Genomic DNA, 228977 nt, shown 5'->3' on the forward strand with positions numbered 1-228977 from the left:
CGAGGTCGAGGTGCAGCGCCAGGGTCACGTGTGGCGGCAGTCGTTCCGCAACGGCGGTGTGCCTCTCGCCCCGCTCGAGAAGGGCGAGGAGAGCGAGAAGACGGGCACGTCGATCACTTTCTGGCCGGATGCCACGATCTTCGACACCATCGACTTCGACTACGACACGCTGCGCACCCGCTTCCAGCAGATGGCGTTCCTCAACAAGGGACTGCGCATCAGTCTGCGCGACGAGCGTCCGCAGTCGGTCATCACCGAGGGCGAGCCGGGCGAAGAGGTCACCGAGGCGCGCCACGATTCCTTCCTCTACGAGCGCGGTCTCGTTGACTACGTCGAGCACCTCAACCGCGTGCGCAAAGCCGACGTCGTCAACGACGAGATCATCGAGGTCGAGTCCGAGGACACCGAGCGCAAGATCGCGCTCGAGCTGGCGATGCAGTGGACCACCGCGTACACCGAGAACGTCTTCACCTACGCCAACACCATCAACACGCACGAGGGCGGAACCCACGAAGAGGGCTTCCGAGCCGCGCTGACGACGCTCGTCAACCGCTACGCCCGCGCGAACAACCTCCTCAAAGACAAAGACGACAACCTCACCGGCGACGACATCCGCGAGGGTCTCACCGCGGTCATCTCGGTCAAGCTGTCGGAGCCGCAGTTCGAGGGTCAGACCAAGACCAAGCTCGGCAACACCGAGGCCCGCGCCTACGTGCAGAAGGTCGTCGGCGACAAGCTGGGCGACTGGTTCGACCGCAACCCCGCGCAGGCCAAGAACATCATCCGCAAGGCGATCGATGCCGCGACGGCCCGCCTCGCGGCGCGCAAGGCGCGCGAGACCGCACGTCGAAAGAGCGTGTTCGAGTCGGCGGCGATGCCCGACAAGCTCAAGGACTGCACCTCGAAAGACCCGTCGATCAGCGAGATCTTCCTCGTCGAGGGAGACTCGGCCGGCGGTTCCGCGGTGCAGGGGCGCGACCCCCACACCCAGGCGATCCTGGCGCTGCGCGGCAAGATCCTCAACGTCGAGCGCGCGCGTCTCGACCGCGCCTTGGGCAACAAGGAAGTCCAGGCGATGATCCAGGCCTTCGGCACGGGCATCGGCGAGGACTTCGACATGGCCAAGGCGCGGTACCACAAGATCGTGCTGATGGCCGATGCCGACGTCGACGGCCAGCACATCACCACGCTGCTGCTGACGCTGCTGTTCCGCTACATGCGCGGACTCATCGAGGCGGGCTTCGTCTACCTCGCGCAGCCGCCCCTGTACCGCCTGAAGTGGTCGAACCACCCCCACGAGTACGCCTACAGCGACCGCGAGCGCGACGCCATGCTCGTCGACGGTCAGGCCTCCGGGCGCCGCATCCCCAAGGACAACGGCATCCAGCGCTACAAGGGTCTGGGCGAGATGAACGACCACGAGCTGTGGGAGACGACGATGGACCCGCAGACGCGCACGCTCAAGCAGGTCACCATCGACGACGCCGCGGCGGCCGACGAGATCTTCTCGGTGCTCATGGGCGAAGACGTCGAGTCGCGTCGTAGCTTCATCCAGCGCAACGCCAAAGACGTCCGCTTCCTTGACATCTGATCTCGCACGACGCATTCACGGAACTGAGAAAACATGGCTGACGACATCACGCCCGAGCCCGAAGACGTCCGGGGCGAGCCCGAACACGACCACGGCAAGATCGACCAGGTCGACCTCCAGCTCGAGATGCAGCGGAGCTACCTCGACTACGCGATGAGCGTCATCGTCGGGCGCGCCCTGCCCGACGTGCGCGACGGTCTCAAGCCCGTGCACCGCCGGGTCATCTACGGCATGTACGACGGCGGGTTCCGTCCCGACAAGTCGTTCTCGAAGTGCGCCCGCGTCGTCGGCGAGGTGATGGGTCACTATCACCCGCATGGTGACGCGCCCATCTACGACGCCCTCGTGCGTCTCGTGCAGCCGTGGTCGCTGCGCTACCCCCTCGCCCTCGGCCAGGGGAACTTCGGCTCGCCCGGCAACCAGGGGGCCGCAGCTCCCCGGTACACCGAGACGAAGATGGCTCCGCTCGCGCTCGAGATGGTGCGCGACATCGAAGAAGAGACCGTCGACTTCCAGGACAACTACGACGGCCAGACGCAGGAGCCCACGGTCCTGCCCTCGCGCTTCCCCAACCTGCTGGTCAACGGCTCGGTCGGTATCGCCGTCGGCATGGCCACGAACATCCCGCCGCACAACCTCCGCGAGGTCTCCGCCGGCGCGCTCTGGGCCCTCGAGAACCCGGATGCCACCCGCGAGGAGCTGCTCGAAGCGCTCATGGAGCGCATCCCCGGCCCCGACTTCCCCACGCGTGCCCAGATCCTCGGCACCCGCGGCATCAAGGACGCCTACCGTACCGGTCGCGGCTCGATCACGATGCGCGCCGTGGTCAACATCGAAGAGATCCAGGGCCGCACGTGCCTGGTGATCACCGAGCTGCCCTATCAGGTCAACCCCGACAACGTCGCGGTCAAGATCGGGGATCTCGCGCGCGAGGGGAAGATCACGGGCGTCGCCGACATCCGCGACGAAAGCTCCGGCCGTACCGGCCAGCGCCTCGTCGTCGTGCTCAAGCGCGACGCGGTCGCGAAGGTCGTGCTGAACAACCTGTACAAGCACACCCAGCTGCAGGAGAACTTCGGCGCCAACATGCTGGCGATCGTCGACGGCGTGCCACGCACGCTCTCGCTCGACGGCTTCATCAGCCTGTGGATCGATCACCAGGTCGAGGTCATCGTCCGTCGCACGCGCTTCCGCCTGCGCAAGGCCGAAGAGCGCATGCACATTCTGCGCGGCTACCTGAAGGCGCTCGACGCCCTCGACGAGGTCATCGCTCTCATCCGTCGGTCGCCCACGGCTCAGGATGCCAACGAGGGCCTGCAGAAGCTCCTCGACATCGACGAGATCCAGGCGCAGGCGATCCTCGACATGCAGCTGCGTCGACTCGCGGCGCTGGAGCGTCAGAAGATCGTCGACGAGGCCACCGAGCTCGAGGCCCGCATCGCGGACTACAACGACATCCTCGCCACCCCCGCCCGTCAGCGCACCATCATCCGCGACGAGCTCACGGCGATCACGGACCGCTTCGGCGACGACCGCCGCACCGAGATCCTTCACGGCTTCGACGGTGACGTCTCGATCGAAGACCTCATCGCCGAGGAGGAGATGGTCGTCACCGTCACCCGTGACGGCTACATCAAGCGCACCCGCAGCGACAACTACCGCTCGCAGCACCGCGGCGGCAAGGGCGTCAAGGGCGCGCAGCTGCGCGCCGACGACGTGGTCGAGCACTTCTTCGTCACCACGACGCACCACTGGCTGCTGTTCTTCACGAACAAGGGCCGGGTCTACCGCTCCAAGGCCTACGAGGTCCCGGAGGCGGGCCGGGATGCCAAGGGCCAGCACGTCGCGAACCTCCTCGCGCTGCAGCCCGACGAGGAGATCGCGCAGATCCTCGACATCCGCGACTACAACGTCGCGACCTACCTCGTCCTCGCCACCCGCAATGGTCTGGTCAAGAAGACCCGCCTCGACGAGTACGACACCAACCGCCAGGGCGGTGTCATCGCCATCAAGCTCCGCGGTCAGGTCGTGGAAGAGGGTGAAGAGGCCGAGCAGGGCAGCGCAGACGAGTTGGTCAGCGCGATGCTCGTCGACGAGGGCGACGACATCCTCCTCATCAGCCGCCTGGGCATGTCGCTGCGCTTCTCCGCGACCGACAGCGCGCTGCGCCCGATGGGACGCTCGACGTCGGGCGTGAAGGGCATGGACTTCCGCGAGGGCGACAACCTGCTGTCGGCATCCGTGGCCAAGGACGACGAGTTCGTCTTCGTGGTGACCGAGGGCGGCTACGCCAAGCGCACCGCGGTGACCGAGTACCGCATGCAGAACCGCGGCGGACTGGGCATCAAGGTAGCCCGTCTGACCGACGATCGCGGTGTCCTCGCGGGCGGAATGATGGTGTCCGAGACCGACGAGGTCCTTGTGGTTCTTGCCAGTGGCAAGGTGGTACGCTCTGCCGTGGCCGAGGTGCCCGCGAAGGGACGCGACACGATGGGTGTCGTCTTCGCCCGCGCAGGAGGCGACGACAAGATCATCGCGATCGCTCGTAACGCCGAGCGGAACCTGGCCGAGACGACGGAGACGACCACGGAGCCCGCCGCCATCCCCGCGGACGAGGCCGACGCCTCCGCTCCCGAGACCCCCGAGGAAAGTACTGACGCATGAGCACGGTAGCCGACAAGCTCGCCAAGAAGTCGACTCACAAGACCCCTGCCAAGCAGGTGCGTTTGCGCCTGGTCTACATCGACTTCTGGTCGGCCGTGAAGTTGTCGTTCCTGGCGGCGGTGGCCATGGCGATCGTGACCGTGGTGTCGTACTTCCTCATCTACCTCGTCGTCAGTGCCACGTTGATGACGAAGCTCGACGAGTTCTTCACCAGCTTCACCGACGGCGGGGCGACCCTGTCGCAGTACATCGGTCTCCCGCAGGTCATGGCGTTCGCGGCCATCGTGGCGATCCTCAATCTCGTCGTGGTGACGGTGCTCGGCGCGGTGATGGCCGGCATCTACAACCTCGCGGTGAAGGTGACCGGCGGTCTGCTCGTCGGTTTCACCTCGAACTGACGCCGATTCGTCAAAACCTCGCGAGTCCGGTAAAGTCTTCGAGGTTGACATCACGTCAGCGAGACGGGGCTATAGCTCAGGCGGTTAGAGCGCTTCACTGATAATGAAGAGGTCCCAGGTTCAAGTCCTGGTAGCCCCACCCCTTCCCTCGCGGGGCCTTAGCTCAGCTGGTAGAGCGCCTGCTTTGCAAGCAGGATGTCAGGAGTTCGAATCTCCTAGGCTCCACATCACGAAGACGAGAAGCCGGCCCTCGGGCCGGCTTTTCGCGTTCACCGGGCGGTCGATCTCCGTCCCCGCCGCAGGAGCACGACGCAAGCCCCCAGAAGCACCGCACCGCTGACGGCGAGGACGGTGTCGAGGCCGTCGATGGTCACCGCGAAGGTGGGCGCGAAGACGCAGAGCCAGGCCGCGGCGATGACTGCCGCCGAGGGGGCCGCGCCGACGTCGCCGAGCCGTTCGAACCGGACGAGCAGGAGGGAGGCGAGCCACAGCACGGCCAGGACCGCGATGAGCAGGACCGGGCGCGTGGCCCACCACATGGGACTCGCGGGTGTCGGGGCCCCGCCGGGGATGAGCAGCGCGACACCCGACAGCAGCAGGATCACCGGCAGGTGCCACAGGTAGACCGTCATGAGGCGCGAGCCGATGACGAAGACGATCGCCCGGGCGATGCGCGTGCGCATCAACGCGGTGAGCGCGGGTTTGGCCAGCCGCAGCAGACAGGCCTGCGCGACACCCAGGAGCACGAGGGGGAGGGTCGGGGGGTTGAGGTTCGCGAGCATGTTCGGCGAGTACGGGCCCCATGTCACGCTGCCCCACAGCGCGAGATAGCTCACCACGGCGATCGCCGCGAGAACCGCGGCCGAGCGACGATCGAACCACCCGTCGCGGTACCAGAACCCCAGCTGCTGTACGAGTGGCCAGACGAACAACAGGTTCAGGTACCCGAGCTGATCGACTCCCGTCGAGAACCGGAGTGCGTCCACGACGACGACCGCACCCAGGAGGACGACCAGCGTCCGACGGGGAGCCGTGGCATGGGCGCGAGCGGCGAGCGGGACGACCGCCTGGCAGAGCACGTACGCGGCGAGGAACCACAGCGGCATCCCGACTCCCACCGCGGCCGAGTCGGCGAGCGATGCCGGCAGGCCGAGCGCCGAGGCGGCCACGAGGAGGACGGCGACGAACACGAAGAGCGCGAGGGCGGGCTGTGCCAGGCGGAGGATGCGCGACCGCACGAATCCGCCGGCGTCACCACCGCGAGCCGTCCACGACGCCCACCCCGCGGCCGACGCGAACCCTCCCACGACGAAGAACAACGGCATGATCTGGCCCACCCACGTGGCCGCGTCGAACCAGGGCTGCTCCTCGGCGGGGCGGTTGGTCACGATCGTGCCGTCGGGTCCGTAGCCGACGCCGACCTGCAGCAGATGGACGATGACGACGAACACGACCGCCGTCACCCGGGCGAGATCGAGCGTGAGGTCGCGCTGCGACAGGGCAGCGGGGGAGACGGTGCCGCGGTGACTCATTCCCCCATCGTGGCAAGACCGACGCGTATCCGCGGGGTCGACGCGGGTGAATCTGTCGCTAGAGTCTGGTCATGGACATGCGGGTCGCCGCGTACGCCGTCATCACCGACGCCGACGACCGCGTGCTGCTCGCGCACTGGATCGACGGTCGTCGTGCGGCGTGGACGCTGCCGGGCGGCGGACTGGAGCCCGGGGAAGATCCCGCCGACGCCGTGCGCCGCGAGGTCCGGGAGGAGACCGGGTTCCGGGTCACGGTGGACGAGTTGCTCGGCATCCACTCCCGGGTCATCCCGGCGCAGGCGCGGCTGGCCGACGATGCGTCCGGCCCGCTGCACGCCCTGCGCATCGTGTACCGCGCGAAGGTGGTCGGCGGACGGCTGCGCAACGAGGTCGACGGGTCGACCGACCGGGCGGAGTGGTTCACTCTGGCCGCCACCCGTCGGATGCGACGGGTTCAGCTGGTCGACATCGCGTTCCGGATGGCGGGTCTACGCAGCGGGTGAGCCCGTCAGGCGCGCTCGGTGGTGATGTCGGCAACGATCGCGCCGTAGACGCGGATGAGATCGTCCGCCTCGACGAACAGGCTGTAGCCGTGCGCACCGGCGCCCATCGCGACACGGGTGCCGACGATGCGTTCGTCGGCGTAGACCGGCCAGTCGGTCGTGCTCCCGATGGGGACGATCGTGCCGCGCTCGTAGCCGGTCGCGGCCAAGGCGAGCTGGGGCTCGGGCAGTCGCAGCTTGTTCACCCCGACCACGGCCCGCAGCTTCGGCCATGAGATCGCACGATCGCCGGGGACCAGCGCGAAGAGATAGGTGTCGTCGGAGCGCTTCACCACGAGCGTCTTGACGATGGATGCCGGCGGGATGCCGAGCAGCTCGGCCGCCTCATCGAGGCTCGACGCCGCGGGTCTCTCCCGCACATCGACGGAGAGGCCGCGCTCGCGCGCGGCCTCTCTGACTCTGCTGGTGGGATCGCTCACGCGTCGGGCGCGCGCAGCGGGTCGTCGGCGACCCACAGCTCGTCGTCGGCACGCAGCGTCTGCCACGCGGCATAGGCGACACCGGCCGCAGCCACGACGCCCAGGATGATGGCGATGACGCCACCTGCGCCGATGCCGTCGTGCTGCGAGGGGAGCTTCTTGCCCAGGCGCTTGGTGGCCTGCTTGCCGTACTTCTCGGCACGCTTCGCGTACTTGTGGGTGTCGAGCTCGAAGCCCTTGCCCTTCGCGAGGCGGGCACGGGTGTCGCCCGCGGCATCCCAGACCGACAACGCCCCGCCGACCACGGCCCCTGCTGCGGGGACGACCTTGTGGCTGAGGAAGCGGTTGCTGGCCTTCACGCTCTTGTCGACGTACGGCGCGGCGTACTTGCTGTAGCCGTCCTGCACGGCGGGGACGAGGTCTTCGCGGCTGAAGCGACCGAGCTGGTGGCCGGCTTCGCGAGCGACCTTCCCGCTCTCGCCCAGCAGCACCTGCTGCGACTCCCACACCTTGGCGGCGTGCTTCTGGAGCTTGCGCAGTTCCTTCTTGCTCTTGCGGCTGAGGCCCACGGCTCATCCTCCCTGTCGATGGGATGTACGTCCGTTCATCTTGCCAGAACGGCCCGCCGGCGCCGCCGACCCTTGCAGATAACTCTGAGAGAATGTACCCATGGCCAACCACACCGCCGTCGCGACCCTGCACACCAACCACGGCGACATCGTCGTCAACCTGTTCGGCGACCACGCGCCGCGCACCGTCCGCAACTTCATCGGTCTGTCCGACGGATCGCAGGAGTGGACGAACCCGGCTACGGGTGCCAAGGGTGAGGGTCCGCTCTACAAAGACGTCATCTTCCACCGCATCATCCCCAACTTCATGATCCAGGGCGGTGACCCGCTCGGTCAGGGCATCGGCGGTCCCGGTTACAACTTCAATGACGAGATCAGCCCCGAGCTCGACTTCACGCAGCCCTACAAGCTCGCGATGGCCAACGCCGGTCTCCGCCGCAACGCCATCACCGGCCAGCCCGAGGGCACCAACGGCTCGCAGTTCTTCATCACGACCGACCCCACCCCGTGGCTGCAGGGCAAGCACACGATCTTCGGCGAGGTCGCCGACGACGACTCCAAGGCCGTCGTCGACAAGATCGCCTCCGTCCCCACCGCTGCGGGCGACCGCCCGATCGAGCCCGTCGTGCTCCAGTCGGTCGACGTCGTCTCGGTCTGACCACCCAGGCGGCGGCGGGTGTCCACCACTGAGGAGTTCCGTCGCAACAGCGACAACTTCTGCTACCGGCATCCCGACCGGCAGAGCTTCGTGCTGTGTCAGCGGTGCATGCGCACCGTGTGTTCGGAGTGCCGCACCCCCGCCGCCGTCGGCGTCATCTGCCCCGAGTGCATGGCGCGACAGGCCGCCGCGCAGACCCCGGCGCAGAAGAAGGCGCAGCGGCGCTGGGCCTCTCGGCCCCTGGTGGCGGTCTCCTCCGACCGCCCGAAGATGACCCTCGGCATCATCGCCGTCACGGGTCTGGCGTACATCGTCGGCCTCATCCCGGGCGCGGGCGGCATCCTCACCAGTGCCCTGGCGTTCAACAGCGTCTTCCTGCTCCCGCAGACGGGCCTCATCGAGCCGTGGCGTCTGTTCACGGTCGCGCTCGTGCACAGCGGCTTCTTCCACGTCGCGCTGAACATGCTGGCGCTGTGGTTCATGGGGCGCAGCCTCGAGCCCATGCTCGGCCGCGCCCGGTTCCTCGTGCTCTACCTGCTCGGCGCCCTCGGCGGCTCCGTCGCCGTCGCGCTCCTCGCCCCGGGCGTGTGGACGGTCGGCGCGTCGGGAGCGATCTTCGCGCTCTTCGGTGCGCTGCTGGTGATCGGGCGCCACATCGGCGCCGACATCAGGGTCATCGGGATCCTGATCGCGATCAACTTCTTCTGGCCGTTCGTGATCGCCGGGATTGGCGCGATCGGCTCGGGGAACTTCGCCGCGTCGCTGGCCAACGTCGGGATCTCGTGGCAGGCGCACCTCGGCGGCCTTCTCACGGGCGCGCTCGTCGGCCTCATCTACGCGCGGACGCGCGCGGCGTCGCAGAAGGGTCTGCAGATCGGTCTGCTGATCGCCCTGGGCGTCGTGCTCGTCGCCCTGCTCGCGATCCCCGCCGTGGTCTACTACTGAGAGTTATCCACAGCCTCATCCACAGGTGGGGATGAACTACACGGGTGTAACTCAGCGCCACCGGGTGGTCATGAGGAAGCCCACGAAGGCGATACCGAAGCCGATCACGAGATTCCACGCACCGATGCCGGGGATGGGGAACTGCGAGGTGCTGAGGTAGAAGACCAGCACCCAGATCAGACCGATCAGCATCAGCCCGATCATGATGGGCAGAAACCACACCGGGTTCGGAGCCGAGCCACCGTCGTTGCGTTCAGCGATCGGGTCGTCGCCTTTGCCAGTTCGAGCCATGCCGCACAGTCTAATGCTCAGGTGCAGGCGAACCCACGGAACTAGACTCCGTACCGTGCATGCCGTCCCGTATCCGCAGACCCGGCGCGACCGCCGACGCCCGCGCACCCCGCGCCGCGGCGTGTCGGTCGTCGGTGTGATCGGCGACCTGCTCGTGACGGCCGGCGTGCTCGTCCTGCTCTTCGTCGTATGGCAGCTGTGGATCGGCGACGCGATCATCGGCGCGCAGTTCAAGGACCAGGGCAGAGAACTGAGCGAGCAGTGGGCCGCCGACCCCGCCCCGCCCGTTCCCTCGGCCTCCGCGACCGATGCGGCGCAGCCGGCGGCACCGCCCACGGCCGATCCGCCCGCTCTCGACCAGCCGGGGGATGCCGAGAGCTTCGGCGTCGTCTACATCCCGCGCCTCGGGGCGGACTACCACTTCCCCGTCGCAGGCGGCGTGAGCGCTGCGCGCACCCTCGACCCGATCGGGCTGGGCCACTATCCCGACACGGCTATGCCGGGCCAGGTCGGCAACTTCGCCATCGCCGGTCACCGCGGAAGCCACGGGGCGCCCTTCGCCGATCTGCCGTCCCTGCGCATCGGCGACGCCGTCGTGGTCGAGACCGAGGGCGGGTGGTACACCTACCGCTTCCGCAATCTCGAGTACGTGCGGCCCGACGGCGTGAACGTGCTGCTGCCGTTCCCGCAGCAGCCGCAGATCGAGGCGACCGATCGCGTGATCACCATGACCACGTGCAGTCCGCGCTACGGCTTCTCGGAGCGAGCCATCGCGTACGGGGTGTTCGAGTCGTTCACCCCGCGCACCGAGGCCGGTCCGCCGCTTTCCCTCACGTCTGGAGCAGCCTGATGTACGGAGCCCTCTGGCGAGTCCTGCCCGGCCCGTGGTGGGTGCGTCTGCTCATCGTGCTCGTGCTGCTGGCGGCCGTGCTGTACGGCCTCTTCTTCTACGTCTTCCCGTGGGTGAGCGACATCGTCTATCCCCAGGAGGTCACGGTCGAGTGAGGCCCTGGCGCGTCGTCGTCGTCGACAACCGCGACAGCTTCGTCCACACCCTCGCCGGCTACCTGCGCGACCTGGGCGCCGCGACGACCATGGTCGACGCGGACGACCCGGCGCTTCCCGGACGCGTCGTGCGCGAGGCAGACGGCATCCTGATCTCCCCCGGACCCGGCCACCCCGACGACGCGGGGCACTCGGTCGAGGTCGTGCACGCGGCCCTCGACACCGGGACGCCGCTGCTCGGGGTGTGTCTGGGTCATCAGGCCATCGCGACCGCCTTCGGCGCGCGCGTCGGTCATGCTCCCGAGCTCCTGCACGGCATCACGAGCGTCATCCGCCACGAGGGGGCCGGGGTCCTGCGCGACCTCCCCGACGGCTTCGTCGCCACGCGCTATCACTCGCTCGCGGTCGACGCGTCGACGCTGCCCGCCGCGATCGAGGTGACCGCGCGCACCGACGACGGCGTGGTGATGGGCCTGCGCCACCGCGAGGCCCCGATCGAGGGCGTCCAGTTCCACCCCGAGAGCATCTTGACCGAGGGCGGTCATCGCCTGCTCGGACGGTGGCTTCAGGATGCCGGTCTGCCCGGCGCCGTGGAACGGGGTGCGGCCCTGCAGCCTCGTCGGCTCAGGACCCCGAGCACACCGTCAGCGTGATCTCGCTGTGCACCGGGACCTCGCCCGGAGCCAGCGACTGCGTGGTCACCGTCTGCGGAGTGGAGGCGCGGCATCCGGGGTCTTCCTGCGTCTTCACGACCAGCTGCTTCTCGTCGGACTCGAGCTCTCGACGAGCGGCGTCGAGCGTGTAGCCCGTGTAGTCGACGATGACGACCTGACCGCTCGCGACCACGAGGTTCACGGTCGTGCCCTTCGCAACGGCGGCACCGGCTTCTTGAGTGGCCGAGATGACCGTTCCCGCCGCGAGGGCGGGGTCGTTCTGGCGGCGGATCGATCCGAGCGAGAGACCGGCGTTCTCGAGGGCGGTGCGCGCTTGACTCTCGTTGATCCCCTCGAGCGTGGGCACGGTGGCCGTGTCGGGGCCCGTGGAGACGTACAGGGTCACCTTCTGCCCCTCGGCGACGCTGGTACCCGCGGCGGGCACCGTGCTGACGACGTTGCCGGCGGCGATCTTCTCGTCGGACTCGTTGACGCGTCCGGTCGTGAGGTTCTCGGCCTCGAGCGTCTCGACCGCGCGGTCGTAGGACATGTCGGCGACGTCGGGGACGGTCAGCGCCGTGGTGGGGACGCCCGTGCTGGGCTGGATCTGCATGACCCAGATGAGGACGGCGACCAGCAGCACGGCGAGAACGCTCACGCCGGCCCAGATCCATGCGACCGGGGGCCCGGGCTGCGTGCGACGCATCGTCGTGTCGGTGCTCAGCTGCCGCAGCGAGCGAGCCGTCTCGGCCGCTTGACGCGGGTTCGGTCCGTACAGCTCGTTCGACAGCGCCGACATCTGCCGCTTCGTGGGCGCCTTGCCGTCGACGGTCTCGTCGAGCGCCTCGCGGAAGCTCGCCGCATCCTGCGGACGCTGGAACGGATCCTTGGCCAGGGCGCGGAGGACGATGGCATCCAGAGCGCGCGGGATCCTCTCGTCGAGCTCGCTCGGCGGAAGGGGGGCCTCGCTGACGTGCTGGTACGCCACAGCAACGGGGGTGTCGCCGCGGAAGGGCGTGCGTCCGGTGAGCAGCTCGTAGAGCACGACGCCGGTGGAGTAGAGGTCGGCTCGCGCGTCGACCGACTCGCCCTTGGCCTGCTCGGGGGAGAAGTAGGCCGCCGTGCCGACGATCGCCGTGGTCTCCGCGACGGTCGACGACGAGTCGGAGACCGCGCGGGCGATCCCGAAGTCCATGACCTTCACCCGACCGGCCTCGGTGATCATGACGTTGCCGGGCTTGATGTCGCGGTGCACCACACCGGCGCGGTGCGAATACTCGAGGGCCTCGAGGATGCCGTCGACGTAGCGCAGCGCCTCGTCGGTGGGCACGGGCCCGGCCGCGATGACGTCCTTCAGCAGACGCCCGTGCACGAGCTCCATGACGATGTACGGGACGGGACGTTCGACGCCGTCGGCACCCACCTCGGAGTCCTCGCCCGCGTCGAACACGCGCACGATCGTCGGGTGGGCCATCCGCGAGGCCGCCTGCGCCTCGAGCCGGAACCGAGTGCGGAACGCCGCGTCGCCGGCGAGATCGGCCTTGAGGATCTTGATGGCCACCGTGCGACCGAGCGTCTGATCGTAGCCTCGGTAGACGCTGGCCATCCCGCCGCGACCGATGAGGTCGTCGACGCGGTAACGGCCCGAGAGGACGCGCGTCTCAGTGGTCACGAGTGGAGCTCCAGAAAGGTCGGAAAGGGTCAGCGCGTGGCGGACGGGCTCGGCGTGTTGCCGGCCGTGATCGAGGCGGAGGCCTCGCCGGACGGACCGGCCTGGCGGTCGGCGGCGCCCGAGCAGCTGACGGTGTAGGTGACGCGCAACGTCTGACCGGTCGAGTTGCTCACCTTCAGCGCGGCGTTGCGCGCGTCGGGGGCGAAGGAGGCCGTCGACTGCCCGTTCTCGTCGAACGTGCCGTTCGTCGCGGTCAGGTTGTACGAGGTCACCGAGCCCGTGCCCGAGGGGCAGGTGTACTGCTGCCACGACACCTGGATGTCGCTGCCCGCCGTCACGGAGGAACCGGGCAGGGTGGGGGTGCTCGGGGCGGGGAGTTCGGTCTGCTCGCCGAACACCTTGAGGCCGATGATCGTGCCCGCCGGTACGCGACCGGTCGGGTTGACGCTCTCGACGAGGCCGACCTCGTCGGGGCTCGAGGCGGGGTTTCCGGCCTCACGATTGGCTCCGAGGTCGTTGTCGCTGAGGATCTCGCTGGCCTCTTCGAACGACTTACCGACGAGACCGAGCGAATCGACGTTGACGAGCGTGGACGTCTGCGTCGGAGAGGGAGTCGGAGACGAGGCGGTGGGCGTCGGCGCCGAGGGCGTCGGCTGCGCGCTGGTGGGCGCGGCATCCGGTTCGTCCTGGTTCGACACGAGCGTGAAGATCGTGCCCGCGAGCACGATGGCCAGCAGCGCGATGAGCGCCACGAGCGGCCAGGTCCACGGGCTGCGCTTCTTCTTCTGCGGGGCGGGATCTTCCTCGGTGTGCTCCTCGGTCAGGAGCGAGGTCGCCGCAGCGGGCGTCGGCATGAGCCGCGTGGCCGCCGCCGTCTGACCCGCCGTGAGCAGCTGCGTGGCGTCGTCGACCGCGGCCGCGCCGACGGCGACGGCGGGGACCGCGGCGGCTGCCGCTGCCAGGTCGCCGCGGCGCAGGGCGGTCGCAGCGCGCGAGACCGCGGCCGAGGACGCTGGGCGGTCCTCGGGCTTCTTGGCGATCATCGCCATGACGAGGTTCTGCACCGGGACCGCGACGGTCGGCGGGAGCGGCGCGGGCTGCTCGTTGATCTGCGCCATCGCGATCGCCACCTGCGACTCCCCCGTGAAGGGGCGCTTGCCGGCGAGGCTCTCGTACGCCACGATGCCGAGCGAGTATGTGTCGGTCGCGGGCGAGGCGGGGTGGCCCGACGCTTGTTCGGGCGAGAGGTACTGCACGGTGCCCATGACCTGACCGGTCGCGGTGAGCGGCACCTGGTCGGCGATGCGCGCGATGCCGAAGTCGGTGATCTTGACGCGACCGTCGGGCGTGATGAGCAGGTTGCCCGGCTTGATGTCGCGGTGAACGAGGCCGGCGGCGTGCGCGGCCTGCAGGGCGGCGGCCGTCTGGGCGACGACGTCGAGGGTCTTGTCGGTGGAGAGGGAGCCCTCGCGCTCGAGGATCGTCGACAGGGCTTCGCCGGGGACGAGCTCCATGACCAGGAACGCGCTGCCGTCCTCCTCGCCGTAGTCGAACACGCTGGCGATGCCCTCGTGGTTGACGAGCGCGGCGTGGCGGGCCTCGGCGCGGAAGCGCTCGAGGAAGCCCGGGTCGCCCATGTACTCGTCTTTGAGGATCTTGATGGCGACGGTACGTCCGATGACGTGGTCGGTCGCTTCCCAGACCTCGCCCATACCGCCGATCGCGATCCGCGAATCGAGCTCGTAGCGTCCTCCGAAGGTCACACCCTGCGTCGGTCTCATTTACCCAGCACCGCCTCCATGACCTTCTTCGCTATCGGGGCGGCGATCTCGTTGCCGCTCCCGCTCTGCCCCTGGCCTCCACCGTTTTCGACCACCACCGCGACGGCGACCTTCGGGTCGTCCGCCGGGGCGAAGCCGGTGAACCAGAGAGTGTAGGGACGGGAATCGTTCTCCGCGGTGCCGGTCTTACCCGCCACCTGGTACCCGTCTATTCTTGCATTCGACGCCGCGCCGTCCTGGACGTTCGCCGTCATCATCGACACCATCTGCGCGGCGATGCCCGAGTCCAGCGCGCGACCGAATTCGCTGTTGCTGCCCTCGGAGGCGACCGACAGATTCGGTTCGATGACGCGGTCGACCATGCGCGGATTCATCACGACGCCGCCGTTGGCGATGCCGGCCGAGACCATGGCCATCTGCAGCGGGGTCGCGCGCACGTCGCCCTGTCCGAAGCCGCTGAGTGCGGTCTGCGGGGCGTTCGGGGAGGCGGGATAGGTGGATGCCGTGGACTCGAGCGGCATCGAGAACGAGGAGTTGAAACCGTACTTCTCGGCCTCGGCGCGGATGGCGTCGTCGCCCAGTTCGACGGCGAGCTCGGCGAAGGGGATGTTGCAGCTCAGGCGCAGAGCCGTCGCGATGGTCACCGTGTCACCGCCGCCGCAGGTGCCGCCGCCGGCGTTGCTGACGACGTTCGTCGACTCCGGCAGGGTGTAGGCGGCGAGGTTCGGGAACGACGAGTCCGGTGTGTAGCGACCGGATGCCAGAGCAGCCGAAGCCACGACGAGCTTGAAGGTCGAGCCGGGAGGGTTGAGGTCGCCGGCGATAGCCCGGTTGTCGAGCGGCTTGGCGGCGTCGGCGACGAGCTGCTGATAAGCAGCGTCGACGGCGGTGGTGTCGTGCGAGGCGAGGGCGTTGGTGTCGAAGCTGGGCTTGGACACCATCGCGAGGATGCGTCCCGTCGACGGTTCGATCGCCACGACTGCTCCCTGCAGGTCGCCGAGGGCGTCCCAGGCGGCGCGCTGCACGTCGGCGTTCACCGACAGCTCCACGTTCGATCCGCGCGGCGCCTGACCGGTGATGGCGCGGTCAATGCGCGAGAAGAACTCGTTCGAGTCGGAGCCGCTCAGCACGCTGTTCTCGGCCGCCTCGATCGCGGTGCGCGAGTCGAGCACCGGGTTCATGTAGCCGGTCACGGGCGCCCACATCTCGGCATCCGTGTATTGGCGCTGCCAGCTGTAGACGTCGTCGGACGGCACGGACGAGGCGATGGGGGTCCCGCTGGCGATGATCGAACCGCGCTGGATCTCGTACGAGTCGTAGAGGGCTCGGGTGTTGCCCGAGGTGTCGGTGAGGGCGTTGGCCTGCACGACCTGGATGATGCTCGTCGAGGCGAACAGGGCCAGGAACATCGCAAGCATCACGATGCTGAGGCGTCGGAGCTCTTTGGTCACGGTGCCTCCTCCGGGGTTCGGGTGCGGGCGGACAGGACGGTGCTCATCAGCCGATCACCACCCGGGGGCGGCTGCGCACCGCGTCGGAGATGCGCAGCAGGAACGCGACGATGATCCAGTTCGCGATGAGCGAGGAGCCACCGGCGGCGAGGAACGGCGTGGTCAGACCGGTCAGCGGGATGACGCGGGTCACGCCGCCGACCATGATGAACACCTGCAGCGCGATGGTGAACGAGAACCCGGTCGCGAGGAGCTTGCCGAAGTCGTCCTGGCCGGCCAGGCCCACGCGGATGCCGCGGCTGGTGAACACCATGTACAGCGCGAGGATCGCGAACAGGCCCACGAGGCCCAGCTCCTCGCCCAGGCTCGGCACGATGTAGTCGCTCTGCGCGAGGGGCGTGATGTACGGGCGGCCCTGACCGAGCCCGGTGCCGAAGAGACCGCCGTGGGACAGCCCGAAGATGCCCTGCACCAGCTGGTAGCTGCCGCCGTCGCGCTCGATGACCTCGGGGTCGAACGCGTTCAGCCAGTTGGCGAAGCGCCCGTTGACGTAGGGCAGCACGCGGGATGCCAGGAAGGCGCCGCTCGCGACGAGCACGAGGCCGATGAGCACCCAGCTCGTCTTGCCGGTGGCGACGTAGAGCATCGCGACGAACATGCCGAAGATGAGCAGACCCGTGCCGAGGTCGCGTTGCAGCACGATGATGCCGAGCGAGACGAGCCAGATGATCAGCACCGGGCCGAGCTCGCGAGCGCGCGGCCACGTCATGAAGAGGAAGCGCGTGCCGGTCGAGGTGAGGCTCTCGCGCGTGCGCACGAGGTAGCCCGCGAAGAAGATCGCGAGGCAGATCTTGGCGAGCTCGCCCGGCTGGAACGACACGAAGCCGAGGGACACCCACACGTCGGCGTTCTGGTCGGTGCCGAGGCCCGGCACGAACGGCAGGAGCAGGAGCAGGATGCCGACGAGGCCGAAGAGGTAGGTGTAGCGGAACAGCACGCGGTAGTTGCGCACGAAGATCAGCACGGCCAGAGCCGCGACCATCGCCAGGCCCGCCCAGGCGATCTGGCGGTTGCCGGTGGCATCCCATCCGCTGGACTGAATGGCGAGGTCGATGCGGTAGATCATCGCGATGCCAAGACCGGTCAGCACCGTTCCGATGGGGAGGACGAACGGATCCGCGTCGCGCGCGCGCAGGCGCAGCACGACGTGCATCACCAGGGCGAGGAACGCGGGCACGGCGGCGAGGATCAGGTAGCCGGGTTCGACGGCCCCCGTCGCGCCGAGCTGGACGAGGGCGATGGCCGATCCGTAGACGGCGATCGCGAACACCAGGAGGCCGAGTTCGCGATTGCGCTGGGTGGCCGGCATCCGGATCTTCTTGAGCGCGCGCATGACGGCGGTGTCGGTCGACACCTCGCCGCCGGAGGATCTGGTCAGCTTCTGGTCGGTCATCCGCTTCCCTCCGCTGCGGGTCGAAGGCGGTCGACGATCTGCTCGGCGTCGGCGAGCGACCGGGCCGAGATGGTGGCCTCGACCGTCTGGCGGTCGAAGTCCGAGAGGTCGGCGAGCACGATGTCGGTGTCTTCGTAGGGCGTCGAGAGCGAGATCGGCCCGATCGACTGCTGGATGCCGCGGTAGATCACGACCGAGTCGTCGTCGGCGCCCACGAAGTAACGCGTCTGCGTCCAGTTGTAGCCCGCGAACAGGGCGACGCCGATGCCGGCCAACACGACGAGCAGGGCCGCCAGCCATCCGAGGCGGCGCCGACGCGCGCGACGGCGGTCCTCCTCGATCAGCTCCTCGAGGAACTCGGCGGCGGGTTCGAAGTGCGTCGGCTCGTTCGCGACCTGGCGCGCGTGGTGCAGCCAGCTCGAGCGGCTCGGGCGGGCCGCGGGGACCACGACGCCGCTGGGATTCGATGCGGAGCCGACGATCGCGGGCGTTCCGATGAAGACCGGGTGCTGTCCGCCGACGTCGACCAGGACGACCGTGACGTTGTCGGGGGCACCGCCGTCGAGCGCCTGCTTGAGCAGGGCGTCGGCCGTGCGCGCCGGAGGCATGCCGAGGGCGAGCGTCTTGGCGGTGTGGTCGTCGTCGACGACGCCGGACAGTCCGTCGGAGCACAGCAGCCACCGGTCACCGTCCTGCGTCGGCATGATGAAGCTGTCGACCTCGGGGTCGGGGTCCATGTCGCCGAGCACGCGCATGAGCACGGAGCGCCGCGGGTGGTAGCGGGCCTCTTCGGGCGTGATGCGCCCCGAGTCGACCAGGCGCTGCACGAAGGTGTGGTCCGCGGTGATCTGAGTGAGCGTGTCGTCGCGGTAGAGATAGATGCGCGAGTCGCCGATGTGGCCGATGACGGCGTAGTCGTCGACCATCACGAGCGCGCTCACCGTGGTGCCCATTCCCGCGAGCTCGGGGCGGCGGGCGACGGTGTCGATGAGTTCGGACGCCGTGTCGGAGAGCGCGTCGCGGATCGCCTGCTCGGCCTCGCCCGGCGTACGGAACGGCTGGTCGAGCTCGGTCAGCCGCGTGATCGCCAGGCTGGACGCGACGTCACCTCCCGCGTGACCGCCCATGCCGTCGGCGACCACGAAGAGGTTGGACCCGGCGTAACCGGAGTCCTGGTTGTTGGAGCGCACCTTGCCCGTGTGGGAGATGGCGGCGCTCGAGCCCTGGAAGACCATGGGTGAGGGTTACTTCCTCAACTCGAACGTCGTCGCACCGACCTTGATGGGCGCACCCACCTTCACCTGGACGGGGGCGGCCACGCGCTGGCCGTCGTGCGAGGTGCCGTTCGTGGAGTCGAGGTCCTGCAGCATCCACTGCTCCCCCCAGAGGACGAGGCGGGCGTGGTGGCTCGAGGTGTAGTCGTCGCGGATGACCAGGCCCGACTCGCTCGAGCGGCCGATCGTCAGCGGCTCGGTGCCCAGGGGCAGCTCGAGACCCGCCTTGGGGCCGCTGGTGATGACGATCCGCGACACGGTCGAGGTGGTCGCGAGGCCCCCCACCGGGCTCGGTGCGGGAGCAGCGGGCCGCTTGACCTGCGTGGTGACCGCATCGGGCGAGGCGACGGGTGCCGGCGATGCCGGAGCGGGGGATGCCGCCGGCTCCGGGAGCTTGCGCACCTTCACGCCGAACAGGTCGGCGCGCAGCGAGTAGACCACGCCGAAGACGAAGAACCACAGCAGGACGAGGAACCCGCCCTGCAGCAGGAGGAGAGTCAGCTGACTCATGAGTGGGGTCCCCGTTCCCGGACGTCGAAGATGCTCGTGGCGTCGCCCGCCGAAGCGGGACGACGCGGCGGCTGCGCCTGCGCGACCACCCGGAACACGATATTGGTGCGGCCGATCGAGATCGTCGAATCGGGCGGCAGCGCCGCCTCGGAGACCTTGCGACCGTTGAGAGTGGTGCCGTTGGTGGAGCCGAGGTCGCGGACCATCGCGCGCTCGCCGTCCCAGAGGATCTCGACGTGCTTGCGGCTGGTTCCCGCGTCGGGGATGGTGATGTCGGCGTCGCTGCCGCGCCCGATGACCGTGCGCGCGCCGGTGAGCGGGTGCCGCGTGCCGTCGATGTCGACGACGCCGCGCCAGGCGACGCGGCCCTCGGTGGTCTGGGAGTCGACGCGCAGCGTGCCGGTCGACAGCGAGTCGTCGCGCTCGATGGAGATGGCGACGGGGCCCGCGAACGAGTAGCCCTGCGTGCGAGCGTGCTTCTTGACCAGCGCATCGAGCTCCGACACGAGGGTCGAGCCCAGAGCGCTCATCTTCTCGTCATCGGCGGGGGAGAGACGCACGGCGAACGTGTTGGGCGCCAGGATCCGGTCGCGCGTGACGACGACCGCCTTCTTGTCGAGCTCGCTGCGCAGAGCCGAGGCGATCTCCACCGGCTGGATGCCACTGCGGAAGGTCTTCGCGAACGCACCGTTGACGGCGCGTTCGAGACCTTTCTCGAAACTGTCGAGTAGCCCCACGAGACTCCTTCAGGCAGGCAGACCAGTAGGCACATCGTAGCCAGGGCGGCTGGACAGGTCATGGATGCGGTAGCCGCTCGCGTTTCTTGAGGGGGTTCCGACCGTGATATCCTCGGAAAGTTGAGTTCGTGGCATCCGTGTCGCGTCTCGCGCGAGTGGCGGAATAGGTAGACGCGCTGGCTTCAGGTGCCAGTGCCCGCAAGGGCGTGGGGGTTCAAGTCCCCCCTCGCGCACAGAAGGCGGTCTTACTTTTTCAGTAGGGCAGCTCTTTACAAATCGAAAAACGAAGCCGGTCAGGAGTAGTTTTCCTGGCCGGCTTCGTCGTTTCCACCGCCGATGGCCCTCGCGTAGCCCGCTTGAGCACCACGCAATTGCACCGCACCAACACGAGTAGCCCCCTCGGGGGCTGGGTCCTGCAACTGATGTTCGGTTCGGGTGCGAGTGACTTCTATACACGCGTCGGGTGCTCGAGGCGGTTGCCGTGCTCGTCGCGCCGGCGCCGCGCTCGCCGCCTGTCGGTCGCCGAGATGACCCGGTTTACTGCGGCTTCGAGGAACGTGACGATGCGGCTCAAGTTGCTGACAGCGGTGGCCGAGGCGATGGCGAGGGCTTGAAATGCGTAACCGCGGGGCCGCCGACGACGGGGGTCGCCGAGGTCACTGCCGCCTTCGCGCTTCAGGTATTGGTTGTTGGCTTCGACGTGCGAGCGCTGCCCGGCCCACTTGAACCATTCGGGGCTGCGGTACTCGAAGTGCATCAGGTGCTTGATGATGCGCATGGCCTCGTCCGAGTCGGGAGCGAGGGTGAAGGTGCGCTGGGCGAGCTTGGGCCGGACAGGCTTGTCGTGGACGACGGTGTCGAAGCAGGCGACCTTCGACAGGTCGGGGAACATGAAGCGCTGACGCCCTTCGGCGTCCGGGTACCCAAGGTTCTTCAACCGGTAGGCCGTACGCGAGCGGAGGTGCTCGCGGTAGGTGGCTTCATCGATGCGCTGCTCAGGGTCTTCGTGATGGAAGTTGTACGTCGCGTTGATGAGGTCGATGGGCATCCACTTCACGTAGAGGCATCCGTCGACAGCGATGACATCGCCGATGGCACCTTCCACGGCCTCGCGCTTTTTGTCCTTGAAGTTGTAAACGTGACGGAAGCCCATCATGCGGGTGGGGTTCTGGAAGCGGTGTGACTTCAAGTTGTTGTAGTTGCGGTCCACCAGGATGAACCCGCGCTCGTCGAAGAGCTTGGTGTGAAATCTCACCGCGATGAGCGGTCCGTGCTTCACCTTGCCGGGGGCGTGCATGGTGATGCCTGTGGTGAGGAACGGGAAACTGCCGATGTCGCCGGGTGTGTTCGGAACGGTGACGACAGTTTCCACCTCCCACGCGGGTTTGTCAGACCTACGGCCGTCACCTTCGTGCTCGCCCTCACGCGTGTAGGGGCCGCTCATCGCGTCGAGGTTGTACCGGGGGCTGTCGAGATTGTAGATGCGGGGGTTCGGGCGTCCGGTGAGGGTGACAGCTGTCGCGTCGAGGGCGACGTTGCCCTTGTATGTCTTGCGGATAGCTTCGGGGAGCCGGCGGGCGGAGGCGTGCGCGAGCGCGTTCATGATGATGTCCATCCGGTCGCGGCGCTCCTTCGAGTACGTCTCGTGCGCGCGGCGGTACGCCTCGGCGGAGAGGAACGTGTTGCGGGGCACGTCCCAGGGGCTCAGCAAAGCGAGGATGCGGTTGAGGGCTTTCCAGAACCGCATGTACCACTCGTCGTGGTCGCCGATGGTCGTGGTGATGCCGAGGTACTCGAAGGCGGTCCTGGGTAGCTGTGCGTGGAGCGTGCGGGCGATGTCGTGGTAGCGAATGTTGCCCTTCTTCGAGTGCATGAGATGCAGGACGAGCGCCGCGCGGAACGGGATGATGGGTTTCCGACCGGCATTGGAGCGGCGAGCTTCGGCGGCCCATTTTTCCAACAGGACGACGACGCCGGACTCGTCGATGAGCTTGCCGTACAGCTGCACATGCGCCAGCGAGGTGGGTCCGACGTCGCGGACCTTTCCGTACTCCTCCGAGGTGTACCCCGTGGCTTCGAGCATGCGGCTCTCGAAGAGGGCGATAGCCGCTTCCTCCTTGGGGGTCATCGCTGCGCCTCCCCTCGAAGGGCACGGAGGTAGTGCGCGTCGTCGACTTCAGGCAGGTGCTTGAGCAGCAGATTGACGTGGTTGAGAGTCTCGACGCCTGCGGCACGGACCAGCATCTTCATCGGCGTCCCCGCGATGAGGTGCGTCGCCATCCAGGTGTTGCGGAGCCGGTCAGAGCGAGGCGGCGTGCCGTTGGAGTACTGCGTGAAGGCGGAGACGATGTTGTTGGTATCCCGGCGGCTGATGTGCCCCCACAGCAGGTCCGTGTCCGGGCGCCGCTCAAGCATCGGGGTCACCCACTCCTCCCACTCGGCGAGGAGGGGGACGACGCGCGCGCGGTCGCCGGGGATGTCGATGAGTGTTCCGGCAGGCTCACGGATGATGTGCTCGGCGCGGAGTTGCGCGAGTTCGGAGGTGCGGACCCCGGCGCCGGCGCACAGCACGAGGATGAGGAGCGCGCGATGGGACTTCAGCGGTGTGAGCTGCATCCCGGCCCAGTCGCGGAACCCTGCCATCTCCTCCGTTGTGTAAGGCGCGATGGTCGTCTTCTGGGAGAGGGCGGTGACTTTGTCGGGGTGCGCCTCGGGGAGGAGCGTCTCACTGATGCGCATCAGCACGGCGCGATAGTTGCGTCGGGTGCCTTCCGTACGGTCCAGGTTGGCGGTGGTGGAGTACAGGTCGATGGAGATGGGCGACCAGATGCTCTCTGCGGTCAGCGGGTAGCCGCGCATGCGACACCAGTGCACGTACCGTGCGGCGTAGTTGATGCACAGTTTCGCGCTGTAGGCGGTGTGGGGTGCGGCGATGGATACCGCGTCGCGGACGAAGGCTTCCCCCTCGGGGGTCAGGCCGAAGCCCTCGGCGGGGCGCCAGGTCTCGGTCATCTTGCGCGCCTCGGGTGGGAGGGACGCGTAGCTGCAGTTGGCGAGCAGACGCTCGATGCGCTTGGGGTGCGTGTCCGTCTGGAAGCGACCGAGGAGTGGACGCAGGGTTTCGGCGCCGGCGCGGGCGATGTCGGTGCATCCGTATTTCTGGATGCGCAAGTATGAGGGGGCAGTGTTCGGCATAGTGGTGGGGCTATGCACTGCGACACGCGCTTCGCCGGTCGAATACAGATCCGAACCAGCCGTAGCGGTAGTTTCTGGCACCACACCGGTGCATTTTCTGGGGGTAGATCAACTTGGGACGAGTGCCTGCGGGCCACGGGGCAGTCTTCGAGCCCCGGGCGCTGGTGAAAGAACGAGCCGCGTTCGGCAAGGTCGGGATTCCTATCGAGCCGGCGGAGGGCATCGACCCGACGAGTCCGCGCTACCGTGCGGCGATGCTGCAGCACCTCCTCGCGAACGCCGTTCGTGAAGCGGTGGCCATCAACGGCACAACCGTCCACGCTCATATCGACGGCGCCAACGGGCGCGAGGGGCTCAGCGCGGACCGACAACAGCGTCTGCTGCGGGGCGAGACGATGGCGCAATACGCCGATATCGCCTACTGGGCGAGCCATTTTCCGACCGTCGCGCTGGCGCTCATCCGGTACGTGAAATCGTGGCATCCAGCACTCGACGCCCTAGACCAATCCCGCGCGCGAGACTCGCAGAACCGCCCCGCGCGCTCGCCCATGCGCTGAAGTTAGCGCGCACAAATATCCATGTCTACCGGGATTTTGTCTACAGCATCGATGGACACGCCGTTAGACATGTCTAAACGCGACAGCCGGAGTCCGCCCTTCGCGGCGGACGGGAGGCCGGTGCTCGTCTCCGGCCAAACGGTGCCAATGACGTCTGCGAGTCGAATCACGTCGTCCCACTGGACACCGGCGCCCAGCCGAAGCGTCGGCCTGCTCGAGGGCACAATGACCGTTCGACGTCATGGCGTCGACCCGCGGGCTCCTCGACCTCCCCGTCCGGTTCGGTGCAATTCGCATGTTCAATCGTCACGCACCGATGCATCGCCGCGAGGAGGGTTCGAGGCCCCCGCGCTGGCGTTCACACTCGTAGGCGCCACCAGCAGAATCAGTCAGCGAGGTACGCTGTGACACTCTCCGAAAGCTGATGAGGGGTGAGCCCCCCGGTGAACTCGCGAAGCAGGGAGTCCTCGGGCTCCCCTACGGAGACAACGAAATCCTCGCCCATCTGAGCGACGATTGCGGCGTCTCCGCAGCTAGCGGTGGATTGTTGCGGGTCTGGCGTGCGAGCGGCGATGCAGATCCCTCCCGACCCGGCTGCATGTCCGAGGTAGAGTCCAGCACCACGGACTTTCCCGATGTACCGAGCCGATGCGGGGTCCATTCCCATGTAGGGATCGGGGAGTCCGGGAACAGGGTCGAGGGCGTCCTCGGTTTGCGCCCAACCCAGCTCGGGGTACGACTCGTGGAAGCCTGCTCGGGGGAGAAGCTGCCCCATGACCAGTCCGCCAGAGAATGCGAAGGCGGCCAGGATGAGGACGCCGCCTCCTTGCACAACTGCCCGCCGCGGCCGTGCGGGTCGGTCGAGTATCGCCGCGTGATTTCCCACCTCGCGTGACAGGGCGCGGTCCTGTACGGAGCTCACCTCGACCTCGTCGTATGTCGCGGAGCGGTGCTCGAGCTCCGCGAGGCGGCTGGTAAGCGCCGCATCGGCCGCGCCGTCGCCGTTGCGGCCGTATATGCGCTCTCGCAACGACCTCACTTCATCGTGTTCTTCCTCCGACAGCACCCGGCCATCCTGACGCATTTACCCGCGGCGTCGAAGACTTGCCTTCGGGAGAGGGAGGTGTGGAAGCTTCAGGAAGAAGCCGGTTGTGACATGGCTGGCCGGGCGGCATTGGCGAGCGTGCGAGGTGGCTGCCGCATGTGAGTACCAATCCAGTCGGCTCATGTGACGTTCGGGCATCCCTCATTGCCAACACCAGCTGTGGGTACGTCAGTCGGCCCGAGTGCGACGAGCCTAGAGAGCGATTCTCGTCCGTTTGGACGAGCGTGCTTACAAGCCTGCGGGGTGCAGGCGCTCCCAACGTTGGAGCGCGGCGCAGCTTCAGCCGCCCCGCATGAGACGCCCCGCTTGCCCGACACGGAACGAGGGCGTAGAAATCCATATGCACCTGGTTGAAACGCGCGAGGGTCACTGCGGACGCCCGTCGACCGATACGACACCGCCCGACACCTCACCGAGAACAACCCGTAGCGATGCAGGAGGAGAACGTGGTCGAGGAACTGAGCCCCTGGGCTGAGATCGTCGGACCTTGCTATTCGGTCGCGACATTTGCCCGAGCGACAGGCATGACTGAGGAAGAAGTGAGGAACGCCGCTGCTGAGCTGCGCGTGCTTGTGCTGACCACATTGGACGGTGTCGAGCTTCTGCCCTCCTTTCAAGTCCGTAATGGGAAGGTTGTCCCGCATCTCCGCCCCATCCTCGAGACCCTGAAGAGTGGGATCGAAGACCCGTGGACCTGGGCGCAATGGTTGAACGTCGAGGCAGAAGGTACGAGCCGGCACATCGACAATCTGTGGGCAGGGGCGTTCGAATCGACCACGCTGGAAGCGAGGCACACGGCGTGGGCGTGGGCGCAGTGACGCGTGGAGGTGCAGTGAGCCTCGCCTTCGACGGACAGCAGCGTGGGCGTGCAGGCGCATACGAGTTCTCGTGAGTGCCCGCGCATGGCTAAGCGCATGGAAATCCTCTGGTACCGGCAGTTCGACCGCGTCCTACTGAGAGCGGAATCCAGCCTGACCCCAGCGGAGGTGGAGACGCGCCGGTGGCTGGCGGCGTTCGATGACGCGATTCTCGGATCGGGTCGCTGTAGTCGCCGACGACGGTGGTGCGACTCGGCGCTCGCTTTGCAATGGCATCTTCGCCACACCCGCGCCTGGCCGTCGACGGATGACTCGACTGTTCCCGTCGAAATGCGATCCTGGGTTCGTGAGCAACAGCTCGAGCGGTTCACCGAGTTTCAGACCGCGTGGTGGCGTTACCTGCAGGGCCTGGCGACCTGATGACGACCCGGTCAGCACCAACCTGGTGAACGCGCCGACGGGAGCGGGGCAGGCTCTCCACCGCCGAGCGGCGCACCTCCAGGCGGGCAGCCTCACGATCCGAGGGCGTCGACGGGACGGATCGCCACAGGCAGCGGCTTCCAGGACCGCCGAGCGGCGGCTCGGCAATCGCTTCTCAGAGGCCGCGCATACCGCTGTGCCGAACCGCCCGCGCATGGCCGCTGTATGGACCGACAAAACCCTTCAGAGCCCGTAACCCCCAGGCGCGACATCGCAAACCCCACGACGCCGGAGGCGTTCGAGCAGGCGGTGAGCAGGTTGCGTGTCGAGCACGCCATCAGCTTGGAATGGCACCCGGGATCCACCCGATGGTCCTGCTCGTGCGGAGCGGGATCGTCCGGCACTGGTGCGTACCGGACCCAGGGGCAGACGCGTGCTGCGTCCGAACGTCACCTGCGCGCTGAGCTGAGGAAGATCCTCCGGTCGACATGAGTCAGGAGGCGCGCCGGAGATCGAGCTGCCCGATCTCCGGCGAAGCCGCGCCGTCAGAGGCCAGGAGCGCCGGGATCACCTGCGTCGCGACCTCTCGGGTGAGAGCCGGTGGGACGGCGTTCCCGATCATCGTGGCGAGCTCGCCGCGCTTGGTCACTCGGGAGAAGTCGAAGTAGTCAGGGAAGCCCTGGATGCGCGCCGCCTCGTGAGCAGTGAGGGCACGCAACTGGCTCGGGTGCATGTACCGGCCCTGCCCGATGCTGCCAAACCCGCTGGTGATCGTTTGAGCAGGCTCGTCCCACTTCAACCGGCCGTACATCGACTTGTAGCTGTGCACATCCCGGTGGCATTCAGGTCGTTCCGAATTAGGCAGGTCGTATAGATCGTTCTCCAGCAAGTAGCGCATCCGAGAGAGATTGACCTCGTTCGCCTGAGGAATGCGGTCGTACCCTTCTCGTTCGCCGAGGTCGACGAGATCCCCGATGGCCCATCGCAGATCGTGCTCCTTGGAGGGGCGGTGGCTGGTGAGCCAGCCGAGCACGTCGGAGGGGACCACCTGGTCGATCCGCGAGGCGATGAGGACGTGCCGGCGTCTGCTCTGGGCGACGCCGAGAGCGTGCAGACCGACCACGCTCGATGCGACGACGTAACCGAGGGACTCGAGATGGCCCACCGTCGTCTGTACGACGTCGGCGGTGTCGTATCTCACCGATGGGACGTTCTCGATCAGCACGACAGACGGCTTCAGCACGGCCGCGGCTCGCGCCATGCGGGCATAGAGCTCGTTCTTTGGATCCGAGCGGCGGGTCCTGTTGTTCAGGTTGCTGTGCCCCTGGCACGGCGGACCGCCGAGCAGCAGATGCACATCCCCGACGCGGTCGCGCTCTTGCCTCTCCCGGGCTGCGAGTCCGGCGCCGAGGTCCCCACCGAAGATGTCCTCGACGGACCCGTGCACAACGTGCGCGCCCGGGAAGTTGGCCGAGTAAACGTCCGCAGCGGCTTTCTCGAAATCCAGCGCGAGACGCACGTCTAACGCGACATCGGCAGCACGAGCTGCCTGTGCCACCCCGAGGGTGAGACCACCGCAGCCGGAGAAGAGGTCCACCACACGGATCCGACGTTGACCTGAGGTGAAACGGGGTCGCGTCTTACGCCGCAGCGACGCCGCCGACGTCGAGTTCCGGAGTGTACTGGTCATCCCTTCGAGGGTACGCCGGAACAGCCCGTAACTCGAGCCCGCTCACGAGCGAGCCACCGCCTGCCCGCGGAGGTGCCCGAGCAGCTCGCGCAGCTCCGCCGGTGCGAACAGCTCGGCCGCGGGGCCGGAGTTCACTCCCGCCAGCCGCGCGAGGGTCGGATCGGCGAGCATCGCGTCCATGGCGGCGATCTTCGCTCGCAGAGAGGCGTCGACCTGCTCGTCGATGGTCCCGACCGCGGAGAGCACCGTCACTGTCGCGTGGGTCCCTTCGGGCATGCCCACCCGGTGTGTGCGGTCCATCGCTTGCAGGAACAAGCCGGCGTTGTACGTGCGGTCCACATGGACCTGCGCCTGAGCGGCCTTGTGCAAACTCACGCCCTCGCCGAGCGTCTGCGGTGTGGCCAGGAGGACTGTGCAATCGGCATCGCCCCGGAAGCGCTGCAGTTCGCGACGCCGGTCGGTGACGGCTGCATCGTCGCGTTGCGGCACCGCTCCCGTGATGACGGCCGTGCCGTATGGCGAGAGGAGGCGTTCGAGTTCGCGGATGTTGCCGAGGAAGTTCGACCAGACCACTACCTTGGTCCCGGCGTCCGCGTGCTCCGCAGCGAGGCGGGCCGCCGCCAGCAGTTTTGCGGGGCGGGCCGACGCGCCCAGATTTCCGAGCACCGAAGCGAGGTTCTCGGTCAGCGGCAGCTCCTCCGGCCACATCAGCCCGTTGTCATCCGCGTCCGCGAGCAGGAGCGGGTTCGACGCGCAGGCGATGAGCCGGGAGACGGCGCGGGCGAGAAGGCCCGGGAAGCGTTCCAGCAGGTCGGGGTCGGCCAACAGGCCATCGGCGACCGTGCGATAGATGCGCGCATGCGAGTCGTCCAGCCGGACGGGCTGGATGATCATCTCGGCCGCGTCGAGCTCGAGCTCATCCTTGGTGATGCGCACCCAGCTGCGGGAGGCGCCGGCGGTGTGGGGGTGCGCCAGGCGCGCACCCTGACCCGGCCATGCGAGGTCGAGGACAGCGGCGAGGTCGTCGGGGCCGTTCGGCATCGGGGTCCCGGTGAGGACGAGACGCACCGCCGCCATGCTCGCGAGGTCGAGCGCTCCCGCGCCGTGCAGCCCGGCGACGCCCCGCTTGGCGCGGTGGGCCTCATCGAATACCACCATTAACCGCCGTCCGTGCGCCCATCCGTCGATGAGGGCGCGCAGTGACCCTTTGGCGACCCGCTCGTAGTTGAAGACGAGCACGTCCGAGCGTCGGCGGGGAGCAGCCGGCACGATCTCCACCAGCGGTTGCTCACCCTCGGCGAAGCAGTCCGTCGCTTCCCCGGCCCACGCCTCGTACGCGCTCTGCGGTGCGACGACCAGCATCCGGTCGACGGCCCCGGCGGCGCGCAGCAACGCGAACACCGCGTACGTCATGGTCGTTTTTCCACTGCCCGGTACCGAGAAGTTGCCACCCCCTCGAGCGGCGACGAGCTGCTCGACGGCACCCCGCTGCGCGGGAAGCAGCTTTCGAGTGAAGCCAGCGGCGAGCAGCATCTCGTCGATCTGGTCCAGGACGGGGAGCTTCCCCTCCAGGACCGCGTCGACAGCGCTCTGGATGCTCGCCGAGCGCTGAGCTGCAGCATCCGCCCCGATATCCCAGACCCAGTCGAAGCGGCCCGCCGGCCATGGCCGGGAGAGGATCTCCCGCAGGTCGGCGGCGCGGTCGGCGACGACGCTGAAATCGACGTCCCCGACCCGCTCGGCGCCCGCCTGATCCAGCAGTTCCTGCTCGAGCGTGAGCCGCGCCGGCCGCGACATCGAGGTGGGAAGGGTGACGCGCAGGTCCCCCCCGTAGCGCACGACCCCGCCCGCATCCGCGGGCGGGGTCGTGCCGGTACTGGCGGTCATCGTGCCATCCGGTTGGCGGCGCGGGAGTAAGCCTTGCCGACCTGGAAGAAGTCGACGAGGGACTGAAGAACGGGGAGCACGTCTTCCACGACCTTCTCGTCCACCCCCTGCATCTCGTAGACGGCTTCGCCCCACAGGTCGGCGGGCCGCTCCTCCCCGGCGGCGGGTTCAGCCAGACCCATCACCGCACCAGGCAGGATTGTCCGAAGCCGGTCCGCATCCATCGACCGCTCGGCGAGGGCGTCGGCGAGCTGCTTGCACAGTCGGGCGAATTCCGTCTGGACGTTCACCGGCTCCCCCGGATCCTCGTCCTTGCCCAAGGGGAGCCAGAGTTCACGGAGGTAGCGGTCGGTCAGGGGTTCGTCGTCGACACGGTCGAGGGGGATCGTGTACTGCTCGGAGGCGATGAGGGAGACCACCGCGTCGCCGAGCTGTGTCAGCCCACGGTCGGAGTGCGCCATCGCACGCAGCAGCATGCTCGGGTCGGAGGCGCTGATGTCCGCGTTCTTACCGCCGGCACCGCGACCGGTGCGAGTGATTGCTTCGCCTCCGGCGAGAAGACCCGGGTGCGTCATCAGGGCGACCCCGCCCAGGGCTGCGAGGGCGCGTTGAGCGGGTCCTGCGAGGTCGCGGTTGTCGGATCCCTCCGCGGCGGCGCGTTCCGCCTGCGCCTCCTCGATGAGCTTCGCGATAGGTGTGCCCAGCTTTGTCGTCCATGAGACACCCCCGGGATGTTCGCTGGTCTTCCAGAAGAAGGCGTGACGGAACGTGGCGCTCAGCGCCGCCTGGACGCTGCCTTCGTAGCCGGAGCCGTCCAGGGCGAGCGCGGCGATCACCTGTGCTGCGGCGACGTCCGCGCGCACGTTCGGGTAGGCCCGGGCGCTGTTCAGGCGCAGATGCGTGTTGACGATCTTCTGCCCGTCCGGGCCGTTCTCGTCGGCGGGCATCGCCCCCTGGGCGGTGAAGATGCCGAGGAGCTTGACCGCCATCGCCAGTCGGTTACCCGGCAGCTCGTCCTCGGTCACCATCGCGCCGGACCAGGCCACGGGACGCTCGCCCAGCCACGCCGAGCGTTCCTCCGCCGTGATCCGGGATTTCGAGAGCATCTCGTCGATGGCTCCGATGGCGATCAGCCCGAAGACGTCCGGGTCCTTCCACTGCTCCTTGCTCTTGCCGGGCATGTGGTAGCTGCGGATGAGCTCCTGGATGGTCCCGGAGACCGGGTGCTCCAGTTCCGCGGTGACGACAGGATCAGGCTGGACGGCGATGATCATGTTCACCTCCACCGTGCGCAGCAGCTGGAAGGCGACGGCAGCCGGTGAGGTGACCGCGATAGTCTCCAGCCAGGTGGCGACATCGTTGCCCGGGACGTACCCCCGTGCGCCCGTCGCCCCGAACTCCAGAGCATCGGGGAGCGTCGCGAGGTCCTCCGGCGCCATGTCCCGGAGGTTGGGCTCGCCCCCGGTGAACCAGCGGTCAGTGGCGATGTTGGACACCGAACGGTTGGTGATGGCATCCATGCCGCAGAGGGCTGAGAACAGGCGCTGGGCGCCTTCCGCAGCCTGCGCGACCCACGCGGACCCGCCGTCCGATACAAGCTGGGTCATCACCACATCGGGGGGATCGAGCACCCCGAACTGCACGATGCTGTGAATTCGAGCCTTCTTGTCGGCTTCCGCGGTGGCGTAAGAGGACAGTCCCAGCAGCCGGCGCTGAGCAGACACAGTCTCCACGACGGACTCGGGATTGCCGACCCGCATGAGCGGCAGCGCCACCGCCGGGTGATCCTCGGCCGTGGTCACGAGACGTGTTGACCCGCCGCGGAGCTCCTTGCCCATCCGGCGCAGCGCCCGTCCGTTCAACAGCCACGGGAACAGAAGCGGCGTGTTCACCACGAGGCGGACCTGACGGAGGGTGCCGCTCTCCGTGCGCTTGCTCTGCACGACGGTCAGCGCCGCCATGTTCTTGTCGTCGTCCGCGTTCAGGGCCTCCACCTGACGGATGAGACCCAGGTCCACGTCGGCCTCATCAATTCCGTGCTCGCGAGCGAAAACCTCCCGGAATTTCACACCGAAACGTGTGAGAGCGGCGCCATCCGCTTCCTTCGGCTGCCGCGCCTGCGGCTTGAAAGGCTGGGTGGTCAGCTTGCGCCCATCCAGGCGCGAGGGAGGCGGAAAGGTCTCCGGATCCGTCAGCGGTGCGAGGGTCCCCGCACTCGTCTTGGGGGTGTTCTTGCTAATGGTACGTGCCACGGTCGGACCTCCGGTCCATCTATGGCCCGTGCTGGTCGACACGTCAGAAGACACGCGTTAACGCGAAAACTTCCTCCGTCCGAACCGGAACCAGTGATCGGGGCACCCGCACGGACTCGTCGCCGCTGGGGAACCCGCTTGACCGTGGTACGGCACAGGCAGGGTGTTTAGTGGGTGGTACGGTATCACATCACCGCCCATACGCGAAATCTGGATGGGTGTCTCCTACCCTGAGAGCATGGGCAGCGCGGAATCCTGGGCCAGCAGCGCCGCGACTTCCCGTTCGATGCGAAGCAACCGCCCCCGGGACACATCGCTCGAGCTCCGGGTGCGCAGGGCGCTGCATGCGGTGGGGCTCCGCTACCGGGTGGATTTCGCCCCGCTCGTCGGACTCCGGTCGCGAGCGGACATCGTCTTTACCCGCGCGCGCGTCGCGGTGTACCTCGACGGTTGCTTCTGGCACGGCTGCCCCCTCCACGGGACCACCCCGAAGACGAACGCGTCCTACTGGGTCCCCAAGCTCGAACGGAACCGTGCCCGAGACCTTGAGGTCACCGCGGCCCTGACGGAGGCGGGCTGGACGGTGATGCGGTTCTGGGAGCACGAGGACGAACGCGCCGTCGTACACGCCGTCCGAGCCGTGGTCAGCGGGAAAGGGATCCCCAGCTAATCCGCCATCCAGCCGATGGTCCGAGGTCCGCCGGTTTGCGCGACTATGGGGGCATGACAGCGTCACCACGACTGGATCCCCGCGTCCCGCTCGCATCTGCCGTGCACGCGCAGCCGGGCGTCTATGCTCTGTTGATCGGTTCCGGGGTCTCGACCGGGGTGGGTATCCCCACAGGCTGGGGAGTGGTCGAAGCCCTCGTCCGCCAGGTCGCCGCCGCGGAAGGCGAGAAGATTCCTGAGGGCACCAGCCCCGAGGAATGGTGGCAGAGCGCCCACCCCGGTCAGGAGCTCGGCTATTCCCGTCTCCTGGAGGAGCTGGCGTCCACTCCGGCTGCCCGTCGCGCGTTGTTGTCGACCTTCTTCGAGCCCTCCGAGGAGGACCGAGCGAACGGTCTGCGCGTGCCCGGGCCAGCTCACAGAGCTATCGCCAGCCTCGTCGCCCGTGGCAGCATCCGCGTGATCGTCACCACCAATTTCGACCGACTCCTCGAACAGGCGTTGGAGGCCGAGAACGTCCTCCCCCAAGTCATCGTAGGAAGCGCCAGCGCCGAAGGCATGGAACCGCTCCAGCACGCGAAGGCGACCGTCATCAAACTCCACGGCGACTACGCCAGCCTCGAGCAGCGCAACACCGTGGAGGAGCTCAGAGAGTACCCGCCGGCTATCAAGCAGCTCCTCGCTCGCGTCGTTGACGAGTACGGCTTGATCATCTGCGGATGGTCGGGGGAGTACGACCCCGCGCTGGTCGAGGAGCTCGACCGCTCTGCCAACCGCCGGTACCCGCTTTTCTGGAGCAGCTTCGAGGCCCCGAACCACATCGCTCGAACCATGACCGCACGTGCAGGGGCCCACCTCATCCCCTCATCGACAGCCGAGACGCTCTTCCCAGATCTCCTCGGACGTGTTGAGGCGCTCGCCGAGCTGGCGGAGACTCCGGAGACGACCAGGGTGCGTCTACATCGGATGAAGCGCGTCCTGGCCGATCCGGTCCGCCATCTCGAGGTTCGCGACATCATCGCCGACGAACTCGAACGAGTCGAGGAGTGGACGCACGCCCGCACCCGCGAACGCGCGGCGGAGACGGACGAGACGTATGGCGTCGACCTCGAGGCCGTCGCGGCGCGGACGATGCCGGTGATGACCCTCTTCTCCCAAGGCCTGTTCCTGGACCGGGACCTCCAGCACACCGGACTATGGCGATGGGTGGTCGAGCGGGCGATGCGTATGCGTCAGACGCCCGCGTTCGGGAGCGAGCCCGGTCTAGGTGACCTGGAGCATTACCCCGCCTACCTCCTGCTGCGAGCGGGCATCCTCGGTGCCCTCGCGGCTGGCCACGAGGCGGAGGTTCTGTCGATCCTCGGGGAACCGCGGTGGAGGTCACCCCTGCGCCATGGAGGTGCGGCGCTGCCCGCCCACGGGGTGCTGCACGAGAAAGTCGTGCTGAACACCCAAGCTGTCACCGGCCTCCCGCGATTTGCTGGTCGTAAGGTCGTGCTCCCCTTGAGCACCGTGACCCGCGCGCACCTCCATCAGGTCGCGGTCGAGCTCGTCGGACCCGCCGAAGCGGAGAGCCTCCTCGATCACATGGAATTCCGGATGGCGTTGGCGCACCGGTTCCTCATCCCCGATGACGTGGACCCTTTCCACATCTACCAGCCGGTGGCGGGGCGGTTTGTCTGGCGCCCGGGCGAATCGCGGATCAACCAACCGACTCTGGCAGTGACCGCGCACTTCCTCCGCACGCAGGTGGAGGGGCCCTGGAGAACCGTCATCGGCGAGCGGTTCGACGAAGAAGTGAACAAGCTCGACACGGATCTGAGGCAGCAGGTTCGCTACATCTGACCGCGCCGGACCCGCTGCTGTCGTATGTCGCGGCGAGATAGCGGCGCGGGGTCGCCCCCAGCAGCAGCTCGGCAGATACGCCTACTCGTCCGAAAGGATGAACTTCGGGGATTGGCACCCCTTCGGATTCGAGTGCGCGACGGCAGGCGCACCGAGCCCGACGGGGTGGAGTGGGCTCATCGGGGTGCTGCCGACGTTCAACCGGTGCACAATCGACGCACGCGTCACGACGGTGGCGCGGTTCCGGAAGGGGTGGGTGTGCAGCTTCTCTACGTGGTCAACCTCGATGTCGAGGGGCCTGATGCATTCGAGCGCGTGCGCGACCACGTCGGCGGTTGGTTGAGCGACGAGCAGCATCCTCTCGACGACGGATTCCTTCTCGACGGCGGACGTCAGTCGCTCGCTCCGGGGCGGGCGGGAGGACGTGCCATCGAGCGAACCGGCGAGAGCGAGGTCGTCCGAGACGGCGCCAAAGGTCTCCTCGTTCGCGTGCATCAAAGCGATGAAGCCGGCGGGTTGCAACTCACCACCCGGGTCACGGTCGTGGAACAGGACGGCCACACCCGCTTCCGCGCGGGGATCGGCCGCGTCGCCACCGGTGACGCGCTCGTGCCCGTTTCAAGTACCCCGGTCTACCAGCCGCGCGTCCTGAGGACCCTCGACATGGATGAGCACTTGCGCCTCTCGGTCTTCGGGCAGACGGTGCAGGGGCGATATCTGCAGATCCGGAACGCTGCCGAGGCGCTCGCCCTCAACGAAGCTCTCCCGACGGTCAAACGGCTGCCCACGTTGCTGGTGCACGTGCGCTCGCCTGAGACGTGGGAGCTGGCGAGACAGACCTCGCGGCGCCTGCTCGGGCTGGTGAGCACCGTCACCCTGAACTACGCCACGTCACGCGCGGTGACCGCAGCGTTCCCCCACGTCCGTGTCCCCTTCGGGGGGATGGCTCTGCTGTGGCCGGGACTCGAACGGACCGGGTACGCGCTGGACGCGGAACAGATCAACGCGCTCGGGGCTGACTCCGTATTGCGGCACCTCTCGACCCTGCTCGGCGGGCTCGCTGCGCTCGTCCATGGGCGCGACCGCGTGTGGGAAGCCGCTCGTGGCGCTGCGGATCAGATCCGACTGCGCGCCCTCACGGAGCGCGCGGAGAACGCGCAGGGCCGTCGCGACACCCAAGCAGAGCTGGACGCGCTCCGGGGAAAGATCGACGTCCTGGAGATATCCAGTCGGGAGTGGGAGGAGATCAGCGAGGACGCCCACCAGAGGGCCGACGAAGCGGATACCCGGCTGAAGGCCGCGGATGTCGAGATCCAGCGACTTCGCGCCGAGGTCAAATCGTGGCGTCAGGCGTACGAGGGCGTCGTCGCCACCTCGGACGAAACGGAGACGGACCCGTGGGCGGCGATTCCACCGCTGAAGGCCAAGCGGAGCCCGTCCGACACGTTCGACGCTCTGACGGACGCAGCGTCCGACCACATCGTCTTCACCGAGAACGCGCATCGATCCTGGGCGAGCAGCCCCTACCCCGACCCGGAGGACATGACGCAGAAGCTCACCAGCCTCGCTCGCGCCGCACTCGACCTCTACAGCCGCCCTCCCGGCCAGATGCCCCATCTCGACGACTGGTTCAGGTCAGAGCATGACCTCATCGTCGCGATGACGGACAAGGCCATCACCGAATTCAAACGGAAGGAGATGCGTTGGTTGCACTCCTTCGACTTCGAGGAGGTACACGACCTGGACGGTACGCCTCACGTGAAAGTGCGCGATGCCGTCGCACCCAACAAGTGCGGCCGGATCCACTTCGCCCTGGACAATGCCAACAACCGCTTCGTCGTACACCACGTGAGCGTGAAGGCGTACAACTCGTAACGACCCCTGACCGGAGCCGGGCGCTGCGGCCCGCGCAGTCGAACCCGCTCCGCACGCGACGTTTGGGTCCTTCTTGAGCGTGGCGCCGGGGAGGAGACGCGCCGCAGCCCGGGCGCGGCGGATGCCCCGAGAGGCGGACTGCCAGAGCCGAGCAGAGCTCGGCTCCTCGAAGCCGAGGTCTCCTCAACGCGCGCTGGTCAGTCGTCACCTTCGCTGACTGCACCCAGGTAGGTCAGATCCATGAACTGCACCGACAGATTAGCCTCACCTTCCAGAAGGTCGGGGATGTCACCGGAACTCAGAGTCCAGCGCACAGGTAGCGAAGTACTCCGCTCGCCTGAGACCGGGATGAAGAGAACGGCGTCGACGTCTTCACTGACTACTTCCTCCAACGGCCGAAGGAGATCGATGGTGAAGGCCAGGTGTGCGGGCTTCGCTCGGACAATCTCCATCGTCCGGTCCGCGGGGCGGGAAGGCACGTAGCGGGGCGTGTAGGTCCCGCCGAAGAGCATGCTGTCCTTGCCCCAAGCAAGGGGGCGGTCTGGGAAGATCTCGATGTCCTCGCCATCTCGCCTTTCCTCCCACGGGACGGCCGTGGCGTCATCGACGTAGACGTCCACGCGCACCTCGCGCAGGGGCTGTCGAGAGGGGTTGATCACGCCCAGGCGCACTCCCGCACCGAATCGCCCGGCGATCTCGTGCACGCCCGTGGACGGAGCGGCCAGAGAGCGCTCGCGCCATTGCTCGACTTCACGGTCGAACGCCTCCGCCGTACGACGCTCCATGGTCACGCCCAGCCCATACCGCGCACGGGAAGAGCTCGCGTGCATCTCGTCGAAGTAGTCGTCGGCTGTGTCCTGCACCCATGCGCGCAGGGCGTCATCGTCGAGAGCCAGCGCGAGCGCCTCGCCCTCGAGCCGCACGCCGATAGGCGGCAACCCCGATGTGGGAGTCGGGCGTTTCAGCATGGCGGCGATCTCGGCCCCGGTTGCCTTTCGTGTGTCTCCGTCACCGCGCAGGTAGACATCGCCGTTCTTCACGCCGTCGCCGTCTGCGTGGCTCGGCCAGACTTCGCCGGTGGGTGGGTCGACAACAACGGCGATGACATCGCGTTCAGCGTCCACAGGAATCTGCTCATAATCCCAACCGGGTCCCTCCGCTCCCGCGAGCTTCCGGATCTCGCGTTCGAGGTCCTTGGCTTCGAAGCCGGAAATTCCGGTAATCCGCCCTGCCCCGACGCCGAGCAGCATGACCGCGTACCCCCCAAGCCGGCGCGCGGCGCGGGCTGGGTCTCGATTGGCGGCGGCGAGGATGAATTTGGCGACCTTGTGCTGGCCGTGTCTCGTGTTGAGATCGACATCCGACTTCAGCTCAAGGAAATACCTCTCTAACCGGTCGTCGCCAGCGGCCGCCCACTGGACGAACGCGTTCCATCCACGTACCCCGCTAGGCAGGCGATCCAGGTCGATGTCGCTCATCTGCCGATGCAATCACATCCCCGAGGAGATGTTCCGTGTACACGTCGTCAGGCACCGCCGCACTCCTGATGGATGTCCTCAGCCCCGACCTATAGGACCGACAAGAATCCCGATATGTATGGTCGACAGCCTACGTTCGCGCTCACACCATATAGAAGTGGTGTGGAGTCGGCTTGAGGCGCAGCAGTTTGGAGCCCGGGTCCGGCAGCTGCGGACGCAGAGCAGTCTGACGCAGGAGCAACTCGCTCACCTGGTCGGGCTCACGCAGAACCACGTGCAGCTGATCGAAGCGGGCCGGAACACGTCCAAGGTCGACGGTCCGGCCTCCAACCCCCGGATGACCACCCTGTATCGCATCGCCGATGCGTTCGGGCTCAGTCCACACGAGCTCCTGCCAGCGAGTTCCGCAGCCCCGGACGACTGAGACCGCTGGTCCCCGTGCCCTGCTGCGGGGCGGACGCGAGATGATTGTCAGTCGACGGGGGATGGGCGACCGGGCGCGCGCTTCGGCGGTGCCCTCTGCTCGCCGGGGAGGAGTTCAGATGGACGTAGGGGTGGCCGAACAGGGGCGGCAAGCGAGTGACCGAACGATGGAGGTCCTGCGGCCGACGTCGATGCAACGTGTTCTCGACAGCCGGCGCGCTCTACTTGCGTTCGCGCTCATCGTCTTCATCACCACCTCGCTGCAGGTGCTGTCCAACCCCTTGGCTGTCGTCATCGACGGGACCCCGTGGGAGTACCCCGTCCCCCTAGGGGTCGTCGTCGTCTGCGCTGTCCTCGCGTGCGCAGCCCAATCCGCTGCACTCCTGCTCAGTGGAACACGACCGGGCATCGCCGCGATGGGAACGGTTCTCGCATACGTCGCGGTTGTCGCAGCGCTGGAGGTGCCCAACTGGGTGGCTTCGATGCCGTTCGTCGTCGCCGTCGCCATGTTCCTCGCAGCCGCGCAGGGGCCGACCGTCAAGACCCTCGCAGTTCTCGCCGTCGTGATCGTCGTCGCCGTGGGGGGCGTGTTCGGATGGTCCCTTTCCACAGGCGCGTCCCTCGGTGTGATTTGGGCTTTCCTGCTTCAGAGCACGATTACTTTCGTCGCTCCCGTAGCCGGTGCCACAGCGCTCGGCATCTGGTGGGCTCGTCGGTCGCGCCGCGTCCAGGCTGCCGAGGAAGCGGCCGCCCTCGCGGCGAGAGAGCTGGAGCACAAGATCGAGCACGCCCGGACCCAGGAACGCGGTCGTATCGCACGCGAGCTCCACGACGTGGCGGGCCAGCACCTTGCCGGCATGCTCTCCCTCGCCGACGCCGCCGTCGAGATCCAAATCCGCGACACGCGGCAGGCCGTCGAGCTCATTGCCGACATGAGGAGCGAGGGGAGGTTCGCCTCCGCCAGTCTCTACGCCGCGCTTCGGGACCTGGACGCGGTCGACCACAGCAGCGTCGAACGCACACCCGATATCGCGACACTGCCGGAGCTGATCTCCTACTGGTCGACGCGTGGAATGCGGCTGGTAGCTGAGGTCCAGGGGGATGCGGATGACCTGCCCGCCGCCGTCTCCACCGCGGCGTACCGCGCGATCCAGGAGGCATTGACCAACAGTGCCAAGCACGCCCCCGGCGCCACCAACGCCGTCGATGTCGTCATCACCCCTGGTTCGTTGCGAGCCACAGTCGTCAACGGACCCAGCGGAGCCGAGCGTGAGGCATCCGGATCGAACCTCGGACTCGGATGGGGGCTGGCGAACATGAAGGACAAGCTGGCTCTTCTGGGTGGGAGGATGACCGCCTCCGCGACGAAGGAAGAGGGGTGGCTCGTGACGATAGATATTCCGCTGTTCACCCCTTCCGGCCCGGGGACAACCCCATGACCGCGCCCCAGATCCGTGTCCTCATTGTCGACGACAATAAGGTCGTCCGGCGGGGATTGCGGCTGAGGCTGCAACACGCACCCGGGATCATCGTGGTTGGTGAGGCTGGGTCGGGTGCCGACGCGCTCGCCGTCGCAGGCGCTGAACGCGCCGAAGTCGTCCTCATGGATCTGCACATGCCCGGGATGGACGGCATCGCCACGACGCGCGCCATGATGCAAAGCATGACCCCGCTCCCGAAGGTGGTGCTCATCACCAGCGAGGCATCGGATGCGTTCGTGGTGGACGCCATCGACGCCGGCGCCACCGGCTACCTACTGAAAAGCCATGACACGGACCAGCTCGTTCAGGTCATCCGCGGTGCAGCGCAAGGCACCGCGACGATCTCCTCCCGGATGACGCCACGAGTACTGCTCGAGCTGGCGCGACGTCGCCCCGCACCAGCGAACCTCGAAGAGGTCCAACGCCTCTCGCCTGCGGAGACGCGCGTCGTGGCGCTACTGAGTCGCGGTGTCACGAGTAACGAGGATGTCGCCCGAGCTCTCAGCCTGTCGGTGAACACCGTGCGCAGCCATGCTGCGACTGCCATGCGGAAGCTGAAGGTCGCAGATCGTACACAGCTGGCGTTGTGGGGTATCAAGAACGGGCTGCAGAACAAGCAGATCTAGTCCGAAAGGATGAACTACTCCGGCGGGGGTTGACGTCCGGCTGACGCGCTCCCTTACGCCCCCCTCCCGAAATCACGCCGTCAGGGCGGGAAAAGCGCGAGCGACGCCACAGCTGGCGACACCGACTCTCACCTGTTGTGACCACCGGCGCGTATCGCTCGCGCTGACAATTGCTTCCCGGTGCCGACATCCCGAGTTTGTCGCGCACATTCGGGGGAGCAGTGGATCCGATCTATCCGCGTTACGCGCGTGCCCACCCTGTCTTCTACGACAGGCCGGCGGTTCGATCCGACGATGAAGTGCTACTCAGACCGACCAAGGCGGCTGACTGGTCGTCCTGGTCGACGCTGACCGAGGGGCCGTGGACACACTGGGGCGCGCCCAGCTCGGTGCTGCCGGAACAGGGCTGGAAGGTGCATATCAGCGCGACACCCTCCAGCGCTGGCGAAGCGTTGGAGCGGGTGTCCACCTTCTGCCACGCACGCGGCCTTTCCTTCAAACATCTCTCCACCATCGGCACGCTGCACTCAGTCAACGGCAAGGACGCAGACCGATCTGCCGCCGGCAAGTTCGTCACCATCTATCCGCCCGGTAGCCGGCTCGAGAGCGTACTGGTCGGTCTGGACGAGGCCCTCGCCCACCTGCCGGGACCGTACATCCTGTCCGACCTGCGCTGGAATCGCGGCCCCGTGCACGTCCGATACGGGGCTTTCATACGCCAGACCGTCGACGTGGACGGCGTCCCAACGCTCGCCCTGCGTCGTACGGACGGACAGCTCGTCCCGGATATCAGGTCACCGCAGTTCGTGGTGCCGGAGTGGGTCGCGACCCCGCCGTTCATCAAGGCCCAGCGGAAAGCGCTCGAGTCGGAACCGATACCCGATGGTTTTCCTACTATCGTCCGGGCCCTGCACCATTCCAACGCCGGCGGGGTCTACGAGGCCGTCGAGTCCGACGGTTCGGAAATCGTGCTGAAAGAAGCTCGCCCGCATTCGGGCCTGACCCCTGACGGGGCGGATGCGATCACGCGGCTGCGCCGTGAGGCGCAGACGCTCCGGGATCTGTCTCACCTGGCCTGCGTGGTGAATCTCCGGGGGGAGAGGGAGGTGCTCGGACACCGTTTCCTTGCCATGAGCCGCATCAGCGGGCGAACGCTTCAGGACGCATCGTTTGAGCGCTACCCGCTCATCCGGAGCCGCCCTGCGGCCAGTGACATCCATGCGTACCGGAGATGGGCACTCTCCATCATGCGGAAAGTGAAGGATGCGGTCGCCCGCGTGCACAAAGCGGGATACAGCCACGGTGACCTGCACCCACGGAACGTGCTCATCACCGACGATGAGGAGGTCGTGCTCCTGGACTTCGAGATGGCCCAGCCCATCGAGGATGACACGCCTCACCTGCTCGGCGCGCCGGGTTTCGTCCCGCCGGACGAACGAGGAGGGGCCGCTCTCGACCACTGGGCGGTCGCCTGCATGGAGTTGTCCCTGTTCGCCCCGTTGACTCCGCTCATCAACCTCGACAGAGCCAAGGCAGAAGACCTCGCACGATGGTCGGCCGAGACGTTCGACCTAGATCACTCCTGGGTGAGCCAGGTCACGCAGGCGCTGCAGTACGCCGCCGTCTCGGCCCGCCGTCGGGCCGGGACAGTTTCGGCGGCTGCTGACGTGATCGTGGAGCCTTCGGTCCTCATCGGCGAGATCTCTGAAGCTCTCGTGCGCGATGCCACACTCGACAGGCTCGACCGCGCCTGGCCGGGCGATCCTGCACAATTCTCGGAGACGCCTGCGGGACTGGCCCATGGCGCGGGCGGTGTCCTCCTGGCGTTGCAAGCCGTCGGAGCGCAGGCGCCCGATGGTTCGACCGAGTGGTTCCAGGCTGCCGCAGAGCAGTCGATCACGGCCGCCGATCCCGCCATGGGTCTCATGGATGGAGTAGCGGGAATCCTCTGGACCCGCCACGTGCTCGGCGACTGCGCTGGTGCCGCCCGTGCTCGTGACCGCCTGCTATCGGCGGACCCGACCCGCCTGGGGCCCGGGATCTACCGGGGGAGTTCCGGCATCGGGATCACCCTCCTCGAGACCGGTGACGACCCGGGATCGCTGCAGGCGTGCCGACGCGTCGCCGAAGCGCTGATGCAGTCGCTGGAGGCGGCGGGTCCGGCCAGTCGGACCGTGGCCACGGGACAGGCCGGCCTGATGCACGGTTGGTCCGGTGCCGCGATGTTCGGACTGCGGCTGTTCGAGCGCACGGGTACGGAGGAGTATCTCCGGTTCGCAGAACGTGCGCTTGAGCGTGACCTGGCGGCGTGCCGGCACGCCCCCGACGGTTCGCTGCAGGTAGATGAGGGCTGGCGGCTCGTTCCATACCTCGGCACCGGCTCAGCCGGCATCGGTCTCGCTCTCAGCGAGCTCGAGCGGATACGCCCGCGCGCGGGCTCGGACGCGCTCCTCACGCAGATAGTCCGCGCGGCCACATCGGCCTACGTCGCATACCCGGGTCTGCTTCAGGGCCGCTCGGGACTCGTCCACCTCTTGCTTGGCATGGCGGGCACCGTCGCGGCCGAGGAGGCTCATGCGAGCGTGGAGCGGCAAGTCCAGCTTCTGGGCGTGCATGCCATCCGGCGCGCCCACGGGGTGTCCTTTCCCGGGCACGGATTGCTCCGCTTGTCGTGCGACCTCGCTACAGGCAGCGCAGGTGTGCTGACCGCACTCTCCGCGTACGAAGACCGCTACCTCACGGGAACCCCTTCATCTGAGCAGCCGCTGCCGGTGCTGCCGTTCCTCGCTTCCCCCCGGGCTCGCTCGTCGGCTCAGTCGCCGGCTCGCGTGGATGGGGGGAGGTGATTCCCATGGGTTACCTCCTCTCCCTCCAGGCGCTCGATCAGCGTGACGGACAGCAGAGCCAGATCTTCGCCAGCACCGTCAGCAACTTCCAGTGCATCAGCAACATCTCGGTGCAGTTCTGCAAGTGATGTCGCCCTCGCCGGTCGACGCGCGGTTACGCGTCGACCGGCGTCGCAACACTCGCGCGCGCGCAAGAAAGGCCGCGACTAGTCGCGGCCTTTCCAGCGTCGCCATCGCGGTTGCAGCCACTCCGGCATTCGTAGAGATCATCGATCTGGGAGAGATTGTTTGATCCTGACCCGGGAATCGATGCCGCCAACGCTAGGCCCGTTGACCCCGCCGGTCAACCACCCTTCTGTGGTGTGTCGGATGTGCGCCAGTCGCGGTGCGCACGCGCACATCCGTTGACGATCCCCGCACGAGCCGCCAGGGTGTACCCAAGGGAAATCGTCCCTGGCTGACTCGTCGGAATACGGGCTTGCAGGCCCCCGGCACCTGGGTCGGCCTCGTAGAGAAGGGCCCCGGGAGTCAGTGGAACCGTTCAACACCTGATCGTGACCCTCGGGGCCCTTGCTCCTATCGCGCGGTAGCGCGGAAGGGCAGGCCATGGCAATCGAAGAGCTCCCCCCACCAAAGTCGAAGAAGAAGACGCGTAAGCGCACCGCGCCTCGCACGCCTCTCGAAAAACCAGTACGGAACAGGCTGACGGACGCACCGGTCCTTGAATCCGAGGCTCCCGCCGGAATTACCGCCGCCCAACGCCGCGTGTCATGGGTGACCTCGGTAATGGGGTTCATCGTGGCGGGAATCAGTGCAATCGCCCAATGGATCCAAGGCATCCCTCTCTGGGTCGTTCTCCTCGTCCTCGTGCTGTCGGTCTTCGCTGTGGTGGTCGTCAAGGTGAACGTCATCGAAGCGTGGTCGGCGCCCCATCGCGACGCCCTCCGTGTCCGGGCGAATGTGACCCTGGTAGTAGTCGGCGTGGTCGTTGCTGCCGTCGTCGCCGTCCTCGTCGTGGTCGACCCTCCTGAGATCGGCGGGTGGTCTTTCGCTTTCGCGGGGGGTTGGATGGTCGTGACCGCCTTCGCGATCACAGCGGCGAAATCGTGGTCGAGCAGTGCCCCGGCGCGCGACCGGGGTCGGGAGGTTGCGTTCCGTGCCGGGATCGCCGTCATCGGGATGACCCTCATCGCCGTCGCGGGGGGAGGAGCCGGTCTCATCGTGCGTGAGCTGATGCGCGACTCGGTGCCGTTGGCGACGTTCTTCGCAATACAGACGGCGATGATCGGCGCGCTCGCGTTCTTGGTCCTCCAGTCGCGGCGTCGGGGCACCGGTGTCGGTATGATCGCGGTCGGCCTGGCGTTGTCGGGCACTGCGGCAGACACTCTCTGGCACCAGGATCCAGGCTTCGGCTGGTCGTTTCTGGTGCTGTCGGTGACCGCGGTGTGGTCGGGAGTTGCCACACTGGCGAGGTCGGGCTACTGGCTCGGATTCGCTCTGGCGGGTATGGGTGGGGCGACTGTGTCGCTGGGGCTGGCCGCCCGTGCGAACGGCGTGCTGCCGTTCGCACTGATCTACATCGTCGCGGGAGCGGCGGCCGTGCTGGTCGGCCTTCTGGCTGTGATTTGGCCGGATGCTGTGCGGTGGCGAGCGAGCCGGCAGATCAAGACCCTTCCCGCGGTGCTGGCGATCACGGCGTCGGCCGCCGTCGCCTTGGTCAGCGTCTCCCTCGCCACCTTCTGGTTCACCCAGGGGTGGAGTGGGCTGGGTCTGTCGTTCACGGGGTTCGCTGCGGCAGCCGCTGCTCTGGGTGCCGGGGCGGTGTGGGCGCTGCGATCCTGAACGGGGAGCGGGGCCTGGATCGGCCCCGCTCCTCCAGGCCGATTAGAGGGCCGCGACGCCGGCGGTGGCGCTGGTCTTCATCTGCGCCTGGAAGGCTGCGCGAGCAGGCCCCTTCCGCCACGGATCGTCTGCGTAGTGGGTCTGTCGCAGGCCTGGCAGGATCTGATAGAGCAGGTCGGTGACGGCGTCGAGCCTCCACGTCGACGTGGGCTGCGTCGTCTTACCCAGGTAGGAGATGCCGGTGGCGGCAATGTCGAAACTCGCGTTCTCCCACAGCTGTAGCTCGCACGACAGGCCGGTCGCGTGGTCGGTAATGCTGGCGGGTTCCCATCTGGCGTGCGGCCCGCATGTCGGCTCCGCGAGCGGCCAGCCGTCATGCGGCCCGAGCACCTGTTCATGACCTGAGTGCCGCCGCCGGCTGTAGACGCTATGTCAGGGATGTCGAGGATGACCGTCTTGGCGTGTCAGGGCACCCGGAGCTCGCGTACGGGGTCGCGCCTGCTGGCGACGACGGCTGGGAGCAGACTCGACAGCGTCGCCGCCAACACCAGCAGCACCGACACGGCGACGGTGAAGGACCAGTCCGGGAGCGGGTCTCTCAACACCGTCAGCAGAATCCACGCCAGCGCGGTCCCTATCGCGGCGCCGAGCAGTGACAGGGCGAAAGTCTGGCCCAGGATCAACCACACCACGACTGCCCGGCTGGCACCCAGGGCACGTCGTCGTCCGAAGTCGCGGCGCCGCAGAGTCACGAGACCATAGACCACCGATCCGATGAGCACGGCGGTCACGGCCAGCAGAGCGAGCACCAGGCCCCGTGAGAAGGTCCCCAACTGACCTTGGATGACCTCCTTCAACTGTGTCAGCCCGGACGATGTCTCGAGCGAGACCTTCCCGGGGTCCTCGGGCGCGAGAAGGTCCGACACCGTCGCGGCGACGGCGCTGACGTACCGGGACTCCGTCGCGACGATGAGTAGCACGCTGATGTCCGCATTCCCGTCCTCGGACGGGGCCAGCGCGAGGGGCTCGAAGATGTCCAAGTAGGTCGGGGCATCCAGCTCACCGCCCACCCCCCAGGTGGCTTTGCCGACCTGCACCGCACCCGCGTATGCGCTCAAGCCGAGCTCGCGGGCTGCGTCCGCGGAGAGCCACACGTCCGGGGTTCCGCTCGTGGAGCGCGCCGTCGGGATTCCCAGGGCACCGAGGTCCTCGGTGTACACGGCTCGGACCGGAACCCGTTCGCCTGATGGCAGGTCGGCGTTCACCCCGTCGGTCGCACGACCAAATGCTCCCGCCCATTCGACCTGCTGCAGGGCGGCTATGCGCTTCAGAACGTCGGTGCGGACTCCCGCTCCATCATCGGCGCGGATGAGTATCGTCCGCGTCTGCGCGGAGTCCAGGGTCGCGAGGACCCGCTGTTCAGCACCGACGGTTCTACCTGTGGTGAACATGACAGCGAGCAGCATCCCCGCGACGATGAGTGCCGTCAGCACTGAGGAAACAGGCTGCGCCCGGGCCGACGCGAGCGCCTCCCGCGCTAGCGGCAGCACGCGGTTCACAGCTGCACGACCTCGTCGCATTCATCCGCTACCGCCGAGGAGTGCGTGACCACCACTACTGTGCACCCGCGACGGGCTTGCGCGCGCAGCGCGGCAACGACGACATCGCTGCTGGCGGGGTCGAGGTTCCCCGTTGGCTCGTCGGCGAGGATCACGGCGGGATTCCCAAGCAACGCCCGGCACAGCGAGATGCGTTGTGCCTGCCCGCCGGAAACCTGGCCTGGGCGACGCTCCGGCGTCACGTTCACGCCGAACTCGTCCATCAGTTCCCTCGCGCGGTGGGCAGCGGCTCTGCGGGACGTGCCCCTGTAGAGCGCGCCTTCTGTGATGTTGTCGAGCACGCTGCGGGTGGCGTCGAGGGCGGCGTCCTGGAACACGAAACCGAATTGCTCCGCCCGCAGCCGCGCTCGCTCGTGGTCGGTGGCCCGGCGTGTCGAACGCCCGTGCACGAGGATGTCGCCTGCACGTGGGGTGAGCATAAGGCCGAGGAGGTAGAGGAGGGTCGATTTTCCTCGTCCGGACGGTCCGGTCAGAGCCGTGAGCGAACCAGTCTCGAATGCGGCAGACCACCCGTCGAGCAGAGCCGCGCCGCGGACATAGCCGAAGGTGATTCCGCGCGCCTCCAGCATGTCAGTCCTCCACCGTGGGGAGACGTACAAGCGTTCCTTCGGCTACGCCCTCGATCAGCGATACACCTCTCGCGGCGGACAGCACGGTGACGGTGACGTGCTGGCCGGTGTCGAGAACGAGCTGGGTCGATCCGTCCGGCTGCGTCGACAGTGCGCTCGTGGGCACGGTGAGCCCTTCGGCCGCGGGGACGGTGACAACGCGGGCGGGGAGGATGGACTGCTCGGTGGCGCTCAGGCTCGCGCACGCCTCGGCGCAGATGGGAGAGTCGTCGGCCGAGGCTAGGAGCACGGTGACCGTATCGGGTTGGGCGGGGTCGGAGCGCCGTCCCTGCGCCTGACCGGTCCAGGTCAGCCCGTCGGGTGCGGTGAGTTCGACTCGTGTGCCGTCGGGTACCAGATCAGCCTGGGCGGCGGTGATCGGCAACGCGAACGTCGGTGCGGGGGAGAGGGTGCTGAGCACGTTCTCCCCACCGCTGAGGACACTGCCACGCTGCACGAGCTTCGAGTCGATGACGACCCGGCTGGGGAGCTCGGGAACAAAGATGATGTCCCCGACGGAGACGATCCCGGTGACGGGGTACCCGACCGCTTTCTGCCACGCGCGGAGCGCGCGCTCCGTGCCGGTGCCGAGCTTCCCGTCGACTGCGCCGCCGTAGTACCCGAGGTCGCTCAGCATGGTCTGCAGCTGTCGCACGTCCGGGCCCTCGGTGCCGAGGGCGAGCTCTCGGAATGCAGGTGTCTGTCCCGCTGCAGCCGTTACCGGCCGGAGGTTGACCGCGTACAGCGGGTCGCCCTGCTGCACCGCTGCGCCGTCGGTGACGAGAATGTCAGTCACCACTCCAGCCGCTTGGTTGCGGCCGGCCTCGCTCAAGCTCCAGCTGGCGGTGGCGTTGACGTTCAAGCTCGACCCGACGTCCCCCGTCTGGACCGACACCAGAGTGTGAGGCGCGTCCTCGAGAGGGTCGGTCGGGGGCACGATCACCGTGCTGATGGCCCAGACTCCCGCTGCGCCGAGGGCGAGCCCTGCGGCGGTCGCCGCGGCGAGGGCCGCCCAACGAGAGCCTCCACGCCGCTCACTCATATCGCCGTTACTCCCTCGGTCGGCCCCGAACGACTCTGGCGTCTGCCAGCACGGCATCGACTTTAAACCCAGAAAACGCAAGCTCACGGACCGTTCGTCCGAATGGACGAACTCTTCCCGCCGTGCTTTCCGGAGAGGGTTGCCGCGCGTTAGCCTCCGAGCGGGCGCCCACCTTCAATCGTTCTGAATCGTGGTGTTAGGAATACTCATGAAAAAGCGCACAATCTCTCTCGCGGCCGCCGTTCTCAGCGTCGGCATCGTCGCTTCCGGCGCTGTCGCCGCGAACGCGATCACCTACGGAGCAAAGAACTGCAACTGGCCGCAGCACGCGTTCGTCGAAGCGACGACCAAGGGCGGCTCGCCGATGTTCGAGATCTGGGCGGGCAACGGAACGTACACCTCGCGCACGTTCTCCGGGCAGTCGAACTACGTCCGCAACTACCTGAACAGCGCCGACGAGGACGCTCAGAAGGGTGCGGTCAACCACTACTCGCAGATGCAGAGCGGCGGAATGGGCTGCAGCGTCTGACCAGGAACGCAACGGGTGGGCTGACGAATTGGCGTCAGCCCGCCCGTCGATGGAGAAGCCATGACCAGTAAGTTTCGAATCGTCGCAGTAGTGCTGCTCTGCGCGGCCGCCACCCTCTCCGGCTGCGCCGCCGAGGATGTGGGACCCATCGACTACCAGGCGGGCCAGCTCAGCGGGACTGACCCCAATTTCGCCGAAGCGATGGCGGAATGTCTCGGCGACGCCGGCTGGGAGGTCGAGGTAATGGCTGACAACAGCATTCAGGCCACCCTGGACGGATCGCAGGCGTCCGCCTACCGAGTCGCGGAGGAGGCCTGCAAATCCGACCTCAACTACGACGAATCACCGGTGCTGTCGGAGGAGCAGAACAAAGCGCTGTACCGGGGACTCCTCCAACTGAGCCGCTGCCTCGAGGACGAGGGATATGACGCCGGGGACAAGCCGTCGGAGCAGGCGTTCCTCGACGGCGAAGTGTTCGATCCGTACGGCCACCTGCGCGACCCAGCGCGCGTCGGGCACATCGACGAAGCGACATACGGTGCGCTGCTGACCAAATGCCCACGCCCCTGAACATAACCCCGGCACATGATGAGCTCGTCCGGGTTACGCGAGGTGCGTCGTGACCGTACATGTGCAGCGCACGTCGATGGTCAATGGTGTCTACGCGGTAGTTAGTGCGTCTAGCCTTCTCGTCGCCTTCGCCTGGTTGTTCAGTGGTTCCGTTCGAATCGTGCTGTCCGGTGTTAGCGGAGGTGAGTCAGGAGCCGCGCTTGTCCAGGGCCAGTCGACCCTCACCTTGTTGTCCTTCGGGTTGCTTTTCGGGCATCTTGTCTTTGCTCTCGCGGGCGCGCGGGAACGCTTGGATGCACGATGGGTCCGCTGGGTCGGTCTGTTGCACATTCTTGCTTCGGCGCTCGCTGTCCTGAGCGCCGGTTTTTTCGGCCTGCTCGGCGGGATTGAGTCTTTCACTCGCTTCGTCGGGGTAGTTCTGCTCTGGTCGATGCCGTTCATCGCCAGTGCAGTTGGCTCCATCGGTGTATGGGCGGCGCGGCTGGGTCGGCGCAGGCTCGCGGCGGGATGGACGGTGATGTACTTGGCTTCCTTTCCATTCGTTCTGTTTCTCGGTGTGTTGCGATAGGTCTCGACTCGGTCGCACACAGGTGAGGATTCAGCGATGGGCGTCGACCGGGCGCGCCGTCAGCCGGCATCGGCGACAGCCCAGCAATGCCCCTCTGCTCGGGGGTCACCGACCCCTCGATGGCGTCCGGCCTCAACAGGACACTCACACCGACGCGATGCTCGTTCGCGCGCATGCGTCGGGGGGCCCGTCGTGGATGACTGGAGATTCGAGGATTCCGTCGATGGTCGAGCCGACGGCGACGAAGCCGGCTACACGCCTGGGCCGAGATGAGGGACGGTGAGGACTACGAAGGTCGCGCAGGTGGTTTCGGCCAGAACGCGGCTAGACCGTCATCGAGTATTCAATCCCCAGAAGGGCTGTTAGGACCTGCTCTCCATCGGTGCCACTACCGTCGCCGGACATGTAAAGGTGTGTTTTCGCCAAGGTTGGTCAGGTCTGCCAAGGCCACCTTGGCAGCGTCCAGCCCCGGATTTGCGGGGCTGGAAGGGGGTTGCCAAGGTTGCCAAGGTAGTAGGTAATCCATGAGGAGAAAAAGAGAGAGAGATAGAGATACCGCCGGATCTCTCTCTAAATCCTCTTATGGATGCCTACCCCGCACTTGGCAACCTTGGCTTGAGATCCGTCAACCGCGTATTTCCGCGGATCTGTGGGCCATCGGACCTTGGCATCTACCTTGGTCGGGGCCTGGCGACCTTGGCTGGCTGCGGGGTGGGCCCGCACGTGGGTTCACGCGATGCGAGAAGTCTGCGCAGGGTGCCCGGCCGGTGCCGAACGCGCGTCGCTGACTGCCGCGAACAAGTATTGCAGCGGGCACCGACACCGGCTCTAGGTCGACCGCAGAACACCCGCACGCCTTTCGAGGACTATGAGTGCGCCGCTTCGACCGGGTAGGGGCAGCTAGCGGTCGCCGCAGGGTACGGGGCGTGATGATGATCTTCCGCCTCTTAGCCACCGTGATGCGCGTGCTTGTGCGCCCCAATCTTGTCTGTTGGGTGACGTTCGGAGCCGCGCGGGCCGGGATCGCGCACCTTCTGGGTGTGCGCCAGGCGGGGCGCGGGCCTGCGCCCTCGGTCTACGGTCGCACTCGCCTCGCGCGCCCCTCTCAGTCGGATCCCGTCGTGAACGATTTGCGGGTGCGTCGCGACGGCGCCGTGCGTTTCGGTGCACACGTGCGCCAGCGCCCCGCCCGGCGCGACGGCGTCCGCGAGCTCCCACCTACTCCGTTGGCCATCGGCGCATCGCCCGAGTCATGGTGGCCGTGTCGAGTTCACGCGGGAGTCGCGGGGTCTAGCTCGCCCGCAGGAGTCGCGGGGGTGTGCTCATGTCGCGCGGTGGTGGCGCACGGTAGCCGGACTTTGGTCTCCCCGTCGCGGGCGAGCTTCGCGCTGCATTTCTCGGGGACAAACCGTGGGGATGACGCGAAGTGTCCGCCGAGCGGAGCGGCCCCGCTGTTCGCCGACGCTCTGACGCCCATCCTGGCGCCCGAGCGCGGGGCCTGCGGTGCTCGGCCCATTCCGGCTGGTCTTGTTGTTACCCCGCTCGAGGGGTAGAAAGTCCATGTGTGTATGGTTTCAGCTCACCTCTGCGTCATCCGGTGCACATTGTGAATCCGGGAGAAGACCCAGAACGGGTCGTCTCGCCCGAACTGCTCTCACCGTTACTGCGGCGCATACCCCCGGGGTGGTGGCCTCATCTTGAAGTACCCCGCGGGTGGTGGGAAGTGCTGCACAGACTCGACGCGGACCTGGCTGCCATCGACCCGGGGTACCAACTCCGACGGGCTGCTCGCGTCGACAACGAACTGATCTACCTCACTCGTGCCACCGGCGGAGATGCCAGGTTCGCCCGGCGGGTAGAGCTGGCGAAGCGGGAAGTGCGTGAGGTGTGCGGAACGTGTGGCCTACCCGGCATTCCCCGAACCCGGTCTCGGACCGTCCTTTGCGATGTCCACTGGAGTCCGCCGACGGCGGGAGAGAAAGCCTTCGCGCTCAGCGCTGACATTCCTGAGGCGTGGTTCACAGCGGAAGCCGAGATCGAGAATGACGCGTACGCAGCTGGGAGCGCGGCTGCCGAGCGAAGCGCGGCGGCCAACCATCTCAGCGAGCGGGAGATGGCCGACCTGCTCAACGTCGACGTCTGCCGTGTCCACGAGATGTTCGAACGGGGGCTCCTCGCCGGCGCGGACTACGACGGCCGCGTCGTCTACCCGAGATGGCAGGTGGTCAAGGGACGCCAGCTCCTCCCGCACCTGCCCGTCCTGCTGCGAGCGGCCGACGGTATAGAGCCGCGGACGCTGCAGGCGCTGATGGAGAGCGTCGACGAGGAACTCGATGGGAGCACGCCGGTTCACTGGCTAGCTGATGGTGGTCGGGTGGAGCCGGTCTTGCAGACGCTCGAGCAATGGTGGTGGATATGACGCGCTCGAAAAGGCCACAGCGGAGCGTGCCCGGCGACGTGACCGTGGCCGGGGGCTGACCCTGGGCGGACGGGGTCCGTGAAAATCGAGGCCATCGTGCACGAACTCAGCGGCCCCATCCGGAGGGGTCGCTTCAAACCTCCGTCAGAAGTGACCGGATTGTGAACGCCGGCTTAGTTCTTGCGAACGCGTGCCTTCTTGACGTTGTCGGAGACGGCGATGGCGATGATGTACGCCGCGCCGGCCACGGCATATGCCGACAAACCGAAAACGGATGAGAACGCGATCCAGGAGCCCGAGCCGTAGTTCGCGTCCGGTCTGAGTGCGACGACGAACATCACTGTGATGCCCGAGACCATTACTACAGACGCCAACGCCACTGCGGGCCCCCGCGGATCTGAAGCCCTCCTCGCAAACGCCCGGTGGAGCGCGACGACGGCACACAGCATCGAAAGGCTCAACGCGACCACTGTGATCACGGTTAAAGCCCAGCCGAGAGTTTCGAGGAACGGTCCGACTGGCTCGCATGCGGCAAGCATGGGCGCCGCACCGTAGTACACACCACCGGTCGTGCACGACGCATCGCGGTAGTTACCTACGGCAGCGCCGGAAACGACGAACGGGATCAGTAATCCGATGAGCAAACTGACCCAGCCGGTCCTCGAAAGAATCGGCTGGGTCAGCTGTTGCAAGAGTTGTGTCATCCGCCGCTGTTGCAGTCCCAAGAGAAAGTGTCCGCTGAGGTTCGCCCGTAGTTGAGAGAGGTCCAGCATAGGTCGGGGGCTGTCCACCCCCGGCCGTCGCCGAGAACCGGTCGGTTATCGGTTGCGCCGGGTCCCGGGTAGGTGCCGGGCCATACACCCATGCAATCCGTGAGCGGCATTGAGGGATTGTCCTCGCACCACTTGCGGCTCACTGGCTGAACCAGGCTCCCGACAACGCTTTGCGTGTCGAGGCCCCGGTACGGATACATCTGGATCATGACATCCTGTGTGCCGGCCACGGTGCTGGGAATGCGCCACGGGGCTGCGGCTCCGACAGACACAGATGTTACGACACACTTGTCGAACAGATCGTTGTAGTCCCCGTAGAAACCGATCTCGCGCGGCGCCACGACAGAATTCGTTCCGTTGATGACGATGGCGAACCAGTCGAACGGCCGGTTAGACGCAGCCGCCCAATCTTTGTAATCGCTCCGGCCGCATTGCGGCCGAACGCCGGACCAGCCCTGGTTGGTGGGGCCGAAACGTCTGTGCGTGTAGAAGTCGAACTGAAACTCCATACCCCAGCCTTCGGCCATCTGATGAGGTGCGGCGAAAGGGTTGGAGCCGTACCAGCTGTACTTCGCGGTTATGGATACCCGGGCACCCTGGTCGCGGATCATGGCCTCCGCCGAGGTCGGTTCCCAAGTGCTGGAGGCGCGCGCAGAGGCGACGGCCGACGGTACTTCCCTGTCCGCTCCGTTCAGTAGCTTCGACGTATCCGGTGCGACCGCGTCCGGAGCGTCAAAGACCGGCAGGTCCGAGCCGAGGAGTTCGGGGCTGGCCGAGCGGGCCTGCGAGCGCTGGGTGGTGTAAGCCTCGCCGTCGACGTAAGCGCCAATTACCTCCGGAGCAGTGCCAGTGCTTCTCTCGATGTCGTCGAGAAATGCAACTGGATCCGCATCCGGACCCATCCAGAAGTCTCCAGCGATGGAGTCGCTTTCGAAGTGGTACCCGAGGATGGGCAAGCCTGCACCCTGCTCCACCGTTACAGCCGATTCCAGGCTGACAGGGTGCGCGAACGGGAGTTCTACATGAATGGGCGGCTCGGACGCGGTTGTGCCGTTTAGGGGCGCCTCGGCTGTCTGTTCTAAAGAGGCGGCCTGCGCTGTCGTGCTGGCCCCAATTACCGCGAGAACAGCAACAACTGCGCACGCGGCGCGGATTCTTCTGTACACAAGCCCCCCTAAACTGTTCCTGGTCGCACCTGACCGACGCGATTCAGGTGTCAACATAGGGCACCCCGGGTTGCGGCATGGCGATGCGTGGCGGGCCCATGTAGTGCTGGCTTTATGGTCGATAGCGCTGGGTGGCTTTCGCCGTCAGACCGGGCCGTTTGAGCGTCCGGTTATCCGCGTGCGCTTGGGGACAGCATCCTTGCGCGACGTCCCGTACAGATGATGCGCTTGGTGGAAGCATCGGAGAAATTCGTCCATTCGGATCAACAAGAGATCAGTTCGACTCGCTGTTCGCCGAACACATCTCGGCGGGAGATTGCCGAAGCGGGTATGGCCCGGATATCCCCAGATGCGTCATGCCGACCGTGTGCAGCGACTCCTCACGGCGCGACGTGCGCCGCCATCCAGGCGTTGCCCGAGCCCAGACCAGACGTGGCCCAAGCCTGACCGTCGACGCGAACGACCATGACCTGGTCGGTTGCATCGGCGAGCTTCCTGATGTCATCGCGCACGGCTATCGCCGTCTTGTCCGTGACGATGAACCAGACGCTATCGAGCGGGCGCCAGTGGGTGCTGGCTCGCAGGTAGGTCCAGACAGGCTCGTAGTCGCGCCCGGGAGCTTTCAAATCGTAGGAGACGAGATAGGTGGGCATGAGTTCTCCGTTGGGCCCGAGTAGGTGGCGGGCGCCCTTCAAGCACGCCGAAGGTTGTTGGCAGGATGAACGCGTGCGCGTAGAGATCTTGGCTGTCAACGAGATAAGCAACCTGGTCGCGGGTTGCCAGCATCTCGTGCCGTACATCGACTCCAATGATCGAACATTGCTCACGGACGGGCACATCGACCTCCACAGCGGTCTGCGCCAAAGCCGCGAGGACTTCGTCGGCCGCGTCAGTGTGCAGGTGAAGGGTCAGAGCCGAAAGCGCGCGAGTCAGCGGCTGTCTACCTACCGCGTTCCGCGGGTGGACCTGCTGGCATACCAAGCAGGGGAGGGCGTGCTGTACTTCGTGGTGCTCATCGGCCCGACCCCCGAAGAGCGCACCGCCTACTACGCCTTGCTGTCGCCGTTCGCCATTGCCGCGTTGCTGGAGAAGGCACCCGCGGGGTCGAAGGTATCCGTTCCGCTCAAAGAGGTGCCCAAGGACCCCGCTGAACTCGAGCGGTTGGTGACGCTCGCCCACAAGACGCGAGAGCAACGGGTGTCTCTTGGGTTTGACCCAATTCTGTTGCAGAAGATGAAAAGCATCACCGTTCACAGCGCAGCCGACCTCGATTTCGATGTTCCGCTGACCTTGAACCCTGGGGCTGGCGAGGTCGCCGTCGTGCTGAACACCACCGATGGCCTGTCCATCCATCTCGACGGCATCCTCGAGATGGTCCCCGGCAACTACCTTCCCCGGACTGTGGACATCGAGGTGGGTAGCAACGGCACCGCCTACAGCTCCGCTGTCGTCCGCCGGCTCGACGAGGATTCGTTCGAGATGCAGTTCTCAGAGGCCGTGCGCTTGATCGTTCGCGGGTCCGGTCGAGGAATGAGTACCGACATCTCCCTCACCCTCGTGGGGCAACTCTCGACACGCCTGCAAGCAGTCCGCTTCTTCCTCGGTCTCATCGACACGCGTGTCATTACGGTGAACGGTCAGACGTCGCCGTTCACCGTCGCGGGGACGACGAGCAGCGACGGAGACGATGACGGAGGTCTTCGTCAGCACCTGGCAGCGCTGGAAGACCTGGCGTCCCTGTTCGATGCTCTCGGTGTCGACCTCTCGCTTATCGACCTCTCACGCGTCGACGATGGGCAAGCCAACCAACTGAACATGCTGTATCGCGCCTTGATGCGGAATGAGGAACTCGCCATCGACGGGGGCGGAACGTCCCGGGTGCTGCAACAGGTCGGACCGTGGAATCTGGAGCTGCTGATGCTTCCTGGAACATCGCCCGGGAGATGGCGGTTCGAGGACCCCTTCGCTCCGGAGGCTCCGCGCCAGTGGCGGTGGCGGGAGAAGGGCAAGCCGGAGATGGAAGCGGTCACGGTCACCGCCTACGACGTCGTGGAAGACGAGCATCTGCCGACCATCCTCAACCTACGCCTCGACTCCGTGGTGGCCGCTTACGAAGCCATCGCAGATGCCCCCGACACGACCCGCCTCGCAAACGAGCGAGTCCTGGCATTCCTCGCCGCAGCGGACGTCTCGACTGAGCGACGGCTCGAGTTCCTGCGAGCGGCTTCCCGACTCAACGACTGGTTGATCGCTGAGGAAGGAGCGACCCCCATCCACGACGTGAACCGTTGGCAGATCCTGTTCCGGCAGGAGCTGCTCACGCCTGACGATGAGCAGAACATCCGGGCTCTCAAACGTCAGGTCGTAAGAGATGGAGGTGCGAACGCCGACCTGTTGGAGCTTGGGTGCGCAATCCTGTTGAAGGACGACGGGGAAGTGTCGTTCCTCGTTGACAGGCTCGGGCCAGAGCGGATGCGCTCTGTCGATTCCTGGCCGATCTGGAAGCTCCACCCGCTGACCTCATCTGCGGTCGCTCAAGGGGACGCCGGCCCAGTGGGCTGAGAACCGGCCCGCGTCTACGGCGGCGATTGCAGACCCAAGGCCGTTGCGAGCCGCCCGCCAAGCGGCACGAGATGCCACCTCGGCGTGTGAAGAGACGAAGATGCTGGGTACCGGCACATCAGCTTGGGCGGGATCCACACTTTCGTTCCGCCCGTGTCCTCGCCGGGGAGCGCACCGCGCATGGCTACCTTGACGCACCTTGACGCTGCACCTACCCTAGACAGGAGGGAGAGAGACAATGAGTGATCTGAAAAGCCGTTACAAGGCTGAGCTGTTGCAGGAGATCGGGCGAAACCTCGACGAATACCTCAGCCGCGACACCATCACCGACTTCTCCGCTGACGCCCGAGCGGCAACAGCGTCCTCCGCCCTGGCGGGTGTCCGCGAGGCGAACCGCGTGAACGATCAGCTCGGCGTGTTCTACAGCGTCGACCGTGTCATGCAGGTCTTGGGTGGCATCAGCAGGCAAGCAGTCAATGAACGCGTCCACAAGAACCGTTTGCTTCGCGTGCGGACCTCGGACAACGTCTTGGTGTTTCCTGCTTTTCAGTTCACCGAACACGGAGAGCTCAGGCCCGGCATCAGTGACCTGCTGAAGATATTGCTCCCAACCGGTGAGGATCCATGGACGGTCGCATACTGGCTGACCAGTGAGATCGCTGACTTTGGAGGTCGCACCGCCTTGGACATCCTCGATTCTCGGAACGTCGATGAGATCGAGGACCTACTGGATCTGGCGCGCGACGACGCGGCGGGTTGGCAAGATATGCCTCATGGGGAGATCGACGACCACGCTCGCACCGCCGGATAAGGCTGCGGATTACACAGCCTTCCCGTGCCACGTGCACCGGGCGGGGTTGCGACTGCATAGAGCGCACCGGAAGACCCACAATCCCTGGTTCTTCTCCAGCGGTCGCGGACGCTTCGACCTGAGCACCCCCGGGGGGACTGTCAATCTCGCCTCCTCCGCAGAGGTTGCGACGAGAGAGTCCCTCGGGAAAGTGCTCGTGGGTGCGCGACGGATCCCCGCGGCATCCGTTGCGGGCAAGCGTGTCAGCGCCCTAGAAGTTCCACGCACGCGGTTCGCGGACTTCGTCGCCGGCGGGGCAGCCGCCCACGGCATCGTCGCGGGCGACGTATCCGCTCCGATGAAGACGTACGACACCACCCAGCAATGGGCTGCTGCGATGGCGAAGGCAGGTTTCGAAGGAATTCGTTCTCGGTCACGGTTCGGGACGGGCGTGGCTCCCCTGTGCTACTACCGTTTCGGTGATGCTGGTCAGCACGAGCTGGGCGGCATCACCGAAACTAAGACGATGCGTGATGTGCTCGAGAGCATGCCGGGGATGCAGATCGACCCCACCCCGGCGTCGACCGCCCTCATCATCGATCCTTGAGCCCTCATTAGGTCGCGCACCAAGCGCTCGTCCGTTCGGACGAAGTTGTGACAATTTCGCGTTCGCAGATTTCGGCGGGGCCTTGCCGGTGTCATCGACGAACCCGACGTTGAGCGCGCGGGCCGCGGCGCGGCACGTGGCGATGAGACCGGCTTGTGCGACGAAACGTTTGCGGACCTAGAACAAAGGTTCGATACTGATCGTGTGAACAGCGACGGACCGCGGTGGCACCCTCAGCTGCTGGCGCGGGAGGACCAACCCGCCCATTGGGTAATGCGCGACCCCCGCGGCGTCGTCGCTGGAACGGTCGAGCTGCGCCGCACCGACGACGGACCGCGCTACAAGGTCACCCACCGGGGCACCGTCATCGGGTGGGCGACATCGCTAAGGACTGCGACGGAACGCCTGCATCGCGTGATCATCTCGGAGGGGGTGCCCGGCGGTGGAATCAACGGCCGATAAACGGCGTGATCGGCTCGGTGCACTAACGCATCTGTGGCCGAGGGTTGAAGACCGCCCGGTGAGACTGATGGCGTGGCCGCCCGCCCCAACGGAACGCGGCCCTGAATGAACTCAGTTCGACGCACAGCTCCTGAGTGCGCCAACAGCCGCCGAGTTGTCGCGCGCTTCGTGGGGGGTGTCGGCGTCGCCGCGGAGCCCTTCGGGCCAGGGGAGAATCGTGTGAACTTTGTAACATTGCCCACGCCCGTGCCTCACAGATCTGCGACCGCCAAGGTGACCTTGGCCGACCTGGCTAGCTCTACGAGATATCATGTTTACCTGCCCCCTAGTGTGTATGGCGTTGTGTCGACATGACCGGACACCGCTGATCGTCGTCGTCGGCGAGGTCATGACCATCCCCGTGCGACGGTGAATGTCTCCTATCCGGCGGCCGCCGTCGTCGCCCCCGAGCCCCTTGTCGGGTTGAAGTCGACCTCACCCACATAGTTCTGACACACGCCGGTGCGGGAAGGTGCGCACGACAGGATAAGCAGGCTCGCTGAACATAAGAGGTTTCTCATCCAACGGGCCAACGGGCCGACGTAGGGTCGGACCTGGACTGCGGGAGGTAGCAATGGTGTGGGGTGCGGACGAGGCATCGCAGAAGGTGCGCGATGACGTTCAGCGTGCCCAGCAACGAGCCGAACGCTACCCTGCGCTGCAGTCCGCTATCGACGATGTGAGGAGCCGGGCGGTGTCTGTTCGACGAGACGTGTCGGTCGAAGTAGACGCAGCCGGTGTCCTCCGCGATCTCACCATCGGCGAGAGCGCGCTGGACCGGGGTGGTTCTCGCCTCGCCGCCGAGATCGTCGAGCTGATGCGCAAGGCGACCCGACAGGCGCACGCCGCCACCCTCGCCGCCACCACGGAGATCATGGGGGAGGACGACCCCATCGTGAAGACAATCGCGGCAGACCTTGCCGCACGCGAGACAGGTGAAGAGCAGGGTCGCTCCGGAGGCATGCGATGAGCGGCGACGCGATCAGCGTCGACGTGGAACTGCTGCACCAGCATGCGGGCTTGGTGTCGCAGCTCGCATCAGACGCGAACCAGGCCCTATCAGCGGTCCAATCCGTGAACCTCTCCGGCGGCGCGTTCGGTTTGCTCTGCTCATGGATGGTTCCTCCAGTGAGCATGGTGTCGCAGGCCGTGGGCTCGACCATCCAGCAGGGTGGCGAAGTGATCGAGCGGTCCGCCACTCAAATTCGTGCTGCCGCAGAGGACTTCCAGCGCTACGAGGAGTCGGTGATCGACGCCGTTCGCAGCCTTGATCGGAACCTCGGCTGATGAGCGACAATGCACTCGTCGCCGCGCCGGTCGCATCTGAGCCGTCAGCGTTCGGCGGGGCGTACTTATTGCAGGACGGCGCCGACCTCGCTGCAGCTATCCAGTCGGGCAACTGGGTTGAAGGCGGGGTGGCGGCCTTCTCCGCCGCGCTCGACACCGTCGCCGCTGTCATCGACCCCATAGGCACTCTGCTCGCTAACGGACTGGGGTGGGTGCTCGACCACATTGAGCCATTGCGGGGATGGCTGCAGGACCTCACTGGCAACGCGGCTGAGGTGCAGGCGTTCGCGCAGACGTGGGCAAACGTGTCCAGCCAGCTCAACCGTGTCGGAGGAGACCTTCAACATCGCTTGTCCGATCTCGACGGGATGAGCGGCGCGACCATCGACGCCTACCGCGCGCACGTGCAGGCACTCGCTGACACGGTCGCGTCCACCGGCACATGGTCCGGGGCGGTCGGTTCGGGCCTCGAGATCGCATCTGGACTCGTGCAGGCCGTGTACGAGCTGGTGCGCGACGGCATCGCCCAGGTCGTAGGCACAGCCATCAGCGCGCTCATTACAGCCGGGGCGACTCTGGGACTCGGAACACCTGTCGCGGTCGGCCAGATTGTCGCGCGGGTATCCTCCGTGGCCACCCGGGTGGGCCGTTTCATAGAGAAGCTCCTCACGTCCATGCGACGCTTGATGCCGCTGTTCGATGATCTCTGCGGAGTGCTCGCGAAGCTGTTCCGCGGCGGTCGCGGCGGCGCATCGGACGCCGTCGACCTCCCGAGTGGAAGCGCTTCGATGCCCACCGCAGACGGCGCGATGACCGGAACGGCCCATCTTCCTTCCGCCGCACCGGACCCTCCACGGCCGGCATCGCCGCCACCCCCGGGGGGCGCCGACACGCCGCCCGCCGCCGCTTCCCCGCCGGTCGCGCCCATATCAACCGTTCCACCGTCCGCACCCAAACCGGTGAGCTACAAGCGGCCCAGCAGCTATCGCAAGGGCGTGCGAGATACGGTGTACGAGCAGAACCGTGGACCCGACGGCCTCGTGAGAAACCCTCGCGATCAGACCGTCATCGGTCCGGACGATAAATGGGATATGGGGCATAAACCGGGGTATGAGTTCCGTCACCACGCGGCATCGGCCGAGGAGCGTGGGATCTCGCGTAAGGAATTCCTTGACGAACACAATGAGCCGAGCCATTATCGACCGGAGCTTGGGAAACACAACCGTGACCACCAAGATGAACTCGGACGCGAACACTACAAAGGTCCGTAAGCGGGAGACAAGCAATTCATGATCGACTCCTACATCGCCCGGGACCGCTCACTCGCAGGATTTGGGCGACCCGGAACGGACCCGTTCGTCGGCAAGTACGAGAGCGCAGAGTCCGGCCACAGCGTCGGCGGCTTCTCAGTCGCGGATTGCCCGGACCATGGTTTGACCTCGTGGAGCACGGTCGGCGCGAGCTTCATCGACACCGGCTACCGCACGGCCTCCGGCAAGCCGGTCACCTCGGAGTTCGTGGGGTGCGCCGCAAGTGACTGGGATCGGTTCGGCACGGCACTCGCGTTCTGCACCTTCTACGTCGCGGACGGGGGTCCCTCCCGGTATGGCACCGTCATCAGAGACGCCTTCCAGCACGCCGGCGACGGCATCACGACCAAGCATGGCTTCATCGTCGCCCCCTGGTGCTGGGAGAACGAGTTCCCCTCGTTCGAGGATGCCGACGTCTACACGACCTGGCTCCAAGTCGTTCCCATCACGGACGAGGAAGCGTCTTTCGTTGCCGAGCGGGGCGGCGACGCGCTCGAGGACCTTTTCGAGGAACGAGAGCCGGACCTTTTCGATCTCGGACGCGCGAGCATCGTCTGACCAGTGCACCGCAGGCACGCATTTGATGGTCACCGCCCGTGAGATCTTCCCTGTCGAAAAGGGCTTGCCGCGGCGAAGGACCCCACTTCTGGCTCGCGATTGTGGTCGCCAGTTTCGGGATCAGCTCCGCCGAAGTTGGCGTTATGATCTAGTCCGCCCAGTCCGTGGCGACCCGGGTAGCACGGCGCAGGACGCCGGCCACATCGCCGGCGGCGAGATCGTCAATCTGCCGCCGACGACCGTCGCCGCCGTCGTCGTCTCGCACATCTGAGTGCAGCCACAATGCCCACGACCATGGGTCATCGGCACCGGTGCGGAGGGTTTCGAGCACGGGCCGAAGGCCGTGGACGACCGCACCGCGATTGATTTGCCAGGCCGGATAAATGTGGCGTCCGTCGTCAGTTACAACGCGCAGAACGCGGAGCCAGCGGACAGCCACCTCGAGCCCGATTGGGTCTAGATCGAGCTCTCGGCAGATCTCAGTTGTGGAAAGACTCTTGCCTATGTGGCGCGCCCATTCCACATCTGACACACCGTCAGCGTAGGGCCAGATGTGCGCGACGGCGTCAATGCCGGAGCAGCCCTCTCTGCCGCCCGCTCAGGGGGGCATCGATTCATGTCTGCACGGAATGCTCGACCTGCAAGCTGTGCCAGCCTGAGGCGCGCCTTAGTCCGAAGATGGGTGTCGTTTGTTGCAGAGCGGGGTGGCGACGCGCTCAAGGACCGCTTCGAGGAACGAGAGCCTGACCTTTTCGATCTGAGTCGAGCCAGCATCGTCTGACCGGCATTGAGGCGGCACGCTCCTCAGTGGTTCGGGTCGCGTGTCGTTCGGTGTGAGTGAGGGCCACTGGCAGCTGGGTCACGGATCGAACTGCGTGTCATCCGCACATCGAGAGGGGGCGTCCGTGGACGGCGCCCCTTTGCGGGGTTTGCGTGCCCGCTCATCGGCGATATGGAAGGCACGGTGGGCAATCCGGGCCACTCCGTCCACATGATGTACCGCACCGCAGCGTCAGCGATCCGGACGTGGCGACGTTTCGTTCTGTGACCCGAACGAAAAGGACGCTGCGTACCGCGGCCAGAACTGCGTAACAAACTGAGTCTTTTATGTGTGTATGCTCAGCTTCGCCTGTACTCGACAGGCTTACGTTTCCGCCGGGGGGCGGCTTTCAGTCGGAGGTATGTGTGCCTTATCGCGCGCACTTTTCAGCTCTAGCGATCTTCACGACCCTGATCCTTGGGGTCTCTACTGCTCTTCCCTCTGATGCTGCCCAGGCAGTCGCATCGCAGCAGCCGTCGGGGAGCACCGAGGTTGAAGACGTAAGTTCACTTCCAGCTGGCGATGAGACCGCACCGGCGCCCCAGGTGCCGGACGGCGACCTGACCGTTCCCCAGGACGCAACTGACGTCGCCGCCCCGGAGGCTGTGGTGCCCATCGTCGCTCCGACCCCGGTTGCTGCTCCGAAGGGTCTGACGGGGGGTGTGCCCGAGAACGGACTGACGCAAGTGGGGCAGACGGAGTCGTCGACCGATTACGAATCCAAGACCGGCTCTACCGTCACGCATCTGTCCACAGACCCCCTGCAAGTTCGGAACGAGAACGGCCAGTGGGTGCGCCCGCAGACTTCGCTTTCACGAGCGGGCGGCGAGGGCGAGGACGTATGGACCGTCGGTAACCACCCTTTGTCACCGGTTTTCAAGGGTGGAAACGGCACAGCGCCGACCGTCACAGTCGAGCGTGCGGGGCACGAGGTGTCGTTCTCGTTGATCGGTGCAACGGATGGCGACCCGGAGACCCCATTCTGGTGGTGGGACGACTGGGAGCAGATCACGTACCGTGATGTGCGCCCCGATACCGACCTTGAGTACCGCATCGAGCCGGGGGCGGTTAAAGAGTCACTTGTTCTTGACCGTGTGCCGAGCAGGTCATCCTGGTCGTGGGTACTGTCGGCCGGCGACTTGGAGCCGAGACTCGCCAAGGCGGGTGCCGTGGAACTTGTCGACGCTGCGGGAGAGCCGGTGCTCCTCATTCCGACCCCGATGGCAACAGACTCCGCCGGGGATGAGCGAACGTCCTCGGATGCTGAGGTCGCGCTCACTCCTTACCTCGCGAAGCAGTCAGACGGCACGTGGCGGTACACCGTGCAAGCGGACAAGAAGTGGCTTGCGGACCCCGCCCGCGTGTACCCCGTCCGCATCGACCCCACGTTCATGGGGTGGGCCGACCGCACGGGTTTCAAGTCGGACGGCACTAAGTCCAACGGTGTCCTCCATGTCGGGAACACGCGCGAGAACAATCAAAACCGATACTGGAGATCCTGGGTCAACTTTGATTATGGCTCCATCCCCGGGAAATTCATCGCCGGGGCGAAAATCAACGTCGGCTACGACGGGTACGGGACGACGTCGAACCAAACCGGGTACATCCAGCACGCCATGGGGTGGAGTTACAACGGCACAGGTCCCCACCTGGCGTACTACAACCTCAGTACCGGGTGGGCGGAAAGCGAGGGGGACGGCGTCGCTCAGCGCCTAGCGACGCAGCTGCGCGCCGGAGACCGCCCGGCCTACCTCGTGGCGGGTAAGGAAGAGAACTGGTACTCCCATAAGCGGGTGGTGGTGGATCTTTGGATCGACGCCTGGGACTATCCCACGGTGTGGGGCACCCGCATAGGTGACGGTTCTACCGGGGTCGGGCTGCGCCCCATCCTCGGTGTCGACTCGACCAACCCCGGCAACCGCTCGCAGCAGTTCGCTTACGAAGTGGCGACCGATCCGGGGATGACGAACATCGTTGCGAGCCGCAACTGGGACGGTTGGCGCGAATGGCAGGTTCCCGATGACGTTCTGACGCCCGGACGGGAATACTTCTGGCGTACATCAGTCGTCGACGACGCCAACGGGTGGATGGGGCAGTCCACTTTCCGCCAGAGCCCGGTCTACAAGTTCACGACAAATCAGGTTCCGCTGCCTGCGGCGACGACCGCGACTCCGGGTAGGCCCGCAGCGGAAACGCCGGAGACGGTAACTTCCTTGACCCCCACCCTGAAGGTCGGTGCGGTGTCGGACACCGACTCCACCGGCGGCAACATGAAGTACCAGTTCAAGATCGCCACGGGCCCGGACGCCAAATCCGGCGCTGTCGTCACCTCTGGCTGGATCAGTGCTGCGGACGGCGTCGCGTCCTGGAACGTCCCCGCCGGCACGTTGCAGGACGGTGGGATCTATTCCTGGACCGTGCTGACTAACGACGGCCAGGACACCAACAAGCGCAACACCTGGGTGCAGCGGCTTCGCACCGACCTCCGCCTCGGCGCCTCGGGCCCTTCTCCGTACGACGCGACAGGCGCGGTAACGACGAACCTCGCGAACGGTAACGTCAACGTCTCGTTCGCGTCGCCGACGGTGCAGACCCTCGGCGGACCCATGGGGATGTCCTTCAGCTACAACTCGCAAGAGGTGCCGAATGCGAACCGGGGCCTTCTCGGCGAGTACTTCGACGCCGCGGACGCTCGAGCCAACGCCGTCTTCGACATGAACGGGAAAACCCCTGTCGTGGTCCGCACAGACCCGTCGGTCTCATTCGACTGGGGTGTGGGATCGCCGGTCGATGCCCTCACGGGCGACTACTTCATGGCTCGCTGGAACGGCTTCCTCACCCTGCCGCAGAAATACGTGGGCCAAGACGTTCAGTTCGGTGTCCGTCAGGACGACGGCGCGCGCGTCTGGATCAACGGGGAGAAGCTCGTCGACAACTGGGCTGCCGCATCGGCAACCAAGACCTGGGGGGCCGCGAAGAAATTCGGCGGCTCAGCCATGCCCTTCCGGTACGAGTTCTTCGAGATCGGCGGCGGCGCGACCGCTGAGCTATGGGTGCGGGTCGGAGCAGAGGAGTTCATCGTCCCGCCCGACTGGTTCACGAAACGCGTTCAGGTGCTCCCGCAAGGGTGGGGATCATCCATCCCGCTGTCGGGCTCGACAGCAGGATGGGTCTCGGCGCAGGCCACCGAACCGTCCATCGTGCTGACGGACGCGACAGGCAAGGTGCACACCTACGCCAAGGTCCCCGCTGGGGGTTACCGCGCGCCGGCAGGCGAATACGGCATCGTGTCTCTCGACGGCAACGGGTGGGTCGTTCTCACCGATGAGGACGGAACCGTCTACCAGTTCGGAAAAGAAGGCCGCGTCGTGTCGGCCACCCCGCCTGACGATGTTCGCAAGGCGGCCTCCCCGCAGACCGTGCTGAACGCGAATGGCGTGGCGACGGAGGTCGTCGACCCGGTTTCCAAGAGCGGTGAAAGCTACCTGCGCAAGGTGGCATTCACCTACCAGGACGGCAATCGCACGGTCTGCCCCGAGCGGGCAGGATCCGGCTGGGCGAAAGCCCCGGTGGACCTGTTGTGCCGCATCACCTATCCGGACGGCACGGAGTCGCGACTGTTCTACAACGGCAACGGTCAACTCGCCGCCATCCTCGATCCCGGGGACGAACTCACCCTGCTCGGTTACGACACCACCAGTGGACTGCTGAGCCAGATCCGCGACAGCAGCGCCAACGACTCCCTCCCCGTGACGGACACCGCCGCCGCGAGTGACCCGGCATCGACCACGATCACCTACGAGGGGCTCAAAGCCACCTCCGTCACACTCCCCGCCCCGGACGGTAAGACTGCCTCAGACCGCCCTTCGCGGAGCTACGGGTACGGGAACGGCCAGACCACCATCACCGACGCAGGCCTTGCCGGTGCAACGCAAACTGTCACCTACGACAGGGCGTGGCGCCAAACATCCGCGACCACTGCAATGGGGCTGTCCACCTCGCAGACCTGGGACGCGGGTAAAGACCTCGTGCTTTCGAAGGTCGATGCCAACGGGCTTACGGGGACAACGGTCTATGACCGCAACGACCGTGCGGTCGAGAACTTCGGTCCCGCCCCCGCCGCATGCTTCGGAGCGGACCGCCGTCCCGTCAGCGACGCGGCCACGAATGCTGCGTGCGGTGTCGCTCCCGCATCAACGAGCACCACGTATGACGCCGGCATGAACGGCTTGCAGGCCGCGTACTACTCGAACACCGAGAAGCTGAGCGGCAAGCCCGCCGCGTACACTCTCGGTCTCCACGGTGTCGCGGGCGGGGCCGTGGACCGTAGCTACGGAGAGGACGCGCCCTATCCCGGCGTAACCGCCGACCACTGGTCGTTGCGGCTCACCGGTGTCATCGCATTCCCCGAGGCCGGTTCCTACCGGCTGCGCACCACCAGTGACGACGGAATCCGTGTCTGGCTCGACGACGTTCTCGTCGTGGACCGATGGGTTCTGCAGTCACCCACAGATGCGACGAGCGACGCCTTCACCGTCGCCGCGGGCGACACGCGGCGCATTCGGATCGAGTACTTCGAATCGGGTGGCGGCGCGACGCTGCAGCTGAAGTGGGCTACGCCCTCCAACGGCGACTTCGTCATCGTCCCAGGCGCGCAACTCCGACCGGATCTGGGACTCACCACGAGCACCAAGGTTGACGACTCCACCACAGTGTCGGGTGCGGTCGCCCCACCCATGCTGAGCAGCACCACCTACAGCAACCCGATCACCGGGCAAGCGACGGAGACGACTGTCGATCCGGCCGGTCTCGCCTTGAAGACCTCGGCGACGTTCGAATCGTTGGGCGGCGAGGGGTGGCTCAGGCAGAAGACCAAAGCCCTGCCCGCGGCGGCAGCATCAGGGAGCATCACAGGGGACAAGAGCATCTCCCGCACGTATTGGGGCGATCTCGAGAAGCTGACCGAGGCGACCTGCGAAGTTCCAGCGGGCACTCCGCAGTACGGCATGCTCAAGTCTTCCACCTCGGCTACCCCGGCAAGTGGCACACCTATCGTCACCTCGTACGTGTACGACGTGATGGGCCGCACAGCAGGCACCAAGGTGACCGGCGATGCCGGCTGGTCGTGCACGAGCGTCGACGCACGCGGACGCACGGTGAAAGACTCCTCCCTCGGAGCCACTGGCGCTGCCGGGCAAACGGTGAACACCACCTACACGGTTACCCCCACCGGGATGACCGTCAGTACCGCGGGCTCAGCCATTCCTGGATCTGCAAACTCCACGATCACGACCAAGACAGACCTTCTCGGGCGTCTGGTGTCGTATACGGATGTGTGGGGCACCGTCACCGTACCGACCTACGAGCCGCTCACTAGCCGGATCAAGAGCGTGTCGACCACGGGTGAAGGCCTCTCGGGGGCGGTCACCGAGTTCAGCTACGACCTCGACGGGAAGACCACCCAGGTGAAGTACGGGGGCCAGGTCTACGCTGCAGCCTCGTTCGACGCGCAACAGCGCATGGCCCAGGTCGCCTACCTCGGCGGGTCCAAGCTGCAGGTCGGATGGGACGACAAACGCGGAACGGTCGCGCAGAACACCTGGACGTTCCCTTCCGGGACCTCCATCATCGACGCGGTGACGCGCTCCGTCGCCGGGCGCATCGTGCAGCAGCAGATTTCCCAGACCGCTCGAGCAACATTGCGGACCTTCACATCTACCTACGGATACGACGCAGCCGGTCGCCTCACCACGGCGAAGATTCCCGGGCACGAGCTCACCTACCAGTTCGCCGCAAGCGGGGGTTGCGGTGCCAACAGCGCAGCTGGCGCGTCGGGTAACCGCACCGGGTACATCGACCGGTACACCGCTCCGAGCAGCGGTGCTGTCCAGACCACCACGACGAACTACTGCTACGACTGGGCAGACCGTCTCACCTCCTCGACGGTCACCGGAGCACCCACCGGCGCCACAACCGTCGCAGACGGGCTGAGCACGACGGAACTCGCCTACGACGTCCGCGGCAACACCACCCGTCTGGCCGACATGACCTTCACGTACGACGTGGAGAACCAGCACAGCGGAACGACCTACGCAGACGGGTCGACCGTAGCGGTGGTGCGTGATGCCACCGGCCGCATCGTGGCGCGAACTGTCGACCCTGCTGGCAGCGCCCCTGCGGTCACCACGCGATACTCCTTCGCAGGAACAGGCGACGTGCCCTGGGCGATGAAGGCGGGCGCTGCAGCACCCACCGTGTTCCTCCCATTGCCGGGTGGCGTGACCGTCGATATCCCCGCGTCGGGCACATCGTCGTGGTCCTACCCCTCGCTACAGGGACACACCCTTGTGACTGGTGACGGGGCGACAGTAACCGGTGCACGTCTGTATGACCCGTTCGGCCAGCCGGTAGACCCGACGACGTACGCGATGGGCACGGCTGCGACGGACGACCAGGGACTGGTCAACGAGACTACCGGGTGGCACCAGGGGGCGCAGAAGCTCGTCGAATCCGTCGGCTCGGCGCAGGTGATCGAGATGGGCGCGCGACTTTACGTTCCTGCTCTCGGTCGATTCCTGCAGGTTGACCCGGTGGAGGGTGGTGTCGACAACGACTACGTCTGGCCGACGGACCCCATTGGGAAAAACGATCTCAGCGGGAAGTTCCAAATCGACTGGTGGGCGGTCCTGGACGTAGCTTCGATTGCCCTGATGTTCGTTCCAGGCGGACAGGTCGTCGGCGCGGCTCTCAAGGTGGCCACCGTTGTGGCGCGCGCGGTGAAATTCGCTTCTGATGCTCAGAAGGCCGTCAAGATTGTGCGGGCAGCCTCGCTATACACGCGCGGGCTGTCGAAGGCAAACTCCATGACAGGTAGTCGCCGGTCGGCAGAGTGGGCCGGTCGAATTTGGGCGGGACGTAAACCGTCTGAACGGGTTTCCAGCCACGGGACGAGGATGCTCACCGGGAAATCCGGACGTTGGGTCCGTGGGCCGCACGTTCAGATTGATGGTCGAACCAAATGGAACTATGGGCGAAATAAAGTGAGGCAGAACTTCCATGTCTACTACAGGTGATGATGAAGTCCGCGTGGCAGCATGGGCGCATTTGATCGAAGTCGGGCACCTGGTGGGCTTCGCATGCCGGGAAGATCCGTTCTACCTCCTCATGACACTGTCTGAAATGTCAGGCGATCAGTACATGATCGAGGTCACCTTCTATCCGGAATACGTGGACCTTGACGGCCACCCATCCGATCTGGTGGTCGAGTGGGGCGGGTCGACTCACATGCGCGAATGGGCGGAGCAGTTCTTACGCGAATTCCACGTCTTGCCTGCGCCTCAAGGCCTCCAGACACAGCTCAAGAACCGGCTGTTTCACCCGGGGGTCTCGAAGGACCTTGAGATCAACCCGGCGGATCCTTGGCTCACTCGCTATCCGTCGGAGGAGAGCTGAAGGCCGCTTTAGAGCGATCTGACCGGCCGTGCGTGGTGGCAGGATATCGGCAGGGCTATTACAGATTCGCCTGCCGGAAAGGTCGCTCTTGTCGCCTGCGGCTTCATCCCCGGGCTGGTTGAATCGGCATGCGGGGTCATCGAGACCCTTGCCTACCTAGCGCAGGGAAGGGTGGGCGATGCTGCCGTATCAATAGGGGCAATCGCAGCAGGAAGTATCGGGATGAGATTCGCGTACAAGCTCACGGTCTCGTCCGTGCAACTGGCAGTGAAAACGCGTGCAATCGCGCAGTTCAGTCGCGTGACGACTCGTGAGGAAACCAAGACAGTAGCGCGCGCGACGCGATCTCAGATCGAACGCCCCGTCACGACTATCACCGATCTCGGCACCAGTTCGTGGAGGGACGCAGTGAGGCCGTGGGTTGGCCAGGGGAGAGTCAACGTTGCGGCCAAGGGCGTACAAAGTCGAGGGAGAATGCTTGCTTTCATCTGCTGACCGGGTTCCGGGGTCAGCCCGCGGTGCCAGGAATGGCGGCACTACTCTCGCCGCGATTTTCACTGCCCCATTGCTCACCTATGACTGGACCCTGCCGGAGACAAAATCGGCGTTGTTCTTCTTCCCGTTGCTACTCTTCTGGCTCGTCCGCCCGTGGTTCATGGGGGTCTGGTGTGATGGTGATGTTCTAGTCCTCAAAGGATGGTTCCGGACCACAAGAATTCAGGTGCGCGATATTCAGGCGGTCACGTTGGCGCGGTACTGGGGCGTGCTCTCCCGGGGTGCTATCGATTGGTTACCCTTCATCGGACCCATCGCGGTCCTGAAGATTCGGACCGCGAACGGCCGTGCGCGCGATTTCCCGGGAACAGTAGGTCGGCGGTCAACAGTTTCAGGCGTAGCGCGCCGCATCCGACACCAGTACGGGATAGAAGCCGGGCGGAGTGAACGCGCCGAGTAGACATTCGCGTATTCGACGCTCCGGCGATGCCGTGGTCCGGACGCTTGGCACAGGGCAGGGACCTCTTCGACCTGCCACATCCGCGAAGCGTCGACCGCCGTCACCAGCAACGAAGTAAGTGTCCTCCCGACTCAGCAAGACAAACCCCTGAAGGTCAAAAGCGCTGTCGGTTGTCGGCGGCGTCCGTTGCTCGCTGGTCGGTCCCGTTGGTGGCGGTGCAGGAGGCACCTCGGTGGCGGTCGGTGGGGCACCGGAAACCGTTGTCGGCGCGTGTGCCCGACGCCGCGCATAGTCACGGGTATGGCCGCCATACAGGGCCAGCCACTTAGCCGACCTGGCGAACACCCGAGGAGCTGCGGACGCCCGGGTCCTGTCGTAGCGCCCTGAGCCGGAGTGTCTTCCGCGCGGCCGACGAGCGGCGGGCGGCCGTGACAATCGCCGCTCGTCGCTCGCCGAGCGCATACACTTCGCGACGTGCGCAGGTGACAGCGAGTCCGCTGCTCGACGGTGTCGTTGGCTCATGGCGCGCCTCTCTCCGATTCTCACAACGGCCCGGTTCGACTGATGCTTCCTGACTCGCGGAGAATTTATGTTGACGCCGAGGCGCTGGCGAAGGGCGACTTCAAACGTCCGGCAACACAATGGCGTCTGCAGCGCGCACCGCTCCAGATGTCAGACCACATCCCTGTCGTCATCGCGCGCTCGGCTTGACCAGGCGCTCGCTCATTGCCGGGCCTTGGGCTGAAGGTGCTCCTCTAAGCGTTCGATTGCGATGATGGGGATGTCGCTACTCAGCTCCAGGTGCTCAGACAGTAGCGGCTGCTTTACCACGACGATGGGTCGGATCGACCACCCGGAGGAACCGTCGATACCGAACTCCTTCAGGACGGCGCCGGCGTGCGTCCGGACCCACTGTGCGCGTTCACGCAACCGGGTGATGGCGCTGTTGCCGGGCCCAACGAGTTGATTCAGTTCGTTTCGCAGCTCAGTCGGCGTTCGCGCGACCTCCAGGTCCTTCGCCTCCACGAGGAGGACTTCTTGGGTGGACGCACGCACAGCGGCTACGTCGATGTCGCCGAGATCTCGACCGTCGATGTTTCGGAAGTCGTAGTTGCCCACGCGTCGCAGTCGCTCCTTCACCGGTGCGCACCCCACGCGAGCGAGGAGAGCGGCTACCTCACGTTCGAACGCGCGCCCCTTCGTCGTGCGTTGTCGACTCATCGCCCCGGCAATCTTGCCCTTTGCCTGCAACCGGCCAGTCCGGAACGACTCAAACCAGTAAATGGGTGCGTGGCGAAGCATGCGACGACCGAATACGAGCCCGGGCCCGTTCGCTATGAGCGGCCGTTTCAGATACGACCGGTCCCGGTTGAATCGCCAGGGCGCCACAGAAGGCAAGTCTTCCCAGAATTGCGCGAAGGTGCCTGAGAAGGGAGCGAGAGTGAGGGCATCCAAGACCGCCGACACCTTCGTCTGATCCCAGCCGGTCTGTTCCGCGAGTTCTCGAGCCGCCTCAGCCCGCGTCGTGCTGACTGTCTGCCTATCCTCGAGGAGCTCGGTCAGCGCGGCGACTGCATCGAAGACGTCGGTGTAGGTGAAGCCGAAGGCATCTTGCGCCAGCTCGTCTGCCATCGCGAGATCGGGAAGCCCGTCGCGCTCGCCCGGGCGAGGATCGACAGCATCAGCGAGGACGGTCTGCGCGCGGAAGCGGGAGAACATACCCACCGCTTGCACGTACGCGTCGCCCTCACGTGCTGTGCCCAGTCGCCCGGAGCCCAGGATGCTCAACTGAACATCACTGACACCGGAACGTAGGGAGTCCACCAGCATGCCCTTGTTGATGATCTCGCTGCTCAAGGCGAGCAGGCGGTCGTACCGTTCCTGGTTCAAAGCGTTCCCGCCTGCAGGCGGGAACGCTGACGCAAGTTCGACCAGAAAACGGCTGGCCATCATGGTGTCACTTGCGAGCGCGAGCCTGCGTTGCAGTCCCTGCACTTCATCGCTGGCAACACCGAAACATGCGATCCGGGCGGGGAGGCGCTCTGACTCCCGCGAGGAGTAGGCGATGAGCGCCTCACTGCGTTCCACGAGGCGCTCGGCAAGACCCGTCCCGTCCAGGTCGAGGAGCTCGTCGTGCAGCCGGTCGATGAGCCACGGCGCGACAGTCTGTGTGAGAAGGAGGATGCGACGGTCGGGCCTAATGGTCCCAACCGGCATCCCTAATTCCTCCGACAGATGTCGGCCGAGACCATCGAGAACCTGCGCGACGACAGCCTCCGAGCCGGTCCACACCGGGGTGTTCAACGGCGCCCAGGCCGTGATTGCGCTGGCGTTCGTGAGGTGGATCATGCCCTTGAGCCCGGGAGGAGCAATCTGGCCTACGGCCGAGGCATCCTCACCTCCGAGTGAGTCGTATAGTGCGGCGAGCAGGTCACGGTCCACTTCATTCTCAGGTGACGAAGTCCGCGCGTCGTCGTCGCCGGGTCGAGGAGATGACACCGTGAGGAAGCGAGCGTCTTCGGTCTTAGTCACTCGTACCCACGTGTCGAAAGTCTCACCAATCCGTGCGCCATGCACGAGGAGCTCGACGACCCCGAAGTCGTTGCTCGCGCGGCGAATGAGCTCGGCATCCACCAGCCACAACTGCCACATCCAGTAGGCGGTCGCCTCCGCCGCCACCATTAGAGTGTCGGCGCCGACATTCGTATGACGGCTGCGCACCGGCGGGATTCTCACCCAGACGGTGATGTCGCCCAGGTCGGCTACGTAGGCTGCACCATCTCGCAGCAGCGCGATGTACACGGGCGATGTCCCGCGCCCGTGGACTGACCACCCCTCGACCCAGCCATCACCGTCGTACTTGATGAAGCGCCGACGGTCATGACGGAACGCGTTCGCGTACCTCAGCTCCTGCCCGTACCCGACGGCAAGGTCAGCCGCGTCTGGCAGAGCGTCATCGCTGAGGTAGAAGCTCATTCCGTGTTCTCGGTACAGCTCGAAGGTGTCCACGATTGAGAACGAGCGGAGTTCGCTTCGCTGGTGCAAGTCGAGCAAGGCGCACGCGAAGTACCAGAGACCGAGGTTGCCGAGATCCGGAGTTTGGAGGATGGTCTCCAAGTCATCCCATCCCGCGAACAGCGTCGGCGTCGGCTCAGCCGAATCGCGTCCGCGCACCCTGAGGTCCCGGCCGATAACGGAGGTTAGGAAGATTCGAAGAACCCGGTCACCGTCGGCGGACCTTTCAACGAGGTCTTTGAAGACGTCGTCACCGTCCCACGTGCCGTACGCGGAGAACGGGTCGTAATTTTCCAAGTCATCGACGACGACGAAGAGATCCATGAGCTTGTCGGAGTCGAACTGAGACTGCAGGCGTACCCAGTTCCTGCCTTCCTCGACGGTTCGAAGTGGCTCGTCAACGAGACCGTTCAGGAGTTCTTTCGCTTTGTGGGTGGCATACGCGAGCATCGCCTGCACGAGCTGCGGTAGGCAGTACTCTTCGATGGCCGCCCTGACAATGTGATGTCTGAGCGCCGCCAGAAGGTCCGGCGGCGCCTGCACGGTCAGCGTCGAGCCGGAGCGAACGAGTGGCTGCACCATCGACCACTCTGATCGATCCGTCCCGGCTATCGGCACCGGCGTTCCCTGTTCGCGGACCAAGCCGATGGTGAGGTACTCCCGCGCCAGCGCGTGGAGCCCCTCAAACAGCTCTTCTTCGTCGAACTGCACCCAGCGAGCCCGCTCGGACAGGGTCGTCGCCGACGGAACCATGGCCCGGGTGCCGTCCTCCCCGGGCGTACTCCACCTGGTCAGGCCGGCACCCCGGCACGCCCGGTCGCTCACGGTCAACAACAACCTCGCCAATGCACGCACCTTCACGATGAAAGTGCCAGGAAGCGTCGCCTTTGGGGCGGCCAAGATGGCGGTGAGTAGGAACTCCGCGATCTTTGCGCAGTGTGTCGCTAGGCCCTGCATGCTCAGATGGGGACCACCGAAGTACGGTACCTCCACCACGAGCAGACCCTCGTAAGGGTCTTGGAAGCCAGCGGTGATTGCGTCTCCGACGCCTCGCACCGCTAGGAGGCTTTTGACCTTCGACGACGACAGCGGCCGCGCGTCAGGCCGTGCCGGAAGCTCTGCCGCGACCGCAGCCAATCGACGCAACCCGTGCAATGAGGCGGTGTTAGCGGGATCCAACTGCAGCGCGCTCGCGGCCGCGAGCAATGTCGGCCCATCAACGTCGCCCCACAGTCGCGGGTCGAGCTTCGGATCGGGAAGCTCAGGCAGCATGTACACAAAGTACTGGTCGCTGCAGTCGGCTAGTCACTCGATGATTGAAGCTCGGGCGAGCGGCGGGCAGTCAGGCGCGACGATACGCAGGTTGGGTGGACGGGCGACGCGCCCCGTCTCCCGAGATTACGTCGAACCACGGAATCAATCTATGGGCGAACGTTGGGACGCCAGTGCGCCCACCCCCGATCTGTCGGCGGGCTTTTACGCCATGAACGCACGGCTGACAACCGCCTGCGCGCCCGGCAGTAATAGAGCCGCTTGGACGTTGACCCCGACCGCATCCTAGGGCTGGGAATAGCAGGCGCGAACAAGATCCTCCCCAACGCTCGCGGAGATGCCCGCGACTTGCTCTACGAGTGGTTGAGGGTGTTGAGCGAGCGCGATATCAGCACGGTGGAAACGCTCCTCGTGGACGATAGCGAGCACGCCGCGGAGATGAGAAACATGGCGGTCTTCGTGGGCGTGCTGTCGCAGAGCGAGCGCCGGAGCATTCTGGATGCCGTCTACAAGCGCGCCGAGTACAAAGGATGAACCTGAGCGGCACCTTCCACTGGACACCGTCACCAGTGGTTATCGAGGCGAGCGGGGATCGCCTCCGACATCTTCGTGTCTGAGCTGCAAAACGAGGGGCTGATGCGAGCCCGTTACCTCAGTTGCCCGACCAGCGGATCTCCACTGTCACTTGCGACAGGTCGTACTCGAAATCCGACAGATCCGTCGTGATCACGTACCGCTTGTCGATCTCAGCATGTATGGCCGCAGCGACAGCTTCGGGTTTCTCGGGCGCCGCCGATGCATTGAGGACCGTCTGAACAGTCTGTGTCCTCCCGTCGAAAGCAACGAATTCCAATGTCGCCGTCCAGTGCGCGTCGTGGGGGATGACAGAGTCCGGTTCCGCTTCGCCGACGGTGACGACCACATGGCGGATATCTTCGGTGGGAATGTCCATGCGGTCAACGTAGCGGCGCCTACGACTGAGCGTCCCGGGCGGAGTGTCCAATTCATGGCGAGCGGGGTCGCTCGTCCTCGCGTCTGACTTGTGCTCCAGACCAGCTCGAGCGGGGGCCGAGCGCTCTCTCGACAGGGTGCCCGCGCCTGAGCGGCGACGCCCAGCCCAGACGTCCCTCGAGGAAAACCGAGACAGTCTCACCGAATGAGCATCGAAGGCGCTCGCGCCTCGAGCCGCTGGCGAGTGAAGGGGGGGGTGAGCACGTTCCGCGGAACGGAACATCGCCCGAAAAGTTCATCCGATTAGATGAGTGTCCCCGAGCGTGCGCCCACCCTCCCTTGCCACTCAGCCTTTGCTGCGCCGCGGGTCGTTGCCGTACGAGTTCTGCTGGGTGACGGCACCGTCCTGGCGGGTGATGCGGTGCTCGACGCCGCGTTCGCGTGCCATGTCCCGACCGACGGCTGTCTGTTCTGCCTTGTTGCCGCCCACGTGCGCGGCGCGGGAGCTGCCGTCCACCTTGGACTTCCACTGTCCGTCTTCGAAGTACGTTCTGATGTCGCCGTTCGCCATTGCTCTTCCTTTCTCGGGTGCCGGTGCTGGTCCCGGCGCGACAGTGATAGCACGGCTGAGGCATCGTGCGTGTGTGTGTGCTCGTAGTCCGTTGCGTTCTCTTTCGGGGCAAACAGTCCTCGGGCGAGCGACCCGACGAGGAGGCCAGATTGAGTGGCCGGCGTGCCATGCAAGACCGCGAGCACAGTGGCTTCCATCCTGAGCCAGCCGAGACCGCGTCGCTGTAACCCGGTTGTCGCCCTCGGCCACGCGGATCGTAGCAATGAAGGCGACGCAAGCGGATGCCGATGTCGGAGGCCGCCGGTACTGTTAGCTGCAACGGAGCTCGAGGTGAGCGCCGACGAGGAGACGAGATGATGGACACCAAGTCCAGGATGAGCGAACGCGAGCGTAAAGTCGCCGAGATCGCCGAGCACTCCGCTCGTATCAACAACCGCGAGCGTGAGCGGCGGGTGCGCTACCTCATCAGTGCGCTTTCGCCCGAGCACGTCCCTCACCGAGCGTGACTCAGCTGGCGGGACGGAGCACCTGCGTCCCCGTCGCCGTCATGGTCTCCATAAGTGTCTCGATGTCCGCCAGCGGTAAGGCATGAAACCGCTCGAATAGGTCAGCTTTGCGCAGTCCCGCGAGCGTGATGACGCCGCAGGGCACGGACGCCGCAAAGGGCTGACCGTCCACCTCTTTCTCGACGACCACTGACAGCGGAATCGACAAGAAAGTTTTCCATCGCGTACTTTCTGAAGACCCGAGTCCGAGATCGGACAGCTGCTGCAGCAACGGCCGACCTTGCAGGAACGCCCGGACCGAGGCGTTCGTTGACGGCTCGCGGATGACAGCCTGGCGTCGGGTGCCCGGGGCCAGAAGAGGGCCAGTAGAGTTCGCGTACAGCGTAAGGGTGCGGTTGGTGGTTCTCGGGTTGATGCGAACCCACAATTCCAGACGCAGAGCGTCGTTTTGGTCTGTGGTTCCACCGAGAAGGACCGAGATGCGTTCCTCGAGACTGTCGGCCAAGGTGCTGTAAGCATCCTCGGGCGTTGGGCACGTAGTTGACCACTCGTTCGCCCAGGCCCGCAGGCGTCGTTCGTAGCTGATATCAGTCGCGGCGTCGGCGTAGAGCGTGGCGGGAGGGGGGACGCTGCGCTGCAGTCGGATGCTCAGTTCCAGCTCCTCCACGAATTGCGCCGTCTGAGCGTGACTGATTGGGTGCAGCTGGGTGACTCCGATGTGCTTCGCCCTGTGCGCGAGGATCGCATCGACATCCGATTGCTCCAGGGTGTGAGCCTCGCCGAAGGCATCAATGTAAACCTGCGGAGGCAGGGGGGCACCCAGGGGCAGCGCGGAACGCACGAGCGCGAATCGCCGACGGCTGGAGTCAGCGTCCTTCGTGAGCACGAGCGATTGTATGAGCGGCGCATCGGTAACGCTGGCGCCGAGCATGAGAACGTGCGCATCCTCCAGGTGGGTCTGCAACATCTGCGTCACGGCTGCGTGCGAGCGGGCGTAGCTGAACTCGTCCAGGACGACGGTCCCCTCCGTAGGGCCGCCCGGTCGAGGGACCCGCCCATGCAGGTAAACGATGCGGACGACTGCGTCAGTGGCGACAGGGTCCCTCATCGGGTGGACAGGCCAGGGCTCCGTCGAAGGTTGCTCGGGCGCAACCTGACGCTCGAGCCCGGCAACCTTCACCTCCTCGTCCCCTCTCTCGCGCAGAAGCTCATCGGCGGCCTCCGCGAATGCCTCTTCGAGGTAGACGTCGTAGTTGGTCGTCAGGATCGTCACTGAACCGCTGAGACGCACGGAAGCCACCAGCGCGAGGCGCGCGATATTGGCGAGCAGCTGACCCTCGCTCCACCCCGTGTCCTTGTAGAGCGCGCTTTGCAAGCGGGGGGTCAGGAGTCTATTTGCTTCCTCGGGCCTACCCTCGGTGAAGTATTCCGTCAAGATGGAGGCGCGCTGTTCCTCGTCTGGCAGGGCGTCCAAGATGAGTTCAATAGCGGCGTGATCCTTTTCGCGGTAGCTCCGTCCGTTGCTTGCTGCCGCTCTGAACACTTGCTTGAGGAGAGCCGGCCACGACATGCCAGTGCGATTTATAGTGACCCCAGCTCCGCAGTAGAGCACGAGTGAATCCGCGGACGAGAGCTCATGTAGCGCAGCCAAGGTGCCCGCGCTTCTCAGGAAGAACTGCTCAGCACTCATGACGCCCCCGTATGCACGAGCCGATTCTATTGAGTCGCCGGGCGGGAACCTTCACCCGCCCATCCACGAACGGTGCGGTGTGGCGCTCGCTCGACGGTCGTTGCGGATCAGATGTGCTCTGAGAGTTGCAGCGCGTGCAGCGCCGCCACCATCTTCTCGTCAAGGTAGCGAAAGCTCGGCGGGGGTTCGAGTCGCCGACGGCGACGTTCACCTACGACTCCTCGCACGGTGTGACGTAGGCCTCGCACCAGCCGAGGCGACAGGGTCACACACCTTCGCGACCTGCGCGAGAAGCGACGTTCCGGTCGCTTCCGCGGGAATTCTTCCCGTCACAGCCGTCGCGCCGGCGCTGCGGCCGTCGCAGTCAAGCACGGTGTGCCCAAGAGCGGTGCTACCCCGAAGGTCTTTGGCGATAACCAGCTGCTGAGACGGAGGGAACCCAACGTCCCTGTAGGAGGGTGACGGGACCGATTCGCCGCCTGACCGGGGAGGCGTAAAAGGTGAGCGCTTAGCGTGTAATCGGTTCGGCACGGTCCATCGCGAACCCGCGCCACGACTGGGATCGCGGATAGATAAACACCGCCACAGAACGACGAAGGCCCCCGGGTTCATCCCGGGGGCCTTCGACGTTGTCTGCGGGAGCGGGAGGGCTCGAACCCGTTCGGGGTTGGGCCCCACCGCCAGAGGCTCCGCGCAGCCGCGCGTGCACAGGCGGTGGGGAAGCGCGGTGCGTCGTGGCCCTGCTCCGTCACCTCCTCGGTCGATATCATCGCGGGGTGATCGCAAGCATCCTTCTCTGACACGGCACTGCGTCGTCCCCTACCGGCTCGCCGGTCTCGTTCGCATGCCGTTCTCTCTGAAAGAAAGCTCTCCGATGTCAACCACACCTCACTCCGCCGCGCCCGCGGCCCCGTCCTTCACCGTCGCAGCCTGGGATGCGCAGCACCCGCTCGACGACATCACGTTGCGCAAGATCATCTCGGATGCGCGCGTCATAGCCGTGGGCGAGTCGGCCCACTTCATCGACGAGCTCAGCGACGCGCGCGCCGGCATCGCGGCAGCGCTGGTCCGAGACTTCGGGGTCGACGACCTGGCCCTCGAGATCGGCCACGACGAGGCGCCTCTGGTCGAGGACTGGCTCTCGGGACAGCGAACCGAGGAACTTCGATCGCTCGTCGGGACACTCACGTTCGCGCTCTACGGGACGTTCCTCGTCGGTCTGCGTTCTCGCTTGCCTCGTCACCGTCGGGTGCGGGTGCTGGGCGTCGATCTCCCGAACTCCCTGACGATCGAGCCGAGTCTCGCCCCGCTTTCGACGCTGCTGGACGCGATCGACCCCGCCGCCGCCGAGCTCCTGCGCCAGACGAGGGAGCTGGCGGGACTAGTCGTCGGGGGCTCTGCCGCAGCCAGTGCGGCGTCGTGGCTCGGGCTCGAGACCGCGGCCCAGGATTCGCTCACCGTCCACCTCACACGGTTGCGGGCTCGGATCGACGCACTCGGCGCGGTGCACCGGAACGGGGAGGACGCGCAGTCGTGGCGACAGGCGGGTCGTCTCGCCGATACGGCCGTCACGACGGAGATCATGCTTCGCGCGATGGGAGACCTCTTCTCCGGGACAGGACGCCTCGACGACACGACGGTCCGCGAGGTGTTCGTGGCTCGGCGCCTCGTCGAGGCGGTCGACTCGCTCGCCCCGATGGGGCGGATCGCCTACGTCGCTCACAACAACCACATCCAGAAGGCACCCGTCGCCTTCGACGGTGTGCTGGCCGCCCACCCGGCCGGAGAGGTTCTGGCCGAGTCGCTGGGCTCGGACTATCGAGCGATCGCCCTGACGCACGCCGATGACGAGGTGCCGGAGATGGCCGTTCCCGCGGCGACCGAGGTGGGTTTCCGGGTGGAGCGCGTCGCCGCTGCTCCGCTGCGCGCGGACAGCGTCGAGTCCTCCTGCGCGGACGTCCTGCGGTCGGCCGGTGCGGCCGTCGCGCGCTTCGACGAAGACGGGAGCACCGGGATCTTTCGTGTGCGGTCGCAGAGTGCAGACGTCGAGGTGGATGCCGCGGCCTTCGACGCCATCGTCGTTCTCGCGACGGCGACGACCGATCCCGCGGTGGCGACCCTGGGCCTCGATTGATCGCAGCCCCGAGCGCTCTCCTTGGACGCGACGGATCGACGAGCAGTTTTCCCACAACTGTGGATAACTCTGTGGAGAGCTTGTGCGAAAGGGTCCCCATCATGTGAGTGGATCGTGTGGATAACTCGGAAACCGATCACATCTTCGAAACTACACAGGCGTAATTCCGCCGATCTCACGCCTCGATCACCCCGGCGGGGTCGGAAGCGAGGACGGCGAGAGGGGCTGTGAATATCTCTGGGGAGAACGAGCTCGCCTGTCCTTGACGATGTCGGCGAGGGCGCGGGGATGGCATCCGGGACCGCCTCGCGCGCAAACAAACACAGGAAGGCGCCCGCGCGCAACCCACCTCGGGTTTCGCATACCTGGGAGGAAGCTGGATGCAACGAGAGTCCCGCCTCGAGCGGGCATCGGTTCACACTCGCGAAAGGAACACATCATGGGATTCTTCGGATTTCTCCTCCTCGGACTGCTCGCCGGCGCCATCGCCAAGCTGATCCTCCCCGGTAAGCAGGGTGGCGGCTGGCTCATCACGCTCGTCCTCGGTGTGGTGGGTGCCCTGCTCGGCGGCTTCCTCGGCAGCGTCCTGTTCAACGCTCCGCTGCAAGACTTCTTCTCCATCCAGACGTGGCTGCTCGCCATCGGCGGCTCGATCATCGTGCTGCTCATCTACGGCCTCATCGTGGGTCGTCGCGCCGCGCGCTGACATCGTCGTCGAAAGGCCCGGGGCGGTTGGACCGCGTCCCGGGCCTTTCGTGTTCGTCAACCCCGACGTTGGGCGGCGCCCCGCCGCTCTAGCGTGAGCGGATGCCACGCGACACCGTCTCCGCTCAGACCCTGGTCCGACGCCTCGTGCAGTCCGCCTCGGCCGACGTCGCCTCGACCGAGGCGGAGGCCCTGCGCGACGAACCCGATGGGGTGCATCGCCATCGCACGCGGGTGCGGCGCCTGCGCACCGTGCTGTCGGTGGTGCGCCGAGTCACCGACCCCGGCGAGACGCGAGAGCTGCGTCGGTCGCTGAAGCGGTGGGGGAGCACCCTTGGCGAGGCCCGCGACGCGGAGGTGCGCGCGGAGCGCGCCGACGAGGCCCTGACGGCGCTCGGCATTGACGATGCCGACGCCCGGCGGAGGCTGGTCGGCGACGAGCGGGCCGCGTACCGGCACCTGCACGAGCGGATCGCGGCCGAGCCGCAGACCGACGAGGGCCACCGCCGCAGGCAGCTCGTCCGCGAGGCGGGGCTGACGCTCGAGGTCGAGCATCCCGACGCCAAGAGCGCGAAGGTCGTGCGCCGTCTCGTGCGCCGGGAGGCGAAGCGGGTCTCGCGCGCGGTGTCCGCCGCTGACGGCTCGCTCGATCGCTTCCACGATGTGCGCAAGGCCGCGCGCCGACTGCGCTATCTGGCGGAAGCCGTCGACGCCGCCAACCCGGGCATGCTCGGCGGCGACGTGCAGCGACTCGGTCGAGCGGCCAAGCGCGTCCACAAGCTGCTCGGCGAGCACCGCGACGATCTTCTGCTCGCCGACCGCGCTCGCCGGCTACGTGCGCGCGCTTTCACGGCGCAGGAGTCCACGGCGCCCTACGACGCGGTCAGCGCGTGGGCTCACGACCGCGCCGAGCAGCAGCTCGACGGTGTGCCGAAAGCGGTGAGGAAGCTCCGCAAGGCCGCCAAGCGCTTGCGGTGACGGTCCGTCAGGCGCCGGCCACGCGCGCGTTGTGCTGCAGGATGACGCCGAGGTAGATCGCCAAGAAGAGTACGGGGACGACCGTCCCGAGGGCCACAGATCCCCAGAATCCAGGTGCGAGCAGAGGGATGCACATCAGGATGCCGAGCACCCCGAGTCCCAGGCCGGCCCCGCGCAGCACCACAGCGCTCGCCGGAGCCCTGCGCGGCGTCGCCCACACCGGCATCCGTTCGCCCGGATAGGCCCGGACGGTCGCCACGGTCGACCAGAGCCAGAGTGCCGCCCCCACGGGCACCAGTGCCGCCCACCACCACTGCGCTGTCATCGCCCCAGCCCAACACGGGCCGCCCGGTGACGCAAGGCACCGTGCGACGGCGAGCTCCGTGCGGGGCCGCCCCCCAATGTCCGGTCCCGCACGGAGCTCGCGGCGTCAGTCTCGTCGCTCTCGCGTCTCTACGGGGTCCCGGATGCCGCGTCCGCCCGCGCCCTGACAACGCCGGCGGGAACGGGACCCGGGTCATTTCATCCGAAAGGATGAGGGATCGCGCCGGGTGAGCCCGTTGCGCGAGCCCCAGAGGGCGAGCTGCGTACGGTCCGCGAGCTCGAGCTTCCGCAGCGCGGACGCGGTCTGACTGCGGACGGTGTTGATGGACACCGAGAGGTGCCGCGCGATGTCCTCCGTCGCGGTCACCCCGCTGCTGAGCAGACCGACGACACGCTGTTCGGCGGCGGTCAACAGGGCCAGCCGCGCGGGCTCCGACGGCTCGGGACGGGCATCGCGGAGTTCGCGGATCAGCCGGGGCGCGACGAGCGGGGAGATCGTCGACGTGCCCGCGGCGGCACCGCGGATGACGGGGAGCAGTTGATCGCTGTCGTGCCCCTTGAGCAGGTAGCCGCTGACACCCGCCTCGAGCGCCTCGACGACGAACGCGTCGGACACCTCGCTGGTCAGGAGGATGACGTGGCATCCCCCTCGTCCTTCCTGCGTGATCACGCGGGCGGCCTCGATACCGCTCATCCCGGGCATGTGCAGGTCCATGAGCACGACATCGGCCTTCTCGGCGCGCGCCCGCACGATGGCGTCCGGGCCGTTCGACGCTTCGCCGGCGACGCGGATGCCGGGAGCGTGCTCGAGGCGGATCCGGATGCCGCGACGCACCGTGCGGTTGTCGTCGACGATCAGCACCCGGATGTCGTCCGTGGTCGCCGTCATGAGCGGACCGGCGCATCGGCGCCGTCGTACAGGGCCAGCGGTGCCTCCATGACCACCACCCAGCCGGCTCCGGTCTCGGCCGGGCCCGCCCGGAAGGAGCCGTGCAGCAGATCGACGCGTTCGGCGAGTCCGCTCAGGCCCCAGCCGAGTCCGGTCGGTCGATCGCCCGCCGGGGAGCGTTCGCTGCCCGCATCCACGACATCCACGCGGACGTCTCGCTCCGACGCGGTCACCGCGACGCTGACGGCGGCGCCGGCGGCGTGCTTGCACGCGTTGGTGAGTGCCTCCTGCACCACTCGGTAAGCGGTGGCGGAGACGACGGCGGGCAGGTCATCGACCTCGCCATGCGTGTGGGACGAGACGTCCATCCCCCGCGCCCTCCACCACTCGATCAGCTCGTCGAGAGCGCGCAGGTCGCGAGTCGGGCCGACCGGGGAGCCGTTCTCGGCGCGCAGGTCGCGCAGCGCCGCGTACAGGCTCGCCGAGGCGAAGCGGCCCTCGGCGCGCATCTCGCCGATCAGGGCCGTCGCCTGGGCGGCATCCTGTCCGTCGATGTCGACCGCCGCGTCGGCGAGCGACAGCAGACCCGCGAGGTGCTGCCCGGCGACGTCGTGCAGCTCCTGCGCGATGCGGGCCCGCTCCAGCGTCCGCGCGTGTTCGATCTCGCTCTCCTGGCGAGCCTCGGCGGCGGCGAGCTCGTCCCGGGCGCGGCGGAGCGAGCGCATGCGCCGCGCCCACCACACGCCGAGCGCGGCCGCGCCCGACACGGGGGCGGCGAACGCGAGGCTCGAGCTGAGGACGAAGCTGCTCGTCACGGCGAGCGGGGCTCCGGTCGCCGACGACCAGAGCGACAGGATGCCGACGGCTGCGCCGATGACGACGCCCGTCCACACCGCCGCGACGGCCGCCCGCCGCTGCGCGGCGAGGAAGAAGACGGCCACGGCGACGACCAGCGGGAGAGCGCCCAGCCAGCGCGGCACCTCGACGCCGACGATCAGTCCGAGATAGCACCCGGTCGTGCCCAGGACCGCCCCGACGGGGAACCGCGGCGACAGGAGGAGGAACGCGCTCTGAACGGCGCATCCGAGGACCACCGCGGCGATCACCGCGGCGAGGGGGAAGCGGTAGTCCCAGACGACGTCACCCTGGAGCAGAGCGGCCATCGGGTCGGTGAGCGACTGCACGACGGTGACGGCGAACACGATGGCGACGAACGTCGCCATGGAACGCGGTCGGTTCAGGATGCGGGTGAACCCCGCGGTGTCGACCGCGTCTCGGTCGGGGTGATCGTCGGTCGTCGGCACCGCGTCACTCTAGCGTCGGCGGGAGGACGTACACGACGTCCTCGCCGTCGCGCTCGTGCTCGACGAATCCGATGCGCGCGAGCAGGTCGTGCGACGGATCGTCGTCGGCCGCGACGCACGCGTAGAGGGGGCGCTCGGCCTCGTGGGCCGTCAGCAGGCGCAGGGCCTCGGAGGGCGCCTCCTCGCCGATCCCGGGCACGAGGGCGAGGAGGATCTCGCGGTCGCCGCCCCGGTCCATGGCCGCAGCGATCCCCACCACGTCGTCGTCCTGCACGATGACCTGCGCGTCCACGTCGTCGCGGTCCGCCCATCCGTCGAAGGCCGGACGGTCCCCGACGACGGCGTTCGGCCACGCGGACCTGCTGTCGTGGACCGCCTGGAATGCGGCATCCCGATCGGCGTCGGTCAGGGGGCGGAGTGCGATGTGGGCCATGACGTCACGGTAGCGAGGGCACCGGGACGCGTCTTACGGACTTGTGCGCTCAGGCGAAACCGTGCAGGGCGAGGAAAGTCCAGGTGGCGCCGTTCGCGTCGCGCCGAGAGATCTGGTCGATGAGGTGGCGGAAGAGGGTCGCCCGAGTCTCATCGCCGACGCTCTGCCACCCCTCGAGATTGCGGCGCAGCACCAGGCTCGTCTGGTCGAGCGCCTTGCCGAAGACGATGTTGCGCGAAACGGCCACCATGTGGGTGTAGAAAGCGAGCACGGCGTCCACGTAGGCGCGGGAGGAGTCGGCATCCCGCATCGCGGAGGCCAGGGTGACGGCGGCCTCCAGCTCATCGGTCTCGCAGCGTCGGAGGCCCACGCGCATGGCACCGGCGATGGTGTGCGTCGCGTACTCGCGCATGTCGGTCCGGGAGCGCTCGGTGAGCGCGGCGACCCGGGTGTAGCGGTTGGCCGCGACCTCGACGAGACCGATGCGCTCCAGCTTCTGCAGGGCCTCGCGCACGGGCGTGCGGGAGATACCCATGAGGGTGGCGAGTTCGACGTCGCGCAGGCGGTCGCCGGGCTGCAACCGACCGTCGACGATGGCCTCGCCGAGGAGCCGGTAGGCCTCATCGACGAGGGCGGATGCGCGCCGACGTTCGTCCATCAGGCGGATTTTACGGCCATGGGTTATCACAGAACATGGACATAACTGCCTGATTCTTCGTTTTCGTGTCGCGCGCGGGCTCCGGCATGGGTAAAGTGATCGCCGTCACGCCTCGCGTGACATATCCGGGGGGATCCGTCGACGCCCGGGCTTCGAGCCATGCTCAGCCCGGGCGTCGTATGGGCTTAAGCGCCGACAACCACGATTTCGAGCGGCGCAACGTTTGTGTCACGGACTCGTGCGACCGTGCGAGCGTCCGGCTACCGTGGGGGCACAGATCGGCGCGCTCGGCGCCGGCTCGAGCGGAAAACGGCTACACGATGAGCACGCAGGGTACGGTCAAGTGGTTCAACTCGGAGAAGGGCTTCGGCTTCATCGCCCCCGACGACGGTAGCCAGGACGTCTTCGCGCATTACAGCGCGATCCAGTCGGGCGGATACCGCTCGCTCGAGGAGAACCAGCGCGTCGAGTTCGACGTCGAGCAGGGCCCCAAGGGCCTGCAGGCGTCGAACATCCGCGCTCTCTGACGTCACCGCGGCCCCGGCCGGACGGACCGCCACCGTGCGTCCGTCGGTCGGGGCCGTCGACGTGCGCGGCGGCCGGGATCAGCGCTCCTGGCGGACCAGGTCGACGCCCGCCGCGGCGAACTGCCGCAGCGTCGCGTGCGGCAGGAAGGCCCGCGTGAGCGCCGGGCCGATCCGGGTGAGGTCGGCCTCGTCGCGGTACAGCAGATACATGGTCTCGTAGCGCGGGTGGAACTTCTGCTTGAACCGGTGCAGGGACGCGAAGCCGTAGACCGGCTCGAGCAGCTCGGCCATGCGGGTCTGCAGAGCGGCGATCGCGCCGGCATCCGCGGGGTACTCGTGCGCCAAAGGCGCGCCCGACAGCGACATGACCTCGGCGCCCTCCGCCGAGAACTGCTGCGCGGACGCTCCGATGAGGTACTCCATGACGGGGCCGAAGCCGCCGTCGCGGCGGCGCATCAGGTCGAGCGTCCACCCGCGGATCCCGCTCTCGCCGTAGACCGGGAGCCATGAGAGGAAGCCGTCGACGTCGCCGTCGGGCGAGACGGCCAGGGCGAGCCGGACCTCGGGGTCGGTCGCCTCGTGCAGGGTGCCGAGAGTGAAGCCCATCTCGGGCAGCCCCTTGTCGCCCACCCAGCTCTCCGAGATGGCCCGCAGCTGCTGGCGCACGCCCCACGTCTCGTCGGTCAGCCGCGACAGGCGGAACGTCATGCCCTCGCGCTGCGCACGGTTCAGTGAGGTGCGCACCGCGCCCCATGCCTTGCCCGTGAACTGCAGGCCGGGCAGGTCGACGACGGTGTCGTCGGCGACCACGATGCTCCGCCAGCCGCTCGGCACGGCGGCCCGCGTCTGCTCGCCCGCGCTGAAGAAGCACGGGGCGAGGCCCGCCATCTCCGCACCGTCGATGAAGGCCCGAACGGTGTCGCGCCGCGCCTCGGGCGGTCCGAGCGGGTCGGCCAGCGCGAGCGCGACCCCCGAGCGGCGCTGATAGGCGACGATGCCGCGACCGAAGCGCGCGTACGACATGCCTTCCCACGTCGTCATCCACGACAGCGTCCCGCCGCCCGACGCGCGCAGGAGGGCCTTCGCGTCAGTGACGGACGGCGGCGGGTTCTCCCCGAGCGCCGCCCTCGGCCGGGCGCGGAACGCGCCGCGGACCAGCACGAAGTAGACGGACGCCACGATCCACAGCGTCGAGGAGGCCAGGACGCTGGTGACATCGGCATCCAGATCCTGTTCGAGGCCGATCACCCCGGACAGCGACAGGATGCCGATGAGCAGAAGGACCAGCAGGAGGTTCAGGGCGCTATAGACCAGAACCACGACCCAGGCCCACCGACGGCCGCGGCGCAGCGCCGTGGCCACGATCAGCACCACGACGGTGTTCACCGCGACGTCGATCCACGAGCCGGATGTCGCCGCGGAGTATCCGAAGGGCCCGGTCATCGGTGCGATGTAGCCGAGGATCTCGATCGCGCCCAACGCGCAGAGCACGACCACCGCGATGAGGCGCTGTTCGCGCACGCTCACGCGCTGCGGGCGCAGCGACCGGTCGACGGCGAGGATCAGGCCGACCGCGAGGGCGTGCTCGAGGTCGGCGATCGAGCCGTAGTACACGAGCGCCACCGACAGTGCGGCGATGAACACCGTCCAGGCGCGCAACCGCCAGGGGGAGGGCAGCAGCGCGAGAGCGCCCGCGAGACAGGCGAACACGCCCCCGGACGGACCCACGTCGAGCGCGGACGCCTGCTCCTGCGCCCACGGCCACGGCGTCAGCGCCGCGAGCCACAGGAAGACCACGGCCCCCAGCACCGAGAACAGCTGGCCGACCGCGAAATACGCGGCGGCGACGCGCGAGCCGCGCCGCAGCTCCAGGAAAGCGATGCCCGCGAAGGCGGGGACACCGGCCAGGTACACCCAGGGCGTCGTGACGAAGAAGGTCCCGGTGACGGGCGTCCACCAGCGGCCCTCCTCGAGGGCGGGCAGACCGTAGGCGACGGCGGGGAAGAGCTCGGACTCGGTGAAGGGACGCCACAGCCCGCTCGACAACAGGCCGACGAGGATCAGGATGCCGGCCAGAGCCAGCGTGAACGGCACGCGTCGGGCCAGCGCCATCAGGCGGGCGGCCGTGGTGTTCTCCCCCATGCCGCTCACGATAGGGCACCGCCTCCGCGCGGCCGAGGACCGATGCCGTCAGCGACCGGGGTCGACCGCGTGCCAGGCCGCGCGTGCGGCGGAGAGCGCCTCGCCGGCGTCGGTCGCGGCGCGTGCGCGGGCGAGGTGACGGCGGGCCTCGTCCAGCCGCAGGCGTTCGTCGATCGTCGGAGGGCCGTCCGCTCGGGCCTCGTCGCGGGCTTCGGCCGAGGCGAGCGCCGCGCGGGCGCACGCGAGGGTGCCCGGAAGAGCGGTCCGCGCCGCCTCGAGACGCCGGCGCTCGCCGACGGCCGCGCCCACCGCGGCGTCGCGCACCTCGCGGACGTGGGCGACGGTCGACACGGCCCGGCGGGGACGTCGGTCCGAGGTGGCGGCGGCGGCCTCGAGCGTCCGACTCGCCGCACGGAGGCGTTCGTCGGCGTCGGGCGCGCATGCCCCGGGACGCGCGCGGGTCGTCTCGAGGGCCTCCGCCAGTTCTGCGCGGGCCGCGGCGATCTCGGCGGCGGCGTTCTCGGCGGCCTGCAGGGCGGCGCGGTGATCGTCTTCGACCGCTCTCAGGCTTCTCGCGGCACGCGTCAGCGCGGAGGTCGCCCTCTCGACGCCGGCACCGTCGGCGAGAGCGGCGTCGGCCTCGTCCAGGGCGTCGGATGCCGCTCCGGCGGCTGCCGCGGCGTCGGTCCAGTCCGCCGCGTCGAAGCGCGCGCGAAGGCTCGAGAGCAACGGCTCGGGGTCGCCCGCGGCCCGGACGATCTCGTCTCGGCGGCGGCGTACGGCAGCGGTGAGCTGCTCCGGCGTGCGGTTCGTCCGCACCCACTCGGCCAGGTTCGTCCGTGTCGCGGTGATGCGGGTCAGCTGCGTCTCGAGACCCGAACGCACCGCCCGCGCCTGATCGCGACGCCGTGCCGCGACACCCGTGTGGGCGCGCAGGGTCGACACGTCGACGAACCCGCGGTCGCGCGCCCGTTGCGCCGCCGCCCTCCCTCGGCGCAGCTGGGTGGGGACGTCCACGGCGTCGGGGACGTCGGCGGTATCGAAGGCCGCGTCGAGCTCGTGGACGGCGTCGTCGACCCGCACCAGCACCGAGGTCGCCTCGGCCACGGCGGCATCCGCCTGGGCCCGGGCCCGAGGAGAACGCCGGGCGAGGCGCACCGCGATCACGATCACGACGGCGAGGAGGGCGGCGACCGTCAGCGCGATCGCCGCGGGCACCACCCAGCCGAGCTCAGGCACCGGCGGGGGTACGCGCGTCGGCCGTGTCGTCGACCAGCAGAAGAGCCCGCAGCTCGTCGATGTCGTCGACCGCCGCCTGCGCGCCCTCGGACTCGTGGGGCCAGCTGAAGCCCCACCGGACGAAGATCACCGGCACCCCGGCATCCGCCCCGCCCTCGACGTCGTGGTGGCGGTCGCCGATGAGGACCGGACGGGAGACGTCGGCGCCGACGGCCTCGAGGCGACGCAGCGCTTCGCGCACGATGTCGGCCTTCGTCGCGAGCGTTCGCTCATCGAGCGAGGCTCCCGCGATCGCTTCGAGGGAGGGGGCGAGGCCGAAGTGGTCCATCAGCGCGACGACCTGCACCTCGGGCTTCGAGCTCGCCGTGGACTGCGGCACGCCGGCGGCGTGCAGGTCGTGCACGAGCTCACCCACGCCGGGGTACAGGCGGGCGCTCACCGTGTACCCCTCCTTCTTGTTGAGGCCGCGGTAGAAGGCGACGGCCTCGGTGGCCTGCTCCGGGGTCATGCCCACGTTGACCTGGAAGGAGTCGAACATGGGCGGACCGATCCACCGCGAGAGCTCGCCGCGCGTCGGCGGCGTGCGGCCGAAGTGCTCGAGGGTGATGGTCAGGCGGCGGAGGATCCCCTCCGAGGCGTCGACGATCGTGCCGTCGACGTCCCACAGGACGCAGGAGAAGGGAGAGCGTGCGGGCATGCGTCCACGCTACCGGCGCCCGGTCGAGCGGCGGCGGCATCCGGCCCCGGCGGCCCGGCGTCATCGTCCCGCGGCTTCAGCAGTCGGTCCGTCAGGTCTCGGCGCGCGGGCGGGCGACGGCCGGGGTGCTCAGCCGGTCGACGAGGGACATGTGCGGCACCGGCAGACGCTTCGTGGCGCGCAGCCAGAGGAGCACCATCAGAGCGAGGAAGCCCACGAGGGTCTTGTCGAACACCGAGGTGAGGAGGTTCGACGAGAAGGTCGCCGCGATGAGCGGAACCCCCATCGTCTCGAACGACGAGGTGACCGTGTCGAAGCCGTGCCCCGACACCCCGCCGAACAGCAGCACGTTCAAGGGAGCGCCCACCAGCGAGCAGGCGACCGCCGCCAGGAGGTTGAGGCCGAAGAACCGGCGGATGTCATCGCCCATGCGCGCCCGGCGCACGCCGTAGCCCCACACCAGCGCGCCCACGAGGTTGACGAGGGCGAAGGGCATGGCATCCGGGACGCCGACGGTGAAACCGAGCAGGTTGCTCACGACCGCCACGCCGGCACCGTGCCACGGGCCGAGGGCCATGGCGACCACGGCCGTGCCGATCATGTCGAGGAACAGGGGCAGATGCAGCGTCTGCACCACGAGGATGCCGAGCAGGTTGAGCGCGACCGCCCCGACCAGCATCGCCGGCTTCAGCAGACCGAGACGGGCCGGCACGGGGTCGAGCGGTGGCGTCAGGATCGACGGCTCCACGGGCATCTTCCGTCGCGCGGGCGGCCGGCGTCCCCCACGGCGCACCGCGGAGCTGCGCGCCACCCACGCCGCCGCCTCCTCCTCGTCGCCGCCGAGGGCGCGCACGATGTCGCCGAGGAGCACCGGATCCACCCAGGTCCGACCGTCTCGGAACGCGTCCGAGATGGTGCTGCGGGGCGGCTGGGCTGCGCTCGCCGCGACACCGCGGTCGATGCGCAGCTCGGCGATCCGGCGCGCGATGTCGGCGTACGAGCGACCGCTGCGCTCTTTGCGCACGCGCAGGTCGGAGGCGATGCGGTCGAGCGAGTCCGCCTCGCCGGAGCCGTCGTCGAAGGACGGAGCGGTGCTCACGGACGGTTTCCCCCCTCGTCCCGTGTCGGTCCCGATGCGTCACACGTTACTGCCCGGAGTGCCTCGGCAGACGTCGCCGCGGGGGATGCTGATATCGGAATGCGTCTTTTTCGACCGGCTCCACGTCGCCTCGGCTTTCGAGAGTGAAGCGGTCGCGGCTGTCCGGAAGCGTCCGGATGTCGTGAATCGTCCCGTCTCGAGACCGGTCCGGTGGTTACCGTCGAAGCCGCGCGGCCCGGCGGATGACCGACGACGTTTCCCGGGTCGCGTCCACAGCGGCGGCGGTCGCGGAGGGCGATTGGGGGTCTCTTCGCGGCCGTCGGTCCGCGAGCGTCAGACGAGGTGAGCCGGCGTGCGGATGCCGTCGCGCGGGCCGTGGCCGATCCGGCGGACGCCGGCGCGCGGCCGTGGGCCGTGTCCGCCGGCGTGCGCCTTCATCGGCGAGGCTCGGCGGGGCGCGCGTCTCAGAACAGGCGCGGGGCGCCGGACTGCACGCCCTTCATCTCGTCGTAGTCGAGGGTGAGGCAGCGGATGCCGCGGTCGGTCGCGAGCACACGCGCCTGCGGCTTGATCTCCTGCGCGGCGAACACGCCCGTCACCGGCGCCAGCAGGGGGTCGCGGTTCAGCAGCTCGAGGTAGCGCGTGAGCTGCTCGACGCCGTCGATGTCGCCGCGACGCTTGACCTCGATCGCGACCGTCCCCGGTCCGTCGTCGTTGCGCAGCAGCAGGTCGACCGGGCCGATCGCGGTGGGGTATTCGCGACGCACGAGGGTGAGGTTTTCTCCGACGACCGAGACCTGCTCGGCGAGCAGCCGCTGCAGGTCGGCCTCGACCCCGTCCTTGATGAGGCCGGGGTCGACGCCCAGGTCGTGGGCGGTGTCGTGGATGATCTCGTGGATGCGCACCAGCAGCGCGTCGCCGGTTTTCGCGTGCGTGACGCGCCACCGCTCGATCACGCCGTCTTCGACGTCGACGTCGTCGGGCTGCTCGAGCGTGAGCGAGCACGGGGGGCTCATCCAGTTCAGTGGCTTGTACGATCCGCCGTCGGAGTGCACGAGCAGGCTGCCGTCGCCCTTGTGCACGAGCAGGCGGGTGGCGAGGGGCAGATGCGCGTTGAGGCGGCCGGTGTAGTCGACGGAGCAACGGGCGATGACGAGACGCACCCGACGAGCCTAATCGCGTCGCGCGGGCTCTTCCGCGGGGGCGGTCACGACGAGGGGTTTGGCGGCCCCGGAGAAGAGACCGGATGCCACGATCAGGCCGACCACGATGAGCAGCGTGTTGAGCAGCCCGATGTGGTCGCCGATCCAGCCGAGGATCGGTGGGCCGCACAGGAAAGCCACGTAGCCGATGGTCGCGGCGGCCGCGACGCGGGACGCGGCCTTGGCGGGGTCGTCGGCGGCGGCGGACATGCCGATCGGGAAGCCGAGCGAGGCGCCGAGGCCCCAGAGCGCCGCGCCCACGAAGACGAGGGGGCCGTAGGGGGCGAGGATGAACAGCAGCAGACCCGCGGCCGCGGTGCCGGCGAGCACGCGCAGCACGATGACGCGGCCCAGTCGGTCGACCACCGGGCCGCCGACGATGCGACCGACGGTCATCGCGACCGAGAACACCGCAAGCACCGCCGGGCCGGCCTCTTCGGGAGCGCCGTGCTCGTACACCACGGCGGAGGGGAGCCAGTCGTTGGCGCTGCCCTCGGCGAAGGCCATGCCGAGCATGATGACGCCGAGCGTGTACGTGCGCGGTTCCCGCCAGGCCTGCAGCGACACGGCGAGGCGCTCGCGCCAGTGGGTGCGCTCCTCAGCGACGGGGGCGTCCATCGCCACCTCGGCGCGCGGCACGTTCGCGACCGACACGACGGCCACGACGACGATGACGATCCCCATCGCCACGCAGTGGGCGATCACCGGGATGCCGAGGCTGACCGCCACGAAGCCGAGTCCCGCGCCGATGACCGTGCCGAAGCTGAAGAAGGCGTGCAGCAGGGGCATGATCGTGCGGCCCGTGGCCTTCTCGAGGGCGGCCCCCTCGACGTTCATCATCACGTCGACCGCGCCGTTGCCGAAGCCGAACAGCGCGAGGCCCGTGAGCGCCACCCCGAAGAGCTGGAAGGTGTCGGCACCGAAGCCGATGATCGCGAGACCTGCGCCCACCAGCACGAGGGCGAGGAGCATCCCGGAACGCGCCCCGATCCGTGCCATGACCGCCGGGGCCACCGAGAGGCCGATGATGGATGCCACGCCCATCCCGAGCAGGAGCAGGCCGACGCCGGAGTTCTCGATGCCGAGCGACTCGCGGATCGCGGGCACCCGGGAGGCCCAGGTCGAGATGCTGAGGCCGCTCGCGAGGAAGATGGCGCAGATGGCGACGTGCCAGCGCACGAGCTGCGAGCGGGTCAGGGCGGCGATCATGCGAACACTGTACCGAATCGATTCGACGTTGATCGAATCGATTCGGCACGCCACGCGACGCCCGGGTACGATCAGCGCGTGAGCACCCGTCGCGCGACCATCAGCGACGTCGCCCGAGAGGCCGGCGTCTCGCCGTCGACGGCGTCGGTCGTGTTCAGCGGCAAGACGCCCACCTCCGAGGCGACCCGGGCGCGCGTCCTCGCGGCCGCCGCCGACCTGGGCTACACCGGCCCCGACCCGCGGGCCGCCTCGCTGCGTCGGGGGCGCTCGGGCATCGTGGGCGTCGTGTTCGACCAACACCTCGGCACCGCCTTCCTCGACCCGGTCACCACGCACATGATGGACGGCCTCGCCGACGGGGTGTCCCGACTCGGGGCCGCGCTGCTGCTCCTGCGCGACGACGGCGAGACGGTCAGTGAACCGTCGCTGCACACCGCCCCCATCGACGCCGCCGTGCTGATCGGCTGCAGCCCGCGCATGCGCGACTCCCTCGAGATCGTCCGCGCACGCGGCATCCCGGTCGTCGTCGTCGAGGGCGATGCGGGCGTCGGCATCCCACGCGTCCTCCTCGACAACGCCGAGGCCCAGAGTGCGGCCGCTCGTCACCTCGAAGCCCTGGGGCACCGCGATGTCGTCATCGTGACCCTCCCCGTCGACACCTCTCGCCGACGGGGATGGATCGACCCGGGGACCGCGGTGCGGGTCGACGTGACCGCAGACCGACTGGCGGGGGCGCGTTCGGTCTTCCCCGACGCTCCGGCGCTCTCGGCCGCCACCAGCTCGATCGACGAGGGCGCCATCGCCGGGCGCGCGATCTTCGCCGACCCCGACCGCCGCCCCACCGCGGTGATCGCGCAGAGCGACCTCCTCGCGGCGGGCGTCATCCGCGCGGCCGAGGAGCGCGGGCTCCGAGTTCCGCAGGACGTCAGCGTCACCGGATTCGACGGGGTCGTCGTCGACGGTCTCGCCCCGCACGTCCTCACGACGCTCGTGCAGCCCGCCACCGCCAAGGGTCGTGCCGCGGGAGAGGCGGTCGCGGCGATGCTGGAGGACGCGACGCCGTCGGGTCTCGACCTGCACTGCACCTTCCGCGAGGGGACGACCACGGCCCCTCCGGCTACCATGAAGGTTCGCGACGCGCGGACTCTCATGCTCCGCATAGAATAGGTTCGACCCCCACAAGAGCCCGGGCACCCACCCGTCGACCCCGAGGAGGCGCGACCATGCTGTTGTTCCTCGGCGCGTTCGCGGTGCTTCCCCTGGTTCTGCCGTGGCTCGTGTCGCGCATCGGCGCCCGGGCGTTCTACGTGGCGGCGGTGCTCCCGATCCTGGCTTTCGCGCACGCCGTCGCCCAGGCGCCAGCGGTGCTGGGGGGTGACATTCCGTTCGAGGAATATCGCTGGATCCCCGCGATCGACGTCTCTCTGTCGATGCGCATGGACGTGCTCGGCTGGCTGCTCACCCTGGTCGTCACCGGGGTGGGCGCGCTCGTCATGATCTACTGCCGCTGGTACTTCCGCGGCAAGACTCAGGGCGTGGGGCAGTTCTCGGCGGTCCTGCTCGGGTTCGCCGGGGCGATGTACGGGCTGGTCCTCACCGACGACCTCGTCGTGCTGGTCATGCTGTGGGAAGTCACGAGCGTGCTGTCGTACCTGCTCATCGGGTACTACCACAGCCGCTCCGCGAGTCGCCGAGCCGCCCTGCAGGCCCTTCTGGTCACCACGCTCGGCGGGCTGGTCATGCTCATCGGCGTGGTCCTGCTCGTGGTCCAGTCGGGCACGTCGAGCCTGTCGACGATCCTGGCCGACCCCCCGACGGGCACCGTTGTCGACATCGCGGTGCTGCTCCTGCTCGTCGGCGCGCTGAGCAAGTCGGCGATCTTCCCCTTCCACTTCTGGCTCCCCGGAGCCATGGCCGCGCCCACGCCGGTCAGCGCGTACCTGCACGCCGCAGCCATGGTGAAGGCCGGCATCTATCTCGTCGCGCGCCTCGCCCCCGGCTTCGCCGACACGCCTTTCTGGCGGCCGACGCTCATCGCGCTCGGCGTCTTCACCATGCTGCTCGGCGGCTTCCAGGCGCTTCGCGAGCGCGACCTCAAGCGCATCCTCGCCTTCGGCACGGTGAGCCAGCTCGGCTTCCTCACCGTGATGCTCGGGTACGGAACGAGGGATGCCGCTCTCGCCGGCGTCGCCCTGCTGCTCAGCCATGCGCTGTTCAAGTCGTGCCTCTTCCTCGTCGTCGGCGTCATCGACCGGCAGTTGAACACCCGAGACATCGGGCAGCTCTCCGGCCTCGGTCGCCAGGCGCCCGTCATGGCCACGGCATCCTTCATCGCGATCTTCTCGATGGCGGGTGTCATCCCCACGCTCGGGTTCGTGGCGAAGGAGACCGCCCTGACGGCTCTGCTCCACGAGGCGGAGGGCGGGGCGGCGTGGGGCATCGTGGCCCTGGTCGGCATCGTGCTGGGGTCCGCGCTCACGGCGGCGTACGGCATCCGCTTCCTCTGGGGCGCGTACTGGACCAAGCGCGACGTCGAGACCACCGAGTGGCCCGACCCGCCCATCGGCTTCCTGTCGGCCCCGGTGCTGCTGTCGGCGATCACGCTCGCCCTCGGCTTCCTCTCGCCGATCGTCGACCACGGGCTGGCGCCGTACGCCGACGGCCTGCCCGAGGCGACTCCGGGTGTGGCGGCCCCCGATTACCCGTACCACCTGGCGCTCTGGCACGGTCTCGAGCCCGCCCTGTTCATCTCGCTGGGCACGCTCGCCCTCGGTGCCGGCATCTTCTGGGTCGTGCGCAAGACGCAGCTGCACAAGCGGCGTCGCGTACTGCCCTTCACCGCGAACGACGTCTACAACGTCGCACTGCGCGGGATCGACCACTCGTCCGAGTGGGTCACCGCCCGCTTCCAGCGCGGCTCGCTGCCGTTCTACGTCGGCACGATCTTCGTGGTGCTCGTCGTGGCCGAAGGCACCGCCCTGCTCGCGTCGAACGAGTGGCGCGCGCAGCTCGACGCCTGGCAGTCGCCGGCGCAGCTGATCTCGGCACCGATCATGATCGCTGCGGGCATCCTGGCCGTCCGGGCCCGCAAGCGCTACACGGGCGTCGCACTGGTGTCGGTGACCGGTCTCGGCATGGTCGTGCTCTTCGCCACCAGCGGCGCCCCCGACCTCGCCCTCACCCAGGTGCTGATCGAAACCGTCACACTCGTGGTGTTCGCGCTCGTGCTGCGACGCCTACCCGCGCGGATGGGGGAGCAGAACGAGTCGGTCGCCCCGCTCGCACGGGCCGTCCTGGGTGCGGGTGTGGGTCTGACCATGGCGCTGGTCGCCATCGTCGCGACCGGCGCACGGCAGGACGCCCCCATCTCGCTCGAATGGCCGCCGCTCGCCTACGAGATCGGCCACGGCCGCAACGTCGTGAACGTCGCGCTGGTCGACCTGCGCGGGTGGGACACGATGGGCGAGCTCTCGGTCCTCGTGCTCGCCGCCACCGGCGTGGCATCCCTCGTCTTCATCACCAATCGCAGCGACAACCTCGCGCGTCGCTCGGGCACCGCCCGCGCCCGCGTGGGTCTGGGGCGTCGGCGCCCCCTGGTCGAGACCGACAGCGGCGTACGGGCCCAGCGCGCCGGCGAGACGGGTGCACCGCGTGCGTGGCTCATCTCGGGCGCGAAGGTCCAGCCCGAGAACCGGTCGATCCTGCTCGAGATCATCATCCGGGTGCTGTTCCACTCGATCATGATCGTCTCGCTGTACCTGCTGTTCGCCGGGCACAACCTGCCCGGCGGCGGCTTCGCCGGCGGTCTCGTCGCGGGCATGGGCCTGGTCATGCGCTACATCGCCGGCGGCCGGTGGGAGCTCGGCGCCGCCGCGCCCACCGACGCGGGCCGACTGCTCGGTGCGGGCATGGCGATCGCCGTGCTGTGCGCGCTGGTCCCGATGCTATTCGGCTTCGCACCGCTGCAGAGCTTCACCTTCGAGGGCGAGCTGCCGCTGATCGGGCACTGGGAGTTCGTCACCAGCACCATCTTCGACATCGGCGTCTATCTCGTGGTCATCGGCCTCGTCCTCGACGTGCTCCGCAGCCTCGGCGCCGAGGTCGACCGCCAGTCGCAGCTGCCCGAAGACGCCGAGGTGGTGAACTCATGACCATCTCGTTCGTCCTCGTCATCGTCATGGCCGTGCTGTTCGCGTGCGGTGTCTACGCGATGCTCGAGCGCAGCCTCACGCGCGTGCTGATCGGCTTCCTCCTGCTCGGCAACGCCGCCAACCTGCTGCTCCTCATCGTGATGGGCGCACCCGGACGAGCGCCCTTCTACGACGGGGGCGAGACGGATGCCGCCGACATGTCCGACGCGTTGCCGCAGGCCCTGACTCTCACTGCGATCGTCATCACGTTCGGCATCTCGGCGTTCCTGCTCGCGCTCATCTACCGCTCGTGGCAGCTGGGCCAGGCCGACACGGTCATCGACGACGCCGACGATGTCGCGCTGCGCGCCCGCACGGCGAACGAGCCGGAGGACGCGATGGACGAGGAGTCCCGCTCCGACGACGACGACGTCACGACCGACTTTGTCGGCGACGTCGCCTCACCCATCCGCGTGCTGCACCAGGGCGATCTGTCGTCGCTGGTCGATGACGCCCCGGTGGACCGCGTGGCCGTGCGGCGGGATGATCGTGACGACGACCGCAGCGACCCCCAGGACGGTGATCGCTCGTGAGCGCCCTCGTGCCCCTCCTCGTCGGCATCCCGCTCATCGGCGCCGCGATCAACCTCATCTTCGGTCGGCGCAAGAAGACCCAGATCGCCGTGTCGGTCGCCTCTCTCGCGGCCGTGCTCGTGCTGGGCGCGATCCTGCTCGTGACCGTCGACACGAGCGGGCCCATCGCGGTGGCGATCGCCGCGTGGGACATCCCGTTCGGCATCGTGCTCTACGTCGACGTGCTCGCGGCCCTGCTCGTGGTGGTCACGAGCATCGTGCTGCTCGCGGTCCTGCTCTTCTCGATCGGTCAGGGCGCGGCCGACAACGACGAGGACACCCCGGTCTCGATCTTCTACCCGGCGTATCTCATCCTCGGTGCGGGCATCTTCAACGCCTTCATCGCCGGCGACCTGTTCAACCTCTACGTCGGTTTCGAGATCCTGCTCGTGGCGTCGTACGTGCTGATCACCCTGGGGGGCACCGAGTCGCGCATCCGCACGGGCGTGGTCTACATCGTCGTGTCGCTCGTGTCGTCGATCCTCTTCCTCGCCGCGATCGCGATGGTCTACGGCGCGCTCGGCACGGTCAACATGGTGCAGATCTCGGAGCGCATGGCGCTGCTGCCCCAGGACACGCAGACGATCCTGCACCTCATGCTGCTGCTGGCCTTCGCGATCAAAGCGGCCGTCTTCCCGTTGTCGTTCTGGCTGCCCGACTCTTACCCGACGGCGCCCGCCCCCGTCACGGCGGTGTTCGCGGGCCTGCTGACCAAGGTGGGCGTCTACGCGATCATCCGCACCGAGACGCAGCTCTTCGTCAAGAACGACATCAACTTCCTGCTGATGATGGTCGCGCTGTCGACGATGATCGTCGGCATCCTGGGCGCCGTCGCTCAGGCCGAACTCAAGCGCATCCTGTCGTTCACGTTGGTCAGTCACATCGGCTACATGATCTTCGGACTCGCGATCAACACGCCGCTCGCGGTGGGGGCGACGATCTACTACATCGTCCACCACATCATCGTGCAGACGACCCTGTTCCTGGCCGTGGGCCTCATCGAGCGCCGGGCGGGCAGCACCTCGATCCTCAAGGTCAAGGGACTGATGCGGGCAGCCCCCGTGCTGGCGGTGCTCTACTTCATCCCGGCGATCAACCTCGGCGGCCTCCCGCCGTTCTCGGGCTTCATCGGCAAGTACGCCCTCTTCGACGCAGCGGCCCAGGTCGGTACTCCCGTGATGATGGTGCTGATCGTCGGTGGCGTCGCGACGTCGATCCTCACGCTCTACGCCCTCATGCGCGCGTGGAACCTGTCATTCTGGCGCGAGGACGACGACTCCGCCGAGACGACCGAGCGCATCGCCTACCTCGGCAACGCCCCCGCGGCGGCCATTTCGACCGAGCGTCGCACGACGCCCCGGATCATGACGCTGGCGACCGTGGGGATGGTCGCGGTCACCGTGGCGCTGACCGTCTTCGCGGGCCCCCTGCTCGACATGTGCCTGCGGGCGGGCGTCACGATCACCGACGGCGTGAGCCTCGTGCAGGTCCAGGAACAGGCGGGTCAACGATGAGTCCCAGCCGTCGCTCGCAGATCTCGCTGTTCCTGCACCAGCTGCCGTTCCTGGTGTGGCTGGTCGCCCTGTGGATGCTGCTGTGGGGCCAGTTCACCTGGCTCGCCTTCCTCACTGGCCTCGTGATGGCGGTCTTCGTCACGCGGGTCTTCCGTCTGCCCCCGGTCGAGCTGTCGGGTCGCATCAACCTCTGGTACGGCCTCGTGTTCGTGGTCACCTTCCTCGGCGCGGTCGTGAAGGGTTCGCTCATCGTGGCGTGGCAGGTGCTCGACGTGCGCCGTCAGCCGGGGGCGGCGATCATCGCGGTTCCCCTGCGTGTCGACGACGACGTGATCATGGCGCACACCGCGGTGACGGCATCCCTCATCCCGGGTTCCCTGATCGTCGACGTCGATCGCGAGAATCGCACGCTCTACCTGCACACGATCGGGATCCGCAGCGACGCCGACCTCGAACACCAGCGGCGGGTCGTGCTCGGCTGGGAGGCGCGCATCACTCGAGCGGTCGGTTCGAAGGAAGAGCTGCAGGAGCTGCGCGCGAACATCGCCGCGCACGACGCCCCCGGTTCGCCGCGCGACGGAAGGACCCTGCTGTGACCACCGCTCTCGTCGTCGTGATCCTCGTCGTCTTCGCCGTCGCGGCCGTGCTGGCGCTGATCCGTCTGGTGATCGGCCCGTCGATCCTCGACCGCGCCGTCGCGGCCGACGTGCTGCTCACCGAGGTGGTGTGCATCCTCGGTGCCGACATGGTGATCAACCACCACACCCGTTCGCTCCCGGCGATGCTCATCATCGCCGCCGTGGGCGTGTTCGGCTCGATCGCCGTCGCCCGCTTCGTCGCGCGGAAGGAGAACCCGAGATGACGATCGAGACCCTGCTCGACACGATCGCCCTGGTCCTCGTCCTCCTGGGCGCGGTGCTGTGTCTGACCGCCACGATCGGGTTGCTGCGCTGGCGCGACGTTCCCACCCGCCTGCACGCGGCGACGAAGCCGCAGGTGCTGGGCGTGCTGCTGATCGTGATCGCGGTGGAACTGAGCCTGCGATCCTGGGAGGCGCTGGCCTTCGGCATCCCGATCGTGCTGATCCAGTTCGCGACCGCGCCGCTCGCGGCGCACATGGTGGGGCGTGCGGCCTACCGCAACCGCACCACCGACGAAGAGAACCTCTACGTCGACGAGCTGCGTCACAGCACCGAGCAGCCCGGTTCGACGGGCGCCGCCTCGCGTCCCGAGAGCTGAGCTCAGACGCTCGCTTCGCGCACGTCGGCGCGAGCCTGCGGCGAGGCCGCTCCCTCGTCGGGGTCGGGGGTCTCGGTGCGGTGGTCGAGCTCGCGCAGTTCCCGCTCCTCGCGGCGCCCTTCGGCGAGGAACGCCAGGCGGTTGAGGCACTCGTGGTTGCGCAGCACGAGCATCGGCTTCCACAGCAGCGACGGCAGCAGGGCGGCCGCACCCGAGACGGGCTCCTCCGCGATCGTCACGGCGATCCCGTCGCCGTGCGGACGCACGTCGATGCGGATGACGCCGCGACCCAGGATGCCGGCCTCCGGCCGCAGCCGGACCCGACGGGGCGGATCCCACTCGACGATCTCGGTCTCATCGTGGATCATGACGGGCCAGACGCCCAGCGAGTGGTGGATGCGCGTCCCCTCCCGGGGCCACTGCGGGTCGACGTCGCGCATGCGCGCGGCGCCCACCACCCAGACGGGGTAGAGCCAGCCGTCCGAGAGGACGGCGAAGAGGTCGTCGGGCGTGCAGCGCATCAGGCGCGTGTTGCGGGCGGCCATGGCATCCGTTCGGTCGGCGTGCTTCGACTGTAGGGGTGGGATGCCGCCGGGCGGGCGGGTCTTGACGGGTGGGCGTGCGGCGGGGTCTCGCCCCGTCGAGTGTCCACGACACCCGGACGGGTTCCGCGGGTGTCCGGGTGTCGTGGACACTCACGCGGCTTCCTCGCGGCGTGGCGCTCGACCGAGCGGGGACGGGCGGAGGGGAGGGACGAGCGGAGGGGGTCTCCCGCTCGTCCCTGCCCCCGTCGGGTGCGGCGGGTCAGTCGCGCGTGATGTCGGTCACCCGGCCCTGCGCCAGACGCAGGCGTCGGCGCGCGCGGCAGGCGACGGCCGAGTCGTGCGTGACCACGACCAGGGTCAGTCCCTCGGCGTTGAGCTGCTCGAGCACGTCGAGGATCTCGTCGCGCATGCGCTCGTCGAGGTTGCCGGTGGGCTCGTCGGCGAGCAGCACGCGGGGCTGCTTCGCGACGGCGCGAGCGATCGCGACGCGCTGCTGCTGACCGCCGGACAGCTCGCCGGGGCGGTGGTCGGCGCGGTCGGCGAGGCCCACCCGGGTGAGGGCTTCGGTGACGCGCCGGCCGCGCTCGTCGCGGTCGAGTCGCAGGGGTTCGAGGCCCATGTCGACGTTTTCGGCGGCGGTCAGCGTCGGGATGAGATTGAACCCCTGGAACACGAAGCCGATCTCCGCGGCGCGCAGTTGCGCCAGCTGCGGGTTCGACGCGGTGGCGATGTCGAGATCGCCGAGCACGACGGAGCCGGCCGAGGGGCGGTCGAGGGCGCCGAGCATCTGCAGCAGGGTCGACTTGCCGCCGCCGGTCGGGCCCTGGATGGTGACGAAGTCGCCCGCGGCGATCTCGAGGTCCACCCCGGCCAGCGCCTGGACCGTGCGGTCGCGCTGGCGGTAGGTGCGGGTGACGCCCTCGAGGCGGTACGCGGTGGCGACGGACGGGGGAGCGGTGAGGGTCATGGTGTCTCCTTCGAAGGAATGGGGGATGCCGTTCACGCGACGGACCGGAGGGCGGCGGCGGGGCTGAGGCGGGCGGCGCGCCATCCGCCGAAGGCTCCCGCGAGCACGCCGCCGAGGACCGCGATACCGACCGCGGCCAGCACGACGACCGGGGTCACGGGGGCGCTGAGGACGATGTCGGTGGCCTGGGCCGCCGCCTGACCGAAGCCGCCGGGACCGCCCATGCCCGGGCCGTCCTGGCCGCCGGGGCCGGAGGTCGCCGCGCCGACCGAGACGGTGGGGGCGATGACATTGACGAGCAGGATGCCGCCGAGACCGAGGATCAGTCCCGCGGCGCCGCCGATGAGCCCCTGCACGAGCGACTCGCCCGCGACCTGGCGCACGATGCGACCGTTCGACCAGCCGATGGCCTTGAGCGTGCCGAACTCGCGGGTGCGTCGCGCGACGCCCGAGATGGTGAAGAGCACAGCCAAGGCGAGGGCGACCAGCAGCACGACGATCGAGAGCCAGGTGCCGAGGGTCGTGATCATGCTCGACGCACTCGACAGGGAGCCCGACACCGTCGAGGCGAGCTCCGACTGCGAGCTGACGGTGGCGTCGGGCAGCGCGGCAGAGATCTCGCTCTGCACCGCGTCGATGGCGTCCGCCGACGTCGCCTGCACGTAGACGGTCGACACCACATCGCCCGTGCCCGCGAGCGTCTGCGCGACATCGAGGGGGAGGTAGACGTTCGCGGCGGTGTCGGCGTCGGCCGAGGCCGAGGCCACGATCCCGACGATCTGCATCGCGGTGCCCGCGACGTCGACGGTTCCGCCGACCGTCAGTCCTACGCTCGTCGCGTAGGTCGCATCCACGACCGCGACGTCGGTGCCGGCGTCGGCCGAGGTGAGGGCGCGCCCTTCGGTGACGGTCACCGAGGACAGGGGCCCGATGGATGCCGCCGGGTCGACGCCCAGCACGCTGAACGAGTCCACACCGAAGGCGCTGCCACCGTCGCCGCCGGGACCGCCGCCGGTCGGCGGCTCCTGCGGCATCCCTTCGCCCTGAGCGGTGCTGCTCTGCGTGCTGCGGTCGGGCATCTGGCCCGAGAAGGTGGTGTTCGTCAGGGCGAGCGCTCCGGTGGCCTCGGAGACGCCGTCGAGACCCGCGACCGTGGACACGGTCGACGCGTCGAGGGTGCCCCGGCGCATGTCGGTCATCAGGCGGGACTGGCTGAGGGTGGTGGTGCCGTCGCTGGTCGCGCCGTCGTCTGCGCCGAAGTCGAAGCGCGGACCGTTCCCCTGCCCCGGCTCGCTCTGGGCGCCGGTGACGGTGAGGTCGGTGCCGACGCCGTAGACCGTCGACAGCGCCTGCGACTGAGCGTCGCGCACGCCCGCCGACAGGGCGTTCACCACGATGACGAGCGCGATCGCGATCGCGAGTCCGACCGCGACGATCACGGTCTGTTTGGTGCGGCCGGCGAGTTCGCGCCGCAGGTAGGTGCCGTACATGCTTCTCCTTCCGGACGCGGGGTGCGGCCGTCGGGTCGACCGTAGGAACGGCACCCTCACCGCTCCCTCACCGTTTCTTTGAAGCAGGTAAGTCGCACGACACGGGCGTCGGCGAGAGTGCATGCTGGCTGTCATGGCATCCCGGCCCGCATCCCTGACCCGCTCCGACGGCTCTCCCGTCCGCGCGCTCGTCGTCGACGACGAGGCCAACCTCAGCGACCTGCTGCGCATGGCCCTGCAGAACGAGGGGTGGGAGGCGCGCACCGCCGCCAACGGGCAAGAGGCGCTGAACGCGATTCGCGAGTTCGGTCCCGACCTGCTCGTGCTCGACATCATGATGCCGGGACTCGACGGGATGGAGCTGCTGAGCCGCATCCGGGCCGCGGGCAACGACGCCCCCGTCCTCTTCCTCACGGCCAAGGACGCGGTCGAGGACCGCATCGCGGGGATCTCCGCCGGCGCCGACGACTACGTCACCAAGCCCTTCAACCTCGAGGAGGTCGTCGTGCGGCTGCGCGGCATGGCCCGACGTCACGTCGCGGTCGTCGCCGACGCCGACCCGCGGCTGCGCGTGGGCGACCTCACGCTCGACGAGGAGTCGTACGAGGTGGAGCGCGGCGGCATCCCGATCAAGCTCACCGCGAAGGAGTTCGAGCTCCTGCGCTATCTGATGCAGAACCCGCGTCGGGTGCTGAGCAAGGCGCAGATCCTCGATCAGGTGTGGAGCTACGACTTCGGCGGCAACGGCAGCGTAGTCGAGATCTACATCTCGTACCTGCGCAAGAAGATCGACACCCTCGGCGACCCGCTGATCCACACCGTCCGCGGGGTCGGCTACACGATCAAGACGACATGACGCGCTCGCGGTGGACCCTCCGGCGCACCCTCGTCGTGGGCACGAGCGTGCTCGTCGCCCTGGCGTTCCTCGTCATGAGCCTCGCGACCATCTTCGCGTTGCGTTCCTTCACCCTCGACCGCCTCGATCAGCAGGTGCGCGAGGGCCTGTCGTTCGCGGTCGGTCGCGACGACTTCTCCCCACCGGGCGGCGGCGAACGGCCGTCGGGGATGGATGCCGACGGCCCGGCGCAGCGCATCGGTACCCTGCAGGCGGTCATCGCCGACGACGGCACGGTGCAGAGGTCGGGATACACCCGGGTCGACGGGACCGAGGTCGATCTCACCGAGGACCAGATCGAGACACTGCGGAGCGTGCCGACCGACCGCACGCCCACCACGGTCGACCTGGGGGGCGACCTCGGCGCCTTCCGGGTGGCGGCGGCCGTCGACGACGGCACCACTGTCTTCTCCGGGAGCTCGGAGGCCGACGTGACCGCCACGACGTCGGCGCTGACGGTGATCCTCCTCGCGGTCTCGGCGGTGACGCTGCTCGTCGCGGTGCTGGGTCTGTCGGTCTTCGTCCGGCGCAGTCTGCGTCCCCTCGACCGGGTCGCGGCCGTCGCGCAGCGGGTGTCGACGCTCTCGCTCAGCGCGGGAGCGGTCGAGATCCCCGACCGGGCGGCGCCCGCCGACACCGACACGGCGACCGAGGTGGGGCGCGTCGGCTCCTCGCTGAACGACCTGCTCGGGCACGTGCAGTCCTCTCTCGCCGCCCGTCAGCACAGCGAGGAGCAGCTTCGCCGGTTCATCGCCGACGCCAGCCACGAGCTGCGCACGCCGCTGGCCAGCATCCGCGGATACGCCCAGCTCTCCCTCGGCGAGGACGCCCCCATGACGCCGACGCAGGCGCGCTCCTTCGACCGGATCGAGTCGGAGGCCCGGCGCATGGCATCCCTCGTCGACGACCTGCTCCTGCTCGCCCGATTGGATGCCGGACAGCCCCTGCGCCGCGAGGAGGTCGAGCTGACGTTGCTCGCCGTCGACGCGGTGAGCGACGCCCAGGCCGCGGACGCGACGCACGAGTGGCGCCTCGACGTCACGGACGACCTCATCTCGGTGACCGGCGACGAGAACCGGCTGCGGCAGGTCGTCGCGAACCTGCTGCGCAACGCGCAGACGCACACCCCGGCCGGCACGACCGTGACGCTGTCGCTGGCGCGCGAGGGCGCGGAAGCCGTGCTGCGCGTGGCCGACACGGGGCCCGGGATCGACCCGGGCGTGGCGGAACGCCTGTTCGACCGCTTCGCGCGCGGCGACGACTCGCGCAACCGCGATGCGGGGAGCACGGGACTCGGGCTCTCGATCGCGCAGGCGATCACCTCCGCGCACGGGGGGTCGATCACGGGGGAGAGCACACCCGGTCGGACGGTGTTCGAGGTGCGTCTGCCCGTGTGACGCGCGGGGGCGTGCTGTGTGGCCCCGGGGTTAGGGGCGGCCACCGTGGGGTGGTCGCCGTGGGGCGGGGTGGTGCCACGGGCGATCACCGTGCGGTGGTCGCCGTGGGGTGGGGGTGGTGCCGTGTGGCCCCGGGGCCACTTTCGTCGCCCCGGGGCCACACACGGTCACCGCGCCTCGGTCGCCGCCTCCCGGCGCCGGTCCCGGACGGCGGCGAACGCCATGCCGGCCGCGTAGAGGAAGAGTCCTCCCGCCGCCACGCCGACCACGATCGATCGGTTGGCGCCGTTGAGGACGTTGTTGACCCAGCCGAGGAGCGGCAGGCTGTACCAGAGGGTGCCCCGCACCTGCACGGGCCGAACCGGATCGGGGTCGACCTCGTCGTTGTTGTCGCCCTTCGTGACGAAGGTGAGCTCGCCGTCCGCGTAGGTCTTCGACATGACGCGATGGCTGACGACGGCGGCCTCTCCGGAGTGGATCTGATAGGTGATGACGTCGCCCACTTGGATGTCGTCGACGGCCGTCGGCCGGATGACGACCAGGGTTCCCGGGGGGAGCTTCGGCTCCATCGACTGCGTGAGGACGGTCATGGCGCTGCCGCCGACCAGCGCGGGCACGCCGATGACGGCGGCGGCGACACCGAGGACGAGGATCAGCACCGCCGCGCTGAGGGACACCCCGAGGTAGTGCAGGAGGCTCTGGCCGGCGCGCGCACGGGTCGCGGCGTCGCGGCGGTCGCGACGCGAGACGGTCGGCGAGGTGGCGCTGGTCGCGGCGTCGCGGCGCGAGTCGGTGGTCACGCCCGTGGTCGATGCGGCGGGAAGGGTCGCGGTGGTCATGCGCACTCCAGACTGGCGTAGGGGAAGAGGAGGAAGTACCGCGTGACACGCTGCACCGCGATGGTGGAGGTCGTGGACGCGGTGGTGCCGGAGACGGAGTCCTTGGCCTCGACCCCGAGGGTGTACGTGCCGTTGCGGCCGAAGCTGGTGCTGTCGAGCGAGACGGACGCGGTGTCGTTCGCGCTGGTGACGCCGGCAAGGGTGGCGGCGGTGTTGCCGGTGTCGAACACGCGGTACGTCACCGAGGCGCCGGCGCGGTTCGCGGGGGCGTTCCACCCGATCACGACCGAGCGGTTGCCGTTCGCGCACGACACCGCGGTCGGGGCTTCGATCCGGTAGACGCTCTGGGTGATGGCGGCGGTGGTCGCCGTGGTGGTCCAGCTGGTTCCCACCGCCCCCGTCACGCTGAAGGCGGCGGTGACTGTCTGCCCCTGCAGGGTCGCGTTGGTGCTCGTGGCATCCGGGCCGTCGATGCGTGTCGCCACGCAGACCGTGACGCTCGACCCGGGGGCCACCGACTGCGCCGCGGCGGGGAGGGCGGGGGCCCGGTCGGCGAGGGTCGTCGAGACGGTGCCGGAGGAGGGGATCGTCGCACCGCAGGTGCCGGTCCACAGGACGAGCGCTGTCTTCTGTGCGAGGGAGGCGCTGCCGCTGGTCTGATTGACGAGGCTGTACGCGAGGGGGGCTCCCCCGCTGTTGGTGATGGTGAGTGCGCCGGTGGCGGCCGTCGAGGTGCTGCCGCTGTACCGGTACGTCGTATTGAGCTGGCCGCTCTGCCCGAAAGCGGTCGCGATGGTGGTCGAGGAGGCGGATGCCGTCAACGCGGCCGTGGCATTCCAGGAGGCGGTGGCCGTGCCGGCGCCGGCGAGCAGGACCAGGGTGGCGATGGCGGCGATCGCGGCGAGGGAGCGGCGGCGGATCACGGACGCACCTGTGTTCCCGAGAGGGTGAGCGTCAGGGGCGAGGCGGCTGCGCCGGCCGCGGCGGCCGGGGCGCTGAGGGGCAGTCCGAGCCCGACGCAGACGGTCGCGGTTGCACCGGGGGCGAGGGGAGATGCCAGGCCGGATCGGGGCGTCGCGCCGACCCCGGCGGTGACCGCGGAGGTCAGGCGACCGGCGGTGCAGTCGGCGGGGGTGGCCGCCGTCCCGACGGTGACCGTGACCGCGGAGCTGAAGGCGGTGGCGGTCTGCGGGCCGGTCACGGCGTCGAGGCCGAGGGCGAGCGGCGTCGTACCGGTGTTGCGCACGGTGCTCGGTGCGTACACGGTGCGCCCCGGGTACAGCCCGGTGGCCGACAGGGACAGCGGAGTGAGGGTCAGGCTCGTCGAGCCGGCCTTGAGGGTGGCGGCGGAGGCGGCCGAGGCGGTCGAGTTCCACACCGCGAAGGTGCCGCCACCGGCGAGGATCCCGGCGATGACCGCCCCGCCGGCGGCTGCTGCCGCGAGAAGCAGCCGCGCCGGCGTGGAACGGCGGCGGGCCTGCTTCTCGAGACGCGCTGCGCGACGTGTGGGGGCGGACATCGAGGGATCCTCTACGGGGTTCGGACCGGGAGGGTCAGGCGGTCTTCTGGGTCAGCGTGACCGTCAGGTCGCTGAGGTTCACGGCACCGAACATCGACGCGTTGTTTCCGCCGACGGTGTCGCCATAGGGGAAGGCGATGGTGACGGTGACGGTGACGTCCTGGGCGACGTTGGCGGCTCCCGGGGTCACGGTGAAGGTGGGGCCGGTGCCGGAGATGCCGGTGCCGCTGGCGGTCAGGACCGCGTTGGACTTGACGTAGCCGGAGAGGGCCTGGTCGTTCGCGTTCGCGGGATTGGCCGCGGCGATCGAGGTCGGGCTGAGGGCGAGGGTCGCGACGACGTGGTCGCCCTCGGCGGTGATGGACATCTTCTTCGTGTAGGTCAGGGTGTCACCGGGGGCGATCGCGTAGCCGGCGAGCGAGATGGGCGTGGTGGACCCGTTGGCCGTCCACACGCCGGCCACGCCCGAGTCCTTGACGACCAGGTTTCCCGCGACGATGGTCGAGCCCTTGTCGGTCGCCGAGGCGTTCCACGTGGCGAAGGTTCCCGCTCCGCCGAGGAGGAGGACGGCACCGGCGGCAGCGGCGATGGTGGCCTTGACGATCTTGTTCATGACGGTTCCTTTCGCGGCTCGGGGCCGCAGGTTGCGAGTCTGGTGCGAGGCCACCCGACCGGGCGGCTCGTCATGGTTCCAGCCTGGTACCGCTCCCACAAGGAACCCGCCGCCGTCGGGTGAGCACTGCCTCAGGACTCCCCGACCCACCGCCAGGTCGTTGCAGCTGAATGGAAATGCAAGCGCAAGCCCACCGCAAGATCCCCGCAATCGCGTGCGTGGAGCGGCCAGCGTGTGCGTCTGCATGTCGGTCGATGGATGCCGCCGGCCCGGAGTCATCCGCGTCGCCCCGGGCCACTTGTGATGCCCGCCAGTGTTCGCTGCTGCCCGGGTGTCGTCATCCGACGAAGGACGCTTGCAAATTGTGAGCGCTAACAATAGTGTCATCGCGGACGGGCGAGCGACGGCGCCGCCCGCGACGTGACAAGGACGTGACGATGGACCCCTCCCGAGTCGGCCCGCCCCTCCCCGAACGCCAGCGCCGGGGGAGACGACGCCTGGCGCTCACCGCGACCCTGGCGCTGAGCATGATCGGTGCCGGAACGGTCGCCCCCGCGGTCGCAGCCGTTCCCGCCGCGCCGGAGGGCGGTCTCATCGCCGAGTACCGCTTCGACCAGACCACCGGCGCGTCGGTCGCGAACACGGCCGCGGGATCGCCCTTCGGCGCCGCCGTCGTCGAGAACGCCGCCGACACGCAATGGGCGGATGCCGCGCTCACGCTCACCGGCGGAGCGAAGGGGTCCGCGGGCAACTGGGTCCGCCTCCCGCAGAACCTCCTCGTCGGGGAAGAAGCCGCGACGGTCACGACCGAGGTCAAGATCGACGCGAGCATGAAGAACTCGTTCAACTTCCTCTGGAACATCGGCAACGACGCCAACCAGTCGTACTTCTTCACCAGCGTCCGGGACTCCGCCCGCTCCGCGATCACCACCGCGTCCGGTGGCGGAGAGGTGAACGCGCGGTCCGCCGTCAACCTCGACGCCGACCGGTGGTACTCCCTGACCACCGTCCTCGACGGGGCGAAGGACACGCTGTCGTTCTACATCGACGGCGCGCTCGCCGCGACAGCGCAGACCGCCCTGACTCCGGCATCCATCGCCGACCAGAGCCTCAACGCGATCGGGCGTTCGCCGTGGCCGGACCCGCTGTTCAAGGGCGCCGTGTCGAACTTCCGCGTGTACGACCGGGCGCTGAGCGCGAGCGAGGTCGCGGCCGTCAGCGATGCCGACGCACAGCAGCACGCCTCCGCCGTCGCGGGGTATGCCGCGCGGACCCTCGAGCAGCTCGACGACCCCATTGCGATCAGCGACTCCGTCACGACCCTGCCTGACGCGGGCGGCGCGATCACCTGGTCGACCACCGACGCGGCCGCGGCGATCGGTGCCGACGGACGGACGCTGACGCTCACGCAGCCCGCCGCGGGCGAACCGAGCCGCGACGTCGCTTTGACCGCGACCGCGGAGGTGCGCGGGGTGAAGGCCACGCGCCAGATCACCGCGCGGGTGCAGCCCGCGGTCGCGGCCGACGATCCCTACGGCTACCTCATGGTTCACTTCATCGAGGACGCGCAGGGCTACGCCGAGAAGATCTACCTCGACGTCTCGCGCGGGAACAACGCCGAGCAGTGGGACCCGCTCAACGGCGGGAAGCCGATCCTGGCATCCGCACTGGGGACCACCGGCGTGCGCGACCCCTACATCACCCGCAATCCCGAGACCGGCACGTACTACATCATCGCGACCGATCTGCGGGTCTTCGGCGGGGACCGCGGCTCGAACGGGTGCACCGAGTGGTGCTACTGGTCGAGCCAGGGCAGTACGAAGCTCGTGGTCTGGGAGTCCGACGACCTCGTCACGTGGTCCGCGCCGCGCCAGCTCGACGTGGCACCGCCCACGCCGCGACTCGGGATGGCGTGGGCACCCGAGGCCACGTGGGTGCCGGACTTCGACGGCCAGGGCAACGGTTCGTTCGTCGTGTACTGGTCGTCGAAGCTCTACGACCAGGGGGCGACGCAGCCGGGCTACAGCCGCATCCTCTGGGGATCGACGTCCGACTTCACGCAGGCCTCCTACGCGTACGGCGGTGTCTTCGTCGACGACGGCGGCGAGACGATTGACACCACCCTCATCCAGCACGACGGGAAGACCTACCGCGTCACCAAGGACAACGCCCAGGGTAAGGGCATCTACATGGATGCCACGTCCTCGCCCACGTGGTGGAAGACGGGCACCGCATGGACGCGCGTGCAGGAACGCATCGGCGCATCGTGGGCCGGGGGTAACGCCGGCGGGGTCGAAGGACCGGCCGGGTTCAAGCGCAACGACGCGGATCAGTGGTACCTCTACGTCGACGTCATCCCGACCGTCGGGTACAAGCCGATGACCACCGACGATCTGGATGCCGGCTTCTCGGTGCTGCAGAGCGCGGACTACTACATGCCTCCGCACACGAAGCACGGCGGCATCCTCGACCTCACGCGTGCCGACTACGACCGCGTGCGTGCGGCCGATGCGGTCGCGGCGGTCGAGACCGACCTCGGTTCGACCGAGGTGCGCACCGGTGCGGACGTCGAGAAGGCACTGCCGGAGACGGCCGAGGTGACCACGGCGTACGGTCGTGGCGTCTCGTCACTGCCGATCGACTGGGACACCACGGGTGTCGACACGTCTCAGGAGGGTTCGTACGTCGTCACGGGCACGGTGCGCAGCCTCGGCGCCAACGACAACGACTGGGTGGGTCGTGACGGCTCGACCGCGTGGAACGCACCGGATCGCACCCCCCGCTCGGCGACCGCGATCCTCGTCACCGCGACGGTCGTCGTGACGAGCCCGACCCCGACGCCGACGAGCAGCCCCACGGCCTCGCCGACCGCGACCCCCACGGGGAGCCCGACCGCGCAGCCCACGGCCACCCCGACGGCGGAGCCCACGGCCACCCCGACGGCGTCCTCCACGCCCACCGCCACCGCCGGTCCGACGGCGAGCACCGCGCCCACGACGGGGCCCGTCGCCCGGCCCCAGGCGACCCTCTCGGCCTCGTCGGTCGAGCGCGGTGGCACCGTGCGCGTGACCGTCAGCGGACTGAAGCCGGGAGAACAGGTGTCCGCCGAACTGCGCAGCGAGCCCGTGCGCATCGCCGGTATCCCCGCCGCGGACGCCGCGGGCCGGGTCGCCTTCGACGTGAGGGTTCCGTCCGACTTCGCCGTCGGCGCGCACACGGTGATCGTGACCGGCGCGGACGCGACCGTGATCGCCCGCCTGCCCCTGACCGTCGTCGCGAAGGGGACGCTCGCCGCCACCGGTGCCCAGCCGGCCCTCGGGGTCGGGCTGCTGGCAGCCTCCCTGCTGGTCGGCGGAGGCATCGCCTGGAGCCTGCGCGGCCGTCGCCGCGTGAGCTGACGCACCACCGCGCGTGAGTCGCCAGATTCTGTCGCTTCGGAGAACTCCGCGGCGACGAATCTTGGCGACTCACGCGTCCAGCGCTCAGCCGATCAGGCTCGGCTGCAGGTCGCGGAGGGTGCGGTGGTGCGTCATCCGCGTGACGCCGATCGCCGCGACCAGCACGCCGCCGACCATCCACGCGCCCAGCACCAGCAGGTCGGGACCGACCCGCGAGACGTCTCCGCCGTACATGACCTGGCGCATGGCATCCACCACGTACCCCATCGGCAGCACGTGGTGCAGGGCGGCGAGCGGGCCGGGGAGCGTCTGCCACGGGAAGGTGCCGCCCGCGGTGACGAGCTGCAGCACCATCAGCACGAGCCCGAGGAACTGGCCCACCGACCCGAGCCAGACGTTGAGGGCGAGCACGATCGCCGCGTACGTGGCCGACGCGAACACCAGGATGCCGAGCGCCGCCGCCGGATTCGCGAACGAGAACTGAAGCGCGATCGCGAGCACGGTGAACAGGCCGACCATCTGGAGCGCTCCGAGGCCCGCGGGCGTGAGCCAGCCGGCGAGGGTCACCCGCACGGGGGAGCGCAGCGCCGTGACCGCGCGCTTCGACACCGGCTTGACGATGAGGAACAGCGCATAGATGCCGATCCACCCGGCCAGCGCCGCGAAGAATGGGGCGAGGCCCGCGCCGTAGTTCTGCGCCTTCGTGACCGAGCTCGTTCCGACCGCGACCGGGTCGGAGATGGCCGAGGCCTGCGCTTGGCGCGTGGCGTCGTCGGAGTCGGGGATCTGCTCGACGCCCGCCGCGAGACCGTCGCGCAGCTGCGTCGCGCCGGTGGAGAGCTGACCGATGCCGTCGTCGAGCCGGGCGGCGCCGTCGCGCAGCTGAGCAGAGCCGTCGCGGAGTTGGGCTGCCCCGGATGCCGCGCTCCCGGCGCCGTCGGCCAGGGCGGCGGCACCGTCGGCTGCGGTCGCCGCACCCGTGGCCACCGTCGCACTGCCCGCGGCGACCTGTCGAGCGCCCGCGTCGAGCTGGTCGATCTGATCGACGGTGTCCTGCACCCGCTGGTTCGCCGCGGTCAGGCGATCGCCGACCGGGTCGAGCCGGGAGAGGATCTCGTCGACGCGGGCGGAGTCGAGGCCCGCGTCGGTCAGAGCCCGGGCGATGTCGGCACGCGCCCGGGGCAACTGGGCCGCGGCATCGCCGGCGGCGGAGCCCACGCGCTGGGCGGCGGCGTCGATGCGGTCGACGCCCCCGGCGACCTGCTGCGCGCCGTCGGCCACCTGTGCTGCCCCGTCGCGGAGCTGCGCCGTGCCGTCGCGCAGCTGGTTCGCGCCGGTCGACAGCTGGTCGGTGCCGTCGGCGAGGGTGGAGGCGCCGTCGGCGAGCGTGGCCGAGCCGGTGGCGAGCTGCGATGACCCGTCCTTCGCGCTCGCGAGGCCGTCCACGAGTTGCGTCGCCCCGTCCGTGGCATCCACGAGTTTCACGCGAATGGTGTGCAGGGCGTCGAGAAGAGACAGGCCCGCCTCGTCGACCACCTTCTTCGCGACCGACGACTGGATGCGGGCGACGGCCTGCGAGCCGATCGTGGAGGCGAGGTAGTTGTTGGCGTCGTTCGTGCGCAGCTCGATGTCGGCCTGTCGGGGCGCATCGCTCGAGAGTGAGGCGACCGCTTCGGTGAAGTCGGCGGGCAGGGTCACCACGAAGTCGAAGTCTCCGGCTTGCAGGCCCGCGTCGGCCTGGTCGGCCGACACGCGATGCCACTCGAACGTGTCGCTGTCGAGGAGCTGCTCGGCGGCTTCGTCGCCGAGGTTGCGCTGCTGCCCGTTGACCTCGGCGCCCTGATCGTCGACGACGAGGGCGACGGGGACGCTGGAGAGGTTGCCGTAGGGGTCCTGGTTGGCCCAGAGGTACAGGCCGCCGTACAGGATCGGCACGGCGAGCAGGGCGATCAGGGCGATCACCGACATGCGGGTCGAGGTGAGGCGGCGGAGCTCGGCCGTGATCATCTGCGGGATCTTCATCGGTCGGCCTCCGCCGTCTCGTCGAGGGCGTCGATCGTGGTCTTCGAGGCGTGGCCGGCGACCACCAGTACGGCGTACCCGCGCTCGGCGAACTCCTGCGCGATCCGCCACCAGGCGAGCGGCTCGCCGCCGTGGCGGTCGGGTGCGACCAGGACGAGTCCCTCGACGTCCTTCCGCAGTGCCGCGAGCTCGAGCAGCAGGCGCACGCGCGCCGCGGGCTCGACGTTGCCGATGGCGACGCCCGCGAGCGACTCGAGACCGATGCCTTCGAGCCAGCGCGTGGCCGCGAACGGGTTCGGCGCGCGCCCGGCGAACATCAGCTCCTCGGCGACGACGCCCGTGACGGTCACGTTCGACTCAGGCTCCGAGACCACGGGCGCGTCGACCAGGGCGACGCGTCGACGGATGGCCGAGGAATCGGCGCGACCGTCGATGGTCACCGTTCCGGTGTCGACCCTCATGCGACCGGATGCCACCAGGCCCAGCACCGTGGGACGCTGCACGGTCTCGGCGACGACCAGCGTCGCGCTGCCGGTTTCGAAGGTGGTCGAGGTCTCGGGCAGCGCGCTGCGGCCCTTCGCCACCGCATCGACGACGATCCTCATTGCGCCTCCAGGTCGGGGTGCTGCTCCAGGAGGGCCCGCGCTTCGGTCCACGACAGCCCGGCGATACCGAGCACCGCGCAGACTGCGATGGAACGCGCTGTGGAGGAGCCGGCATCCACCCTCGCGACCACGGTGCGGCCGGTCTCTTCGAGCAGGCGCGCGAGGGTCGGGGCGGGCAGGTCGGTGCGCAATTCTCCGGCGTCCTGGCCGCGGCGGACGATCGCGTCGATGCGGCGACGCAGAGGCGCCAGCGCTGCGGACGTCTCGGGCAGGTGCGCGTCGTCGAGAGCGAGGGCGGCGGCGGCCTGCACGTGGGCCGCTTCGCGCCAGAGCTCGGATGCCAGGCGCGCGAGCGCGACGCGGGAGTCGGCGTCGTCGATGCCGTCGGCGATGGCGTTGAAGCGGGCGGCGCCCGCGGCGATGACCTCGCGGATGATGGCGTCGCGGTCGTCGAAGTGGCCGTAGAGGGCGCGGCGCGACAGGCCGGCGCGGCGGGCGATCGTGTCGATCGAGGCGCGCGGGTCGTGGCCGATGGCCGCGGTCGCGGCGTCGAGGATGCCGGCGCGGTTCTTGACGGCGTCACGGCGGGTGGGGGTGCTCACGACCGACTAGTGTACGCCGAAAGTGCACGCCCGTGTGCAACTTATTCCATCCCCCCACCTTCCCGAGCGTCAGGGGTCACTTCTTGTCGCCTGGACGCGGCCGAAGCGACAAACGTCGACCCCTCACGCGCCGACGGCGGCTCGCGGGCGCGAAAGAGCCCGCGACGCTGGGCGTCGCGGGCTCTCGCGGGGATACCTCAGTCGGTGCCGGCGTCGAACGCGGCGGACTCGCCCGCGGCATCCGTCGCCTCTGCCAGGCGCTCGCCGTCGGCCGTGAGCGGGGAGGCCGACTCGATGATCTCGCGCGCACCGCCGGCCGCGACGTCGCCGACGAGCTCGCCGGTCGGTCCGCCGATCAGGCCCAGGCCCGCGTACTGCTCGAGACGCGCGCGCGAGTCCGCGATGTCGAGATTGCGCATGGTGAGCTGGCCGATGCGGTCGACGGGGCCGAACGCGGCGTCGCCGACGCGCTCCATCGAGAGCTTCTCGGGCGAGTACGACATTCCGGATGCCACGGTGTCGAGGATCGTGTAGTCCTCACCGCGGCGCAGGCGCACCGTCACCGAGCCGGTGATGGTCGACCCGACCCACTTCTGGATCGACTCGCGCAGCATGAGCGACTGCGGCTCGAGCCAGCGGCCCTCGTACATGAGGCGACCGAGGCGACGACCCTGTTCGTGGTAGGTCGCGAGGGTGTCCTCGTTCAGGATGCTGTTGACGAGGCGCTCGTAGGTGAGGAAGAGCAGCGCCATACCCGGCGCTTCATAGATGCCGCGTGACTTGGCCTCGATGATGCGGTTCTCGATCTGGTCGCTCATGCCGAGGCCGTGACGACCGCCGATCGTGTTGGCCTCGCGCACCAGCGCCACCGGGTCGTCGAAGCGCTCGCCGTTGATCGCGACGGGGCGGCCCCGTTCGAACTCGACCGTGACGTCTTCGGTCTCGATCTCGACCGCCGGGTCCCAGAAGCGCACGCCCATGATGGGCTCGACGATCTCGAGCGAGACGTCGAGGTGCTCGAGGGTCTTCGCCTCGTGCGTGGCGCCCCAGATGTTGGCATCCGTCGAATAGGCCTTCTCGGCGCTGTCTCGGTAGGGGAAGTCGTGGGCGACGAGCCACTCGCTCATCTCTTTACGACCGCCGAGCTCGGTGACGAAGTCGGCGTCGAGCCACGGCTTGTAGATGCGCAGCGCGGGGTTGGCGAGCAGCCCGTAACGGTAGAACCGCTCGATGTCGTTGCCCTTGTAGGTGGAGCCGTCGCCCCAGATGTCGACGCCGTCTTCTTTCATGGCGCGCACGAGCAGCGTGCCGGTGACGGCGCGGCCGAGCGGCGTGGTGTTGAAGTACGTGCGTCCGCCCGAGCGGATGTGGAACGCGCCGCACGCGAGCGCCACGAAGCCCTCTTCGACCAGGGCGGTCTTGCAGTCGACCAGGCGCGAGATCTCAGCGCCGTACTGGGTGGCGCGACCCGGGATCGAGGCGATGTCGTCTTCGTCGTACTGCCCGAGGTCACCGGTGTAGGTGCAGGGCACGGCGCCCTTGTCGCGCATCCACGCGACGGCCACCGAGGTGTCGAGACCACCCGAGAACGCGATGCCGACGCGCTCGCCGACGGGAAGGGACTGCAGGACCTTGGACATGCCCTCGATTCTAGGGCGGAGCGGTGCCTCGTCCCGATTCGTGCCCTGCTCGGGTCAGCCGATCGTCACGGCGCTGATCGTCACCGGGGTGGCGGGGGCGCCGTCGGGGGAGCCGCCGGCCGTGCCCGCCGCGGCGATGTCCTTCACGACCTGCAGGCCCTCGGGTGACATGGTGGCGAAGACCGTGTAGTTCGGGGGCAGCTCCGAGTCGGCGTAGACGAGGAAGAACTGCGAGCCGTTGGTGCCGGGGCCCGCGTTGGCCATCGCGACCGTGCCCGCGGGGTAGGTCTCGCTGCCGTCGAGCTCGTCGGCGAAGCGGTAGCCCGGGCCGCCGCGGCCCGTGCCGGTGGGGTCGCCGCACTGGAGGACGAAGATGCCCTCCGTGGTGAGGCGGTGGCACTCGGTGTTACTGAAGTACTGCTGCTGTGCGAGCGAGACGAAGCTCTCGACCGTGCAGGGGGTGCGCTCACCGGTCAGGGTCATCGGGATCGCCCCGGCCGAGGTCTCCAGCGTCGCCTCGACCGTCCCCGTGGGGCGCTCGGTGCCCTCCGCGGGAGGCGTGACGTCGACGGCCGGCTGCCCCGACGCGGTGTACGAGCAGTCGCCGGCAGCCGCACCGGTGCTCGAGGAGCTCGCCGCCGGAGCGGGCTCGGCCGTCGTGCCTCCGGCGCAGCCGGCGAGCAGGAGCAGGGCGGAGGCGGCGAGGGCCGCGGACATCAGTCGAGTACGCACGCGTTCCAGGGTAGGGCGTCTACCTCTTGCGCAGTGCGACGAGGTCGAGAGCCGCCTTCTCGAACCAGCTGCCGGCGGCGGGCCCGCCGTTGCAGAGGCCGTCGCTCTCGCCGGGTCGCTTGATCCACAGCAGGGCGTCGAGCCCGCCGCTCCCGGTGACGGCGCGGGGGGTGGTCCCGAGGCCCACGCCGGAGGGATTGCACCAATCGCCGGTCCACCCGCGGCCGTTGCGCGAGGTGTCGATGACATATCGGGCGGTGCCGCCGAGCAGCGCACGCACGCGCTCCGCGTAGCGCTGCTCGGCGGTGGTGGTCTGGAAGTTCGAGATGTTGGTCGAGAACCCGCGGGCGGTCGAAACCCCCGCGTCGCGCAGGCGCTGGGCCATGGTCTCGGCCGGGACCCAGTTGGAGTTGCCCGCGTCGATGTAGGCCGGCACGCCTGCGTCGGCGAGCGTGCGGACCGCGTCGGCGATGAGGCCGAGGCGATCGCCCTGTCCCTCGCACGACCCGAGCATGGCCAGCGCGTCGGGCTCGACGATCGCGACCGAGGGCGTCCCCCGCAGCGTCTGCGCGATCAGCCGCGCCCATCGCTGGTATCCGGCGGCGTCGAAGCCGCCGGAGGAGTGCAGGCCGCAGTCCCGGGCCGGGATGGCGTAGAGCACGAACACCGCGGTCTTCTTCTGCTGCGCCGCGGTCTGCGTCTCGGCCTGCAGCACGCGCACCAGGGCCGCGTCGTCGTACCACTCGCCGAGCCAGACCGCGGTCGGCTGCCCGGCGATCACCGCGATCTGCTTCGCGACGCTCGTGCGCCCCGCCGCCGTCGCGGCCTTCTGCGCCTCGGCCGCGGCGGAGTAGGTGGGCAGGGCGGGACCGGATGCCAGGGGGTTCGGGCTCTGCGCCGTCACGGCCGCACGGACGTCCTGCGCGGCGGCGGGAGAGCCGATGAAGAGGGGGAGGAAGGCGGCGGCGAGGGTGCCCGCGACCACGCGAGTCCTCCAGCACATCGGGCTCAGTGGCATCCGGGATCGCTTTCTCGGCACGGACGGGGCGATTCAGTATGCACGTCGGTCGACGCGACGACCAGCACGTATTCCGTCGGAACGGATGCCGCGTGCCCGCCCGATCGCGACCACCCCGACGGCGAGGGCGACGATCGCGACGGCGATGACGACGATGTAGAACACGACGCTCCCCCATCCGCCGGTGCTCGGGTCGAGGAAGGGGTAGGGGTACCAAAAGGGGGCGCCCGTCGTGGGGTTGGTGATGAGCGGCGCGCGCACCAGCGTGTACACGATCCACACGATCGGGAAGATCGCCGCGGCGAAGGCCGCAGACCAGGGCAGCCGTCGACGCGTGGGCCCGAGGACGACGTCGAGCAGCAGGAACAGCGGACCCCACACGTGCATGACCTCGTTCGACCAGCCGACCGTCTCGGGTTGGAGGGGGATGCCGCGCAGCAGCAGGTTGTAGACGACTCCGGTGACGATCATGTAGGTCGACACGAATGCCAGGGCCGTGGCGAGAGCGGGCGGGTCGACGTCGAGCCGGCGCCCTCGCGCGAAGAAGCGCAGGCCGAGCCAGGCGATCACGACCGCGGACGAGACGTTGGACAGGATCGTGAAGAAGCTGAAGAAGTTCGCGACGACCGTGGCGACGTCGCGGCCCCGGGCGACGGCTTCCGCGACGGACGAGGCGAACTGCGCCCCCACCGCGACGAGGATGAGCGCGGCGACCGCCACGCGGGCCGCGTTCCACCCGGTCGCCCACCCGCGCGATCTCTGCATCGCCCCAGGCTAGTGAGCGGCCGGGGGCCGAGGGAGGGGTTGCGGTGTGGATCCTCCTCCTGGGCGATCGAGGACGGCCGCTAGGGTGGTCGCACCTCGACCCGGGAGCACGACGTGAGCTACGACATCCTCGTCTTCGACCCCACCGCCGCGCCCGTCGGGCGGGACGACCTCCGCGTCTGGCTCGACGAGGGCGCACGTGCGCAGGGGCCGAGCCCGATCGTGGATCGGGCGGTCGAACTCCTGCAGCAGTTCTACCGGCCCCTCTCCGAAGCGCCCGACCAGCTCGTCGAGGGCGGTGGGCACTTCGCCGATTACGGGGTCGAGGGTGCTGTCTTGTACCTCTCGGTGCCCTGGTTCGACGCCGAGGACGTCACCGCGGTCGTGCACCGCCTCGCCGCCGAACACGGGTGGGGTTTCGAGGATGTCAGCACCACCGACGGCATGCTCTGGCGGCCCGATCCGCAGCGCACCCTCTCGTCGTCGCCCCTGGTGGGAGCGAGGCTGACCGTCGACAACGGCGGAGACCACGCCGATCCGAGTCCGGCGCTCCTGGCGGCATCGATCGACTGGATCTCCGATCACCGCGGTCCCGCCTTCGCGATCCTGAGTTTCGGCGACGACGACTACCTCCAGTACGCGGGCGGCCGCGACGGACTCACCGTCGAGCGACGCACCCCGACCGAGGCGGCTCCGGGTTTTCGTCACGCCGTCGCCGCAACCTCGGCGAGCACCGCCGGAGAGCTCATCGAGCTGCCCGGGGCGACGCGCTCGTTCCGCGTCCTGCCGAACGAGATCCTGACGGATCGGGATGCCATGGATCTCGTGCTCGCACTGGCTCGGGGAGCGGAGGCGTCCGCGTCGATCGCGTGGCACGACATCACGAGCACCTTCACCCGTTAGCCTCCGCGCGGGCGTGTCGGACCCGCTCGATAGGATGGGGTGTACCGCCGGAATCAGACGCGAGGAGCGCACATGCCCGGAATCGTGATCGTCGGCGTCCAGTGGGGGGACGAGGGCAAGGGAAAAGCCACCGATCTCCTCGGTGAGCGCACCGACTGGGTCGTCAAGTTCAACGGCGGTAACAACGCCGGCCACACCGTCGTCATCGGCGACGAGAAGTACGCGCTGCACCTGCTGCCCAGCGGCATCCTGTCGCCCGGCGTCAACGCGGTGATCGGCAACGGCGTGGTCGTCGACCTCGAGGTGCTTTTCTACGAGCTCGAGGCCCTCAACGCGCGCGGCCTCGACACGAGCCGTCTGAAGATCAGCGCGAACGCGCACATCATCACGCAGTACCACCGCACGCTCGACAAGGTCACCGAGCGTTTCCTCGGCAAGCGCATGATCGGCACCACCGGCCGCGGCATCGGCCCGGCCTATGCCGACAAGATCAACCGCGTCGGCATCCGCGTGCAGGATCTGTTCGACGAGAACATCCTGCGCCAGAAGGTCGAGGGCGCCCTCGACCAGAAGAACCACCTGTTGGTGAAGATCTTCAACCGGCGCTCGATCACGGCCGACGAGATCGTCGACGACCTGCTCTCGTACGCCGACCGCGTGCGTCCGATGGTGGCCGACACCTCTCTGCTGCTCAACGACGCCCTCGACGCCGGCGACGTCGTCGTGTTCGAGGGCGGCCAGGCCACCATGCTCGACGTCGACCACGGCACCTACCCGTTCGTCACCTCGTCGTCGGCGACCGCCGGCGGTGCCGCGACGGGCGCGGGTGTGGGCCCGAACCGTCTCGACCGGATCGTCGGCATCGTCAAGGCGTACACGACCCGCGTCGGTTCGGGACCGTTCCCCACCGAGCTCTTCGACGAGAACGGCGACTGGCTGCGCTCGCGCGGCTTCGAGTTCGGCACCACGACGGGTCGTCCGCGCCGCGTCGGCTGGTACGACGCCCCCATCACGCGTTACGCGACGCGCATCAACGGCATCACCGACCTCGTGCTGACCAAGCTCGACATCCTCGGCGGTCTCGAGCAGATCCCCGTGTGCGTCGCGTACGACGTCGACGGCGAGCGGTTCGACGATCTGCCCATCAACCAGACCGACTTCCACCACGCGAAGCCGATCCTCGAATACCTGCCGGGATGGAGCGAGGACATCTCGACCGCCCGCACCTTCGACGACCTGCCGCAGACGGCGCAGGACTACGTGCTGGCGCTCGAGAAGATGAGCGGCACGCGCATCTCGGTCATCGGCGTCGGGCCCGCCCGCGACCAGGTGATCGTGCGCCACGACCTGATCGACTGACGTGCGCTTCTGGGTCGGCGCCTACGCTCCCGACACAGGTGCGGCGGAGGGGATCGGCATCCTGCAGGCCGGCGAGGCCGATGCCCCCGGCGCGAGCGGTCCGCTCGGCATGGTCGCGACGGCGGTGTCCGCTCCCGGCTCGCCGTCGTGGATCGCCGCGCACCCGACCCACGACGTGATCTACGCCGCTCTCGAGTTCGACGGCACGGTGCAGGCCTACCGCCGCACCGGCGACACGCGGCTGGCACCGCTCGGTGCGCCCGTCGCCGCGGGCGAGGCGGTCTGCCACGTCGCCGTCGCCCCCGACGCCTCGCACCTGCTCGCCAGTTGCTGGGGCGACGGGCGGGTCGTGCGGATCGACCTGGATGCCGCGGGCCGACCGTCGAAACCGCTGGTCGCCCCCGAGGCCCTCGACCCGTACGGTTCCTCGCCGTCCGAGGGCGCCGTGTCGACCGGCGCGAGGGTGTCGGGCGCCGTCGTCCCCGACCTCGCGGCGGCCGCGCGGGCGCTGCGCGAGGCGGCCGGGGACGAGTACGGCCACCTCGTGCCCGCGTACGACGAGGTGCCCGAGACCGACGCCGAGTCGGAGGAGGCCGCCGCCGGTGCTCGCGTCTCGCGCGCGCATCAGGCGATCTTCCTGCCGGGCGGTCTCGTCGCGACGACCGACATGGGTTTCGACCTCGTGCGCATCTGGCGGGTGGGCGGAGCCGGCCTGCGGCCGGTCCAGGACGTGACGCTCCCGAAGGGCAGCGGTCCTCGTCACGGGCTGTGGCATCCGTCCGGCCACCTCTACGTCGTCACCGAACTCAGTTGTGAGGTCTTCGTGCTCGCGCCCGATCGCGAGGGTCGGTGGCACGTGATCTCGGGGGAGCCGCTGCTCGGCACGCTCGAGACCGACACGGCCGCCGAACTCTGCACCGACCGTCACAGCGCGACGCTGTACGCGGGCGTGCGCGGCAGCGACACCGTGGCCGTGCTCTCGGTACGCGGCTCCGGCGAATCGCTGCAGCTCACGGCGCTCGCCGAGACCGGCACGCACTGGCCGCGCCACCACGTGGTCTTCGACGACACGCTGCTCGTGGCGGGGCAGCTCGCGCACGAGATCGTGTCGCTGCCGCTCGACCCGCGCACCGGCATCCCCGGTCGCGTCCGACACCGCACGGCGTCGCCGTCGCCGACGCGGCTGCTGCCGATGCGCTGAGCGCTACTTCTTGGCATCCTGTCGCGGGATGACGATCTGCTTGATGATGAGCAGCACCGAGGCGGTCACGGGGATCGCGACGAGCGCGCCGAGCAGGCCCAGGAGCGTGCCGCCGACGAGGGCCCCGATGACGACGAGGGCGCCGGGGATCGAGATGGTGCGGTTCATGACCCGCGGCGTGAGGAGATATGCCTCGATCTGCATGTAGACGAGATAGACGATCGCGAAGATCAGTCCGGCGGTCGGGCTGACGATGAGGGTGAAGATCGTGGCGGTCGCCCAGAACAGCACCGAACCGACGAGCGGGATCAGCGTGATGCCGAAGGCCAGGGCCGCCAGCAGCGCCGCGAACGGCTGCCCGAGGATCGTCAGCACGATGAACGCGAAGACCGCGTTGCACAGCGCCAGCACGACCATTCCGGCGAGGTACCCGCCCACCGAGTCGGTGATCTGGCCGGTCATGTCCGCCACCGTCTCGCGACTGCGCGCGGGGGTGAGGCGCACCAGCGAGTTCTTCATCTTCGGCAGGGATGCCAGGAAGTACAGGCTCAGCACGAGCACGATGATCGCGCCCGAGACGAACGTGCCGATGCTCACACCGACCTGCAGGAGACCGCCGCCGATCGCGGCGATGTTGGCCGGGTTCGTGACGAAGCCCTGGACCTCTTTGAGGACGTCGCCCAGGCTGTCTCCGAAGTTGCTCTCTACCCAGCGCACGGCGTCGCTGTCGATCAGGTCGTTGACGAACGTGGGGATGTCGCCGACGAACTGCTCCACCTGACGGACGACCGGCGGGATGAGCAGCCACAGGGCGCCGGCGAGGATGACGGCGAGGCCGCCGAACACGATGACGATCGACCAGGCGCGCGAGAGCCCGCGCCGCACGAGGAAGCGCACGAGCGGGTCGAGGGCGAGAGCCACGAATAGGGCGATCGCGATGTAGATGAGCACCGTCGACAGGTTCGACAGGGCCAGGCCGAGCAGGATGGCGGTCAGCCCGCCGAGGGTGAGGAAGAAGCCCGCGGCGTACGGTCGGGAGATGGCCGACCACACCGGCTTGTCACGCGAGGTGGGAGCGCCCGCCTCGGCACCTACGGCGGTGGGGTCGGGACGCGTGGATCGGCTCATCCTCACACTGTAGGACTCCGCATCCGCGGGCGATTGGGCCCGGTCGGGCGCGGTAGGGTCGGAACGATCTGGGAGGACACATGACCGACGCCGATCCCTCGACGATTCTGCAGGGGCTGCGCGGCAGCATCGACAACATTGACGCCGCGCTGATCTTCCTGCTCGCAGAGCGCTTCCGCTGCACCAAGCAGGTCGGGGTGCTCAAGGCGAAGCACGGGATGCCGGCATCCGACCCGGCCCGCGAGGAGCAGCAGATCGCTCGGCTCGTGCAGCTGGCCGAGCAGGCCGACCTCGACCCGGTGTTCGCCGAGAAATGGTTCAACTTCGTCGTGGCCGAGGTCATCCGCCACCACCGTTCCGCCGCCGCGGAGGCACCCGCGGACTGACGTCCTCGGGTGGCGGCGCGCGGGCGGAACCGCACGCGGTGTCGAGCGCCGTTCGCTCGGCGACACGCCCGGGCTGACACGCGACGTGCCCTCCACGCTGACCCGCGGAGGAGGGAGCGCACGCGCGCGCGTGTGCCACGCGGCATCCCGGATTGCAAGGCGTGAGGCGATTTGCCAGGCGATCCATCGCCGTGAAACGTTGGTGGAGGCCCGTTGACGGGCCGCCCACTCGACCAGTCCGCGGTCGCCGGTGCCGACTCGGGGGAGTCCGCGCCGCGAGCGTACGGTCGGCGGCCTGGGCGACGGATCCGATATCCGGCGTCGACGCGCTCCACCCCCGGAGAGCGCCGAGGGCTGCCACCCGGGCGTGACCGCTGCGGCCACCCGAGGCCGCCGAGGTGCACACAGTGACACATCCGCCTGCCCTCGCGGCGAAGAACCTGTTCAAGGTCTTCGGCCGCGCCCCCCAGGCCGCCGTCGACCGGCTCCGCTCCGGAGCCCGTCGAGACGAGATCGCCGACCACGGGACCGCCGCCGTCGTCGACGCGAGCTTCGAGGTCCAGCCCGGCGAGATCTTCGTCATCATGGGGCTGTCCGGCTCCGGCAAGTCCACGATCATCCGCATGCTCAACGGCCTGCACGAGGCGACCGCCGGCACCGTCGAGGTGCAGGGCGACGCCCTCACCGGCGTCGGCGCGGCGCGCCTGCGCACCCTCCGCCGCGAGCGTCTGGCGATGGTGTTCCAGCACTTCGCGCTGCTCCCGCACCGCACCGTGGCCGCGAACGTCGCCTACCCGCTCGAGCTGCGCGGCGTCGGCAAGGCCGAGCGGCTCGCGAAGGCCGAGGAGATCCTCGCGCTCGTGGGCCTCGAGGGCTGGGGAGAGAAGCTCCCCTCGGCCCTGTCGGGCGGGATGCAGCAGCGCGTCGGAATCGCCCGCGCGCTCGCCGCCGACACCGACATCCTGCTGATGGACGAGGCGTTCAGCGCTCTCGACCCGCTGATCCGCCGCGAGATGCAGGAGCAGCTGCTCGACCTGCAGCGGACGCTGAAGAAGACCATCGTGTTCATCACCCACGACCTCAACGAGGCGATGTTCCTCGGCGACCGCATCGCGGTCATGCGCGACGGGCGCATCGTGCAGATCGGCACCCCCGAGGACATCCTCACCGACCCCGCGAACGACTACGTCGAGCAGTTCGTACAGGACGTCGACCGGGCACGGGTGCTGACCGCCGGCAACGTCATGGAGCGTCCGCGTCCGCGCGTCGACGCCTCCGCCGGCCCTCGCACCGCGCTGCGTCAGATGCGCGACGCCTACATGTCGGCCGTCTACGTCACCGACCGCGACCGCAGGCCGGTCGGCATCATCACCGATCGCGACGCGATGAAGCTCGTCCGCGCCGGCGAGAGCTCGTTGCGCAGCAAGCTCAAGCCCGTGCCGCAGAGCGTGCGCGAGGACGAGGTGCTGATGAACCTCTTCGTCCCCTCGGTCGAGTCGCCGCTGCCGCTGGCCGTGCTCGACGCCGAGGGCCGCCTGACCGGCGTGATCCCCCGCGTGACCCTGCTCGCCGCTCTCGGGCCCGGGCCGACCTCGACCGAGGAGTTGACCGTGCTTCCGCAGCCTCTGCCGTCGGCCGAGATCGACGCCGTGCTCGAGGGCACGCCCGTGGCGGATGCCGTCGGCCCTGACGCCCGCGAGAGCGAGGCGGTGCGCTGATGGACGGTTTCCGTATCCCCGTCGGCGCGTGGGTCGACAGCGCCGTGGACTGGGTCCGCGACAACCTCTCGGGCTTCTTCGACGTCGTCTCCGTGGTCGTGCGATTCCTCGTGGGCGGGCTGAGCGACGTGCTCCTGTCGGCGCCCATCATCGCCGTGATCGTCGTCGCGGCGCTGCTCGCCTGGCTCCTGCGCTCGTGGAAGCTCGCGCTCGGCACGGCCATCGGTTTCGCCCTGATCCTCGCGATGGGCCAATGGGTCACCGCGATGCAGACGCTGGCCCTCGTGCTGGTGGCGACCGTCGTGGCCGTGGCGATCGCGGTGCCCCTCGGCATCTGGTCGGCGCGCAACGCCACCGTGCGCGCGGTCCTGAAGCCGATCCTCGACTTCATGCAGACGATGCCGGCGTTCGTGTACCTGATCCCGGCGATCACGTTCTTCAGCATCGGCGTGGTGCCCGGTGTCGTCTCGACCGTGATCTTCGCCCTGCCCCCCGGCGTGCGCCTGACCGAGCTCGGCATCCGCGGGGTCGACTCCGAGACGGTGGAGGCCGGACACGCGTTCGGCGCGACCCCCGGGCAGATCCTCCGCGGCATCCAGCTGCCGCTGGCGATGCCGACGATCATGGCGGGCGTCAACCAGGTCATCATGCTGGCGCTGTCGATGGCGGTCGTCGCCGGCATCGTCGGAGCTGATGGCCTTGGCAAGGAGGTCGTGCAGTCGATCTCGACCGTCAACCTGCCCAAGGGCGTCGAGGCCGGCCTCAGCGTTGTCATCCTCGCGGTCTACCTCGACCGGCTCACCGCCGCCCTCGGGAACCGCGCCGACAACCGCGGGTCGCTGCTGGGCGTGGTCATGCGCCGTCGTGCCGCGCGCTCGGCCGCGGCCGTCACGGCCGGAGCCCCCGCCGCCCCGCACGTCGACGCCACCCCGACGGATGCCTCGAACGAGGCCGAGCGCGAGAAGGCCTCGCCGCGTCGAGCGCCGGTGCCGTCCGGGCGCTGAGTCACGGCATCCCTCCCTCTTCCGCGTGAGGGGTCATCTTCTGTCGCTCAGGCGCTCGCCAGGCGACGGAAAACGACCCCTCACGCGTAAAGACGGGGCAACGAAAACACATACGAAAAGGAAGAGAACACAGCAATGAAGACGCGACACCTCACCTCCGCCCTCGCCCTCGGCGCGGCGGGGACCCTGCTGCTCGCCGGCTGCGCGAGCGGCAACATGGCCGAAGGCGGCTCGGGCGACGGCGGCGAGAAGGGCACGATCACGCTCGGCTTCCTGCCCTCGTGGACCGACGGCCTCAGCACCGCGTACCTGCTCGAGGACCAGCTCGGCAAGCTCGGCTACAACGTCGAGATGCAGACCCTCACCGAGGCGGGCCCGCTGTACACCGGTCTCGCGCAGGGCGACGTCGACATCTACCCCTCGGCCTGGCCCGAGCTGACGCACAAGTCGTACATGGACCGCTACGGCGACCAGATCGACGACCTCGGCGCGTACTACGACAACGCCAAGCTCACGATCGCGGTGCCGAGCTACGTCGACATCGACTCGATCGAGCAGCTCCAGGACAACGCCGCGCGCTTCGACGGCCGCATCTACGGCATCGAGCCGGGCGCCGGTCTCACCACGCAGACGCAGGAGACCATGCTCCCCGGGTACGGCCTCGACGGCGACTTCGAGCTGGTGACCTCCTCCACCGCGGCGATGCTCACCGAGCTCGACAACGCCATCGCGGCGCAGAAGGACATCGCGGTCACCCTGTGGCGTCCGTTCTGGGCCAACGACGCGTACGACGTCAAGGACCTCGAAGACCCGCAGGGACTCATGGGCGACCCCGAGGCACTGCACTTCCTCGGCACCTCTGGCTTCGCCGGAAAGTACCCGGATGCCGCCGAGCTCATCGCCGGCATCCAGCTGAACGACGAGCAGTACGGTTCGCTCGAAGACCTGGTGGTCAACGAGTTCGGCGAGGGCCGCGAGGCCGAGGCCGTGGACGCCTGGCTCGAGCAGAACCCCTCGGCGTTCTCGACGCAGCGCTGATCCCCCGTGACGGCCTCCTCCCGTGTGGAGGGGGCCGTCACGTATTCACGCGATGGTGCGCGCGCTCGTGAAGCGCGTGATGAAGCCGGGGTGGTCGGCGGGCATCGCGAGGACGGAGTCGGGCGTGCGCCCCGCGAGCTGCGGGAAGCCGGAGTCGGCGACGAGGTCGTCGTCGAGGGTGTCGAGCTCAGCCGTGACCAGCGGCCAGGGCTCGTGCGCGTTCGCGGCCCAGATCGTGCGGCCGAGGTGCCGCTCGTGGAACCCCCACCGCGCGGTGAGGAAGCGCGACAGGGGCGTGTCCACCGTCTCCGTGCCGAGCGTGGCCCGCACACGCGTTCCCGGATGCCGTCCCCCGTGGCGCCGCGAGCGGTACTCGATGCGCGAGCCCTCGGTGCGCACCCCCGCCCGGGCCCACCGGTACGGCAGGCCGAAGAGCGCTCGAGCGGCGAGGACGGGGGCGAGGTGCTCGGCCTCGAGCGTGCGGAAGACCACCCCACGGCGGCCCTCGTCGTCGACGGCATAGGTGCGCACGTTGATCTCGGTGAACGTGCCGAGCAGCGGCACGGGCGGCAGCGGCAGGAACCGGAACTCGCTCAGCACGAACGGCACGAGCCCCACCCACGCGGAGCCGTCGTGCACGTCGGGACGGGTCCCCCGCGGCAGCAGGGGGGCGACCTCGGCCGGATCGACGCGCCAGTGCACGAAGACGGCGCGGTTCCAGCGCTGGGCGATGACGGCGCGTCCGGGCAGGTCGGGGGCGTGGCGCTCGGTGATCACCGGGTCATTCTGGCCCCGTCGCCTCGGCGCGGAGGGACACTGGACAGATGGCCCCGTCATCTGGTGCAGACCCCCGGCTCGTGGCATCCATTCGCGAGCTGCTCGCGGCCCGCGACGCCGACAAGACGATCTGCCCGTCCGAGGCCGCCCGAGCCGTGGGCGGCGACGACTGGCGCGACCTCATGCAGCCCGCGCGCGACGCCGCGCACGCGCTGGTCGAGCGGGGCGAGGTCGAGGTGACGCAGAAGGGTGAGGTGGTCGACGTGACCACCGCCCGCGGGCCGGTGCGGATCCGCCGGAAGCGGTGACGTCAGACAGCGGGCTCGGGCGGCGTGCGCGGAGCGGTTGCGGCGCCGCGAGGCAGCTCCAGGGCGACCTTCTTCTCAAGGACGTCGACGGCTTCGTCGCTCAACCAGATGAGTCCGTCGAGCTCTTCGCGCACGCGTTTGTAGGCGAGCTGGCGTTCGTTCGGGGTCGCGGCCTGATCGGTGGCGACGGTGAGCAGCTGCTTCGCGATGTCGAGGCGTTTGCGCTCGTCGGCGGTGAACGCGGCGTCCTTCACGCGTCGCGCGTCGCGCTCGGCCATGTCGAAGGCGACCTCGTAGTCGGTGACGGCGTCGCGGTACTCCTTGAGCTGTTCCGCCGAGAGGGTCTCGCCGTCCGCCGGACGGAGGTTGTCGGCCAGCTTCTTCGCGCGCAGGAACGCGGCCGTCAGCGGCTGGCGGCCGTCGCTCATCGCCGGGTACGTGACCAGCTTCTCGGCGTCGAGTTCGTACTCGAGCCAGCGGTGGGTCACGTCATCGTGCGCGGCGGCGACGCGCTTCTGCCCGACGTCGGTCGTCGGCGTCGCGGGGGCGGTGAGGGCGGCCCCTTCGCCGCCGGCGGGCGCGAGCGCCGCGCCCTGGGCCTTCAGGAGCTCGAGCTGCTCGCGGTGGCGGCGCCGCGCGGTGACCTCGCGGTGCTTCACGCGTGCGTTGATGGCTCCCATCGTCATCCCGAAGAGGGGGAAGACGAGCCACCAGTAGTGCCCGGCGAAGGTCCAGAACTCATTCACGGCGCCATGCTACGCCGCTCGCCCCACGGGGTCTCAAGAAGGCGACGTCGGGGGCCGATCGCGTGCGGGAGGCGGCCACACCGGGCCGTTCCGCGGCGGCGGGCCGCCGGCATCCGAGGTCTTCTTCTGCGCGCGCTTGGCGCCGCGCTCGTTCCAGTTGCGGGCGGCGGCGCGACCCATCGACTCCATCGAGCGGGCGAGGGCGCGCTGCGCGGTCTCGGCGAGATCGGATGCCACCCGGCTCCACGCATCGCCGCCGTCGATGCCTGGTTGGTCGCGATCGCCCCGGCGGGCCGCCCGCTCCGCGCGATCGAAGGCGTGCGCGGTGCGGCGCACGGCGTCGCGATACGCGAGGAACTCGGCGGGTTCGAGACGCGTCTGGACCGACGCCGGTCGCAGCCACTGCGCCTTCTCGTGCGCGCGGAGGAAGTCGGCGAGCAGCGGCGAGCGGGAGTCGCTCATCTCGGGGTAATCGATCGCGAGGGCGGGGTCGGTCTCGTAGGCCATCCACCGCGCGAGGATCGCATCGTGCTCGGCCAGCAAACGGGCGACGGGCAGGGGTGCGCTGCCGGCACGGATCGCCGGCAGCATCGCCTTCGCGGCCTTGACCCCCGCGCGCCGGGCGCGCACCTCGGCCGCCGCGGCGCGGAGGTCTCGCTGCGCGTCGGTCAACCGGCCGCGCGCGGCGGCGACGGCGTCGGCCGGGACCCGGGATGCCGCCCGCTCGGCCTGGGCGCGCACGACCTCGGCGTCGGCGACCTTGACGTCGGCCCGGCCGCGGGTGACCGCGTGTCGGGCCGACTGCAGGTCGAGCAGGGCAGCGTCGAGCTCGAGGCGCCGGGCGGCGGCCTTGCCCATCGGGCGCGAGGCCCACGCGCGCGCGGCCCGGTCGCCGGTGGTCGTCCCGGCGGGAAGAGCGCGCTGTCGGGAACGGCGCACGCCCAGCCAGCCGACGGTGCCGGCACCGGCCGCCGCGGGGCCGATCCACCACCACTCGACCAGAAGGGCCATCAGCGGTTCCACACGCCCATGCTATGCCGCGCCTCCGACACGGGCCTGGGGGTCAGGCCGGAATCCGCAGCGGAGGCCGAGCGAGCAGCGTCCCCCTTGCTCCGGTGCGTCGGCCCAGGCGGGGCGGGGCGGGGGATGCCCCGGCCTGCGCGATCGTGCCAGGGTGGTCGCATGATCACCCGGCTCGACCCGCGGACCCCGACCGACGAGATCGACGACCTGCGGCGGCGCATCGCGGCGACGCGGTGGCCCGACGACGTGGGCGACGACTGGACGCGGGGGACGCGTCCCTCGGCCCTGCGGCGCGTGCTCGACGCCTGGGCGGACGTCGATTGGCATGCCGTCGAGGCGAGACTGCGGTCTGAGCAGCACCTGCTCGTGGGCGAGGAGGGGCGGCGTGTGCACCTCTGGCGCGCGGGGACGCCGGGCGCACCCGCGGTCGTGCTCGTGCACGGCTGGCCGGACAGCTTCGTCCGCTTCCGCGGGGTCGTCGAGCATCTGGCGGACCTCGACGTCATCGTGCCGAGCATCCCGGGCTTCGGCTACAGCGATGCCGCTGCGCGCGATGAGGGCGGGCCGCGCTGGAACGCCGAGCGCCTGCTCGCCGCCCTCGGCGAGATCGGTGTGCGTTCCTTCGCGGTGCACGGCGGCGATCTCGGGACGGCGATCGCCGACCAGGTCGCACTTCTCGCCCCCGACCGCGTGACGGGGCTGCACCTCACCGATGTTCCGCTCTGGCGCGCCGCAGTCGACGACCGGCTCACCGCGGAGGAGCGGGAATGGGTGGATGCCGCCGCCGCCTGGGAGACAGCGGAGGGGGCGTACGCCGCGGAGCAGCGCACGAAGCCTCAAACACTCGCTGCGGCTCTGACGGATTCCCCCGCCGGTCTCGCGAGTTGGTACCTGGAGAAGTTCCAGGCGTGGGGTGACGGGGACGTCTTCGAGCGGATCCCGCTGGAGTGGATTCTCGAGAACCTCTCGGTGCACTGGTTCACCCGCACGGCCGGCAGCGCGGCACGGGTCTACTTCGACCGACGGCGGTTCCCGCCGACCCTCGGCCGGGTGACCGTGCCGACGGCCTTCGGCCTGTTCCCGCACGACATCGACCACGGGGTGGAATCGTTCGCCCGGCGCTCCTATCCCACGGTGCGGTTCACGCGCTTCCCGTCGGGCGGGCATTTCGGCGCGATGGAGCACCCCGCGACGCTCGCGGCCGACCTGCGTGCTCTGCTCGAGCACGCGTGAGGGGTCACCCTCCGTCGCGCGGGCGCTTTCCGGCGACAGCGGGTGACCCCTCCGGCGGTGATCAGCCGAGGATCAGCGAGATGACGGTGGCGCCACCGCCGGTGAGCACCAGAGCGGCGATCACGACCCACGCGGTGATCTTGACGCGCTTCTGACGTTTGTCGCTGAACACGGTCATGTCGTCGTCGTCATCGGTCATCGCGCGTCTCCTCTCGTCGGCGGTGTGGGGCGGGGGGGTTCACGGCGGCGCGGCCCGGCCGTGCACCGAGCCCGGCGCGGGGCCGGTCCCGGGCGTCAGGCCACCGGCTCCGATACGGTGGGGCCGAAGACGGCGGGCAGCGTCTCGTTCGACAGGCGACGCAGCTCGGCCACGGGGACCGTGAACACGTCCTGGATCTCGAGGGATGCCTCGGTGCCCGGCTCGACGTCGGTCACACCGATGCGCAGCACCGGGTAGCCACGGCCGTCGCACAGGCCGCGGAACTTCACGTCCTCTTCGCGGGGGACGCTCACCAGCACGCGGCCGGTGGACTCGCTGAACAGGGCGGCCGTGGCATCCACGCCGTCGCGCTCCATGAGCTCGGTGAGCCAGACGCGCGCGCCGACGCCGAAACGCATGACGCCCTCGGCGAGGGCCTGCGCCAGGCCGCCCGACGACAGGTCGTGCGCGCTCGAGACGAGCGACTGCGAACCCGCGGCCTGCAGCAGCTCGGCGAGCTTGCGCTCCTGGGCCAGATCGACCTTCGGCGGGCGACCGCCGAGGTGGTCGTGGATGGTGCCGGCCCACTGCGAACCGTCGAGCTCGTCGGCGGTGGTGCCGAGCAGGTAGAGGTTCTCACCGGCATCCTGCCAGCCGCTCGGGATGCGCGCGGCGACGTCGTCGATGATGCCCAAGACGCCCACCACCGGGGTCGGGTGGATCGGCTGGTCACCGGTCTGGTTGTAGAACGAGACGTTGCCGCCCGTGACCGGGATGCCGAGCTCGAGGCAGCCGTCGCTCAGACCCTCGACGGCCTGGCTGAACTGCCACATGACCTCGGGATTCTCGGGGCTGCCGAAATTGAGGCAGTCGGTGACGGCGGTGGGCACGGCACCGGTGACGGCGACGTTGCGGTACGCCTCGGCGAGGGCCAGCTTCGCGCCGTTATAGGGGTCGAGCTGGTTGTAGCGACCATTGCAGTCCGTCGCGATCGCGAAGCCGAGGCCGGTCTCCTCGTCGACGCGGATCATGCCGGCGTCGTCGGGGAAGCTCAGCGCCGTGTTGCCGAGCACGTAGTAGTCGTACTGGTTCGTGATCCACGAGGTGTCGGCGAGGTTGGGGCTCGCGACGAGGGTCGTGAACTGCTCGCGGAGGGTGTCGGCATCCGTCGCCCGGGGCAGCTTCGCGGCGGAGTCGGCCTGGAGCGCGTCGATCCACGTCGGGTAGGCGACCGGACGCTCGTAGACGGGGCCGTCGACCGCGACGGTCGAGGGGTCGACGTCGACGATGCGCTCGCCGTACCAGTCGATGACGAGGCGTCCGTCGCCCGTGACCTCGCCGAGGACGCTGGTCTCGACGTCCCACTTGCCGACGACGGCGAGGAACGCGTCGAGCTTCTCGGGCGCGACGATCGCCATCATGCGCTCCTGCGACTCCGACATGAGGATCTCTTCGGGCGTGAGCGACGGGTCGCGCAGCAGCACCTTCGACAGCTCGACCTTCATACCGCTGTCGCCGTTGGCGGCGAGCTCGCTCGTGGCGCACGAGATGCCCGCGGCGCCGAGGTCTTGGATGGCCTCGACGAGGTTGTCACGGTAGAGCTCGAGGCAGCACTCGATGAGCACCTTCTCGGCGAACGGGTCGCCCACCTGCACCGCGGGACGCTTGGTGGGGCCGCCGTCGGCGAAGGTGTCGGATGCCAGGATGCTCGCGCCGCCGATGCCGTCGCCGCCGGTGCGGGCACCGAAGAGCACGACCTTGTTGCCCACACCCGTGGCGTTGGCGAGCTTGATGTCTTCGTGACGCATGACGCCGACCGCGAGGGCGTTCACGAGCGGGTTGCCCTGGTAGACGGCGTCGAAGACCGTCTCGCCGCCGATGTTGGGCAGGCCGAGGCAGTTGCCGTAGAAGGAGATGCCGCTGGTGACGCCGTGCACCACGCGCGGGGTGTCGGGGTGGTCGATCGCGCCGAAGCGCAGCTGGTCCATGACGGCGACCGGACGCGCACCCATCGAGATGATGTCGCGCACGATGCCGCCGACGCCGGTCGCGGCGCCCTGGAACGGCTCGATGTAGCTGGGGTGGTTGTGCGACTCGACCTTGAAGGTGACCGCCCAGCCCTCGCCCACGTCGACGACGCCGGCGTTCTGGCCCATGCCGACCATGAGACGCGTCTTCATCTCGTCGCTGACCTTCTGGCCGAACTGACGGAGGTAGATCTTGCTGGACTTGTAGGAGCAGTGCTCGCTCCACATGACCGAGTACATCGCCAGCTCACCGCTGGTGGGGCGGCGGCCCAGGATCTCGCGGATCTTGGCGTACTCGTCGCTCTTGAGGCCCAGGGCGCCGTACGGCTGATCCTTCTCGGGCGTGGCGATCGCGTTCTCGACCGTGTCGGCGAGGGCGGTACGGGCGGCGGGGTTCGGGGTGGTCACGCGGCTGAGCTCCAAGAATCGCAGGGGCCGGACGGGAGTCAGTCTAGTTGTGCGCGCCGACATCGCCGGGGTCGGCTGTCGGGACGCTGCGCAACCTCGGCGACCTGCGCAAGATCCGTGCGTGCGGCGGCATTCGGGCTGAGGTCGTGCGCATCGCTGAGAGGCGCGCAGCGCGGGGGCAGGATGGAGACGTCGGTGCCGGCGAGCGGCCCGCGGAGGGAAGAGCATGCGCGTCGTCATCGCCCCCGACAAGTTCAAGGGCACCCTCACCGCGGTCGAGGCGGCGGATGCCATGGCCTCGGCGGTCCGCGAACGGTGGCCCGACGCGGAACTCTTCGTCGTCCCGATGGCCGACGGCGGCGACGGCACGCTCGATGCGCTCGGAGGGGCGAACCGCCATGACCCCGTGACGGGACCGCTCGGCCGACCGGTCGACGTCGGCTGGCGCCTCGACGGCGATCTCGCCGTGATCGAGTCGGCCGCGGCATCCGGTCTCGTGCTCGCCGGGGGAGCGCAGGGCAACGATCCGTGGGGCGCTACGAGCCGCGGCGTCGGCGAACTCCTCGCGCGCGCCCTCGACGCGGGGGCGACCCGCGTCGTCGTCGGGATGGGCGGCTCGGCGATGACCGACGGCGGTCGGGGGGCGATCGAGGCGCTGGGCGATCGCGTGCCGTTCCCGGCGGGTCGCGTCGCGGTGCTCACCGACACGACCGTCGCCTTCGTGCACGCCGCGCGGGTGTTCGCGCCGCAGAAGGGGGCGGACGGCCCGATGGTCGAACGCCTCACGGCGCGCTTGGAGGCGGATGCCGCGGACTGGGCCCACCGTTTCGGTTGCGATGTGCGGGAGACACCGCGCACGGGTGCCGCAGGGGGGCTCTCCGGCGCCCTGTTCGCCGCGGGCGCCGACCTGGTCGACGGGGCGGCGTTCATCGCCGAAGCCCTCGGTCTCGCCGCCGCGGTCGCCGCAGCCGACCTCGTGCTGACGGGCGAGGGGGCCTTCGACGTCACGACGCAGGCGGGGAAGGGGCCGGGGCACGTGCTCGCGCTCGCCGCGGCGCACGATGTGCCGACGCTGGTCGTCGCGGGCGTCGTCGCCGAAGACGTCCGCGGGCCCGGGGTCGTCTCGGTCGCCGAGGTCGTCGGCATCCGTCATTCCCTCCGTCACCCCGCGGAGGCGGTTCGCCTCGCCGCGGTGACGGGTCTTGCGACCGTGCGTCGCTGAGCGCGGCCACCCCGCGGGGGAGCCGGCTCAGGCGGTCTTCGCGATGCGCACCCGGATGTCCTTCATGAGCGGCTGGTCGCTCTGGCGGCTGTAGTCGTCGGGGCCGAGCAGCACGTTCATCTCGGGGAAGTAGCCGGCGGCGCTGCCGCGCGGGGTGTCGTACTCCAGTGCGCGGAACGCCGTGACACTGCGCACCGAGCCGTCGCGCGAGGTCGCGACGATGTCGACGAGGTCGCCCTCGGCGATGCCGCGCTCCTTCATGTCGCGCCGGTTCATGAACACGAGCTCGCGGATGTTGCGCACGCCCCGGTAGCGATCGTCGGCCGAGTAGATCGTGGTGTTCCACTGGTCGTGCGAGCGCATCGTCTGCAGCACGAGCACGTCGGCCTCCTCGGGGATGACGTTGGGCAGCTCGGCATCCGAGAACTCCGCCTTGCCGGAGGGCGTACGGAAGTCGCGCTCGCGTGCCGGCTGGGGGATGCGGAAGCCGTAGTGCTGACGGACGAGCTCGTTGAAGCCCTCGAAGCCGGGCAGCACCTTCGCCATCGTGTCGCGGATGCGGTCGTAGTCGCCGACGTACCACTCCCACGGCGTGGCCGAGTCCGGTATGGTGGCGCGGGCGAGGCGCGCGATGATCTCGGGCTCGCTGAGCAGGTGGGGCGAGGCCGGCTTGCGGGAACCGAGCGAGAGCATGACGGAGCTCATGGCGTCCTCGGTCGAGATCGACTGGGGGCCGGACTCCTGCTCGTCGCGCTCGGTGCGACCGAGGCACGGCAGGATCAGCGCCTTCTTGCCGTGCGTGAGGTGGCTCCGGTTGAGCTTGGTACTCACGTGCGCGGTCAGCTCGCACCGGCTCATGCCCTCGGCGGTGAGCGCGGTGTCGGGAGCGGCGCGCACGAAGTTGCCGCCCATGCCGAGGAAGACCTTCAGGTCGCCGCGGTGGAGAGCCGCCACCGTGTGCACGGTGTCGAGGCCGGGCTCGCGGGGCGAGGTGATGCCGCACACCTCGTCGAGCTTCGCGAGCCACTCCTCGGTGGGCTTGTGGTTGATGCCGCAGGTGCGGTTGCCCTGCACGTTGCTGTGCCCGCGCACGGGCGAGGGGCCGGTGCCCTTGCGGCCGACGTTGCCGCGCAGCAGCAGCAGGTTGACGATCTCGCGCACGGTGTCGACGCCGTGCTGGTGCTGGCTCACGCCCAGGCACCAGCTGATCACGCAGGCCTTCGAGGCGAGGTACACGTCGGCGGCCGCGCGGATCTCGGCCTCGGTGAGTCCCGCCTGCTCGACCAGCTCGTCCCAGGTCGTGGCCTCGACCAGCGCGCGGTAGGCGTCGAGTCCGGTCGTGTACCGGTCGAGGAACGCCTGGTCGAGGGCGGTCGGGTCGGTCTCGGACGCCTCGAAGACGACCTTGGCCATGCCGCGGATCAGCGCGAGGTCGCCGCCCGGGCGTACCTGCAGGTTCATCGTGCTGGTCGGGGTCGAGTTGAAGGTCGCCATGTCGACGATCTCGTGCGGCACGATCGTGCGGGTGCCGGCGACCTCGCGCAGCGGGTTGACGTGCACGACCTGTGCGCCGCGGTCGATCGCCTCAGCAAGGCTCGTGAGCATGCGCGGGGCGTTCGAGGCGGCGTTCACACCGAGCACGAAGAGGGCGTCGCAGCTCTCCCAGTCTTCGAGGTCGGCCGTGCCCTTGCCGGTGGCGAGGGATGCCGTGAGCCCGCGGCCCGAACCCTCGTGGCACATGTTCGAGCAGTCGGGGAGGTTGTTCGTCCCGAGCTCGCGCGCGAACAGCTGGTAGAGGAAGGACGCCTCGTTGCTCAGGCGACCCGAGGTGTAGAAGGCCGCCTGGTCGGGGGAGTCCAGCGCCGTGAGCTCCCGGGCGATCAGGCGGAACGCGTCGTTCCACGAGATCGGCACGTAGTGGTCGGTGTCGGCGTCGTAGACCATGGGGCCGACCAGGCGACCGGCATCCTCCAGCTCGAAATCGCTCCACTGCGACAGCTCGGTCACCGAGTGCGCGGCGAAGAACTCCTTGCCGACGCGCTTGTGGGTCATCTCCCACGTGACGTGCTTGATGCCGTTCTCGCAGATGTCGAGAGCCACGCCCTTGTCGTCGGGCCACGCGCACCCGGGGCAGTCGAAACCGCTCTTCGGGTGGTTCATCGTGAACATCGCCTTGGTGCCGGCGACCGGTTGACGCTGCTCGAGCAGCACCTTGCCGACGGTCAGCGCGGCACCCCACCCGGCGGCCGGGTGCTCGTAGGGGCCGGTGCTCGACCACTCCCCGTCGATCCGCGGCCCGAGGCCTCCCTGGCGCGGTTCCTCGGTCATCAGCCCGAACGACTCACCCATGTTCACCCTCCTGGATCGCGGCGCCGAGTCGGTGGCATCCACACACCGCGCGCCCGACGTCAGCGTACGCTCGCGACCTCGTCGGCCGCGGGGGTTGTGGAGGGCGCCTCGATGCGATCCGTCCGCGTGTAGAGGTTCATGCTCGAGCCGCGGACGAACGCCGCGAGGGTCAGCCCCGCGCGCTCCGCCAGCTCGATCGCGAGCGACGAGGGCGCCGAGACGGCCGAAAGGATCGGGATGCCGGCCATCACCGCCTTCTGCACGAGCTCGAAGCTCACCCGGCCCGACACCTGCAGCACGGTGCCGCGCAGGGGCAGCCGATCGTTCAGCAGTGCCCACCCGACCACCTTGTCGACGGCGTTGTGGCGGCCGACGTCCTCGCGCGCCACGAGGAGCTCGCCGCTCGCGGCGTCGAAGAGCGCGGCGCCGTGCAGACCGCCGGTCTTGTCGAACGTCTTCTGCTGCTCGCGCAACCGGTCGGGGAAGCCGGCCACGTCCACAGCGGACACGTGGATGCCGTCGCCCGCGACGTCGTAGCTCGACACCTTCTCCACCGCCTCGATGGATGCCGTTCCGCACACTCCGCACGAGCTCGTCGTATAGAAGGAGCGCGCGATGTCCGGAGAAGGAAGAGCCACGCCCGCGGCGAGCGTGAGGTCGAGGACGTTGTAGGTGTTGCCGTCCGCGCCGCCCGTGCCGGGGCCGCCGCAGTGGATCGCCCGGGCGAAGTGCTCGCCGCGGCTGATCACCCCCTCCGACACGAGGAACCCGGCGGCGAGCTCGACGTCGTGACCCGGGGTGCGCATCGTCACGGCCAACGGGGTGCCCGCGACGCGGATCTCGAGCGGCTCCTCGACCGCGATGGCATCCGGTCTCTGCCGGACCGCACCGTCGAGGGTGAGGCGGGTGACGCGGCGGTGGGCGGTGAGGCGACCCATGTCAGGACCGCGCACGACGAGAAGGCATGCGTCGAGCGTACGTCCGTTCCGAGCGGGGGCTCTCTGTACGGGCGGTCTGAACCGCATTCGAACGAATTCGATTCTCGGCGTGACGATTCCCCGAGTCGTCCCGTCTCAGTCATGTAGGCCAAAGAGCCCACCCCGGAGCTCCCGGGTCGTGACATGTGAAGGGAACCGACATGGCTGAGAACGCCCCCACCCCCGCTGCGCAGAACGTCCCGCAGGCCGCTTCGCGCGTGAACCGTCCCCTGGGCGCCCGTGGCGCCGAGACCCACACCGACGGCAAGACGACGATCGCCGACGGCGTCGTCGCCAAGGTCGCCGGCATCGCTGCCCGCGAGGTCACCGGCGTGTACGCCCTCGGTGGCGGCGGAGCCCGCGCGCTGGGCGCCATCCGTGACGCGATCAACGCCACCGACCTCACGCAGGGCGTGAAGGTCGAGGTCGGCGAGACCCAGGCCGCCGCCGACATCACGATCGTCGTCGAGTACGGTGCGCCGATCCAGGAGGTCGCCGACCAGGTCCGCGGTCGCGTCGCGGGCGCCATCAACCAGCTCGTGGGTCTCGAGGTCGTCGAGGTGAACGTGGACGTCAACGACGTGCACATCCCCGGCGACGACGACAACCACGACGACGACGAGAAGCGCGTCCGTTGAGCGCCACGACGAAGGGCGCCCTGGTCGGACTCGTTCTGGCCCTCAGCGCTCTGATCTTCGGTTTCTGGGGCTTCATCCTCGTCGCCCTGTTCATGGCGATCGGCGTGGTCGTCGCCCGGATCACCGCGGGTGAACTCGACTTCGGCAACATCGTCAACGCCTTCAAGGGTCGGAGCACATCGTGACCACCGTCACCGCTTCGCCCGGGGTCGGGTGAACGTCGCCGACCGCGTGCTGCAGAAGACGGCCGAGCGGGCCGCCGCCGACGTCATCGGGGTGGATGCCAAGAGCGTCCGCGTCGAGATCGTCTCGGCCCGCGACACCGCCGTGGTGCGCGTGACGTCCCCGTTCCCCGTTCCCCGCCTCGACGACACCGCGGCCGTCCGCGCCGCCACCCCCGTCCTCGAGGCCGCGCGCAGCGCGCAGAGCGAGCTGCGATCGCGCCTCACCCGTCTGTTCGGCCGCGAGGTCTCGCGCGTCGACCTGACCGTCTCGGGCGCCTCCGCCCCCCAGCGAAAGCGAGTGCTGTGATGACTGACACCGTGCTCCGCACCGTCGTGCGCCGCGAGACCCACTCGCCGCGCACCGTGGCCATGCTCGTCGTGGTCGTGCTGCTGCTCCTCGTCCTGGCGTACGCTGCGGTCGAGATCATCCTGAACCTCACCGGTGCCCAGCCACTGCTCGTGGCCCCGGGTGAGGCGCTGAACGCCGTCGTCACCGCGCCCACCGCGCTCATGCCGGTGGCCTTTATCGTCGGCGGCGTCGTCCTCGCGATCCTGGGTCTGATCGTGCTCATCCTGGCGCTCAAGCCCGGGCGACTTTCCAAGCACGAGATGGCCTGGGGAGAGCGCGCCGTCGTCGTCGACAACGGCGTCGTGGCTTCCGCCCTGGCGCAGCACCTCAGCAACGAGTCCGGCATCGCCCGCGACGACATCGTCGTCGGCGTCGCCCACCGCTCGGTCGACGTGACCGTGCGGCCCCCGGTCGGCATCCCGGTCGACGAGGCGCAGCTGCGCCGCATCGTCGACGAAGAGGTGACCGCCTACAAGCTCACGCCCTCCGTCCGCACGCACGTGCGGGTGCAGCGCCCCGACACCAAGGAGTCCTGATGAATGCGACACGTCGCGGTCTGAACCGCTTCGTCCTCTTCCTGGTCGCCGTCGTGCTGCTGGCGGCGGGAGCCCTCGCCCTCGCCGTCGGTCTGCTCCCGGGCGGGACCGACACCTGGACCTCCGTCATGGGCGGATTCCAGGGGTGGCTCGAGTCACTGGGCCGTGAGTCCGCCGGTTGGGGCGCCGTCGCCGCCTTCGTGGTGCTGGCCGTCATCCTCATCGTGATCGCCTCGGCCGCCGTCCGTGGTCGTCGCCAGGCGCCGCTGCAATCCACCGGGAGCGCGAACGCCGAGGGACGCATCACCGTCACCGACGGCTTCGCCTCCGAGGCTCTCAAGAACGCGCTCGGCGAGCGCGACGAGATCCTCTCCTCGCGCATCAGCGCCGGTGAGGTCGGACACGAGTCGGTGCTGCACGTCGCGGTGACCCCGCGGCAGAACACGTCGCCCCGTCAGGTGGCCGAGCACGTCGACACGCTCGTGACCAACCTGGCCGCGCTCACCGGACAGAACCTGCGCGCGTATATCTCGATCCACTCGGGTCTGCGTGCCAAGCTCGCACGCGACAACACCCGCGTGCACTGACACCCCACGAGGAGACGTCATGACCAGCATCGATCCCCACATCGACCCGCCGGCACTCGACGCGGCGGCGGAACTGGCCGCCACGGCTGCGAGCTCGGTCGACGGTGTGCACGCCCTGGGCAGCCTGCTCGAGCGCGCGTCCGACTCCGTGCGCGAACGCGTCGGGCTCGCCAGCAAGGTCCCCGGCGTCAAGATCGACACCGACCGCGCCGACTCGGTCACCGCGACCGTGTCGCTCGTCGTCGACTACCCGCACAAGCTGCACGAGGTGTCCGACGCGGTGCGCGCTGCCGTCCGCTCGGCCCTCGAGCCGCTCGGTCGCGGCCGGATCGACGTGAACGTCATCGTGACGGGCGTCTTCGGGCCCTTCGACCGCGACGTCGTGGCGGAGGCGGAGGAGAAGGCGGATGCCGTTTCGGCCCGCGCCTCGGAGATGGTCGACGACGCGAAGGCTCGCGCCTCGGCGGCGGCCGGGGATGCCCGGGCCGCGGCGAAGGACGTGGCGGACCGTGCGTCGGCGGCTGCCGACGATGCGCGGGAGAAGTCGCGGGATCTCGCGGCCAGCGCCGCCGAGACCGTCGACGCCGCCGTCGCGAAGACGAAGGACGTCGCGGCGGGCGCCTCGGCGGCCGTCGAGGAGACGGTGCGTCAGGCGCGCGAGCGCGTGGTCGCCGCCGACGCGGAGTCCGACATCGATGCCGCGGATCGCGTCACCGAGGGCCTCGAGCCCGCGCCGGCGGAGGACCGCGGAGACGTGCGCGACGTCGTCGCCTCGGCCCTCGAGGATGCGGCGATCGACATCGCGATCGCCGCCGACGAGGTGCGCACAGACGACAAGACCCCCGCGGTCGACGACGTGCAGTCGGTCGTCGAGGACGAGCGCCCGCGTCCCTGATCCCGCCTCCCCAGCCCGAGGCCCCGCTCCGGCGGGGCCTTCGGCGTTCCTGCGAGGTGCCGGTCAGTGGCCGAACTCCCGAGGAACGGCTGCTCGATGCCGTCCGGGCCGGGTCCGGGCAGCGCCCGACGCTGTTACTCCGGAGGTGCGCGACACACGAGGGGGCGCCCCGACCGACCGGCCGGGGCGCCCCCCGGCGTCAGCCGGCGGTCGCGTTGTCGTACGCGCGCTGCGCGGCCTGCTGCGCGTCGGCCAGGGCCTGCTCGGTCGTCTTGTCGCCCAAGAGCACGGCGGTGATGGCGTTGTTCAGCTCGTTCTGAATGTCCTGTCCCGCCGGCGACGAGCCGAACGACTTCCCGCTCTCGACCACGTCGTAGTACGTCGAGATCACCTGGTCGAAGCCGGCATCGCCGGTCGGCACCACGAACTGGTCGCGGATCATCTCGTCGGCCTCGGGCGAACCGGTGAACAGCCCGGTGTTCAGCCCGCCCTTGCTCTCGATGGTCGCGGCGCGCGCCGCTCCCGCCGCCATCCAGGCGTCCGTCGAGGTGAGCTCCGTCATCCACGCGCACGCCGCGGCGGGGTTCTTCGCCCCGGCGGGGATGACGAACGCGGTTCCCGAGGCGAGCGAGAACGGCTGGCCCTCGGCATCCCGGAACGGAACCGCCTGCAGCGAGATCTGGTCGCGGTAGGCACCGAGCACATTCGGGTACCACTGGTTGGCCACCTGCGCGCCGACCTGGTTCTGCACGAACTGGTTGGCGTCGCCGAAGGTGTCGAACGAGTCGGTGAAGCTCTTCACCGCGGCGTAGCCGCCCTGGGCGTCGGTGATCTGCTTCAGCGCGTCGATGCCGGCGGCGTTCGCGGAGTCGTCGAGCGTGGGCTTGCCGTCGGTGTCGGTGAGCTGGCCGCCCATGCCGAGCACCCACAGTCCGCCCTGGCCGGTGGCGACCGGGTCGAGGCCCAGACGCGTCGGATTGCCACCCGACGCCTGGTAGATCTTGCCGACCGCGGCGAGCAGGCCGTTCATGTCGGACGTGTCGAACTGCTCGGGAGCGACCCCCGCCTCGTTCAGTACCTTCATGTTCAGCAGGATCGCCGGAGGCTGGTAGAACTGCGACACCGCGTAGACGGCATCCTGATAGGTGACGTCGTCGACGACGTTCTGGTACCACCGCTCCGTGGGGTTCACGCCCTTCGCCTCGAAGCATGCGTCGAGCGGCATGAGCAGTCCCTGGGCGGCATATGTCGTGACGTAGCGGCGATCCATCTGCACGACGTCGGGCACGTCGCCGCCAGCGATGCGGGTCGTGAACTTCTGGGCGTCGAAGGCCGTGGCATCCAGGGTCACCTCCACATCGCCGAGCTGTTCGGCGGCGTAGTCGAGACGGGACTGGCCGACGTCGTCGGCGTTCTCGAAGCCCCACGCGGCGAGGGTGCCGGTCGGGGTGGCCGAGAAGTCGACGTCGGCGGCCTGTTCCTCGGCGCCTCCGCCGCTGCACGAGGTGAGCAGAGCGAGGGATGCCACGCCGGCGACGACACCGGCGAGTGAACGTGTGCGCATGATCGGGTCCTTTCGGGACGGGGGGAGGGGTCAGCCTTTGCGGCCCTGGGTGGCGACGCCTTCGACGAAGTACCGCTGGCCGAAGGCGAAGATGATGAGCATCGGGAGGGTCACCAGCAGCGAAGCGACCATCACGTACTGGTAGTCGCCCTGACCGCCGGCGCTGGGGCTGTACTTGGTCATCGCGTAGGCGATGCCGAGGGGGGCGGTGAACTCCTCGACGCTGCCCGCGTTCAGGTAGATCAGGGCGGCCTGCAGGTTGTTCCAGCTCGCCTGGAACTCGAACAGGAACACGATGATGAACGAGGGGATCGACAGCGGCATCGCGATGCGCCAGAACAGTCCCCAGGCGCTGCAGCCGTCGAGCCGGGCCGCTTCGAACAGCTCCCGCGGCACGCCGAGGAAGAACTGACGCTGCAGGAAGATGTAGAAGGCGCTGCCGAACAGGTTCATGCCCCACAGCGGCACCCACGTGCCGAGCAGCCCGGTTTCCTTCCAGATCAGGTAGATCGGGATCATCGTCACCGCGCCCGGCAGCATCATCGTCGCGAGCACCAGGCCGAACAGCAGCCCGCGGCCCGGGAAGCGGAAGTACGCGAAGCCGAAGGCGACGACCGAGCTCATGACGGCGACAGTGGTCGCCGCGAGCAGCGCGATCGCGACGCTGTTGAACATCCAGCTCAGCAGAGGGAGCTGCGTCCACACCTCGGCGTAGTTGCCCGGGGTGAACGTCTTCGGGATGAGGGCGTTGTCGAACACCTCGCCGCGCGGTTTGAGGCTCGCCGCGAGCAGCCACGCGAAGGGGTAGAGGAACAGCAGCGCGAACAGCACCAGCACCGCCGCGAGGACGACCCGGCCGGCGAGCGTCTTCGGCTGTTTCAGTGCCCGGCGCCACCGGGACGGCCGGGCGGCGGAGGCCGCGAGCTCGGGGCGGGCCTGGGCGACGCCCGGGGTCTGCAGGGTGTTCGTCATCAGCGGTCCCCCTCGTAGTAGACGAAGCGGTTGCCGAGCCGCACCTGCACCAGGGTGATGAGCAGGATGATCACGAACAGCAGCCACGCCATCGCGGCGGCGAATCCGAAGTTGAACTGCCGGAAAGCCTGCTGGAACAGGTAGATCGCGTAGAAGAGGGATGCCTCGGGCGAGGCGTTGCTCTGATCGCGCCAGAACAGCAGGTAGGCCTGGTCGAACACCTGGAACGCGGCGATCGTCAGCACGATGACGTTGAAGAACATCGCGCCCGAGATCATCGGCAGCGTGATCGAGAAGAACCGGCGGATCGGCCCCGCGCCGTCGATCTGCGCGACCTCGTACAGGTCGACGGGCACGTTCTTGATCGCCGCGAGGAAGATGACCATCGTGCCGCTCACGGTCCACAGCGCCATGATCACGATGCTCGGCTTGACCCACGCGGGATCGACGAGCCACTGCGGACCCTGGATGCCGATGGCCCCGAGCGCCTGATTGATCGCTCCCGAGTTGCCGTTGAGCAGCAGGAAGAACACCGCCGCGGTGGCCACGGCCGGGGTCATCTTGGGCAGGTAGTAGAGCGTCCGGAAGATCCCCGCGCCCCGGCCGACGCGGCTGAGCAGCAGCGCGAGGAACAGGGCGAAGGCGATCTCGAGCGGCACCGCCATGATCGCGTAGAACAGGGTGTTGCCGAGCGACACGGCCACGCGGGGATCCTCGAACAGCTGCGCGTAGTTCGTCGCGCCGACCGGACGAGCGGCACCCGTGGCGAGGTTGTAGCTCGAGAACGAGATGACGAGGCTGTAGATCATCGCCCCGGCTGTGAAGACGAGGAAGCCGATGATCCACGGCGAGATGAACAGGTACCCGGCGATCGCCTCGCGGCGGTTGTACTTGACCTTCTGTCGGCGTTTCCTCGGGGGGTCGGTCGTTGCCGGTGCGGGAGAGACGGTCACCGGAAGGACCGGTCGAGGGCGGTGGTCTCGATGCGCATCAGGGTCTCCTCTCGCGCGCTCCCTCGACATCGAGAAGCGCTTCGCCAGAGTCGGGAAGTGGGCAGAAGAGGTCCAGGGCGTTGCCAAGCGGTCGGGAACGTGGCATAAGCGCTTCTCCGCCGCGAGATCACCCGATCGGCACGAGAGCACACGCCGTTCGCGGCGCGGATCGCGTGATCTCGTGCGGATCGTGTGATCTCGGCGGGGATGCCCCCGGGTCAGCGCGCGTCGAGCGCGCGCAGGTAGCGCTGCGTCATCCGGGCCTGCACCACGCGGCCGATCGGCGCGCCGACGCGGGTGAACCACCGCCCCGGTGAGGAGAACGCGGCGATGTCGAAGGCGACCTCGCCGGTCGGGAGCATCGTGAGCGTGAACCGCTCCTCCCCGCGTTCGGGGTGGCCCGGGAGCGTTCCGTAGGCGAAACCCGCCGTCGTCTCGGACCGATCGGCCCAGACGACCAGACAGGGGATGCGAAAGCTCAGGATGCCGAGCCCCAACCGCATCGTGACGCGCGAGCCCTCGCGCATCGGGGTGTCGGAGAGCTCGACGCGGGCGCCGGCCCGGCGCTGCACCTCGCCGGCGAGCAGCAGATCCGCGGCCCGCTCGAAGTGCTCGCGTCCGCGGCCGACCACGCGGTGCGCGCGGACGTGGTGGTAACCCGGCGGCATCGGCCCGGCGGTCGCGCCGACCTCGTCGTACGTCAGGCCGTCCATGGGCTCACGGTAACGGGCGGGCGGTCGCGGGCACCCCGGGTTGCGCGGCCGCGGGGAGGTCCGGGAGGGGGCGGTGCGGGATGGGGCTGCGCGATGCGGTTCGGGAGGGGTCGCGCGGTGCGGGAGGGGGCGGCGCGGTGCGGGAGGGGGCGGCGGTGCGGGAGGGGGCTGCCGCGGTGCGGTGCGGGAGGGGTCGGGCGGTACGGGAGCGGAGGTGAATCGGGGAGGGGAGGATGCCGTGCCGGGTTCCGGTCCTCCGCAGGACGCTTCTCCTCCCGTGCAGCCGGTGCCCCGCGCGACGTGGCCGGGCCGGACCCGCGCCTACGCTGAGATCATGTCCGACTCCCGCGCGATCGACGTCGCCGAGCACCTCGCCGCGATCCTCGAGCGGGTCGTTCCGATCGACGCCGAGCAGCGCGACGTCGCCGCGGCGCGCGGCCGCGTGCTGCGGCATCCGGTCTTCGCCGCCGTCGACGTGCCGGGTTTCGACAGCTCCGCGATGGACGGCTTCGCGGTGCGCGACCTCGCCGCACCGGCGACGCTGCGCGTGGTCGCCGATCTGCCCGCGGGCACCGAGCTGGATCCCCGAATGGATGCCGGCGACGCCGCCCGCATCATGACGGGGGCGCCCGTGCCGGCCGACGCGACCGCGGTCGTCCCGTTCGAGGACACCGAGAGCGGGCTCGCCGGGGGGCTCGACCCGGTCGTGGTGCTCGCCGCACCGCGCCCCGGTGCCCACATCCGCCGTCGCGGTTCGGACGTCGAACGCGGCGCCCTCGTGGCGGAAGAGGGTGTACGTCTGACCGCCGCCCGGCTCGGTGCGATCGCCGCTGCCGGTGTGGGGAGCGTCTCCGTCTCGCGCGCACCGCGCGTCGCGGTCGTGTCGACGGGCTCGGAGCTGCAGCCCGCGGGAGCCGACCTCCGCCGCGGGCAGATCCCCGAGTCGAACAGCGTGCTCCTCGCCGGTCTCGCGGAGGAAGCGGGCGCCGAGGTCGTCCTGCGGACGAGTGTCGGCGACGACGGAGACGGACCCCGGCAGGCGATCGTCGCCGCCGAAGCCGCCGGTGCCGACGTCGTGGTGTTCTCGGGCGGAGTCAGTGCGGGCGCGTACGAGGTCGTGAAGAACACCCTCGGCGACTTCATGCGTTTCGACCGCGTACGCATGCAGCCCGGAAAGCCGCAGGGGTTCGGGCGGACTCCGGCGGGCACGCTGCTGTTCGGCCTGCCCGGCAATCCCGTGAGCGCCGCGGTGTCGTTCGAGCTGTTCGTGCGCCCCGCCCTCCGCGTCCTCGAGGCCGACGCCGAGCCGGGACGTGAGACGCTGCGCGTCGCGCTCGCCGACGGCCGCCGTGCCCGACCCGGGCGCGTGCAGTACGTGCCGGTACGCCTCGATCGCACCGATCCCGCCCGGTGGACGGCCGCGCCGACCGCGCACGGGACCCGGGGGCTCGGTGACGCCGACGGACTCGCGATCATCCCGCCGAGCGACCGCGACCTCGAGGCGGGCGAGCTCGTCACGGTCGCCCGATGGTGAGCGTCGACGCGATCCTCCTCGCCGGAGGTCGAGCGTCCCGGGTCGGCGGCGCGGCGAAGCCGCTGTTCGAGGTGGGCGGCCGCACCCTGTTGCACGCGGGAGTCGACGCGGTGCGCTCCGCCGGTGCCCGACGGATCGTGGTCGTCGGCCCCGTCCTGGACGCCGACCTCGACGTCAGGTGGGTGCGGGAGGATCCGCCCTTCGGGGGCCCCGTCGCCGCGATCGTCGCCGCCCTCGATCACGTGGATGCCGACGAGGTGCTCGTCCTCGCCTGCGATCTGCCCACGGCCGGTCCGGCGGTGGCGCTCCTGCCCCCGCACCTTCCCGAGGGCACGGACGGGGCGTGCCTCGACGACGGCCGACGTCAGTGGCTCATCGGGCGGTACCGCACGGCGGCGCTGCGGGCAGCGGCATCCGGTCTTCCCGAGAGGGGGCGCGATGCGTCGATGCGCGCGCTGCTGGGCGGGATGACCGTGGCCGCGGTGTCGGCGGATGCCGCGCTGACGCGCGATATCGACACGTGGGACGATCTCACGAGAGCTCGAGGAGGAATCATGACCGAATCCCGCACCTTGCCGCCGGAGGCGTTGAACGAGTGGAGCGCCGCCCTGGCGCAGCGCTTCGGCCTGGCCGAGGGGGACATCCCCATCTCGCTCATCCTCGACCTGGCGCGCGACGTCGCGAACGGCGTCGCTCGTCCGGCCGCGCCGCTCAGCGCGTTCGTCGCGGGACTCGCCGCCGGTCGCGCCGGCGGGTCGCCCGCCGACACCGAGGCCGCGGTCGCCGCCGTCGTCGAGATGGCCCGCGGGTGGGAGCAGCGCTGAGCAGGTCATGCCCGATTGGCTGATCGTCGTGGCCGGCGTTGCCGGGGGCCTCGTGCTGATCTGGGTGGTGCTGATCGCGGTGCTCTGGTGGCAGCAACGACGCGCGGGAAACGACGTCGATTGGCGCTCGGTGCTGCGGCTCGCGCCCGACGTCGTCCGCCTGGTGCGCCGCCTGGCGGCCGACCCGGCCGTGCCGAGGTCGACCCGGTGGTGGCTCGTCGGCCTGCTGGCGTACCTTCTGTCGCCGATCGACCTCGTGCCCGACTTCCTCCCCGTCATCGGTTACGCCGACGACGCGATCGTGGTCGCGATAGCCCTGCGCTTCGCTATCCGTCATGCCGGGATGCCGGCCATCGAGCGCCACTGGCCGGGAACGCCGGAGGGGTTGGGGAGTGTGCTGGCCCTGGTCGGCGCTCGGCGCTGACACGCTACTCGAACACCCCCGACAGGACGACCGTGCGCGTCTGCGGGTCGACGGCCACCGTCGCGCGGTAGCTGCCGGACGAGAACAGATCATCGAAGGTCGGGCCGCCCTCGAAAGGGCCGCTCGGCAGCAGAGGGCTTTGCCCGGGCCTGCGGTCAATCTCGATCGATCGGACACACCACGAATTCTGGCGCGATCGCGGCGAAGCGGGAGTCGTTCGTCCACAGCGCGGTGCATCCGGCCCCTCGAGCCGCCGCGAGGTGAAGAGAGTCCGCCAGCTTCAGCCCGCGGTGGCGAGCGCGCAGCGACGATGCCCGGACGAAGTCGTCGGGCGAGATCGCGACGAGATCGAAGGCACTCGCCGCGGATTCTATGCGGGCGACGAGTGCCGCGTCGCCGCGGCGGAAGGGCATGACGAGGAGTTCGTGGATGACGAGCGGGCTGATGGCGAGCGGCGCATGCGCAGTAGACAGCGCAGTCCGGGCGTCGGCTCCGGTCGGCCCCTCATCTTCAAGGGCGTAGACGAGCAGGCAGGTATCGACATAGATCACTCGCCGTACTCGCGCAGCTCCCGTAGCTCGGCCTCGATCTCGTAGGCGGGGCGGACAGTCCCGGCATCGAGCGGATTCTCTTCGAGCCATCGGCCGAATGCGTTGAGCGGAGGGTTCGGCGCGTCCTGGATGGGCACGATGCGGGCGACGGGAACCCCGCGGCGGGCGATCGTCACTTCGACACCGGATTCGACGTCGGCGATGAGCTTCGACAGGTTGTTCCGCGCCTCCAGGACGTTGTACATCATGGCGCCATCCTAGCCAGGTACCTAGCCAGGATGAAGGTCAGTCCCCCACGTACTCCCCGCGCGGGCGCAGCCGCATCGGCGGTTCGGCGTACTCCGCCGCGATGTGCGCGATCCACCCGGCGACGCGGCCGAGCACGAAGACGGTGCTCGCGGCGTCCTCGGGGAGGCGGGCAGCCGACACCAGCCCCGCGAGCGCGAGATCGACGTTGGGTCGCAGCCCCGTGCGGTCGGCGACGACCGTGGACAGTCGGTGCACGGCATCCATCGTCCGTTCCCCGTCGGGCAGGGCGGCGAGCAGGGGGAACAGCGCGTCGGCGCGGTCGTCGATCCCGACGTAGAGGGGGTGACCGAAGCCCGGGATGCCGGTGCCCTCCTGCAGCGAGTCGGTGAGCGCCCGTTCGGGCTCCTGTCCGCGGCGCACCCGCAGGAGCAAGCGCGCGGTGCGGGTCGCGGCCGAGATGTGCAGGGGGGAGTCGGCCGCCCCGAGCGCGGCGCTCACCGCGGCGTAGCCGTCGGCGCGTGCGGAGGCGGCCACGCGCGCGGCGAAGGTCGAGACCGCCAGGTCGTGGTCCATGAGCAGGACGAGGGCCGCGTTGACGGCATGGACGGTCGCGACGTCGGCGGGTCCTCCCCACCTGCCGACGAGGGAGCGGGCGAGGTCGGCGTCGGCGTGGCCGCCGAGCGCGACAGGGAGGCCCGTGAGCAGCGTCCAACCGATCCGGTGCACGCTCGCCGTCGAGGCCTCGTAACGGATCGGATCGTCGGCGGCGAAGCCGGCCACCGCCGCACGCAGCCGGTCCATCGCCCCGGCGCTCAGGGGGAGCGCCTCGACCATCGCCCGTGCGCTGCCGATCGCGGGCGCGGGGGCATCGACGCGCGCAGCGCCCCACAGCCACGCCACCACGTCGGCGAACGGGCGGTCGATCAGGTCGCGAGCGCGGCGGCCCCGGTAGAGCAGCTCGTCGTCCTCGATGTCGGCGATGTCGGTGCGCACGACCCCGAGGGGCATGCCGGTCGTCGGATGCGACGGCGTGCGAACGGCGGCGCGGCGGCGCCCCGCCGCGAACGCCTCGACCTCGAGAGCGTCGAACGTCGATCCGCGGGCATCCCGTTCGCGCCGGAGGAGCCCGCGTGAGACGTAGGCGTAGACGGTCTCGGCTTTGACGCCGAGGCGGGCGGCCACCTGGGCGGCGGACAGACGGGGGAGGGGCGCGCTCATCTTGATCCGATCAACGTTGACGCTCGAATCGTCATGTTCGCACACTGAGCGCATGAGCGACCTGATCGATGTACCGCGCGGCCTGAACGGCGTTGTCGCGGCCGAGACGACCATCAGCGACGTCGACGGCGACGCCGGCGTTTACCACTACCGCGGCCACTCGGCGGTGGAGCTCGCGCGCTCGCGGTCGTTCGAGGACGTCTGGCATCTGCTGGTGGTGGGGGAGCTCCCGGATGCCGCGACCCGGGCCGCCTTCGCCGCTCGTGTCCGCGCAGCCCAGGGCGAACCGGCGTGGTCCGAGCTGATCGCCGCGGTGGCGGCGCGCACCGGCCAGCCGCTCGCGGCCCTGAGCGCCGTGTGGACCCTGGGGGCGTCCGCCCGCTCCTCTTCGCCGTTATACGACCTGGATCCGACCGCGCGGCTCGACGACGCGATCGCCTTCGCCGCCGTCGCCCCGCTCGCCCTGGCGCCGGGGGTCCCGACGGGTCGGGGCGTCGTGGCCGACTATCTCGAGCGCGTGACCGGAGCCTCCCCCGAGGACGCTCACGTGCGGGCGTTGTCGGCGTATCTCGTGGCGGCGATGGACCACGGCTTCAACGCCTCGACGTTCACGGCCCGGGTCATCGCATCGACGGGAGCCGACATGGCATCCTGTCTCACCGGTGCGCTGGGAGCGCTGACCGGTCCCCTGCACGGGGGAGCACCCGCCCGCGCCCTCGACGGCCTCGATCGCGCGGGCGACGATCCCGCCCCCTGGATCGCGGCGGAGCTCGCCGCCGGACGCCGCCTCATGGGCTTCGGACACGCGGTGTACCGCACCGCCGATCCGCGCTCCGAGCTGCTGCGGGAGGTCGCCCGCGGCCTCGGCGGCGACCGCGTGACCCAGGCGCTGGCGTTCCAGGAGGAGGCCGAGCGTCAGCTCGCTGAGCGGCGACCCGAGCGGCCGCTGCACGCCAACGTCGAGTTCTACGCCGCCGTGGTGATGGAGCAGTGCGGCATCCCGCGGGCGATGTTCACCCCCACCTTCGCCCTCGCCCGCACGATCGGTTGGACCGCGCACGTGCTGGAGCAGGCCCGCGACCCGAAGATCATCCGGCCGTCGGCGCGGTACGTGGGGCCGGGATACCGGGGGTGAAGCGATTGTCGGCAGAGACGGGCGAGAGCTCGACCGCGGCTCTCGCCCCCCGTCCGCGTCAATCCTCGACGACGGACCCGTCCGAGGTGCTGATGATGAATTCGCCGACCACCGTGGTCCCGTCCTGGGCATACACGGCAACGATCCGCTCCTGGTTCGCCAATCGAGATGCGGCGAGCTCCTCGTGCGGGTTCGCCGCCATATCGGCATCCAAGTCCTGTTTCAGCGCGTAGCCCTCGACCCCGAGCCTGTGCCCCGGCTGCTCGAAACCCATAATTGATCTGCGGACTTCTGTGACTTCCGGCGCTCATGAAGGCGGGGCCGACGCGTATGAGATCCCACTCGTCTCGGGTCCCCGGGGCGGCCGCCGGCAACGAGGTTCGAAGCCCCGCTCAGCCCAACAGCTCCAGCCCGCTGAAGAAGCCGATCGAGATCGACAGCAGACCCGCGGCCACACCGGCGATGAACCCCGCCGCGGCGAGCTCGCGGGCCATGCGGGCGTTGAGACTCAGGATGCCGCACACGAACGACACCAGAGCCAGCACCCACATGCCGATCTGGATGTAGGGCAGCCGGTCGAGCTCGGAGATGGCGCTGGCCGTCGCGACGAACAGGTACCACGCGATGACGATCACGCCGGTGACGATCGCGATGATGGAGACCGCGCGCAGGTCGCCCTTCGGCGTCGGGGGCGCGGGCGGCTCGTCGCGCGGCGGCACGTCGATCGCCGGTTCCAGCGAATCGGGGAGATCGTCGTCAGCCATGCTCCGATCCTCCCAGGTCGGGGCGCAGATCGCAGGGAGTTGCCCCGGAGCCGCGACCGCGCCCACGCGCTGCGGCCTAGGCTCCTTCCGATGAGAACCATCGGAGTCGACCTCGCCGCCGGTGCGCCCGGCACCGCGCTCGCCGAGATCGTCTGGGCCGACCGCGGGGCGCGCCTGACGCGGCTCGACGTGGGTGTCCAGGATGCCGACATCGTGGCATCCGTCACCACCGGCGACGCGTGGCTCGGCGTCGACTGTCCGCTCGGCTGGCCCGACGCGTTCGTCGACTTCGTGGGGGCTCACCATGCGGAGCGCGAGCCCGCGCTCGGACCCGTCGAGGGGCACGCCGAGTGGCGGCGGTCGCTCGTCTACCGCGTCACCGACCGCGTCGTGAGGGAGCGGATCGGGCGCTGGCCGCTGAGCGTGTCGACCGACCGCCTCGGGGTGACCGCGTTGCGCGGTGCGGGCCTGCTCCGACGTCTCGCCGCCGCGGGGTTCCCCATCGATCGCGCAGCGACGGAGCGATTGTTCGAGGTGTACCCCGGCGGATCATTGCGGCTCTGGGGATTCGACACCACCGGGTATCGCGTGGATGCCACCCGCCGGGCGCTCCTGCTCGACGACCTCCGCTCTCGGGTGCCGTGGCTCGACCTCGGTGACTTCTCCGCCCGCGCCATCGCGAAAGCCGACGCCTTCGACGCGGTGATCGCGGCGCTGTCGACGCGGGCCGGGGCGCTCGGGCGGTTCGAGCGTCCGGGGGCCGACACGATCGAGGTTGCGCGCCGGGAGGGATGGGTTGTCCTCCCGGAGGGGTCGGTGGAAGGCCTCGCGGCGTAGATCGCGCGGCGACCTAGGCGCGGATGGAGATCTCGCGGGTGTCGAAGAGCCCGCGTCGCGCGCGCACCATCGTGAACCCCTCGCGACGCAGCTCCGCCGCGGCATCCGAGGTCAGTCTTCGGCGGGGGACCTTCCGCCAGCCGCCGTCGAGTCGGTAAGCGTGGGTCACAGTGCGTTCGCTGGCCATGCTGATGCTGTTCCTCCGGTGACGCGGGCGAGTCGAGGGGAATCCGGGGGGGCGACCGGCGAAGCGGCCCCTGCCCGGGTGCCCCTTCGCACGAGCAGGATATTGCGGATCGGCTGCGCGCGCGACCTCCGAGGGGGCCTCGGCTCGCGACTCACCCGGGAGCTCGCAGCGCGGGCTCCGGCTGGCCGCTTACCGCAGGCATGGCATAGCGTAGATGGGTGGTTCGGGCGGTCGGCGGTTCCGTGGACGGCTTGCCTGCTTTCGAGCGGCGCCGCCTCGCCCCCGGATCGCAGCCGACGGCGACCTCCGCAAGGGGAGGTCGCCGTCGGTCTTCTCGACGGATCGCCTGGGCGGGAGCTCTTGCCCTCGACGCCCCATCGCGCTAACGTGCAACCAAATGGTTGAACAATTGGATGCCGCCGACATCGACCGGGTCTTCCATGCCTTGGCCGACGCGACCCGTCGCGACATCGTGCGGCGCACGCTCGTCGCGGAGCAGTCGGTGACGCAGCTGGCCGCGGCGTACGCCATGTCGTTCGCCGCCGTGTCGAAGCACATCGCCGTGCTCGCGGAAGCCCGGCTCATCACCAAGCGCGCGGAGGGGAGGGTGCGACTCGTGTCCGCCGACCCCGCCGCCCTGGCGAAGGTGCAGGAGCTGCTCCGCACGTACGAAGACCTCTGGCGCGGTCGCATCGACCGGCTCGACGCGATCCTGCTCGAGGACGCCGGGGTGCCGGCATCCGACCCGCCCTCCGGACCCACCGAGAACTGAACCGACGAAGGAGTCGTCATGCCCGTCACATCCGTCGAGAGCGACGTCGAAGCGCTCACCATGACCCTGGTCGCCGACTTCCCCGTCGGGCCGGAACGCCTGTGGGCCGTGTTCACCGACCCGCGCCAGCTCGAACGCTTCTGGGGCCCTCCGGGCTGGCCGGCGACGTTCGACGTCTTCGACTTCCGGGTCGGGGGCCGCGCGACCTACTTCATGACCTCACCGCAGGGCGAACGAGCGGGCGGGACGTGGGAGTTCACCGCCATCGACGAGCCGTATGGCTTCGAGGCGATCGACTCCTTCGGCGACGAGCACGGCGCTCCCATCGAGGGGATGCCGTCGATGCGCATGGTATTCACGTTCGAGGCCACGCCGCAGGGCTCACGGCTCGTCAACGTCAGTCACTTCGCCTCGGCCGACGCGCTCGAACAGGTCGTGGCCATGGGCGCGGTCGAGGGATCGACCCTCGCAATGAACCAGCTCGACGCCGTGCTGCAGGGTCTGCGGGAGTTCGCGCAGGGCAAGGGCACGCAGCTCGAGATCCTCGACGACCAGCACGTGCGCATCACGCGACTCATCGACGGCCCGCGCGAGCTCGTGTGGCGCGCGCACGTCGACCCCGAGCTCATGCGGCAGTGGATGCTCGGCCCCGACGGCTGGCGCATGAGCGTCAGCGAGGTCGACGTCTCGGTCGGCGGCGAGTACCGCATCGCCTGGGAGCCCGAGGCGGGCACGGAGGGCGAGGGATTCGGATTCGACGGGCGCACGGTGCTCATCGACGAGCCCCGGCGCATCGTTCAGACCGAGCACATGACCGGCACCGACTACCCCTCGACGATCAACGACCTTTCGCTCTACGAGGAGGACGGCGCGACCCTGGTCACCCTGCTCATCGAGTACCCGGATGCCGCGACCCGCGACGCCGTGCTCGCGACCGGCATGGTCGACGGGATGGAGCAGAGCTTCCAGCGGATGGAGCGCGTGGTCCTGGGGTGAGGGGCTCGGGATGGCATGGCCCGGAGTCGCGGCATCCCGCTCATCGGATTCGGAGGTGCGCAACGGGTTCGGATGCCGTGGCTCGGTGGGTCCGATTCTGTTGCGTTCGTCCGAGATCGCGCTGGCGGGAGGCCGGCTCCGGGGTCGCGGCATCCCGCTCATCGGATTCGGAGGTGCGCAACGGGTTCGGATGCCGTGGCTCGGTCGGTCCGATTCTGTTGCGTTCATCCGAAAATGCGCTGCCGACCTGCGCGCCGCGCGGCCGGGCTCACGCGGCAGGGGCCGCCCGGCGCACCTGCTCGCGGATGTGCGCCTCGACCTCGGGCGTCACCTCGAGCACCGCGAACGACACCGGCCACATAGGCCCGTCGTCGAGCTGCGCCGTCTCGTCGAAGCTGACGGTGCCGTAGCGCGTCTTGAACTTCGACGCCGGCTGGTAGAAGACGACGACCTTGCCGTCTTTCGCGTAAGCCGGGAAGCCGTAATAGGTCTTCGGGGTGAGGTGCGGTGCCTCCTCGAGCACGATCACGTGCACCCGCTCGGCGATCGCGCGGTCGCTGCCCTCGAGCTTCTCGATCGCCTCGAGGCACGCCTCGTTCTCCTTCTGCAGCTTCGCCAGGCCCTTCAGACCCTTCATCGCCTGCAGCTCCTCGGCGCGCTGCTTCATCGCCGCACGTTCTTCGTCGCTGAATCCAGTGGCCATGGCATCCGTCCTTTCGTCTGTGTGGACGCAGGATATCGCTGCGCCGGGGCTCGGTCCGTGTTCCGTGGAGCGTGAGGCGTCTCGGGTCGAGTGTCCAAAACACCCGGACGATTCTTCGCGGCGTCCGGGTGTTCTGGACACTCGAACTTGGGGCACCGGAAGGGCGCAAGACGGCGGGTGCGCGGGTGCGCGGGTGCGCGGGCGCGCGGGCCGGCGGGCGTCGGGGAGCCGTGCAGGCGCGGGGCGGCGGGCGCGAGCGCGGGGCGGAGGCGTCGGCGCGAGACTCACGCCTGGCGCAGGCCCTCCTCGAGCGCGACCCACGCGAGCATCGCGCACTTCACGCGCGCGGTGAACTTCGAGACGCCCGAGAGGGCGGAGGCGTCGGCGAACGTCTCCTCGTCGAGGGGGATGGTGCCGCGCGAGCGCAGCGACTCACGGAACGACGCGATCAGCGCTTCGGCGTCGGCACGCGGCATCCCCTCGTCTCCGCCGTCCTCCTGGAGCAGGGAGACGAGCATGGATGCCGAGGCCTGCGAGATCGAGCAGCCGGCGCCCTCCCACGTGACCGAGGTGATGCGGTCGCCGTCAACCGAGACGCGCAGCGTGATCTCGTCGCCGCAGATGGGGTTGCGCTGATGAACGGTCGCGCTGTGTGCGCCGGGCTCGGCGAGGCCGAAGCCGCGCCGGTTCTTCGCGTGGTCGAGGATCAGCTCCTGGTACAGCGACTCGAGACCGCTCACGCGCCCGCCCCCGTCGTCGCCGCACCGCTCGGAGACGCTGCGCCGCTGCGAGCCGTCGCGCCGCTGGGAGTCGCCGCGCCGCTGGGGGCCGCGACGCCGAAGAAGCCGCGCACGCCCGAGACGGCGTCGAGGAAGGTGTCGATATCGGCCTCCGTAGTGTGGATCGCCGCGCTCGCGCGGACCGACGCGGTCATGCCGAAGCGGCGGTGCAGCGGCTGCGCGCAGTGATGGCCCACGCGCACGGCGACCCCGCGTGAGTCGAGGAACTGGCCCACGTCGTGCGCGTGGACCCCCTCGACCTCGAACGCCTGCAGGGCGACGCGCTCAGCGGCATCCGTGTCTCCGAGCAGGCGGATGCCGTCGATCGAGCGGAGCCCCTCGCGCAGACGCTTCTCGAGGGCGGCCTCGTGGGCGTGCGCGGCGTCGAGGTCGTGCTCGCCGAGCCAGCGGACCGCGGCGGCCAGGGCGACGGCCTGCGACACCGGTTGCGTGCCGGCCTCGAAGCGCTGCGGGGCCGGGAGGTATTCGGCCTTCTCGAGCGTGACGGTCGTGATCATCGACCCGCCCGTGGTGAACGGCGGGAGGGAGTCGAGCACCTCGTCGCGGCCCCAGAGCGCCCCGATGCCGTACGGTCCGTAGATCTTGTGCCCCGAGAACACGGCGAGATCGACCCCGGATGCCGGCAGGTCGAGGCGCAGGTGCGGTGCGGACTGGCACGCGTCGAGCACCGTCAGCGCGCCGACGCCGCGCGCCAGGGTGACGAGCTTCGCGACGGGGTTCACGATGCCGAGCACGTTCGACACGTGTGGGAAGGCGACGACCCTGGTGCGCTCGCCGATGATCTCGGCGGCGGCGTGCAGGTCGAGCATGCCGTCGTCGAGCACGGGGATGTGGCGCAGGCGCGCCCCCGTGCGGGCGGCGAGCTCCTGCCACGGGATGAGGTTCGCGTGGTGCTCCGCCTCGGTTACGACGATCTCATCGCCCTCGCGCAGGCGCCCGGCATAACCGAGCGAGCCGGCGACGAGGTTGAGACCGGCGGTGGCGCCGCTCGTCCACACGAGCTGCTCGGGCTGAGCGCCCACGAACCCGGCGACGGTGACGCGCGCATCTTCGAACAGCTCGGTGGCTTCGGCGGCGAGGGTGTGGGCGCCGCGGTGCACCGCCGAGTTCGCGGTCTCGAGGAAGTCGCGCTCGGCGTCGAGGACGGCACGCGGCTTCTGGCTGGTCGCGCCGGAGTCGAGGTAGACGAGCGGGTTGCCGTCGACCTCGGTCTCGAGGATCGGGAAGTCGGCGCGCACGGCGGCGACGTCGAAGGGGAGGCTCACCCCTCCAGGCTACGCGGCGCCGCTGCGGGGCGGCCTCGCGAGCGAACAGTGAGGAAGCGACCCGGCTCCGTTCGTGAACCGTGAGGGCCGCGGCCGTCCCGGGCCCGGGAGCGTAGACCGGATGCCATGACCCTCACGGCCCTCCTCCCCACTCTCCGCTCCAGCATCCCGGCGCCTTTCGACGCGGCGGCCTGGCCGGCCGGTTCCGCGCCCACCCTCGACGACGTCACCGTGCGGGCGATGTCGGTCGGCCGCTTCGCCGACATCTGCGGCACGCCCTGCGTCTGCACGGGGCCGGCGGTGATCCCGGCGTCGGGCGGGGTGGCATCCACGACCCTGTCGACCACCGTGGTGGTGGCCACGGTGACGGATGCCGGACCCGACACGCTGCGCCTCGACGCCTGCGTCGCGGGGCTCGCGGCCGTCTGGCGCGAGGCGCGGCTCATCGGCCGGGTGTCTCACGCCTACGACGAGCCCTTCGCCGTCGTCGACGCGCACGGCGAGGAACCGTGCGGCACGGTCGTGCTGCCCGGCGACGTGCGCGTCGGGGATCGCATCGCGTTCCCCTGCCCTGGATGCCACACCGTCGGCGAGGTCCGCTGATGCTGCTGCACTCGATCGTGTACGCCTGCCGTTGCGCCCGGGTGCAGGCGGAGTTCGAGGCGTTGGAGGCCGGGGGCTTGGAGGCCGAGGGGACCGGGGCGGGGTCGCCGAACTCCTGAGTTCCGGGCCGCGCGCGGGGGCCTGCGGGCCGGCGGGGCGCCGCGGGGTGGACGGGCGGTGTGGTGCCGAACTCCGGAGATCCGCGGCCGATCGGGGCCGCGCGGGCGCTGTGTCGCCCAGGGGCGGCGATTCCTCCGGAGTTCGGCGAGCCGCCGGTGGGGCGGGTCGCCGTGCCGGGGCGCGGAGAAGCAGCGGGGCAGGTCGGCAGAAGTCAGGAGTTCGGCGAGCGGACGGCGGGGTGTCCCGCCCTCCGGTGATCTCGGCGTTCGAACGGAGCCCGAACCGGTCGGCGAGGCCCCGGAGCGTGAATTCTCCGGAGTCCGGCGCGCGCGGTGGCGGCGGCCCGGCTGCGGCAGCGCGTCCACCCGAGAGGGCGGCGACCTACCGGCTCACACCACCAGCCGATACCCCATCCCCTGCTCCGTGAGCAGGTGCACCGGGTTCGAGGGGTCGAGCTCGAGCTTCTTGCGCAGCTGCGACATGTAGAGCCGCAGGTATCCGCTGTCGGCGACCTGCTCGCTCGCCCAGATCTCCTTGAGCAGGGTCTGCCGCGTCACCAGCGACCCGGGGTTGCGGGCGAGGAACTCGAGCATCCGCCACTCCGTCGGGGTGAGGTGCACACGGGCACCGCCGCGCAGCACGGCCTTCGCCGAGAGGTCGACCTCGACGTCGCCGAAGCGCACCACCGCGTCGCCCGAGGCGGGGACCGACCGCCGCGCGTGCACGCGCAGGCGCGCCAGCAGCTCGTCGATCTGGAACGGCTTGGTGACGAAGTCGTCGGCGCCGGCGTCGAGGGCCTCGACCTTGTCGGCCGAGCCCGTGCGGCCCGAGACGACGATGATCGGTGCCGTCGTCCACCCGCGCAGGGCGTGGATCACCTGTACGCCGTCGAGGTGCGGCATCCCGAGATCCAGCAGCACGATGTCGGGGTGCGCCTGAGCGGCGAGGGTGATCGCCGCGGCGCCGTCGGCCGCCGCCACGACGTCGTAGCCGTGCGCGGCGAGCGTGATCCGCAGGGCGCGGACGAGCTGCGGGTCGTCGTCGGCGATGAGTACCTTCACGGCGTCCTCCTGGAAATCCCGGATGCCATGGCATCCGCCCCCATGACGGGGAGCGCTACGACCATGGTGAGTCCGCCGCCGGGGGTGTCTTCGGGGGCGAGGGTGCCGCCCATGCCCTCGGCGAAGCCGCGCGAGAGGGCGAGACCGAGGCCGAGGCCGGCGGTGTTGTCGGTGTCGCCGAGGCGCTGGAAGGGCGAGAACATGTCCTCGCGGCGGTCGGCGGCGATGCCCGGGCCGTGGTCGATCACGCGGATCTCGGCGGTGCCGCCGAGGCGGCTCGTCGCGATGCGGACGCGCTCGCCGTCGGGCGAGTAGCGCTGGGCGTTGGCGAGAACGTTGACGAGCACGCGCTGCAGCAGCACCGGGTCGGCACTCACCATCGGCAGGTCGGGGTCGAGGGCGAGTTCGACGGCGTCGGGGCCGAGATCGAGCTCGTCGAGGGCGGAGAGCACGACGCCCGCGGCATCGGTCGCCGTGAGCGACACCGCGAGCACCCCCGCCTGCACGCGGCTCACGTCGAGCAGGTCGGTGACCAGCACCGACAGGGTCGCGAGGCTTTCGTCGGCGGTCTCGAGCAGCTCCCGACGGTCGTCGTCGGAGAGCTGGTCGCCGGCGGCGCGCAGGCCTCCGAGCGAGGCGACGGCGGCGGCGAGCGGGCGGCGAAGGTCGTGGCTGACCGCCGAGAGCAGGGCGGTGCGCACCTGGTCGGTCTCGGCGAGGGCGCCCGCCTCGGCGGCGGTCTCGGCGAGGTCGGTGCGCTCGAGGGCGGCGGCGAGCTGCGCGACGACGACGTCGAGCAGGCGGCGCTCCGAGGCGTCGAGGTCGCCGCCGTGCAGTTCGAGGGTGGCGCGTCCGTCGCCGACGGGCAGGGCCACCCGCCGGTCGTCGCGCACGGGCTCCCCGTCGGTGGCCAGCACCGCGCCGTCGGCGGCGACGAGACGCACCCCGGCGAGCCCGAACGCCTCACGGGCGCGACTGACGAGAGCGGGGACCGCGGTCTCGCCGCGCAGCACGCTCCCGGCGACGGTCGCGAGCATCTCGGCCTCAGCGGCGGCGCGCCGGGCGGCGCGGGCGCGCCGGGCGGCCTGGTCGACGACGATGCTCACGAGCATCGCGATGATCACGTACAGCACGAGGGCGATCGCGTGGACGGGATCGCTGATGGTGACGGTGTACAGCGGGGCGATGAAGAGGAAGTCGAGGGTGACTCCCGAGAGGACGGCCGCGAACACCGCGGGCCAGATACCGCCGATGAGTGCGACCACCACGACGAGCAGCTGATAGGCCAGCACGTCCGTGGTGATGGATTCGTCCGAACCGGTCGACAGCAGCAGCAGCGACACCAGGGGTCCCCCGACGAGGGCCGTGACGAAGCCGAGGATGCGTCTCTTCGCGCTCAGCGCGGGCCCCGTGAGCCGGGGCAGCGCGAACCGCCCACCGGCCCGGGCGTGGTTGACGATGTGCACGTCGATGTCGCCCGAGGCGCGGATCACGGTCGCCCCGATGCCCGGTCCGGTGAGGGCCGCGCCGAGACGCCCGCGCCGGCTCACCCCGATCACGAGCTGCGAGGCGTTGACCGACCGCGCGAAGTCGACGAGGGCGGTGGCCACGTCGTCGCCGACGACCTGGTGGTAGCTGCCGCCCAGGGTCTCGACGAGGGCACGCTGCTCGGCGAGGGCGCCGGGGGCGCTCGCGCGCAGACCGTCCTGCGTCGACACGTGCACCGCGAGCAGCTCGCCGCCGGCGGAGCGTGCCGCGATGCGCGCGCCGCGCCGCAGCAGGGTCTCCCCCTCGGGGCCGCCGGTGAGGGCCACGACGACGCGTTCGCGCGCCTGCCACGAGCCCTCGATGCCGTGCTCGGTGCGGTAGCGCTGCAGTGCGGAGTCGACCTCGTCGGCGAGCCACAGCAGTGCGAGTTCACGCAGCGCCGTGAGGTTTCCGAGGCGGAAGTAGTTCGACAGGGCGGCGTCGATGCGCTCCGCGGGGTAAACGGATCCGGCGGCCAGACGGTCGCGCAGGGACTGCGGTGCGAGGTCGACGACCTCGATCTGATCCGCCGCGCGGACCACGGCATCCGGGACCGTCTCGCGCTGCACGACACCGGTGATCTTCTCGACCACGTCGTTGAGCGATTCGATGTGCTGCACGTTCACGGTCGTGATCACGTCGATGCCCGCCTCGAGCAGCTCCTCGACGTCCATCCAGCGTTTGTCGTTGCGCGAGCCGGGGACGTTGGTGTGCGCCAACTCGTCGACCAGGGCGATCCCTGGATGCCGTTGCCGCACGGCATCCAGGTCCATTTCATCGAGCGCGACCCCGCGGTGAGCCACGGCCCGGCGCGGAACCACCTCGAGGCCCTCCGCCTGCGCCGCGGTGGCGGTGCGCCCGTGCGTCTCGACGATCGCGATGACGACGTCGCGGCCCTCGTCGCGGAGTCGGCGGCCCTCTTCGAGCATCTCGTACGTCTTGCCCACGCCGGGCGCCATGCCCAACAGCACGCGCAGCCGCCCGCGCTTCATTGCGCGCCCCCCGCACTCGTGCGGCGGGAGGTCCCTGAGCCCGTCGAAGGGACCGGTGCCGAGGGGGTTCCGGTGGCTTCGACAGGCTCAGCCACCTGGGTCGTGTGCTCAGTCACCTGGGTCGCGGGCTCAGCTACTTCCATCGCTCGCGAGGTCCCTGAGCCTGTCGAAGGGACCGGGGCCAGCGCACCCCACCGCCGCCGCGCGGGCGGCGCGGCGGCGGAGGACGCGATGACGGTCATGACAGTGATTCTCGCCTCTCAGCGGGCGTCGAGCGCGCGGTTGAGCTCCACGACGTTCACGCGCGGGTCGCCGAGGTATCCGAGATCGCGGGGGAGCGTGTGCTCGGCGACGAGGGCCGAGACCTCCGACGAGGGGATGCCGCGGACCTCCGCGACCCGCTCGACCTGGCGCTCGGCGTTCGCCACGGAGATGTCGGGGTCGAGGCCCGAGCCCGAGGAGGTGACGGCGTCGGCCGGGACCGAGCCCGAGCCGTTCAGCGACTCGAACGCGGTCCGACCCTCCTCGATCGAGGCGACGAGATCGCTGTTCTCGGGGCCCAGGTTCGATCCCGTCGAGGCCGAGGAGTCGTAGCCCGCGGCGGACGGACGCGACTGGAAGTACTGCGGGAGCGCCTGGCCGTCGGCATCCTGGAACGACTGCCCGATCAGCTCGGAGCCGGCGACGGTCCCGTCGGCGGTCTTGATCAGCGATCCGTTCGCCTGGAACGGGAGGGCGACCTGGCCGACCGCGGTGATCAGCAGCATGTAGCCGACGCCGAGGAGCAGGGTGAAGACGACCATCGCCCGGACGGCGACGGCGGTGGTACGCAGGGTGGTGCGCATGACGGGGCCTTTCAGAAACCGGGGAGCAGGCTCACGACGAGGTCGATGAGCTTGATGCCGATGAAGGGGACGAGGACGCCGCCGAGCCCGTAGACGAGCAGGTTGCGGCTGAGGATGCTCGACGCGCTCGCCGCGCGGTATTTGACCCCGCGTAGGGCGAGGGGGATGAGCACGATGATGACGATCGCGTTGAAGATGATCGCGCTGAGCACAGCGGATGCCGGAGACGACAGCTGCATGATGTTCAGCACCGCGAGGCCCGGGAACACGCCCATGAACATCGCCGGGATGATGGCGAAGTACTTCGCGATGTCGTTGGCGAGCGAGAAGGTCGTGAGCGCACCGCGCGTGATGAGCAGCTGCTTGCCGATGCGGACGATGTCGATGAGCTTGGTCGGGTCGCTGTCGAGGTCGACCATGTTGCCAGCCTCTTTCGCGGCCGAGGTGCCCGTGTTCATCGCGACGCCCACGTCGGCCTGCGCGAGCGCCGGCGCGTCGTTCGTGCCGTCGCCGGTCATGGCGACGAGGTTGCCGCCCTCCTGCTCGCGCTGGATGAGGGCGAGCTTGTCTTCGGGCGTCGCCTCGGCGAGGAAGTCGTCGACCCCCGCCTCGGCCGCGATGGCCCGGGCCGTGAGGGGGTTGTCGCCCGTGATCATCACGGTGCGGATCCCCATCGCGCGCAGCTCCTCGAACCGCTCGCGCAAGCCGTTCTTGACGACGTCCTTGAGGTGGATGACGCCGAGAACTCGTCCGGTCCCTTCGACAGGCTCAGGGACCTCGGCTGCGCGCTCAGGGACCTCGGTTGCGGAGGTGGCTCGGGCGGCGCTGGAGGTGGCTGAGCCTGTCGAAGCCACCGGGCCCGATGCCGGGGTCCACGTCGCCACGACCAGGGGCGTGCCGCCCGACTGGGAGATGGCATCCGTCTCGCCCTGCAGCTGCGCGCGAAGCGCCTCGGGAACGGGCGAACCGGATGCCGCGAGCCAGGCCACCACGGCCGACGCGGCGCCCTTGCGCACCTGCGTGCCGTCGGCGAGGTCGAGCCCCGACATGCGGGTCTGGGCCGTGAAGGGCACGGGCTCCCCGCCCCGGGGCATCTCGGCGACGATGCCCTGGGACGCTGCCAGCTCGACCACCGAGACGCCCTCGGGCGTGGGGTCGGCCTGCGACGACAGCGACGCGTACTCGGCCACGAGCGGCGCCCCGACACCGGACATCGGGACGAATGCCGACGCCCGCCGGTTGCCGTAGGTGATGGTGCCGGTCTTATCCAGCAGCAGGGTCGTGACGTCTCCCGCGGCCTCGACGGCGCGGCCCGACATCGCCAGCACGTTGCGCTGCACGAGCCGGTCCATGCCGGCGATGCCGATGGCGCTGAGGAGCGCCCCGATCGTGGTCGGGATGAGGCACACGAGCAGCGCCACGAGCACGGGGATCGAGACGGGGGATGCCGCGTACGAGGCGATCGGGTTCAGCACGAGAACCACGACGACGAACACGATCGACAGGCTCGCGAGCAGGATGTTCAGCGCGATCTCGTTGGGCGTTCGCTGGCGCGATGCTCCCTCGACGAGGGCGATCATGCGGTCGACGAAGGTCTCGCCGGGCTTCGACGTGATCTTCACGACGATCCGGTCGCTGAGCACGCGGGTACCGCCGGTGACGGCGCTGCGGTCGCCGCCCGACTCGCGCACGACCGGGGCGGACTCGCCCGTGATCGCCGACTCGTCGACGGTCGCGATGCCGTGCACGATGTCGCCGTCGCCGGGGATGAGCTCGCCCGTCTCGACGAGCACGATGTCACCGACGAGCAGGTCGCCCGAGGGGATGGCCTCGACCGCGACGTTCGAGGCGGCGGGGTCGTCGGGCGAGTACGCGACCACGCGACGGGCCGAGGTCGTCGTGCGGGTCTTGCGCAGGGTCGCTGCCTGCGCCTTGCCGCGGCCCTCGGCCACCGACTCGGCGATGTTCGCGAAGAACACCGTGAGCCACAGCCAGACGGCGATACCGGCGGTGAAGCCGACGGGTAGCGAGCCGTCGGCGCCGCCGAGGAACGGCTCCGCGATGGCGATGAGGGTGGTCAGGGCCGCCCCGACCCAGACGAGGAACATCACGGGGTTGTGCCACTGGGCGGCGGGGTTGAGCTTCTTCGCGGCACCCGGGAGGGCGGCGACGATCTGCGCGGCGCTGAAGGCGCGGCGCGGGGCACTGCTCGGGGCGCCGGACCCTTCGACAGGCTCAGGGGCCGGCTGGTGGGGAGCATGGGTGAGCGTGGACATCAGAGCGCAAGTCCTTCGGCGAGGGGTCCGAGGGTGAGGACCGGGAAGTAGGTGAGGGCCGTGACGATCACGACGACGCCGGCGAGCAGGCCCGCGAACTGCGGACGGTGCGTCGGCAGGGTTCCGGCCGTCGAGGGCACGGCATCCTGGGCCGCGAGCGACCCGGCCAGGGCCAGCACGAACACGATCGGCAGGAACCGGCCGAGCAGCATCGCCGCACCCAGCGCCGTGTTGAACCACGGGGTATTCGCGGTGAGCCCGGCGAAGGCGGAACCGTTGTTGTTCGCGGCGGAGGTGAAGGCGTAGAGCACCTCGCTCAGGCCGTGGACGCCCGGGTTGAGGATCGAGGTGCTCTCCACGTCGTCCCGGATGCCGGGAACCCCGAAGCTCAGGGCGGTTCCGGCCAGCACGAGCGTGGGCGTGACGAGGATGTACAGGCTCGCGAGCTTGATCTCCTTCGGCCCGATCTTCTTGCCGAGGTACTCGGGCGTGCGGCCGATGAGGAGCCCACCGACGAACACCGCGATCACCGCCAGGACGAGTATGCCGTACAGGCCCGAGCCGACACCGCCGGGGGCGATCTCGCCGAGCATCATGTTGAGCATCGGCATCCCGCCGCCCAGCGCCGTGTAGCTGTCGTGCATCGAGTTGACCGCACCGGTCGAGGTGAGTGTGCTCGTGGAGCCGAAGAGCGTCGAGCCGAAGACGCCGAAGCGCACCTCCTTGCCCTCCATGGCGCCGCCCGCGAGCTGCGGAGCGGTGCCGGAACCGGCCGTCTCCGCCCAGGTGAGCAGGGCGGTGGATGCCACGTAGATGATGCCCATCACACCGAGGATCGTGTAGCCCTGGCGGTCGTCGTTCACGATCCGACCGAAGGCCCGCGGGAGCGAGAACGGGATCACCAGCATGAGGAAGATCGAGAAGAGGTTCGTCCACGGGGTGGGGTTCTCGAACGGGTGGGCGGAGTTGACGTTGAAGACACCGCCGCCGTTGGTGCCGAGGAGCTTGATCGCCTCTTGCGAGGCCACCGGTCCGCCGGGGATGGACTGGGCGGCGCCGGCCACCGTCGTGGCATCCGTGAAGCCCGAGAGGTTCTGGATGACGCCGCCCGCGAGCAGGACGACCGCCGCGACGATCGAGAACGGCAGCAGCAGGCGGTAGGTGCCACGCACGAGATCGACCCAGAAGTTGCCGATCACGCCGCTGCGGCGGTACGCGAAGCCGCGCACGAGGGCGACGGCCACGGCGATGCCGACGGCGGCGCTGACGAAGTTCTGCACGGTGAGGGCCGCGAACTGCACGGTGTAGCCCAGGGTGGTCTCTCCGCCGTAGGACTGCCAGTTCGTGTTGGTGACGAACGAGACCGCGGTGTTGAACGACAGCTCCTCGCTGGGGGCGCCGAAGCCGAGCGAGAGCGGCAGCACCGCCTGCAGGCGCATGATCGCGTAGACGAACACCACCCCGACGAACGAGAACAGCAGCACCGAGCGCAGGTAGGCCTGCCACGTCTGCGCGCTGCGGGGGTCGACGCCGATCAGGCGGTAGGTGCCGCGTTCGACGGCGAGATCGCGCTCGCCGGTGTAGATGCGGGCGATGTAGTCACCGAGGGGGCGGTAGGTCAGGCCCAGGGCGACGAGAAGGGTGAGGCTGGTCAGGACGATCGACCAGATGGTTCCGCTGTCCATGGGTCAGAACTTCTCCGGTCGGACGAGCGCGACCACGAGGTATACGACGGCGGCGACCGCGAGGACCGCGGCGAGGATCGAGAAGAAGATCACGGGCGCTCGCCCCCTCGTCCGGTGGTGCGGGAGGGGGTGGGCCGGGCCTCCGGGCCCAGCTTCTCGACCCCCTTCGCGACGAGGGCGACCAGCGCGAAGAGCGCGACGGTCGCGACGAGGTAGACGGCATCCAGCACGACGACTCCAGGTTCGGGACGAGTCCGCGGCGAACCGCGGGCGCCGCGGGGCGGCACGTGTGTCGATACAACTCCGCCGGGTGCCGGCATCCGGGCGTCCTCACGTTTTCCCTACGGGTCGCCGACGGACGCATACGGGGTGCTTACGGGGTGCCGGGCTCCGGAGCGCTCGGCCTCCTTCGCGCGAAGGAGAGCCCGTTCGCGCATTGCGGCGCGTTCCGTCCGGAGCGCGGCACGCCACTGACCGCCCGCAGACGCATGATGGAGTCATGCGCGCAACCGCCGGCCCCGACGTCCGGGTCACGGCCTCGCTCGTGATCCCGGCGGCGGAGCTGTCGTGGCGGTTCTCGCGCTCCTCGGGCCCGGGCGGTCAGGGCGTGAACACCGCCGACTCCCGCGTGGAGCTGATGTGGGATGCCGCGGCCTCGACCGCTCTGTCACGGGTGCAACGCGAACGCGTGCTCGAGCGGCTGAGCGACCGTCTGGTCGACGGGGTGCTGACGATCGCGGCATCCGAGCACCGCGCGCAGCTGCGCAACCGCGACGCCGCACGGGCTCGTCTCGCCGCGCTGGTGGCCGAGGCCGTGCGCCCGCCCGCCCCGCCGCGCCGCGCGACGAAGCCGACCCGGGGGTCGACCGAGCGTCGCCTGCAGGCGAAGCAGCGGCGCACCGACGTGAAGAAGATGCGTCGACGCCCGACCGACTGAGCGCCCCCGGGGTCGAGTGTCCAGAACACCCGGACCCTTCCGGAAAACGTCCGGGTGTTTTGGACACTCAACAGCTCCGGCAACGAGCACGGCCGGGGCGGGGGCGGGCCACTGCGGGAGACGCCGACGCCCCCGCCACGCGGGCGGGGGCGTCGGGCGGGACTCAGGATGCCGAGGGCGGCGGCGACTTCTTCTGTTTCTGCGCCGGGATCTCGGCCACCGGCCGTCCGCTGCGCGACTGTCCGGGCAGGGGTCGAGAGCGGCGACCGTAGATGAGCTCGGACGAATCGAGCAGCCACGGGACGAGGGTGATCGAGACGCCGTGCACGAGCATGAGCTGCTGCGCGAGACGACGGGAGCGGCGGTTGTGCAGGATCGACTCCCACCAGTGGCCGACGATGAACTGCGGCAGGTAGACGGTCACCACGGCGGAGCCGTTGTTCTCGCGGTACTTCTTGATGAACGTCGACACCGGCGAGCTGTACGTGCGGTACGGCGAGTCGATGATGACCAGGGGGAGCGGCATGTCGTGCTCGGCCCACTCCCGCTGCAGCTTCGCCGCGTCCTCGTCGGTGATGGCCACGTGCACCGCGAGGGTCTTGTCGTGGTTGGCGGCGAGGGCGTAGTCGATGGCCTTCATCACGGGCTTCTGCAGGCGGTTCACCAGCACGATCGCCACGTCGCCCGAGGAGCCGAAGTGCACGTCGTCGTCCATGCGAATCTCGTGCTCGACGTCGCGGTAGTAGCGGTTCACGCCGATCATCAGCACCGCCAGGATCGGGATGGCGATGAAGACCAGCCAGGCGCCGTGCGTGAACTTCGTGATCGTGACGATGAGGAGCACCAGCACGGTCATGCCGGCGCCGATCGAGTTGATCCACAGGCCCGAGATCGCCGAGCGGCGCTCGATCGCCGCGGACTGCTGCTTCGCCGCCTCGGGCGGGAGGTCCTTCAGTCCGCGCAGGGCGCGCCGCCAGTGCTTGACCATACCGATCTGCCCCAGCGAGAACGACACGAAGACGCCGATGATGTAGAGCTGGATCAGCGTGGTGAGGTTGGCCTGGTACACGATCAGCACGCCGATGGCGACGATGCCGAGGATGATCATGCCGTTGGAGTAGACCAGGCGGTCGCCGCGGGTGTTGAGCGCCTTCGGGGCGTAGCCGTCGCGCGCGAGCACCGAGCCCAGCAGCGGGAAGCCGTTGAACGCCGTGTTCGCGGCGAGCAGGAGGACGCACGCGGTGGCCGCCTGGATCACGAAGAAGAAGACGCTGCCCGAGCCGAACGTCGCCGCCGCGACCTGGGCCATCAGGCTCGGTTGCGGGTTGTTGACGCAGTCGAAGCCGATCAGGTGACAGGGGTTCTCGGCGTAGTGCACGTTCGCGATGAGAGCCAGCGCGGTCAGACCGGCGAACAGCGCGATGGCGATGCCGCCCATCATCGTCAGCGTCGTCTGGGCGTTGCGGATCTTCGGCATCCGGAACGCGGGAACGCCGTTCGACACGGCCTCGACGCCGGTCAGCGCGGAACAGCCGCTCGAGAAGGCGCGGAGGATGAGCAGGATGAGCGCGGCCTGCGTCAGCGTTTCGGCCTGAACGGCGTAGTCGGCGCTCGCGGCGCGGGGGGCATCGCCCAGGAACGTGCGGGCGAGGCCGACGACGATCATCAGCGCGACCGAGCCGATGAACACGTAGGTCGGGATGGCGAAGACGCTCGACGCCTCGCGCACGCCGCGCAGGTTGACGATGACGATGAGGATGACGAAGCCGACGGCGATCTCGACGCGGAACGGGTTGAGCTCCGGAAGCGCCGAGATGATGTTGTCGACCCCGGATGCCACCGACACGGCGACCGTGAGCACGTAGTCGACCAGCAGGGCCGCCGCCACGACCACGCCGGGCACCTCGCCGAGGTTCTTGCTGGCGACCTCGTAGTCGCCGCCGCCCGAGGGGTAGGCCTTGATCAGCTGGCGGTAGCTCAACACCACGACGACCAGCAGGACGACGACGGCCACCGCGACCCACGGGCTGAGCGTCAGCAGGGCCGTTCCGCCGATGAGCAGGATCATCAGCAGCTCCTGGGGCGCGTACGCCACGGAGGACAGCGCGTCGGAGGCGAAGATCGGCAACGCCATCTTCTTCGGGAGGAGCTGCTCGTCGAGTTTCTCCGACGTGAGGGGCTCGCCGATCAGGATGCGTTTCGCGATCGGCGTCTCTTCGCCGTCAACGCGACTTTCGTCAGTCACGGCGCGCGACATTACGCGCACTGGACGCCGCGCGCAATCCGACGCGCACGCTGTTCAATGCATGGTCGCCGGACCGTGATCTGGCCGCGCCTTCCTGCAGAGCAGCAAACGCTCACTCCGCGGCGCTGTTCCCGGCGCTTCCGGCGTCGGCGGCGCGGGTCATGCGCCCAGGCTACGGGGATCGCCGATCCTGCCTAGGCTCTCGGGGTGGACAACATCGTGGGCTCGGGTCTGCTCGCCGTCGTCGCGGGCGCGGTGGTCGCGGTGCTCGCCTTCGTGCCGTTTGTCGCGATCAGCTACCGGCATCGCGGCCGGCTCACGGTGGGGCGCTCGCTGCTGTGGGCCGGGGCGGCCGTGTATTTCTGGGCGATCTGGACGTACACGCTCATCCCCGTGCCCGACGCCGAGGTCTACCGGTGCGCCGGGGTGAACCTGCACCCGTTCGCCTTCGTCGACGAGGTCCGTGCGGCGGTCGCGGTCTCGGGCCGCTATCTGACCGACCCGGTGGTGCTGCAGGTCGCGCTCAACGTCCTGCTGTTCGCCCCGCTCGGCTTCTTCCTGCGGGTGCTCGGGGGTCGCGGCATCCTGATCGCCGGTCTCGTCGGCTTCGCGATCTCGAGCGTCATCGAGACGACCCAGCTGACGGGCGTCTGGGGCCTCTTCCCGTGCGCCTACCGGGTCTTCGACGTCGACGACCTCATCGCCAACACCGGCGGGGCTCTGCTCGGCTCCATCCTCGCCTTCGCCGTGCCGGCACAGCACCGCGGTGCGGAGAGAGCTCCGGATGCCGACACCGCCCGCCCCGTGACACGTCGGCGCCGACTGCTCGGACTGGTGTGCGACGTCGTGGGCGTCTGGCTCGTCGGCTTCGCCGTGGCCGTGGTGGTGCAGGCGGCGCTCGTCCTCCTGCTGGGGGAGGCGTCGTCGTTCTCGACCGACGACGTCGCGTCGCTTGCGGGCACGATCGCCGCCTCGGGGCTCTGGCTCGTCGTGGTGCTCGGCACCGGCCGTTCGATCGGCGACCTCGCCACCCGCGTGCGCTTCACCGACGGCGTGCTGCCGGCGTGGCTCGCGCGCCCGCTGCGCTTCGTGACGGGGGCCGGGATGTACGCGTTCCTCGCGGAGCTGCCGGCACCGTGGTCGCTGCTCGCGGGTCTCCTCGCCGTCGTCACCGGAGCCCTGCTGCTGGTGTGGCCCGATGGCCGCGGTCTCACGGGGTGGATCGGGCGACGCCGTCTTGTCGACGAGCGCGCCGGGGTGGTGAGCCCGACGGTGGACCGGGCCGCTCGAGCCCGATGACGAGGTTTGCCATCGGGAGAATTCTTCGCTCATGGCCACGATGAACATCTCCCTCCCGGATGAGCTGCGGGCATTCGCCGACGAGCAGGTCAGCGCGCACCTCTACTCGTCGAGCAGCGAGTACGTGCGCGAACTCATCCGGCGCGACCGCGACAACGCGCGCCTCCGCGAGGCCGTCCTCGACGGCATCCGCTCGGGTGACGGCTCAGAGATGCATGGCGCGTACTTCGACCGTCTGAGGGCGCGCGCCACCGAAGCTCGATGACGCACCGCGTCGTTTCGTCGCATGCCGCCGACGAAGACCTCGCCGGCGCCGTCGAGGTTTACCGGCAGACCGCTGGCACGGAGACTGCTGCACGTTTCGTCGATGCGGTCGAGCAGTGTCTTCGTCGCATCGCGGCCTTCCCTTCGGCGGGTTCGTCGTCGGTCGAAGGCCACACCGGAATCCCGGGGCTGCGCCGCCTGGCGGTCGAGAAGTTCCCGTCTCACCTGTTCTACACGGCCGATGAGGATGTCGTTCGGGTTCACCGCGTGCTGCACGCGTGCCGCGACGTCGAGGGTGCCTTCGTCGACTGAGGAGTGCTCAGCGCGCGCGGAACTCCTCGGCGAGGACACCCATAAGCACCTCGTCATGGAAGCGCCCGCCGTGGAACGCCACCGCGCGCCGCACCCCCTCGCGCACGAAGCCGGCCTTCTCGTACGCCCGGATCGCGCGGTCGTTGAACGCCCAGACCCGCAGTTCGACCTTGTGCACCCCGAGCTCGTCGAACGCGTACCGCAGCAGGGTGCGCGTGGCATCCGTGCCGTATCCGCGTCCGACCGCGTCGGGGCCGAGGATGATCGCGAAGGTGGCGATGCGCGCCGGGAGGGCGGCTCCCCAGAGGGTCGCGTGACCGATGAGCCGGCCCGTCTCGTCGTCGATGCTGAAGCCCGCCCCGCCGGGGGAGTCGTTGCGGCTCCAGACCTGGAACATCTCGCGGACGGACGCCGCGGGCCGAGGGGCCACGGTCGCCTGCTGCAGCACGGCGCTGTCGCTCTGCACCCACCACTGCGTGAGCGGGTCGAGGTCGCTGTCTGCGAGCGCGCGCAGCCGGACGCGTTCGCCGCGCAGCAGGGCGGAGCCGTAGGTCAGGGCGGAGTCGGTGTCGTGGATCGCGTCATCTGCCATTCCCCGACGCTACTCAAAACGGTCGCTCCCGCTACCGTAACGACATGAACGAGCCGTTGTCGGCCGCGGACGCACGCATCCTGGCGCTGGAGTCCGACACCGTGCGCGGGCACCCGCTCAAGCTCCTCCGCCTCGAGCCCGGGGACGCTCTCGACCTCGACGGGTTGCGCGCGAGCGTCGCGGAACGGCTTCGGGCGTTCCCGCGCGGGCGCCAGGTGGTCGTCGACGACGCGGGGGTTCCTCGTGGACGGATGCCACCGAGATCGACGTGGCCCACCACGTCCGTCAGTGCGCCGCCGCGGACCCGACCGAACTGCGGGCGGTGGTCGGCCGCCTCATGTCGGAGCCGCTCGACCGCTCGCGCCCCCTGTGGACCATCGACCTGATCGGACCGCTCGCCGACGGGCGCGAAGCCCTCGCGGTGCGCCTGCATCACGCGCTCGCCGACGGTCTGACCGCCGTCCGCTTCCTCGAGTCGGTCGTATTCGAGCCGCACGACGCCCCCGCCCACGAGGTGGGTATCCGCGATCCCGAGGCGCGTCCGTCGCGCTGAAGCGAATGGGACGGATGCCGCAGACCCTGATCCGCGAGCTCGGGCACCCGGGTTCGCGGTCGCCGTTCGATCGGCCGATCACCGCTCGGCGCGGCCTGGCGTTCGTCGACGTCCCGCTCGCCGAGGCACGCGCCGTCGGTGCCTCGCGGCCCGGGCACGCGACCGTCATCGACGTGCTGCTCGCGGTCATCTCGGGCGCGATCCGCCGACGCCTCCTGCACCACGGCCACACGCGGCGTGTCGCGGAAACCGCCCGCGGTTGCGCCCAGGCCGGGCGGCGGCTCGCCCGGGCCGGGCCCGCGGCCGCGCCCGACCCGCGCCCGCGGACCCGCCCGCGCCGATCCCGGTGTCTCGACGGCGCGACAACCCCCGCGGCCGCGCCCGGCCCCGCCGCCTAGGCTGGGTCGGAGGGGAGTGAGATGTCGTCGAGAGCAGGGCGCGCGCAGCGGGCGGGGCGCGGCGTGGCCGCAGCCGCGGTCGCGACGTTCGTGGCGACCCTCTCGCACTCCGCGGTCTCGGCCGAGCGCCCGCCGCTCGTGAACGTCGTGCTGGCGCTGTGCCTGGCCGCTCCCGTGTGCGTGCTGCTCGCGGGCCGCGCGATGTCGTGGACGCGGCTCTCGCTCGCGGTGGTGCTCAGCCAGGCGCTCTTCCACGCGCTGCTCGTGCTCGACCTGCAGGGCGGCCTCGTGCCGGTCGGTCACCACGCGACCACGGCGCTCTTCAGCCCCACGGCTGCACACGGCGCGTCGGCTCACGCGGCGGAGTCCCCGTGGATGTGGGCGGCGCACGCTCTGGCCGCGCTCGTGACGATCGTCGCCCTCGGCCGTGGCGAGCGCGCGGTGCAGGCGATCGTCGGCTTCTTCGTCGCGGCGCTGCGCGCGCTACGGCCTCTCACGGGACTTCCCCCGCGGACGGATGCCGCTCCCGCGGCGCCCGACGCTCCGCTTCTGACCTGGGCGATGACGGTGTTGTCGCCGATGAGGCACCGGGGTCCGCCGCGCGCGGCGTGACTCCTCCTCCTCTCATCGCGCGTGAGCGCCGTCTTCGGCGTGCGCCTGTTCAGAAAGCTCATCCATGTCTCGAAACACCCTTCTCCGTCGTGCCCTCGTCGGCCTCGCCGCCGGCGCGGCCCTCGCCATCGCCGTCCCCCTCGCGGCGTCGGCCCACGTCACCGTGAACCCCAACACCGCCACGCCCGGAAGCTACGCGACCGTCAACTTCCGCGTCCCGACCGAGTCCGAGACGGCCTCGACCGTCAAGCTCGAGGTCAGCCTGCCCACCGACACCCCGCTGAGCGCCGTGCTCGTGCAGCCCGTTCCGGGGTGGACCGCCACGGTCGAGAAGGGCGCGCTGCCCGCGCCGGTCGAGGTGGAGGGCAACACCATCAGCGAGGCCCCGCTGAAGATCGTCTGGCAGGCCGACCCGGGCGTGGGCATCGGCCAGGACCAGTTCCAGATCTTCTCGGCCGTCCTCGGTCCCGTGCCCGACACCGGACACATCGTGCTGCCGGCCGCCCAGTCGTACTCCGACGGCTCGGTGGTCGACTGGGCCGCCACCCCTGACGAGGTCGCCGCGGACGACACGCTCGAACCCGCCCCGGTGCTCTACGTCAATGACACCCCGCCCTCGGGGGAGCACAGCCACAGCCACGGCTCGGCCACGGCCGCTCCGGCGGAGGAGGACCACTCGGCCATGGCCGCGAGCTCCACGTCGGACTCCTCGGGGGTCGCGCTCGGTTTGAGCATCGCAGCGCTCGTGGTCGCCGCGGCGGGTGCCGTTCTCGGTGCCCTCGCCTTCGCCCGTCGCCCGAAGCGCGGCTGACATGCGCACCCCGTCCGTACGGACCAGGGTCCTGGCCGCGGCGGCGTTCCTCGTCGCCGCGGTCGGGGCCGCCCTGGGTGGCGCTCAGGCCGCCTCGGCGCACGACAGTCTCGTCTCGTCGTCGCCCGCCTCGGGGGACAGCGTCTCGTCGCTGTCCGAGGTGACGCTGGATTTCAGCGCCAACCTGCTCGGCTACGACGGCGGCAACATCGTCATCGTGGTGGGACCCGACGGGCGCCACTACGAGACGGAGTGCGTCGCGTTGGCCGGTCCGACCCTGACGCTTCCGGTCGCCCTCGGGCAGCCGGGGGAGTACTCGGTCGAGTGGCGTGCCGTCTCGTCCGACGGTCACCCCGTCTCGGGCGTCATCCCGTTCACCTACACCGGTGCCAGCACCTCGGAGGGGGCGGGCACCTCTCCCTGCGCCGCGGCCGCCGGGGCCGGTGAGGCGGCCTCGACCACCGACGCCGCCTCGGAGTCCGGCGGGCTCTCGGGCCTGACGCTCGGCCTGCTCGTCGGCGGTGGAGCCGTGGTCGTGGTCGGCATCCTGGTGGTCGTCATCCTCCGTACCCGCTCGCGGGAGGAATGAGCGGCGCGGCCGGGGAGGTCGCTCCCCGGCCGCGTGACCGCTGCCTCCGGGCCCTACAGCTGCGAGCCCGACACCGCGAAGGTGTCGCAGGCGTTGACGCCCCCATCGCGCCCGGCGTCGAACCACCGCTGACGCTGCTCGCTCGAGCCGTGCGTGAAGCTCTCGGGGTTGACGACCCCGCCCGACTCGGCCTGGATGTGGTCGTCGCCCACCGCGGCTGCCGCGGCCAGGGCGTCGCTGATCTGCGACTGCGTCGGCGTCTGCAGGTACGGCGTGCCGTTCTCGTCGACCTGTTCGCCGGCCGCGGCCACCCACGCCCCGGCGTAACAGTCGGCCTGCAGCTCGGTGCGCACACCGTTGCTGTCGGGTCCCGTGCCGTTGTTCGGGTGCTCCTGCATGACACCGGTCAGGTTCTGTACGTGGTGCCCGTACTCGTGCGCGAGCACGTAGAGCTGCGCGAGAGGTCCCGCGGTCGTGTCGAACTGCTCGCGCAGGATCGAGAAGAAGGTCGGATCGACGTACACCGTCTCGTCGGGCGGACAGTAGAACGGTCCCGTCGCATTCGATGCGGTTCCGCACGAACTCGGCGTCGACTGATCGACGATGATCAGCTGCGGGGCGCGGTACCCGTCGAGCCGCTCGGCCCAGAACTGGTCGATGTTGAGTGACGCGGCCGCCAGACGGCAGGAATCGTCGGTGTTGGCATCCTGACCGGTCTCGCAGTTCGCGATCTGCTCGCCGCCGCTCTGCGGACCGGCCGGTGCTGCGCCGCCGCCGAGCAGCGGGGTCAGGTCGGTGCCGGTGAAGAACGAGAACAGCAGCACCACGATCGCCCCGAGGCCGACCGTGCCGCCGCCGATGGCGGCCACGGTGCCGCCGCGACGTTTGGCGGTGTTCCCGCCGACGCGGGCGTTGTCGTTGAAAGTCACGGCCGACACGGTACTCCTCCGTCATCCCGGTGATGAGGGGGTGGATTTCCCGCCGCGAACGGGGTGCGGTTCCACGGATATCCCGCCCGTGCAAGCCCTCGCTTCGGCGACGGTCGTCGCATACCTTCGCTGTCGAGTAGCAACGCGGCCCCGGCGTCCGCTCCTCGTTGTACGACAACGATCGGAGTCCTTCATGCCAGTGACACGTCGCACCTTCCTCGCCGGGACCGGGGCGCTCGCTCTGCCCTTCGTCCTCGCGAGCTGCGGATTCGTCCAGACCGCCCCGGCCGAGAGACGCCAGGGCACACTCACCTTCACCACGTGGGGGACAGATGCCGAGCTGGCGGGCTTCCGCTCGGCCATCGCCGCCTTCGAGGCCGCGAACGAGGGGGCCACCGTCGAGCTGAATGCGGTGCCCTACGAGCAGATGTTCACGAACATCGACGCGCAGCTGCAGGCGGGCAACCCGCCCGACATCTTCCGCGTGCCCTATTACACGTTCGGCGCGTATGCCGGTCGGGGGCAGCTGCTCGATCTCAAGCCCCTGCTGTCGGCCGGTCGCCAGGGCCAGTTCACACCCCAGGCGTGGGCGGCGGTGCAGAACGGCGACGGCACCTTCGGCCTGCCCCACCACACCGACACCTCCGCCATCCTCGTCAACCTCGACCTGTTCCGTCAGGCGGGCATCGACGCCTCCGAGATCCCCACGGCGCCCGAGGACGCCTGGACATGGGAGCAGCTCGACGCGCTCGGCGAGCGGCTGCGCGCGGGCCTCCCGGCCGACCGCTGGCCGTGGGCGTACAACTGGCAGGGCAACGGCGTCACTCGCTGGCTGAGCCTGCTGTTCCAGTCCGACGGCGCGTTCCTCGAGTCCGACCAGAAGACCCCGGCGATCGACTCCGACGCCGCGCGCGAGGCCGTCGAGTTCTCGAGTTCGTTCTTCACCAAGAACTACGTGCCGGCCAACAACACGATCGCCTCGTCGAGCTACGCGGCCGAGTCGTGGTTCTCGCAGTCGGTGGCGATGGTGTGGTCGGGCGCGTTCCAGATCCCGGATGCCGACACCACCGCCGACTTCGAATGGACGGCCACCTACGCTCCGCGGAACGTCCGCGCGGGCAGCGACTTCGGCGGCAATGCGCTCGTCGCGACCGCGAACACGCAGCAGCCCGAGCTCGCCGCGGCGTTCCTGGAGTTCGTGACGGATGCCGACCCCATGCGGGATTTCTGTCGAGCGGCATCCCTCCTCCCCACCCGAGGCGACCTGTTGAACGACCAGCTGAGCTTCGACGTGCGTCCCGAGCTCGCCCCGGTGTTCGCCGGTCAGGCGTCGCTCGTGCAGCCGCAGGACGTCGCGCAGGTCGCGAGCCCGTCGATGTCGGGCATCATCCCTGTGCTGAAACAGCAGCTCGACCTCGCCTTCACCGGTGCCCAGGATGCCGCGACCACGGTGACCAACCTGCAGTCGGGCATCGGGGCGGCCACCGGTGGCTGACACCCTCGCCGCGCGCCGACCGGTGGGTGGGGCCTCGCGTCCCCGTCGTCCGGGCGCCCGGCGCGAGGCCCTCGCGGCCTACGGCTTCCTCGCGCCGAACTACCTGCTGCTGCTGGTGTTCGTGCTCGTGCCGCTGGTGGGGGCGTTCGTGGTCAGTCTGCAGCGCACCGACGGCTTCGGCGACGGCACCTTCGCCGGACTCGACAACTATGCGCGGCTGGCGAGCGACCCGCTGTTCTGGCGGGCGCTCGGCAACACAGTCCTGTTCACCGTGCTCGTGACGCCGCTGTCGATGCTGCTGGGGCTGATCGCGGCGACCCTGCTGAACACCGCGCTCCCCGCCCGCCCCCTCTGGCGCTCCCTGCTCATCCTGCCGATGGCGGTGTCGGGCGTGGCCACCGCGCTCATCGGTGTGCTCGTGTTCGATCAGAACTCCGGCATCCTGAACCGCATCCTCTCCGCCGTGGGTCTCTCACCCGTCACCTGGCAGTCCGATCCGGTGCCGGCGTTCGCGACGATCGTGCTCGCGACGGTGTGGTGGCGCACGGGCTTCAACATGCTCATCTACCTCGCCGGCCTCCAGGGCATCGGGCCCGACCTGTACGAGGCGGCGACCCTCGACGGGGCGAACCGGTGGCAGCGCTTCCGCAACGTCACGGTGCCGCTGCTGGGTCCGACGTCGTTCTTCCTCGTCGTGCTGAACGTCATCTTCTCGTTCCAGGTGTTCGACATCGTCTTCGTCCTCACCGGCGGGGGCCCGGGCGGAGCGACCTCGGTGCTCGTCACCTACGCGTACGAGACGGGCTTCGTCACCCGCGACCAGGGCTACGCCGCCGCGATCGGCATGGTGCTGTTCGTCTTCGCCCTCGTCTTCGCCGCGGCGCAGTACCGCGCCTCCCGCACGAAGGACGTGGTCGAGTGAGCGTCGACGAGCGGGTGGCATCCTCCTCTCCCGTGGCGCCTCCGACCGCCCCGGCGGCTCGCCGTCCGCGCCCGCGTCGCGGGGGACTCGTGCTGCGCACCGTCGTGGTCGCGGTGATCGGGTTGGCCGCGGTGTCTCCGCTCTATTGGATGCTCGCGGTCGCCTTCTCGTCCCGTGCCGAGCTGCTCGGCGGGCGCGACCTGCGGCTGTGGCCCCGCGAGGTGACCCTCGAGAACTTCGAGCGGGTGTTCTCGTCGTTCCCGGTCGCGACGTGGTTCTCCAACTCGGTGGCCATCGCCGTCGTCGTGACGCTGATCTCGGTCACGACGAGTCTGCTGGCGGGATACGCCTTCGCCCAGCTGCGTTTCCGCGGGTCGACGGCGCTGTTCTTCCTGGCGCTGGCGACCCTCGTGCTGCCCGTTCAGGTGATCATGGTGTCGCTGTTCCGCATCGTCACGATGGCGGGGCTCTACGGCACCTACTGGGCGGTGATCCTGCCTGTCTCGGCATCCGCGTTCGGGCTGTTCCTCGCGCGGCAGTTCATGCTCGGCATCCCCCGGGAACTCATCGAGGCCGCGCGTCTCGACGGCGCCGGGCACCTCCAGACCTTCACGCGCGTCGTACTGCCCCTGTCGAAGCCGCTGATCGCGGTGCTGGTGTTCATGAGCCTGCTGTCGTCGTGGAACGACTTCGCCTGGCCCCTCATCGCGCTGCGCGAGAACCGCCTCTTCACCCTGCCGATCGGTCTGCTCTACCTGCAGGGGCAGTTCGGGAGCGACTACGGCGCGACGATGGCCTACGCGCTGCTCAACGTGGTGCCGATCGCGATCGTCTTCCTGGTGTTCCAGCGGTACTTCGTCGCGGGGTTCGCGCGCAGCGGCATCAAGTGACCCGCGCGGGGCTCGCGGGAGGTCCCTGAGCCTGTCGAAGGGACCGGGCCCGTCGTGGGTCGCCGGTGGCTTCGACGGGCTCAGCCACCTCGCTTCACGCTCGGCAACCTCGAATCGGAGGTCCCTGAGCCCGTCGAAGGGACCGGATGCCGCGGGCTAGCCCGGCCATCCGCGAGCGCGTCGAACGCCCCGGGGCGCCCGCGGTCTCAGCCGAGGAACTCCCGCGCGGCGACCACGAGGTTCTCGACGCCGCGGTCGATCGTCGGCTGCATGACCGGCGCGAAGTACGGGGAGTGGTTCGTCGGGATGTCGCGCTCGATCGTGCCGCCGGCGAGGGCGTCGGCGAAGGTCTGCGGGTCGACCCCGCCCCAGAACCAGAAGACCAGTGGGGCGCCCGACTCGCGGGCGAACCACGACACGTCCTCGCTGCCGGTGAACATGCCGGGGTCGACGACCGACGTCTCGCCGAACGCGCCGCGGAAGGCGGCGGTGAGGCGGGCCGTGGCATCCGGGTCGTTGATCGTCGGCGGCAGCGAGTGATCGGTGGTGATGGTGGGCGTCTGCTCGGCGCCTGACGCCTCGGCTTCGGCGCGGACGATGCGCTCGACCTTGCTCATCACCCGCTCGCGCGCGGCGTCGTCGGGGTAGCGCAGGCTCAGCTCGAGCTTCGCCTCGGCGGGGATGATGTTGTTCTTCAGGCCCGCGTGGATCGAGCCGACGGTGACCACGGCGACGTCGCGCGGGTCGACCTCGCGCGAGACGACGGTCTGCAGGCGCATGACGGTGGCGGCCGCCATCACGACCGGGTCGATCGTGGAGTGCGGGCGCGAGCCGTGTCCGCCGCGACCGTGCAGCACGACGGTGAGGCCGTCGGATGCCGCCATCTGGGTGCCCGGGCGCACCCCGATCATCCCGGCGGGCAGGGGCGTGACGTGCTGGCCCAGCACGATGTCGGGCTTCGGGTACCGGTCGAGGACGCCGTCGGCGATCATCGCCTGCGAGCCGGCTCCGTACTCCTCGGCCGGCTGGAACACGGCGACGACCGTGCCCGACCACTCCTCGCGCGTGGCGGCGAGACGCTCGAGCGCGCCGATGAGGGCGGTGACGTGCATGTCGTGCCCGCAGGCGTGCATGACGGGCACGGTGTTCCCGGCCGGGTCGGTGCCGCGCGCGGTGCTGGCGTAGGCCAGGCCGGTCTGCTCCTCGACCGGGAGGCCGTCCATGTCGGCGCGCAGCCACACGACCGGCCCGTCGCCGTTGCGGATGGTTGTGACCACGCCCGTGCGGCCGACGCCCTCCTCGACCTCGAGCCCGAGCTCGGCGAGGTGACGGGCGATGACGCCCGCCGTCCGCGTCTCCTGGAACGACAGTTCGGGGTGGGAGTGCAGGTCGGTGTAGAGGCTCTCGAGGTCGACGCTCATGCCTCCGAGCCTAGTTCGCCGCGCCGCCCGGCGGTCGGGGTGCCTCCGCGGCAACCGCTGCACGTCCGTCGAGTGTCCAGAACACCCGGACGCCTCGGAGCCTCGTCCCGGGTGTCGTGGACACTCGACGAGAGGCGACGACGCGGCCACGGGCGGTACCGGATGCCGAGCACCCGCGCAACCCATCCGTTCCGGTCAGGTCGGGCGACCACGCTTCTGCGCATGACCACGACACACTTCGACTACCTCATCGTCGGCGGCGGGATGGTCGCCGACACCGCCGCCCGCGGCATCCGCGAGATCGACTCCGACGGGTCGATCGGCATCCTGAGCGACGACGTCGACGAGCCGTACACGCGCCCGGCGCTGAGCAAGAAGCTGTGGACCGACGAGGAGTTCACGTGGGAGAAGGTCCCGCTCGGCACCGTCGAGGCCACCGGCGCCGACGTGCGCTTGCGCACCCGAGCGACGGCACTCCGCCCCGACGACGGAGAAGTGGATGCCGGTGACGAGACGTTCTCGTTCGGGAAGCTCCTCCTCGCGACCGGCGGAAAACCCGTCGCCCTGCCCATCGAGGACCACTCCGACGGAGAGCGGGCGCTGTCGTTCCGCACCGCCGAGGACTACCGGCGCCTGCGCGCCCTCGCGAAGGACGTCGACCGCATCGCCGTCGTGGGCGGCGGGTACATCGGCTCCGAGCTCGCCGCCGCGCTCGTGCAGAACGGCGTCGACACGGTGCTGATCCACACCGGTGCCGTCCTGGGAGACGCCGTGTTCCCCGCGGCTCTCGCCGAGCGGTTCGAAAAGCTGTTCCGCGACGCGGGCGTCGAGATCGTCGCGGGTTCGAAGGTCGCGGGCGGTCGGGCGGATGCCGAGGGCGTCCGGCTCGAGCTCGAGAACGGCGACGAGGTGCGCGCCGACGCGGTCGTCAGCGGCCTCGGCATCGAGGTCGCGACCGACCTCGCCGAGCAGGCGGGTCTGAGCGTCGAGGATGGCATCGTGGTCGACGCGCAGCTGCGGACCTCGTCCGATCGCGTCTGGGCGGCGGGCGACGTCGCGAACTACCCCGACCGGCTCCTCGGGCGCCGCCGGGTGGAGCACGTCGACAACGCCAACGAGCAGGGCAAGGCCGCGGGCCGCAACCTCGCGGGAGCCGCCGAGGCGTACACGCACACGCCTTACTACTACTCCGCCGTCTTCGGCATCCGGTACGAGGCCGTCGGCACGCTCGACTCCTCGCTCGAGACCGTGGAGGACTGGATCGACGCCGAGCGCGGCGTCGTCTACTACCTCGACGACGGCCGCGTGGTGGGTGTGCTGCTGTGGAACGTCGAGGACGCCCGCGACGCCGCCCGCGCGGTTCTCGCCGACGCCGACACCCTCACGCGCGACGATCTCGCGGGTCGGATCCGCTGACGACGGGCTCTTGACGTGCGGGCTACCCTGGATCGAAACCGCGAGTGTCGTGGTGTGTGAACACAGGAGCTCGCATGGCATCCGCTGAACTGCGTCTGGCCCTTCCCGTCGACCCGGCGCGCGACGCCGTCGCGGCGGCGCTGGCGGACCAGGGATTCGAGACGCGGGCGACGGACAGCGGTTCGCTCGAGGTGGCTCGCGGTGCGGCCGGCGACGAGACGGGCTCCCCCGGGGGCCGGGCGCGGTTCGACGTGCACGTGTCGGAGGTCTCTGAGGGCACGCTCGTCGTCTTCGAGAACGCCGAGCCGGTCACCCCGGTCCCGGGAGTCGCGGGCGGTGACGACGTCCGGGAGGCCGCGCGCCTGGCCGGCGCGCGCCTCGCGCAACAGGGGCTGCTCGCCGTGGCCGAACCCGCGGGCGGGGCCATCGCCCCCATCCCGCCAGCTCCGATGTACACGGGTCTGGCGGCCTCGGCCGCGCCCGGTTACCCGGGCTCTGCGCCCGCGTCCGGCCCCGTCGCGCCCGCGTACGGCGCGCCCGCGTACGGCGCCGCGCCCGCCGGCGCGGCCGCGCCCGGCTCCGAGCGCACGAACCCGCTGTCGATCGTGGCGATCATCACGGGTTTCCTCTTCCCGGTGGCCGGGATCATCACGGGCGCGGTCGCGCTCGCACAGATCAAGCGGTCCGGTGAGAAGGGCCGCGGTCTCGCTCTCGGCGGCCTCATCGCCGGCAGCGTGCTCACCGCCCTGGCGTTCGTGGGGGCGCTGATCTTCGTCATCGCCGTCTTCATCGGCGTCGCGCAGGGCGAGAGTGCCGACCCCTACGGTCAGCAGGAGGGCGGGGTGACGGTCGCCCCCGACGAGCAGGCCCCGGTCGACCCCTCGGCGATCGCACTCGGCGCGTGCCTCGACAACCTGCCGGGCGGTGTCATCGGCACCGACAACGTCGTCGATTGCGCCCAGCCCCACGCCTACGAGATCTTCCACACCTTCGACGTCGCCGACGCGGCCTTCCCGGGCGACGCGGGGATCGAGGATGCCGCGTACACCGGCTGCGAGGGCGCGTTCCCCGCTTTCGTCGGGGTCGACTACCAGAACTCGACGCTCGACTATTACTTCGTCGGGCCGACCGAGCAGACGTGGGCCGCGGGAGACCGCGAGATCGCGTGTCTGCTGTACGACCCGTCGACCGAGGAGAGCGTCGGCTCGCTGCAGGGCTCCGGCCTCTGAGCCGCTGAGCGCGCGGGGCGCGTGGCCTTTGGGTCACCGAGCGTGCGGGGCACGTGGCCTGGGGGCATCGAGTGCGCGTGGTCTGCGGGGCACCGGGCGCGCGGGGCACCCGGCCCCCGGGTCCCTGAGCGCGCGGGGCGCGTCAGCGCGGGGGCGCCGTCGACCCGCGGTCGACCAGCTCGAACGGCAGCGTCCCGCGTCCGAGGGCCGGCTCTGCTCCATCGAGCTCGCTGAGCACCGCGGCGGCCGCGCGCTCGCCCTGACCGCGGGCGAACTGATCGACGGTCGTCAGCCCGAACCAGCGGCCCAGCTCGTGCCCGTCGACACCGATGACCGACACGTCCTCGGGCACCCGCAGCCCCAGCTCGCGGGCCGCGAGGATCGCGCCGATGGCCATCTCGTCGGACGCGGCGAACAGGGCGGTCGGCGCCTCCCCGTCGCGCAACAGGCGGGTCGCCGCGAGCGATCCGCCCTCGATGGTGAAGTCCGCGGGCTCGACGTGTGCTTCTGCCACGCCTACCTCGGCGAGGCTGTCGACGAAGCCGCGGCGACGCAGCCCCGGCACGGTCGACGCGGCTCCGGTCGCGGCATCCGCTCCGATGTGGGCGATCCGCCGATGCCCGAGCTGCAGCAGGTGCGTGGTGGCGAGGCGGCCGACCGCGAGGTCATCGACGGTCAGCGTCGTCAGCAGCGGGTTGGGTCCGGCGATCGCCACGATCGGCACGCCGAGTCCGCGCAGCGACGTCGACTCCTCGGCATCCAGTTCGAGGGCGATGGTGATGACGCCGTCGATGCGGCGGCGTCGCAGGTGATCGTCGAAGACGCGGCGGCGCTCATCGGGGTCGGAGCTGACGCTGTACAGCGTGATGTCGAAGCCGCGGCGCACCAGCTCGTCGGAGATCCCCGCGAGGACGGTGCTGAAGAACCACCGGTCGAGGAACGGAACGACCACGCCGACCGCCCGCGTCCGCCCCGTCGCAAGGCTCGACGCGGCCGCCGAGACGACGTAGCCGAGCCGATCCGCCGCGGCGAGCACGCGGTCGCGGGTGGCGGTCGAGACCGGCCCGCGACCGCTCAACGCGCGCGAGACCGTGGCCGTCGACACTCCCGCCGCGCGCGCGACGTCGTCGATACCGGCCACGGTCTCGTTCGGGCGAAGGATGCCGCGGCCTAGGCCGCCGCGATCCAGACGGTCGTGTCGGTGGGCAGGCGCTCGCCGTCGAGGGGGCCGCTCGCGATGAGCACCTCCCCGGCGGGGAGCTCGACGGCGTCGTCGCCGAGGTTGGCCACCACCAGCAGCGAGCCGTTGCGGAACGCCACCACCTCGTCGCCGTACTGATCGAGCCACTCGAGGTGGCCCGCGCCGAGGTTGCGGGCACGACGCTCGGCGAGCAGCGAGCGGTAGAGGGTGAGAGTCGACGAGGGATCGTCGACCTGCACGTCGTGGGCGAGCTCGGCCCACTCCGCGGGCTGGGGCAGCCACGACTCACCCGTCGTGTTGAAGCCGTATGCCGGGGCGTCTGCGGTCCACGGGAGCGGCACGCGGCAGCCGTCGCGGCCGTAGCGCTCGCCGTTCGTGCGGAACCACGTGGGGTCCTGGCGGGCGTCGTCGGGCAGGTCGATGACCTCGGGCAGACCGAGCTCCTCGCCCTGGTAGAGGTACGACGAGCCGGGCAGGGCGAGCATCATCGACGTCGCCGCGCGAGCCCGTCGCAGACCCTTCACGGGGTCGGGCTTGCCGGGAGACTTCGGGCCGATGCCGGCGCCCTGCGGGTTCTCGGCCGTGAGCGCGAGACGCGAGGCGTGGCGCACCACGTCGTGGTTCGACAGGACCCACGTGCTGGGAGCGCCGACCTCGCCGTACGCGCGCAACGACTCGGTGATCACGTCGCGGAGGGCCGTGGCATCCCAGTCGGTCTCGAGGTAGTGGAAGTTGAACGCCTGGTGCATCTCGTCGGGGCGCACCCACAGTGCGGTCTGCTCGACGGTGGGCAGCCACGCCTCAGCGCACAGCGCGCGGTCGCCGTCGTACTCGGCGAGCACCTCGTGCCACTCACGCCACACGTCGTGGACGCCGGGCTGACCCCAGTACGGCACCTCCTCGGCGTCGCCGCCCATCGAGCCGCCGTCGGGGTCGGGCGTGAAGTCGGGCAGGCCCTCGGCCTTGATGAGGCCGTGCGCCACATCGACGCGGAAGCCGTCGACGCCCCGGTCGAGCCAGAAACGCAGGATGTCACGGAACTCCGCGCGCACCTCCTCGTTGGTCCAGTCGAAGTCGGGCTGGCTCTCGTCGAAGATGTGCAGGTACCACTGGCCGGGGGTGCCGTCGGCCTCGGTCACACGCTTCCACATGCCGCCGCCGAAGACGCTCTCCCAGTTGTTCGGCGGCAGCTCGCCGTTCTCGCCCTTGCCGTCACGGAAGATGTATCGCGCGCGCTCGGGGCTGCCGGGCGCGGCCTTCAGCGCCTCCTGGAACCACACGTGCTGATCGCTGGAGTGGTTGGGCACCAGGTCGACGATGACCCGGATGCCGCGCTCGTGCGCATCCGCGAGCATCGCGTCGAAGTCGGCCAGGGTGCCGAAGATCGGGTCGACGTCGCGGTAGTCGGCGACGTCGTAGCCGGCGTCCTTCTGCGGCGAGGTCTGGAAGGGGCTGAGCCAGATGGCATCCACCCCCAGCTGCTGGAGGTCGTCGAGGTGCGCGGTGACGCCGGGCAGGTCGCCCAGCCCGTCGCCCGTGGCGTCGGCGAAGGAGCGCGGGTAGATCTGGTAGATGACGGCGGTGCGCCACCACTCGGAGCCGGGAGCGGCGACGAGATCGGCGCGCGCGTCTTCCTGCGTGAAAGTCATGGCGTCCACGTTAGTGCAAGCGCTTGCAGCGGGCGCAAGCCCCCGGCGGGCGGGCGCGGGGTGGGTCGAGATCGCTTGACCGTTGAGCGTCCAAAACACCCGGAGTGTTCTGAAACTCGTCCGGGTGTTTCGGACACCCGGGTGGGTCGCCGCGGGCGCACGCCCAGGCCGCCACCCGGTTGAGTGTCCAGGACACGCCGCACACGGACGGGCCCGCCCGGCGTGTCCTGGACACTCAACACGGGGGTGGGCGCCGGGAGCGCGCGATTAGGCTGGGTCGGTGCCCGACGCCTCCGCCCTCTCTCGCGCTGAATCGCTCATAACGAGCATCCCCGACTACCCCCAGCCGGGCATCGTGTTCCGCGACATCACCCCCCTCCTGATGGATGCCGCGGCCCTGCGCACCGTCGTCGAGGCGCTCATCGAGCCCTTCGCGGGCCGTTTCGACGCCGTCGCGGGGGTCGAGGCGCGCGGGTTCCTGCTGGCCGGGGCCGTGTCGATCGCCGCGAACGTGGGACTCATGCCGATCCGCAAGGCGGGCAAGCTGCCCCGCCCCGCGGCGACCGTGTCGTACGACCTCGAGTACGGATCTGCGCAGATCGAGATGCACGACGACAACGCCGCCGGAGCGCGCGTGCTGCTGCTCGACGACGTGCTCGCCACGGGCGGCACGCTGGCCGCGGGTCGTGAGCTCCTGCAGGCCGTCGGCAGCGAGGTCGTGGGCATCGCGACGCTGCTCGAGATCGACGGTCTCGGCGGCCGCGAGGTGCTCGGCGGCGAGGTGCACTCGGTCTTCCACGTCTGAGACGCCGCTCGCCCGTCGGGCCGTCCCGGGCTCAGAGATGTCCCGCGCTCCGGTCATCCCGCCGCGCCCACGTCGCTACCGGTTCCGTGCGGCTCGAAGAGGCCGTCTTCTCCGGACTCCGGCACGCGCAGCGTGGCGTGAGCAACCCCGGCACGTCACACCGCGAGACCCTCGGCAGCTCCGATACGCCGCAGCCGCCGCGCCACGGCCCCGCGTCGAGCAGAATCGACGCATGACCTTCCCGCCCGGCATCCTGCACCTGCTCGCCTTCGCCGCGGAGCCCGGGGGCGGCAACCCCGCGGGTGTGGTCCTGGATGCCGCCGGCCTCGACGACGCGCGCATGCAGGAGATCGCGGCCGATCTCGGCTACCCCGAGACCGCGTTCGTGTCCACGCGGAACGGCCGGCGGGCGCGGGTGCGCTACTTCTCGCCCGGCGCGGAGGTCCCCTTCTGCGGGCACGCCACCATCGCCACGGCCGTCGCGCTCGCCGAGGCGGAGGGGGCGGGCGACTTCGTCTTCGACACCGCCGCGGGCGAGATCGCCCTCGAGACCACCCGCGACGCGGAGGGCCGTATGACCGCGGGCTTCACCAGCGTCGACCCCGTGCAGAGCGACCTCGAGCCGGAGGTGGGGCGGCGGCTGCTCGGCATCCTGGGTCTGTCCGAGAGCGACCTCGACGACCGGCTCCCGCTCGCGCAGTCGTTCGCCGGGAACACGCACCCGGTCGTCGCCGTGGCCTCGCGAGAGCGCTTCGATGCGTTCGACTTCGACGCCCCGGTGTTGCGCGCACTCATGGACGAGCGCGGCTGGGCGGGCACCGTGATGGTCGTGCACGCGGAGAGCCCGGATGCCGCCGTCTTCGAGGCCCGCAATCTCTTCCCGGTGGGCGACATCACCGAGGATCCCGCGACGGGTTCGGCGGCGGCGTCGCTCGGCGCGTATCTGCGCGACCGCGTGGGACGACGGGCGCCCTTCTCGTTCACCGTCCACCAGGGACGGCACATCGGGCGACCGAGCGCACTGCATGTCGAGGTCCCGGCGAGCGGTGGCGTACGCGTCAGCGGGACGGCGACGACGCTCGAGCGCTGAGCCGCGATCCCGGCGAACGCCCCCCCGGGGTGCCGGAGTCGCCGGTTGCTCAGGCCGGCGTCCGCACGGCGGCGAACCTGTTCCGGCGGCGCAGGGCGAAGCCGAGGCGCTCGTAGGCGGCGATCGCGCCGGTGTTGGTGGCGGCGGCGTGCATCATCGCGCGGTCTCCGCGCTGCTGGATGTGGAAGGCCACATCGAGCACGAGCCGCGAGGCGAGGCCCTGACGCCGGTGGTCGGCGTCGACGGCGACGGCGCTGATCTCGGTCCACCCGGTGGGGTGCAGGCGCTCACCGGCCATCGCGACGAGCCGCCCTTGACGACGGATGCCGATGTACCGGCCGAGCTCGTAGGTGCGGGGACGGAACGGGCCGGGCTGGTTGCGCGCGACGATGTCGATCATCTCGGCCGCGTCGTCGGCGCCCAGCTCGATCGCCTCGTCGTCGGGCCGGGTCCGCAGGGCGTCCGTCTCGACGAGCTGCACGCCCTCACCGCCGCCGACCCATTCCCAGCCCGCGGGCACCGAACCCTCGTACCCCGACAGTCCGACATCGGCCCCGGGGCCCACCAGCTCGCGGAGCGCGTCCCACGCGTCCGGGTCGTCCCACGTGCGCACGGCGACGAAGGGCGCGACGTCCTCGGGATAGCGCTTGACCAGGTCGCCGCCGATCGCGAAGCGCGCGTGCGGTCCGGCAAGGGAATGCCAGGCCGCGTTGTCGAGCACGGTGGCGTCGGCGTGCGGTGCGGGCAGGGAGAGGGCGGCGGTGGTGGTCATGGCATCCGTTCTGGGGGAGGTGCACGAAGGACAACAGCGTCAGCCGTTGGGCATTCCGCCGGGCGGCTGACGCGTTGCGGTGCCGGGCGCGGGTTTCGAGGCGCGTGCGGTGCGGAATCGGGGCGGTCGGGCGCGGGTGTGTCGCCGAATTCCGGAGATCCGGTGCGCTCTGGGGCCTTCCGCCCCGAGAAATCCCTCGGGTGACGTGGCCGATCAGGAGTTGCGCGGCTGCGCGGGCGGCGCCGGGCGGTGCGAGAGCGGCTCCGCCGGGAGCGGTGCCGGAGCGGATCTTCCGGGCGCGGCGCCGTGCCGAACTCCGGAGGAAGGGCGCGGTGCGCGGGAACTGAGCCTGGGAAGGGGACTGTTCGCGCGGAATCTCCGGAGTTCGGCGAGTGGCCGGTCGGATACGCCGCGGCCGGGCACGCGCGCCGCGGCCGTGTGCCGAACTCCGGAAGAACCGCAGATGCAGGTGGTGCGGGGGGACCGGTTCGCGGGGCTCTGCCGTGGTTTTTCCGGAGTTCGGTACGTCGGCCCGGGCTCGCCGAGGGGCCGGGGGCCCCCGCTACGCGTCGCGCAGGATCCGCGCCGTCACCCTCGTGCCGAAGAACAGCGCCTCCACCGGCACGCACTCGTCGGCCGTGTGGAACTGCCCGAACACGTCGAAGTCGGCGGGCACGCGCAGCGGCACGAAGCCGTAGCCCCGGATGCCCAGGCGGCTGAGGTGCTTGTTGTCGGTGCTGGCGGGCAGCAGGTACGGCACGACGGTGCCGTCGGGGTCTTCGGCGGTCACGGCATCCTGCAGCACATCCATCAACCGCCCCTCGGCGGGAGCCTCGATCGCGGGGATCTCCCGGGCCCAGGCGATCTCGATGTCGTCGCCGACCACGGCTGCCAGTTCGTCTCGAAGCGCGTCGGCCTGCCCCGGCACGACGCGCACGTCGAGCGTCGCGCTCGCCGAGGCGGGGATGACGTTGATCTTGCCCCCGGCCGACAGCACGGTGGGCGAGGCGGTGTTTCGGCTCCCCGCGTCGATGAGGGATGCCGAGAACCCCAGGTCGTCGACATCGCCGCCGGCTCGGGCGTACACGTCGAGGAAACGCTCGAGGGTGGCCGTGCGTACGACCGGGAACCGGTGGGCGCCGACCGCGGCGACCGCCTGCGCGACGCGGACGACCGCGTTGCCGGCGGTGGGCCGGGAGCCGTGCGCCGCAGATCCGCGCGCGGTGAGCGTCGCGACCGTCACGCCCTTCTCGGCCGTGGCCACGAGATAGGCGCGGCGGTCCTCCGGGAGGGGGATGGAGAAGCCGCCGACCTCGCTCAGCGCCTCGGTCGCGCCGGCGAAGAGCTCGGGGCGGTTCTCGACGATCCATCGCGCGCCCCACACGCCCCCGGCCTCCTCGTCGGCGAAGAACGCGAAGATCAGGTCGCGCCGCGGCACGACGCCCTCGCGTCGGAACGCCCGCGCGATCGCGAGCAGCATCCCGGCGAAGTCCTTCATGTCGACCGCGCCGCGACCGTACAGGATGCCGTCGTGGATCTCCGCCCCGAAGGGCGGGTGGGTCCAGTCCTCGGCGTCGACAGGTACGACGTCGAGGTGAGCGTGGGCGACGAGGGCGCCGGCATCCGGATCCGAACCCGTCAGACGCGCGACGACGCTCGCGCGACCCGGGCGGGGTTCGACGAGGACCGTCTCGTAGCCGACCTCGTCGAGCCGTTCCTTGACGTAGAGCGCGGCGCGCGTCTCGCCGTCGCCGATCGTCGCCGGATCGCCCGTGTTGACGCTGTCGATGCGGATGAGGGCGCGGATGTGCTCGAGCGCTTCGGTCTCGAGCGAGCCCGGCTCCGGCGCGTCGGGGCCTTCGGGCAGGGGCGAGGGCGCGTCGGTCATGGGGTCAGTGCTGGTGGGGGCGGGCGTCGTCGGCCAGCTTGAAGGCGAGGCGTCCGTGGGCGTAGCCCCCGCCCGCGCGGATGGCGGTCGCGACCCAGGCGGCCTCGGCGAGCTCGGCCTCGGTGGCACCGGCCTTCACGGCGTTCTGCGAGTGCCCGTCGATGCAGTACACGCACTGCGTCGTGATGCCCACGGCCAGGGCGATGAGCTCGCGGTACTTCAGCGGGATCGCGCGACCCTCGGGGGCGAACACGGCCTGGTCGAACGCGGCGAACGCGGCGAGGATGTCGGGCGTCTCGGCCTTGTAGACCTTCGTGTAGGTCTTGTCGGCGGTGCGGTCGAAGTACTCGGACATGGTGCCTCCCGGCGGCGTGGATGTGTCCGTCCCACGGTGCCACGGCGGGTCGCGGGGGTCGGCGGGTCGGCGTCACGCGGGGTCACACGCCCGACCCTGCCGGCGCGTCCGCATCCCCGTTCGCGCAGACCATGTCCCACTTTGTGCAGGCCGTGTCCCACATTGTGCGGGCTGGCGCCCGCGGGACCAGCCAGAAGTGGGACATGGCGTATCGCGGCGCCGCCCGCGCCGGCAGTCAGAAGTGGGACGAGGGTGCAGAGCCGCCCGCGCCGGCGGCCAGAAGGGGGATGAGGTTCGAGAACGCCGCCCTCAGCGCAGCACGCTCGCGCCGAGCTCCACGGGGCTCCCCTCGATGTTGCCCACGATGCCGCGGATCACGCCCGTGCCGTCCTCGCGGCGGAGGCCGTCGTACCAGGCCTGGGTCGCGGCGACGTCGAAGGCGTGCGTCTCATGGGCGCGCTTGCGGGCACGCAGCACGAGGTCGCCCGCCCGCTCGGTGCGGATGCGCTCGTAGCGCTTGAGCGAGTCCTCGACGCCGAGAGTCGAGGTGGCGAAGACGATGCCGAGCGCGAAGCTGTCCTCGAGCGCAGAGCAGGCGCCCTGACCGATGTCGGGGGCGGTGTTGTGCGCCGCGTCGCCGAGGATCGCGACGCGCCCTCGCACCCAGGTGTCGAAGGGGTCGATGTCCCAGATCTCCACGCGGTTGAGCGACTCGTCGGGGTCGATGCCGTCGAGCAGCGCCCGCACCCCCGGAGCGGCCCACGATCCGAAGGCGTGCTCGAGAGCCGCCATGCGGTCCTCGACCACACCCGAGGGCCCGGGCACGTCGACGAAGAAGTAGAAGCGGTCGCCTGCGACGGGCATGACGGCGCAGCGCTTGCCATCGCCCACGTACGTCGTCCACTGATCCAGCGGCCCGATCCGCTCGTCGGCCGCGACGAGGCCGTTGTAGTTCACGTAGCCCGAGTAGGAGCGTTCGGGGCGGATGCCGCTCGGCTCGGTGACGTAATCCCGCACGAGCGACCGCGCCCCGTCGGCTCCGATCAGCAAATCGGCGGTGTCGGTGGAGCCGTCGGCGAAGGTGGCGGTGACGATCCCGTCGGTTTCGGCGACCCCGGTCAGCTGCTTGCCGAGGTGGATGTGCGACGGGCCGACGGCATCCATCATCAGCTGCTGCAGGTCGGCTCTTGCGACGGGGTAGGGGCGCTGGCCGGTCTGCGCGGTGACGGGGGCGAGGCTGAAGCGGCAGAGCTCGTCGCCGGTGTGGCCGTCGTAGTAGGCCATGTCGTCCATGCGCCCGCCGAGGGCGGCGACCTCGGGGCCGAGGCCCAGCCAGTTGAGCACCTTCACGCCGTTCGACCACAGCGACAGGGCTGCGCCGACCGGACGGTTCTCGCGCATGCGGTCGTACACGACGACCTCGTGACCGAGCTTCTGCAGGGCGAGGGCGGCGGAGGTTCCGCCGACGCCGGCGCCGATGACGATGACCTTCATGACGCTCCTCAGCTGCCGCGGTAGGTCGAGTAGGCGAAGGGGCTCAGCAGCAGCGGCACGTGCAGGTGCGCTTCTCCCGAGACGGTGAACGCGATCGTCGCGACCGGGTGAAACGACGCGACGCCGCGCGAGCGGAAGTAGGCGCCCGTCGCGAACGTCAGCGCGTAGTCGCCGTCGTCGAGCCGGTCGGGGCCGAGGGCGAGGCGTCCGTCCGCGTCGGTGGCGGCGGAGTCGATGGTGGCACCGTCGAGATGGGCCAGCGTCACGGCGACGCCGGCTGCGGGCGTGCCGGCCGTGGCATCCAGGACATGGGTGGTGAGATGGGTCATTCCGCGGCCTCTGGCTCGGCGGGGGCGTCGTCGGCGAAGGTGGTGCGCAGGCGCAGCAGGGCGATCTCGGCGAGCTGCCGCGTGGCTTCGATGGTCTCGGCGTCGGGATCGTTCCCGAGGCGGCGTTCGAGCTCGGCGCGCATCTCGCCCGGGGTGCGACCCGCCGCGCGGATGAGAAAGACGCGACCGAAGCGCTCCTCGTACGCGGCGTTGCCCGCGGCGATCGCGGCGACGTCGTCATCGGCGGCGGACGCCATCGAACCCTGTTCGCGACGGGATGCCGCGGCCTCGGCGCCCTCGCCCGACACCCTCGCCCCGATGCGGGGGTGGGCGTGGAGCGCGGCCTCGAGATCCTGCGGCGACCAGGCGGAGGCGAGGTCCCCGGCGTAGGAGGCGAGCGCCTCGACGCTCGCGTAGGGGCGGCCCGCGACGACGGCGTCGACCCATCCCGGGACGTCGGCCCAGACGCGGGCGACGGCCGTGGCGTCCGCGTCGTCGGCGACGTTGAACTCGGTGAGGTGCATGCCGGTCAGGCTAGGGGCGCCGCGTTACGGGGCTGTGGCGCGATGTGTCGGCGATGTTGCTGTCGGGAACATTCGGGCGGGGTGTCGCGGGGTGGCCCCGGGGCGCCGGAAGTGGCCGCGGGGCCATCTGCTTACGCACGGCGCGCGGCGGAGATGCCACCGCGCTCGGCCAGCGACGTAGAGAGGTGGCCCCGGGGCGCCGGAAGTGGCCGCGGGGCCATCTGCTTACGCACGGCGCGCGGCGGAGATACCACGGCGCTCGGCCAGCGACGTAGAGAGGTGGCCCCGGGGCGCCGGAAGTGGCCCCGGGGCCACGCCCGCGCGCGGACCGCGCACGCCATCCGCGCCCGCCCTCAGGCGTGCACGATCAACCAGTGCGCGACGGCGTCCACGTCCCCGGTGTTGTGCAGCCGGTGCGGCACGGAGCAGGGGTAGCTGATCGCGTCGCCGGCGCGCAGGATCACGCGCTCGGCCTCGAAGTCGATCGTCAGCTCGCCCGCGACGACGGTCCCGACCTCGTAGCCCTCGTGATGGAAGAGGCCGTCGGCCCCGTGCGCCGAGGCGCCGGGCGGGTAGATCGACTCGAAGTAGTCGACGCCGGGCGAGGTGCCCGGCGTCAGGCGGCGGAACGACACTCCGCTGTCGAGCACGATGTCGGGTGACTGCCCCGCGCGCTGCAGCGTGAAGCCCGAGGGCCCGACGGCCGGAGCGGGGCGATCGGATGCCGGATCGAAGGCCGCGACGAGCGGCACGCCGAGGGCGTCGGTGATGGCGATGAGGCGCGAGACGCTCGGCTGCATGACGCCGCGCTCGATCTGCGAGACGGCGCTGGGGGAGATGCCGAGCGTCTTCGCGAGCGTCCGAGCCGAGATGCCGCGGGCCTGTCTCAGGTCGCGGATCCGCGCGCCGACACCCGCGGGCCCCGGCTCGACGGCGGCGGCTTCGACGACGGGCGACTGCGACATGGCCCGAGTCTACGGACGCCCTCCTTGTGAAGGAGTGACTTCACACAGCTGTTACACGAGCGAACCCAGCCGGGTGACGTGAACCCATAACTTCACATCAATGCTCCACTCCGGCCGCGGACTCCACGTCGTGGCATCCATCGCCCTGAGAGGAAATCCCATGACGTCCACCCCGCTCACCGGCCCCCACGATCTCGTGGAGGCTGCCGGCCACCCCCACGGGGGCGGCAACATGAAGCCCCACTACGACGAGCGCCTCGCGAACGAGGACCTCGCGCCCCTGCGGAAGCAGAAGTGGTCGAGCTACAACATCTTCGCGTTCTGGATGAGCGACGTGCACTCGGTCGGCGGCTACGTCACCGCGGGTTCGCTCTTCGCCCTCGGCTTGCAGTCGTGGCAGGTGCTCGTTGCGCTGATCGCCGGAATCGTGATCGTGCAGGTCTTCGCCAACATGGTCGCCAAGCCCAGTCAGAAGACGGGCGTGCCCTACCCCGTCATCAACCGCGTGGTCTTCGGCATCCGGGGTGCGAACATCCCCGCGATCATCCGCGGTCTCATCGCGATCGCCTGGTACGGGGTGCAGACGTTCCTCGCGGCCGAGTCGCTGAACATCGTGTTCCTGAAGTTCATCCCGGGTTCCGCGGCCCTGCTCGACGTCTCGTTCGCGGGCCTGTCGGCACTCGGATGGATCTCCTACGCGATCCTCTGGACCGCGCAGTTCCTGCTCTTCTGGAACGGCATGGAGGTCATCCGCCGTTTCATCGACTGGGCGGGCCCGGCCGTGTACCTCGTCATGATCGTGCTCGCCGTGTACCTCGTGTCGCAGGCCGGCATCCAGAACATCTCCTTCACCCTCTCGACGACGCAGCTCGACTTCTGGGCGTCGATCCCCGTGATGTTCGCCGCGATCGCCCTCGTGGTGTCGTATTTCTCGGGCCCGATGCTGAACTTCGGCGACTTCGCCCGATACGGCAAGAGCTTCGCCGCGGTCAAGAAGGGCAACTTCTGGGGCCTGCCGATCAACTTCCTCTTCTTCTCGCTGCTGACCGTCATCACCGCCTCGGCCACCGTGCCGGTGTTCGGCGCGCTCATCACCGACCCCATCAAGACGGTCGAGCAGATCGACACGCCCTTCGGGATCCTGCTCGGCGGCCTGACCTTCGTCACCGCCACGGTCGGCATCAACATCGTCGCCAACTTCATCTCGCCCGCGTTCGACTTCTCCAACGTCGCCCCCAAGAAGATCTCGTGGCGCGCGGGCGGCATGATCGCCGCGGTCGGCTCGACGTTCCTCATGCCGTGGAACTGGTACTCCAACGCCGACGCCATCCACTACTCGCTCGGCGTGCTGGGTGCGCTGATCGGCCCGCTCTTCGGCATCCTGATCGCCGGTTACTACATCGCCGCTCGCCAGCGCGTGAAGGTCGACGCGATGTTCACGATGGATGCCGAGGGCCCCTACTGGTACCGCAACGGCTTCAACCCGAACGCGGTCAAGGCCGTCATCGCCGCGGGCGTGCCGACCGTGCTGATCGCGATCTTCCCGAAGCTCTTCGCCGACCTGGGCCTGTTCAACATCTCGGCGATCAGCGACTACAGCTGGTTCATCGGCTGCGGCCTCGGATACGTGCTGTTCCTGCTGTTCGAGCGCATGGACCCCCGTATCCCCACGTTCGACGGCGAGACCGAGGGCATCTCCGACGGCACCGTCGACGCGGTCGCCGAGGCGCCGGCTGTCGCTGCCCCCGTTCCGGGCTCCGGAGTTCCGGCTCCGGATGCGGCCGCGGTGCTCGCGCGGGAGGCTCAGGATGCCGCGACTCCGGAGCGCGGCACGGTCCCGTCGCTCGATCGGCCGGTCGCGGGCCCGCGCGAGGCGCTCGCGTGAGAATTTTGCTCATCAACCCCAACACCTCCCGGGCGATGACCGCGAAGATCGCGGACGCCGCCCGGGGGGTGGCGGGGCCCGACGTCCGCATCGACGCCGTCTGCCCGGGCGTCGGTGCGGCGGCGATCGAGAGCCACACCGACGAGATCCTCGCGGCGGCGGCCGTGGTCGAGCTGATCGCGGCGGATCGCGACGGCGCCGACCCCGCCGACGCCTACGTGATCGCGTGCTTCGGCGACCCGGGCCTCGACGCGGCGCGTGAGCTGGTCGAGGTGCCCGTGCTGGGCATCGCCGAGGCCGCGATGCACCTGGCCGCGGTGTCGGGTCGGCACTTCGGCGTCGTCACGACCCTCAGCCGCACGCTCGGCCGGGCGCACGATCTCGTGGCGCGGTACGGCATGGAGCGGGCGTGCGTCTCGCTCGCCGCGACGGGCATCCCGGTGCTCGATCTCGAGGACACCGAGTCGCTCGCCGTCGAGACCATCGCGCGCTACGGCGCCGATGCGGCCGCCGGGGGCGCCGATGTCATCGTGCTCGGCTGCGCCGGGATGGCCGATCTCTGCGCCGAGCTGACGAGCCGCGTCGGCGTGCCCGTCGTCGACGGGGTCGCGGCGGCCGTGGGCATGGCATCCGGAATGGTGCGCATGGGCCTCGGCACGAGCAAGCGCGACGAGTACGCGACGCCGCCCCGGGGGTTCGTCGCGGGTGGCATCGGCGGGTACGACGCGCCGTCGCGCCCCGTCGCGGGTGACCCCGGGGTGCAGGACAAGCGCGGCGTGTCGCTGCCCCAGGCCGTCGGTGGCCCCGGGGCCACCTCTGTCGCCCCGGGGCCACCAACAGCGTCCAGCCCCGGCGTGCCGGTCGCCGCTCCGGCGGGTGCGACCCCTCCTCCCCAGCCGGCGGATCTCGGGGTTTACGCATGAATGTTGATGACGGTTACATCTGCGAAACGCGAGGCGCCTAGCGTGAGCGCCATGACCACCCGGATCGCCGCCCGCCGCGTCTTCGTCGACGGGGCCTTCGTCCCCGCCACGGTCGTCATCGACGACGGCGTCATCGCATCTCTCGACCCGTTCGACGTCTCGGCCGACACGGTGCTGCCCGCCGACGCCGTGCTCCTGCCCGGCCTCGTGGACTCCCACGTGCACCTCGACGAACCCGGTCGCACCGAGTGGGAGGGCTTCGCCACGGGCACCGCCGCCGCGGCCGCGGGCGGCGTCACGACGGTCGTCGACATGCCGCTGAACAGCCTCCCCGTCACGACCACGCCGGAGGCTCTGGATGCCAAGCGGGCGGCCGCCGTAGGAAAGCTCGCCGTCGACGTGGCGTACTGGGGAGGCGCGGTCCCCGAGAACCTCGGATCGCTGCGCGCCCTCGCCGACGCCGGGGTCGTGGGATTCAAGTGCTTCCTGTCCCCGAGCGGGATCGACGAGTTCGGTCACCTCGACGCCGAGCAGCTCGAGCGGTGCCTCGCCGAGCTCGCCGAGTTCGACGGACTGCTCATCGTCCACGCCGAGGACCCGGCGCACCTGCACGCCGACGGCGCCCTGGGCCCGCGCTATCGCGACTTCGAGGCGAGCCGCCCTCCGCTCAGCGAGCGCGCGGCGATCCTGCGCGTCATCGACGCCGCCCGGCGCACCGGGGCGCGCGCGCACATCGTGCACGTGTCCGACGGGGGAGCGCTCGACGCCGTCCGTGCCGCGAAGGCCGAGGGCGTCCGTCTCACCGTCGAGACCTGCCCGCACTACCTGACCCTCGATGCGGCGGCCGTCCCGGACGGCGCCGGGGCCTTCAAGTGCTGTCCGCCCATCCGCGGTGGCGACAACCGCGACCTCCTGTGGGCGGGCGTCGTCGACGGGACGATCGACGCGATCGTCAGCGATCACTCGCCCGCGACCGTCGAACTCAAGGGCAACCCCGACTTCGGGCTCGCGTGGGGCGGCATCGCGGGACTGCAGACGGGTCTCTCGGCGGTGCACACGACGGCCCGGGAGCGTGGACTGTCGTTCGAGTCGCTGCTGCCGCTGTTCACGACCGGGCCCGCCCGCATCGCCGGTCTGGAGGGGCTCGGGGTCATCGCTCCCGGGGCTCCCGCGCACGTGGTGGCGTTCGCGCCCGACGAGCGGTTCACGGTGGATGCCGAGGCCCTCGAGTACCGCAACCCCGTCTCGCCGTGGCACGGCCAGACCCTCACCGGGGTGGTCCGTGAGACCTGGCTGCGCGGAGAACCCGCCTACCGGCGCGGGGCTGCCGTGACCGAGCGCGAGGGGCGCGAGATCCTGCGCACGTCCGCGGTGGTGAAGGCATGAGCGCGCCGACGGCACCCCGGCCCGGCGTCCCGACCGGAAGCCACCGCGTCCCGGTCGCAACGAAGATTCCTGAGCCCGTCGAAAAGTCCGGACCCGACGCGCTCGGCCACCGCGGCTCGCGGATGCCCGCCCCCGTCGTCCCGATCCTCCAGCCGGGGGTCGGTCCGATCCCCGCCGCCCACTACCTGCCCGCCACCCCTGACACCGTGCTCTGGGGTCGTCTGCCCTGCGCGACGGACGCCCCCGTGCTCGAGATCTCCTCGGGCGAGAGCGTCACGATCGACACGGTCAGCCACGAGGGCATCCTCGACGACCAGGGCAAAGACCCCCGCGCCTTCTTCGCGGCCCACGGCGTGCCGCGCGAGCAGGTGCTCGACGACGCGATCAAGATCGCGGCATCCGTCTCGCGGGACCCCTTCGCCGACGGGCCGCATGTCGTGGTCGGTCCGGTGCGGGTGAGGGGTGCGCACCCCGGCGACCTGCTCAAGATCGCGGTCGAATCGCTCGTCCCGCGTGTGCCGTACGGCGTGATCTCGAACCGGCACGGCAAGGGCGCCCTCGTCGGCGAGCTGCCGCGCGGGGAGCACAACGTCAGCGTGTTCGCCGCGGTCGCCGAGCGCGACGGCATCCTGCACGGCACGCTTCCCCTCGTCGAGGGCGGCGATCCCGCGGTGTCGTTCCCGCTCGCGCCGTTCCTCGGCACGATGGGGGTCGCCGTGGCCGGAGGCGAGCGTCCGCACTCCGTCCCGCCCGGTACCCACGGCGGCAACATCGACATCAACCTCCTCGTCGAGGGCACGACGCTGTTCCTCCCCGTGCAGGTCGAGGGGGCGCTCGCCTACATCGGCGACCCGCACTTCGCGCAGGGCGACGGCGAGGTCGCTCTCACCGCCCTCGAGGCGTCGCTGCGGGCGACGCTGCGCTTCGAGGTGATCCCCGCCGATGTCGCCCGCTCCGCCTTCGGCGAGGTCACCGGTCCCCTGGTGCGCACCCCCGAGTACCTCGTGCCCACCGGGATGGACCCCGACCTCGACGCCGCGATGCGCGCGTGCGTGCGCTCGGCGCTGTCGCTGCTCGGCGGGCGTTGGGGCATGGACGAGCACCTCGCCTACGCCTACCTGTCGGCGGCGACCGACTTCGACATCTCGCAGGTCGTCGACATCGTCTCGGGCGTGCACGCGCGCATCCGCGAGGCCGACTTCGCCGGCGTCCCGGCCACGGAGCCCGAGGCCGTGGCATCCGGTCCCGAAGGAGACGCCGAATGAGCCCCGTTCTCGCCGCTGCCCTGGCCCGGGCCGAGGCCGCCGTGGCCGCGGGCCCGCCGTTGAGGCTCGGCGCCCCTGAGTCGGCTCCTTCCCGTCGAGTGTCCACCACACCCGGACGACCTCTCAGGCTGTCCGGGTTTTTCGGACACTCAACGCCGCTGAGAGGCGGGCGACGCTCGTGACGGATGCCATGACCCCGCCGACCGCGACCTCCGGGCCGGTGGCCACCGACGCAGGCCCCACGGAGGCCGCGCCCGCACCGATCCCCGCCGACCTCCGCGCCGCGTTCGACGCGTACGAGCGGGCGATCGTCGCGAACGACCTCGACGCCCTCGACGCGTTCTTCGAGCCCGGCCCCGACACCCTGCGCGGTGACCCCGCGGGCCTGCTCGTCGGACACGATGCGATCAGCGGCTTCCGCTCGCTGCGTGGTGGGGTCCCGGCGCGCGACATCGTCGAGGTGCACTATCGCGCCCTCGGGCCCGACACCGCCCTGCTCATGTCGGTCTCGCGCTTCCACGGCGGAGGGCGGGGCCTGCAGACGCAGGTGTGGCAGCGGCTCGACGGGCGATGGCTCATCACGGCCGCCCACGTCGCTCCGCGCACGCCCCCGCTCGACCGGTCCGTCTGGCGCAGCGTCGGCGACCCGTTCCTGCAGGGCGCGTGGGAGGGGACGCTCGCCGGCTTGACCGTCGCCGTCAAAGACCTCTTCGCGATCGCCGGTTTCCGCATCGGCGCGGGCAACCCGACGTACCTCGAGCAGGCTCGGCCCGAGAAGGCCACCGCGCCCGCCGTCGCCGATCTGCTCCGCGCGGGTGCCTCGTTGCGCGGGATCGCCCGTACCGACGAGTTCGCGTACTCGATCGCCGGTGACAACGCGCACTACGGCACTCCTCCCAACGGTGCGGTGGTGGGCGCCCTCCCCGGCGGCTCGTCGAGCGGTCCCGCCTCGGCCGTCGCCCTCGGCCACGCCGACATCGGGCTCGCGACCGACACCGCCGGCTCCATCCGCGTTCCCGCCTCCTACCAGGGCCTGTGGGGGCTGCGCACGACGCACGACCTCGTCCCGCGCCAGGGCATGCTCCCGCTCGCGCAGTCGTTCGACACGGTCGGCTGGCTCACCCGCGACGGCGAGACCCTGCAGCGCGTCGCCGACTGGTGCCTGAGCTACGACGGCTCCGCCTCGACCGAGAACGTCTACGGCGCGTCCGGCGACGACCTGCCCTGGCGGTTCCTCGTGCCGGAGGAGATCCTCGACTGCACCGAGCCGGAGACCCGCGCGGCGTTCTCCCGCTTTCTCGCCGGCCTCGCGGCATCCGACGATCCGCCGCCCTTCCGCGCCGTGCACACGGGAGACCTGGATGCCGCCTTCACGGCGTTCCGCACCGTGCAGGGCGCCGAGGCCTGGCGCAACAACGGGGAGTGGTTGCGTGCGCACCCCGGGGCCGTGGGTCCCGCGGTGGCCGAACGCTTCGCCGTCGCCTCGCGGATCACGGCCGCCGACGAAGCCGCCGCGCGGCAGGGGCTCGAGGGCATCGCCGCGGACCTCGCCGAGCTGGTCGATGATGCGGTGCTGCTCTTCCCCACCGTGCCGGGCCCCGCGCCCCAGCGCACCGCCGACGTCGACGCCGTGCGCGCCGCGACCCTGCGCATGACCGCGCCCGCCGCGATCGCGGGGCTGCCCGCGGTATCGGTGCCGTTGCTCCGCGTCGACGGCGCCCCCGTCGGTGTCTGTCTCGTCTCGCGCGCCGGCACCGACATCGCGCTCGTACGCCTCGCACGTCGTCTCGCCGAGCTCTCGGCATCCGTCCGCCCCCACCCCACGGAGTCCTGATGTCCCACCTCCCCGGCCCGATCGACCCGCCCGCCCGCCTGCTCATGGGTCCCGGCCCGATCTCGGCGTACCCGAGCGTGCTGCGCGCGATGGGGGCGCCGCTGGTCGGGCAGTACGACCCGTTCATGACCGCCACCATGAACGAGACGCAGGAGCTGTACCGCCAGGTGTGGGGCACGAGCAACGACGCGACGATCCTCATCGACGGCACGAGCCGTGCGGGCATCGAGGCCGCGATGATCTCGCTCATCCGGCCGGGCGACCGCGTGCTCGTGCCGGTGTTCGGCCGCTTCGGCCACCTGCTGGCCGAGATCGCCGAGCGGGCTCTCGCCGAGGTGCACACGATCGAGGTGCCGTGGGGACAGGTCTTCCCGGTGTCCGCGATCCGCGAGGCGATCGAGCGGGTGAAGCCGCACCTCGTCGCGTGCGTGCAGGGCGACACCTCGACCACCATGCTGCAGCCGCTCGACGAGATCGGCGAGATCTGCCGCGCACACGGCGCCCTCTTCTACACCGACGCCACGGCCTCGCTCGGCGGGAACCCCTTCGAGATGGACGCCTGGGGCCTGGATGCCGCGACCGCGGGCCTGCAGAAGTGCCTCGGCGGGCCGTCGGGATCGGCGCCGATCAGCCTGTCCGACCGTGCGGTGGAGGTCGTGCGCTCGCGCGCCCGGGTCGAGGCGGGGATCCGGGAGGAGGGCGATGCCGTGGCATCCGACTTCATCCGCTCGAACTACTTCGACCTCGCGATGGTCCTCGACTACTGGGGGCCCCGCCGCCTCAACCACCACACCGAGGCCACCACGATGCTCTACGGCGCGCGCGAGTGCGCCCGCGTGCTGCTTCTCGAGGGCCGGGATGCCGTGATCGCCCGCCACCGGCTGCACGGGGACGCGATGCTCGCGGGGGTCGAGGGCCTCGGGCTGACCGTCTTCGGCGACGTGGCCCACAAGATGACCAACGTGGTGGCGGTGGAGATTCCGGATGCCGTCGTCGGCGACGCCGTGCGCAGCGAGCTGCTCAGCGACTTCGGCATCGAGATCGGCACCTCGTTCGGGCCGCTCCACGGCCGCGTCTGGCGCATCGGCACGATGGGCTACAACGCCCGCACGGATGCCGTGCTCACCACCCTCGCCGCCCTGGAGGCGGTGCTGCGGCGCCACGGTGCAGCGGTGCCCGCCGGCGGCGGCGTCGAGGCGGCCCAGGCCGTCTACGCGGCGGCGCGGTCGTGACGCTCCTCGCCACCCCCGCGCGCGCCGACGCGCGCCTTGTGTGCGCCGGGCACCGCTCGCCGGGTGCATTCGCCGCGCGTCACGGCCGGCGTGGACGCGCGGGATGGTGGCGGCGGTGAGTGCCACCACACGCCTGCAGGTCGCGCCCGAGATGATCGCGTCGGCCGCGCGCCGCGTGATGGGGCGCTGCGAGGAGCTCGCCCGGGTCACCTCGACGCCCGGGAGCATCACGCGCGTCTACCTCTCTCCCGAGCACGCGCGCGTGAACCGCCTCGCTGCGGAGTGGATGCGCGAGCTCGGCATGACCACGCGTCAAGACGCCGCCGGCAACCAGGTCGGGCGTCTCGCCCCCAGGGGAGTCCCGGACGCCCCGGCGCTGCTGATGGGCTCGCACCTGGATACCGTCCCGGACGCCGGACGCTTCGACGGCATCGTCGGGGTGCTGATGGCGATGGAGGTCGTGCGGCTCCTCCGTCGCGTCGACGCCGAGGGCTCGGCATCCAGTCCCTTCCCCTTCGCCCTCGAGGTGATCGCCTTCAGCGACGAAGAGGGCACGCGGTTCGGCAAGGCGCTGCTGGGGTCGTCGGCCGTGGCCGGGCAATGGGACGACACATGGTGGGAGCTGACGGATGCCGACGGCTCGACGCTGCGCGAGGCCTTCCGCGAGTTCGGGCTCGACCCCGGCCGCGTGGGCGAGGCCGCGCGGCGACCGGACGAGCTGGTCGGCTACCTGGAGGCGCACATCGAGCAGGGGCCGGAGCTGCACCGGAGCGGCCAGGCGCTCGCCGCGGTGTCGTCGATCGCGTCGGCGCGGCGGTTCCAGCTGGTCGTCGAGGGCGAGGCGCGGCATGCCGGCGGCACGCCCTACGACATGCGCCGTGACGCCCTGCTCGGTGCGAGCGAGGCCGCTCTCGCGGTCGAGCGCATCTGCCGCGGTGAGCACCACATCGTGGGGACCGTCGGTCAGCTCGAGGCCTTCCCGGGGGCGGTGAACGTCGTGCCGGGCGAGGCGCACTTCTCGCTCGACCTGCGCGGAGAGTTCGATGACTCCCGCGACCACGCCTGGGAGGAGATCTCGCTGGAGCTCGACGCGATCATGGGTCGCCGCGGCCTGCGCTGGAACGCGCGGGAGGTGCACAGCGCCCCCGCGGTGTTCTGCGCTCCGCTGCTGCAGGACGTCGTACGCGCCGGAATCGGGGGCGAGGCCCCCACCCTCTTCAGCCGCGCCGGGCACGACGCGATGTCGATCGGCGCGATCACCGACGTCGGGATGCTGTTCCTCCGCAACCCCGACGGCATCAGCCACCACCCCGACGAGGCGGTGGCGGGGGCCGACGTGGCCGCGGGGATCCGCGCGCTCGCCGAGGCCGTGCTGCACCTGGGGGCCGAGCCGCGCTGAGCCGGCCCGGCGGCGGCGCCGGGTTCTGAGGGGCGCTGCGGGTGGCCCCGGGGCGTCGTATGTGGCCCCGGGGCCATCTACGAGCGCGGGTGCCCGTGTCGGTCGCGCGGTAGTCCGTCAGGTCGGGGCGCTGCGGGTGGCCCCGGGGCGTCGTATGTGGCCCCGGGGCCACCTGCGAGCGGGACGGGTCCGCGCACCCCACCTCACTCCCCGCCGGCCAACCTCCACACGCGGTCCCGCGAGAACGGCAGCTCGTACCCGCGTCGCCCGATCGCGCGCGAGACCGCGTTGCCGATCGCGGCTCCCACGGGGTTGTAGGGCGACTCGCTCATCGACTTCGCGCCGAACGGGCCGAGGGTGTCGTCGGTCTCGGCGAAGTACACCTCGGTGTCGGGCACGTCGGCGAACTGCGGCACGCGGTACGTGCGGAACACCGGGTTCTGCACGACGCCGTCCTCGAGGTACACCTCTTCGTACAGCGCGCCGCCGAGGGCCTGGGCGGCGCCGCCCTCGATCTGCCCGCGGCACTGGGCCGGGTTGATGACGACCCCGGCATCCGCCGACTGGATCGACTGCAGCACCTTCACCGTCCCCGTCTCGGGGTCCACGGCCACGCGCGCCGCGTGCACGTTGAACGCGAGCGACCGGAAGTCGCCGAACTCCGCGCCGTCCGTGGTGAGTTCTCCCGCGCCGCCGGCCTCGACGATGCGCGCCCACGACACGACCTGACCTCCGCAACGGATCCCGGATGCCACGACCTCGGCCTCCGCGGCATCCGTCCCCGTGAGGTCGGCGGCGATGGCGAGCATCCGCCGCTTCAGCGCGAGGCAGGCGCCGTACAGGGCTTTGCCCGCGACCACCGTCCCCGCCGAGGCGAAGGCTCCGGTGTCGTGGCGCACCGCGTCGGTGTCGGCGGCCCACAGCTCGAGCCGGTCGGGGGCCGCGTCGAGGACGGTCGCGGCGATCTGCCGGTGCACGGTCGAGGTGCCGTTGCCGAACTCCGCCGTGCCGACGCGCAGCAGGTAGGTGCCGTCGGGGCGCAGGGTCGCGCTCGTGTGGGCGATGTGCCCGCGCGGCGCCATGGTGGCGATCATCGCGGCGGCCATGCCCTCGCCGACGAGCCAGCCCGCCGGGGCCTCGGCGCCGTTGCCGCGCCGGAGCGCGTCCTGCGCGAGGTCGAGGCACTGGTCGAGGCCGTAGCTGCCCCAGATGAGGTCTTCCTCGTGCGACTCCTCGCCGTCGTCGGGGTGGAGCGAGTCGCCCTCGCGCACCGCGTTGAGGCGCCGCAGGTCGAAGGGGTCGATGCCGAGCTCCTCAGCGAGGGCGTCCATCGCCGACTCGACCGCGAAGACCACCTGGCCGAGGCCGTACCCGCGGAACGCGCCGGACGGCGGGTTGTTCGTGTAGACCGCCTCGGCGTCGATCCACTTCACCGGAACCCGGTACAGCGTCGTCGACTCAGCGCACGAGTGGAAGAGCACGCCGATGGCGTGGTTGCCGTAGGCCCCGGTGTCGCTCAGCACGTCGATCTTCATCGCGGTGAGGGTGCCGTCGGCATCCGCTCCCAGCGTCGTCTTCACTCGCATCGGATGCCGGAGCGAGGCGCGCACGAACTGATCGGTGCGGGAGAACTCGTACGCGACGGGCCGCCCGAGTTTCAGCACGGCGAGGGCGGTGAGGTCCTCGGTGAAGAGTTCCTGCTTTCCGCCGAAGCCCCCGCCCACGCGCGTCGCGTACACGCGGACGTCGTCCTGCGCGAGGTCCAGGACGTGCGCGAGTTCGTCGCGCACGAGGAACGGCACCTGGGTCGAGGAGCGGATGACCAGGCGTCCCTCATCATCGAGCCACCCGACCGCTCCGTGCGTCTCCAGGGCCGCGTGCGTGACGCGCGAGGAGCGCCACTCGCCGGTCACGGTCGTGTGACTGGCGGCGAGGGTCGCGTCGATGTCACCGCCGTGGCCCAGGTGGAACCCGGCGACGACGTTGCGCCCCGCCTCCATCACGCGCTCCTCAGGAGTGCGGTCGGGGTGCAGCAGCGGCGCCCCGGGGCGCCGGGCGGCCTCGGGGTCGAACACCGCGGGCAGCACGTCGTACTCGATGGTGATCGCTCGGCATCCGGCATCCGCGGCTTCGGCCGTCTCCGCCACGACCGCCACGACCCGCTGGCCGACGTGACGCACGACGTCGTCGAGCATGCGCGTGTCGTCGGGGTCGTCGGTGCGGTGCTCGTGCCGCCCGGTCGAGTACCGCACGGCGGGGACGTCTTCGTGGGTGAAGACGGCGGCCACACCCGGCACGGCGAGCGCGGCGGACGTGTCGATCGAGACCACTCGGGCGTGCGCGTGGGGCGAGGTCACGACGCGCAGCACGAGCGGCGGGCCGCCCGGCACGGGCTCGTCGAAGGTGAACGGCTCGCGTCCCTGGACGACGCGGCGCGCGGCCTCCGGGACGGTCGAGCTGCCGACGCGTCCGGTGACGGATGCCGCTGCCCCGGGCGGCGTGCACGACTCCTGGTCATCCGCGTGAGTCGTCTCGTGCCCCGGGCACGTGCCGCCGCAGCCGGCGGACGCCTGGGCGGGCGACGCGGGACCGGTCTCGCGCACCGGCCCGAGCACCGAGGACCGGATCGCCTCGCGGATCGGCCGGTATCCCGTGCACCGGCACAGGTTGCCCTTCATGCGCCGGTCGAGGTCGCCGAGGTCGTCGGCGGTGAGAGTGGATGCCGTCACGCTCATGCCCGGGCTGCAGAATCCGCACTGGAAACCGAAACCGGATGCCAGGGCCTCCTGCACGGGATGGAGCTCGTCGCCCGGAGCGAGTCCGGAGGCGGTCGTCACCATTCGGCCGTCCAGACGCATCGCCGGAACGATGCACGAGTGGGTCGGCGTCCCGTCGATGAGGACCGAGCACGCTCCGCAGTCACCCGCGTCGCAGCCCTTCTTGACCTCGACGTGGCCGGTCTCGCGCAGCAGCGTGCGCGCACACTGACCGGGACGGGGGTCGGCCTCGACCGCGGCCCCGTTGACCTCGAACTTCACGCGGTGCCTCCTCGGCGGACGGGGACCCCGTGCCGCGCTCCGGAGAACAGGGTCGTTCTCGGCTCGAGATGCCGGGGTGAGGGCGCCGGAGCGCCGTGTACTCCGGAGCGCGGGACGCCGCGACCCCCGCGCGCGGTCACGCGGCCCCCTCCATCGCGCGGGAGAACCCCTGGCGCAGCCGCTCGGCGAGCACGACGCTGACGCCCCGGCGCCAGTCGGCGCTGCCGAGCGGGTCGGTGTAGAAATCGGTCGCCCGGGCCACGGCATCCCGCAGCTCGCCGGCACCCGGCACGCGCGAGAAGCGCAGCACGCGGGGGCGGCGCACCGCGGCCGTCACGACGAAGACCGCCGCACCGTCGGGGTCGACTCGGGCGGTGACCACGGCGCCCGAGCGGCCGAGCTCCGCCAGGGCGATCTTCTGCAGACCGACGCGCGAGGACAGGGCGCGGGCGGGGATGTCGAGGGCGCGCAGCACCTCGCCGGGGGCGAGCGAGGTCTCCTGGTTGTCGACGACGAGATCCGCCACGGCGATCCGGCGCTCGCCGCCATCGGGAGTCCACACCAGGGCTACGGCATCCAGGGTCGAGAGCATCGCGATCATCGCCCCGGCGGCGAAGGCCTGGCAGACGTTGCCGCCGACCGTGGCGGTGTTCCAGATCTTGAACGACGCCAGCAGGGCGTCGGCGGCGGGGCGGGCGAGGGCGAGCGAGGTCCACGGCGCGGGGGCGTCGTTCTCGGCCCACTCCAGCAGCCGGGCGATGGTGCAGGTGGCCCCGATGCGCAGCCCCTCCGGGGTGACCTCGAGGTCGGGCCAGTCGAGGGTCATGAGGTCGACGAAGCCCGTCGTCGCGGGCTGCGGCTCGCTCATGAGCCAGGTGCCGCCCGCGATCACGACCTCGCCGGGGGTCAGGGTTAGGTCGGCGCGGGTGTGCGCCGCGCGGTACGAGGTGACGGTGGTGATGTCCACGGTTCAGCCCGCCAGCTTCCGGCCCGACCAGCGACCGTCGGTGAGCGTGTAGTGCTGGCGGGAACTGGGACCCTGTACGTCGCCGCGCCAGAAGGTGAGCGTGAGCGGACGCAGACGGAAGCCGACCCAGCGGTCGGGCGGATCGAGCGTCGAGTGCGTCTCGTCGAACTCGGCCCAGAGGTGCCGTCGGGCCTCCTGGGGCAGCTGCGCCGTCTCGTCCGTGTTGACCCACGCCAGGGTCTGCAGATACCGGGAGCGGTCTGCGTACACGGCGGCGGCCTCGGCCGCGGAGGTTCGCTCGACGATCCCGCGCGCGACGACCTGGCGGCCCACCTCCGGCCACGCCACCGACATCGCCGCCACGGGGGACGCCGCGAGTTCGGCGACCTTCGCGCTCGCCGCGTCGGTGTGGAAGGTGAGGCCGGTGGCATCCCCGTCGCTGATGAGCACGTGCCGGAGCGAGGGGAGACCGTCGCGACCGACCGTCGCCAGCGCCGCGAGGGGACGGAGCTCGCTGTCGTGGGGCGGGAGCCACCGCGCGAGGAGGGCGAGCGGGTCGGTGACGAGCGCGTCGATGTCGTCGACGTCGGAACCGAACGTGGTGCCGGCCGTGATCATGGCGACCTCCGGGGTGAGCTGCGGGTATCGCCGAGGGTAGGAGTCGCGCGTTTCGGCGATGTTGCCGTCGCGAACATCCGGCGAAACACGGCGCCGTCCCGGCCCCGCCCGACGTCGCGCAAACAACCCGCCACCAGCCCGGAACACCGCGGAAACACGCCATTGTTACCGTCATCAACATGTCGCTCCTCGTCACGAACGCACGTCTGATCACGGTCCCCGCGGGGACCGACGACCCCGGCTACATCGAGCGCGGCTACATGCTCGTGCGCGACGGCCGCATCGCGGCGATCGGTGCCGGCGACCCCGACCCGGGCGTCACGGCCGATGAGGTCCTCGACGTCGACGGCAAGTTCGTGGCCCCCGGCTTCGTCTCCTCGCACAGCCACCTCTTCACGAGCGGCTCGCGCGGCCTCGGCGTCGACCAGACGCTGTACGGCTGGTGCACCTCGATGTTCAGCGTGCTCACCAACGGATCCGCCGACCACATCTACTGGGCGACGCTGCACGGCTCGCTCGACTTCCTCGCCAACGGCGTGACCACGGCCTACAACTTCACCGACCCGCTCCTGCCCTGGGAGCCGATGGTCGACGGCAAGCGCGCCGACGGGGGCGGCATCCTGCGCGACCACGCCTGGCACACGCGCCAGAGCGATGGATGCCACGACGCCGGCCTCCGGTTCGTCGACTCGATCGCGCTGGATGCCACCGTCGGCACCGACGACGAGATCTTCGCCCGCTTCGAGGCGTCGCTCGACCACGTGCTCACGATGGATCCCGACATCGCCCTCGGCGCCTCGATCATGGGCCAGGTGCAGTGGTCGACCCGCCCCGACGCGGCCGAGATCGAGGTCGCCGTCATGGACCGCTTCGGTGTCACCAACCAGGCCCACTTCCTCGAGACGTACGAGGCGATCGAGCACCAGCAGACCAAGTTCCAGCTGTACAAGAACGCCGGAGCCCTGCGCCCCGGCATGATGTTCGGCCACTTCATCCAGACGACGCCGCAGATCATCCAGGATGCCGCCGCCGGCGGCGCCAGCATGTCGTGGCAGCCCGCATCGAACGGGCGTCTCGCGTCGGGCATCGCCCACGTCCCCGAGATGCTGGACGCCGGGATGAAGGTCGGCATGGGCCTCGACGACCAGGCGTGCACCGACGTCGCCGACCCGTGGCAGAACATGCGCATGGGCATGTTCATGCAGCGCGCCCGCACCCACGATCCGCTGTCGATGATGCCCGAGCGGGTGCTGCGCCTGCACACCCTCGGCGGAGCCGAGATCATGGGCGTCGACGACCGCGTCGGCAGCCTCGAGGTGGGCAAGTTCGCCGACTTCGTCGTCGTCGACCCGCGCACGCCCGACATCGGTCCGCTCTGGAACCCCGTGCGCAGCTACGTGCTCGCCTGCGGCCTGCGCAACCTGCAACGGGTCTACGTCGGCGGGAAGCTCGTGAACGAGAACGGCGTCTCGACCAACCCCCTGGCCGCGGAGGCCTCGCGCAAGCTCCACGAGGAGCTGCCGGCGCTCGCCGAGGAGTACGGCGTCATTCTCTGAGGGGCCGCTGATCCGGAACGCGTCAGGCCCAGAGGCGCGCGGCGGCCGTCTCGGCGGCGCGGAACGCCTGTCCTGCTCGCGTGGCCCCCTCCGTCGCGTGTTCCAGAGCACTGCGCAGTCGCGTCATGCTCTCGGTCCACTCCCGTTGCGCGAGGTCGTAGGCGTCACGGGCCCGGCCGCTCCATTCCGCGCGGCCCGCCGCGACGGCGCTGTCGAGATCGTCGAGGTGATCCTGGATGCGGTTCGTCGCGGTGCGCAGGGCCTCGACGAAGGCGTCGTGCCGGTCGCTGTCGAAGCTGATCGTCATGACGTCGGCTGGGGCCAGGTGAGGTCGTACCAGCGGAGGCGGTAGCGGTCGGGGACCTCGCCCGTCTCGTAATAGTGGAAGAAGATGTCCGTCGCATCGTCGAGGGCGAACACCTCGTCGGGGTAGACCGTCGCGCTCGCCGTGCCCTCGAAGTACGGGATCGTGACCGTGGGCGGGTCCGAGTGGTCGCCCCCGCGGCCCACGATGTAGTGGCGGTCCTGTCCATCGTCGTCGACCTTGTGGCACTCGATCGTCATCGCGTCACTCGTGCCGGCGCACTGGAGGTAAACAGGGCTGCCGCCCTCGTAGACGTACGCGACGAAATTCACGTCGTCTGGCATCGGGCCGAAGATGAACGTCGACCGCTGTCCCTGCTGGAGGAGGCTCAGAAGATGGGCAAGGTGTTCGCGAGGCGGACGGTAATCCGACCCGAACTCCATGGAGTTGCCGTCCAGCGAGTAGTAATGACGACTCATGTCAGGGGATCACTTTCAGAATGACTTTGGTAATGGATATCTGTTCGCCCCTCAGAATCGCGGTTGCGGGGTTCTCGGGAGTGATCGCCTCGTCGAAGCCCAGTTGGTTCTTCTCGTTGCGAAGATATTTATCGATTGCGGTCCCGCTCTTCACTTCCACAGCGGAGTACGTGCCATCGGGTCGTTGAATGAAGCCATCGAAGTACCGGTGCTGGGTCGATCCGCTCAGGGTGGACCGAACCTGATCCCGGATGACCGTCACGCTCTCCTCTTCCTCGACCTCGTCCAGCCCACGCTTCTCCTTATCGACCCACGGCTTTGATTCCTGCCCGTATGCGAAGTGCCCGTAGCTGTCGCGCCCCTGCCCTTGGTCGACCCCGTGATCCTTCTCGATCAGCATGACACCGGACCCGCTGAGAGCCGCGGCGATCTTCGACGCCCCCGCTCCCGCCAGGGCGGCTCCGGATCCGGCGAGGGCTGCTCCGCCGGCAACCGCGGGAATCCCACGGCGGAACGGTGCCGAGATCAAATGTTTACATGTTGTACGTTCAGCGACGCGAGGCATCGGCCGGCGCCGGACCCCCCCACCGCGAACCCCACCGCCGAGTGTCCACAACACGCCGCATGGCGCGGTCCTCGCTCGGCGTGTTCTGGACACTCAACGCCCTCGGGCGGGGCGTCGTGCGCCGACCCCGCATGGCGGGCGCGCCCTCCGCGCCCGCCGGATCCCCGTCGAGTGTCCAGAACACCCGGAGGGGATGCCTCTTGCGCCCGGGTTTCCTGGACACTCGACATTCTGCGAGCCGCGCGCACCCCGCCCGGCGCCGGGGCCGCGCGCACCTCTCGCCCGCCCCTCGCGCGCGCCCGCCCGCCCGTGCGAGCCTGGGCGCATGCGCAGGCTCATCGCGGGACTCGACGTCCACACCTCGCACGACGACGTCGCCGGGCGCCACGCGCTCCTGTGGCACCATGGCTCGCCGCAGACCGGGGCGATCCTCCCGCCGGTACGAGCCGCAGCCGACGCGCACGGGCTCGCCGTCGTCTCGGTGGCGCGTCCCGGGTATGCGGCGTCGACCCGGGTCCCCGGGCGGACCGTGGCCGACGTCGCCGCGGGGCTCGTCCCGGTGCTCGACGCGCTGGGGGTGGCATCCGTCGTCTCGGTCGGCGCGTCCGGCGGGGGTCCGCACGCCCTCGCGTGCGCCGCGGTGATGCCCGCCCTCGTCCGCGCGGTCGTGACGTTCGCGAGCCCCGCGCCGTTCTCCGGCGACGACGCCTGGTTCGCCGGCATGCGGGCGCCGGGAGGGCTGCGGGCCGCGGTCGAGGGCGAGGCCGCGCGTCGCCGCTTCGCCGAGACCGACGAGTTCGATCCGACGCAGTTCGTGGATGCCGACTTCGCCGCGCTCGAGGGGGAGTGGGCGTCGCTCGGAGCCGACGCCGGCGCCGCCGAAGCCGACGGTTCCGACGGGCTCATCGACGACGACCTCGCCTTCGTCCGACCCTGGGGGTTCGAGCTGGCGGAGGTCGCGGCATCCGTGCTTCTCGTTCAGGGGGAGAGCGACCGCGTCATCCCTCCCGCTCACGCGCGCCTGCTCGAGGCGGCCCTCCCGCACGCGCGCCTCGAGCTGTCGCCCGACGACGGCCACGTCTCGGTGCTGCGGCGTCTCGGCGCCGCACTCTCCCGGTGAGCGGGCGCGGACGCACGGCTCCTGCTTCGCGGGAGCCCGGCGCCGGAGCCGCGCGCAGCCCTCAGGCGGTGTAGTCGAAGCGGCTGATCTCCTCGAGCGCTTCGACGACGAAGGAGACGCTCTGCTCGAACAGCTCGGCGCCGTGGGCCGCGTTCGCCCCGGTCGGGTCGCCGAGCACCCCGGTGGGGCCGAAGTCGTTCGACAGCCACCCGAAGGTCACCGGCTTGGAGTTGAACCCGATGTGCCGGAAGTCGCCGATGTGCGCGGGCACGGTGGCTGCGAATGTCGTCGGGTCGACCAGTTCGGGACGCAGGTGCATGATCATGCTCGTCTCGCCGTGCCCGGCGTGGATACCGGTGCCGTGCTCGTCCGGGCCGCCGTCGGTGCCGTCGAAGGAGGGCACGCGCGCGGCGGGCATGAAGAACGTGCGCAGGCCGAAGCGGCGGCGCAGCTCGCGGTTCGCGACGTTGAGCAGCGCGACGTTCCCGCCGTGGCCGTTGAGGAACACCAGGGTCCGGGCTCGCGTGGTCAACAGGGAGCGGCCGATGTCGACCACCGTCTGCAGCATCGTCTCGGGCGTCAACCACAGCGTCCCCGGCGCCCAGGAGTGCTCGTCGGACTTCGTGATCGACAGGGTCGGCAGCTGCCAGACGTCGAGCCCTATCGCTGCGGCCCGCGCGACGGCGGCCGTGGCGGAGGCCTCGGCGACGATGGCATCCGTCGACAGCGGGAGGTGCGGACCGTGGTGCTCGATCGCGCCGGTGGGCAGCACGAGGATGGAGTCCTCGGTGAGGGCTTCGGCGGCGGCGGGGCCGCTCAGCTCGGCGAGCAGTCGAGTCACCGGATCGCGCCCTTCCGGGCCCCGGAGTACGCGGGGTCGAGCTTGCCGGGGTTGAGCAGCCCGTGGGGGTCGGTGATCGCCGCGGTCGCGACGGTCTGCTCGACGTTGAAGTCGACGTTCCACTGGTGGGGGTTGTGCACGCCCACGCCGATCTCGTTGAGCTTCGCGATGCCCCGGTACACGTCCTCTTCGCTGACGTAGGGCGCGGCGAGCATGCCGATCGGATGCAGCTTCGTCGACTCGATGTGCAGCTTCCCGCCGGGGAACACGGCCTCGACGGCGCCGATGTCCTCGCTCAGCGGCATCCCCGCCACCTCGAGGTGGAACACCTCGTGGGGCTGGCTCTTCTGGTACCACTCGATCGGGTGGTTGTAGCTGAGCATCGACAGGCGGATGCTGGCCTGCGGCCCCTCGCGCACGGCCTCGACCCGGCCGCCGGCGCCCTCGACGATCGCGGTGACCTGCTCGATCAGCGACGCGTCGATGATCGCCCGCAGGCTCGACCGTCCGTGGGGGATCGCGTCGTCGGAGGGGAGGGATGCCGAGATCTCGACGCCGTCGCCCGAGACCAGGCGCGGGGCGGGGGAGAGATTGCCGATGGTCTGCAGGACGGAGAGGGTGCCCGCGAAGTCGGGGAAGCTCGCCCACAGCCCTCGCCAGTCGCGCAGCGGCTCGAGGCGGACGGTCGCCCGCACGATGACCCCGGCGGTACCGTAGTTGTGCACGTACTTCTGCGCCTCATCGCCCTCGACGTGGACGATCTCGTCGCTGCCGTCGGCGTGCACGACGTCGAGAGCGACGACGAACCCGCGGTCGTTCGAGCCGTGCTCGATCGAGCCGGTGCCGCCGGAGCCCCCCGAGAGGAAGCCGCCGATGGTCGACTGCGCCGTCGAGGGGTACATCCACAGCGCCTGACCCGCCGCCCACGCGGCCTGCTCGAGCAGCACCATCGGGGTGCCCGCCTCGGCGGTGATGAAGCCGTCGCCGACCTCGACGATGGCCTTGGCGCGGGTCGTGTCGATCACGAGACCGCCCTGCAGGGGGATGCCCTGGCCATAGTTGCCGGTGCCCTTGCCGCGCACGGTGACGGGCACACCGTGGCGGGATGCCGCGGCGACGGCCGTCGCTATCTGCTGGGCGTCGGCGGCGAAGACGACGAGGTCGGCGAGACCGAGGGGGAGCTTCGCGGCGATGATCGGCGACATCGGCGAGCCGTCGACGCTGGCGCGCTCGCGCACGCGCGGTTCGGTGCTGACGGCGGCGGGGCCGAGCCGGTCGAGGAGCTCGTCCTCGAGGGAGAGGACGCGGGTGGCGGTGTCGCTCATGGGGTGTTCTCCGGGTGGAACGGGTGGGGGCGGAGGTGGCTGAGCCTGTCGAAGCCACCGGGGTGGACCGGACCGGGAGCGGCCCGGCCCGCGCGCGGCGGGCCGGGCCGGTCGGTCAGAACGAGATCGACGTGTCGATGAACTGGTTCGTGTAGAGGTCGGCGGGGGTGTAGCCCGACGCGGGCGGGGTGCCGAGGTCGGTGTACACCTTGCTGGCCTTGTCGAAGAAGTCGGTGAAGCGGTCCTCGTCGAAGTTGCCGTAGGTGGAGTCCGGGCCGTCGCCGACCAGGCCCAGGTCGACCTGCGCCTTGACCGAGTAGTCGGCCACGCCCTGCGTGTAGGTCCAGCCGGTCGCGTACTCGTCGACGAGCTTCAGGATGAGGTCGTTCGCCGCCGCCGGGTCCTTGTAGTACGCGACGCCGGCCTTCTGCAGGACGGGGACGAGCTTCTCCAGGCACGGCGACAGCTCGTCGAACTTGTCGGCCTTCACCGAGACCGACGAGGCGTAGGTCTGCCACCCCGCGTCGTGGATGAGCGCGAAGTCGACCGGCTTGCCCCACGCCGAGACCTCGTTCTCGTAGACGTAGGGTTCGGCCGAGGCGAAGCCCTGCTGCATGTCCTTGCCGCCGGCCGCGACGAAGTTGGAGGGCGTGCCGTCGTACGACCCGTCGAGGATCGACGACTCCGCCAGGCCCTCGCTCTTGAGGTATTCGATGTAGGCGGCGCCGTCGAAGTAGCGCCAGACGCCGCCCTTCGCGGCGAGGGCGTCCTTGACGTCGGCGACGCTGTGCACGTCGGGGTAGGTGGCGGGGTCCCACATCACCATGAAGGGGCTGATGTCGAGGGGGGCGAAGACCGCCTTGGTCGGGGTCGTGTCCGACAGCTGCACGGCCTCGTCGGTACCGACGTAGCCGAGGGTGATCGCGTCGTCCTGGTACATCTGCGCGGACACCGTCTGGAAGCCGATCGCCGGGCCGCCCGCGCGGATCTCGAGGTTCACGCCGGTGTACTCGCCGTCCGACATGAGCGGACCCGTGACGGTCTTGGCGTTGGCGTCGACGGTGTAGTCGTCCTTGATCATCTCGTAGAGGTGACCGTGCTCGGCTTCGGGGTTCCAGTCGGTCTGCACGACCACGGTCGAGGGGCAGTCCGCCGAGAGGTCGACGGAGCCGATCTGCTTGTCGGTGGCGGGGGCGCTCTCCGCGGCGCTGCCGGCGCAGGAGGTCAGGGTGAGGGCGATCGCGACGGCGCCGGTGACGGCGGTGCCGCGGAGGAGGGTGGAGCGCTGCATGCTGGTTCGCTTTCTGTGACGGGTGGAGCTCTCGGGTGCGGGTTTCGGGTACGCCGGGCACCGCTTCCCGCGGGCGCGGGAGCGCGGCATCCGGGATTCGGGAGGTGCGGGTCAGAGGGTGCTGTCGTACCAGCGGCCCACGGCCACCTTCGACAGCCAGCCGAACAGGGCGAAGATCGCGACGCCGAGGAGGCAGGCAGCCAGGATCGCGGCGAAGAGTTCCGCGCTCTGCAGGCGCGACTGGTAGTTGGCGATGAGCGAGCCGATGCCCGGCTCGCCGCGTCGGAAGAAGTAGTCGCCGACGATCGCGCCGATCACCGACAGGCCGGCGGAGGTGCGCATGCCCACGAAGATCGAGGGGAGGGCCGCCGGCAGGGTCAGCTTGGTGAGCACCGTCCACCGGTCCGCCTTCTGCAGGCGGAACAGCTCCCGCTGCGACTTGTCGACCGACTGCAGACCGAACAGGGTGTTCGACACCATCGGGAACAGCGCGATGAGCACGCAGACGATGACGCGGGCGAGGAACTCGTAGCCGAACCAGAAGCCGACCAACGGAACGAGCGCGAGGATCGGGATGCACTGCAGCACCACCGCGTAGGCGTACGTGGAGCGCTCGACCCATCGGGCCATCGACATCGCGATCGCCCAGCCGATGCCGAGGACCATCGCGACCCCGAGGCCCGTGAGGGCGACGCCCGTGGTGCGGAAGAGTGCGACCCAGATGTCGGCCCCGACTTGCGGGTCGAAGAACCCGAGGGTGAACATCTCGTGCGGCATGGGCAGGAGGAATCCCTTGCCCGAGGTCTCGAGGGCGATCGAGACGCCGTACCAGGCACCGACGAGCACGACCAGCACGCCGAGCGGCGGGCCGACGAGGGCGGCCCGGGCTCCGAAGCCACGGCGGCGTGCGGCCGTCCGGGGCGCGGGCGGTTCGACGGGCGGAGTGGATGCCGACGACTCCGGCGCCGACACGACGACGGGTTCTGCTGACGTGGTGCTCATGAGTGTCCTTCCCGGAGGGCGTGGGAGACCTCGCCGACGAGCTTCGCGAATTCGCCGGTGTAGCGGATCTCGGGATCGCGGGGCATGTCGAAGGGGACCTCGAAGGTGTCGACGAGGTGACCGGGACGGCCCGACATCACGACGACCTTGGTGGAGAGGTAGACGGCCTCGGAGACCGAGTGGGTGATGAACAGACCGCCGAACTGCTGGGCGACGAAGATCTTCAGGAGCTCGTCGTTCAGCCGTTCGCGGGTGATCTCGTCGAGGGCGCCGAACGGCTCGTCGAAGAGGAACAGTTCGGGGTCGAGGGTCAGCGACCGCGCGAGCGAGGTGCGCATCTTCATGCCGCCCGACATCTGCTTCGGGAGGTGCTTCTCGAAGCCGTTCAGGCCGACGAGGTCGATGGCCCACTGCGCCTTCGGGGCACGCACGCGCTTGGGCTGCCAGTTGAGTTCGGCGAGCAGCTCGACGTTCGAGCGCACGTCCCGCCAGGGCAGGAGGGTCGCGTCCTGGAAGACGTAGCCGATGCGGTCGGTCGCCACGGTGGCGGTGCCTTCGCTGGCCTGCTCCAGGCCCGACGCGATGCGCAGGAGCGTCGACTTGCCGCAGCCGGAGGGACCGACGACGCTGACGAACTCGCCGCGCTGAACGGTGAGGTCGACGCCGGAGAGGGCGGTGGTGCCGTTGGGGAACGTCATGGCGACGTTGCGGAAGTCCAGCAGCGGCGCGGTGGGATCCGCGACGGAGGCCGGAGCGGGGGAGGCGAGGGTCACGTGGCGCTCACTTTCCGATCGGGACGGGGGACGGCGCCGTCGCGGGTGCGGCGGTGCGGGTGGACACGCTCGTGCGGCTCACGAGACGGCCCCGGTGGAGCACGACGCGGTCGGCGCTGGCGAAAGCGACGACCTCGCCGAGGGAGTCGCCGCGGACGGCGACGAGATCGGCCCGCGCGCCGGCGACGGGGCCGGCGAAGGGCAGCCCCATGACGTCGCGCGCGCCGACGGTCACGGCATCCATCGCCTCCTCGGGGGCCAGGTGCCCCGCGCTGACGAGGAGTGACGCGGTCTCGAGGTGGTCGCACCGGCCGACGGGGTTGAAGGGGTCGCGCACGTTGTCGGCTCCCGCGGCGACGCGCACGCCGGCGGCCTTGAGGCGTCCGATCGGAGCGATCCCGCGGGGAGTGGCGTGGTCGATGCCCCATCCCTGCAGGTACAGGTTGGTGATGGGGAGGGCGATCACGCCGATGTCGGCGGTGCGGATGCCGTCGGCCAGGGCGGTCAGGTCGGCTGCCGGCATCATGCTCAGGCGGACGCAGTGGCCCGCCGTGCGCGGACGGTGCCAGCCGGTCACCAGGCGCGCGTAGGCGGCGAGCGTGTCGGCCCCGGCGAGGCTCTCGTCGGTGTGCAGGTCGACCCCGACGTCGCGCCGGCGGGCGAGGGCCACGAGTCGCTCGAGATCGGCGATCGGGTCGTCCGCGAGGTGCGGCGCGCCGCCGACCAGGTCGACCCCGGCGTCGAGAGCGGCCTCGAAGACCGCATCGGGCACGGTCGGGCCGCCGAGCGCGACGAGCTCGACGTCCATGATCCCGTCGAGTTCCGCGCGGAGGCGGACGAGCGCCCGCACGCCGGTGAGCGCGTCCTCGCCCCGCAGCAGATCGACGTGCGTGCGCACCGACGTGATCCCGGATGCCAGCATCCGCAGCGCCGTCGAACGCGCGCGGTCGAGGGTGTCGTCCTCGTCGAGGGTCAGGGCGAAGGCGTGCCAGCTCTCGATCGCGCGCTCGAGGTCGCCGAACGGGGGTCGGATGGCATCCCAGGACTGCGACTTGTCGAGGTGCGCGTGCGGTTCGGCGCCGGCCGCCGTGACGACGTAGCCGGTGAGGTCGAGCGTCTCGCCCGCGGTGTCGGGCAGGGGGCTTCCCGCCGGCACCACCGCGAGCACCTCGTCGCCGTCGATCGCGATGTCGACGACCGCGCCCGAGGCGAGGCGTGCGCCGCGCAGAGCGGCGATGGTGACGGGTGGAGCGGCAGACACGAGGGCCTCCGGAGAGTCGAGAAGACAGGCGTCGAGACGGAGCCACGGCAACGGGGCGAGCCGCTCGAGGCGGCGGCGTCAGTGTTGGTGTGACCAACATCCGGCGATGTTCCGATGCTAGGAATCGCGCGTTTCCGCCGTATTTCCCCCGCGTGACCCTCGTGACAAAGATGTCGGTGGTGTGTTCGGGGGTGTCCCCCGGCCCCGGGGCGACGCGACGCTCCGTCCGCCCCGGGGCCGGGGTGGTGGCATCCCTCTGTCGGCGGATGCCCTTCGGCGACGGGACGTGCGGATGGGAGGATCGTGCGGGTGCCCGTCGACCGCGCGGCAGCCCCGTCCCGTCTCGAAAGATGTCCGTGTCCTCGACGCCCGCCCCGGCCGCGCGTGCGGCTCGCACCCCGGTGCTGCTCGGCACGCAGATGCTCTTCAACATCGGCTTCTTCGCCGTCGTGCCGTTCCTCGCGCTGGTGCTCACCGACGACTTCGGTCTCACCGCGCTCGCCGTGGGGCTGGTGCTGGGCGTGCGGACCTTCGCTCAGCAGGGGATGTTCCTGATCGGGGGTGTGCTCGCCGACCGCTTCGGCGCGCGTCGGACGATCCTGACCGGGTGCGCCGTCCGTGTGCTCGGCTTCGCGACCCTCGCGCTGTCGCTGCTCCTGCCGAGCCCGCAGCTTGCGCTGTTCATCACGGGCACGGTGCTCACGGGTCTCGGCGGCGCGCTGTTCTCCCCGGGGATCAACGTCCTCGTCTCGGATGCCGAGCAGCGACGCCCCCCGTCCGGTGCGCGATCCCGCGCCTCGCTGTTCGCGTGGTTGAGCGTCGCGGGTGAGCTGGGCGCGGTGATCGGGCCGCTCGTCGGCGCGGTGCTGCTGGGGTGGGGCTTCGTCGTCGTCGCGCTCGGCGGTGCGGCGCTGTTCGTGCTGATCGGCGTCTTCCTCGCCGTCGCCCTGCCGCGGCGGACCGGGTCGACTCGACAGCAAGGGATCCACGGGCGCTGGTGGTCGCTGGGCGACCGCCGGTTCGTCGCGTTCTCGACGCTGCACGCCGCGGATCTGCTCGCCTTCAACCAGCTGTACCTCGCCCTCCCGCTCCAGCTCACCCGGGCCGGCGCCGGCCCCGACGTGGTCGCGCTGATGTTCGCGTGGGTGTCGGCGCTCACGCTCGTGTTGCAGCTGCCGGTCTCGCGCTGGTGCCACCGGGTCGGGGCGGCGCGCACCCTGCGCGTCGGCTACGCCCTCTCCGCCGCGGGGTTCGTCTCCGTCGCCGCCGGTGCCCTCGCTCCGCTGGATCCCACGGGGCGCATCGTCTCGGTGTTCGTCGCCGCCGGTCTGGTCATCGTCGGACACCTCACCACCAACCCCACCGCGCAGGGCCTGGTGCCGCGATTCGCCGGGACCCTGCCGACCGGCTCGTTCTTCGGCCTGCTGTCGACGTGCGGAGGGATCGCCGTCCTCCTCGGCAACGTCGCCGTCGGCGCGCTCCTCGGGTGGGAGGCCGCTCCCGCCCTCGCCTGGGTCTTCCTGGCTGTGCCGCTCGCGGTGGCGGCGGTGTGGGTGCCGCGGCTGGTGGGGGCGGTGGGGGCGTCGTCGGGTTCGTCGTTGGGGCGTTAGGCGTGGTCGTCGCGGGGTGGGTGCTCGCGGTGTCGAGTGGGCGGGGCGGGGGAGTGCTTCGGCGGGGTGGGCACGGGGTGCGGGGCGGGTGCTGGCGGCGTGGTGGGCGGGGCGCGAGGGTGCGTCAGCGGGGGTCAGTTGGTGGGCGTGGCAGCAGCGGGGCGGGCTGCTGGCGCAGGTCGCCGTGGGTGGCCATTGCACGAGAGGTGCTGGCTGGGCCGGTAGGCGCCCGTGGTCGGCGATCATCTTCGGTCGCGAACCACGGCGACGCCCCTCCTCCCCAGGCGTCTATCTGCCCAATCTGTCCACAGAAAGACCCGGTCAGCGGTCCAATGTCGGAGGTGTGGATTAGCATGCCTGCATGAGCTTTCCGACACCCCCGCCACCACCAGCTGACGAGCGCGACCCGCTTGCTGTCGTGCTTGCCGAGGTGCTCGAAGCGGATGCCGCTCTCGCGGCCGCCGAAGCCCGAAAGACTCGAGCGCTGGCCCGGGCAGGGCGTCTCGCGCTGGATGTCATGGCGGGGCAGCGGGCGTCGTCTCGGGCGGCGGAGATGGCGCTGCGAGAGGTGGCGTCGGAGCTTGCGGCCGCGGGGTGTTTGTCGGATCGGAGCGTGCAGGCGCAGATTGGGCGAGCGCTGACGCTCGTGGACCATTTCCCGGCGACCGTTGACGCGTGGGAGGCGGGGGCGTTGTCGCGGGCGCATGTGCAGGCGATCGTGGATGCCGGGACCCCGGTGCCGCTCGACAAGCGTGCGGAGTTCGATGTTCTCGCCGTCGCCACGGCGGAGGGGTTGAGTCCCGGGCGCCTACGGGCGCGGTTGGCGATCCTGGCGGAGCGGTTGCAGCCGACGACGATCACGGAGCGGCATCAGCGTGGGCGTGAGGAACGGTGCGTGAGGGTGGTGCGGGGCGAGAACGGGATGTCGGATCTGATCGCGACGCTTCCGACGGTGCTGGCTGTGGGGATCTATGACCGGTTGACGCAGCAGTCGCGGGCGCTGATCGATGCGCGCGATGAGACCGGTTCGCCGGTTTCGGCGAGCACCGATGGCGCATCATCGCCCGGCTCGGGCCGACTGGGCGTCAGCGGCGCCGCGTTCGGGATCGACCGTGTCGGCGACGATTCCGACGTTCGGCCGGAACGGCGAACGGTCAAGGCCACGGACGAGCAGCAGCGCGACGCGACGGTCGCAGGCGCGGGCGCGGGCGCAGGCGCGGGCGCAGGCACAGGCGCGGGCGCGGGCGCAGGCACAGGCGCAGGCACAGGCACTGGCGCAGCCGCAGGCGCAGCCGCAGCCGCAGCCGCAGCCGATGTTCGCAGCGCCGACCAGGTGCGGGCGGACATCCTCGCCGATCTGCTCCTCGCCGCCGCGCCCGACGCCGACCCCACCCGCACCGATGACGGCCCCGGCATCCTGGGCGCCATCCGCGCGCGGGTGCAGGTCGTCGTCCCCGCGCTATCGGTCCTGAACCCCGAGCGGGAGAACATCGACCCCGCGGAACTCGTCGGACACGGACCCATCGATATCGACACAGCCCGGCAATTGGCCGAAGCGACGAGGGTGCCGTGGGATCGGGTGCTCACGAACCCCGTCACCGGGGCCGTACTCTGCACCGACACATATCAGCGGACCGCCGCGATCGACCGGTACCTTCGTGCCCGCGACCGACACTGCCGCTGGCCCGGCTGCACCGCCCCCGCCGTCCGCTGCGAAGTAGACCATAACCTCGACTACGCCCTCGGCGGCAAAACCCACGTGTGCAATCTCTGCCACTTCTGCCAGCGCCATCACACGCAGAAGCAGTTCACCCGGTGGTAGGTCCGGCAGCTACCCGGCGGGGTGATCGAGTTCACCTCACCCACCGGGCGGATCTACACCGACCACCCTCTGCCCTACGCGCCGGCGGTGCGGTTCACCCCCGATGAACCACCAACGCCACCCCACCCTCGGGATCGAGAACCCGCACCCTTCTAGGTGCGGCTCCTGTCGCGACGCTGCCACTGCAGCGCATCGGGGGTCCCGTTCCGCCGAGTCGGGGGTCCCGTTCCGCGGGACGATCCGCGCGCCGCGGGGGCGCACGACCCACCAACGCGTAGCGATCTCCGCCTTCGCACGCCACCTGTCTATGGGCGTACGGAAGCAAAGCGCCTGGCTTGATCGCGGGCCGTGCGCGACCGCGGTTGGCAAGCGCGCCGCGTTGAATCGCCGACCGTGCACGGTCGCATTCGCTTAGAGCGACGCGTTTGCTCGGCAGCTGTGCGCGACCGATTCCGATCAGGGCGCCGAGTCGCTCGCCGGCTGTGCGCGACCGATTCCGATCAGGGCGCCGAGTCGCTCGCCGGCTGTGCGCGACCGATTCCGATCAGCGCGCCGCGTCGGCTCGCCGGCCGCGCGCGACCGTGTCCGGTCCGTGCGCCACGTCGGCTCACCGGCTGTTCGCCCGACATGCCCCGGCCCGCCGCCTACCCGGGACCCGCGGCGTCAGCTCTCCAATGCCGACCCCGTGAACTGGACCGGCTTGCCGCGGGAGCGGGCGTACGCAATCTCCCTCCGCGTGGATTCGCCGAGATAGCCGCCCGGGTTCACAACCAGCACCCGATCGGCCAGGTCGATCTTCCTCAGATGGAGCGCGTCGAGGACGGCCTTCTCCGCCGCCGTCGGTGGGTGCTCGAGGTCAGCGGGCGCGACGACGATGACGCCGGTGAGGGCGAGAGCCTGTGCCACCGCGCGGAACTCATCGACGAATCGCGCACTCCCGCATAGGCAGACGATCTCGGAGCCATCGCGCATCCCTGAGCCGTCTCCGCTGGCGTGATTCACAACTCCAGCGTGATCCGCTCGCACGCGGCGCGCGACACGCACGGCATCATCGTGCGGTTGGCATCCTGCTCCTCCGGGGACAGCACGGAGTCGCGATGCTCGATCTCTCCGTCGATCACCGCGACCTCGCAGGTGCCGCACGTCCCGTTGCGACAGCTGGAGGGGACGACGACACCGTGCTCCTCCACCACGTCGAGGATCGATCGCTCGGGCGGCACCGTCACCGTCAGCCCCGACATCATCAGGTCGACCTCGAACAGTTCGGGCCACACCGGGGGACCCAGCACCTTCGCCTCGAACCGCTCGACGTGCAGGCTCCCTCGCGGCCAGCCCGACATCGCGGCATCCATCGCCTCCAGCAGTCGCGCGGGACCGCACGCGTACACGACCGCGCGCCCGACCGGAGCGCCGAGACGCGCCGCGACATCGAGTCGGCGCCCCTCATCGGCGGCGAAGACCTCCACGCGTTCGCCGTACCGCGCCTCGAGCTCCTGTGCGAACGCCATCGTCGAGCGCGAGCGACCGACGTACAGCAGCGTCCACGGAGTCCCGGCCGCCTCGGCGGCTTCGATCATCGGCATGATCGGCGTGATCCCGATGCCCCCGGCGACGAAGATCGACGACCGTCCGGCCGTCGGCGCGAACAGGAAATGGTTGGACGGTCCCCGCACCCGCAGCGTCGCACCGACGTGCGCGTTCTCGTGCAGCCACACCGAACCCTCACGCTCACGCAGCACGCCGATGCGCCACGTCCCCCGCTCGGTCGGCGACCCGCACAGCGAGTACTGCCGCTCGATGCCCCCGGGCAGCACGACGTCGATGTGCGCCCCGGGCGACCAGTGGGGCAGCACCCCGTTCGCGCGCTCGAGATCGAGCACGACGACGCCGTCAGCGGCATCCCGCCGCGCCCGCACCACGGCCTCGAACGTCACACCCGCACTCATGTCTCTCCTTCGATCGGCTCCTCAGCGCCTCCGTGCACGGTCTCCTTCACGATCAGCAGGCGATAGGGCGTCCCGTCGGGCGAATGCCAGCGGTGCGGCACCCCGGAACGGCAGTACACCGAATCGCCGACGACCATCGTGCGTTCCCCGAACGGACCGAACGACACCACGATCGACCCCTCCAGCACGGTGAGGAACTCGTCCTCAGCGTGCACGTAGTGGTCGCCCGGTTCGGCGTTCGCGCCCGTGAACTCCATCGGCTCGAACCGACGCGGACCCTCCACGAGGAG

At 69.6% G+C, this 228977-nt stretch carries 212 protein-coding genes, 3 tRNA genes and 1 pseudogene (2 of these 216 cut by a window edge); 105 read left to right on the forward strand and 111 right to left on the reverse strand.

Translation table 11 applies throughout. The annotated features are described in order from the left end of the window. The 5 genes from gyrB to Q9R20_RS06135 form a co-directional block, all read left to right on the forward strand. Nucleotides 1–1591, forward strand: partial view of a DNA topoisomerase (ATP-hydrolyzing) subunit B gene (gene gyrB, locus Q9R20_RS06115; protein ID WP_311248500.1) — the 3' portion only. It extends 443 nt beyond the left edge of the window; only the last 1591 of its 2034 coding nucleotides appear in the window; its start codon lies beyond the left edge, outside the window; its stop codon occupies nt 1589–1591. Nucleotides 1592–1624: 33 nt separating this feature from the next. Further along, nucleotides 1625–4255 (forward strand): DNA gyrase subunit A, encoded by a 2631-nt coding sequence (gyrA, locus tag Q9R20_RS06120; protein WP_311248501.1) that lies wholly within the window; start codon nt 1625–1627, stop codon nt 4253–4255. Further along, nucleotides 4252–4653, forward strand: coding sequence for a DUF3566 domain-containing protein (locus Q9R20_RS06125; protein ID WP_295836003.1), 402 nt, complete (start codon nt 4252–4254; stop codon nt 4651–4653). Before gyrA ends, Q9R20_RS06125 begins: the two co-directional genes overlap by 4 nt. 65 nt (nt 4654–4718) lie before the next feature. After that, nucleotides 4719–4792: transfer RNA gene (locus Q9R20_RS06130), tRNA-Ile, on the forward strand. Between the two features lie 13 nt (nt 4793–4805). After that, a tRNA-Ala gene (locus Q9R20_RS06135) sits at nt 4806–4878 on the forward strand. A 44-nt stretch (nt 4879–4922) separates the two neighbouring features. Here the strand turns inward: Q9R20_RS06135 and Q9R20_RS06140 are convergent. Next, complete coding sequence (locus tag Q9R20_RS06140; protein ID WP_311248502.1) at nt 4923–6185, reverse strand: acyltransferase; 1263 nt, start codon at nt 6183–6185, stop codon at nt 4923–4925. Between the two features lie 71 nt (nt 6186–6256). On the opposite strand from Q9R20_RS06140, the gene Q9R20_RS06145 reads away from it, so the two are divergent. Next, entirely contained in the window at nt 6257–6688 is a 432-nt protein-coding gene (locus Q9R20_RS06145; RefSeq protein WP_311248503.1) for an NUDIX hydrolase, read from the forward strand. 5 nt (nt 6689–6693) lie between these two features. Here Q9R20_RS06145 and Q9R20_RS06150 read toward each other — a convergent pair whose 3' ends face one another. Continuing rightward, nucleotides 6694–7167: a YbaK/EbsC family protein gene (locus Q9R20_RS06150; protein ID WP_311248504.1), complete on the reverse strand. Its 474-nt coding sequence runs from the start codon at nt 7165–7167 to the stop codon at nt 6694–6696. Continuing rightward, nucleotides 7164–7736, reverse strand: a complete 573-nt coding sequence (locus tag Q9R20_RS06155; protein WP_311248505.1) for a DNA helicase — start codon at nt 7734–7736, stop codon at nt 7164–7166. Before Q9R20_RS06155 ends, Q9R20_RS06150 begins: the two co-directional genes overlap by 4 nt. A gap of 100 nt (nt 7737–7836) precedes the next feature. Between Q9R20_RS06155 and Q9R20_RS06160 the strand changes: the two genes are divergently transcribed. Both Q9R20_RS06160 and Q9R20_RS06165 read left to right on the forward strand, forming a co-directional pair. After that, nucleotides 7837–8394: a peptidylprolyl isomerase gene (locus tag Q9R20_RS06160; protein ID WP_058231967.1), complete on the forward strand. Its 558-nt coding sequence runs from the start codon at nt 7837–7839 to the stop codon at nt 8392–8394. A gap of 18 nt (nt 8395–8412) precedes the next feature. Then, nucleotides 8413–9339 (forward strand): rhomboid family intramembrane serine protease, encoded by a 927-nt coding sequence (locus tag Q9R20_RS06165; RefSeq protein WP_311248506.1) that lies wholly within the window; start codon nt 8413–8415, stop codon nt 9337–9339. Between the two features lie 51 nt (nt 9340–9390). Here the strand turns inward: Q9R20_RS06165 and Q9R20_RS06170 are convergent, their stop codons facing one another. Continuing rightward, complete coding sequence (locus tag Q9R20_RS06170) at nt 9391–9630, reverse strand: cell division protein CrgA (RefSeq protein WP_295838746.1); 240 nt, start codon at nt 9628–9630, stop codon at nt 9391–9393. Nucleotides 9631–9685: 55 nt separating this feature from the next. Here Q9R20_RS06170 and Q9R20_RS06175 point away from each other — a divergent pair, with 55 nt between their 5' ends. Genes Q9R20_RS06175 through Q9R20_RS06185 form a run of 3 tightly spaced genes read left to right on the forward strand, consistent with a single transcriptional unit; the run spans nt 9686 to nt 11288 of the window. Then, entirely contained in the window at nt 9686–10480 is a 795-nt protein-coding gene (locus tag Q9R20_RS06175; RefSeq protein ID WP_311248507.1) for a class E sortase, read from the forward strand. After that, nucleotides 10480–10635: a hypothetical protein gene (locus Q9R20_RS06180; protein WP_256334149.1), complete on the forward strand. Its 156-nt coding sequence runs from the start codon at nt 10480–10482 to the stop codon at nt 10633–10635. The genes Q9R20_RS06175 and Q9R20_RS06180 overlap by 1 nt, the downstream gene beginning before the upstream one ends. Further along, a complete protein-coding gene (locus Q9R20_RS06185; protein WP_311248508.1) occupies nt 10632–11288 on the forward strand; it encodes a glutamine amidotransferase-related protein in 657 nt (218 codons plus the stop codon). Before Q9R20_RS06180 ends, Q9R20_RS06185 begins: the two co-directional genes overlap by 4 nt. Here Q9R20_RS06185 and pknB read toward each other — a convergent pair. Genes pknB through Q9R20_RS06220 form a run of 7 tightly spaced genes read right to left on the reverse strand, consistent with a single transcriptional unit; the run spans nt 11260 to nt 20166 of the window. After that, on the reverse strand, nt 11260–12960 hold the full coding sequence (pknB, locus tag Q9R20_RS06190) for a Stk1 family PASTA domain-containing Ser/Thr kinase (protein ID WP_311248509.1): 1701 nt from the start codon (nt 12958–12960) through the stop codon (nt 11260–11262). The two genes, Q9R20_RS06185 and pknB, sit on opposite strands and share 29 nt — an antisense overlap. A 29-nt stretch (nt 12961–12989) precedes the next feature. Further along, on the reverse strand, nt 12990–14741 hold the full coding sequence (locus tag Q9R20_RS06195; protein ID WP_311248510.1) for a protein kinase domain-containing protein: 1752 nt from the start codon (nt 14739–14741) through the stop codon (nt 12990–12992). Next, nucleotides 14738–16192, reverse strand: a complete 1455-nt coding sequence (locus tag Q9R20_RS06200) for a penicillin-binding protein 2 (RefSeq protein WP_311248511.1) — start codon at nt 16190–16192, stop codon at nt 14738–14740. The genes Q9R20_RS06195 and Q9R20_RS06200 overlap by 4 nt, the downstream gene beginning before the upstream one ends. 46 nt (nt 16193–16238) lie before the next feature. Further along, nucleotides 16239–17645, reverse strand: coding sequence for an FtsW/RodA/SpoVE family cell cycle protein (locus Q9R20_RS06205; RefSeq protein WP_311248512.1), 1407 nt, complete (start codon nt 17643–17645; stop codon nt 16239–16241). Beyond that, nucleotides 17642–18880 (reverse strand): protein phosphatase 2C domain-containing protein, encoded by a 1239-nt coding sequence (locus tag Q9R20_RS06210; protein ID WP_311248513.1) that lies wholly within the window; start codon nt 18878–18880, stop codon nt 17642–17644. Before Q9R20_RS06210 ends, Q9R20_RS06205 begins: the two co-directional genes overlap by 4 nt. A gap of 9 nt (nt 18881–18889) precedes the next feature. Continuing rightward, on the reverse strand, nt 18890–19429 hold the full coding sequence (locus Q9R20_RS06215) for an FHA domain-containing protein (protein ID WP_311248514.1): 540 nt from the start codon (nt 19427–19429) through the stop codon (nt 18890–18892). Further along, complete coding sequence (locus Q9R20_RS06220) at nt 19426–20166, reverse strand: DUF3662 and FHA domain-containing protein (protein WP_311248515.1); 741 nt, start codon at nt 20164–20166, stop codon at nt 19426–19428. Before Q9R20_RS06220 ends, Q9R20_RS06215 begins: the two co-directional genes overlap by 4 nt. A gap of 149 nt (nt 20167–20315) precedes the next feature. On the opposite strand from Q9R20_RS06220, the gene Q9R20_RS06225 reads away from it, so the two are divergent. After that, nucleotides 20316–20399: transfer RNA gene (locus Q9R20_RS06225), tRNA-Leu, on the forward strand. 215 nt (nt 20400–20614) lie between these two features. Here the strand turns inward: Q9R20_RS06225 and Q9R20_RS06230 are convergent. Further along, nucleotides 20615–22294, reverse strand: coding sequence for a hypothetical protein (locus Q9R20_RS06230; protein WP_311248516.1), 1680 nt, complete (start codon nt 22292–22294; stop codon nt 20615–20617). Next, on the reverse strand, nt 22291–23361 hold the full coding sequence (locus Q9R20_RS06235) for a tyrosine-type recombinase/integrase (RefSeq protein ID WP_311248517.1): 1071 nt from the start codon (nt 23359–23361) through the stop codon (nt 22291–22293). The genes Q9R20_RS06230 and Q9R20_RS06235 overlap by 4 nt, the downstream gene beginning before the upstream one ends. 254 nt (nt 23362–23615) lie before the next feature. On the opposite strand from Q9R20_RS06235, the gene Q9R20_RS06240 reads away from it, so the two are divergent. Continuing rightward, nucleotides 23616–23918 carry a hypothetical protein gene (locus tag Q9R20_RS06240; protein WP_311248518.1) on the forward strand — a complete coding sequence of 101 codons (303 nt, stop codon included), beginning with the start codon at nt 23616–23618 and terminating at the stop codon, nt 23916–23918. Nucleotides 23919–24303: 385 nt separating this feature from the next. On the opposite strand, the gene Q9R20_RS06245 is transcribed toward Q9R20_RS06240, so the two are convergent. Then, nucleotides 24304–24984, reverse strand: coding sequence for a hypothetical protein (locus tag Q9R20_RS06245; RefSeq protein WP_311248519.1), 681 nt, complete (start codon nt 24982–24984; stop codon nt 24304–24306). 485 nt (nt 24985–25469) lie between these two features. Between Q9R20_RS06245 and Q9R20_RS06250 the strand changes: the two genes are divergently transcribed. Further along, nucleotides 25470–25841 (forward strand): hypothetical protein, encoded by a 372-nt coding sequence (locus tag Q9R20_RS06250; RefSeq protein WP_311248520.1) that lies wholly within the window; start codon nt 25470–25472, stop codon nt 25839–25841. A 96-nt stretch (nt 25842–25937) separates the two neighbouring features. Then, nucleotides 25938–26261: a hypothetical protein gene (locus Q9R20_RS06255; RefSeq protein WP_311248521.1), complete on the forward strand. Its 324-nt coding sequence runs from the start codon at nt 25938–25940 to the stop codon at nt 26259–26261. A gap of 493 nt (nt 26262–26754) precedes the next feature. On the opposite strand, the gene Q9R20_RS06260 is transcribed toward Q9R20_RS06255, so the two are convergent. The 3 genes from Q9R20_RS06260 to Q9R20_RS06270 are packed head-to-tail and all read right to left on the reverse strand — an operon-like array spanning nt 26755 to nt 32090. Continuing rightward, complete coding sequence (locus Q9R20_RS06260; protein ID WP_311248522.1) at nt 26755–27951, reverse strand: DNA cytosine methyltransferase; 1197 nt, start codon at nt 27949–27951, stop codon at nt 26755–26757. 42 nt (nt 27952–27993) lie between these two features. After that, nucleotides 27994–29838 (reverse strand): DEAD/DEAH box helicase, encoded by a 1845-nt coding sequence (locus tag Q9R20_RS06265; protein WP_311248523.1) that lies wholly within the window; start codon nt 29836–29838, stop codon nt 27994–27996. Continuing rightward, nucleotides 29835–32090 carry a hypothetical protein gene (locus Q9R20_RS06270; protein WP_311248524.1) on the reverse strand — a complete coding sequence of 752 codons (2256 nt, stop codon included), beginning with the start codon at nt 32088–32090 and terminating at the stop codon, nt 29835–29837. The genes Q9R20_RS06265 and Q9R20_RS06270 overlap by 4 nt, the downstream gene beginning before the upstream one ends. A gap of 238 nt (nt 32091–32328) precedes the next feature. On the opposite strand from Q9R20_RS06270, the gene Q9R20_RS06275 reads away from it, so the two are divergent. From Q9R20_RS06275 to Q9R20_RS06285, 3 genes are all read left to right on the forward strand, one after another. Next, nucleotides 32329–32760, forward strand: a complete 432-nt coding sequence (locus tag Q9R20_RS06275) for a very short patch repair endonuclease (protein WP_311248525.1) — start codon at nt 32329–32331, stop codon at nt 32758–32760. Between the two features lie 182 nt (nt 32761–32942). Beyond that, nucleotides 32943–34601, forward strand: coding sequence for an SIR2 family protein (locus Q9R20_RS06280; RefSeq protein ID WP_311248526.1), 1659 nt, complete (start codon nt 32943–32945; stop codon nt 34599–34601). Nucleotides 34602–34859: 258 nt separating this feature from the next. Continuing rightward, nucleotides 34860–36476: a hypothetical protein gene (locus Q9R20_RS06285; protein ID WP_311248527.1), complete on the forward strand. Its 1617-nt coding sequence runs from the start codon at nt 34860–34862 to the stop codon at nt 36474–36476. Between the two features lie 197 nt (nt 36477–36673). On the opposite strand, the gene Q9R20_RS06290 is transcribed toward Q9R20_RS06285, so the two are convergent. Continuing rightward, nucleotides 36674–37954, reverse strand: coding sequence for a hypothetical protein (locus Q9R20_RS06290; RefSeq protein ID WP_311248528.1), 1281 nt, complete (start codon nt 37952–37954; stop codon nt 36674–36676). Nucleotides 37955–38072: 118 nt separating this feature from the next. Here Q9R20_RS06290 and Q9R20_RS06295 point away from each other — a divergent pair, with 118 nt between their 5' ends. The 6 genes from Q9R20_RS06295 (at nt 38073) to Q9R20_RS06320 (ending at nt 45172) form a co-directional block, all read left to right on the forward strand. Continuing rightward, entirely contained in the window at nt 38073–38378 is a 306-nt protein-coding gene (locus tag Q9R20_RS06295; RefSeq protein WP_311248529.1) for a helix-turn-helix transcriptional regulator, read from the forward strand. Between the two features lie 118 nt (nt 38379–38496). Further along, nucleotides 38497–39816 carry a histidine kinase gene (locus tag Q9R20_RS06300; RefSeq protein WP_311248530.1) on the forward strand — a complete coding sequence of 440 codons (1320 nt, stop codon included), beginning with the start codon at nt 38497–38499 and terminating at the stop codon, nt 39814–39816. Beyond that, nucleotides 39813–40484, forward strand: coding sequence for a response regulator transcription factor (locus tag Q9R20_RS06305; RefSeq protein WP_311248531.1), 672 nt, complete (start codon nt 39813–39815; stop codon nt 40482–40484). The genes Q9R20_RS06300 and Q9R20_RS06305 overlap by 4 nt, the downstream gene beginning before the upstream one ends. Before the next feature lie 221 nt (nt 40485–40705). Then, nucleotides 40706–43330 (forward strand): class III lanthionine synthetase LanKC, encoded by a 2625-nt coding sequence (gene lanKC, locus Q9R20_RS06310; protein WP_311248532.1) that lies wholly within the window; start codon nt 40706–40708, stop codon nt 43328–43330. A gap of 5 nt (nt 43331–43335) precedes the next feature. Further along, nucleotides 43336–43458 carry a hypothetical protein gene (locus tag Q9R20_RS06315; protein ID WP_311248533.1) on the forward strand — a complete coding sequence of 41 codons (123 nt, stop codon included), beginning with the start codon at nt 43336–43338 and terminating at the stop codon, nt 43456–43458. Nucleotides 43459–43936: 478 nt separating this feature from the next. Then, nucleotides 43937–45172, forward strand: coding sequence for a hypothetical protein (locus Q9R20_RS06320; protein WP_311248534.1), 1236 nt, complete (start codon nt 43937–43939; stop codon nt 45170–45172). A 42-nt stretch (nt 45173–45214) separates the two neighbouring features. Here the strand turns inward: Q9R20_RS06320 and Q9R20_RS06325 are convergent, their stop codons facing one another. From Q9R20_RS06325 to Q9R20_RS06340, 4 genes are all read right to left on the reverse strand, one after another. Then, nucleotides 45215–45562: a hypothetical protein gene (locus tag Q9R20_RS06325; protein WP_311248535.1), complete on the reverse strand. Its 348-nt coding sequence runs from the start codon at nt 45560–45562 to the stop codon at nt 45215–45217. Between the two features lie 74 nt (nt 45563–45636). Continuing rightward, nucleotides 45637–46665 (reverse strand): FtsX-like permease family protein, encoded by a 1029-nt coding sequence (locus Q9R20_RS06330; protein WP_311248536.1) that lies wholly within the window; start codon nt 46663–46665, stop codon nt 45637–45639. Nucleotides 46666–46727: 62 nt separating this feature from the next. After that, entirely contained in the window at nt 46728–47360 is a 633-nt protein-coding gene (locus tag Q9R20_RS06335; protein WP_311248537.1) for an ATP-binding cassette domain-containing protein, read from the reverse strand. Nucleotide 47361: 1 nt separating this feature from the next. Next, on the reverse strand, nt 47362–48441 hold the full coding sequence (locus tag Q9R20_RS06340; protein WP_311248538.1) for a peptidoglycan-binding domain-containing protein: 1080 nt from the start codon (nt 48439–48441) through the stop codon (nt 47362–47364). Between the two features lie 208 nt (nt 48442–48649). Here Q9R20_RS06340 and Q9R20_RS06345 point away from each other — a divergent pair, with 208 nt between their 5' ends. The 4 genes from Q9R20_RS06345 (at nt 48650) to Q9R20_RS06360 (ending at nt 52527) form a co-directional block, all read left to right on the forward strand. Beyond that, complete coding sequence (locus tag Q9R20_RS06345; RefSeq protein WP_311248539.1) at nt 48650–48970, forward strand: hypothetical protein; 321 nt, start codon at nt 48650–48652, stop codon at nt 48968–48970. 60 nt (nt 48971–49030) lie between these two features. Continuing rightward, nucleotides 49031–49540 carry a hypothetical protein gene (locus Q9R20_RS06350; RefSeq protein WP_311248540.1) on the forward strand — a complete coding sequence of 170 codons (510 nt, stop codon included), beginning with the start codon at nt 49031–49033 and terminating at the stop codon, nt 49538–49540. Between the two features lie 49 nt (nt 49541–49589). After that, nucleotides 49590–50108, forward strand: a complete 519-nt coding sequence (locus Q9R20_RS06355) for a hypothetical protein (protein ID WP_311248541.1) — start codon at nt 49590–49592, stop codon at nt 50106–50108. 1723 nt (nt 50109–51831) lie between these two features. Then, a complete protein-coding gene (locus Q9R20_RS06360) occupies nt 51832–52527 on the forward strand; it encodes a hypothetical protein (RefSeq protein WP_311248542.1) in 696 nt (231 codons plus the stop codon). 173 nt (nt 52528–52700) lie between these two features. Here the strand turns inward: Q9R20_RS06360 and Q9R20_RS06365 are convergent, their stop codons facing one another. The 3 genes from Q9R20_RS06365 to Q9R20_RS06375 form a co-directional block, all read right to left on the reverse strand. Continuing rightward, on the reverse strand, nt 52701–53231 hold the full coding sequence (locus Q9R20_RS06365; RefSeq protein ID WP_311248543.1) for a hypothetical protein: 531 nt from the start codon (nt 53229–53231) through the stop codon (nt 52701–52703). Further along, nucleotides 53228–54466 (reverse strand): hypothetical protein, encoded by a 1239-nt coding sequence (locus Q9R20_RS06370; RefSeq protein WP_311248544.1) that lies wholly within the window; start codon nt 54464–54466, stop codon nt 53228–53230. Before Q9R20_RS06370 ends, Q9R20_RS06365 begins: the two co-directional genes overlap by 4 nt. A gap of 380 nt (nt 54467–54846) precedes the next feature. After that, the gene (locus tag Q9R20_RS06375) at nt 54847–55119 is read right to left on the reverse strand and encodes a hypothetical protein (protein WP_311248545.1); all 273 of its coding nucleotides are present in this window, start codon (nt 55117–55119) and stop codon (nt 54847–54849) included. A 73-nt stretch (nt 55120–55192) separates the two neighbouring features. On the opposite strand from Q9R20_RS06375, the gene Q9R20_RS06380 reads away from it, so the two are divergent. From Q9R20_RS06380 to Q9R20_RS06415, 8 genes are all read left to right on the forward strand, one after another. Then, nucleotides 55193–57028, forward strand: coding sequence for a hypothetical protein (locus Q9R20_RS06380; RefSeq protein ID WP_311248546.1), 1836 nt, complete (start codon nt 55193–55195; stop codon nt 57026–57028). 238 nt (nt 57029–57266) lie between these two features. Next, a complete protein-coding gene (locus Q9R20_RS06385; protein WP_311248547.1) occupies nt 57267–57839 on the forward strand; it encodes an antitoxin Xre/MbcA/ParS toxin-binding domain-containing protein in 573 nt (190 codons plus the stop codon). Next, complete coding sequence (locus Q9R20_RS06390; protein ID WP_311248548.1) at nt 57802–58425, forward strand: RES family NAD+ phosphorylase; 624 nt, start codon at nt 57802–57804, stop codon at nt 58423–58425. The genes Q9R20_RS06385 and Q9R20_RS06390 overlap by 38 nt, the downstream gene beginning before the upstream one ends. 273 nt (nt 58426–58698) lie before the next feature. Then, nucleotides 58699–58887, forward strand: a complete 189-nt coding sequence (locus Q9R20_RS06395; protein WP_311248549.1) for a hypothetical protein — start codon at nt 58699–58701, stop codon at nt 58885–58887. A gap of 613 nt (nt 58888–59500) precedes the next feature. Next, a complete protein-coding gene (locus Q9R20_RS06400) occupies nt 59501–59896 on the forward strand; it encodes a YbaB/EbfC family nucleoid-associated protein (RefSeq protein WP_311248550.1) in 396 nt (131 codons plus the stop codon). Beyond that, a complete protein-coding gene (locus Q9R20_RS06405; protein WP_311248551.1) occupies nt 59893–60213 on the forward strand; it encodes a type VII secretion target in 321 nt (106 codons plus the stop codon). The genes Q9R20_RS06400 and Q9R20_RS06405 overlap by 4 nt, the downstream gene beginning before the upstream one ends. Then, nucleotides 60213–61484: an HNH/ENDO VII family nuclease gene (locus Q9R20_RS06410; RefSeq protein ID WP_311248552.1), complete on the forward strand. Its 1272-nt coding sequence runs from the start codon at nt 60213–60215 to the stop codon at nt 61482–61484. The genes Q9R20_RS06405 and Q9R20_RS06410 overlap by 1 nt, the downstream gene beginning before the upstream one ends. 18 nt (nt 61485–61502) lie before the next feature. Next, complete coding sequence (locus tag Q9R20_RS06415; RefSeq protein ID WP_311248553.1) at nt 61503–62081, forward strand: suppressor of fused domain protein; 579 nt, start codon at nt 61503–61505, stop codon at nt 62079–62081. A 148-nt stretch (nt 62082–62229) separates the two neighbouring features. Here the strand turns inward: Q9R20_RS06415 and Q9R20_RS06420 are convergent, their stop codons facing one another. Continuing rightward, entirely contained in the window at nt 62230–62613 is a 384-nt protein-coding gene (locus Q9R20_RS06420; RefSeq protein WP_311248554.1) for a hypothetical protein, read from the reverse strand. Between the two features lie 833 nt (nt 62614–63446). Here Q9R20_RS06420 and Q9R20_RS06425 point away from each other — a divergent pair. Continuing rightward, complete coding sequence (locus tag Q9R20_RS06425) at nt 63447–69974, forward strand: PA14 domain-containing protein (RefSeq protein ID WP_311248555.1); 6528 nt, start codon at nt 63447–63449, stop codon at nt 69972–69974. 13 nt (nt 69975–69987) lie between these two features. Next, nucleotides 69988–70353 (forward strand): hypothetical protein, encoded by a 366-nt coding sequence (locus Q9R20_RS06430; RefSeq protein WP_311248556.1) that lies wholly within the window; start codon nt 69988–69990, stop codon nt 70351–70353. Between the two features lie 1678 nt (nt 70354–72031). On the opposite strand, the gene Q9R20_RS06435 is transcribed toward Q9R20_RS06430, so the two are convergent. Then, nucleotides 72032–75595 (reverse strand): hypothetical protein, encoded by a 3564-nt coding sequence (locus tag Q9R20_RS06435; RefSeq protein ID WP_311248557.1) that lies wholly within the window; start codon nt 75593–75595, stop codon nt 72032–72034. Nucleotides 75596–75856: 261 nt separating this feature from the next. Here Q9R20_RS06435 and Q9R20_RS06440 point away from each other — a divergent pair, with 261 nt between their 5' ends. Next, nucleotides 75857–76129, forward strand: a complete 273-nt coding sequence (locus Q9R20_RS06440) for a hypothetical protein (RefSeq protein WP_311248558.1) — start codon at nt 75857–75859, stop codon at nt 76127–76129. A 118-nt stretch (nt 76130–76247) separates the two neighbouring features. Here the strand turns inward: Q9R20_RS06440 and Q9R20_RS06445 are convergent, their stop codons facing one another. Both Q9R20_RS06445 and Q9R20_RS06450 read right to left on the reverse strand, forming a co-directional pair. Then, nucleotides 76248–76547, reverse strand: a complete 300-nt coding sequence (locus tag Q9R20_RS06445; RefSeq protein WP_311248559.1) for a hypothetical protein — start codon at nt 76545–76547, stop codon at nt 76248–76250. Between the two features lie 345 nt (nt 76548–76892). Next, nucleotides 76893–77117, reverse strand: a complete 225-nt coding sequence (locus Q9R20_RS06450) for a DUF2188 domain-containing protein (protein WP_311248560.1) — start codon at nt 77115–77117, stop codon at nt 76893–76895. A gap of 353 nt (nt 77118–77470) precedes the next feature. Here Q9R20_RS06450 and Q9R20_RS06455 point away from each other — a divergent pair, with 353 nt between their 5' ends. Continuing rightward, on the forward strand, nt 77471–77623 hold the full coding sequence (locus Q9R20_RS06455) for a hypothetical protein (RefSeq protein ID WP_311248561.1): 153 nt from the start codon (nt 77471–77473) through the stop codon (nt 77621–77623). Between the two features lies 1 nt (nt 77624). On the opposite strand, the gene Q9R20_RS06460 is transcribed toward Q9R20_RS06455, so the two are convergent. Continuing rightward, nucleotides 77625–79313, reverse strand: a complete 1689-nt coding sequence (locus tag Q9R20_RS06460) for an SIR2 family protein (protein WP_311248562.1) — start codon at nt 79311–79313, stop codon at nt 77625–77627. A gap of 874 nt (nt 79314–80187) precedes the next feature. On the opposite strand from Q9R20_RS06460, the gene Q9R20_RS06465 reads away from it, so the two are divergent. The 3 genes from Q9R20_RS06465 (at nt 80188) to Q9R20_RS06475 (ending at nt 83130) form a co-directional block, all read left to right on the forward strand. Continuing rightward, nucleotides 80188–81447: an erythromycin esterase family protein gene (locus tag Q9R20_RS06465; protein ID WP_311248563.1), complete on the forward strand. Its 1260-nt coding sequence runs from the start codon at nt 80188–80190 to the stop codon at nt 81445–81447. 439 nt (nt 81448–81886) lie between these two features. Next, nucleotides 81887–82153 (forward strand): GlsB/YeaQ/YmgE family stress response membrane protein, encoded by a 267-nt coding sequence (locus Q9R20_RS06470; RefSeq protein ID WP_295838792.1) that lies wholly within the window; start codon nt 81887–81889, stop codon nt 82151–82153. Nucleotides 82154–82254: 101 nt separating this feature from the next. After that, on the forward strand, nt 82255–83130 hold the full coding sequence (locus Q9R20_RS06475) for a CHAD domain-containing protein (RefSeq protein WP_311248564.1): 876 nt from the start codon (nt 82255–82257) through the stop codon (nt 83128–83130). Between the two features lie 7 nt (nt 83131–83137). On the opposite strand, the gene Q9R20_RS06480 is transcribed toward Q9R20_RS06475, so the two are convergent. The 5 genes from Q9R20_RS06480 to Q9R20_RS06500 form a co-directional block, all read right to left on the reverse strand. Then, the gene (locus tag Q9R20_RS06480; protein WP_311248565.1) at nt 83138–83455 is read right to left on the reverse strand and encodes a hypothetical protein; all 318 of its coding nucleotides are present in this window, start codon (nt 83453–83455) and stop codon (nt 83138–83140) included. Between the two features lie 192 nt (nt 83456–83647). Then, nucleotides 83648–84343 carry a response regulator transcription factor gene (locus Q9R20_RS06485; RefSeq protein ID WP_311248566.1) on the reverse strand — a complete coding sequence of 232 codons (696 nt, stop codon included), beginning with the start codon at nt 84341–84343 and terminating at the stop codon, nt 83648–83650. After that, nucleotides 84340–85647 carry a histidine kinase gene (locus Q9R20_RS06490; RefSeq protein WP_311248567.1) on the reverse strand — a complete coding sequence of 436 codons (1308 nt, stop codon included), beginning with the start codon at nt 85645–85647 and terminating at the stop codon, nt 84340–84342. The genes Q9R20_RS06485 and Q9R20_RS06490 overlap by 4 nt, the downstream gene beginning before the upstream one ends. Before the next feature lie 4 nt (nt 85648–85651). Then, nucleotides 85652–86080, reverse strand: coding sequence for a hypothetical protein (locus Q9R20_RS06495; protein WP_311248568.1), 429 nt, complete (start codon nt 86078–86080; stop codon nt 85652–85654). A gap of 49 nt (nt 86081–86129) precedes the next feature. Continuing rightward, nucleotides 86130–86738: a GntR family transcriptional regulator gene (locus Q9R20_RS06500; protein ID WP_311248569.1), complete on the reverse strand. Its 609-nt coding sequence runs from the start codon at nt 86736–86738 to the stop codon at nt 86130–86132. Between the two features lie 320 nt (nt 86739–87058). Here Q9R20_RS06500 and Q9R20_RS06505 point away from each other — a divergent pair, with 320 nt between their 5' ends. After that, nucleotides 87059–87265 carry a cold-shock protein gene (locus tag Q9R20_RS06505; protein ID WP_295838801.1) on the forward strand — a complete coding sequence of 69 codons (207 nt, stop codon included), beginning with the start codon at nt 87059–87061 and terminating at the stop codon, nt 87263–87265. Nucleotides 87266–87343: 78 nt separating this feature from the next. Here the strand turns inward: Q9R20_RS06505 and Q9R20_RS06510 are convergent, their stop codons facing one another. The 6 genes from Q9R20_RS06510 to Q9R20_RS06535 all read right to left on the reverse strand — a co-directional run bounded on the left by Q9R20_RS06510 (nt 87344) and on the right by Q9R20_RS06535 (nt 94853). After that, a complete protein-coding gene (locus Q9R20_RS06510; protein WP_311248570.1) occupies nt 87344–89407 on the reverse strand; it encodes a DUF2156 domain-containing protein in 2064 nt (687 codons plus the stop codon). Nucleotides 89408–89455: 48 nt separating this feature from the next. Continuing rightward, nucleotides 89456–90646, reverse strand: a complete 1191-nt coding sequence (locus Q9R20_RS06515) for a hypothetical protein (protein ID WP_311248571.1) — start codon at nt 90644–90646, stop codon at nt 89456–89458. Beyond that, the gene (locus Q9R20_RS06520) at nt 90639–91343 is read right to left on the reverse strand and encodes an HAD hydrolase-like protein (RefSeq protein ID WP_311248572.1); all 705 of its coding nucleotides are present in this window, start codon (nt 91341–91343) and stop codon (nt 90639–90641) included. The genes Q9R20_RS06515 and Q9R20_RS06520 overlap by 8 nt, the downstream gene beginning before the upstream one ends. 91 nt (nt 91344–91434) lie before the next feature. Then, the gene (locus Q9R20_RS06525) at nt 91435–92442 is read right to left on the reverse strand and encodes a hypothetical protein (protein WP_311248573.1); all 1008 of its coding nucleotides are present in this window, start codon (nt 92440–92442) and stop codon (nt 91435–91437) included. A gap of 464 nt (nt 92443–92906) precedes the next feature. After that, nucleotides 92907–93605 (reverse strand): endonuclease NucS, encoded by a 699-nt coding sequence (nucS, locus tag Q9R20_RS06530; protein WP_311248574.1) that lies wholly within the window; start codon nt 93603–93605, stop codon nt 92907–92909. Nucleotides 93606–93614: 9 nt separating this feature from the next. Continuing rightward, nucleotides 93615–94853: an MFS transporter gene (locus tag Q9R20_RS06535; RefSeq protein WP_311248575.1), complete on the reverse strand. Its 1239-nt coding sequence runs from the start codon at nt 94851–94853 to the stop codon at nt 93615–93617. 78 nt (nt 94854–94931) lie between these two features. Here Q9R20_RS06535 and Q9R20_RS06540 point away from each other — a divergent pair, with 78 nt between their 5' ends. From Q9R20_RS06540 to mnhG, 7 genes are read left to right on the forward strand one after another with little or no spacing between them, the layout of a single operon-like run. Further along, entirely contained in the window at nt 94932–96020 is a 1089-nt protein-coding gene (locus tag Q9R20_RS06540) for a LacI family DNA-binding transcriptional regulator (protein WP_311248576.1), read from the forward strand. 56 nt (nt 96021–96076) lie between these two features. Next, nucleotides 96077–99004 (forward strand): Na+/H+ antiporter subunit A, encoded by a 2928-nt coding sequence (locus Q9R20_RS06545; protein WP_311248577.1) that lies wholly within the window; start codon nt 96077–96079, stop codon nt 99002–99004. Further along, the gene (locus Q9R20_RS06550; protein ID WP_311248578.1) at nt 99001–99576 is read left to right on the forward strand and encodes a Na(+)/H(+) antiporter subunit C; all 576 of its coding nucleotides are present in this window, start codon (nt 99001–99003) and stop codon (nt 99574–99576) included. The genes Q9R20_RS06545 and Q9R20_RS06550 overlap by 4 nt, the downstream gene beginning before the upstream one ends. Then, nucleotides 99573–101129: a Na+/H+ antiporter subunit D gene (locus Q9R20_RS06555; RefSeq protein WP_311248579.1), complete on the forward strand. Its 1557-nt coding sequence runs from the start codon at nt 99573–99575 to the stop codon at nt 101127–101129. The genes Q9R20_RS06550 and Q9R20_RS06555 overlap by 4 nt, the downstream gene beginning before the upstream one ends. Beyond that, the gene (locus tag Q9R20_RS06560; protein WP_295838811.1) at nt 101126–101725 is read left to right on the forward strand and encodes a Na+/H+ antiporter subunit E; all 600 of its coding nucleotides are present in this window, start codon (nt 101126–101128) and stop codon (nt 101723–101725) included. The genes Q9R20_RS06555 and Q9R20_RS06560 overlap by 4 nt, the downstream gene beginning before the upstream one ends. Beyond that, entirely contained in the window at nt 101722–101991 is a 270-nt protein-coding gene (locus tag Q9R20_RS06565; protein WP_295838812.1) for a monovalent cation/H+ antiporter complex subunit F, read from the forward strand. Before Q9R20_RS06560 ends, Q9R20_RS06565 begins: the two co-directional genes overlap by 4 nt. Further along, a complete protein-coding gene (gene mnhG / locus Q9R20_RS06570; RefSeq protein ID WP_311248580.1) occupies nt 101988–102368 on the forward strand; it encodes a monovalent cation/H(+) antiporter subunit G in 381 nt (126 codons plus the stop codon). Before Q9R20_RS06565 ends, mnhG begins: the two co-directional genes overlap by 4 nt. A 2-nt stretch (nt 102369–102370) precedes the next feature. Here mnhG and Q9R20_RS06575 read toward each other — a convergent pair whose 3' ends face one another. The 3 genes from Q9R20_RS06575 to Q9R20_RS06585 all read right to left on the reverse strand — a co-directional run bounded on the left by Q9R20_RS06575 (nt 102371) and on the right by Q9R20_RS06585 (nt 105370). Beyond that, nucleotides 102371–102913, reverse strand: a complete 543-nt coding sequence (locus Q9R20_RS06575) for an SRPBCC family protein (RefSeq protein WP_311248581.1) — start codon at nt 102911–102913, stop codon at nt 102371–102373. A gap of 259 nt (nt 102914–103172) precedes the next feature. Then, nucleotides 103173–103880 (reverse strand): ABC transporter ATP-binding protein, encoded by a 708-nt coding sequence (locus Q9R20_RS06580; RefSeq protein ID WP_311248582.1) that lies wholly within the window; start codon nt 103878–103880, stop codon nt 103173–103175. A gap of 32 nt (nt 103881–103912) precedes the next feature. Continuing rightward, nucleotides 103913–105370, reverse strand: a complete 1458-nt coding sequence (locus tag Q9R20_RS06585; protein ID WP_311248583.1) for an ABC transporter permease — start codon at nt 105368–105370, stop codon at nt 103913–103915. 133 nt (nt 105371–105503) lie between these two features. On the opposite strand from Q9R20_RS06585, the gene Q9R20_RS06590 reads away from it, so the two are divergent. Next, the gene (locus tag Q9R20_RS06590) at nt 105504–106226 is read left to right on the forward strand and encodes a response regulator transcription factor (protein WP_311248584.1); all 723 of its coding nucleotides are present in this window, start codon (nt 105504–105506) and stop codon (nt 106224–106226) included. Then, the gene (locus Q9R20_RS06595) at nt 106223–107662 is read left to right on the forward strand and encodes a HAMP domain-containing sensor histidine kinase (protein WP_311248585.1); all 1440 of its coding nucleotides are present in this window, start codon (nt 106223–106225) and stop codon (nt 107660–107662) included. Before Q9R20_RS06590 ends, Q9R20_RS06595 begins: the two co-directional genes overlap by 4 nt. 167 nt (nt 107663–107829) lie before the next feature. Here the strand turns inward: Q9R20_RS06595 and Q9R20_RS06600 are convergent, their stop codons facing one another. Genes Q9R20_RS06600 through Q9R20_RS06615 form a run of 4 tightly spaced genes read right to left on the reverse strand, consistent with a single transcriptional unit; the run spans nt 107830 to nt 110633 of the window. Then, the gene (locus Q9R20_RS06600; protein ID WP_311248586.1) at nt 107830–108501 is read right to left on the reverse strand and encodes a signal peptidase I; all 672 of its coding nucleotides are present in this window, start codon (nt 108499–108501) and stop codon (nt 107830–107832) included. Next, nucleotides 108498–109424 (reverse strand): hypothetical protein, encoded by a 927-nt coding sequence (locus Q9R20_RS06605; RefSeq protein WP_311248587.1) that lies wholly within the window; start codon nt 109422–109424, stop codon nt 108498–108500. The genes Q9R20_RS06600 and Q9R20_RS06605 overlap by 4 nt, the downstream gene beginning before the upstream one ends. Then, nucleotides 109421–110020: a hypothetical protein gene (locus Q9R20_RS06610; protein ID WP_311248588.1), complete on the reverse strand. Its 600-nt coding sequence runs from the start codon at nt 110018–110020 to the stop codon at nt 109421–109423. Before Q9R20_RS06610 ends, Q9R20_RS06605 begins: the two co-directional genes overlap by 4 nt. 34 nt (nt 110021–110054) lie before the next feature. After that, nucleotides 110055–110633 (reverse strand): alternate-type signal peptide domain-containing protein, encoded by a 579-nt coding sequence (locus Q9R20_RS06615; RefSeq protein ID WP_311248589.1) that lies wholly within the window; start codon nt 110631–110633, stop codon nt 110055–110057. 437 nt (nt 110634–111070) lie between these two features. Here Q9R20_RS06615 and Q9R20_RS06620 point away from each other — a divergent pair, with 437 nt between their 5' ends. After that, nucleotides 111071–114031 carry a LamG-like jellyroll fold domain-containing protein gene (locus Q9R20_RS06620; RefSeq protein ID WP_311248590.1) on the forward strand — a complete coding sequence of 987 codons (2961 nt, stop codon included), beginning with the start codon at nt 111071–111073 and terminating at the stop codon, nt 114029–114031. Between the two features lie 84 nt (nt 114032–114115). On the opposite strand, the gene Q9R20_RS06625 is transcribed toward Q9R20_RS06620, so the two are convergent. From Q9R20_RS06625 to Q9R20_RS06655, 7 genes are all read right to left on the reverse strand, one after another. Then, entirely contained in the window at nt 114116–116053 is a 1938-nt protein-coding gene (locus Q9R20_RS06625) for a YhgE/Pip domain-containing protein (RefSeq protein ID WP_311248591.1), read from the reverse strand. Continuing rightward, nucleotides 116050–116658 carry a hypothetical protein gene (locus Q9R20_RS06630; protein ID WP_311248592.1) on the reverse strand — a complete coding sequence of 203 codons (609 nt, stop codon included), beginning with the start codon at nt 116656–116658 and terminating at the stop codon, nt 116050–116052. The genes Q9R20_RS06625 and Q9R20_RS06630 overlap by 4 nt, the downstream gene beginning before the upstream one ends. Continuing rightward, the gene (locus Q9R20_RS06635) at nt 116655–117260 is read right to left on the reverse strand and encodes a helix-turn-helix domain-containing protein (protein WP_311248593.1); all 606 of its coding nucleotides are present in this window, start codon (nt 117258–117260) and stop codon (nt 116655–116657) included. Before Q9R20_RS06635 ends, Q9R20_RS06630 begins: the two co-directional genes overlap by 4 nt. Nucleotides 117261–117457: 197 nt before the next feature. Next, nucleotides 117458–118900 (reverse strand): argininosuccinate synthase, encoded by a 1443-nt coding sequence (gene argG, locus Q9R20_RS06640; RefSeq protein ID WP_311248594.1) that lies wholly within the window; start codon nt 118898–118900, stop codon nt 117458–117460. 54 nt (nt 118901–118954) lie between these two features. Further along, entirely contained in the window at nt 118955–119632 is a 678-nt protein-coding gene (locus Q9R20_RS06645) for a peptidylprolyl isomerase (protein WP_311248595.1), read from the reverse strand. A gap of 19 nt (nt 119633–119651) precedes the next feature. Further along, a complete protein-coding gene (locus tag Q9R20_RS06650; protein WP_311248596.1) occupies nt 119652–120617 on the reverse strand; it encodes a glycoside hydrolase family 6 protein in 966 nt (321 codons plus the stop codon). 66 nt (nt 120618–120683) lie between these two features. Beyond that, complete coding sequence (locus tag Q9R20_RS06655) at nt 120684–121415, reverse strand: Pr6Pr family membrane protein (RefSeq protein WP_311248597.1); 732 nt, start codon at nt 121413–121415, stop codon at nt 120684–120686. A gap of 114 nt (nt 121416–121529) precedes the next feature. Here Q9R20_RS06655 and Q9R20_RS06660 point away from each other — a divergent pair, with 114 nt between their 5' ends. From Q9R20_RS06660 to Q9R20_RS06670, 3 genes are all read left to right on the forward strand, one after another. Beyond that, nucleotides 121530–122318: a hypothetical protein gene (locus Q9R20_RS06660; protein WP_311248598.1), complete on the forward strand. Its 789-nt coding sequence runs from the start codon at nt 121530–121532 to the stop codon at nt 122316–122318. 72 nt (nt 122319–122390) lie between these two features. Then, nucleotides 122391–123677 (forward strand): adenylosuccinate synthase, encoded by a 1287-nt coding sequence (locus Q9R20_RS06665; protein WP_311248599.1) that lies wholly within the window; start codon nt 122391–122393, stop codon nt 123675–123677. A gap of 1 nt (nt 123678) precedes the next feature. Next, complete coding sequence (locus Q9R20_RS06670; RefSeq protein ID WP_311248600.1) at nt 123679–124878, forward strand: beta-propeller fold lactonase family protein; 1200 nt, start codon at nt 123679–123681, stop codon at nt 124876–124878. A 3-nt stretch (nt 124879–124881) separates the two neighbouring features. On the opposite strand, the gene Q9R20_RS06675 is transcribed toward Q9R20_RS06670, so the two are convergent. After that, nucleotides 124882–126006 (reverse strand): AI-2E family transporter, encoded by a 1125-nt coding sequence (locus Q9R20_RS06675; RefSeq protein WP_311248601.1) that lies wholly within the window; start codon nt 126004–126006, stop codon nt 124882–124884. A gap of 80 nt (nt 126007–126086) precedes the next feature. Between Q9R20_RS06675 and Q9R20_RS06680 the strand changes: the two genes are divergently transcribed. From Q9R20_RS06680 to Q9R20_RS06695, 4 genes are all read left to right on the forward strand, one after another. Next, a complete protein-coding gene (locus Q9R20_RS06680) occupies nt 126087–126392 on the forward strand; it encodes a chorismate mutase (RefSeq protein WP_295835252.1) in 306 nt (101 codons plus the stop codon). A 407-nt stretch (nt 126393–126799) separates the two neighbouring features. Next, nucleotides 126800–128110, forward strand: a complete 1311-nt coding sequence (locus Q9R20_RS06685; protein ID WP_311248602.1) for a glycine betaine/L-proline ABC transporter ATP-binding protein — start codon at nt 126800–126802, stop codon at nt 128108–128110. Then, a complete protein-coding gene (locus Q9R20_RS06690; protein ID WP_311248603.1) occupies nt 128110–129114 on the forward strand; it encodes a proline/glycine betaine ABC transporter permease in 1005 nt (334 codons plus the stop codon). The genes Q9R20_RS06685 and Q9R20_RS06690 overlap by 1 nt, the downstream gene beginning before the upstream one ends. Nucleotides 129115–129249: 135 nt before the next feature. Beyond that, entirely contained in the window at nt 129250–130152 is a 903-nt protein-coding gene (locus Q9R20_RS06695; RefSeq protein WP_311248604.1) for a glycine betaine ABC transporter substrate-binding protein, read from the forward strand. A 45-nt stretch (nt 130153–130197) separates the two neighbouring features. Here the strand turns inward: Q9R20_RS06695 and Q9R20_RS06700 are convergent, their stop codons facing one another. Next, nucleotides 130198–130929 carry a DUF2071 domain-containing protein gene (locus Q9R20_RS06700; protein ID WP_311248605.1) on the reverse strand — a complete coding sequence of 244 codons (732 nt, stop codon included), beginning with the start codon at nt 130927–130929 and terminating at the stop codon, nt 130198–130200. A gap of 47 nt (nt 130930–130976) precedes the next feature. Here Q9R20_RS06700 and Q9R20_RS06705 point away from each other — a divergent pair, with 47 nt between their 5' ends. Next, entirely contained in the window at nt 130977–131237 is a 261-nt protein-coding gene (locus Q9R20_RS06705; RefSeq protein WP_311248606.1) for a DUF3253 domain-containing protein, read from the forward strand. Between the two features lie 2 nt (nt 131238–131239). On the opposite strand, the gene Q9R20_RS06710 is transcribed toward Q9R20_RS06705, so the two are convergent. Beyond that, entirely contained in the window at nt 131240–131983 is a 744-nt protein-coding gene (locus Q9R20_RS06710) for a hypothetical protein (protein ID WP_311248607.1), read from the reverse strand. Nucleotides 131984–132016: 33 nt separating this feature from the next. Next, nucleotides 132017–133006: a hypothetical protein gene (locus Q9R20_RS06715; RefSeq protein WP_311248608.1), complete on the reverse strand. Its 990-nt coding sequence runs from the start codon at nt 133004–133006 to the stop codon at nt 132017–132019. A 159-nt stretch (nt 133007–133165) separates the two neighbouring features. On the opposite strand from Q9R20_RS06715, the gene Q9R20_RS06720 reads away from it, so the two are divergent. Further along, entirely contained in the window at nt 133166–134239 is a 1074-nt protein-coding gene (locus tag Q9R20_RS06720) for an epoxide hydrolase (protein ID WP_311248609.1), read from the forward strand. 61 nt (nt 134240–134300) lie between these two features. Here Q9R20_RS06720 and Q9R20_RS06725 read toward each other — a convergent pair whose 3' ends face one another. Together Q9R20_RS06725 and purL are read right to left on the reverse strand one after the other, a co-directional pair. Further along, the gene (locus Q9R20_RS06725; RefSeq protein ID WP_186807576.1) at nt 134301–134438 is read right to left on the reverse strand and encodes a hypothetical protein; all 138 of its coding nucleotides are present in this window, start codon (nt 134436–134438) and stop codon (nt 134301–134303) included. A 95-nt stretch (nt 134439–134533) separates the two neighbouring features. Continuing rightward, complete coding sequence (purL, locus tag Q9R20_RS06730; protein WP_396653668.1) at nt 134534–136936, reverse strand: phosphoribosylformylglycinamidine synthase subunit PurL; 2403 nt, start codon at nt 136934–136936, stop codon at nt 134534–134536. 163 nt (nt 136937–137099) lie between these two features. Here purL and Q9R20_RS06735 point away from each other — a divergent pair, with 163 nt between their 5' ends. Next, nucleotides 137100–138095, forward strand: coding sequence for a glycerate kinase (locus Q9R20_RS06735; RefSeq protein ID WP_311248611.1), 996 nt, complete (start codon nt 137100–137102; stop codon nt 138093–138095). A gap of 27 nt (nt 138096–138122) precedes the next feature. Here the strand turns inward: Q9R20_RS06735 and Q9R20_RS06740 are convergent, their stop codons facing one another. Next, nucleotides 138123–140444, reverse strand: a complete 2322-nt coding sequence (locus tag Q9R20_RS06740; RefSeq protein ID WP_311248612.1) for an FdhF/YdeP family oxidoreductase — start codon at nt 140442–140444, stop codon at nt 138123–138125. A 59-nt stretch (nt 140445–140503) separates the two neighbouring features. Then, the gene (gene fdhD / locus Q9R20_RS06745; RefSeq protein WP_311248986.1) at nt 140504–141382 is read right to left on the reverse strand and encodes a formate dehydrogenase accessory sulfurtransferase FdhD; all 879 of its coding nucleotides are present in this window, start codon (nt 141380–141382) and stop codon (nt 140504–140506) included. 200 nt (nt 141383–141582) lie between these two features. On the opposite strand from fdhD, the gene Q9R20_RS06750 reads away from it, so the two are divergent. Genes Q9R20_RS06750 through Q9R20_RS06775 form a run of 6 tightly spaced genes read left to right on the forward strand, consistent with a single transcriptional unit; the run spans nt 141583 to nt 144650 of the window. After that, complete coding sequence (locus tag Q9R20_RS06750) at nt 141583–142059, forward strand: Asp23/Gls24 family envelope stress response protein (protein WP_311248613.1); 477 nt, start codon at nt 141583–141585, stop codon at nt 142057–142059. Beyond that, on the forward strand, nt 142056–142244 hold the full coding sequence (locus Q9R20_RS06755) for a DUF2273 domain-containing protein (protein ID WP_056225276.1): 189 nt from the start codon (nt 142056–142058) through the stop codon (nt 142242–142244). Before Q9R20_RS06750 ends, Q9R20_RS06755 begins: the two co-directional genes overlap by 4 nt. 28 nt (nt 142245–142272) lie before the next feature. Beyond that, entirely contained in the window at nt 142273–142590 is a 318-nt protein-coding gene (locus tag Q9R20_RS06760) for a hypothetical protein (RefSeq protein WP_311248614.1), read from the forward strand. After that, on the forward strand, nt 142590–143168 hold the full coding sequence (locus Q9R20_RS06765) for a DUF6286 domain-containing protein (RefSeq protein WP_311248615.1): 579 nt from the start codon (nt 142590–142592) through the stop codon (nt 143166–143168). Before Q9R20_RS06760 ends, Q9R20_RS06765 begins: the two co-directional genes overlap by 1 nt. Then, nucleotides 143168–143755: a hypothetical protein gene (locus tag Q9R20_RS06770; protein WP_295835297.1), complete on the forward strand. Its 588-nt coding sequence runs from the start codon at nt 143168–143170 to the stop codon at nt 143753–143755. The genes Q9R20_RS06765 and Q9R20_RS06770 overlap by 1 nt, the downstream gene beginning before the upstream one ends. A 19-nt stretch (nt 143756–143774) precedes the next feature. After that, nucleotides 143775–144650 (forward strand): Asp23/Gls24 family envelope stress response protein, encoded by an 876-nt coding sequence (locus Q9R20_RS06775; protein ID WP_311248616.1) that lies wholly within the window; start codon nt 143775–143777, stop codon nt 144648–144650. Nucleotides 144651–144849: 199 nt separating this feature from the next. On the opposite strand, the gene Q9R20_RS06780 is transcribed toward Q9R20_RS06775, so the two are convergent. The 4 genes from Q9R20_RS06780 to Q9R20_RS06795 form a co-directional block, all read right to left on the reverse strand. After that, on the reverse strand, nt 144850–146214 hold the full coding sequence (locus Q9R20_RS06780) for an extracellular solute-binding protein (protein ID WP_311248617.1): 1365 nt from the start codon (nt 146212–146214) through the stop codon (nt 144850–144852). 30 nt (nt 146215–146244) lie between these two features. Further along, nucleotides 146245–147186, reverse strand: coding sequence for a carbohydrate ABC transporter permease (locus Q9R20_RS06785; protein ID WP_311248618.1), 942 nt, complete (start codon nt 147184–147186; stop codon nt 146245–146247). Then, nucleotides 147186–148139: a carbohydrate ABC transporter permease gene (locus tag Q9R20_RS06790; RefSeq protein WP_295835310.1), complete on the reverse strand. Its 954-nt coding sequence runs from the start codon at nt 148137–148139 to the stop codon at nt 147186–147188. The genes Q9R20_RS06785 and Q9R20_RS06790 overlap by 1 nt, the downstream gene beginning before the upstream one ends. A gap of 257 nt (nt 148140–148396) precedes the next feature. Continuing rightward, entirely contained in the window at nt 148397–148891 is a 495-nt protein-coding gene (locus tag Q9R20_RS06795; protein ID WP_311248619.1) for a DUF1990 domain-containing protein, read from the reverse strand. A gap of 334 nt (nt 148892–149225) precedes the next feature. On the opposite strand from Q9R20_RS06795, the gene glp reads away from it, so the two are divergent. Genes glp through Q9R20_RS06810 form a run of 3 tightly spaced genes read left to right on the forward strand, consistent with a single transcriptional unit; the run spans nt 149226 to nt 151673 of the window. Then, nucleotides 149226–150425 carry a gephyrin-like molybdotransferase Glp gene (gene glp / locus Q9R20_RS06800; protein ID WP_311248620.1) on the forward strand — a complete coding sequence of 400 codons (1200 nt, stop codon included), beginning with the start codon at nt 149226–149228 and terminating at the stop codon, nt 150423–150425. Then, nucleotides 150419–151249, forward strand: coding sequence for an NTP transferase domain-containing protein (locus tag Q9R20_RS06805; protein ID WP_311248621.1), 831 nt, complete (start codon nt 150419–150421; stop codon nt 151247–151249). The genes glp and Q9R20_RS06805 overlap by 7 nt, the downstream gene beginning before the upstream one ends. Before the next feature lie 7 nt (nt 151250–151256). Beyond that, nucleotides 151257–151673 carry a DUF1232 domain-containing protein gene (locus Q9R20_RS06810; RefSeq protein ID WP_311248622.1) on the forward strand — a complete coding sequence of 139 codons (417 nt, stop codon included), beginning with the start codon at nt 151257–151259 and terminating at the stop codon, nt 151671–151673. Nucleotides 151674–151828: 155 nt separating this feature from the next. Here Q9R20_RS06810 and Q9R20_RS06815 read toward each other — a convergent pair whose 3' ends face one another. The 3 genes from Q9R20_RS06815 to Q9R20_RS06825 are packed head-to-tail and all read right to left on the reverse strand — an operon-like array spanning nt 151829 to nt 153691. Further along, a complete protein-coding gene (locus Q9R20_RS06815) occupies nt 151829–152224 on the reverse strand; it encodes a PIN domain-containing protein (RefSeq protein WP_311248623.1) in 396 nt (131 codons plus the stop codon). Then, nucleotides 152221–152472: a type II toxin-antitoxin system prevent-host-death family antitoxin gene (locus tag Q9R20_RS06820; RefSeq protein ID WP_311248624.1), complete on the reverse strand. Its 252-nt coding sequence runs from the start codon at nt 152470–152472 to the stop codon at nt 152221–152223. Before Q9R20_RS06820 ends, Q9R20_RS06815 begins: the two co-directional genes overlap by 4 nt. 37 nt (nt 152473–152509) lie before the next feature. Then, nucleotides 152510–153691, reverse strand: coding sequence for a citrate/2-methylcitrate synthase (locus tag Q9R20_RS06825; RefSeq protein ID WP_311248625.1), 1182 nt, complete (start codon nt 153689–153691; stop codon nt 152510–152512). 52 nt (nt 153692–153743) lie between these two features. Here Q9R20_RS06825 and Q9R20_RS06830 point away from each other — a divergent pair, with 52 nt between their 5' ends. Continuing rightward, the gene (locus Q9R20_RS06830) at nt 153744–154826 is read left to right on the forward strand and encodes a citrate/2-methylcitrate synthase (protein ID WP_311248626.1); all 1083 of its coding nucleotides are present in this window, start codon (nt 153744–153746) and stop codon (nt 154824–154826) included. A 58-nt stretch (nt 154827–154884) separates the two neighbouring features. Here Q9R20_RS06830 and Q9R20_RS06835 read toward each other — a convergent pair whose 3' ends face one another. Together Q9R20_RS06835 and Q9R20_RS06840 are read right to left on the reverse strand one after the other, a co-directional pair. Continuing rightward, nucleotides 154885–155100, reverse strand: a complete 216-nt coding sequence (locus Q9R20_RS06835; protein ID WP_311248627.1) for a hypothetical protein — start codon at nt 155098–155100, stop codon at nt 154885–154887. 118 nt (nt 155101–155218) lie between these two features. Next, nucleotides 155219–155590 carry a hypothetical protein gene (locus Q9R20_RS06840; protein ID WP_311248628.1) on the reverse strand — a complete coding sequence of 124 codons (372 nt, stop codon included), beginning with the start codon at nt 155588–155590 and terminating at the stop codon, nt 155219–155221. 90 nt (nt 155591–155680) lie between these two features. On the opposite strand from Q9R20_RS06840, the gene Q9R20_RS06845 reads away from it, so the two are divergent. Then, the gene (locus Q9R20_RS06845) at nt 155681–156427 is read left to right on the forward strand and encodes a DUF429 domain-containing protein (protein WP_311248629.1); all 747 of its coding nucleotides are present in this window, start codon (nt 155681–155683) and stop codon (nt 156425–156427) included. A 13-nt stretch (nt 156428–156440) separates the two neighbouring features. On the opposite strand, the gene Q9R20_RS06850 is transcribed toward Q9R20_RS06845, so the two are convergent. After that, nucleotides 156441–156596 carry an alternative tryptophan synthase beta-subunit gene (locus Q9R20_RS06850; protein WP_311248630.1) on the reverse strand — a complete coding sequence of 52 codons (156 nt, stop codon included), beginning with the start codon at nt 156594–156596 and terminating at the stop codon, nt 156441–156443. Between the two features lie 415 nt (nt 156597–157011). Here Q9R20_RS06850 and Q9R20_RS06855 point away from each other — a divergent pair, with 415 nt between their 5' ends. Together Q9R20_RS06855 and Q9R20_RS06860 are read left to right on the forward strand one after the other, a co-directional pair. Beyond that, on the forward strand, nt 157012–157386 hold the full coding sequence (locus Q9R20_RS06855; protein WP_311248631.1) for a metalloregulator ArsR/SmtB family transcription factor: 375 nt from the start codon (nt 157012–157014) through the stop codon (nt 157384–157386). 18 nt (nt 157387–157404) lie between these two features. Next, nucleotides 157405–158382, forward strand: a complete 978-nt coding sequence (locus Q9R20_RS06860; RefSeq protein ID WP_311248632.1) for an SRPBCC family protein — start codon at nt 157405–157407, stop codon at nt 158380–158382. A 268-nt stretch (nt 158383–158650) separates the two neighbouring features. On the opposite strand, the gene Q9R20_RS06865 is transcribed toward Q9R20_RS06860, so the two are convergent. The 3 genes from Q9R20_RS06865 to Q9R20_RS06875 form a co-directional block, all read right to left on the reverse strand. Next, a complete protein-coding gene (locus Q9R20_RS06865; protein WP_311248633.1) occupies nt 158651–159085 on the reverse strand; it encodes a hypothetical protein in 435 nt (144 codons plus the stop codon). 284 nt (nt 159086–159369) lie between these two features. After that, nucleotides 159370–159825 (reverse strand): Fe-S cluster assembly sulfur transfer protein SufU, encoded by a 456-nt coding sequence (gene sufU / locus Q9R20_RS06870; protein ID WP_311248634.1) that lies wholly within the window; start codon nt 159823–159825, stop codon nt 159370–159372. After that, a complete protein-coding gene (locus Q9R20_RS06875; protein ID WP_311248635.1) occupies nt 159822–161150 on the reverse strand; it encodes a SufS family cysteine desulfurase in 1329 nt (442 codons plus the stop codon). The genes sufU and Q9R20_RS06875 overlap by 4 nt, the downstream gene beginning before the upstream one ends. 126 nt (nt 161151–161276) lie before the next feature. On the opposite strand from Q9R20_RS06875, the gene Q9R20_RS06880 reads away from it, so the two are divergent. Then, complete coding sequence (locus Q9R20_RS06880; RefSeq protein WP_311248636.1) at nt 161277–161753, forward strand: hypothetical protein; 477 nt, start codon at nt 161277–161279, stop codon at nt 161751–161753. 509 nt (nt 161754–162262) lie between these two features. On the opposite strand, the gene Q9R20_RS06885 is transcribed toward Q9R20_RS06880, so the two are convergent. The 7 genes from Q9R20_RS06885 to Q9R20_RS06915 form a co-directional block, all read right to left on the reverse strand. Continuing rightward, nucleotides 162263–162934: a response regulator gene (locus Q9R20_RS06885; RefSeq protein WP_311248637.1), complete on the reverse strand. Its 672-nt coding sequence runs from the start codon at nt 162932–162934 to the stop codon at nt 162263–162265. Further along, complete coding sequence (locus Q9R20_RS06890) at nt 162931–165453, reverse strand: DUF4118 domain-containing protein (protein WP_311248638.1); 2523 nt, start codon at nt 165451–165453, stop codon at nt 162931–162933. Before Q9R20_RS06890 ends, Q9R20_RS06885 begins: the two co-directional genes overlap by 4 nt. Before the next feature lie 260 nt (nt 165454–165713). After that, on the reverse strand, nt 165714–166298 hold the full coding sequence (kdpC, locus tag Q9R20_RS06895) for a potassium-transporting ATPase subunit KdpC (protein WP_311248639.1): 585 nt from the start codon (nt 166296–166298) through the stop codon (nt 165714–165716). 11 nt (nt 166299–166309) lie between these two features. Further along, on the reverse strand, nt 166310–168574 hold the full coding sequence (gene kdpB / locus Q9R20_RS06900; RefSeq protein ID WP_311248640.1) for a potassium-transporting ATPase subunit KdpB: 2265 nt from the start codon (nt 168572–168574) through the stop codon (nt 166310–166312). Further along, nucleotides 168574–170259, reverse strand: coding sequence for a potassium-transporting ATPase subunit KdpA (kdpA, locus tag Q9R20_RS06905; protein WP_311248641.1), 1686 nt, complete (start codon nt 170257–170259; stop codon nt 168574–168576). Before kdpA ends, kdpB begins: the two co-directional genes overlap by 1 nt. A 3-nt stretch (nt 170260–170262) precedes the next feature. Beyond that, a complete protein-coding gene (gene kdpF, locus Q9R20_RS06910; RefSeq protein WP_074696280.1) occupies nt 170263–170352 on the reverse strand; it encodes a K(+)-transporting ATPase subunit F in 90 nt (29 codons plus the stop codon). Continuing rightward, nucleotides 170349–170489: a hypothetical protein gene (locus tag Q9R20_RS06915; protein WP_295835375.1), complete on the reverse strand. Its 141-nt coding sequence runs from the start codon at nt 170487–170489 to the stop codon at nt 170349–170351. The genes kdpF and Q9R20_RS06915 overlap by 4 nt, the downstream gene beginning before the upstream one ends. Before the next feature lie 269 nt (nt 170490–170758). Between Q9R20_RS06915 and arfB the strand changes: the two genes are divergently transcribed. Then, entirely contained in the window at nt 170759–171196 is a 438-nt protein-coding gene (gene arfB / locus Q9R20_RS06920; protein ID WP_311248642.1) for an alternative ribosome rescue aminoacyl-tRNA hydrolase ArfB, read from the forward strand. A 163-nt stretch (nt 171197–171359) separates the two neighbouring features. On the opposite strand, the gene Q9R20_RS06925 is transcribed toward arfB, so the two are convergent. After that, complete coding sequence (locus Q9R20_RS06925) at nt 171360–173453, reverse strand: APC family permease (RefSeq protein ID WP_311248643.1); 2094 nt, start codon at nt 173451–173453, stop codon at nt 171360–171362. Between the two features lie 195 nt (nt 173454–173648). On the opposite strand from Q9R20_RS06925, the gene Q9R20_RS06930 reads away from it, so the two are divergent. From Q9R20_RS06930 to Q9R20_RS06940, 3 genes are read left to right on the forward strand one after another with little or no spacing between them, the layout of a single operon-like run. Continuing rightward, the gene (locus Q9R20_RS06930) at nt 173649–174740 is read left to right on the forward strand and encodes a VanZ family protein (protein WP_311248644.1); all 1092 of its coding nucleotides are present in this window, start codon (nt 173649–173651) and stop codon (nt 174738–174740) included. Nucleotides 174741–174771: 31 nt separating this feature from the next. Next, a complete protein-coding gene (locus Q9R20_RS06935) occupies nt 174772–175005 on the forward strand; it encodes a type II toxin-antitoxin system ParD family antitoxin (protein WP_311248645.1) in 234 nt (77 codons plus the stop codon). Next, entirely contained in the window at nt 175002–175316 is a 315-nt protein-coding gene (locus Q9R20_RS06940; RefSeq protein WP_311248646.1) for a type II toxin-antitoxin system RelE/ParE family toxin, read from the forward strand. Before Q9R20_RS06935 ends, Q9R20_RS06940 begins: the two co-directional genes overlap by 4 nt. A gap of 7 nt (nt 175317–175323) precedes the next feature. On the opposite strand, the gene Q9R20_RS06945 is transcribed toward Q9R20_RS06940, so the two are convergent. Beyond that, nucleotides 175324–175908, reverse strand: a complete 585-nt coding sequence (locus tag Q9R20_RS06945) for a GNAT family protein (protein WP_311248647.1) — start codon at nt 175906–175908, stop codon at nt 175324–175326. Between the two features lie 244 nt (nt 175909–176152). Between Q9R20_RS06945 and Q9R20_RS06950 the strand changes: the two are divergent. From Q9R20_RS06950 to Q9R20_RS06970, 5 genes and pseudogenes are all read left to right on the forward strand, one after another. Further along, nucleotides 176153–176461 (forward strand): annotated as a pseudogene (locus tag Q9R20_RS06950) (wax ester/triacylglycerol synthase domain-containing protein); the annotation flags it as partial. Between the two features lie 14 nt (nt 176462–176475). Further along, nucleotides 176476–176859: a hypothetical protein gene (locus tag Q9R20_RS06955; RefSeq protein ID WP_311248648.1), complete on the forward strand. Its 384-nt coding sequence runs from the start codon at nt 176476–176478 to the stop codon at nt 176857–176859. Nucleotides 176860–176880: 21 nt separating this feature from the next. Beyond that, nucleotides 176881–177471, forward strand: coding sequence for a hypothetical protein (locus Q9R20_RS06960; RefSeq protein ID WP_311248649.1), 591 nt, complete (start codon nt 176881–176883; stop codon nt 177469–177471). Between the two features lie 64 nt (nt 177472–177535). After that, nucleotides 177536–178282, forward strand: coding sequence for a YcnI family protein (locus Q9R20_RS06965; RefSeq protein ID WP_311248650.1), 747 nt, complete (start codon nt 177536–177538; stop codon nt 178280–178282). Nucleotide 178283: 1 nt separating this feature from the next. After that, on the forward strand, nt 178284–178871 hold the full coding sequence (locus Q9R20_RS06970) for a copper resistance protein CopC (RefSeq protein ID WP_311248651.1): 588 nt from the start codon (nt 178284–178286) through the stop codon (nt 178869–178871). Between the two features lie 53 nt (nt 178872–178924). Here the strand turns inward: Q9R20_RS06970 and Q9R20_RS06975 are convergent, their stop codons facing one another. Further along, nucleotides 178925–179800: a neutral zinc metallopeptidase gene (locus Q9R20_RS06975; RefSeq protein ID WP_311248652.1), complete on the reverse strand. Its 876-nt coding sequence runs from the start codon at nt 179798–179800 to the stop codon at nt 178925–178927. A gap of 193 nt (nt 179801–179993) precedes the next feature. Between Q9R20_RS06975 and Q9R20_RS06980 the strand changes: the two genes are divergently transcribed. From Q9R20_RS06980 to Q9R20_RS06990, 3 genes are read left to right on the forward strand one after another with little or no spacing between them, the layout of a single operon-like run. Then, nucleotides 179994–181295 (forward strand): sugar ABC transporter substrate-binding protein, encoded by a 1302-nt coding sequence (locus Q9R20_RS06980; protein WP_311248653.1) that lies wholly within the window; start codon nt 179994–179996, stop codon nt 181293–181295. Then, nucleotides 181288–182217: a sugar ABC transporter permease gene (locus Q9R20_RS06985; protein WP_311248654.1), complete on the forward strand. Its 930-nt coding sequence runs from the start codon at nt 181288–181290 to the stop codon at nt 182215–182217. Before Q9R20_RS06980 ends, Q9R20_RS06985 begins: the two co-directional genes overlap by 8 nt. Next, the gene (locus Q9R20_RS06990; protein ID WP_311248655.1) at nt 182214–183107 is read left to right on the forward strand and encodes a carbohydrate ABC transporter permease; all 894 of its coding nucleotides are present in this window, start codon (nt 182214–182216) and stop codon (nt 183105–183107) included. Before Q9R20_RS06985 ends, Q9R20_RS06990 begins: the two co-directional genes overlap by 4 nt. A 206-nt stretch (nt 183108–183313) precedes the next feature. Here the strand turns inward: Q9R20_RS06990 and Q9R20_RS06995 are convergent, their stop codons facing one another. Continuing rightward, nucleotides 183314–184528: an amidohydrolase gene (locus tag Q9R20_RS06995; RefSeq protein ID WP_311248656.1), complete on the reverse strand. Its 1215-nt coding sequence runs from the start codon at nt 184526–184528 to the stop codon at nt 183314–183316. A 222-nt stretch (nt 184529–184750) separates the two neighbouring features. On the opposite strand from Q9R20_RS06995, the gene Q9R20_RS07000 reads away from it, so the two are divergent. Further along, nucleotides 184751–185944: an FAD-dependent oxidoreductase gene (locus Q9R20_RS07000; RefSeq protein ID WP_311248657.1), complete on the forward strand. Its 1194-nt coding sequence runs from the start codon at nt 184751–184753 to the stop codon at nt 185942–185944. A gap of 74 nt (nt 185945–186018) precedes the next feature. After that, complete coding sequence (locus tag Q9R20_RS07005) at nt 186019–187173, forward strand: septum formation family protein (RefSeq protein ID WP_311248658.1); 1155 nt, start codon at nt 186019–186021, stop codon at nt 187171–187173. A 142-nt stretch (nt 187174–187315) separates the two neighbouring features. Here Q9R20_RS07005 and Q9R20_RS07010 read toward each other — a convergent pair whose 3' ends face one another. After that, nucleotides 187316–188314 carry a LacI family DNA-binding transcriptional regulator gene (locus Q9R20_RS07010; RefSeq protein ID WP_311248659.1) on the reverse strand — a complete coding sequence of 333 codons (999 nt, stop codon included), beginning with the start codon at nt 188312–188314 and terminating at the stop codon, nt 187316–187318. A 29-nt stretch (nt 188315–188343) separates the two neighbouring features. After that, complete coding sequence (locus tag Q9R20_RS07015) at nt 188344–190023, reverse strand: glycoside hydrolase family 13 protein (RefSeq protein ID WP_311248660.1); 1680 nt, start codon at nt 190021–190023, stop codon at nt 188344–188346. Nucleotides 190024–190303: 280 nt separating this feature from the next. On the opposite strand from Q9R20_RS07015, the gene Q9R20_RS07020 reads away from it, so the two are divergent. Both Q9R20_RS07020 and Q9R20_RS07025 read left to right on the forward strand, forming a co-directional pair. After that, nucleotides 190304–190828 (forward strand): adenine phosphoribosyltransferase, encoded by a 525-nt coding sequence (locus tag Q9R20_RS07020; protein ID WP_311248661.1) that lies wholly within the window; start codon nt 190304–190306, stop codon nt 190826–190828. Between the two features lie 232 nt (nt 190829–191060). Further along, the gene (locus Q9R20_RS07025) at nt 191061–191918 is read left to right on the forward strand and encodes a PhzF family phenazine biosynthesis protein (RefSeq protein WP_311248662.1); all 858 of its coding nucleotides are present in this window, start codon (nt 191061–191063) and stop codon (nt 191916–191918) included. A gap of 49 nt (nt 191919–191967) precedes the next feature. Here the strand turns inward: Q9R20_RS07025 and Q9R20_RS07030 are convergent, their stop codons facing one another. The 7 genes from Q9R20_RS07030 to Q9R20_RS07060 all read right to left on the reverse strand — a co-directional run bounded on the left by Q9R20_RS07030 (nt 191968) and on the right by Q9R20_RS07060 (nt 198245). After that, entirely contained in the window at nt 191968–192690 is a 723-nt protein-coding gene (locus Q9R20_RS07030) for a GNAT family N-acetyltransferase (RefSeq protein ID WP_311248663.1), read from the reverse strand. Nucleotides 192691–193252: 562 nt separating this feature from the next. Continuing rightward, nucleotides 193253–194578 carry a M20/M25/M40 family metallo-hydrolase gene (locus Q9R20_RS07035; RefSeq protein ID WP_311248664.1) on the reverse strand — a complete coding sequence of 442 codons (1326 nt, stop codon included), beginning with the start codon at nt 194576–194578 and terminating at the stop codon, nt 193253–193255. A gap of 4 nt (nt 194579–194582) precedes the next feature. Then, nucleotides 194583–194933 (reverse strand): carboxymuconolactone decarboxylase family protein, encoded by a 351-nt coding sequence (locus Q9R20_RS07040; RefSeq protein ID WP_055959812.1) that lies wholly within the window; start codon nt 194931–194933, stop codon nt 194583–194585. A 309-nt stretch (nt 194934–195242) separates the two neighbouring features. Beyond that, nucleotides 195243–196427 (reverse strand): FAD-dependent urate hydroxylase HpxO, encoded by a 1185-nt coding sequence (gene hpxO, locus Q9R20_RS07045; protein WP_311248665.1) that lies wholly within the window; start codon nt 196425–196427, stop codon nt 195243–195245. A gap of 8 nt (nt 196428–196435) precedes the next feature. Beyond that, a complete protein-coding gene (gene uraH / locus Q9R20_RS07050) occupies nt 196436–196756 on the reverse strand; it encodes a hydroxyisourate hydrolase (RefSeq protein WP_311248666.1) in 321 nt (106 codons plus the stop codon). Continuing rightward, on the reverse strand, nt 196753–197280 hold the full coding sequence (gene uraD, locus Q9R20_RS07055; protein ID WP_311248667.1) for a 2-oxo-4-hydroxy-4-carboxy-5-ureidoimidazoline decarboxylase: 528 nt from the start codon (nt 197278–197280) through the stop codon (nt 196753–196755). The genes uraH and uraD overlap by 4 nt, the downstream gene beginning before the upstream one ends. Before the next feature lie 353 nt (nt 197281–197633). Next, a complete protein-coding gene (locus tag Q9R20_RS07060) occupies nt 197634–198245 on the reverse strand; it encodes an XRE family transcriptional regulator (RefSeq protein WP_311248668.1) in 612 nt (203 codons plus the stop codon). Nucleotides 198246–198405: 160 nt separating this feature from the next. Between Q9R20_RS07060 and Q9R20_RS07065 the strand changes: the two genes are divergently transcribed. The 7 genes from Q9R20_RS07065 to Q9R20_RS07095 all read left to right on the forward strand — a co-directional run bounded on the left by Q9R20_RS07065 (nt 198406) and on the right by Q9R20_RS07095 (nt 208169). Next, nucleotides 198406–200130, forward strand: a complete 1725-nt coding sequence (locus Q9R20_RS07065) for an NCS1 family nucleobase:cation symporter-1 (protein ID WP_311248669.1) — start codon at nt 198406–198408, stop codon at nt 200128–200130. Continuing rightward, nucleotides 200127–201053, forward strand: coding sequence for an aspartate/glutamate racemase family protein (locus Q9R20_RS07070; protein ID WP_311248670.1), 927 nt, complete (start codon nt 200127–200129; stop codon nt 201051–201053). The genes Q9R20_RS07065 and Q9R20_RS07070 overlap by 4 nt, the downstream gene beginning before the upstream one ends. A gap of 51 nt (nt 201054–201104) precedes the next feature. Further along, nucleotides 201105–202439, forward strand: a complete 1335-nt coding sequence (gene allB / locus Q9R20_RS07075) for an allantoinase AllB (protein ID WP_311248671.1) — start codon at nt 201105–201107, stop codon at nt 202437–202439. A gap of 122 nt (nt 202440–202561) precedes the next feature. Beyond that, nucleotides 202562–203704, forward strand: coding sequence for an acetamidase/formamidase family protein (locus tag Q9R20_RS07080; RefSeq protein WP_311248672.1), 1143 nt, complete (start codon nt 202562–202564; stop codon nt 203702–203704). Between the two features lie 190 nt (nt 203705–203894). Next, nucleotides 203895–205538, forward strand: coding sequence for an AtzH-like domain-containing protein (locus Q9R20_RS07085; RefSeq protein WP_311248673.1), 1644 nt, complete (start codon nt 203895–203897; stop codon nt 205536–205538). Continuing rightward, nucleotides 205538–206770 carry an alanine--glyoxylate aminotransferase family protein gene (locus Q9R20_RS07090; protein ID WP_311248674.1) on the forward strand — a complete coding sequence of 411 codons (1233 nt, stop codon included), beginning with the start codon at nt 205538–205540 and terminating at the stop codon, nt 206768–206770. The genes Q9R20_RS07085 and Q9R20_RS07090 overlap by 1 nt, the downstream gene beginning before the upstream one ends. Nucleotides 206771–206921: 151 nt before the next feature. Next, on the forward strand, nt 206922–208169 hold the full coding sequence (locus tag Q9R20_RS07095) for an allantoate amidohydrolase (protein ID WP_396653676.1): 1248 nt from the start codon (nt 206922–206924) through the stop codon (nt 208167–208169). 203 nt (nt 208170–208372) lie between these two features. Here the strand turns inward: Q9R20_RS07095 and Q9R20_RS07100 are convergent, their stop codons facing one another. The 3 genes from Q9R20_RS07100 to Q9R20_RS07110 all read right to left on the reverse strand — a co-directional run bounded on the left by Q9R20_RS07100 (nt 208373) and on the right by Q9R20_RS07110 (nt 212792). After that, complete coding sequence (locus Q9R20_RS07100) at nt 208373–211207, reverse strand: molybdopterin cofactor-binding domain-containing protein (RefSeq protein ID WP_311248676.1); 2835 nt, start codon at nt 211205–211207, stop codon at nt 208373–208375. Between the two features lie 136 nt (nt 211208–211343). Then, nucleotides 211344–212174 (reverse strand): FAD binding domain-containing protein, encoded by an 831-nt coding sequence (locus Q9R20_RS07105; protein ID WP_311248677.1) that lies wholly within the window; start codon nt 212172–212174, stop codon nt 211344–211346. A 3-nt stretch (nt 212175–212177) separates the two neighbouring features. After that, nucleotides 212178–212792 (reverse strand): pyridoxamine 5'-phosphate oxidase family protein, encoded by a 615-nt coding sequence (locus Q9R20_RS07110; protein WP_311248678.1) that lies wholly within the window; start codon nt 212790–212792, stop codon nt 212178–212180. 179 nt (nt 212793–212971) lie between these two features. Here Q9R20_RS07110 and Q9R20_RS07115 point away from each other — a divergent pair, with 179 nt between their 5' ends. Then, the gene (locus Q9R20_RS07115; RefSeq protein WP_311248679.1) at nt 212972–214348 is read left to right on the forward strand and encodes an amidohydrolase family protein; all 1377 of its coding nucleotides are present in this window, start codon (nt 212972–212974) and stop codon (nt 214346–214348) included. A 22-nt stretch (nt 214349–214370) separates the two neighbouring features. Here Q9R20_RS07115 and Q9R20_RS07120 read toward each other — a convergent pair whose 3' ends face one another. The 3 genes from Q9R20_RS07120 to Q9R20_RS07130 all read right to left on the reverse strand — a co-directional run bounded on the left by Q9R20_RS07120 (nt 214371) and on the right by Q9R20_RS07130 (nt 215531). Further along, entirely contained in the window at nt 214371–214655 is a 285-nt protein-coding gene (locus Q9R20_RS07120; protein ID WP_295835472.1) for a WXG100 family type VII secretion target, read from the reverse strand. Then, entirely contained in the window at nt 214652–214996 is a 345-nt protein-coding gene (locus Q9R20_RS07125) for a hypothetical protein (RefSeq protein WP_311248680.1), read from the reverse strand. Before Q9R20_RS07125 ends, Q9R20_RS07120 begins: the two co-directional genes overlap by 4 nt. Before the next feature lie 136 nt (nt 214997–215132). Continuing rightward, a complete protein-coding gene (locus tag Q9R20_RS07130) occupies nt 215133–215531 on the reverse strand; it encodes a hypothetical protein (RefSeq protein WP_311248681.1) in 399 nt (132 codons plus the stop codon). A gap of 490 nt (nt 215532–216021) precedes the next feature. Between Q9R20_RS07130 and Q9R20_RS07135 the strand changes: the two genes are divergently transcribed. Next, nucleotides 216022–216816 (forward strand): alpha/beta fold hydrolase, encoded by a 795-nt coding sequence (locus tag Q9R20_RS07135; protein ID WP_311248682.1) that lies wholly within the window; start codon nt 216022–216024, stop codon nt 216814–216816. A gap of 61 nt (nt 216817–216877) precedes the next feature. Here the strand turns inward: Q9R20_RS07135 and Q9R20_RS07140 are convergent, their stop codons facing one another. The 6 genes from Q9R20_RS07140 to Q9R20_RS07165 all read right to left on the reverse strand — a co-directional run bounded on the left by Q9R20_RS07140 (nt 216878) and on the right by Q9R20_RS07165 (nt 223309). Then, nucleotides 216878–217657, reverse strand: a complete 780-nt coding sequence (locus Q9R20_RS07140) for a creatininase family protein (RefSeq protein ID WP_311248683.1) — start codon at nt 217655–217657, stop codon at nt 216878–216880. Further along, on the reverse strand, nt 217654–218982 hold the full coding sequence (locus tag Q9R20_RS07145) for an FAD-binding oxidoreductase (protein WP_311248684.1): 1329 nt from the start codon (nt 218980–218982) through the stop codon (nt 217654–217656). The genes Q9R20_RS07140 and Q9R20_RS07145 overlap by 4 nt, the downstream gene beginning before the upstream one ends. 115 nt (nt 218983–219097) lie before the next feature. Beyond that, nucleotides 219098–220273 carry an ABC transporter substrate-binding protein gene (locus Q9R20_RS07150; RefSeq protein WP_311248685.1) on the reverse strand — a complete coding sequence of 392 codons (1176 nt, stop codon included), beginning with the start codon at nt 220271–220273 and terminating at the stop codon, nt 219098–219100. Nucleotides 220274–220384: 111 nt separating this feature from the next. Then, a complete protein-coding gene (locus Q9R20_RS07155) occupies nt 220385–221275 on the reverse strand; it encodes an ABC transporter permease (RefSeq protein WP_311248686.1) in 891 nt (296 codons plus the stop codon). Then, on the reverse strand, nt 221272–222048 hold the full coding sequence (locus tag Q9R20_RS07160) for an ABC transporter ATP-binding protein (protein WP_311248687.1): 777 nt from the start codon (nt 222046–222048) through the stop codon (nt 221272–221274). The genes Q9R20_RS07155 and Q9R20_RS07160 overlap by 4 nt, the downstream gene beginning before the upstream one ends. A 7-nt stretch (nt 222049–222055) precedes the next feature. Next, nucleotides 222056–223309, reverse strand: a complete 1254-nt coding sequence (locus tag Q9R20_RS07165) for an amidohydrolase family protein (protein WP_311248688.1) — start codon at nt 223307–223309, stop codon at nt 222056–222058. A 356-nt stretch (nt 223310–223665) separates the two neighbouring features. Between Q9R20_RS07165 and Q9R20_RS07170 the strand changes: the two genes are divergently transcribed. Continuing rightward, nucleotides 223666–224919: an MFS transporter gene (locus Q9R20_RS07170; protein WP_311248689.1), complete on the forward strand. Its 1254-nt coding sequence runs from the start codon at nt 223666–223668 to the stop codon at nt 224917–224919. A gap of 361 nt (nt 224920–225280) precedes the next feature. Further along, entirely contained in the window at nt 225281–226741 is a 1461-nt protein-coding gene (locus Q9R20_RS07175; protein ID WP_311248690.1) for a DUF222 domain-containing protein, read from the forward strand. A gap of 663 nt (nt 226742–227404) precedes the next feature. On the opposite strand, the gene Q9R20_RS07180 is transcribed toward Q9R20_RS07175, so the two are convergent. The 3 genes in view from Q9R20_RS07180 to Q9R20_RS07190 are tightly spaced (at most 26 nt apart) and all read right to left on the reverse strand, a layout consistent with a single transcriptional unit that may run on beyond the window. Then, the gene (locus Q9R20_RS07180; RefSeq protein ID WP_311248691.1) at nt 227405–227713 is read right to left on the reverse strand and encodes a hypothetical protein; all 309 of its coding nucleotides are present in this window, start codon (nt 227711–227713) and stop codon (nt 227405–227407) included. A 26-nt stretch (nt 227714–227739) separates the two neighbouring features. Then, complete coding sequence (locus Q9R20_RS07185) at nt 227740–228687, reverse strand: PDR/VanB family oxidoreductase (protein ID WP_311248692.1); 948 nt, start codon at nt 228685–228687, stop codon at nt 227740–227742. Further along, nucleotides 228684–228977: the end of a helix-turn-helix domain-containing protein gene (locus Q9R20_RS07190; protein ID WP_311248693.1), read on the reverse strand. 327 nt of this gene lie beyond the right edge of the window; only the last 294 of its 621 coding nucleotides appear in the window; the start codon falls outside the window, past its right edge — the gene reads right to left on this strand; it ends in the stop codon at nt 228684–228686. The genes Q9R20_RS07185 and Q9R20_RS07190 overlap by 4 nt, the downstream gene beginning before the upstream one ends.

Source organism: Microbacterium sp. PRF11 (assembly GCF_031844085.1).
GTDB lineage: Bacteria > Actinomycetota > Actinomycetes > Actinomycetales > Microbacteriaceae > Microbacterium.

Coding starts and splice junctions, on each gene's coding strand:
- glp (WP_311248620.1), top strand. CDS start 149,226: ATGTCCGACTCCCGCGCGATCGACGTCGCCGAGCACCTCGCCGCGATC.
- Q9R20_RS06595 (WP_311248585.1), top strand. CDS start 106,223: ATGACGCGCTCGCGGTGGACCCTCCGGCGCACCCTCGTCGTGGGCACG.
- Q9R20_RS06925 (WP_311248643.1), bottom strand. CDS start 173,453: ATGTCGCGCGCCGTGACTGACGAAAGTCGCGTTGACGGCGAAGAGACG.
- Q9R20_RS06445 (WP_311248559.1), bottom strand. CDS start 76,547: ATGGACATTCCCACCGAAGATATCCGCCATGTGGTCGTCACCGTCGGC.
- Q9R20_RS06235 (WP_311248517.1), bottom strand. CDS start 23,361: ATGCCGAACACTGCCCCCTCATACTTGCGCATCCAGAAATACGGATGC.
- Q9R20_RS06785 (WP_311248618.1), bottom strand. CDS start 147,186: ATGACGAACACCCTGCAGACCCCGGGCGTCGCCCAGGCCCGCCCCGAG.
- uraD (WP_311248667.1), bottom strand. CDS start 197,280: ATGCACCTCACCGAGTTCAACGTCGCCGACGACGCGGACGCCACGGCC.
- Q9R20_RS06405 (WP_311248551.1), top strand. CDS start 59,893: ATGAGCGGCGACGCGATCAGCGTCGACGTGGAACTGCTGCACCAGCAT.
- Q9R20_RS06395 (WP_311248549.1), top strand. CDS start 58,699: ATGCGCGACCCCCGCGGCGTCGTCGCTGGAACGGTCGAGCTGCGCCGC.
- Q9R20_RS07005 (WP_311248658.1), top strand. CDS start 186,019: ATGGCATCCGCTGAACTGCGTCTGGCCCTTCCCGTCGACCCGGCGCGC.
- Q9R20_RS06410 (WP_311248552.1), top strand. CDS start 60,213: ATGAGCGACAATGCACTCGTCGCCGCGCCGGTCGCATCTGAGCCGTCA.
- Q9R20_RS06320 (WP_311248534.1), top strand. CDS start 43,937: ATGGCAATCGAAGAGCTCCCCCCACCAAAGTCGAAGAAGAAGACGCGT.
- Q9R20_RS06195 (WP_311248510.1), bottom strand. CDS start 14,741: ATGAGACCGACGCAGGGTGTGACCTTCGGAGGACGCTACGAGCTCGAT.
- kdpB (WP_311248640.1), bottom strand. CDS start 168,574: ATGTCCACGCTCACCCATGCTCCCCACCAGCCGGCCCCTGAGCCTGTC.
- Q9R20_RS07095 (WP_396653676.1), top strand. CDS start 206,922: ATGATCGCGTCGGCCGCGCGCCGCGTGATGGGGCGCTGCGAGGAGCTC.
- Q9R20_RS06315 (WP_311248533.1), top strand. CDS start 43,336: ATGGGTTACCTCCTCTCCCTCCAGGCGCTCGATCAGCGTGACGGACAG.
- Q9R20_RS07135 (WP_311248682.1), top strand. CDS start 216,022: ATGCGCAGGCTCATCGCGGGACTCGACGTCCACACCTCGCACGACGAC.
- Q9R20_RS06495 (WP_311248568.1), bottom strand. CDS start 86,080: ATGGCCCACATCGCACTCCGCCCCCTGACCGACGCCGATCGGGATGCC.
- Q9R20_RS07130 (WP_311248681.1), bottom strand. CDS start 215,531: ATGCTGATCGAGAAGGATCACGGGGTCGACCAAGGGCAGGGGCGCGAC.
- Q9R20_RS07090 (WP_311248674.1), top strand. CDS start 205,538: ATGTCCCACCTCCCCGGCCCGATCGACCCGCCCGCCCGCCTGCTCATG.
- Q9R20_RS06810 (WP_311248622.1), top strand. CDS start 151,257: ATGCCCGATTGGCTGATCGTCGTGGCCGGCGTTGCCGGGGGCCTCGTG.
- Q9R20_RS06765 (WP_311248615.1), top strand. CDS start 142,590: ATGACTGACACCGTGCTCCGCACCGTCGTGCGCCGCGAGACCCACTCG.
- Q9R20_RS06795 (WP_311248619.1), bottom strand. CDS start 148,891: ATGGACGGCCTGACGTACGACGAGGTCGGCGCGACCGCCGGGCCGATG.
- allB (WP_311248671.1), top strand. CDS start 201,105: ATGACCACCCGGATCGCCGCCCGCCGCGTCTTCGTCGACGGGGCCTTC.
- Q9R20_RS06690 (WP_311248603.1), top strand. CDS start 128,110: ATGGACGGTTTCCGTATCCCCGTCGGCGCGTGGGTCGACAGCGCCGTG.
- Q9R20_RS06780 (WP_311248617.1), bottom strand. CDS start 146,214: ATGCGCACACGTTCACTCGCCGGTGTCGTCGCCGGCGTGGCATCCCTC.
- Q9R20_RS06125 (WP_295836003.1), top strand. CDS start 4,252: ATGAGCACGGTAGCCGACAAGCTCGCCAAGAAGTCGACTCACAAGACC.
- Q9R20_RS06160 (WP_058231967.1), top strand. CDS start 7,837: ATGGCCAACCACACCGCCGTCGCGACCCTGCACACCAACCACGGCGAC.
- Q9R20_RS06770 (WP_295835297.1), top strand. CDS start 143,168: ATGAATGCGACACGTCGCGGTCTGAACCGCTTCGTCCTCTTCCTGGTC.
- Q9R20_RS06345 (WP_311248539.1), top strand. CDS start 48,650: ATGAAAAAGCGCACAATCTCTCTCGCGGCCGCCGTTCTCAGCGTCGGC.
- Q9R20_RS06305 (WP_311248531.1), top strand. CDS start 39,813: ATGACCGCGCCCCAGATCCGTGTCCTCATTGTCGACGACAATAAGGTC.
- Q9R20_RS06580 (WP_311248582.1), bottom strand. CDS start 103,880: ATGACCCTCACCGCTCCCCCGTCCGTCGCCACCGCGTACCGCCTCGAG.
- Q9R20_RS06945 (WP_311248647.1), bottom strand. CDS start 175,908: ATGGCAGATGACGCGATCCACGACACCGACTCCGCCCTGACCTACGGC.
- Q9R20_RS06630 (WP_311248592.1), bottom strand. CDS start 116,658: ATGAGGATCGTCGTCGATGCGGTGGCGAAGGGCCGCAGCGCGCTGCCC.
- Q9R20_RS06275 (WP_311248525.1), top strand. CDS start 32,329: ATGGGCAGCGCGGAATCCTGGGCCAGCAGCGCCGCGACTTCCCGTTCG.
- Q9R20_RS06535 (WP_311248575.1), bottom strand. CDS start 94,853: ATGATCGCCGCCCTGACCCGCTCGCAGCTCGTGCGCTGGCACGTCGCC.
- Q9R20_RS06180 (WP_256334149.1), top strand. CDS start 10,480: ATGTACGGAGCCCTCTGGCGAGTCCTGCCCGGCCCGTGGTGGGTGCGT.
- Q9R20_RS07120 (WP_295835472.1), bottom strand. CDS start 214,655: ATGACGATCAGCTTCGACAGCGACCGGCACGACGCCTTCGTCGAGGCC.
- Q9R20_RS06455 (WP_311248561.1), top strand. CDS start 77,471: ATGATGGACACCAAGTCCAGGATGAGCGAACGCGAGCGTAAAGTCGCC.
- Q9R20_RS06265 (WP_311248523.1), bottom strand. CDS start 29,838: ATGACCGCCAGTACCGGCACGACCCCGCCCGCGGATGCGGGCGGGGTC.
- Q9R20_RS07065 (WP_311248669.1), top strand. CDS start 198,406: ATGACGTCCACCCCGCTCACCGGCCCCCACGATCTCGTGGAGGCTGCC.
- Q9R20_RS06835 (WP_311248627.1), bottom strand. CDS start 155,100: ATGGGTTTCGAGCAGCCGGGGCACAGGCTCGGGGTCGAGGGCTACGCG.
- Q9R20_RS07115 (WP_311248679.1), top strand. CDS start 212,972: ATGTCGCTCCTCGTCACGAACGCACGTCTGATCACGGTCCCCGCGGGG.
- Q9R20_RS06675 (WP_311248601.1), bottom strand. CDS start 126,006: ATGAGCCGATCCACGCGTCCCGACCCCACCGCCGTAGGTGCCGAGGCG.
- Q9R20_RS06750 (WP_311248613.1), top strand. CDS start 141,583: ATGGCTGAGAACGCCCCCACCCCCGCTGCGCAGAACGTCCCGCAGGCC.
- kdpA (WP_311248641.1), bottom strand. CDS start 170,259: ATGGACAGCGGAACCATCTGGTCGATCGTCCTGACCAGCCTCACCCTT.
- Q9R20_RS06890 (WP_311248638.1), bottom strand. CDS start 165,453: ATGAAGCGCGGGCGGCTGCGCGTGCTGTTGGGCATGGCGCCCGGCGTG.
- Q9R20_RS07025 (WP_311248662.1), top strand. CDS start 191,061: ATGACCTTCCCGCCCGGCATCCTGCACCTGCTCGCCTTCGCCGCGGAG.
- Q9R20_RS07085 (WP_311248673.1), top strand. CDS start 203,895: ATGACCCCGCCGACCGCGACCTCCGGGCCGGTGGCCACCGACGCAGGC.
- Q9R20_RS06965 (WP_311248650.1), top strand. CDS start 177,536: ATGTCTCGAAACACCCTTCTCCGTCGTGCCCTCGTCGGCCTCGCCGCC.
- Q9R20_RS07060 (WP_311248668.1), bottom strand. CDS start 198,245: ATGTCGCAGTCGCCCGTCGTCGAAGCCGCCGCCGTCGAGCCGGGGCCC.
- Q9R20_RS06820 (WP_311248624.1), bottom strand. CDS start 152,472: ATGATGTACAACGTCCTGGAGGCGCGGAACAACCTGTCGAAGCTCATC.
- Q9R20_RS06375 (WP_311248545.1), bottom strand. CDS start 55,119: ATGCCCACCTATCTCGTCTCCTACGATTTGAAAGCTCCCGGGCGCGAC.
- Q9R20_RS06545 (WP_311248577.1), top strand. CDS start 96,077: ATGCTGTTGTTCCTCGGCGCGTTCGCGGTGCTTCCCCTGGTTCTGCCG.
- Q9R20_RS07110 (WP_311248678.1), bottom strand. CDS start 212,792: ATGATCACGGCCGGCACCACGTTCGGTTCCGACGTCGACGACATCGAC.
- Q9R20_RS06740 (WP_311248612.1), bottom strand. CDS start 140,444: ATGGGTGAGTCGTTCGGGCTGATGACCGAGGAACCGCGCCAGGGAGGC.
- Q9R20_RS06855 (WP_311248631.1), top strand. CDS start 157,012: ATGGTTGAACAATTGGATGCCGCCGACATCGACCGGGTCTTCCATGCC.
- Q9R20_RS06620 (WP_311248590.1), top strand. CDS start 111,071: ATGGACCCCTCCCGAGTCGGCCCGCCCCTCCCCGAACGCCAGCGCCGG.
- gyrA (WP_311248501.1), top strand. CDS start 1,625: ATGGCTGACGACATCACGCCCGAGCCCGAAGACGTCCGGGGCGAGCCC.
- Q9R20_RS06500 (WP_311248569.1), bottom strand. CDS start 86,738: ATGGACGAACGTCGGCGCGCATCCGCCCTCGTCGATGAGGCCTACCGG.
- Q9R20_RS06560 (WP_295838811.1), top strand. CDS start 101,126: ATGAGTCCCAGCCGTCGCTCGCAGATCTCGCTGTTCCTGCACCAGCTG.
- Q9R20_RS07030 (WP_311248663.1), bottom strand. CDS start 192,690: ATGACCACCACCGCCGCCCTCTCCCTGCCCGCACCGCACGCCGACGCC.
- Q9R20_RS06805 (WP_311248621.1), top strand. CDS start 150,419: ATGGTGAGCGTCGACGCGATCCTCCTCGCCGGAGGTCGAGCGTCCCGG.
- Q9R20_RS07125 (WP_311248680.1), bottom strand. CDS start 214,996: ATGCCAGACGACGTGAATTTCGTCGCGTACGTCTACGAGGGCGGCAGC.
- Q9R20_RS07145 (WP_311248684.1), bottom strand. CDS start 218,982: ATGAGCGACACCGCCACCCGCGTCCTCTCCCTCGAGGACGAGCTCCTC.
- Q9R20_RS06830 (WP_311248626.1), top strand. CDS start 153,744: ATGAGCGACCTGATCGATGTACCGCGCGGCCTGAACGGCGTTGTCGCG.
- Q9R20_RS06365 (WP_311248543.1), bottom strand. CDS start 53,231: ATGACACAACTCTTGCAACAGCTGACCCAGCCGATTCTTTCGAGGACC.
- Q9R20_RS07000 (WP_311248657.1), top strand. CDS start 184,751: ATGACCACGACACACTTCGACTACCTCATCGTCGGCGGCGGGATGGTC.
- Q9R20_RS06600 (WP_311248586.1), bottom strand. CDS start 108,501: ATGACCACCGCGACCCTTCCCGCCGCATCGACCACGGGCGTGACCACC.
- Q9R20_RS06255 (WP_311248521.1), top strand. CDS start 25,938: ATGGAAATCCTCTGGTACCGGCAGTTCGACCGCGTCCTACTGAGAGCG.
- Q9R20_RS06845 (WP_311248629.1), top strand. CDS start 155,681: ATGAGAACCATCGGAGTCGACCTCGCCGCCGGTGCGCCCGGCACCGCG.
- Q9R20_RS06210 (WP_311248513.1), bottom strand. CDS start 18,880: ATGGTCTTCCAGGGCTCGAGCGCCGCCATCTCCCACACGGGCAAGGTG.
- Q9R20_RS06295 (WP_311248529.1), top strand. CDS start 38,073: ATGGTCGACAGCCTACGTTCGCGCTCACACCATATAGAAGTGGTGTGG.
- Q9R20_RS06300 (WP_311248530.1), top strand. CDS start 38,497: ATGGACGTAGGGGTGGCCGAACAGGGGCGGCAAGCGAGTGACCGAACG.
- Q9R20_RS07040 (WP_055959812.1), bottom strand. CDS start 194,933: ATGTCCGAGTACTTCGACCGCACCGCCGACAAGACCTACACGAAGGTC.
- Q9R20_RS06655 (WP_311248597.1), bottom strand. CDS start 121,415: ATGCAGAGATCGCGCGGGTGGGCGACCGGGTGGAACGCGGCCCGCGTG.
- Q9R20_RS06435 (WP_311248557.1), bottom strand. CDS start 75,595: ATGCTGCCTGAGCTTCCCGATCCGAAGCTCGACCCGCGACTGTGGGGC.
- hpxO (WP_311248665.1), bottom strand. CDS start 196,427: ATGAAGGTCATCGTCATCGGCGCCGGCGTCGGCGGAACCTCCGCCGCC.
- Q9R20_RS06575 (WP_311248581.1), bottom strand. CDS start 102,913: ATGGCCGCCCGCAACACGCGCCTGATGCGCTGCACGCCCGACGACCTC.
- Q9R20_RS06470 (WP_295838792.1), top strand. CDS start 81,887: ATGGGATTCTTCGGATTTCTCCTCCTCGGACTGCTCGCCGGCGCCATC.
- arfB (WP_311248642.1), top strand. CDS start 170,759: ATGCGCGCAACCGCCGGCCCCGACGTCCGGGTCACGGCCTCGCTCGTG.
- Q9R20_RS07185 (WP_311248692.1), bottom strand. CDS start 228,687: ATGAGTGCGGGTGTGACGTTCGAGGCCGTGGTGCGGGCGCGGCGGGAT.
- Q9R20_RS06705 (WP_311248606.1), top strand. CDS start 130,977: ATGGCCCCGTCATCTGGTGCAGACCCCCGGCTCGTGGCATCCATTCGC.
- Q9R20_RS07150 (WP_311248685.1), bottom strand. CDS start 220,273: ATGCAGCGCTCCACCCTCCTCCGCGGCACCGCCGTCACCGGCGCCGTC.
- Q9R20_RS07015 (WP_311248660.1), bottom strand. CDS start 190,023: ATGACTTTCACGCAGGAAGACGCGCGCGCCGATCTCGTCGCCGCTCCC.
- Q9R20_RS07080 (WP_311248672.1), top strand. CDS start 202,562: ATGCCCGCCCCCGTCGTCCCGATCCTCCAGCCGGGGGTCGGTCCGATC.
- Q9R20_RS06460 (WP_311248562.1), bottom strand. CDS start 79,313: ATGAGTGCTGAGCAGTTCTTCCTGAGAAGCGCGGGCACCTTGGCTGCG.
- Q9R20_RS06590 (WP_311248584.1), top strand. CDS start 105,504: ATGGCATCCCGGCCCGCATCCCTGACCCGCTCCGACGGCTCTCCCGTC.
- Q9R20_RS06825 (WP_311248625.1), bottom strand. CDS start 153,691: ATGAGCGCGCCCCTCCCCCGTCTGTCCGCCGCCCAGGTGGCCGCCCGC.
- Q9R20_RS06995 (WP_311248656.1), bottom strand. CDS start 184,528: ATGAGCGTCGACCTCGAGAGCCTCTACACCGACCTGCACTCCCACCCC.
- Q9R20_RS06475 (WP_311248564.1), top strand. CDS start 82,255: ATGCCACGCGACACCGTCTCCGCTCAGACCCTGGTCCGACGCCTCGTG.
- Q9R20_RS06955 (WP_311248648.1), top strand. CDS start 176,476: ATGCCGCAGACCCTGATCCGCGAGCTCGGGCACCCGGGTTCGCGGTCG.
- Q9R20_RS06485 (WP_311248566.1), bottom strand. CDS start 84,343: ATGACGGCGACCACGGACGACATCCGGGTGCTGATCGTCGACGACAAC.
- Q9R20_RS07035 (WP_311248664.1), bottom strand. CDS start 194,578: ATGACCGACGCGCCCTCGCCCCTGCCCGAAGGCCCCGACGCGCCGGAG.
- Q9R20_RS06465 (WP_311248563.1), top strand. CDS start 80,188: ATGTCAACCACACCTCACTCCGCCGCGCCCGCGGCCCCGTCCTTCACC.
- Q9R20_RS06415 (WP_311248553.1), top strand. CDS start 61,503: ATGATCGACTCCTACATCGCCCGGGACCGCTCACTCGCAGGATTTGGG.
- Q9R20_RS06230 (WP_311248516.1), bottom strand. CDS start 22,294: ATGACCCCCAAGGAGGAAGCGGCTATCGCCCTCTTCGAGAGCCGCATG.
- kdpC (WP_311248639.1), bottom strand. CDS start 166,298: ATGCGCACCACCCTGCGTACCACCGCCGTCGCCGTCCGGGCGATGGTC.
- Q9R20_RS06215 (WP_311248514.1), bottom strand. CDS start 19,429: ATGAGTCAGCTGACTCTCCTCCTGCTGCAGGGCGGGTTCCTCGTCCTG.
- Q9R20_RS06935 (WP_311248645.1), top strand. CDS start 174,772: ATGGCCACGATGAACATCTCCCTCCCGGATGAGCTGCGGGCATTCGCC.
- Q9R20_RS06385 (WP_311248547.1), top strand. CDS start 57,267: ATGAGTGATCTGAAAAGCCGTTACAAGGCTGAGCTGTTGCAGGAGATC.
- Q9R20_RS06340 (WP_311248538.1), bottom strand. CDS start 48,441: ATGAGTGAGCGGCGTGGAGGCTCTCGTTGGGCGGCCCTCGCCGCGGCG.
- Q9R20_RS06970 (WP_311248651.1), top strand. CDS start 178,284: ATGCGCACCCCGTCCGTACGGACCAGGGTCCTGGCCGCGGCGGCGTTC.
- Q9R20_RS06720 (WP_311248609.1), top strand. CDS start 133,166: ATGATCACCCGGCTCGACCCGCGGACCCCGACCGACGAGATCGACGAC.
- Q9R20_RS06680 (WP_295835252.1), top strand. CDS start 126,087: ATGACCGACGCCGATCCCTCGACGATTCTGCAGGGGCTGCGCGGCAGC.
- Q9R20_RS06170 (WP_295838746.1), bottom strand. CDS start 9,630: ATGGCTCGAACTGGCAAAGGCGACGACCCGATCGCTGAACGCAACGAC.
- Q9R20_RS06290 (WP_311248528.1), bottom strand. CDS start 37,954: ATGAGCGACATCGACCTGGATCGCCTGCCTAGCGGGGTACGTGGATGG.
- Q9R20_RS06335 (WP_311248537.1), bottom strand. CDS start 47,360: ATGCTGGAGGCGCGCGGAATCACCTTCGGCTATGTCCGCGGCGCGGCT.
- uraH (WP_311248666.1), bottom strand. CDS start 196,756: ATGACCCATCTCACCACCCATGTCCTGGATGCCACGGCCGGCACGCCC.
- Q9R20_RS06205 (WP_311248512.1), bottom strand. CDS start 17,645: ATGACCGACCAGAAGCTGACCAGATCCTCCGGCGGCGAGGTGTCGACC.
- argG (WP_311248594.1), bottom strand. CDS start 118,900: ATGTCCAAGGTCCTGCAGTCCCTTCCCGTCGGCGAGCGCGTCGGCATC.
- Q9R20_RS06350 (WP_311248540.1), top strand. CDS start 49,031: ATGACCAGTAAGTTTCGAATCGTCGCAGTAGTGCTGCTCTGCGCGGCC.
- Q9R20_RS07155 (WP_311248686.1), bottom strand. CDS start 221,275: ATGAGCACCACGTCAGCAGAACCCGTCGTCGTGTCGGCGCCGGAGTCG.
- Q9R20_RS06400 (WP_311248550.1), top strand. CDS start 59,501: ATGGTGTGGGGTGCGGACGAGGCATCGCAGAAGGTGCGCGATGACGTT.
- Q9R20_RS06480 (WP_311248565.1), bottom strand. CDS start 83,455: ATGACAGCGCAGTGGTGGTGGGCGGCACTGGTGCCCGTGGGGGCGGCA.
- Q9R20_RS06880 (WP_311248636.1), top strand. CDS start 161,277: ATGACCCTCACGGCCCTCCTCCCCACTCTCCGCTCCAGCATCCCGGCG.
- Q9R20_RS06775 (WP_311248616.1), top strand. CDS start 143,775: ATGACCAGCATCGATCCCCACATCGACCCGCCGGCACTCGACGCGGCG.
- Q9R20_RS06145 (WP_311248503.1), top strand. CDS start 6,257: ATGGACATGCGGGTCGCCGCGTACGCCGTCATCACCGACGCCGACGAC.
- Q9R20_RS06505 (WP_295838801.1), top strand. CDS start 87,059: ATGAGCACGCAGGGTACGGTCAAGTGGTTCAACTCGGAGAAGGGCTTC.
- Q9R20_RS06960 (WP_311248649.1), top strand. CDS start 176,881: ATGTCGTCGAGAGCAGGGCGCGCGCAGCGGGCGGGGCGCGGCGTGGCC.
- mnhG (WP_311248580.1), top strand. CDS start 101,988: ATGACGATCGAGACCCTGCTCGACACGATCGCCCTGGTCCTCGTCCTC.
- Q9R20_RS06665 (WP_311248599.1), top strand. CDS start 122,391: ATGCCCGGAATCGTGATCGTCGGCGTCCAGTGGGGGGACGAGGGCAAG.
- Q9R20_RS06520 (WP_311248572.1), bottom strand. CDS start 91,343: ATGCCCGCACGCTCTCCCTTCTCCTGCGTCCTGTGGGACGTCGACGGC.
- Q9R20_RS07180 (WP_311248691.1), bottom strand. CDS start 227,713: ATGCGCGATGGCTCCGAGATCGTCTGCCTATGCGGGAGTGCGCGATTC.
- Q9R20_RS06610 (WP_311248588.1), bottom strand. CDS start 110,020: ATGTCCGCCCCCACACGTCGCGCAGCGCGTCTCGAGAAGCAGGCCCGC.
- purL (WP_396653668.1), bottom strand. CDS start 136,936: ATGTCGGCGCGCACAACTAGACTGACTCCCGTCCGGCCCCTGCGATTC.
- Q9R20_RS06550 (WP_311248578.1), top strand. CDS start 99,001: ATGACCATCTCGTTCGTCCTCGTCATCGTCATGGCCGTGCTGTTCGCG.
- Q9R20_RS06840 (WP_311248628.1), bottom strand. CDS start 155,590: ATGGCTGACGACGATCTCCCCGATTCGCTGGAACCGGCGATCGACGTG.
- Q9R20_RS06240 (WP_311248518.1), top strand. CDS start 23,616: ATGCTGCAGCACCTCCTCGCGAACGCCGTTCGTGAAGCGGTGGCCATC.
- Q9R20_RS06725 (WP_186807576.1), bottom strand. CDS start 134,438: ATGACCGATGACGACGACGACATGACCGTGTTCAGCGACAAACGTCAG.
- Q9R20_RS06260 (WP_311248522.1), bottom strand. CDS start 27,951: ATGACCAGTACACTCCGGAACTCGACGTCGGCGGCGTCGCTGCGGCGT.
- Q9R20_RS06695 (WP_311248604.1), top strand. CDS start 129,250: ATGAAGACGCGACACCTCACCTCCGCCCTCGCCCTCGGCGCGGCGGGG.
- fdhD (WP_311248986.1), bottom strand. CDS start 141,382: ATGGGTCGCCTCACCGCCCACCGCCGCGTCACCCGCCTCACCCTCGAC.
- Q9R20_RS06940 (WP_311248646.1), top strand. CDS start 175,002: ATGACGCACCGCGTCGTTTCGTCGCATGCCGCCGACGAAGACCTCGCC.
- Q9R20_RS06510 (WP_311248570.1), bottom strand. CDS start 89,407: ATGGGGGAGAACACCACGGCCGCCCGCCTGATGGCGCTGGCCCGACGC.
- Q9R20_RS06390 (WP_311248548.1), top strand. CDS start 57,802: ATGGGGAGATCGACGACCACGCTCGCACCGCCGGATAAGGCTGCGGAT.
- Q9R20_RS06865 (WP_311248633.1), bottom strand. CDS start 159,085: ATGGCCACTGGATTCAGCGACGAAGAACGTGCGGCGATGAAGCAGCGC.
- Q9R20_RS06625 (WP_311248591.1), bottom strand. CDS start 116,053: ATGAAGATCCCGCAGATGATCACGGCCGAGCTCCGCCGCCTCACCTCG.
- Q9R20_RS06450 (WP_311248560.1), bottom strand. CDS start 77,117: ATGGCGAACGGCGACATCAGAACGTACTTCGAAGACGGACAGTGGAAG.
- Q9R20_RS06735 (WP_311248611.1), top strand. CDS start 137,100: ATGCGCGTCGTCATCGCCCCCGACAAGTTCAAGGGCACCCTCACCGCG.
- Q9R20_RS06585 (WP_311248583.1), bottom strand. CDS start 105,370: ATGTACGGCACCTACCTGCGGCGCGAACTCGCCGGCCGCACCAAACAG.
- Q9R20_RS06140 (WP_311248502.1), bottom strand. CDS start 6,185: ATGAGTCACCGCGGCACCGTCTCCCCCGCTGCCCTGTCGCAGCGCGAC.
- Q9R20_RS06980 (WP_311248653.1), top strand. CDS start 179,994: ATGCCAGTGACACGTCGCACCTTCCTCGCCGGGACCGGGGCGCTCGCT.
- Q9R20_RS06615 (WP_311248589.1), bottom strand. CDS start 110,633: ATGAACAAGATCGTCAAGGCCACCATCGCCGCTGCCGCCGGTGCCGTC.
- Q9R20_RS06860 (WP_311248632.1), top strand. CDS start 157,405: ATGCCCGTCACATCCGTCGAGAGCGACGTCGAAGCGCTCACCATGACC.
- Q9R20_RS07175 (WP_311248690.1), top strand. CDS start 225,281: ATGAGCTTTCCGACACCCCCGCCACCACCAGCTGACGAGCGCGACCCG.